The organism is Candidatus Tisiphia endosymbiont of Neophilaenus lineatus (assembly GCF_964264975.1).
Lineage (GTDB): Bacteria > Pseudomonadota > Alphaproteobacteria > Rickettsiales > Rickettsiaceae > Tisiphia.
In genome coordinates, this window is sequence record NZ_OZ183649.1 from 1,031,659 (window position 1) to 1,262,344 (window position 230,686).

General features: G+C 33.2%; 244 protein-coding genes, 4 tRNA genes, 1 rRNA gene, 1 other RNA gene and 8 pseudogenes (2 of these 258 running past the window's edge). 115 read left to right on the plus strand and 143 right to left on the minus strand.

From position 1 onward, the window contains the following. The 4 genes from ACFE3K_RS06020 to ACFE3K_RS06035 form a co-directional block, all read left to right on the plus strand. Positions 1–1,025, plus strand: a 16S ribosomal RNA gene (locus ACFE3K_RS06020); it begins 478 nt to the left of the window's first position. 502 nt (positions 1,026–1,527) lie between these two features. Beyond that, positions 1,528–1,929, plus strand: a complete 402-nt coding sequence (locus tag ACFE3K_RS06025; RefSeq protein ID WP_375358645.1) for a helix-turn-helix domain-containing protein — start codon at positions 1,528–1,530, stop codon at positions 1,927–1,929. Further along, positions 1,923–2,501, plus strand: coding sequence for an IS630 family transposase (locus ACFE3K_RS06030; protein WP_375358646.1), 579 nt, complete (start codon positions 1,923–1,925; stop codon positions 2,499–2,501). The genes ACFE3K_RS06025 and ACFE3K_RS06030 overlap by 7 nt, the downstream gene beginning before the upstream one ends. 289 nt (positions 2,502–2,790) lie before the next feature. Next, positions 2,791–3,012 (plus strand): hypothetical protein, encoded by a 222-nt coding sequence (locus ACFE3K_RS06035; protein WP_375358647.1) that lies wholly within the window; start codon positions 2,791–2,793, stop codon positions 3,010–3,012. Positions 3,013–3,175: 163 nt separating this feature from the next. Here ACFE3K_RS06035 and ACFE3K_RS06040 read toward each other — a convergent pair whose 3' ends face one another. From ACFE3K_RS06040 to ltrA, 6 genes and pseudogenes are all read right to left on the minus strand, one after another. Next, positions 3,176–4,156: a pyruvate dehydrogenase complex E1 component subunit beta gene (locus ACFE3K_RS06040; protein ID WP_375358648.1), complete on the minus strand. Its 981-nt coding sequence runs from the start codon at positions 4,154–4,156 to the stop codon at positions 3,176–3,178. Positions 4,157–4,164: 8 nt separating this feature from the next. Next, a complete protein-coding gene (gene pdhA / locus ACFE3K_RS06045) occupies positions 4,165–5,145 on the minus strand; it encodes a pyruvate dehydrogenase (acetyl-transferring) E1 component subunit alpha (protein WP_375359503.1) in 981 nt (326 codons plus the stop codon). A 67-nt stretch (positions 5,146–5,212) separates the two neighbouring features. Beyond that, positions 5,213–5,827 (minus strand): annotated as a pseudogene (locus ACFE3K_RS06050) (septal ring lytic transglycosylase RlpA family protein); the annotation flags it as partial. 72 nt (positions 5,828–5,899) lie between these two features. After that, entirely contained in the window at positions 5,900–6,502 is a 603-nt protein-coding gene (locus tag ACFE3K_RS06055; RefSeq protein WP_375358649.1) for a BON domain-containing protein, read from the minus strand. Positions 6,503–6,862: 360 nt separating this feature from the next. Further along, the gene (locus tag ACFE3K_RS06060) at positions 6,863–7,060 is read right to left on the minus strand and encodes a transposase (protein WP_375359443.1); all 198 of its coding nucleotides are present in this window, start codon (positions 7,058–7,060) and stop codon (positions 6,863–6,865) included. Between the two features lie 22 nt (positions 7,061–7,082). Continuing rightward, positions 7,083–8,489, minus strand: a complete 1,407-nt coding sequence (gene ltrA / locus ACFE3K_RS06065; RefSeq protein ID WP_375358595.1) for a group II intron reverse transcriptase/maturase — start codon at positions 8,487–8,489, stop codon at positions 7,083–7,085. A gap of 693 nt (positions 8,490–9,182) precedes the next feature. Between ltrA and ACFE3K_RS06070 the strand changes: the two genes are divergently transcribed. After that, positions 9,183–9,629: a helix-turn-helix domain-containing protein gene (locus ACFE3K_RS06070; protein WP_375358650.1), complete on the plus strand. Its 447-nt coding sequence runs from the start codon at positions 9,183–9,185 to the stop codon at positions 9,627–9,629. Here the strand turns inward: ACFE3K_RS06070 and ACFE3K_RS06075 are convergent. Beyond that, positions 9,626–10,186, minus strand: coding sequence for an IS630 family transposase (locus tag ACFE3K_RS06075; protein WP_375358651.1), 561 nt, complete (start codon positions 10,184–10,186; stop codon positions 9,626–9,628). The two genes, ACFE3K_RS06070 and ACFE3K_RS06075, sit on opposite strands and share 4 nt — an antisense overlap. Further along, positions 10,180–10,629, minus strand: a complete 450-nt coding sequence (locus ACFE3K_RS06080) for a helix-turn-helix domain-containing protein (RefSeq protein WP_375358652.1) — start codon at positions 10,627–10,629, stop codon at positions 10,180–10,182. The genes ACFE3K_RS06075 and ACFE3K_RS06080 overlap by 7 nt, the downstream gene beginning before the upstream one ends. A 103-nt stretch (positions 10,630–10,732) precedes the next feature. Here ACFE3K_RS06080 and ACFE3K_RS06085 point away from each other — a divergent pair, with 103 nt between their 5' ends. Together ACFE3K_RS06085 and ACFE3K_RS06090 are read left to right on the plus strand one after the other, a co-directional pair. Next, a complete protein-coding gene (locus tag ACFE3K_RS06085) occupies positions 10,733–11,017 on the plus strand; it encodes a hypothetical protein (protein WP_375358653.1) in 285 nt (94 codons plus the stop codon). Positions 11,018–11,120: 103 nt separating this feature from the next. Further along, positions 11,121–11,372: a BolA/IbaG family iron-sulfur metabolism protein gene (locus tag ACFE3K_RS06090; RefSeq protein ID WP_342259370.1), complete on the plus strand. Its 252-nt coding sequence runs from the start codon at positions 11,121–11,123 to the stop codon at positions 11,370–11,372. A gap of 31 nt (positions 11,373–11,403) precedes the next feature. Here the strand turns inward: ACFE3K_RS06090 and ACFE3K_RS06095 are convergent, their stop codons facing one another. The 6 genes from ACFE3K_RS06095 to ACFE3K_RS06120 all read right to left on the minus strand — a co-directional run bounded on the left by ACFE3K_RS06095 (position 11,404) and on the right by ACFE3K_RS06120 (position 20,577). Beyond that, on the minus strand, positions 11,404–12,894 hold the full coding sequence (locus ACFE3K_RS06095; RefSeq protein WP_375358654.1) for a sensor histidine kinase: 1,491 nt from the start codon (positions 12,892–12,894) through the stop codon (positions 11,404–11,406). 462 nt (positions 12,895–13,356) lie between these two features. Then, a complete protein-coding gene (locus ACFE3K_RS06100; protein ID WP_375358655.1) occupies positions 13,357–14,736 on the minus strand; it encodes a S41 family peptidase in 1,380 nt (459 codons plus the stop codon). 42 nt (positions 14,737–14,778) lie between these two features. After that, positions 14,779–16,761 (minus strand): DNA topoisomerase IV subunit B, encoded by a 1,983-nt coding sequence (gene parE / locus ACFE3K_RS06105; RefSeq protein ID WP_375358656.1) that lies wholly within the window; start codon positions 16,759–16,761, stop codon positions 14,779–14,781. A gap of 76 nt (positions 16,762–16,837) precedes the next feature. After that, positions 16,838–17,014 carry a twin transmembrane helix small protein gene (locus tag ACFE3K_RS06110; RefSeq protein ID WP_341747906.1) on the minus strand — a complete coding sequence of 59 codons (177 nt, stop codon included), beginning with the start codon at positions 17,012–17,014 and terminating at the stop codon, positions 16,838–16,840. 61 nt (positions 17,015–17,075) lie between these two features. Further along, a complete protein-coding gene (locus ACFE3K_RS06115; RefSeq protein WP_375358657.1) occupies positions 17,076–19,355 on the minus strand; it encodes an NADP-dependent malic enzyme in 2,280 nt (759 codons plus the stop codon). A 292-nt stretch (positions 19,356–19,647) separates the two neighbouring features. Next, positions 19,648–20,577, minus strand: coding sequence for an AEC family transporter (locus ACFE3K_RS06120; protein WP_375358658.1), 930 nt, complete (start codon positions 20,575–20,577; stop codon positions 19,648–19,650). 524 nt (positions 20,578–21,101) lie between these two features. Here ACFE3K_RS06120 and yidC point away from each other — a divergent pair. From yidC to ACFE3K_RS06170, 10 genes are all read left to right on the plus strand, one after another. Next, positions 21,102–22,790, plus strand: a complete 1,689-nt coding sequence (gene yidC / locus ACFE3K_RS06125) for a membrane protein insertase YidC (RefSeq protein WP_375359504.1) — start codon at positions 21,102–21,104, stop codon at positions 22,788–22,790. Continuing rightward, positions 22,780–23,388 carry a ribosome biogenesis GTP-binding protein YihA/YsxC gene (gene yihA, locus ACFE3K_RS06130; protein WP_375358659.1) on the plus strand — a complete coding sequence of 203 codons (609 nt, stop codon included), beginning with the start codon at positions 22,780–22,782 and terminating at the stop codon, positions 23,386–23,388. Before yidC ends, yihA begins: the two co-directional genes overlap by 11 nt. Then, entirely contained in the window at positions 23,342–24,256 is a 915-nt protein-coding gene (locus ACFE3K_RS06135; protein ID WP_375358660.1) for an acetylglutamate kinase, read from the plus strand. Before yihA ends, ACFE3K_RS06135 begins: the two co-directional genes overlap by 47 nt. A gap of 98 nt (positions 24,257–24,354) precedes the next feature. Beyond that, complete coding sequence (locus tag ACFE3K_RS06140) at positions 24,355–24,642, plus strand: VirB3 family type IV secretion system protein (RefSeq protein ID WP_341747912.1); 288 nt, start codon at positions 24,355–24,357, stop codon at positions 24,640–24,642. Between the two features lie 32 nt (positions 24,643–24,674). Continuing rightward, positions 24,675–27,089 carry a VirB4 family type IV secretion/conjugal transfer ATPase gene (locus ACFE3K_RS06145; RefSeq protein WP_375359505.1) on the plus strand — a complete coding sequence of 805 codons (2,415 nt, stop codon included), beginning with the start codon at positions 24,675–24,677 and terminating at the stop codon, positions 27,087–27,089. A gap of 7 nt (positions 27,090–27,096) precedes the next feature. Beyond that, the gene (locus tag ACFE3K_RS06150; RefSeq protein WP_410521672.1) at positions 27,097–30,057 is read left to right on the plus strand and encodes a type IV secretion system protein; all 2,961 of its coding nucleotides are present in this window, start codon (positions 27,097–27,099) and stop codon (positions 30,055–30,057) included. A 268-nt stretch (positions 30,058–30,325) separates the two neighbouring features. Next, positions 30,326–32,407 (plus strand): type IV secretion system protein, encoded by a 2,082-nt coding sequence (locus ACFE3K_RS06155; RefSeq protein WP_375359506.1) that lies wholly within the window; start codon positions 30,326–30,328, stop codon positions 32,405–32,407. A gap of 15 nt (positions 32,408–32,422) precedes the next feature. After that, positions 32,423–35,365 (plus strand): type IV secretion system protein, encoded by a 2,943-nt coding sequence (locus tag ACFE3K_RS06160; protein ID WP_375358661.1) that lies wholly within the window; start codon positions 32,423–32,425, stop codon positions 35,363–35,365. Between the two features lie 44 nt (positions 35,366–35,409). Next, positions 35,410–38,100: a type IV secretion system protein gene (locus ACFE3K_RS06165; protein ID WP_375358662.1), complete on the plus strand. Its 2,691-nt coding sequence runs from the start codon at positions 35,410–35,412 to the stop codon at positions 38,098–38,100. A 27-nt stretch (positions 38,101–38,127) separates the two neighbouring features. After that, on the plus strand, positions 38,128–41,361 hold the full coding sequence (locus ACFE3K_RS06170; RefSeq protein ID WP_375358663.1) for a type IV secretion system protein: 3,234 nt from the start codon (positions 38,128–38,130) through the stop codon (positions 41,359–41,361). Positions 41,362–41,549: 188 nt separating this feature from the next. Here the strand turns inward: ACFE3K_RS06170 and ACFE3K_RS06175 are convergent, their stop codons facing one another. Continuing rightward, on the minus strand, positions 41,550–41,837 hold the full coding sequence (locus ACFE3K_RS06175; RefSeq protein ID WP_375358664.1) for a hypothetical protein: 288 nt from the start codon (positions 41,835–41,837) through the stop codon (positions 41,550–41,552). Between the two features lie 269 nt (positions 41,838–42,106). Here ACFE3K_RS06175 and ACFE3K_RS06180 point away from each other — a divergent pair, with 269 nt between their 5' ends. From ACFE3K_RS06180 to ACFE3K_RS06210, 7 genes are all read left to right on the plus strand, one after another. Next, positions 42,107–42,829 carry an alpha/beta hydrolase gene (locus ACFE3K_RS06180; RefSeq protein WP_375358665.1) on the plus strand — a complete coding sequence of 241 codons (723 nt, stop codon included), beginning with the start codon at positions 42,107–42,109 and terminating at the stop codon, positions 42,827–42,829. Positions 42,830–42,866: 37 nt separating this feature from the next. Further along, a complete protein-coding gene (locus tag ACFE3K_RS06185; RefSeq protein ID WP_375358666.1) occupies positions 42,867–43,091 on the plus strand; it encodes a hypothetical protein in 225 nt (74 codons plus the stop codon). Positions 43,092–43,157: 66 nt separating this feature from the next. Beyond that, entirely contained in the window at positions 43,158–43,607 is a 450-nt protein-coding gene (locus ACFE3K_RS06190; RefSeq protein WP_375358519.1) for a helix-turn-helix domain-containing protein, read from the plus strand. Then, on the plus strand, positions 43,601–44,191 hold the full coding sequence (locus tag ACFE3K_RS06195) for an IS630 family transposase (RefSeq protein ID WP_375358667.1): 591 nt from the start codon (positions 43,601–43,603) through the stop codon (positions 44,189–44,191). Before ACFE3K_RS06190 ends, ACFE3K_RS06195 begins: the two co-directional genes overlap by 7 nt. Before the next feature lie 8 nt (positions 44,192–44,199). After that, positions 44,200–44,601: a RadC family protein gene (locus ACFE3K_RS06200; RefSeq protein WP_375358668.1), complete on the plus strand. Its 402-nt coding sequence runs from the start codon at positions 44,200–44,202 to the stop codon at positions 44,599–44,601. Continuing rightward, positions 44,598–45,611 (plus strand): UDP-phosphate alpha-N-acetylglucosaminyltransferase, encoded by a 1,014-nt coding sequence (locus tag ACFE3K_RS06205; RefSeq protein WP_375358669.1) that lies wholly within the window; start codon positions 44,598–44,600, stop codon positions 45,609–45,611. Before ACFE3K_RS06200 ends, ACFE3K_RS06205 begins: the two co-directional genes overlap by 4 nt. Further along, complete coding sequence (locus tag ACFE3K_RS06210; protein WP_375358670.1) at positions 45,598–45,918, plus strand: DciA family protein; 321 nt, start codon at positions 45,598–45,600, stop codon at positions 45,916–45,918. Before ACFE3K_RS06205 ends, ACFE3K_RS06210 begins: the two co-directional genes overlap by 14 nt. Before the next feature lie 15 nt (positions 45,919–45,933). Here ACFE3K_RS06210 and ACFE3K_RS06215 read toward each other — a convergent pair. After that, positions 45,934–46,146 (minus strand): annotated as a pseudogene (locus tag ACFE3K_RS06215) (methionine--tRNA ligase); the annotation flags it as partial. 112 nt (positions 46,147–46,258) lie between these two features. On the opposite strand from ACFE3K_RS06215, the gene ACFE3K_RS06220 reads away from it, so the two are divergent. The 4 genes and pseudogenes from ACFE3K_RS06220 (at position 46,259) to htpG (ending at position 49,404) form a co-directional block, all read left to right on the plus strand. Further along, positions 46,259–46,708: a helix-turn-helix domain-containing protein gene (locus tag ACFE3K_RS06220; protein ID WP_375358619.1), complete on the plus strand. Its 450-nt coding sequence runs from the start codon at positions 46,259–46,261 to the stop codon at positions 46,706–46,708. After that, positions 46,702–47,262, plus strand: a complete 561-nt coding sequence (locus tag ACFE3K_RS06225) for an IS630 family transposase (protein ID WP_375358671.1) — start codon at positions 46,702–46,704, stop codon at positions 47,260–47,262. The genes ACFE3K_RS06220 and ACFE3K_RS06225 overlap by 7 nt, the downstream gene beginning before the upstream one ends. 19 nt (positions 47,263–47,281) lie before the next feature. Continuing rightward, positions 47,282–47,527: pseudogene (locus ACFE3K_RS06230) on the plus strand (DUF167 family protein); the annotation flags it as partial. A gap of 17 nt (positions 47,528–47,544) precedes the next feature. Then, positions 47,545–49,404 carry a molecular chaperone HtpG gene (htpG, locus tag ACFE3K_RS06235; RefSeq protein WP_375358672.1) on the plus strand — a complete coding sequence of 620 codons (1,860 nt, stop codon included), beginning with the start codon at positions 47,545–47,547 and terminating at the stop codon, positions 49,402–49,404. Positions 49,405–49,501: 97 nt separating this feature from the next. Here the strand turns inward: htpG and ACFE3K_RS06240 are convergent, their stop codons facing one another. Both ACFE3K_RS06240 and ssrA read right to left on the minus strand, forming a co-directional pair. After that, a complete protein-coding gene (locus tag ACFE3K_RS06240; protein WP_341762000.1) occupies positions 49,502–49,984 on the minus strand; it encodes a ClpXP protease specificity-enhancing factor SspB in 483 nt (160 codons plus the stop codon). Positions 49,985–50,228: 244 nt separating this feature from the next. Next, positions 50,229–50,586, minus strand: a transfer-messenger RNA (tmRNA) gene (gene ssrA / locus ACFE3K_RS06245). Between the two features lie 197 nt (positions 50,587–50,783). Here ssrA and ACFE3K_RS06250 point away from each other — a divergent pair. The 8 genes from ACFE3K_RS06250 to ACFE3K_RS06285 all read left to right on the plus strand — a co-directional run bounded on the left by ACFE3K_RS06250 (position 50,784) and on the right by ACFE3K_RS06285 (position 54,919). Then, the gene (locus tag ACFE3K_RS06250) at positions 50,784–51,284 is read left to right on the plus strand and encodes a helix-turn-helix domain-containing protein (RefSeq protein WP_375358673.1); all 501 of its coding nucleotides are present in this window, start codon (positions 50,784–50,786) and stop codon (positions 51,282–51,284) included. Beyond that, entirely contained in the window at positions 51,278–51,838 is a 561-nt protein-coding gene (locus tag ACFE3K_RS06255) for an IS630 family transposase (RefSeq protein ID WP_375358342.1), read from the plus strand. The genes ACFE3K_RS06250 and ACFE3K_RS06255 overlap by 7 nt, the downstream gene beginning before the upstream one ends. A 167-nt stretch (positions 51,839–52,005) precedes the next feature. Beyond that, entirely contained in the window at positions 52,006–52,743 is a 738-nt protein-coding gene (locus ACFE3K_RS06260) for an ABC transporter substrate-binding protein (RefSeq protein ID WP_341755231.1), read from the plus strand. Next, a complete protein-coding gene (locus ACFE3K_RS06265) occupies positions 52,728–53,210 on the plus strand; it encodes a flavin reductase family protein (protein ID WP_375358674.1) in 483 nt (160 codons plus the stop codon). The genes ACFE3K_RS06260 and ACFE3K_RS06265 overlap by 16 nt, the downstream gene beginning before the upstream one ends. Then, on the plus strand, positions 53,207–53,959 hold the full coding sequence (gene dapB / locus ACFE3K_RS06270) for a 4-hydroxy-tetrahydrodipicolinate reductase (RefSeq protein ID WP_375358675.1): 753 nt from the start codon (positions 53,207–53,209) through the stop codon (positions 53,957–53,959). Before ACFE3K_RS06265 ends, dapB begins: the two co-directional genes overlap by 4 nt. A 103-nt stretch (positions 53,960–54,062) precedes the next feature. Further along, entirely contained in the window at positions 54,063–54,356 is a 294-nt protein-coding gene (gene rpmB / locus ACFE3K_RS06275; protein WP_341748296.1) for a 50S ribosomal protein L28, read from the plus strand. Further along, positions 54,353–54,580, plus strand: a complete 228-nt coding sequence (gene rpmE / locus ACFE3K_RS06280) for a 50S ribosomal protein L31 (protein WP_341748295.1) — start codon at positions 54,353–54,355, stop codon at positions 54,578–54,580. Before rpmB ends, rpmE begins: the two co-directional genes overlap by 4 nt. Positions 54,581–54,842: 262 nt before the next feature. Further along, a tRNA-Met gene (locus tag ACFE3K_RS06285) sits at positions 54,843–54,919 on the plus strand. 243 nt (positions 54,920–55,162) lie between these two features. On the opposite strand, the gene ruvX is transcribed toward ACFE3K_RS06285, so the two are convergent. Continuing rightward, positions 55,163–55,636 (minus strand): Holliday junction resolvase RuvX, encoded by a 474-nt coding sequence (gene ruvX, locus ACFE3K_RS06290; protein ID WP_375358676.1) that lies wholly within the window; start codon positions 55,634–55,636, stop codon positions 55,163–55,165. A 220-nt stretch (positions 55,637–55,856) separates the two neighbouring features. On the opposite strand from ruvX, the gene ACFE3K_RS06295 reads away from it, so the two are divergent. The 4 genes from ACFE3K_RS06295 to ACFE3K_RS06310 all read left to right on the plus strand — a co-directional run bounded on the left by ACFE3K_RS06295 (position 55,857) and on the right by ACFE3K_RS06310 (position 59,723). Continuing rightward, positions 55,857–57,431: a phosphoethanolamine transferase gene (locus ACFE3K_RS06295; protein ID WP_375358677.1), complete on the plus strand. Its 1,575-nt coding sequence runs from the start codon at positions 55,857–55,859 to the stop codon at positions 57,429–57,431. Further along, complete coding sequence (lpxB, locus tag ACFE3K_RS06300) at positions 57,424–58,587, plus strand: lipid-A-disaccharide synthase (protein WP_375358678.1); 1,164 nt, start codon at positions 57,424–57,426, stop codon at positions 58,585–58,587. The genes ACFE3K_RS06295 and lpxB overlap by 8 nt, the downstream gene beginning before the upstream one ends. 369 nt (positions 58,588–58,956) lie before the next feature. Beyond that, positions 58,957–59,406 carry a helix-turn-helix domain-containing protein gene (locus tag ACFE3K_RS06305; protein WP_375358540.1) on the plus strand — a complete coding sequence of 150 codons (450 nt, stop codon included), beginning with the start codon at positions 58,957–58,959 and terminating at the stop codon, positions 59,404–59,406. After that, complete coding sequence (locus ACFE3K_RS06310) at positions 59,400–59,723, plus strand: transposase (protein WP_375358679.1); 324 nt, start codon at positions 59,400–59,402, stop codon at positions 59,721–59,723. The genes ACFE3K_RS06305 and ACFE3K_RS06310 overlap by 7 nt, the downstream gene beginning before the upstream one ends. Here ACFE3K_RS06310 and ACFE3K_RS06315 read toward each other — a convergent pair. From ACFE3K_RS06315 to ACFE3K_RS06345, 7 genes are all read right to left on the minus strand, one after another. Next, the gene (locus ACFE3K_RS06315) at positions 59,720–60,280 is read right to left on the minus strand and encodes an IS630 family transposase (protein ID WP_375358342.1); all 561 of its coding nucleotides are present in this window, start codon (positions 60,278–60,280) and stop codon (positions 59,720–59,722) included. The two genes, ACFE3K_RS06310 and ACFE3K_RS06315, sit on opposite strands and share 4 nt — an antisense overlap. Next, the gene (locus ACFE3K_RS06320; protein WP_375358680.1) at positions 60,274–60,723 is read right to left on the minus strand and encodes a helix-turn-helix domain-containing protein; all 450 of its coding nucleotides are present in this window, start codon (positions 60,721–60,723) and stop codon (positions 60,274–60,276) included. Before ACFE3K_RS06320 ends, ACFE3K_RS06315 begins: the two co-directional genes overlap by 7 nt. Before the next feature lie 83 nt (positions 60,724–60,806). Further along, positions 60,807–60,941 carry a hypothetical protein gene (locus ACFE3K_RS06325; RefSeq protein ID WP_375358681.1) on the minus strand — a complete coding sequence of 45 codons (135 nt, stop codon included), beginning with the start codon at positions 60,939–60,941 and terminating at the stop codon, positions 60,807–60,809. A 225-nt stretch (positions 60,942–61,166) separates the two neighbouring features. After that, complete coding sequence (hemA, locus tag ACFE3K_RS06330) at positions 61,167–62,411, minus strand: 5-aminolevulinate synthase (protein WP_375358682.1); 1,245 nt, start codon at positions 62,409–62,411, stop codon at positions 61,167–61,169. Positions 62,412–62,454: 43 nt separating this feature from the next. Then, a complete protein-coding gene (mutL, locus tag ACFE3K_RS06335) occupies positions 62,455–64,473 on the minus strand; it encodes a DNA mismatch repair endonuclease MutL (protein WP_375358683.1) in 2,019 nt (672 codons plus the stop codon). Further along, entirely contained in the window at positions 64,448–64,621 is a 174-nt protein-coding gene (locus ACFE3K_RS06340) for a zinc-finger domain-containing protein (protein ID WP_341752326.1), read from the minus strand. Before ACFE3K_RS06340 ends, mutL begins: the two co-directional genes overlap by 26 nt. A gap of 96 nt (positions 64,622–64,717) precedes the next feature. Further along, positions 64,718–65,389, minus strand: a complete 672-nt coding sequence (locus ACFE3K_RS06345) for a phosphatase PAP2 family protein (protein ID WP_375358684.1) — start codon at positions 65,387–65,389, stop codon at positions 64,718–64,720. Between the two features lie 31 nt (positions 65,390–65,420). Here ACFE3K_RS06345 and ACFE3K_RS06350 point away from each other — a divergent pair, with 31 nt between their 5' ends. From ACFE3K_RS06350 to ACFE3K_RS06360, 3 genes are all read left to right on the plus strand, one after another. Then, positions 65,421–66,167, plus strand: a complete 747-nt coding sequence (locus tag ACFE3K_RS06350; protein WP_375358685.1) for an MBL fold metallo-hydrolase — start codon at positions 65,421–65,423, stop codon at positions 66,165–66,167. Positions 66,168–66,260: 93 nt separating this feature from the next. After that, entirely contained in the window at positions 66,261–66,983 is a 723-nt protein-coding gene (locus tag ACFE3K_RS06355; RefSeq protein WP_375358686.1) for an amino acid ABC transporter ATP-binding protein, read from the plus strand. A 26-nt stretch (positions 66,984–67,009) separates the two neighbouring features. Then, positions 67,010–67,684, plus strand: a complete 675-nt coding sequence (locus ACFE3K_RS06360; protein WP_375359507.1) for a TIGR02281 family clan AA aspartic protease — start codon at positions 67,010–67,012, stop codon at positions 67,682–67,684. A gap of 259 nt (positions 67,685–67,943) precedes the next feature. On the opposite strand, the gene ACFE3K_RS06365 is transcribed toward ACFE3K_RS06360, so the two are convergent. The 5 genes from ACFE3K_RS06365 to ACFE3K_RS06385 all read right to left on the minus strand — a co-directional run bounded on the left by ACFE3K_RS06365 (position 67,944) and on the right by ACFE3K_RS06385 (position 74,400). Next, on the minus strand, positions 67,944–68,747 hold the full coding sequence (locus ACFE3K_RS06365) for a DsbA family protein (protein ID WP_375358687.1): 804 nt from the start codon (positions 68,745–68,747) through the stop codon (positions 67,944–67,946). Positions 68,748–68,841: 94 nt separating this feature from the next. Then, positions 68,842–72,465: an acyl-[ACP]--phospholipid O-acyltransferase gene (locus ACFE3K_RS06370; protein ID WP_375358688.1), complete on the minus strand. Its 3,624-nt coding sequence runs from the start codon at positions 72,463–72,465 to the stop codon at positions 68,842–68,844. 156 nt (positions 72,466–72,621) lie between these two features. Then, positions 72,622–73,320: a hypothetical protein gene (locus ACFE3K_RS06375; protein ID WP_375358689.1), complete on the minus strand. Its 699-nt coding sequence runs from the start codon at positions 73,318–73,320 to the stop codon at positions 72,622–72,624. A gap of 70 nt (positions 73,321–73,390) precedes the next feature. Next, positions 73,391–73,957, minus strand: coding sequence for an IS630 family transposase (locus tag ACFE3K_RS06380; RefSeq protein WP_375358690.1), 567 nt, complete (start codon positions 73,955–73,957; stop codon positions 73,391–73,393). Then, a complete protein-coding gene (locus tag ACFE3K_RS06385; RefSeq protein ID WP_375358644.1) occupies positions 73,951–74,400 on the minus strand; it encodes a helix-turn-helix domain-containing protein in 450 nt (149 codons plus the stop codon). Before ACFE3K_RS06385 ends, ACFE3K_RS06380 begins: the two co-directional genes overlap by 7 nt. 179 nt (positions 74,401–74,579) lie before the next feature. On the opposite strand from ACFE3K_RS06385, the gene ACFE3K_RS06390 reads away from it, so the two are divergent. Beyond that, positions 74,580–74,678 carry a hypothetical protein gene (locus tag ACFE3K_RS06390; protein WP_375359508.1) on the plus strand — a complete coding sequence of 33 codons (99 nt, stop codon included), beginning with the start codon at positions 74,580–74,582 and terminating at the stop codon, positions 74,676–74,678. Positions 74,679–74,791: 113 nt separating this feature from the next. Here ACFE3K_RS06390 and ACFE3K_RS06395 read toward each other — a convergent pair whose 3' ends face one another. The 6 genes from ACFE3K_RS06395 to dapD form a co-directional block, all read right to left on the minus strand. Then, positions 74,792–76,867, minus strand: coding sequence for an ATP-dependent DNA helicase RecG (locus tag ACFE3K_RS06395; protein WP_375358691.1), 2,076 nt, complete (start codon positions 76,865–76,867; stop codon positions 74,792–74,794). Between the two features lie 221 nt (positions 76,868–77,088). After that, positions 77,089–77,700: a ribonuclease D gene (locus tag ACFE3K_RS06400; RefSeq protein WP_375359509.1), complete on the minus strand. Its 612-nt coding sequence runs from the start codon at positions 77,698–77,700 to the stop codon at positions 77,089–77,091. 14 nt (positions 77,701–77,714) lie between these two features. Beyond that, a complete protein-coding gene (locus tag ACFE3K_RS06405; protein ID WP_375358692.1) occupies positions 77,715–78,032 on the minus strand; it encodes an FtsB family cell division protein in 318 nt (105 codons plus the stop codon). Then, positions 78,010–78,687: a phosphatidate cytidylyltransferase gene (locus tag ACFE3K_RS06410; RefSeq protein ID WP_375358693.1), complete on the minus strand. Its 678-nt coding sequence runs from the start codon at positions 78,685–78,687 to the stop codon at positions 78,010–78,012. The genes ACFE3K_RS06405 and ACFE3K_RS06410 overlap by 23 nt, the downstream gene beginning before the upstream one ends. Then, entirely contained in the window at positions 78,674–79,363 is a 690-nt protein-coding gene (gene uppS / locus ACFE3K_RS06415) for a polyprenyl diphosphate synthase (protein ID WP_375358694.1), read from the minus strand. The genes ACFE3K_RS06410 and uppS overlap by 14 nt, the downstream gene beginning before the upstream one ends. Positions 79,364–79,485: 122 nt before the next feature. Then, a complete protein-coding gene (dapD, locus tag ACFE3K_RS06420; RefSeq protein WP_375358695.1) occupies positions 79,486–80,307 on the minus strand; it encodes a 2,3,4,5-tetrahydropyridine-2,6-dicarboxylate N-succinyltransferase in 822 nt (273 codons plus the stop codon). Between the two features lie 95 nt (positions 80,308–80,402). On the opposite strand from dapD, the gene ACFE3K_RS06425 reads away from it, so the two are divergent. The 5 genes from ACFE3K_RS06425 (at position 80,403) to ACFE3K_RS06445 (ending at position 84,070) form a co-directional block, all read left to right on the plus strand. Next, positions 80,403–81,053, plus strand: coding sequence for an MJ0042-type zinc finger domain-containing protein (locus ACFE3K_RS06425; RefSeq protein ID WP_375358696.1), 651 nt, complete (start codon positions 80,403–80,405; stop codon positions 81,051–81,053). A gap of 105 nt (positions 81,054–81,158) precedes the next feature. Beyond that, the gene (locus ACFE3K_RS06430) at positions 81,159–81,644 is read left to right on the plus strand and encodes an RDD family protein (RefSeq protein WP_341751342.1); all 486 of its coding nucleotides are present in this window, start codon (positions 81,159–81,161) and stop codon (positions 81,642–81,644) included. A gap of 367 nt (positions 81,645–82,011) precedes the next feature. Continuing rightward, positions 82,012–82,611, plus strand: coding sequence for a recombination mediator RecR (gene recR / locus ACFE3K_RS06435; RefSeq protein WP_375358697.1), 600 nt, complete (start codon positions 82,012–82,014; stop codon positions 82,609–82,611). 279 nt (positions 82,612–82,890) lie between these two features. Next, a complete protein-coding gene (locus ACFE3K_RS06440; RefSeq protein ID WP_375358698.1) occupies positions 82,891–83,667 on the plus strand; it encodes a sensor histidine kinase in 777 nt (258 codons plus the stop codon). Between the two features lies 1 nt (position 83,668). Continuing rightward, positions 83,669–84,070: a response regulator gene (locus ACFE3K_RS06445; protein WP_375358699.1), complete on the plus strand. Its 402-nt coding sequence runs from the start codon at positions 83,669–83,671 to the stop codon at positions 84,068–84,070. 79 nt (positions 84,071–84,149) lie between these two features. On the opposite strand, the gene grxD is transcribed toward ACFE3K_RS06445, so the two are convergent. Next, on the minus strand, positions 84,150–84,482 hold the full coding sequence (gene grxD, locus ACFE3K_RS06450) for a Grx4 family monothiol glutaredoxin (protein WP_341747650.1): 333 nt from the start codon (positions 84,480–84,482) through the stop codon (positions 84,150–84,152). Between the two features lie 50 nt (positions 84,483–84,532). Between grxD and nth the strand changes: the two genes are divergently transcribed. From nth to fmt, 7 genes are all read left to right on the plus strand, one after another. Then, positions 84,533–85,171 (plus strand): endonuclease III, encoded by a 639-nt coding sequence (gene nth, locus ACFE3K_RS06455; RefSeq protein ID WP_375358700.1) that lies wholly within the window; start codon positions 84,533–84,535, stop codon positions 85,169–85,171. A 412-nt stretch (positions 85,172–85,583) separates the two neighbouring features. After that, a tRNA-Ser gene (locus tag ACFE3K_RS06460) sits at positions 85,584–85,671 on the plus strand. A 279-nt stretch (positions 85,672–85,950) separates the two neighbouring features. Beyond that, the gene (locus tag ACFE3K_RS06465; RefSeq protein ID WP_375358701.1) at positions 85,951–86,418 is read left to right on the plus strand and encodes an IS5 family transposase; all 468 of its coding nucleotides are present in this window, start codon (positions 85,951–85,953) and stop codon (positions 86,416–86,418) included. A gap of 200 nt (positions 86,419–86,618) precedes the next feature. Further along, a complete protein-coding gene (locus ACFE3K_RS06470; RefSeq protein ID WP_375358702.1) occupies positions 86,619–87,041 on the plus strand; it encodes a helix-turn-helix domain-containing protein in 423 nt (140 codons plus the stop codon). Between the two features lie 71 nt (positions 87,042–87,112). Next, positions 87,113–87,673 carry an IS630 family transposase gene (locus ACFE3K_RS06475; RefSeq protein WP_375358671.1) on the plus strand — a complete coding sequence of 187 codons (561 nt, stop codon included), beginning with the start codon at positions 87,113–87,115 and terminating at the stop codon, positions 87,671–87,673. A gap of 191 nt (positions 87,674–87,864) precedes the next feature. Then, complete coding sequence (gene def, locus ACFE3K_RS06480) at positions 87,865–88,398, plus strand: peptide deformylase (protein ID WP_341747970.1); 534 nt, start codon at positions 87,865–87,867, stop codon at positions 88,396–88,398. Continuing rightward, on the plus strand, positions 88,389–89,309 hold the full coding sequence (gene fmt, locus ACFE3K_RS06485) for a methionyl-tRNA formyltransferase (RefSeq protein WP_375358703.1): 921 nt from the start codon (positions 88,389–88,391) through the stop codon (positions 89,307–89,309). Before def ends, fmt begins: the two co-directional genes overlap by 10 nt. Before the next feature lie 155 nt (positions 89,310–89,464). Here the strand turns inward: fmt and ligA are convergent, their stop codons facing one another. Next, positions 89,465–91,546, minus strand: coding sequence for an NAD-dependent DNA ligase LigA (ligA, locus tag ACFE3K_RS06490; protein ID WP_375358704.1), 2,082 nt, complete (start codon positions 91,544–91,546; stop codon positions 89,465–89,467). A gap of 141 nt (positions 91,547–91,687) precedes the next feature. On the opposite strand from ligA, the gene ACFE3K_RS06495 reads away from it, so the two are divergent. Beyond that, the gene (locus ACFE3K_RS06495) at positions 91,688–91,903 is read left to right on the plus strand and encodes a transposase (protein ID WP_375358705.1); all 216 of its coding nucleotides are present in this window, start codon (positions 91,688–91,690) and stop codon (positions 91,901–91,903) included. Here ACFE3K_RS06495 and ACFE3K_RS06500 read toward each other — a convergent pair. From ACFE3K_RS06500 to ACFE3K_RS06515, 4 genes are all read right to left on the minus strand, one after another. Continuing rightward, positions 91,900–92,460 carry an IS630 family transposase gene (locus ACFE3K_RS06500; RefSeq protein WP_375358342.1) on the minus strand — a complete coding sequence of 187 codons (561 nt, stop codon included), beginning with the start codon at positions 92,458–92,460 and terminating at the stop codon, positions 91,900–91,902. The two genes, ACFE3K_RS06495 and ACFE3K_RS06500, sit on opposite strands and share 4 nt — an antisense overlap. Further along, complete coding sequence (locus tag ACFE3K_RS06505; RefSeq protein WP_375358706.1) at positions 92,454–92,954, minus strand: helix-turn-helix domain-containing protein; 501 nt, start codon at positions 92,952–92,954, stop codon at positions 92,454–92,456. Before ACFE3K_RS06505 ends, ACFE3K_RS06500 begins: the two co-directional genes overlap by 7 nt. 78 nt (positions 92,955–93,032) lie before the next feature. Beyond that, positions 93,033–93,497 carry an Hsp20/alpha crystallin family protein gene (locus ACFE3K_RS06510; protein ID WP_375358707.1) on the minus strand — a complete coding sequence of 155 codons (465 nt, stop codon included), beginning with the start codon at positions 93,495–93,497 and terminating at the stop codon, positions 93,033–93,035. Positions 93,498–93,551: 54 nt separating this feature from the next. Continuing rightward, positions 93,552–94,079, minus strand: coding sequence for an Hsp20/alpha crystallin family protein (locus ACFE3K_RS06515; protein ID WP_375358708.1), 528 nt, complete (start codon positions 94,077–94,079; stop codon positions 93,552–93,554). Between the two features lie 453 nt (positions 94,080–94,532). Here ACFE3K_RS06515 and ACFE3K_RS06520 point away from each other — a divergent pair, with 453 nt between their 5' ends. The 7 genes and pseudogenes from ACFE3K_RS06520 to ACFE3K_RS06550 form a co-directional block, all read left to right on the plus strand. Continuing rightward, positions 94,533–94,799 carry a helix-turn-helix domain-containing protein gene (locus tag ACFE3K_RS06520; protein WP_375358709.1) on the plus strand — a complete coding sequence of 89 codons (267 nt, stop codon included), beginning with the start codon at positions 94,533–94,535 and terminating at the stop codon, positions 94,797–94,799. 4 nt (positions 94,800–94,803) lie between these two features. Beyond that, positions 94,804–94,926 (plus strand): hypothetical protein, encoded by a 123-nt coding sequence (locus ACFE3K_RS06525; RefSeq protein ID WP_375358710.1) that lies wholly within the window; start codon positions 94,804–94,806, stop codon positions 94,924–94,926. An 80-nt stretch (positions 94,927–95,006) separates the two neighbouring features. Then, positions 95,007–95,207: a hypothetical protein gene (locus tag ACFE3K_RS06530; RefSeq protein ID WP_375358711.1), complete on the plus strand. Its 201-nt coding sequence runs from the start codon at positions 95,007–95,009 to the stop codon at positions 95,205–95,207. A gap of 341 nt (positions 95,208–95,548) precedes the next feature. Further along, on the plus strand, positions 95,549–97,087 hold the full coding sequence (metG, locus tag ACFE3K_RS06535) for a methionine--tRNA ligase (protein WP_375358712.1): 1,539 nt from the start codon (positions 95,549–95,551) through the stop codon (positions 97,085–97,087). A gap of 115 nt (positions 97,088–97,202) precedes the next feature. Continuing rightward, positions 97,203–97,433 (plus strand): transposase, encoded by a 231-nt coding sequence (locus tag ACFE3K_RS06540; RefSeq protein ID WP_375358713.1) that lies wholly within the window; start codon positions 97,203–97,205, stop codon positions 97,431–97,433. After that, entirely contained in the window at positions 97,403–97,669 is a 267-nt protein-coding gene (locus ACFE3K_RS06545; protein WP_375358714.1) for a hypothetical protein, read from the plus strand. Before ACFE3K_RS06540 ends, ACFE3K_RS06545 begins: the two co-directional genes overlap by 31 nt. A gap of 191 nt (positions 97,670–97,860) precedes the next feature. Beyond that, positions 97,861–98,290 (plus strand): annotated as a pseudogene (locus ACFE3K_RS06550) (SDR family oxidoreductase); the annotation flags it as partial. Between the two features lie 59 nt (positions 98,291–98,349). On the opposite strand, the gene ACFE3K_RS06555 reads toward ACFE3K_RS06550, so the two are convergent. From ACFE3K_RS06555 to ACFE3K_RS06575, 5 genes are all read right to left on the minus strand, one after another. Beyond that, positions 98,350–99,057 carry a metal ABC transporter ATP-binding protein gene (locus ACFE3K_RS06555; RefSeq protein ID WP_341748420.1) on the minus strand — a complete coding sequence of 236 codons (708 nt, stop codon included), beginning with the start codon at positions 99,055–99,057 and terminating at the stop codon, positions 98,350–98,352. A 386-nt stretch (positions 99,058–99,443) separates the two neighbouring features. Beyond that, positions 99,444–99,779: a DUF2610 domain-containing protein gene (locus tag ACFE3K_RS06560; RefSeq protein ID WP_341751470.1), complete on the minus strand. Its 336-nt coding sequence runs from the start codon at positions 99,777–99,779 to the stop codon at positions 99,444–99,446. Positions 99,780–100,116: 337 nt separating this feature from the next. After that, a complete protein-coding gene (locus ACFE3K_RS06565) occupies positions 100,117–100,872 on the minus strand; it encodes an inositol monophosphatase family protein (protein WP_375358715.1) in 756 nt (251 codons plus the stop codon). A 154-nt stretch (positions 100,873–101,026) separates the two neighbouring features. Continuing rightward, positions 101,027–101,593 carry an elongation factor P gene (gene efp, locus ACFE3K_RS06570; protein WP_375358716.1) on the minus strand — a complete coding sequence of 189 codons (567 nt, stop codon included), beginning with the start codon at positions 101,591–101,593 and terminating at the stop codon, positions 101,027–101,029. A gap of 97 nt (positions 101,594–101,690) precedes the next feature. Continuing rightward, a complete protein-coding gene (locus ACFE3K_RS06575; RefSeq protein ID WP_375358717.1) occupies positions 101,691–101,831 on the minus strand; it encodes a methylated-DNA--[protein]-cysteine S-methyltransferase in 141 nt (46 codons plus the stop codon). Positions 101,832–101,934: 103 nt separating this feature from the next. Between ACFE3K_RS06575 and ACFE3K_RS06580 the strand changes: the two genes are divergently transcribed. Beyond that, positions 101,935–102,384 (plus strand): helix-turn-helix domain-containing protein, encoded by a 450-nt coding sequence (locus tag ACFE3K_RS06580; protein WP_375358718.1) that lies wholly within the window; start codon positions 101,935–101,937, stop codon positions 102,382–102,384. A gap of 54 nt (positions 102,385–102,438) precedes the next feature. After that, a complete protein-coding gene (locus ACFE3K_RS06585) occupies positions 102,439–102,648 on the plus strand; it encodes a hypothetical protein (protein ID WP_375358719.1) in 210 nt (69 codons plus the stop codon). Here ACFE3K_RS06585 and ACFE3K_RS06590 read toward each other — a convergent pair. The 7 genes from ACFE3K_RS06590 to ACFE3K_RS06620 form a co-directional block, all read right to left on the minus strand. Then, a complete protein-coding gene (locus ACFE3K_RS06590) occupies positions 102,645–103,205 on the minus strand; it encodes an IS630 family transposase (protein ID WP_375358342.1) in 561 nt (186 codons plus the stop codon). The genes ACFE3K_RS06585 and ACFE3K_RS06590 overlap by 4 nt on opposite strands. Further along, positions 103,199–103,648, minus strand: coding sequence for a helix-turn-helix domain-containing protein (locus tag ACFE3K_RS06595; protein WP_375358551.1), 450 nt, complete (start codon positions 103,646–103,648; stop codon positions 103,199–103,201). Before ACFE3K_RS06595 ends, ACFE3K_RS06590 begins: the two co-directional genes overlap by 7 nt. Before the next feature lie 194 nt (positions 103,649–103,842). Further along, a complete protein-coding gene (locus ACFE3K_RS06600) occupies positions 103,843–107,136 on the minus strand; it encodes an FAD-dependent oxidoreductase (RefSeq protein WP_375358720.1) in 3,294 nt (1,097 codons plus the stop codon). A gap of 25 nt (positions 107,137–107,161) precedes the next feature. Further along, positions 107,162–107,938, minus strand: a complete 777-nt coding sequence (locus tag ACFE3K_RS06605) for an ABC transporter permease (RefSeq protein ID WP_375358721.1) — start codon at positions 107,936–107,938, stop codon at positions 107,162–107,164. Beyond that, positions 107,938–108,675: an ABC transporter ATP-binding protein gene (locus tag ACFE3K_RS06610; protein WP_375358722.1), complete on the minus strand. Its 738-nt coding sequence runs from the start codon at positions 108,673–108,675 to the stop codon at positions 107,938–107,940. Before ACFE3K_RS06610 ends, ACFE3K_RS06605 begins: the two co-directional genes overlap by 1 nt. Before the next feature lie 16 nt (positions 108,676–108,691). Beyond that, positions 108,692–109,015 carry a thioredoxin gene (gene trxA / locus ACFE3K_RS06615; protein WP_341751477.1) on the minus strand — a complete coding sequence of 108 codons (324 nt, stop codon included), beginning with the start codon at positions 109,013–109,015 and terminating at the stop codon, positions 108,692–108,694. A gap of 280 nt (positions 109,016–109,295) precedes the next feature. Beyond that, positions 109,296–110,141: a pyruvate, water dikinase regulatory protein gene (locus ACFE3K_RS06620; RefSeq protein WP_375358723.1), complete on the minus strand. Its 846-nt coding sequence runs from the start codon at positions 110,139–110,141 to the stop codon at positions 109,296–109,298. 392 nt (positions 110,142–110,533) lie between these two features. Here ACFE3K_RS06620 and hemE point away from each other — a divergent pair, with 392 nt between their 5' ends. From hemE to ACFE3K_RS06650, 6 genes are all read left to right on the plus strand, one after another. After that, entirely contained in the window at positions 110,534–111,553 is a 1,020-nt protein-coding gene (gene hemE / locus ACFE3K_RS06625) for a uroporphyrinogen decarboxylase (protein WP_375358724.1), read from the plus strand. Continuing rightward, positions 111,531–112,619 carry a ferrochelatase gene (gene hemH / locus ACFE3K_RS06630; protein ID WP_375358725.1) on the plus strand — a complete coding sequence of 363 codons (1,089 nt, stop codon included), beginning with the start codon at positions 111,531–111,533 and terminating at the stop codon, positions 112,617–112,619. Before hemE ends, hemH begins: the two co-directional genes overlap by 23 nt. Before the next feature lie 17 nt (positions 112,620–112,636). Next, positions 112,637–113,074: a protoporphyrinogen oxidase HemJ gene (gene hemJ / locus ACFE3K_RS06635; RefSeq protein ID WP_375358726.1), complete on the plus strand. Its 438-nt coding sequence runs from the start codon at positions 112,637–112,639 to the stop codon at positions 113,072–113,074. 146 nt (positions 113,075–113,220) lie between these two features. After that, on the plus strand, positions 113,221–113,961 hold the full coding sequence (locus tag ACFE3K_RS06640; protein ID WP_375358727.1) for an MFS transporter: 741 nt from the start codon (positions 113,221–113,223) through the stop codon (positions 113,959–113,961). 246 nt (positions 113,962–114,207) lie between these two features. Further along, entirely contained in the window at positions 114,208–114,918 is a 711-nt protein-coding gene (locus ACFE3K_RS06645; RefSeq protein WP_375358336.1) for an IS6 family transposase, read from the plus strand. Between the two features lie 95 nt (positions 114,919–115,013). After that, a complete protein-coding gene (locus tag ACFE3K_RS06650; RefSeq protein ID WP_375358728.1) occupies positions 115,014–115,799 on the plus strand; it encodes a metal ABC transporter permease in 786 nt (261 codons plus the stop codon). 106 nt (positions 115,800–115,905) lie between these two features. Here the strand turns inward: ACFE3K_RS06650 and mutM are convergent, their stop codons facing one another. Then, positions 115,906–116,724: a bifunctional DNA-formamidopyrimidine glycosylase/DNA-(apurinic or apyrimidinic site) lyase gene (gene mutM, locus ACFE3K_RS06655; protein ID WP_375358729.1), complete on the minus strand. Its 819-nt coding sequence runs from the start codon at positions 116,722–116,724 to the stop codon at positions 115,906–115,908. Between the two features lie 77 nt (positions 116,725–116,801). On the opposite strand from mutM, the gene ubiE reads away from it, so the two are divergent. The 3 genes from ubiE to ACFE3K_RS06670 all read left to right on the plus strand — a co-directional run bounded on the left by ubiE (position 116,802) and on the right by ACFE3K_RS06670 (position 119,356). Then, positions 116,802–117,566 carry a bifunctional demethylmenaquinone methyltransferase/2-methoxy-6-polyprenyl-1,4-benzoquinol methylase UbiE gene (gene ubiE, locus ACFE3K_RS06660; protein WP_375358730.1) on the plus strand — a complete coding sequence of 255 codons (765 nt, stop codon included), beginning with the start codon at positions 116,802–116,804 and terminating at the stop codon, positions 117,564–117,566. A gap of 361 nt (positions 117,567–117,927) precedes the next feature. Continuing rightward, complete coding sequence (locus tag ACFE3K_RS06665) at positions 117,928–118,578, plus strand: hypothetical protein (protein WP_375358731.1); 651 nt, start codon at positions 117,928–117,930, stop codon at positions 118,576–118,578. 67 nt (positions 118,579–118,645) lie between these two features. Beyond that, on the plus strand, positions 118,646–119,356 hold the full coding sequence (locus tag ACFE3K_RS06670) for an IS6 family transposase (protein ID WP_375358526.1): 711 nt from the start codon (positions 118,646–118,648) through the stop codon (positions 119,354–119,356). Positions 119,357–119,800: 444 nt separating this feature from the next. Here the strand turns inward: ACFE3K_RS06670 and rpoC are convergent, their stop codons facing one another. The 18 genes from rpoC to rpsF form a co-directional block, all read right to left on the minus strand. Next, positions 119,801–123,946, minus strand: coding sequence for a DNA-directed RNA polymerase subunit beta' (gene rpoC / locus ACFE3K_RS06675; protein ID WP_375358732.1), 4,146 nt, complete (start codon positions 123,944–123,946; stop codon positions 119,801–119,803). An 83-nt stretch (positions 123,947–124,029) separates the two neighbouring features. Beyond that, a complete protein-coding gene (gene rpoB / locus ACFE3K_RS06680; RefSeq protein WP_375358733.1) occupies positions 124,030–128,136 on the minus strand; it encodes a DNA-directed RNA polymerase subunit beta in 4,107 nt (1,368 codons plus the stop codon). 1,722 nt (positions 128,137–129,858) lie between these two features. After that, positions 129,859–130,227 (minus strand): 50S ribosomal protein L7/L12, encoded by a 369-nt coding sequence (gene rplL / locus ACFE3K_RS06685; protein WP_375358734.1) that lies wholly within the window; start codon positions 130,225–130,227, stop codon positions 129,859–129,861. A gap of 32 nt (positions 130,228–130,259) precedes the next feature. Next, positions 130,260–130,769, minus strand: coding sequence for a 50S ribosomal protein L10 (gene rplJ, locus ACFE3K_RS06690; RefSeq protein WP_375358735.1), 510 nt, complete (start codon positions 130,767–130,769; stop codon positions 130,260–130,262). 21 nt (positions 130,770–130,790) lie between these two features. After that, a complete protein-coding gene (gene rplA, locus ACFE3K_RS06695; RefSeq protein ID WP_375358736.1) occupies positions 130,791–131,498 on the minus strand; it encodes a 50S ribosomal protein L1 in 708 nt (235 codons plus the stop codon). A gap of 3 nt (positions 131,499–131,501) precedes the next feature. Beyond that, positions 131,502–131,936, minus strand: a complete 435-nt coding sequence (rplK, locus tag ACFE3K_RS06700) for a 50S ribosomal protein L11 (RefSeq protein ID WP_375358737.1) — start codon at positions 131,934–131,936, stop codon at positions 131,502–131,504. A 707-nt stretch (positions 131,937–132,643) separates the two neighbouring features. Next, positions 132,644–133,177 carry a transcription termination/antitermination protein NusG gene (gene nusG / locus ACFE3K_RS06705; protein ID WP_341748452.1) on the minus strand — a complete coding sequence of 178 codons (534 nt, stop codon included), beginning with the start codon at positions 133,175–133,177 and terminating at the stop codon, positions 132,644–132,646. A 19-nt stretch (positions 133,178–133,196) separates the two neighbouring features. Next, positions 133,197–133,397, minus strand: a complete 201-nt coding sequence (secE, locus tag ACFE3K_RS06710) for a preprotein translocase subunit SecE (RefSeq protein ID WP_341748453.1) — start codon at positions 133,395–133,397, stop codon at positions 133,197–133,199. A 21-nt stretch (positions 133,398–133,418) separates the two neighbouring features. Then, a tRNA-Trp gene (locus ACFE3K_RS06715) sits at positions 133,419–133,494 on the minus strand. Between the two features lie 304 nt (positions 133,495–133,798). Further along, positions 133,799–135,874 (minus strand): elongation factor G, encoded by a 2,076-nt coding sequence (gene fusA / locus ACFE3K_RS06720; protein ID WP_375358738.1) that lies wholly within the window; start codon positions 135,872–135,874, stop codon positions 133,799–133,801. Positions 135,875–135,883: 9 nt separating this feature from the next. Beyond that, a complete protein-coding gene (gene rpsG / locus ACFE3K_RS06725; protein ID WP_375358739.1) occupies positions 135,884–136,372 on the minus strand; it encodes a 30S ribosomal protein S7 in 489 nt (162 codons plus the stop codon). Between the two features lie 19 nt (positions 136,373–136,391). Next, complete coding sequence (gene rpsL / locus ACFE3K_RS06730) at positions 136,392–136,775, minus strand: 30S ribosomal protein S12 (protein ID WP_341747241.1); 384 nt, start codon at positions 136,773–136,775, stop codon at positions 136,392–136,394. Positions 136,776–136,931: 156 nt separating this feature from the next. Beyond that, on the minus strand, positions 136,932–137,516 hold the full coding sequence (locus ACFE3K_RS06735; protein WP_375358740.1) for an IS630 family transposase: 585 nt from the start codon (positions 137,514–137,516) through the stop codon (positions 136,932–136,934). Then, positions 137,510–137,611 (minus strand): hypothetical protein, encoded by a 102-nt coding sequence (locus ACFE3K_RS06740; protein WP_375358741.1) that lies wholly within the window; start codon positions 137,609–137,611, stop codon positions 137,510–137,512. The genes ACFE3K_RS06735 and ACFE3K_RS06740 overlap by 7 nt, the downstream gene beginning before the upstream one ends. Positions 137,612–137,675: 64 nt before the next feature. Further along, positions 137,676–138,386 carry an IS6 family transposase gene (locus ACFE3K_RS06745; RefSeq protein ID WP_375358742.1) on the minus strand — a complete coding sequence of 237 codons (711 nt, stop codon included), beginning with the start codon at positions 138,384–138,386 and terminating at the stop codon, positions 137,676–137,678. 179 nt (positions 138,387–138,565) lie between these two features. Beyond that, complete coding sequence (gene rplI / locus ACFE3K_RS06750; protein ID WP_375358743.1) at positions 138,566–139,120, minus strand: 50S ribosomal protein L9; 555 nt, start codon at positions 139,118–139,120, stop codon at positions 138,566–138,568. Positions 139,121–139,133: 13 nt separating this feature from the next. Next, on the minus strand, positions 139,134–139,418 hold the full coding sequence (rpsR, locus tag ACFE3K_RS06755; RefSeq protein WP_341748426.1) for a 30S ribosomal protein S18: 285 nt from the start codon (positions 139,416–139,418) through the stop codon (positions 139,134–139,136). 27 nt (positions 139,419–139,445) lie between these two features. Then, positions 139,446–139,814 carry a 30S ribosomal protein S6 gene (gene rpsF, locus ACFE3K_RS06760; RefSeq protein ID WP_375358744.1) on the minus strand — a complete coding sequence of 123 codons (369 nt, stop codon included), beginning with the start codon at positions 139,812–139,814 and terminating at the stop codon, positions 139,446–139,448. A 473-nt stretch (positions 139,815–140,287) separates the two neighbouring features. Here rpsF and ACFE3K_RS06765 point away from each other — a divergent pair, with 473 nt between their 5' ends. Continuing rightward, positions 140,288–140,992, plus strand: a complete 705-nt coding sequence (locus tag ACFE3K_RS06765) for a winged helix-turn-helix domain-containing protein (protein WP_375358745.1) — start codon at positions 140,288–140,290, stop codon at positions 140,990–140,992. A gap of 77 nt (positions 140,993–141,069) precedes the next feature. Here the strand turns inward: ACFE3K_RS06765 and dut are convergent, their stop codons facing one another. The 6 genes from dut to ACFE3K_RS06795 all read right to left on the minus strand — a co-directional run bounded on the left by dut (position 141,070) and on the right by ACFE3K_RS06795 (position 145,820). Further along, the gene (gene dut / locus ACFE3K_RS06770; protein ID WP_375358746.1) at positions 141,070–141,513 is read right to left on the minus strand and encodes a dUTP diphosphatase; all 444 of its coding nucleotides are present in this window, start codon (positions 141,511–141,513) and stop codon (positions 141,070–141,072) included. 56 nt (positions 141,514–141,569) lie between these two features. Next, complete coding sequence (locus ACFE3K_RS06775; protein ID WP_375358747.1) at positions 141,570–141,788, minus strand: hypothetical protein; 219 nt, start codon at positions 141,786–141,788, stop codon at positions 141,570–141,572. Positions 141,789–141,792: 4 nt separating this feature from the next. Next, a complete protein-coding gene (locus ACFE3K_RS06780; protein ID WP_375358748.1) occupies positions 141,793–142,005 on the minus strand; it encodes a hypothetical protein in 213 nt (70 codons plus the stop codon). A gap of 92 nt (positions 142,006–142,097) precedes the next feature. After that, positions 142,098–142,907 (minus strand): SPOR domain-containing protein, encoded by an 810-nt coding sequence (locus ACFE3K_RS06785; protein ID WP_342267464.1) that lies wholly within the window; start codon positions 142,905–142,907, stop codon positions 142,098–142,100. 24 nt (positions 142,908–142,931) lie between these two features. Continuing rightward, on the minus strand, positions 142,932–144,665 hold the full coding sequence (gene argS, locus ACFE3K_RS06790; RefSeq protein ID WP_375358749.1) for an arginine--tRNA ligase: 1,734 nt from the start codon (positions 144,663–144,665) through the stop codon (positions 142,932–142,934). A 3-nt stretch (positions 144,666–144,668) separates the two neighbouring features. After that, a complete protein-coding gene (locus ACFE3K_RS06795) occupies positions 144,669–145,820 on the minus strand; it encodes a deoxyguanosinetriphosphate triphosphohydrolase (protein WP_375358750.1) in 1,152 nt (383 codons plus the stop codon). 214 nt (positions 145,821–146,034) lie between these two features. Here ACFE3K_RS06795 and ACFE3K_RS06800 point away from each other — a divergent pair, with 214 nt between their 5' ends. Then, entirely contained in the window at positions 146,035–146,367 is a 333-nt protein-coding gene (locus ACFE3K_RS06800; RefSeq protein WP_341751578.1) for a HesB/IscA family protein, read from the plus strand. A gap of 125 nt (positions 146,368–146,492) precedes the next feature. On the opposite strand, the gene ACFE3K_RS06805 is transcribed toward ACFE3K_RS06800, so the two are convergent. The 3 genes from ACFE3K_RS06805 to ACFE3K_RS06815 form a co-directional block, all read right to left on the minus strand. After that, the gene (locus ACFE3K_RS06805) at positions 146,493–147,257 is read right to left on the minus strand and encodes a CDP-alcohol phosphatidyltransferase family protein (RefSeq protein WP_375358751.1); all 765 of its coding nucleotides are present in this window, start codon (positions 147,255–147,257) and stop codon (positions 146,493–146,495) included. 37 nt (positions 147,258–147,294) lie between these two features. Continuing rightward, positions 147,295–147,990: a phosphatidylserine decarboxylase gene (locus tag ACFE3K_RS06810; RefSeq protein WP_375358752.1), complete on the minus strand. Its 696-nt coding sequence runs from the start codon at positions 147,988–147,990 to the stop codon at positions 147,295–147,297. Between the two features lie 152 nt (positions 147,991–148,142). Further along, positions 148,143–148,613, minus strand: a complete 471-nt coding sequence (locus ACFE3K_RS06815) for an RT0821/Lpp0805 family surface protein (protein ID WP_342259652.1) — start codon at positions 148,611–148,613, stop codon at positions 148,143–148,145. A 112-nt stretch (positions 148,614–148,725) separates the two neighbouring features. Here ACFE3K_RS06815 and ACFE3K_RS06820 point away from each other — a divergent pair, with 112 nt between their 5' ends. The 4 genes from ACFE3K_RS06820 to ACFE3K_RS06835 all read left to right on the plus strand — a co-directional run bounded on the left by ACFE3K_RS06820 (position 148,726) and on the right by ACFE3K_RS06835 (position 151,280). Then, complete coding sequence (locus tag ACFE3K_RS06820) at positions 148,726–149,634, plus strand: cation diffusion facilitator family transporter (RefSeq protein WP_341748138.1); 909 nt, start codon at positions 148,726–148,728, stop codon at positions 149,632–149,634. Positions 149,635–149,644: 10 nt separating this feature from the next. Beyond that, a complete protein-coding gene (locus ACFE3K_RS06825; protein WP_341756040.1) occupies positions 149,645–150,088 on the plus strand; it encodes a nucleoside deaminase in 444 nt (147 codons plus the stop codon). A gap of 101 nt (positions 150,089–150,189) precedes the next feature. After that, on the plus strand, positions 150,190–150,486 hold the full coding sequence (locus ACFE3K_RS06830; protein WP_375358753.1) for an MFS transporter: 297 nt from the start codon (positions 150,190–150,192) through the stop codon (positions 150,484–150,486). Positions 150,487–150,569: 83 nt separating this feature from the next. Further along, positions 150,570–151,280 (plus strand): IS6 family transposase, encoded by a 711-nt coding sequence (locus ACFE3K_RS06835; RefSeq protein ID WP_375358457.1) that lies wholly within the window; start codon positions 150,570–150,572, stop codon positions 151,278–151,280. Positions 151,281–151,312: 32 nt separating this feature from the next. Here the strand turns inward: ACFE3K_RS06835 and tolB are convergent, their stop codons facing one another. From tolB to ACFE3K_RS06855, 4 genes and pseudogenes are all read right to left on the minus strand, one after another. Continuing rightward, positions 151,313–152,647, minus strand: coding sequence for a Tol-Pal system beta propeller repeat protein TolB (gene tolB / locus ACFE3K_RS06840; RefSeq protein WP_375358754.1), 1,335 nt, complete (start codon positions 152,645–152,647; stop codon positions 151,313–151,315). 385 nt (positions 152,648–153,032) lie between these two features. Beyond that, positions 153,033–153,743: pseudogene (locus ACFE3K_RS06845) on the minus strand (IS6 family transposase). An 83-nt stretch (positions 153,744–153,826) separates the two neighbouring features. Beyond that, positions 153,827–154,030, minus strand: coding sequence for a hypothetical protein (locus ACFE3K_RS06850; protein WP_375358755.1), 204 nt, complete (start codon positions 154,028–154,030; stop codon positions 153,827–153,829). Then, complete coding sequence (locus ACFE3K_RS06855; RefSeq protein WP_375358756.1) at positions 153,939–154,388, minus strand: helix-turn-helix domain-containing protein; 450 nt, start codon at positions 154,386–154,388, stop codon at positions 153,939–153,941. The genes ACFE3K_RS06850 and ACFE3K_RS06855 overlap by 92 nt, the downstream gene beginning before the upstream one ends. Before the next feature lie 131 nt (positions 154,389–154,519). Here ACFE3K_RS06855 and ACFE3K_RS06860 point away from each other — a divergent pair, with 131 nt between their 5' ends. Beyond that, on the plus strand, positions 154,520–154,879 hold the full coding sequence (locus tag ACFE3K_RS06860; protein ID WP_375359510.1) for a DDE-type integrase/transposase/recombinase: 360 nt from the start codon (positions 154,520–154,522) through the stop codon (positions 154,877–154,879). 654 nt (positions 154,880–155,533) lie between these two features. Then, on the plus strand, positions 155,534–156,841 hold the full coding sequence (locus ACFE3K_RS06865; protein ID WP_375358757.1) for a nitrate/sulfonate/bicarbonate ABC transporter ATP-binding protein: 1,308 nt from the start codon (positions 155,534–155,536) through the stop codon (positions 156,839–156,841). A gap of 99 nt (positions 156,842–156,940) precedes the next feature. Here the strand turns inward: ACFE3K_RS06865 and ACFE3K_RS06870 are convergent, their stop codons facing one another. Then, positions 156,941–157,540: an IS6 family transposase gene (locus ACFE3K_RS06870; protein ID WP_375358758.1), complete on the minus strand. Its 600-nt coding sequence runs from the start codon at positions 157,538–157,540 to the stop codon at positions 156,941–156,943. Between the two features lie 102 nt (positions 157,541–157,642). On the opposite strand from ACFE3K_RS06870, the gene ACFE3K_RS06875 reads away from it, so the two are divergent. Beyond that, positions 157,643–158,353, plus strand: coding sequence for an IS6 family transposase (locus ACFE3K_RS06875; protein WP_375358336.1), 711 nt, complete (start codon positions 157,643–157,645; stop codon positions 158,351–158,353). Between the two features lie 111 nt (positions 158,354–158,464). On the opposite strand, the gene ACFE3K_RS06880 is transcribed toward ACFE3K_RS06875, so the two are convergent. The 5 genes from ACFE3K_RS06880 to lgt all read right to left on the minus strand — a co-directional run bounded on the left by ACFE3K_RS06880 (position 158,465) and on the right by lgt (position 164,128). Continuing rightward, positions 158,465–158,788 carry a transposase gene (locus ACFE3K_RS06880; protein ID WP_375358759.1) on the minus strand — a complete coding sequence of 108 codons (324 nt, stop codon included), beginning with the start codon at positions 158,786–158,788 and terminating at the stop codon, positions 158,465–158,467. Between the two features lie 199 nt (positions 158,789–158,987). Beyond that, on the minus strand, positions 158,988–159,866 hold the full coding sequence (cyoE, locus tag ACFE3K_RS06885) for a heme o synthase (protein WP_375359511.1): 879 nt from the start codon (positions 159,864–159,866) through the stop codon (positions 158,988–158,990). A 59-nt stretch (positions 159,867–159,925) separates the two neighbouring features. Next, complete coding sequence (gene parC, locus ACFE3K_RS06890; RefSeq protein ID WP_375359512.1) at positions 159,926–162,136, minus strand: DNA topoisomerase IV subunit A; 2,211 nt, start codon at positions 162,134–162,136, stop codon at positions 159,926–159,928. A gap of 139 nt (positions 162,137–162,275) precedes the next feature. After that, entirely contained in the window at positions 162,276–163,355 is a 1,080-nt protein-coding gene (locus ACFE3K_RS06895; RefSeq protein WP_375358760.1) for a class I SAM-dependent methyltransferase, read from the minus strand. Then, positions 163,334–164,128 (minus strand): prolipoprotein diacylglyceryl transferase, encoded by a 795-nt coding sequence (lgt, locus tag ACFE3K_RS06900; protein WP_375359513.1) that lies wholly within the window; start codon positions 164,126–164,128, stop codon positions 163,334–163,336. The genes ACFE3K_RS06895 and lgt overlap by 22 nt, the downstream gene beginning before the upstream one ends. A gap of 171 nt (positions 164,129–164,299) precedes the next feature. On the opposite strand from lgt, the gene ACFE3K_RS06905 reads away from it, so the two are divergent. The 4 genes from ACFE3K_RS06905 (at position 164,300) to ACFE3K_RS06920 (ending at position 167,534) form a co-directional block, all read left to right on the plus strand. Beyond that, positions 164,300–164,749, plus strand: coding sequence for a helix-turn-helix domain-containing protein (locus tag ACFE3K_RS06905; RefSeq protein ID WP_375358761.1), 450 nt, complete (start codon positions 164,300–164,302; stop codon positions 164,747–164,749). Further along, positions 164,743–165,303 carry an IS630 family transposase gene (locus ACFE3K_RS06910; protein WP_375358762.1) on the plus strand — a complete coding sequence of 187 codons (561 nt, stop codon included), beginning with the start codon at positions 164,743–164,745 and terminating at the stop codon, positions 165,301–165,303. Before ACFE3K_RS06905 ends, ACFE3K_RS06910 begins: the two co-directional genes overlap by 7 nt. Positions 165,304–165,640: 337 nt before the next feature. Next, positions 165,641–166,807 (plus strand): mechanosensitive ion channel family protein, encoded by a 1,167-nt coding sequence (locus ACFE3K_RS06915; RefSeq protein ID WP_375358763.1) that lies wholly within the window; start codon positions 165,641–165,643, stop codon positions 166,805–166,807. A 16-nt stretch (positions 166,808–166,823) separates the two neighbouring features. Then, positions 166,824–167,534: a class II aldolase/adducin family protein gene (locus ACFE3K_RS06920; RefSeq protein ID WP_375358764.1), complete on the plus strand. Its 711-nt coding sequence runs from the start codon at positions 166,824–166,826 to the stop codon at positions 167,532–167,534. Positions 167,535–167,712: 178 nt separating this feature from the next. On the opposite strand, the gene ACFE3K_RS06925 is transcribed toward ACFE3K_RS06920, so the two are convergent. Next, positions 167,713–168,423, minus strand: a complete 711-nt coding sequence (locus tag ACFE3K_RS06925; RefSeq protein ID WP_375358765.1) for an IS6 family transposase — start codon at positions 168,421–168,423, stop codon at positions 167,713–167,715. 124 nt (positions 168,424–168,547) lie between these two features. Between ACFE3K_RS06925 and ACFE3K_RS06930 the strand changes: the two genes are divergently transcribed. Beyond that, the gene (locus ACFE3K_RS06930) at positions 168,548–169,048 is read left to right on the plus strand and encodes a helix-turn-helix domain-containing protein (protein ID WP_375358766.1); all 501 of its coding nucleotides are present in this window, start codon (positions 168,548–168,550) and stop codon (positions 169,046–169,048) included. Continuing rightward, entirely contained in the window at positions 169,042–169,632 is a 591-nt protein-coding gene (locus ACFE3K_RS06935) for an IS630 family transposase (RefSeq protein ID WP_375358767.1), read from the plus strand. The genes ACFE3K_RS06930 and ACFE3K_RS06935 overlap by 7 nt, the downstream gene beginning before the upstream one ends. On the opposite strand, the gene ACFE3K_RS06940 is transcribed toward ACFE3K_RS06935, so the two are convergent. Then, positions 169,542–170,096, minus strand: coding sequence for a helix-turn-helix domain-containing protein (locus ACFE3K_RS06940; protein WP_375358768.1), 555 nt, complete (start codon positions 170,094–170,096; stop codon positions 169,542–169,544). The two genes, ACFE3K_RS06935 and ACFE3K_RS06940, sit on opposite strands and share 91 nt — an antisense overlap. Before the next feature lie 44 nt (positions 170,097–170,140). Next, complete coding sequence (locus tag ACFE3K_RS06945; protein WP_375358769.1) at positions 170,141–170,344, minus strand: transposase; 204 nt, start codon at positions 170,342–170,344, stop codon at positions 170,141–170,143. Positions 170,345–170,565: 221 nt separating this feature from the next. On the opposite strand from ACFE3K_RS06945, the gene typA reads away from it, so the two are divergent. Next, entirely contained in the window at positions 170,566–172,386 is a 1,821-nt protein-coding gene (typA, locus tag ACFE3K_RS06950) for a translational GTPase TypA (RefSeq protein ID WP_375359514.1), read from the plus strand. Between the two features lie 9 nt (positions 172,387–172,395). Here typA and rimM read toward each other — a convergent pair whose 3' ends face one another. The 12 genes and pseudogenes from rimM to ACFE3K_RS07010 form a co-directional block, all read right to left on the minus strand. Further along, a complete protein-coding gene (rimM, locus tag ACFE3K_RS06955; protein WP_375358770.1) occupies positions 172,396–172,887 on the minus strand; it encodes a ribosome maturation factor RimM in 492 nt (163 codons plus the stop codon). Between the two features lie 3 nt (positions 172,888–172,890). Then, the gene (locus tag ACFE3K_RS06960) at positions 172,891–174,243 is read right to left on the minus strand and encodes an MFS transporter (protein ID WP_375358771.1); all 1,353 of its coding nucleotides are present in this window, start codon (positions 174,241–174,243) and stop codon (positions 172,891–172,893) included. Between the two features lie 142 nt (positions 174,244–174,385). Then, positions 174,386–174,910: an isoprenoid biosynthesis glyoxalase ElbB gene (elbB, locus tag ACFE3K_RS06965; RefSeq protein ID WP_375358772.1), complete on the minus strand. Its 525-nt coding sequence runs from the start codon at positions 174,908–174,910 to the stop codon at positions 174,386–174,388. After that, on the minus strand, positions 174,904–175,464 hold the full coding sequence (locus ACFE3K_RS06970; protein WP_375358342.1) for an IS630 family transposase: 561 nt from the start codon (positions 175,462–175,464) through the stop codon (positions 174,904–174,906). The genes elbB and ACFE3K_RS06970 overlap by 7 nt, the downstream gene beginning before the upstream one ends. After that, the gene (locus ACFE3K_RS06975) at positions 175,458–175,907 is read right to left on the minus strand and encodes a helix-turn-helix domain-containing protein (protein ID WP_375358773.1); all 450 of its coding nucleotides are present in this window, start codon (positions 175,905–175,907) and stop codon (positions 175,458–175,460) included. The genes ACFE3K_RS06970 and ACFE3K_RS06975 overlap by 7 nt, the downstream gene beginning before the upstream one ends. A gap of 59 nt (positions 175,908–175,966) precedes the next feature. Further along, a complete protein-coding gene (locus ACFE3K_RS06980; RefSeq protein ID WP_375358774.1) occupies positions 175,967–176,179 on the minus strand; it encodes a hypothetical protein in 213 nt (70 codons plus the stop codon). 7 nt (positions 176,180–176,186) lie between these two features. Next, on the minus strand, positions 176,187–177,131 hold the full coding sequence (locus ACFE3K_RS06985) for a D-alanyl-D-alanine carboxypeptidase family protein (protein WP_375358775.1): 945 nt from the start codon (positions 177,129–177,131) through the stop codon (positions 176,187–176,189). A 4-nt stretch (positions 177,132–177,135) separates the two neighbouring features. Continuing rightward, positions 177,136–178,380, minus strand: coding sequence for an AmpG family muropeptide MFS transporter (locus ACFE3K_RS06990; RefSeq protein ID WP_375358776.1), 1,245 nt, complete (start codon positions 178,378–178,380; stop codon positions 177,136–177,138). 10 nt (positions 178,381–178,390) lie between these two features. Then, positions 178,391–180,997: an AsmA-like C-terminal region-containing protein gene (locus ACFE3K_RS06995; protein WP_375358777.1), complete on the minus strand. Its 2,607-nt coding sequence runs from the start codon at positions 180,995–180,997 to the stop codon at positions 178,391–178,393. 282 nt (positions 180,998–181,279) lie between these two features. Next, a tRNA-Val gene (locus ACFE3K_RS07000) sits at positions 181,280–181,355 on the minus strand. Positions 181,356–181,462: 107 nt separating this feature from the next. After that, on the minus strand, positions 181,463–181,672 hold the full coding sequence (gene iscX / locus ACFE3K_RS07005; RefSeq protein ID WP_375358778.1) for a Fe-S cluster assembly protein IscX: 210 nt from the start codon (positions 181,670–181,672) through the stop codon (positions 181,463–181,465). Positions 181,673–181,886: 214 nt separating this feature from the next. After that, positions 181,887–182,195: pseudogene (locus ACFE3K_RS07010) on the minus strand (transposase); the annotation flags it as partial. A 131-nt stretch (positions 182,196–182,326) separates the two neighbouring features. Between ACFE3K_RS07010 and ACFE3K_RS07015 the strand changes: the two are divergent. After that, positions 182,327–184,126, plus strand: coding sequence for a Ulp1 family isopeptidase (locus ACFE3K_RS07015; protein WP_375358779.1), 1,800 nt, complete (start codon positions 182,327–182,329; stop codon positions 184,124–184,126). 135 nt (positions 184,127–184,261) lie between these two features. On the opposite strand, the gene dusB is transcribed toward ACFE3K_RS07015, so the two are convergent. Then, entirely contained in the window at positions 184,262–185,233 is a 972-nt protein-coding gene (gene dusB / locus ACFE3K_RS07020; RefSeq protein WP_375358780.1) for a tRNA dihydrouridine synthase DusB, read from the minus strand. Between the two features lie 164 nt (positions 185,234–185,397). On the opposite strand from dusB, the gene ybeY reads away from it, so the two are divergent. The 6 genes from ybeY (at position 185,398) to ACFE3K_RS07050 (ending at position 191,157) form a co-directional block, all read left to right on the plus strand. Beyond that, a complete protein-coding gene (gene ybeY, locus ACFE3K_RS07025) occupies positions 185,398–185,895 on the plus strand; it encodes an rRNA maturation RNase YbeY (RefSeq protein ID WP_375358781.1) in 498 nt (165 codons plus the stop codon). 3 nt (positions 185,896–185,898) lie between these two features. After that, entirely contained in the window at positions 185,899–186,834 is a 936-nt protein-coding gene (locus ACFE3K_RS07030) for a transporter associated domain-containing protein (protein ID WP_375358782.1), read from the plus strand. Next, positions 186,831–188,465 (plus strand): ABC-F family ATP-binding cassette domain-containing protein, encoded by a 1,635-nt coding sequence (locus ACFE3K_RS07035; protein ID WP_375358783.1) that lies wholly within the window; start codon positions 186,831–186,833, stop codon positions 188,463–188,465. Before ACFE3K_RS07030 ends, ACFE3K_RS07035 begins: the two co-directional genes overlap by 4 nt. Before the next feature lie 39 nt (positions 188,466–188,504). Next, the gene (gene rsfS, locus ACFE3K_RS07040) at positions 188,505–188,834 is read left to right on the plus strand and encodes a ribosome silencing factor (protein ID WP_341751565.1); all 330 of its coding nucleotides are present in this window, start codon (positions 188,505–188,507) and stop codon (positions 188,832–188,834) included. 83 nt (positions 188,835–188,917) lie between these two features. After that, entirely contained in the window at positions 188,918–190,645 is a 1,728-nt protein-coding gene (locus ACFE3K_RS07045) for a cation:proton antiporter (protein ID WP_341748266.1), read from the plus strand. An 8-nt stretch (positions 190,646–190,653) separates the two neighbouring features. Beyond that, a complete protein-coding gene (locus tag ACFE3K_RS07050; protein WP_375358784.1) occupies positions 190,654–191,157 on the plus strand; it encodes an SH3 domain-containing protein in 504 nt (167 codons plus the stop codon). An 845-nt stretch (positions 191,158–192,002) separates the two neighbouring features. Here ACFE3K_RS07050 and ACFE3K_RS07055 read toward each other — a convergent pair. Genes ACFE3K_RS07055 through ACFE3K_RS07065 form a run of 3 tightly spaced genes read right to left on the minus strand, consistent with a single transcriptional unit; the run spans position 192,003 to position 193,075 of the window. Continuing rightward, positions 192,003–192,581 carry an IS630 family transposase gene (locus tag ACFE3K_RS07055; protein ID WP_375358393.1) on the minus strand — a complete coding sequence of 193 codons (579 nt, stop codon included), beginning with the start codon at positions 192,579–192,581 and terminating at the stop codon, positions 192,003–192,005. After that, a complete protein-coding gene (locus ACFE3K_RS07060; RefSeq protein ID WP_375359515.1) occupies positions 192,575–192,826 on the minus strand; it encodes a helix-turn-helix domain-containing protein in 252 nt (83 codons plus the stop codon). Before ACFE3K_RS07060 ends, ACFE3K_RS07055 begins: the two co-directional genes overlap by 7 nt. 21 nt (positions 192,827–192,847) lie before the next feature. After that, positions 192,848–193,075 carry a helix-turn-helix domain-containing protein gene (locus ACFE3K_RS07065; RefSeq protein ID WP_375358785.1) on the minus strand — a complete coding sequence of 76 codons (228 nt, stop codon included), beginning with the start codon at positions 193,073–193,075 and terminating at the stop codon, positions 192,848–192,850. Positions 193,076–193,126: 51 nt separating this feature from the next. On the opposite strand from ACFE3K_RS07065, the gene ACFE3K_RS07070 reads away from it, so the two are divergent. Next, positions 193,127–193,357, plus strand: coding sequence for a hypothetical protein (locus ACFE3K_RS07070; protein WP_375358786.1), 231 nt, complete (start codon positions 193,127–193,129; stop codon positions 193,355–193,357). Between the two features lie 56 nt (positions 193,358–193,413). Here ACFE3K_RS07070 and ACFE3K_RS07075 read toward each other — a convergent pair. The 3 genes and pseudogenes from ACFE3K_RS07075 to infA all read right to left on the minus strand — a co-directional run bounded on the left by ACFE3K_RS07075 (position 193,414) and on the right by infA (position 194,710). Beyond that, positions 193,414–193,664 (minus strand): annotated as a pseudogene (locus tag ACFE3K_RS07075) (type II toxin-antitoxin system Phd/YefM family antitoxin). A gap of 182 nt (positions 193,665–193,846) precedes the next feature. Continuing rightward, the gene (locus tag ACFE3K_RS07080; protein ID WP_341751571.1) at positions 193,847–194,479 is read right to left on the minus strand and encodes a Maf family protein; all 633 of its coding nucleotides are present in this window, start codon (positions 194,477–194,479) and stop codon (positions 193,847–193,849) included. Positions 194,480–194,494: 15 nt separating this feature from the next. Continuing rightward, positions 194,495–194,710 carry a translation initiation factor IF-1 gene (infA, locus tag ACFE3K_RS07085; RefSeq protein ID WP_375358787.1) on the minus strand — a complete coding sequence of 72 codons (216 nt, stop codon included), beginning with the start codon at positions 194,708–194,710 and terminating at the stop codon, positions 194,495–194,497. Between the two features lie 285 nt (positions 194,711–194,995). On the opposite strand from infA, the gene gatB reads away from it, so the two are divergent. From gatB to ACFE3K_RS07100, 3 genes are all read left to right on the plus strand, one after another. Continuing rightward, positions 194,996–196,453: an Asp-tRNA(Asn)/Glu-tRNA(Gln) amidotransferase subunit GatB gene (gene gatB / locus ACFE3K_RS07090; protein ID WP_375358788.1), complete on the plus strand. Its 1,458-nt coding sequence runs from the start codon at positions 194,996–194,998 to the stop codon at positions 196,451–196,453. 135 nt (positions 196,454–196,588) lie between these two features. Next, positions 196,589–197,623, plus strand: a complete 1,035-nt coding sequence (tsaD, locus tag ACFE3K_RS07095; protein ID WP_375359516.1) for a tRNA (adenosine(37)-N6)-threonylcarbamoyltransferase complex transferase subunit TsaD — start codon at positions 196,589–196,591, stop codon at positions 197,621–197,623. Between the two features lie 204 nt (positions 197,624–197,827). Further along, positions 197,828–197,971 (plus strand): hypothetical protein, encoded by a 144-nt coding sequence (locus ACFE3K_RS07100; protein WP_375358789.1) that lies wholly within the window; start codon positions 197,828–197,830, stop codon positions 197,969–197,971. Here the strand turns inward: ACFE3K_RS07100 and ACFE3K_RS07105 are convergent. Continuing rightward, entirely contained in the window at positions 197,955–198,497 is a 543-nt protein-coding gene (locus tag ACFE3K_RS07105; protein ID WP_375358790.1) for an IS630 family transposase, read from the minus strand. The two genes, ACFE3K_RS07100 and ACFE3K_RS07105, sit on opposite strands and share 17 nt — an antisense overlap. Beyond that, a complete protein-coding gene (locus ACFE3K_RS07110) occupies positions 198,491–198,940 on the minus strand; it encodes a helix-turn-helix domain-containing protein (protein WP_375358791.1) in 450 nt (149 codons plus the stop codon). The genes ACFE3K_RS07105 and ACFE3K_RS07110 overlap by 7 nt, the downstream gene beginning before the upstream one ends. A gap of 104 nt (positions 198,941–199,044) precedes the next feature. Between ACFE3K_RS07110 and ACFE3K_RS07115 the strand changes: the two genes are divergently transcribed. Continuing rightward, a complete protein-coding gene (locus ACFE3K_RS07115) occupies positions 199,045–199,284 on the plus strand; it encodes a hypothetical protein (protein ID WP_375358792.1) in 240 nt (79 codons plus the stop codon). A 300-nt stretch (positions 199,285–199,584) separates the two neighbouring features. Here the strand turns inward: ACFE3K_RS07115 and ACFE3K_RS07120 are convergent, their stop codons facing one another. The 13 genes from ACFE3K_RS07120 to ACFE3K_RS07180 all read right to left on the minus strand — a co-directional run bounded on the left by ACFE3K_RS07120 (position 199,585) and on the right by ACFE3K_RS07180 (position 210,278). Next, positions 199,585–199,947: a TfoX/Sxy family protein gene (locus ACFE3K_RS07120; RefSeq protein ID WP_375358793.1), complete on the minus strand. Its 363-nt coding sequence runs from the start codon at positions 199,945–199,947 to the stop codon at positions 199,585–199,587. Then, positions 199,925–200,254 (minus strand): DUF2672 domain-containing protein, encoded by a 330-nt coding sequence (locus tag ACFE3K_RS07125; protein WP_375358794.1) that lies wholly within the window; start codon positions 200,252–200,254, stop codon positions 199,925–199,927. Before ACFE3K_RS07125 ends, ACFE3K_RS07120 begins: the two co-directional genes overlap by 23 nt. A gap of 213 nt (positions 200,255–200,467) precedes the next feature. Further along, a complete protein-coding gene (ettA, locus tag ACFE3K_RS07130; RefSeq protein ID WP_375358795.1) occupies positions 200,468–202,135 on the minus strand; it encodes an energy-dependent translational throttle protein EttA in 1,668 nt (555 codons plus the stop codon). A 100-nt stretch (positions 202,136–202,235) separates the two neighbouring features. Beyond that, positions 202,236–202,592 (minus strand): PD-(D/E)XK nuclease superfamily protein, encoded by a 357-nt coding sequence (locus tag ACFE3K_RS07135; RefSeq protein ID WP_375359517.1) that lies wholly within the window; start codon positions 202,590–202,592, stop codon positions 202,236–202,238. Then, positions 202,538–202,702, minus strand: coding sequence for a hypothetical protein (locus ACFE3K_RS07140; protein WP_375359540.1), 165 nt, complete (start codon positions 202,700–202,702; stop codon positions 202,538–202,540). The genes ACFE3K_RS07135 and ACFE3K_RS07140 overlap by 55 nt, the downstream gene beginning before the upstream one ends. Further along, positions 202,695–203,597, minus strand: coding sequence for a DNA adenine methylase (locus ACFE3K_RS07145; RefSeq protein WP_375358796.1), 903 nt, complete (start codon positions 203,595–203,597; stop codon positions 202,695–202,697). Before ACFE3K_RS07145 ends, ACFE3K_RS07140 begins: the two co-directional genes overlap by 8 nt. 165 nt (positions 203,598–203,762) lie before the next feature. After that, positions 203,763–204,413 (minus strand): fructose-6-phosphate aldolase, encoded by a 651-nt coding sequence (fsa, locus tag ACFE3K_RS07150; RefSeq protein WP_375358797.1) that lies wholly within the window; start codon positions 204,411–204,413, stop codon positions 203,763–203,765. Then, positions 204,414–205,286, minus strand: a complete 873-nt coding sequence (locus ACFE3K_RS07155; RefSeq protein ID WP_375358798.1) for a ParB/RepB/Spo0J family partition protein — start codon at positions 205,284–205,286, stop codon at positions 204,414–204,416. Beyond that, positions 205,283–206,047 carry a ParA family protein gene (locus ACFE3K_RS07160; RefSeq protein ID WP_342259746.1) on the minus strand — a complete coding sequence of 255 codons (765 nt, stop codon included), beginning with the start codon at positions 206,045–206,047 and terminating at the stop codon, positions 205,283–205,285. The genes ACFE3K_RS07155 and ACFE3K_RS07160 overlap by 4 nt, the downstream gene beginning before the upstream one ends. After that, complete coding sequence (gene rsmG / locus ACFE3K_RS07165) at positions 206,022–206,621, minus strand: 16S rRNA (guanine(527)-N(7))-methyltransferase RsmG (protein WP_342259747.1); 600 nt, start codon at positions 206,619–206,621, stop codon at positions 206,022–206,024. Before rsmG ends, ACFE3K_RS07160 begins: the two co-directional genes overlap by 26 nt. Then, positions 206,621–208,468 carry a tRNA uridine-5-carboxymethylaminomethyl(34) synthesis enzyme MnmG gene (mnmG, locus tag ACFE3K_RS07170; protein WP_375358799.1) on the minus strand — a complete coding sequence of 616 codons (1,848 nt, stop codon included), beginning with the start codon at positions 208,466–208,468 and terminating at the stop codon, positions 206,621–206,623. Before mnmG ends, rsmG begins: the two co-directional genes overlap by 1 nt. Positions 208,469–208,479: 11 nt before the next feature. Continuing rightward, complete coding sequence (gene ndk, locus ACFE3K_RS07175; protein WP_341748383.1) at positions 208,480–208,902, minus strand: nucleoside-diphosphate kinase; 423 nt, start codon at positions 208,900–208,902, stop codon at positions 208,480–208,482. A gap of 89 nt (positions 208,903–208,991) precedes the next feature. Next, the gene (locus tag ACFE3K_RS07180; RefSeq protein ID WP_375358800.1) at positions 208,992–210,278 is read right to left on the minus strand and encodes an MFS transporter; all 1,287 of its coding nucleotides are present in this window, start codon (positions 210,276–210,278) and stop codon (positions 208,992–208,994) included. 187 nt (positions 210,279–210,465) lie between these two features. Between ACFE3K_RS07180 and ACFE3K_RS07185 the strand changes: the two genes are divergently transcribed. From ACFE3K_RS07185 to ACFE3K_RS07195, 3 genes are all read left to right on the plus strand, one after another. Further along, positions 210,466–210,645: a DUF2706 domain-containing protein gene (locus ACFE3K_RS07185; RefSeq protein WP_341748385.1), complete on the plus strand. Its 180-nt coding sequence runs from the start codon at positions 210,466–210,468 to the stop codon at positions 210,643–210,645. 18 nt (positions 210,646–210,663) lie between these two features. After that, positions 210,664–211,149 (plus strand): ComF family protein, encoded by a 486-nt coding sequence (locus tag ACFE3K_RS07190; protein ID WP_375358801.1) that lies wholly within the window; start codon positions 210,664–210,666, stop codon positions 211,147–211,149. A gap of 84 nt (positions 211,150–211,233) precedes the next feature. Then, positions 211,234–211,383, plus strand: a complete 150-nt coding sequence (locus ACFE3K_RS07195) for a ComF family protein (RefSeq protein WP_375359518.1) — start codon at positions 211,234–211,236, stop codon at positions 211,381–211,383. A 48-nt stretch (positions 211,384–211,431) separates the two neighbouring features. On the opposite strand, the pseudogene ACFE3K_RS07200 reads toward ACFE3K_RS07195, so the two are convergent. The 3 genes and pseudogenes from ACFE3K_RS07200 to ACFE3K_RS07210 all read right to left on the minus strand — a co-directional run. Continuing rightward, positions 211,432–211,764, minus strand: a pseudogene (locus ACFE3K_RS07200) (autotransporter domain-containing protein); the annotation flags it as partial. 100 nt (positions 211,765–211,864) lie between these two features. After that, positions 211,865–212,461 (minus strand): IS630 family transposase, encoded by a 597-nt coding sequence (locus ACFE3K_RS07205; RefSeq protein WP_375358802.1) that lies wholly within the window; start codon positions 212,459–212,461, stop codon positions 211,865–211,867. After that, positions 212,455–212,904, minus strand: a complete 450-nt coding sequence (locus ACFE3K_RS07210) for a helix-turn-helix domain-containing protein (protein ID WP_375358562.1) — start codon at positions 212,902–212,904, stop codon at positions 212,455–212,457. The genes ACFE3K_RS07205 and ACFE3K_RS07210 overlap by 7 nt, the downstream gene beginning before the upstream one ends. Before the next feature lie 285 nt (positions 212,905–213,189). Here ACFE3K_RS07210 and mltG point away from each other — a divergent pair, with 285 nt between their 5' ends. Both mltG and cyaY read left to right on the plus strand, forming a co-directional pair. Then, positions 213,190–214,158, plus strand: coding sequence for an endolytic transglycosylase MltG (gene mltG / locus ACFE3K_RS07215; RefSeq protein ID WP_375359519.1), 969 nt, complete (start codon positions 213,190–213,192; stop codon positions 214,156–214,158). Positions 214,159–214,160: 2 nt separating this feature from the next. Then, a complete protein-coding gene (cyaY, locus tag ACFE3K_RS07220) occupies positions 214,161–214,472 on the plus strand; it encodes an iron donor protein CyaY (protein WP_341751403.1) in 312 nt (103 codons plus the stop codon). Between the two features lie 244 nt (positions 214,473–214,716). Here the strand turns inward: cyaY and ACFE3K_RS07225 are convergent, their stop codons facing one another. Next, positions 214,717–216,273, minus strand: coding sequence for an Npt1/Npt2 family nucleotide transporter (locus ACFE3K_RS07225; protein ID WP_375358803.1), 1,557 nt, complete (start codon positions 216,271–216,273; stop codon positions 214,717–214,719). Positions 216,274–216,769: 496 nt separating this feature from the next. Beyond that, positions 216,770–216,970 (minus strand): hypothetical protein, encoded by a 201-nt coding sequence (locus ACFE3K_RS07230; RefSeq protein ID WP_375358804.1) that lies wholly within the window; start codon positions 216,968–216,970, stop codon positions 216,770–216,772. 148 nt (positions 216,971–217,118) lie between these two features. Between ACFE3K_RS07230 and ACFE3K_RS07235 the strand changes: the two genes are divergently transcribed. Together ACFE3K_RS07235 and ACFE3K_RS07240 are read left to right on the plus strand one after the other, a co-directional pair. Continuing rightward, complete coding sequence (locus ACFE3K_RS07235; RefSeq protein WP_375358766.1) at positions 217,119–217,619, plus strand: helix-turn-helix domain-containing protein; 501 nt, start codon at positions 217,119–217,121, stop codon at positions 217,617–217,619. Further along, complete coding sequence (locus ACFE3K_RS07240; RefSeq protein WP_375358342.1) at positions 217,613–218,173, plus strand: IS630 family transposase; 561 nt, start codon at positions 217,613–217,615, stop codon at positions 218,171–218,173. Before ACFE3K_RS07235 ends, ACFE3K_RS07240 begins: the two co-directional genes overlap by 7 nt. Here the strand turns inward: ACFE3K_RS07240 and ACFE3K_RS07245 are convergent. Then, entirely contained in the window at positions 218,170–218,502 is a 333-nt protein-coding gene (locus ACFE3K_RS07245; RefSeq protein ID WP_375358805.1) for a hypothetical protein, read from the minus strand. The genes ACFE3K_RS07240 and ACFE3K_RS07245 overlap by 4 nt on opposite strands. Before the next feature lie 188 nt (positions 218,503–218,690). On the opposite strand from ACFE3K_RS07245, the gene ACFE3K_RS07250 reads away from it, so the two are divergent. The 4 genes from ACFE3K_RS07250 to ACFE3K_RS07265 all read left to right on the plus strand — a co-directional run bounded on the left by ACFE3K_RS07250 (position 218,691) and on the right by ACFE3K_RS07265 (position 223,398). Next, the gene (locus tag ACFE3K_RS07250) at positions 218,691–219,047 is read left to right on the plus strand and encodes a hypothetical protein (RefSeq protein ID WP_375358806.1); all 357 of its coding nucleotides are present in this window, start codon (positions 218,691–218,693) and stop codon (positions 219,045–219,047) included. A gap of 53 nt (positions 219,048–219,100) precedes the next feature. Beyond that, complete coding sequence (tilS, locus tag ACFE3K_RS07255; protein WP_375358807.1) at positions 219,101–220,537, plus strand: tRNA lysidine(34) synthetase TilS; 1,437 nt, start codon at positions 219,101–219,103, stop codon at positions 220,535–220,537. Positions 220,538–220,548: 11 nt separating this feature from the next. Beyond that, positions 220,549–222,438: an ATP-dependent zinc metalloprotease FtsH gene (gene ftsH, locus ACFE3K_RS07260; RefSeq protein ID WP_375358808.1), complete on the plus strand. Its 1,890-nt coding sequence runs from the start codon at positions 220,549–220,551 to the stop codon at positions 222,436–222,438. A 174-nt stretch (positions 222,439–222,612) separates the two neighbouring features. After that, the gene (locus ACFE3K_RS07265; RefSeq protein WP_375358809.1) at positions 222,613–223,398 is read left to right on the plus strand and encodes a succinate dehydrogenase iron-sulfur subunit; all 786 of its coding nucleotides are present in this window, start codon (positions 222,613–222,615) and stop codon (positions 223,396–223,398) included. 294 nt (positions 223,399–223,692) lie between these two features. On the opposite strand, the gene ACFE3K_RS07270 is transcribed toward ACFE3K_RS07265, so the two are convergent. The 7 genes from ACFE3K_RS07270 to ACFE3K_RS07300 all read right to left on the minus strand — a co-directional run bounded on the left by ACFE3K_RS07270 (position 223,693) and on the right by ACFE3K_RS07300 (position 229,775). After that, positions 223,693–223,878 carry a hypothetical protein gene (locus ACFE3K_RS07270; RefSeq protein ID WP_375358810.1) on the minus strand — a complete coding sequence of 62 codons (186 nt, stop codon included), beginning with the start codon at positions 223,876–223,878 and terminating at the stop codon, positions 223,693–223,695. A 317-nt stretch (positions 223,879–224,195) separates the two neighbouring features. Continuing rightward, positions 224,196–224,456 (minus strand): polysaccharide deacetylase family protein, encoded by a 261-nt coding sequence (locus tag ACFE3K_RS07275; protein ID WP_375358811.1) that lies wholly within the window; start codon positions 224,454–224,456, stop codon positions 224,196–224,198. A 330-nt stretch (positions 224,457–224,786) separates the two neighbouring features. Next, positions 224,787–225,347, minus strand: coding sequence for an IS630 family transposase (locus tag ACFE3K_RS07280; RefSeq protein WP_375358812.1), 561 nt, complete (start codon positions 225,345–225,347; stop codon positions 224,787–224,789). Further along, the gene (locus ACFE3K_RS07285; RefSeq protein ID WP_375358813.1) at positions 225,341–225,790 is read right to left on the minus strand and encodes a helix-turn-helix domain-containing protein; all 450 of its coding nucleotides are present in this window, start codon (positions 225,788–225,790) and stop codon (positions 225,341–225,343) included. Before ACFE3K_RS07285 ends, ACFE3K_RS07280 begins: the two co-directional genes overlap by 7 nt. A 109-nt stretch (positions 225,791–225,899) precedes the next feature. Next, a complete protein-coding gene (gene rsmA / locus ACFE3K_RS07290) occupies positions 225,900–226,724 on the minus strand; it encodes a 16S rRNA (adenine(1518)-N(6)/adenine(1519)-N(6))-dimethyltransferase RsmA (protein ID WP_375359520.1) in 825 nt (274 codons plus the stop codon). Positions 226,725–226,738: 14 nt separating this feature from the next. Next, positions 226,739–227,626: a SurA N-terminal domain-containing protein gene (locus ACFE3K_RS07295; protein WP_375358814.1), complete on the minus strand. Its 888-nt coding sequence runs from the start codon at positions 227,624–227,626 to the stop codon at positions 226,739–226,741. 10 nt (positions 227,627–227,636) lie between these two features. After that, positions 227,637–229,775, minus strand: a complete 2,139-nt coding sequence (locus tag ACFE3K_RS07300; RefSeq protein ID WP_375359521.1) for an LPS-assembly protein LptD — start codon at positions 229,773–229,775, stop codon at positions 227,637–227,639. A 554-nt stretch (positions 229,776–230,329) separates the two neighbouring features. Between ACFE3K_RS07300 and ACFE3K_RS07305 the strand changes: the two genes are divergently transcribed. Then, positions 230,330–230,686: the 5' portion of an Rrf2 family transcriptional regulator gene (locus tag ACFE3K_RS07305; protein ID WP_342271091.1), read on the plus strand. Its footprint extends 60 nt past the window's final position; 357 of the gene's 417 nt are visible here — the first part of the coding sequence; it begins with the start codon at positions 230,330–230,332; its stop codon lies off the right edge, out of view.

The following is a 230,686-nucleotide window of genomic DNA, read 5'->3' on the forward strand; positions in this document are numbered from 1 at the left end:
CCAGCAGCCGCGGTAAGACGGAGGGGGCTAGCGTTGTTCGGAATTACTGGGCGTAAAGAGTGCGTAGGCGGTTTAGTAAGTTGGAAGTGAAAGCCCGAGGCTTAACCTCGGAACTGCTTTCAAAACTACTAATCTAGAGTGTAGTAGGGGATGATGGAATTCCTAGTGTAGAGGTGAAATTCTTAGATATTAGGAGGAACACCGGTGGCGAAGGCGGTCATCTAGGCTACAACTGACGCTGATGCACGAAAGCGTGGGGAGCAAACAGGATTAGATACCCTGGTAGTCCACGCCGTAAACGATGAGTGCTAGATATCGGGAGAATTTCTTTCGGTTTCGTAGCTAACGCATTAAGCACTCCGCCTGGGGAGTACGGTCGCAAGATTAAAACTCAAAGGAATTGACGGGGGCTCGCACAAGCGGTGGAGCATGCGGTTTAATTCGATGTTACGCGAAAAACCTTACCAACCCTTGACATGGTGGTCGCGGGAAGCAGAGATGCCTCCCTTCAGTTCGGCTGGACCACACACAGGTGTTGCATGGCTGTCGTCAGCTCGTGTCGTGAGATGTTGGGTTAAGTCCCGCAACGAGCGCAACCCTCATTCTTATTTGCCAGCGGGTAATGCCGGGAACTATAAGGAAACTGCCGGTGATAAGCCGGAGGAAGGTGGGGACGATGTCAAGTCATCATGGCCCTTATGGGTTGGGCTACACGCGTGCTACAATGGTATCCACAGAGGGAAGCAAGACGGTGACGTGGAGCAAATCCCTAAAAGATATCTCAGTTCGGATTGCTCTCTGCAACTCGAGAGCATGAAGTTGGAATCGCTAGTAATCGCGGATCAGCATGCCGCGGTGAATACGTTCTCGGGCCTTGTACACACTGCCCGTCACGCCATGGGAGTTGGTTTTACCTGAAGGTGGTGAGCTAACGTAAGAGGCAGCCAACCACGGTAAAATTAGCGACTGGGGTGAAGTCGTAACAAGGTAGCCGTAGGGGAACCTGCGGCTGGATTACCTCCTTTAAAGACTTAACATAGCAAATATTACTTTTGTAATATTTGCCTAAGTTTGACTTTCGCTGTCACTACCTTTAACTGATTGTTTATGAAGCTTTTAAAAACAGCTCTTTCTTTAAGTATTTTTTTATATTCACCAAGCCTAGCAAAATAAATATTTCCCAATATATATACTTGATGAATTTTAAGAGTTGATTAGTTAGGCGTACGGGTGACGAGCGAACGAAACGTAGTCAAACCATTATTCCTACGTGACTTATCTTCGAGATGGATAGGATCAAAATTGTGCCATAAAACGTAGTATGCGGTGTATGGGATAGAAAATTAAATTTTCTTTACTGACTACATTTTATCATTTTGCAGATTTTGTCATTTGGGGCATTGTTAGATCAAATAAATTGAATAAATGTTGCTGAATAGACGTTAATTTTGATAATCTTGCTACTTTACAACCTTTGATAGTATAATACCAATTGCAATAATTAACAATCGTATACGTTTATTGGCGATGTATCACCTTCAATTAGGCAAATCTTTTAAAGCCATATCTGAAATAGTGAAGTCACACTGGAAAACTGTGCAATCATCGCTCAGAAGATTTAGGAATCATGGTTTTGAAGGATTATTTGAATCACAAAGAAGCGGTGCCCCTAGGAAGATTAACAGTATACAAGAGTCTGCTATTTTTGATAAAATCAATACGCTCAGTGAAAGTAAAACTGGTGGGTATATAACTGGAAAGGAGCTACATATCATGTTAGTTGAGGAATATGGTGCTAAATGTGCTTTAAAAACAGTCTACAATACTATGCACCGCCTTGGTTTGAGCTGGATTACTTCTCGTTCAATGCATCCAAAATCAAATCAAGAGACTCAAAATAGATATAAAAAAACTTTCCAGACATGTTAACAAAATTATTAGCAAAAAATATCGATAGATGTAAAGTTGATATATGGTCTCAGGATGAAACTAGAGTTGGGCAACAAGGTAGCTTAACTCGTATATGTGCTAAGCGTGGCACTAGACCCCGTAAAGTTCGGCAACAGCAATTTATTTCAACATATATTTACGGAGCTGCTTGCCATGAGACAGGAGAAGCTTGTGCATTAATTTTACCATATGCAAACACACAGGCAATGAATAAATTCTTAGAAGAGCTTTCTCGCAGTATTCAAGGCAACCGACATATAGCTTTACTAACGGATAATGCAGGTTGGCACACAGCCAAAAAACTAACTGTGCCAAGCAATATCACTTTGATACCGCTTCCGCCCTATGCACCGGAACTTAATGCAATGGAACAAGTTTGGGAATGGATTAAAAATCATTTCTTGTCTAACCAATGTTATGGTGTATATGAAGATATCGTTACTATGGCTTGTTACGCTTGGAATCAACTTGCTCATAATGTAGATTTAGTAAAATCAATTATGTATAGAGATTGGATAAATACACCGTGTTCATTATTGCAATTGGTATGAGATTGTTATACCACCAAAATCTAACCGTAAAGTACAACGTGAATATGATAAACATACTGATAAGGAACGATATTTAATTGAGTGCTTATTTGGTAAAATCAAACATTTTAGGCGTATATTTTCTAGATTTGATAAGGCTCCAGCCACTTTCTTAGCTTTTCTAAATTTTGTTGGAACTTTAATATGGTTACGTTATAATTTTTGTCAACAGAACCTAGGCATAGAGTCGAAAGATTTATGTAAATCAGGGGTTATTGGTTGGATACTAAAAGCTAATTTGATTAGCGGAATGATACAAGCTCAAGGTTTGTATAATGCTGAATTAGGGGAAATTTATGGTAATTCCTGCCGCCTACAATTTGAGCTTGATAAAAAGACAAGTGCTATGGATAATGCTTCTAAAGCCAATCTGCTTGCGTTATTAAAGTTAACTGAAGACTACATTAATGCTAACTCTGATCTTATCGACCAAATTATTAGTATATTACTAAATACATCACCAAACTATTAAATGGCAGAAAGATGCCATTCCTAGCTAAAAGCGGGAATCCAAAAAATAGCCTGCAAAGGCTATTAGATATTATGGATTTCCGCCTACGAGGGAATAACATACTAGTGATCCACGCGGGAACGATATCGGTAGTGGTTAAACTGACGACCTTAATTCTTGAAGTCTAGCTAGTATAACACACTTTCTTCACAGCACTAATAACATCTTCTATAGTTGGCAGTGCTAATTTCTCTAGATTAATAGCATATGGTAGAGGAACATCCTTACCCGAGATAATCTCTATAGGAGCATCTAGATAATCAAATGCTTGGTTCATTACCATACCAGCTATAGTTGCACCAACACCTGCAAAAAACCAGCCTTCCTCTATAACAACCAACCGATTAGTTTTTTTAACCGACTCTAATATAGTTTCTATATCTAAGGGCTTGATAGTTCTTAGGTCAATTACCTCACAGTTAATACCACTATCATACAAGCTATTTGCTGCATCTAAAGCCAACTTAACTTGCAAAGAAAATGTTACTATTGTGACATCATCACCTTCAATAAGTTTCTTAGCCTGACCAAATGGAATTGGTTCTATTATTTCTGGGACTTCAAAACTATGGCCATAGAGAATTTCATTTTCTAGAAAAACAACCGGGTTATCGTCACGAATAGCAGTCATTAGAAGCCCTTTGTGATCTTCTGCACTATAGGGAGCTACTACCTTAAGCCCCGGAATATGACTATAACAAGCTGTATAATTGTGACTATGTTGGGCAGCAACTCGACTTGCTGCCCCATTTGGTCCACGAAATACTATTGGACATTTAATAGTTCCACCAGACATATAATGAGTTTTAGCTGCAGAGTTAACTATTTGATCCATTGCTTGCATAGCAAAATTAAATGTCATGAATTCAACAATGGGACGAAGCCCCGCAAATGCCGCTCCAATAGCCACACCAGTAAAACCATGTTCTGTTATTGGCGTATCAATTACCCTTTTTGAACCAAACTGCTCTAATAACCCTTGGGTTATCTTATACGCTCCTTGGTACTGAGCAACTTCTTCTCCCATAATAAAGATACTATCATCTCTTAACATTTCTTCTTGCATTGCTGCACGTAAGGCTTCCCGTACTGTCGTTTGTAACATGTTTCTACTCATTCAACGTAAATATTCGTATATAGCTCTTCTTCATCCGGTAATGCCGATCTTTCTGAGAACTCAACTGCTTCTGCAATGACCTCTTTAACCTCTTTCTCAATTTCTTTTAACTGCTCTTCGCTAGCATATTTATTAGCCAAAATTATATTTTTCACTTGTGATAATGGGTCTTGTTCCTTATAGTTTTCCACTTCTTCCTTACTACGGTATTTACCTGGATCAGACATTGAATGTCCTCTGTAACGATAAGCATCCATTTCTAATATTATTGGTCCACCATCATTTCTAACAAACTCCGCAGCCTGCCGAACATAATCATAAACTGACTCTAACGACATACCATTTAGTCTAAATCCCGTAATACCACATGACTCCCCTTTCTTGTAAAGGTCAGTCATAAAGGTAGAACGAGCTACTGAAGTACCCATTGAATATTGATTATTTTCAATAATATAAACTACAGGTAAGTGCCATAACGCCGCTAAATTAAAAGCTTCATATACTTGACCTTGATTAACTCCCCCATCTCCCAAGAAAGTAAAACATATATTATTAGTATTTCGATATTTCTCAGCAAAAGCTAGACCTGTACCTATAGGTACTTGAGCGCCTACAATACCATGTCCACCGTAAAATTTGTTTTCTACGTCAAACAGATGCATTGAACCACCCTTACCTTTCGAGCAACCAGTCTCTTTACCCATCAGTTCTGCTAATACGTATTTTGCTTCAGTCCCTGCTGAAATAATATGAGCATGATCCCTGTAACTGGTAATAGTACTATCACCAAGCTGTTTTACTAAATCCACACCAGTAATTATCGCTTCTTGTCCAATATATAAGTGACAAAATCCACCTATTAGACCCATACCATAAAACTGCCCACATTTTTCTTCGAATCTTCTAAGCAACAACATCTTCCTATAAGACTCAAGATACTGAGGACTATTTAATTTATATTTCCCAAAAACAATCATGTATACTCCTATAAAAGCTTGAAGAATTGGTTTTCCAATTTGGGCATACACTATAATACAAAAATCATCAAGGGTTAACTACCAATTTATGTTTTAGATTTACTAATTTAATATGACAATTAACGCTACATTTAGGATTGGCTACTTTCTTTTTTGCAATACAATTTTCCTTAGGCTTTAAAGCAATATTATTCAAAAATTCTTTAGTCTCCTTATGCATATATTGTACTCTAACCTTTGCTGTACCTTGTTTTTCAAATCCTAAAATTTTAGCAGATTTTTCCGAAACATCTATAATACGGTTCTTTTTAAAAGGACCGCGATCATTAACCATAAGAATAAGAGATTTATTATTACTTAAGTTAGTCACTTTAACCAAACTAGGTAATGGCAAACTAGGATGGGCTGCACTTAGCATATGTTTATTATATGTATCACCATTTGCTGTTTTTTTTCCATGAAATTTATGTTTAGAACCATACCAAGATGCTATACCTACTTGGTTGCAATTAATATCTTCCTTAGGTTTATAAGTCTTACCTTTGATAGTATATTTTTTACCTATCTTATAATGCCCCTTATAATAAACATTTTTAGGATCTTCCTGCGATAATTTACTATATAGACTAGGCTTAGTAGAACAAGAGCTAAGCCCTATACAATAAACTAACAACAAAAGAATATATCTAAGTTTCACTTTCATTTATATCATATTTAACCTGAATTTGATATGACAAGTTATATCGAATTGAGATTATTTATTATCATTTTCTTCAGTTTCTTTTATTTTAACATGACAGACAACCCTTGCCACACCATTAATCTGGGAAGCAATAGAAGTAACTTTTTCTAATTCTTCCTCAGACCTTGCTATACCAAATATATATACTATATCATTCACTGTAACAATGGTATAATTTACCCATTTTATATCTCGGTTAACAAAAGTTCTAGCCTTGATCTGACTAGTAATCATAGCATCTTTAGTATATTGCACTAAGTCAAAATGATCACTTTTTTTATCTATTATTAGTTCATTAATAACTTCACAAACTCCTTTTTCACCCCACACAATTTCTACAGCTTTTAATGCATCTTCTTTTTTGTCTATGATTCCAGTCAGTAGTACCCTACCCTGATTTACCTCAACCTTAATCTTAGTATATAATTCCCTGAAATTATTTTTTATAAAAGAAGCTTTAATTTTTGTAGCTATTTTTACGTCATCAATTGTCTCCGCAATTGATTGATCTTTTGCAACTGCAAGAGTAGAGGTAGTTGCTGCAGTAAAAACAGCTGGCAGACAACCTGTAAGCATGAAAGATAAGATTATAATAATAAAGTTAATTTTATACATAACCATCCTTAAATCTACTAATTTAACCTCAAATATCGATGTAAGACATCGGTTTAATGACCTAGGATGTCATTCCCACGTAGTCACACGAATTTGGGATAAGAATTAGTTAATTCTTATCCCGAATTGGAGTATACTCAGGTAGAACTTCAAGAATTGGCGTTCCCGCGACCAAAGATCTCCGCTGCTCCGTTACTCATGTACGCTCCGCTGCTCGACTTTGCTACTGCCTAGGTTCTGTTGACAAAAATTATAACGTAACCATATTAAAGTTCCAACAAAATTTAAAAAAGCTAAGAAAGTGGCTGGAGCCTTATCAAATCTAGAAAATATACGCCTAAAATGTTTGATTTTACCAAATCAGCACTCAATTAAATATCGTTCCTTATAAGTATGTTTATCATATTCACGTTGTACTTTACGGTTAGATTTTGGTGGTATAACAATCTCACACCCCTTATTTTCTAAACTTTCTACAAATGCACTACTATCGTATCCTTTATCGGCTATCACAGTCGTATTCTGAACATCTTGAGTAAGATTTCCCGCTTGAGTTATAGCCGAGTAGAAATCATAGCTCTTACCATCCTTTAATTAATAAAGTTTCATTGCTATGATAGCCCTCACAGAACCGTGCTTGTGGTTTTCCCACACACGGCTCTTCAATATAGCTATTCTGCTTTGAAGTAGTACCATATAAAGAAAACTTTATTTTTGGCATTGGTAGCGGATTCCACTGCAAATAGTTTTTAAACCATTTATAGCTTACTTTTCTACTACCTCTTCGGTTTATCCACTTATGTACCATTTGTACAGTTCTATAGTAAAACTTAGAGATCGATTGAAAATTACCGCTAATACCAACATAATTATAATGTCCTGTTAGTTTTGATTTTAGTGTTGGCCACCATTCTTTCAAAGCTATTTGCGATCTTATTGACTTTAACCATTCTTGAGTTTCTTTTAGTTTTCTTGCAAAGCTACTCTTCATTGTCTTATGACCCATTACAAAGTATCCTTGCCTACTTTTTCCACAATAGTGAGTAAAACCAAGAAAGTTAAATGTCTCCACTTTCTCTTTCCTTTTACTTGCTAGTTGCCAAGGTCGTCTACCAAACTTAACCTTCCTTGTTTTCTCTTCTGATATGCTTAATCCAAAACCTTTTAGCCTATCTTGTAGTAAGTTTAAAAATTCTTCTGCATCTTTAGCACTTTCACAACACACCACATAATCATCACAGTATCTTATTAACTCAACATAGCCTTTAGCTTTTGACTTAAAGACTTTCTCAAACCATAGATCTAAGACATAATGTAAGTAAATATTTGCAAGTATTGGACTTGCTACTGAGCCTTGCAGTATACCTTGATCACTGCTACTAACAACACCATCCTTAGTTGCTCCAGCTTTTAAAAGTCTTCTTATTAGCCACATAAAATTCTTGTCTAATATTCTTTCTTCTAAACACCTTTGCAACCAATAATGATTTATGTTATCGAAAAATTTCCTAATATCTACTTCTACAACATAATTAATTGGCTTTTTCATTACCACTTCATTTAAGGCTTTTATTGCTGAATGACAGCTTAAGTTAGGTCGAAATCCGTAAGAGCATTTTAGAAAATCTTGCTCATATATTGCTTCTAACAATTTCTTTACTGCTAATTGCACTATTTTATCTTCAACTGTTGAAATACCAAGCCCTCGCTTTTCTTTGCTGTTAGTTTTAGGTATATATACCATTCTAACTGCACTAGCCCTGTAGCTTCTATCTTTTAGTCTCTGCACAAGCTTTTCTACATGCTCCTCTAGATTCTTGCCATATTCTTCAACCGTTACTTCATCTATGCCATAAGCTCTGTTCCTTTTCAGCTCTTTGTAACATTTAATAAGATTCTCCTTATTTATATGATGCACAAGTGCTGTAAATTTTAGCTTCTTATCTTCCTTAGCTTTAGCAGATATAAGTTTAAGTTTACTTTCCATTCTACTCTCTAACCTCCGTGTATTAGTGAATTAAGCGTACTTACACTAACGCTATATTGCTGACCCCTTCCCCATGTACATGGCTTTCCCATGCTCAGAATACTATGAGTCAGTCCGACTTCCATTGTATCATACTTTAATTCTTGCTCTTAACAGCTTGTTTTAAAGTACTCACTTGCGTAAGAATACAATGGATCTCCTAGGTTCAGGTAAATTCCATCTTGTAGCGTGTCATGGTCTGTGACTCCGGTAGAGCAATAGATGAAATTATTTCCCATGCTTGTTCTTCTATGTAATACTTCATATTGGTAGTTCCTTTTTTTGATAACTAGAAACTACCATTTCTTCTTACTATGGCAACTTTTTATTCCTCTTGCCTAACTATAATTTTTGTCAACAGAACCTAGCTCTTCTTGAAGTTATACTATCGTCTACCAACTCTTCATTTACGAGCAGTATAGGTTAATTTAAAGTCAGTAATATTCGTGCCTTAAGATAACCTTGAGTTAAAATAAAGGCTTTAAATAGTTCATTATAATAAAATTCACAATAAACACAACTGATTTCCATTGTTTTAATACTAATTGCAATAATGAACACGGTGTTATAAAATGGGTTTTTAACTGATAAATAGGTACTCAAATAGCTAGGTTAATATTACCGCAAGGTTTTGAAGGTCATGATTTTATAAAAATGATGAAACATGAGCCGCATGGTCGAAATCGTATACGTTTATTGGCGATGTATCACCTTCAATTAGGCAAATCTTTTAAAGCCATATCTGAAATAGTGAAGTCACACTGGAAAACTGTGCAATCATCGCTCAGAAGATTTAGGAATCATGGTTTTGAAGGATTATTTGAATCACAAAGAAGCGGTGCCCCTAGGAAGATTAACAGTATACAAGAGTCTGCTATTTTTGATAAAATCAATACGCTCAGTGAAAGTAAAACTGGTGGGTATATAACTGGAAAGGAGCTACATATCATGTTAGTTGAGGAATATGGTGCTAAATGTGCTTTAAAAACAGTCTACAATACTATGCACCGCCTTGGTTTTAGCTGGATTACTTCTCGTTCAATGCATCCAAAATCAAATCAAGAGACTCAAAATAGATATAATACCAATTGTAATAATTAACACGGTGTATTTATCCAATCTCTATACATAATTGATTTTACTAAATCTACATTATGAGCAAGTTGATTCCAAGCGTAACAAGCCATAGTAACGATATCTTCATATACACCATAACATTGGTTAGACAAGAAATGATTTTTAATCCATTCCCAAACTTGTTCCATTGCATTAAGTTCCGGTGCATAGGGCGGAAGCGGTATCAAAGTGATATTGCTTGGCACAGTTAGTTTTTTGGCTGTGTGCCAACCTGCATTATCCGTTAGTAAAGCTATATGTCGGTTGCCTTGAATACTGCGAGAAAGCTCTTCTAAGAATTTATTCATTGCCTGTGTGTTTGCATATGGTAAAATTAATGCACAAGCTTCTCCTGTCTCATGGCAAGCAGCTCCGTAAATATATGTTGAAATAAATTGCTGTTGCCGAACTTTACGGGGTCTAGTACCACGCTTAGCCCATATACGAATTAAGCTACCTTGTTGCCCAACTCTAGTTTCATCCTGAGACCATATATCAACTTTACATCTATCGATATTTTTTGCTAATAATTTTGTTAACATGTCTGGAAAGTTTTCTTATATCTATTTTGAGTCTCTTGATTTGATTTTGGATGCATTGAACGAGAAGTAATCCAGCTAAAACCAAGGCGGTGCATAGTATTGTAGACTGTTTTTAAAGCACATTTAGCACCATATTCCTCAACTAACATGATATGTAGCTCCTTTCCAGTTATATACCCACCAGTTTTACTTTCACTGAGCGTATTGATTTTATCAAAAATAGCAGACTCTTGTATACTGTTAATCTTCCTAGGGGCACCGCTTCTTTGTGATTCAAATAATCCTTCAAAACCATGATTCCTAAATCTTCTGAGCGATGATTGCACAGTTTTCCAGTGTGACTTCACTATTTCAGATATGGCTTTAAAAGATTTGCCTAATTGAAGGTGATACATCGCCAATAAACGTATACGATTTCGACCATACGGCTCATGTTTCATCATTTTTATAAAATCATGACCTTCAAAACCTTGCGGTAATATTAACCTAGCTATTTGAGTACCTATTTATCAGTTAAAAACCCATTTTTTAACACCGTGTTCATTATTGCAATTAGTATTAGAATATTTAGAATATGTTAATAATGTATCTCCTGAAGAGTTAGATCTTACTAAAATTGCATCACTACCTGAAGAAGTACAGAAAACCGTTCAATGGATTGTAGGGTTAGATACAGAGAGTCGTTCAGAGCTATTAGAAAATATTAAGTCATTAATAATTAGTACCTCTCATGATTATAAGTATAATATTTCTTGTGTTCAAGAAGTGACTAAACTTGAGGGACAGGATACACTATACGAGCATGTTGACAACTTAGTTGACTGTTATTAGAAAGTAAAAAATGCATTACTTTGCCAGTCGACCGACTTTTAAATTTCTCTGATTGCAGACTTTAAGCTTTTGTTGTATGTTACATAAAAAACTCTAAAGAACAATGGCAATATCTATTAAAGAACTTGAAGAAATTATACGTTATAGTTTTCCAAATGCCAAAATAAAAATTGTTGATTTAGCTGAAGATCAGGATCATTATTCCTTAGAAATACAAGATGATGCTTTTCTTGGAATTAGTCTAATTAATCAGCACAAGATGGTAAAAAAAGCTTTAGCAGAAATACTGAATAATAATAAATTACATGCTATCACCATAAAAACTACCAGTTCTCCATTAAATATAGTCAAATAATCATACACCTGCATTCCCAACATTAGGGTAGTTATTGTTCTATACTACTATCATAAGCAAAAGTTAGTGTTACAGTTGTACCTATACCTATTTTACTTTGTAGATCAAATTTACCTCTCATTAGTTCAACCAACTTTCGAGTGAGTGGTAAACCAAGACCAGTCCCTTGATATTTTCTGCCAACGGCACTATCAATTTGACCAAATGTTGAGAGTACTTTTGGAATATCTTTCTCATCAATTCCTATACCAGTATCTATAACTTGTACATAAACTAGTCCTTGAGATTCATTTTTTTCAGCATGAATTGTTATAGAACCTAATGCGTTGGTGAATTTTATAGAATTAGATAAAAGGTTAAAAAATACTTGTTTAAGCCTTTTGGGATCTGCTTTTATAATAATATGATCTTTTGGTAGTTTTTCAATTAATGCTACATTCGCTTGGTCAGCTCTTGGTTTCATTATCCTTATAGTAGAAGTAATTAATTTATTTAGGTCTAACTCTATAAAATCAACTAATAGCTTGTCAACAGATGCTTTTGACAAGTCTAATATATCGGTTATTATACCTAGTAAATGCTTGCCTGCGTTATGAATATCTTTTACATAAACATCATGTTCCTTATTGTAAGGTGTAGACATCATAATTTCTGAAAAACCTATAATAGCATTTAGAGGGGTACGCAGCTCATGACTAACATTGGCAAAAAATTTAGTATGAGCAGAACTTTCATTTCTAACCTTAGTTACTGCTTCCTCTAATGCTTTATTAGCCTCAAATTGCCGGTCTATAATTTTTTGTGCATAATTTGTGTTGCTCATAACTATAACTAAAAATATTACCAAAATGATCACAAAAGTTAATAATACTTTTCTTTCAAGCTCTATAATACTTGCCCATAAACTAGTAATATTGGTATGTATCTCTAATACACCATCAACAGGATAGTTCAATGGATCACGGTTTATTATTGGGATATAACTTGTTATACAAGATGCTTTCTTTACCTCCCCTGATATATGTAACATGGCTCTAGGAATTAATAGATGAGTTGTTATCCCTTTAAAAGCTTTGTTAAAGGCTTGTTCTATACTCAATTCTTTTAAAAAATATCTATCAATTTTGGTAAGAATTTTTTGATACAGAGTATCTTCAGGAAAATTCATGTGACTTGTTACTTGAATTGGCGAACTAGTTATAATTTTATTACCTTGTAGATCATATAAAGAAATATAGGCATTAAGATTAACAAAAATATCAACTGAAGTAGTTGCAAACCTAATAAAATCTGTATCTTGTAATAAATTTATATAACCAAATTCATGTATCTTATCTACAGCAGTTCTATTCCTATCCCAAACATTTTTTGTATAAATATCAGCTATTTTAATATTTGTTTCTCCGACTTGCTTTAAAATCATTTCTTCAATAATGAAGTAACGATAGTAAATCATATTTACAATAATGTTTATAAATAAGCCAATGGATGACACTCTAACAATATATTTATTTTGAATCATTAGGTTTGCACATATATTACTTACACATATAGACACAGGACAATATTAAAGTCATAACTAATAGCTGATATTTCCTTTGTAACCTTATCATTCCTAATCACACGAATTCTCATAGGCGTCAACTTAAGAATCTAGCATGTCATTGCGAGGAGACCATAAGGTCGACGAAGCAATCTATATGACAAGTTTCATGGATTGCCACGCTCTCACGTACGTTCGCTCGCTAATAGACGGTTTAAGCCTTACAACAACGCTTCGCTAATAGACGATTTTTTAACTTTCAACAGTTATGCCCAATTACCCTACCCATTGTATACTACTCGTAAATGAAGAGTTGGTAGACGATAGTATAACTTCAAGAAGAGCTAGCAGTAGTAGCCGAGCTGCTAGGCGTACATTAGTGAGCAACTTCGATCTTTAGACACGACGACGCCAATTCTTGAAGTTCACCGAGTATACCCTTTATTTTTTCAATTCATTGCTACTTTTATTAGTCAAGATTAATCCCATAATTAAATCATAAGCTCTAGCAAATTGATAATCTTTTTTATAAAGATCAGATAATTGTTCTAGAGTATTTTTTGGTTTGGTATTTTTTGTAGTATCATCTGTTTTCTTAATAAGTTCTTTATTTTTATCTGTAGTATCTACTTTTTTATCATCATTTTTATTATTATCGTTTTTTAGATAATTCTTTAGAGAAGATTCAGAAAATCTCTTATCTATTGATTTTGTTTCGGGATACTTAACTTCTGCCATCTCAACCACTATGTCAGGTTCAATACCCTCTGCTTGAATTGAACGACCACTAGGAGTGTAATATTTAGCTGTTGTAAGCTTTATAGCAGCTCTAGGACTAATTGTAGCAAAGCTTTGTACGGATCCTTTACCAAAAGATTTTGTTCCAAGTATTACTGCTTTTTTATGATCTTGCAATGCACCAGCTACGATTTCTGCAGCTGAAGCAGATCCAACATTAATAAGAGCAACAATCGGGACAGATGGTGCTTTTTCTGCAAATTTATTGCTAGTCAATACCGAGTTACTATTTTTGCTTCTGCCTTTGGTAGTAACGATTACCCCAGAATCAATAAAATATTCGCTAACCGCAACAGCCTGATCTAACAAACCACCACCATTATTACGTAGGTCTAAGATAATACCTTTTAGACCATTTTTACTTTCATTTTTTAAAGTTTTTATAGATTTTTTTAATTCTGCAATAGTATGTTCATTAAAACTCCCTATCCTTACGTAAGCGATATTCTTTCTCTCTAAATGGGCTTTTACTGGTGTAATTGTAACTATTTCTCTATTAAGTTCAAGTTCCTTTGGCTTGCTTTCACCTTCCGTGATTACCAATAATTTTACCTTTGCCCCTGGTTCTCCACGCATCTCTCTGACCGCTTTATTAAATCCCAAATTTGATACCAACTCATCATTAACCCCCACAATATAGTCTCCAGCTTTTATACCTGCCTTATAAGCTGGTAAATCATCAATAGGGGAAATGACTTTGATAGCACCATTGTCATACTGCACTTCAACACCAATACCTCCAAATTCTCCTTTAGTGTGGTCAAGAAAATATTCTAGATCCTCATCAGTAATGTAGTTAGAATGAGGATCTAGCGAAGTTAACATGCCTTCTATAGCTGCATCAGTCATTTTTTGTTTTTCAGGATCTTGGACATAGTCTCTATTAACACGTTCAAAGATATCTTGGAATTGTTTTAAATAAGCTGAATTTGGTAATTCTTTCTTCTTTACTTCTTCAGCAAATGTTATATTAGAAAAAATGATAGAACTTGATAATAATATTGTAATTAAACGTAAGAACATAGTACTCCTGTAATTTATAAGTAGTTGGTAGATGACGCAATTTTAAATATCTAGATTGTTTATAATAGTATCCATTTTAATTAAAGCCTGATCATAAATAAACTGGAAACGTTTTTCTGGTTTCTTGCCCATAAGATTGTCTACCATCTTAGCAATATTATCAAAATCATCTATAGTAACTTTTAAAAGTGACCTATTTTTTGGATTCATTGTTGTTTCTTTTAACTGAGCTGGCATCATTTCCCCCAGTCCCTTAAATCTACCAATGTCTATTTTAGCTTTACTATTTTTTAATAATCTAGCAGTTAAATCAGTCTTTTGTTGATCATTTATTGCATAGTAAGTTTTATTAGACTGTGTTAGTCGATAAAGTGGTGGTTTTGCAATATATAAATGACCCGATGATACTAGCTTTGGCATACGAAGGTAAAAAAACGTCATTAACAGTGAGGCGATGTGAGATCCGTCAACATCAGCATCTGTCATAATTATTATTTTTTCATAACGTAAATTTTCTTCTCGGTAATTTTTAAGGCTACCGCATGCTAGTGCCACTTCTAGATCTTGAATTTCTTGATTATTAGTAATCTTTTCTAGAGTCGCATTGGCAACATTTAGGATTTTGCCCCGAAGAGGCAAAATAGCTTGTGTTTCTCGATCCCTTGCCTGCTTAGCTGATCCTCCAGCTGAATCTCCCTCAACCAAAAAGAGCTCCGTCCCATGAGGAGACGTTCTTGTACAATCGGCTAATTTACCTGGTAGTCGCAATTTCTGTGTAGCAGTTTTACGTAAGGTATTTTTTTCATTACGCTTATTTATTCGGAATTCAGCAATATTGACTATATGCTCAACTAATTGGTTTGCGGCTACTTTATTACTGCTTAACCAATGATCGAAATGGTCCTTAATAATGTGTTCTACTATTTTATTAACCCCTAGTGAAACCAATTTTTCTTTTGTTTGTCCTTGAAATATTGGATCTTGGATAAATATAGAGAGAACAATAGAAGAAGTTTCAAGAATATCTTCAATAGTAAGTAGAGTTGTTTTTTTATTACCTATCATCTCGCCGTATATTTTTAAGCTGCGAAGTAATGCATTACGCAAACCTTGTTCATGAGTTCCACCAAGGGGGGTGGGAATAGTGTTACAATATGATTGTATGAAGGGTTGGTATTCATTTTTATTCCAAGCAATTGCCCATTCCACTTTTACGTGATCTTGATCCCAATCAATATTACCACAAAAAATCTCTCCACTAACTAAATCGTCATGATTTATTTTTGATATTAAATAATCCTTCAAACCATCTGGAAAATGGATCAAGGCTGTTGTCGGTACATCACTTTTAGTCTCAATCTCACATTGCCACTCTATCATTACTCCCCTGTACAAATAGGCTTTTGATTTAGCTAATTCGTATATTTTTTTAGGAGAAAAACACGATGTTTCACCAAAAATTTCTAGGTCAGGATGAAAGTGTATAGATGTTCCCTTTAATTTTTTTGCAACATCTTCGCTTTCTAAATCATTCAATTTATGCCCTTTAGAATAAGATTGCTTAAATAATTTACCCTGCTTGTACACTTGAACTTCTAAATAGTCAGATAAAGCATTAACAACAGAAATACCAACTCCGTGTAATCCACCTGCTGTTTGGTATACATTATTCGCAAATTTACCTCCCGAGTGGAGCTGAGTTAGAATCACCTCCAAAGCAGATTTTTCAGGAAATTTGGGGTGATTATCGACAGGAATTCCTCTACCATTATCAGAAATAGTGATACTGTTATTCACATGCATTTTTATGGTTATAATGTTAGCAAAACCAGCAACAGCTTCATCCATAGCATTATCCAGTACTTCCGAAACAAGATGATGCATAGCATTTTCGTCTGTTCCGCCAATATACATACCAGGACGCTTGCGTATAGGTTCAAGCCCTTCTAATACTTCAATATCTTTTGCAGTATATGAATTATTAATTTTAGGCTTTTTATCATTAGAACTAAATAGATCAGACATATTATGGTATTAACTTACAAGTTTTTGGGTAAAATTTGTGCAAAAGGTGAAAGCCACTACTATAGAGCCTTTTGCACTATTTTGAAAGATAGAGAAAAGCAAGCAAACATACAGCAACTGCCTGAAATATAACCCGTAGTGACATTAATTTTGAGCTAAATTTTTTATCAAATTTCCCACCAATAGCCATAGAGACAATCCCTATCACTAAGACCAATGTAGTCAAGCTTAAAGCAATTAACGTATATATCATTAAAATTCCTCGAAAGAGTTATTATAACCTATTCATAAATAATATAAAATCCGAAAATTAATTATCTTTCGTTCAAGAGATTTATTGCATCTATACAGGCAAATGTGGCAATTTTTGTTATCTCACTTGCTGACGCTCCCATTTGTACTATTTGTACCGGATATTCAAAACCATTAATTATTGGTCCTATAAAAACACCTCCAGCTAATTCTTGTAACAATTGTGTTGATATTGCAGCCGAATGTAGACCGGGCATAATTAATACATTAGCAGGACCTGATAGCCTACAAAACTTATATGAATTACGATTAGGGTTCAGAGCAACATTAGCTGACATTTCGCCATCATATTCAAAATCTAGACTCATACTATCTAAAATTCTAACAGTTTCCCGTACTCTATTTGCCTTTTCTCTCATTGGATTACCAAAAGTTGAGAAGGAAAGTAGTGCAACCTTTGGTGTCATTCCCATATTTTTTGCTATATTAGCAGTCTGCAAGGTTATTTCCACAAGATCTTGCTCATTTGGCAGTTCAGCCACACTATTATCAGCAATAATTATATTATGCTCCTTGGCAATCAGAATGGAATAACCTAAAATTCTGTTATTTTCTTTGGCTTCCATTACCTTCATAATATCCTCTAAGCTACTATAATAGCTCTTTGTTACACCAGTAACCATACAATCAGCATCGCCACAAGCTACCATGATAGCTGAGAATATATTTTTATCACTTTTAACTAGTCTAGCACAGTCACGGTATAAGTAACCTTTACGCTGTAACCGGCTATAAAGAGTATCTATATATTTATCAAGATTTTGGTTAATAGCAGCATTCATTATGGTAATACCATCTAAATCATAATTCATACCTATTCTATTTAAAACAGCAGATATTTTATCAGATCTACCAACTAGGATAGGATGAGCATACGAAGCATCCCGCATACTCATAGCAGCTATAATTACCTCTTCCTCCTCACCTTCAGCAAAAACTATTCTTTGAGGTGTTGATTGTTGAATTCTCTCAAATAATAGATTCATGTAATGAGAGGTAGGATTTAACCTACTTTCCAGCTCCTTTGCATAATTCTTAACATCAAATTCGGTAATTTTAGCAACCCCACTATCTATAGCAGCTTTAGCTACCGCTACCGGAACAGTGGTAATTAATCTTGGATCAAATGGTACAGGAATTATGTAATCTGGACCAAAAAACATTTTTTTACCAGGATATGCTTTATAAACTTCATTCGGAACAGCTTGTCTTGCTAATTCAGCTAAAGAAGTTGCTGCCGCTATTTTCATTTCCTGATTAATACTAGTAGCTCTAACATCTAAAGCTCCACGGAAAATATATGGAAATCCCATAACATTATTAATCTGATTATTATAATCAGAGCGTCCAGTAGCAATGATTGCATCGCTTCTAACTAGCTGTATATCCTCCGGAGTAATCTCTGGGTCTGGATTAGCCATGGCAAAAATGATAGGATTTGCAGCCATGCTAGCTACCATTTCTTTAGATACTGTTCCTTTAACAGATAAACCAAGGAATACATCGGCTGACTTCATAGCATCACTCAGAGTTCTAAGATAGGTCTCGACTGCATATAATTCTTTCCATTTGTTCATGCCTTTTTGCCGACCTTGGTAAACTACCCCCATTTTATCACATAGTATAACATTTTTTTTGTCTACACTAAGAGCAATTAGTAATTCAATGCAAGCAATTGCCGCTGCCCCTGCACCACTTACGACAATTTTTAGACTATCAAATGAACGATTGGTAAGATAAGCTGCATTAATTAAACCTGCAGCAACAATAATAGCCGTGCCATGCTGATCATCATGAAAAACAGGTATCTGCATACAGCTTTTTAATTTTTCTTCAATTATAAAACATTCAGGAGATTTAATATCTTCTAAATTAATGCCTCCAAAACTGTAATTAAGATATTTTACTGCATTAACAAACTCATCAGGGTCAGTCGTATCTATTTCAAGATCAATAGAATTGATATCCGCAAAGTTCTTGAATAAAACGGCTTTTCCTTCCATTACGGGTTTCGACGCAGCTGCACCTATACTACCAAGGCCAAGAACTGCCGTACCGTTAGTTATTACAGCAACTAAGTTACCTCTAGCAGTATATTTATAAATATCATCTATATTTTTCGCAATTTCAAGACACGGAGCTGCTACCCCTGGCGAATAAGCCAAAGCCAAGTCATGTGCAGTATCCAAAGGCTTAGTTGTCACAATAGCAATTTTGCCTGGCTTACCTTTTTGATGATATTCTAAGGCTTTGAGATAATTTATTTTATTCATTTCACCCATGATGTTATTCCTTCTTAATTACTTCAAGTGTTTATTAACCTCAGTTTTGGATTAAAATTAAAAATTTTAATCCAAAACTGGTTAAAATATCAGAAAAATGCATTCTTGAAACGGTTCTACGAATGCATTTTAATCTATTATCGCTAATAATCTTATTTTTATTGGTATAAAAATAAGATTATTAGCAAATGAAATATTTAACAATCAGGCGTCAAACCGCTTTAAGCCTGATTATTTACATTCTCATTCCAATTTCGGATTAATGAAATTAATCCGAAATTGAGTTTATTAGTTATATCATCCACATAAGAACTGACAATGATACTATTGAAAAAAGTGTTGTGAACGTAATGATTGATGCCATAGATTCCGGATCACCACCAAGCTGGCGTGATAAAACATAAGCCGTGCTAGCACACGGCAGACAGCTATACAGGACACCAACTGATTTAGCAGTACCAGTTATTGACATTAGTGACAACACAATTATTGTGACAACAGGAAAAGCCACTAACTTAACAAAACTAGTAAGCAATACATTTTGTAAAATAGCACCACGCATAAAAAATTTGAGACTTGCCCCAACATTTAGCATGCCTATAGCTAAAGCAGAGTTGGACAGGCTAGATAAGGTTTTTTTTATACCAAGATGTAATTCTAAACCAGAATAATTAAAAAGAAATCCAATTATACTAGCTATAATCAAGGGATTTTGTACTATCAATTTAAGTATCAATATAAAGCTAGCTTTAGGCGACTTAGCTACTGAACTATCAGGGATATAACGTGCAAAAATCATTACTGATATGATATTAGTAAAAATGATCATATAGGATGAAATCACAGATACTATAGCAAGTCCCTCCTGACCCAAGAGAGGACTACTAACACCAAAAAATATATAACTATTAAAACGTATTGCACCTTGAAAAGTTGAAGTAAACTGAACCTTGTCAAAATTGGTTTTCTTCTGATAGATAATTAAAGCCAAAGAAATAATAGAGCTGGAGATGATTAATGCAAATACCAGTGTTATTATAGACGATGCATTTAAATCGGCTGCAGATATATTATTAAAAAGCATAATAGGGAAAAGAAAAAAATATGATAATTTCTCTAATCCTCGCCAAAATTCTTCAGAAGTCAACCATTTCCTTTTGATAATACTACCAAACAAGGGAATCAACAAAACAGGTAATGTACTAGAGAAGATTTCGTTCATCAGTTTACAATTATCCCAATTAGCAATTGCTAGACAATTAGCAATTGGCTGTAAATATTATGTTATACCCCCATCCGGCATAAGAATTTGTCAATTCTTATGCCGGATTCGCGTGTTACGATTAAAATTTTACCTCGCATAATATCAGAGTTTGATTGCAAATCAAGACGTATACTCAAATGACCCTTTGAGTATCAATCAAATTTCTTGATTATTTTGCTTAAATCTTATAGAACTCATAGGGAAGTCTAATGAAGATCCTAAGATGAGGGAGCTATTTTTATTGTATGTACCTAAATTAATTATATATAAAATACTTAGTGGAATCAAATATTCTGATATACTCGATGAAAATCAAGAATTGCGTTGTCGTCTTCAGGGTTCTTCGGTGCTCACGTACTAAATGTACGCTCCGCTCCTCGACCCTTCGACTCCTAGCACTTCATGATTTTGATCTTCGTCTATCAACTCTTCATTTACGAGTAGTATATATTCTAGTAAACTTAAATTATTTTTAGACCGTGATGAATCATAACATAGTTAACTTGGTAGCTGCCATTGTCTTGTCCCTTGGTATTATTTTTGGATGGCAATATTTTTACGATAAACCAAGATTACAAAAATTAGAACAGCAAAATAAAATATATAATAAGCAAGTTCAAGAGTTAAAGAAAAAGAATGTTCAAGTAGAAGCCTCTAAAGAAGCTGAATCCTTTGTTGCTACCAAGAGAATTCAGATAAACTCAGAATTACTTTCCGGATCAATTTCTTTAAAAGGTCTTCGATTTGATGATTTAATCTTGTTGAAATATAAGCAGGATTTATCACCAGATAGTAAGCCTGTTGTATTATTTGCTCATTCTCAGTCAGAAGAAGCCTATTTTGCAGAAATAGGTTGGTTTAATAAAGATAACAGTACTATCCTTCCTGATAGCGAAACTCTTTGGCAGACTGATAATGATGAGTTAACTCCTGAAAAAGCTGTAAATTTATCATGGACTAACAAAGATGGGGTTAAATTCTTGGTTACTATCAGCATGGATAGTAATTACTTGTTCACCATAGATCAAACTACGGTAAATGATAGTAAGCAGCCAATATCAGTTCAGTATTATGGACTAATTAACCGTAAATATACTGGCAAAGAGAAAGTGGCTAATATCCTGCATCAAGGACCAATTGGTGCTATTGATGGTAGGCTTAAAGAACATTCCTTTGATGACTTAAAAGATAAAAAGACTAAAAAATTTCCGCAAGGCGTTGTTGATTGGATTGGTATAACAGATAAATATTGGCTAGCTTCCTTAATTCCGGATAAAATTAGTAAGTATAGTTCTAATTTCAATTGTGTAATAAAAAACGGTATTGAAAAATATCAGGTTGACTTCATTTCACCAACTCAAACTATAGAAGTAGGAAACAAATTTACTATATCACAAAGATTATTTGCCGGAGCAAAGAAAGTTGATTTATTAGATAAATACGAAAAGCAATATAATATTATGCTATTTGACAGGGCAATTGACTTTGGTTGGTTTTATATAATCACTAAGCCAGTTTTTAATGCTATGAACTTTTTCTATCACTATGTTGGTAACTTCGGTATTAGTATCTTGATTGTAACTGTTATCATAAAACTGCTAATGTTTACTCTAGCTAATAAATCATATCGTTCGATGAAAAAGACAAAAAATCTTCAGCCTGAAGTCGAGAGAATTAGGGCTTTATATGCTGATGATAAAATGAGGCTTAACCAAGAAGTTATGGCATTGTACAAAAGAGAAAAGGTTAATCCCATAGCTGGTTGTCTCCCCCTTATTGTACAAATCCCAGTATTTTTCTCAATTTATAAAGTGTTAAATGTAACTATTGAGATGCGTCAATCACCATTTTTTGGTTGGATAAAAGATTTATCTGCTCCAGATCCCATAACAATTTTCAACTTGTTTGGATTACTGCCATTTACGTGTCCAAGCTTCCTGATGATTGGTGTATGGCCCATTTTTATGGCTCTGACTATGTTTCTACAGCAAAGGATGAGTCCAGAGCCAGCTGATCCAGTTCAAGCTCAAGTAATGAAATTTATGCCGCTGGTTTTCTTAGTAATGTTTAGTAGTTTTCCAGCAGGATTGCTGATTTACTGGTCTTGGAATAATATTTTATCGATAATTCAACAATATTACATCAATAAATTAGACAATAATGTCGCTTGATAAGATTACAAAACTTTTCCGTCAAGAAGTAAAATTCATCGCTGGTGTGGCAAAAATAAATCAGTTTCCTAGCATATTTTTGCCAGAAATTGCATTTGTTGGCAAATCAAATGTTGGCAAGTCAAGTTTGATTAATAGTATATGTAATAATTCAAGTCTTGCTAGGGTGTCTAATACCCCTGGTCGTACTAGGCAAATAAATTTTTTCTCCCTTGCCGATAAACTTATTTTAGTTGATCTTCCTGGATATGGCTTTGCAGAAGTACCAATATACATAAGGCAGCAGTGGGAAACCTTAATAGCCTGTTATCTCAGAACGAGTTTAAACCTCAAATTAGTAAATTTATTGATTGATGCTAGAAGAGGAATAAAGCAAAATGACGTAGAGATTGCTAAATTATTACTTTCTTGTAATAAAAATTTTCAAATTGTTTTTACAAAGTCGGATAAGGTAACACATAGAGAAAACCTAACGACGTTAACACAGAATTTTCTTGCAACTTTAGGCTACTCCTGTAATGTAATTTATACAAGTAGCAGGAGTAAAGAAGGTGCAAAAGAATTGCAGTTTAATTTGGCAGAATGCATTAAATTATAAAGAAAAAGAGGGGAAAGGTTTTGCCCGTGTCAAAGATACTAGCCTAATTAAAGACATAATAAGACGTAGTAGTGAAGTTAGAGACCAAGTCATGGTATTTAAGCTACCGTCATTAATTATTGATGATGACAAATTGTTAACGAATTTTGCAGAGGTAATACAGTTACTTGACAGTTGTGGCATTAAAATCTTTATAGTTCATGATCATACTAATTTGGTAAATGATACGCTAAAATTGTTTGGCTGTGATGAAAAATTTATCAATAATATTAAGGTAGCCGATTATAAAAGCTCGCAGATTATGGAAATGGTTCTGTCTGGCTATATTAATAAGCGTATAGTTTCAAAGCTCTGTAGTTTAGGTTGTTATGCTATTGGTATTTCCTGCAAAGATGCTAATCTTATTCAAGCTAAAAAATCAAAATTATCACATAGGAGAGACAGTAATCAAGCTGTAATAGATATTGGGTTTGTCAGTGAACCAGTTATAATAAACCCTGAGATTTTAATAAATTTTGAAGATAGCAACATTATTCCTGTTATAACACCAGTAGCTAGTGATGAAAAAGGCAATACTCATCTACTGGATGTAAATCTGACGACGTCGATAATTGCTTCCTCATTAGATGCAGATCATTTAGTATTATTATGTGATGGGATAGAGTGTGCCGGAGAGAAGTACATACGAGTAAGGGATATTAATGTATTGAAAGAGATGTTGAATAATACTGTTGATCCTGAAAAAGTTAGCTTGCTTGAAGCAGCTTTAAGTGCTACTCAAAACAGTAGCAATTATGTACATTTTCTCAATTCAGCTTTCCCTGATTCGATATTGTTAAGTATGTTTATAAGTAAAGAATATGAGTGACCCCCAATTTGGGATAAGAATTAGTTAATTCTTATCCCGAATTCGCGTAGTGAGTTATAGATTTAATTTTTGGTAAAAAAGCAAAAGAGAGGTAATTTATGTCAGGCAGTTTAGTATCAGACCCGTTATTTGTCGGTTTAACAAGACCTGCAATGATATTTGGTGTGAGTATAAAATTTGCAGCACTTAATATGATTATATCTATGTCATTATTTATTCAAAGTAATAGTGTTATGAATTTGCTTGTTGCTTTTGTGATTCATATGATAGGGTATGTAATATGTTTTAAAGAACCAAGATTTATAGAATTGCTTTTAAATAAATCTTCTAAATGTAGTCAGTGTCCTAATAAATCATTCTATGGAGCGAATTCATATGGTATCTAGATTTTATGAGCAAAGTATAAAATGACAAAATGATAAAATTATCTGTAACAAAAACAGCCAAAGAGTCGAGATCTAGGAAAGAAAAACCTACTTCTCATTTTATTCCTTATAAATGCCATTGGGATAGTAATACTATTTTAACTAAAAATAATGAATTATTACAAGTAGTAAAAGTAGGTGGTTTCTCCTTTGAAACAGCCGATGATGAAGATTTAGATATTAAAAAAAATATCAGGAATTCGTTACTTAAAAATATGTCATCAGGTAATATTGTGATGTATTTCCACACGATCAGGAGACGCAAACCAGTGATTTTTGATGGGCTTGAATATACCTCTGACCCTACCATAAAAGTACCTAATGATTTCACAACTTATTTATCAAATGAATGGCGTAAGAAACATGCAGGTTCTAGGTCGTTTTTTAATGAATTATATGTTAGTATTCTTTATAGACCAGATAAAGCTGGGCTTGCTATAATCGAATATTTCATTAAAAAGCTGATGCAAAAGTCTGATAAATCAGCTTGGGAAAATGACATGCGAGATATGCAGGATAGTTTGCGAGAAATGTCCTCAAGAGTAGTTAATACATTCCATAGTTATTCGGCGAGGTTACTTGGCGTACGCAAGTCAAATAGTGGCTATTGTTGTGATATTATGGAATTCTTGGGTACTTTGGTGAATTGTGGATCTTCAATGCAAATGGCCGTTCCAAGAAATTCAATAGACCAATATCTCCCCACTCATAGATTGTTTTTTGGTTCTAGAGCTATAGAAGCACGTGGTCCAAAGGGTAGAAGATACGCCGGTATATTAAGTATTTTAGAGTATGGACCATCTACGTCAGCTGGAATTTTTGACGGATTTTTACAAATGCCTTTTGAGTTTGTAATGACCCAAAGTTTTGTTTTTGCTAATAGGACAGTGGCGATTAGCAAAATGCAACTACAACAAAATAGAATGATTCAAGCAGGGGATAAAGCTGTATCACAAATTGCTGAAATCTCTCGAGCACTTGATATGGCTACCAGTGGTGATATTGGTTTTGGAGAGCATCATTTTTCGCTTCTATGCTCTGATAGTAATTTAAAATCCCTTGAGGATACCCTATCTATGGCTTCTGTTGAACTCTCCAATTCTGGAATTCAACCTGTTAGAGAAAGAATTAATATGGAACCAAGTTATTGGGGGCAGCTTCCTGGAAATATGGATTATATAGTAAGGGGTGCGACTATAAATACTTTAAACATGGCTAGTTTTGCATCTATGCACAATTATCCATTAGGTAAGGTTTTTAATAATCACTGGGGAGAATATGTAACTGTACTCGATACTACCTCGGGAACACCTTTTTATTTCAGTTTTCATGTTAGAGATGTTGGGCATACTCTGATCATTGGTCCAACTGGTGCTGGTAAAACAGTATTAATGAATTTTTTATGTGCACAAGCACAAAAATTTAAACCTAGAATGTTTTTCTTTGATAAAAACCACGGTGCTGAAATATTTATTAGATCACTTAATGGGATTTATACCACAATTGATCCAGGAGGAGAATGTAACTTTAATCCTTTGCAACTTGATGATACTGGGGAGAATAGAACATTTATATTAGAATGGCTTAAAGTATTGGTGACTTCTAATGGAGAGTCGTTATCATCAGAAGATAATAAGATTTTATCACAAGCAGTAAGTGGTAATTTTAAGTTAGAGAAAAAAGATAGAAGATTAAAAAATGTTGTAGCATTTTTAGGCATAGATGGTCCTAATAGCTTAGCAGGCAGGATTGCTATGTGGGTTGGTAAAGGCTCTCATGCTAGAATATTTGATAATGAGGCAGATAATATTAATTTGCAGCAAGCTCGAGTATTTGGCTTTGATATGACCGAACTGTTAAAAGATCCAGTTAGTCTTGCTCCTGTGCTACTATATATTTTCCATAGGATTAGTATTTCTTTAGATGGTCAAAGAACTATGATAGTTCTTGATGAGGCGTGGGCTTTGATTGATAATCCAGTATTTGCTCCCAAAATTAAGGACTGGCTAAAGGTTTTGCGTAAGTTAAATACTTTTGTAATTTTTGCTACCCAAAGTGTTGAAGATGCAGCTAAAAGCAGGATTAGTGATACCTTGATCCAACAAACTGCAACACAAATATTCTTACCAAACCTTAAGGCAACTGATATTTATCGTAGTGCTTTTATGCTTAGTCAACGTGAATATATTTTGATAAAAACTACAGATCCAACATCGCGTTATTTCTTAATAAAACAGGGGGTAGATGCAGTTGTTGCAAAAATAAGTTTAGATGGTATGACTGATATTATCAATGTTCTTTCTGGTCGGGTTGAAACAGTGTTATTGTTAGATCGGATTAGAGAGAAATATGGTAATGATCCTGAGAAATGGTTACCGGTATTTTATGAGGAAGTAAAATCACTTTAGTTAATTTATGCATTATAATTTTATAAAAAATTTACTTAGTGGGACAAAAATATTTGCTAAAATAGTAGTGCTATGCAGTCTACTAAATTTTACTATTATCCATAATAGTTATGCAGAAGAACCAAAACAAAAAGATACTTTAGATACTATAATTGATATTCTTTCAGGTTTGACCTGTGAAACTCAAGGTATTGGTGATTTATTACGTACAGAATTTTCTCACACTTGTATACCGGCATCATTTTTTACCTTTGCTGTTGCTAATATAATTTCGCCAGGATTATATGCAAATACCATGCTACGTCTTAAAATAAATGACCATGAATTATTTGATGGAGATTACCCTGGAGGACAATGTGCAAGAAATAATAAAATTGATCCAAATGACCCTAAATTAACCTTTGCATTTTGTAATAATGTTAAGCTAGCAGCTGTTAGAGTGCAGGCAGTAGCCATTTCTGCTCTTGCCATCGCTAAAGCCGTACTAACCGGTTCTGATCCGTGGGAAGAGATTATGGAAGCATGGAAGAGCAATAAAGCAGCATTTCATACTATTTATAAGGACACAAAAGATGGTTATTCTAGTGTAATGTTGGACGTACCTATACCAGTTATTTTTAAAGTAGTAAAAATAAAAGATACCATGTGTGTGGCTGCTCCTACTATATTAGCAAATTGGGTACCAGTTGGCTGTAAGTATATTAGAGAACCTTACCCTGAATCGATCTATGCGACTTTTATGAGTCTTGATGGTGGCACTAAGAAAGGTCCTAATACCGCTACTGACCCAATGGCAATAGTTGATTGCGGCTTGTCATCTTCTAGTTGTTACCAAAGGGCTTATAATAACTCTAAGACAGCTATAGTCATTTCTTCACCATTAATCGAATGTATTAAGGAAATGACAGCAAGATTACTGATCAGTAAAGAGGTTTGTACATTCGATGATGTTAATAAAGTGATTAATTCCAGTACAAGGGAGAGTAGTGTATTATTTCAATTCCAACGTAATATGCACAGGACTGTTACTGCTTTATTAACTATATATGTAATTTTCTTTGGTTTTAAAATCATACTTTCTAGTGAAATTCCACCCAAAAATGAAATAATTAATTTTATATTAAAAATGTTATTTGTGACCTATTTCTCTGTAGGTATAAACATTACCCCTGGTAGTGGTTCTGACTATAATCGACTAGATGGTATGGTGCAATGGGCTTTTCCTTTATTATTAGGAGGAATAGATACGCTTGGTGGTTGGGTTATGAATTCTTCTCCATCAAATTTGTGTAAATTTGATCCCAAAGATTACGTCGATAAAAATCTTTCTTATATGCCCTTGTGGGATGCATTAGATTGTCGAATAAGTCATTATTTGGGATTAGATATTCTCTCAACTTTACTGGTAGAAAATCAATATAAAAATCATGATTTCAAGAGTTTTGACTTTTTTAGTTTTTCAGCCCCACCTTATGTATATTTACTGATTCCTGCTATTATTTCAGGTAACATGACTCTAGTATCCTTGGCACTGTCCTATCCTTTATTAGTGATTTCTGTTGGAGCTTTTATGGTGAATGCTACAGTGATGTGCATGATATCTATAGTAATATTAGGTGTTTTAGCTCCTCTTTTTGTGCCAATGTTTTTATTTGAATATACTCGTGGTTACTTTGAATCATGGGTAAAGTTATTAATATCATTTTTGCTACAACCTATGGTAGTGGTAACCTTTCTGATTATGATGTTTTCAGTTTATGATTTCGGTTTTTATGGTCACTGTAAATATACAAGTAAAACTATACAAAATAGTATAGAAAGTGGGGGAGATGGAAAAAGGCATGTAAAAATATTTTTTGTTAATAATAATTGGAATGAATATGCGAAAGATGAAAGTAAAGGTATAGATGATGCCAAAAGCTGTAAAAATAGCCTAGGTTATATGCTTAATAATCCACTAGCAACAGTTTTTGATTTTGCCAAAGATAACCTAAATGAAATAGTGAAAGAAAAACCAGGTAGTGGTAGTACAAGCGATCATTTATCTAAATACCAATTTTTGCAGGGCATTATTATGGGACCCGGTATGTTCTTTGTATCACCCAAATTAGTGTTTGAAAAAATTAAGGATATCGCTCTAGCTTTAATTACTGCCTGCTTTACTTTGTATTTAATGTATCACTTTAGTAGCCAATTAGCAGAGTTTGCAGCTGATATGACTGAAGGTGTCCCTCTTAGTGGTGTTGCCATACATCCACAAGCAATATACAAAGCTGGTATGGCTGCTCTTGGAGCTGCTGGTAAAATGCAGGCGGCTGATAAAGCAGCTAGAGGTGCTGGAGGTGCTACTAAGGATATGGGTGGTGGAGGTGGATCAGCCGAAGATACTAAAGCTACTGGTGGTGAATCAGCAGAAGATAGCTTAGACACCAGTGGTTCATCTAGAGATACTGTATCAACAACAGGAGGAGGTGGTGGTAAGTCTCTAGGTGGTGGTGGACTTCCTATCTCTCCAACCCGTCATATAGCAGAATCTATTGCAGCTGGTGTATCTGAATCGAGTTCTTCAAATGCAGGAGGTTCTTCAAGGGAATCAAGGGCTAATTTGCAGACTATTGACGAACCTATGCTACCTCCAACTAATAAAATAGTAGAAATAGAGGATTTTGTTAATAGATCACCACAGATAGCTACAACAAATACACAAGAATTAGGAAGGACATTAGAGAAATCAAGTCCTGCTAAGGAATTACTAAAAGAGCAAAAGACCCATGAGTTACTCTCTAAAACTTTGGGAGGACTTGAGGATTCTACGGTGCAAGCTGGAAAGGCTGGTGACATTAAACAAGAAATAAAAAATCGTGAGGAAAAAGTTAGGAAGGAAAGCTATCTTAAAACTAGACCAGCTAAGAAAACTACAACTGCTAGAACTAATGTAAAAAAAGATAGCTCTGATGAAAATTCATAAAGTCACCAACTGTACAAATTTAAGTAGGTATAATAGTTCTCGATGTTATGTGGGCAAAAATCTATACTATTTAACAGCCTTTCAGGCTATTTATTGGATTCTTGCCTACACGGGAATGACGATGTCAAGGGTGATATCATGCTTGTTAGGGGTGATGTCGTCGTCGCTGCGTAAGCAGGTATCTAATAACAGCTTTAGTTATTTTACTTTTTTAGATTCCTGCCTTCGCAGGGATGACATTAAGGGCAACAGAAATGATACCTTAGGGCTGTTATACCTACTTAAAACTTGTACATTTGGTAAAGTCATAAAAGTTTTTATACAATGTTGTTTGGTACTTTTCTCAAGCAAAGTTTTTGCTGGTTTTGGAGATCCGTGTCCATCAGTTTCATTTGCAGTAGATAATTATTTAAGACAAAACACAGCTTACGGGCATCTTCTATATAGTATTGATATGACCGGTACTCCTAATGGGTGTGATGCAACTGACCCACAATTTAAATTCTGTTTAAGAAATAAAGATGGTAGTCCTATAGAGTGTAAAGTTATTACTCTTAATTTAAATGATTCTAAGCGTCTTAGTGAGTTAAGCACTGATAATAATCCTGATTTAGGTGGAAATACTTTATTAAAAGATATTATTTTAACAGTAAAAATTGTCGATAAAAGATTGTGCCTAGTTATGGCTACCTCAAAAGGACAACTTCCACTAGCTTGTAAAAATACTACCACACCAGCTCCGATAGCACCACCAAACGAACAATGCCGGAATATAGGTAAAACTTGTTATATGGGTACTACAAGGAGTCAGTCATTACTTAATTTTTCTGGCTTAGCTGTAGATTGTGTAAAGGAAACTCTAGATAAAGTTTTTTTTCGTTATAGTAGCTGTGATCCAAAAAATGATCAGATTAGTTTGACTGCCCTTAATCCTTTCTCAACCTTCCAAGAATCTTTGAAAATATCTATTAGGGCGGCGTTAATATTATATGTTATGTTTTTTGCTGTTAATATGATTTTAAGCAAAGAATATGGTAATTTAGATAAAATAGCATCTTTTGTTATGAAGCTAATAGTTGTCACTTATTTTGCTACAGGTCTTGGACCAGTATATTTTAAAGCTGGAAAGGAAACTACCGAAAATGGTATGCTTCAGTATGGTTTACCATTACTCACGGAGCTTACTCCACAATTTGCCCAAATAGTTTTTAATGCTGGTGGCTCTCGAGGATTATGTGAGTACGATACTAGTAAGTATAAAGATGGGTATAAGTTTTATGCACTTTGGGATGCTGTTGATTGCAGGATAGGTTATTATTTGGGTATGGGACTATATTATAACACAGAATCCGTTTTAAACGGTATTCCTAGTAGAAGTGTGCCGGGCAAAAATAAAAATAATCCTGTAAACTTTAAAAAACCTGGAAATGAAGCTCCGGATGCATTGAGGAAAGTGGGAGGATTCAGATTTCTTACTGTAATGTTTGGTCTATTATTATCTGGACAAATAATAATAGTAGCATCTGGAATAATATTTTCTGTAATATTTGTTTCAATAATTTTATATTTTATAACACACTACTTAGTATGTCTAGTTACCATATATGTCATGACCTATATTTCTCCTATATTTATTCCTATGGTTTTATTTACTAGAACCAAAGCATATTTTGATGCATGGCTAAAAATTTGTATATCTTGTGCAGTGCAACCCGCAGTGGTGGCTGGTTTTATTGCCTTGTTACTTACTATGTATGATTCGGCAATATACAAGAATTGTGAGTTTATGAGGCATGACTATACGTATAGCAGTGATGTTCAGTTTAGTACTTTTGAGCTTAGATTACCAAATGCTAATACTGATGATTGTAAAAATAGTGCTGGATATAAATTATTGCGATATTATTCAGGGGAAGGTTGGGAGAAGCATCTTTTAAGTCTTTTTCCAATTAAATCAATTGTTGTAGATGTCGTATCACTGTTAGTAGACTTACTTTATGTATTAATTTTTTCAATTATTTTTTATTATTTTTCAAAATCAATTAGTCAGTTTGCTGCCGAGCTTACTGGTGGTCCTATCATGGATTCTGTAACAGCTAGTCCTACTAAGATAGTTGATATGGTTAAGAAGGGGGCAGAATTTATTGCCGATGCTGCACAAAGCTCCGGTGGAAAACCACCGCAGAAAAATCCTTTAGAAAAACCAAGAAAAGGAGGAGAAGAAGCAAAAGATTCAGGTGGTGGTGATAGTAGTGGCAAAGCTGAAGGTATGGCAGGTTCTAGTGGTGGCGGTAGCGACGGTGGTATGGGTTCTGGAGGAGGTGGTGGTATGAGTGGTGGTGGTGGTTAACTTGGATATTATTGTATGAAAGGAAATTTATCAAAACTCATAATGGTATTAGGCATAGCGGCTTTAGTGGTTAGCGTTGTTATGGTATTACTTGGGATGATAGGGTCAGTAAAAATTACCAACGGTTGTCTCCTTAGATATGATGAAGACGCAAAAGGAGGTAGTACTACTGATCGTATTACTAATACAATCATGCTTAACGCAACAGCAAACTATACTGTTACTACCACAACAAAACCAGATGGTTCAATTGCAACTGAGTATGATCCTAAACATTATGGAGAATGGTTAAATACTAACCTAGCTGTTACAAATGAACAGGAGATTAAGTTTAAAATAGACGGTAATATAAGCCTTTGCAGGGCTTATGTACCAAAGAATAATATTCAACAGCTTTCAGATTTGGATGACAATGGTAACAAAGTTGCCATTCCTAGGGTTGAAGAAACTAATGTAGAACCGCTATCCTTAATTTTTGATGCTAAAACTGATGAATGGCGAAATATAGCTGAATTGTTTATTAACGATAAGGTCATAATATCAGTTTCACCGGATCACAAGAAATTGCCGGATTTGCCAAATAATATGGCTAGTGTAAAAAATATCTTTAAGCTTGTTAAGCAAGATGGTGAATTTAAAAATTTTATAGAGACAGCAGATTGTTCAGAAGGCAAAAGCACATATAGTCCATTATGTGGTAGATACTCGATATATTCCGGGCAGTATGTTAGTGGTTGTAAGTGGCCGGCAAATTGTAACAATCCGAATGATTGTGTTAATATTAATCCACATGAGGTGTGTTGGAGTAAGCCATATGACTGGAAATTGCCCTCGACTGTTTGTAACATAGATCTATTGCATGTAGGAAGTTACTGGAAAACAACATGTGATCAGGGACCTTTTTGGGCTAATGTGATGGGGGTAGCACCAGAGCCTTATAAGGAAGATGGTTTTTTTACGTCTCCTTGGAGTGACGATACTAATAAGCTATTTACTAATTTCTACCCTGAATGTTCTAACAATTCTAGTGCTTCATCTCGTAGATGTCCTGATGTTGATCATAGCATTAAAGATAAAGCTTACATAGAAGGAGAATACCAAAATAAAAGATATTTTTGGTACTCTGCCGATGGTCCAACAGGTCTGTTATATAGAATGGATAACAGTGAGACTCCAACTAATGCAAAATCTTTAGGGACAGGCTATGAATTTGCTAAAATAATTGCTGGAAACAAAGATTATGATCCAATAAATAATAGTAGAGCTGCTAATATTAAATATCAAATCATTTATAACGGGACTCTAGCTGGTAAGGCAAAGAGCTATTTACAATATCGTTTATGGTCAGAATATGACGACTATAGTAAAAATACAGGTGGTTATGTATTAAATATTAAACAGACCAAATGTCGGAGAAGTAATGGTAATAGTTTTAATGATGTTACGTATAATCGCGGTAAAGTGCAGTATTTAATAATGCCATATAGTGAAAATCCTAATAAAACTGGTACAATTTATAGCACTAGTAATATTAAAGTGGATGATGCAGACGGCAATGCAAAAATTACTGCGAATGCCAATGGATATCTATGGATGAGAATTTACAATAAACAAGAGGATTATAAAGAAAGTTATGGTAGATACCAAGTACAATTCTTTACCTCAGAAAAAGTTGGTAGTTTTACTTTAAATATTTTAACCCCTTTATTTGAGTTATTAAAAGGCAAAATCAAGAATGCAGCTGTGACGATTTTTAAGAATATGACTTGCTATGGTGGGGGAGTTACTACTTGCACTAACTTTTTTAACTATATAAAAGCCGTATTAATTCTTTACGTTATGTCATACGGAGCAATGTTTTTATTAGGTATGGTCAAAATCAACCAACAGGATTTGGTAATTAGGATAGTAAAAATCGCTATAGTTAGTGGGTTAATGAATGCAAGTACTTTTGAATTTTTCAATAATTATATATTTGATTTTGTAACTAATTTTTCAGATGGAATTCTCTCCAATATGAGTGGTTATAGCATGTTTTCATCGACGAATAAGATAACAAATCCTTTCATGTTCCTAGATGCATTAATGAGTAAAATATTGTTCAGTAAAACTTTTGCTGGTCAAGTGCTTTCTTTAATCTCTATGGGTCTTAGTGGATTGATTTATTTTGTTATAGTATTTATTGCTACAATGATAGTAATCATCACCGCTCTTCGAGCCGTGGCAGTTTATATTATGGCATTTATGGCAATCGCTATATTAATTGGTGTAGCTCCATTGTTTCTTACGTTTATGCTATTTGATTTCACTAGATATTTATTTGATAATTGGGTGAGGTTTACTTTTAGATATATGATAGAGCCAGTAATTTTAATGGCAGGAATTATTATACTTACTCAGTTATTTACAATTTATTTGGATTTTGCAACTGGTTATAGTGTGTGTTGGAAATGTGCTTTACCTATAAAAGTTCCATTTCCTGCTATCCCAGGTCTTCCTGCGATTTTCTCTAATTTAGAGATTTTTTGTATCAATTGGTTTGTACCTTGGGGAATGGATTCTCGTTCTGGCATGATGGGTTTGAATATGCAACATTATATTGCATTAATTATGATTGCTTATGGAATGTATGGTTATGTTGAATTTTCTGGAAAAATGGTGGCAAAGTTGACTAGTACCGCTGGACCTTCTGCAACATCCATGGGACATGCGATGTCATCGGCAATGGAACAAGGAGCTTTAAAAAAGGTTGCTTTAGATCAGGCATCTAGAGATACAATTAAGAAAGAAGCTGCCGGTAGATTAAAAGATAGGAATAAAGCAATTGATAAAGGGAATAAAGCTAGGTCAAAAGGTGATACCAAGGATAGTGATGGTAATAATAAGGATCAGAATCCAAGAAGTGGTGTTGAGAGTGGTAGTGGTAATGAAAGTGATTCTAATGTGAATCCAAAGTAATAACTGAAAATGAAGTGAATAGGATGAAAAATTTCAGGTATCTAATGTTGTTGATAGATTTTCTATTTAAAGGGCAACTGTTTATTGCCTTAGTAGTTCTATTAGCCTGTAATCCTGTCAAAGCTGATGATAGTGAGAAAGATGCTAAATTTGATTGGATGAGTTCGAGTTTAAGTGGACTTGCAGCTCTATTTTCAGCATGTCTAGAAGTACCAAAATTCAATAGTTTTCAAGAAGGTAGCATTTCTTTAGACCTTACAAAACCAAATGAATGGAATTCTACTGGTAACTATGTCAAAAAAGATAAAGCCATTAAGTTTGACTGGAGTACTAGTGGAGCTGTAGGTAGTCCAAGAAAATACCGAGTGATGTACCGTATAGATCCAAGGTTCAATAGACCACAAATATTTATTAAAACTTTTAATCATTTAACTAAAAAGTATGAAGCTACTAATTTTCCTAAATTTAAGGCAACTGATCCAACTAAAGATTATATAAGTCTAGCATTTAGCAAAATGCAGAATTATGTAGACTATTTTAATTTTGTTGAAAATCGTCAGAAAATTCGGGTAGAAAAAGGTGATGTAATAAATATAACTCTTGCAGGAGCAGGAGATTTTTTTAGTGTAGCTACTGACGAAGATTTTTTAAAGTCAGAGCTTGACAATAACATGTTAGGAATTCCGTCACTTTATACAAATAGCAACCTTGATAATAAAATACTATATTCAACTGCAGAAAAATTGTGTTATTCTATTGACCCCTCAAGGGATAAAGTGTGTCAGGGTACTGGAGCAAGTACCAAATATAAGGCTTTAGATAAGTTAGTATTAGTTGGTAAACCGTTAACCCAAGGTTCTATACAACAGATTATTAAAATTTGTCCTGATTTTTCTAATGATAAAGATAACTCTCCAGTGTGCTTCTATGATCAAGGGAGAGGGATGAGGATACTAGTAAATAACCAGATTATAAAGAGAGAAGCGGAAAGTTTTGTATATTCTAAATTTCTAAAAAAGAGTTTCTTATATTATAAATCTGATATTGCTGGAGATTTAGATTTTTTAACTGATTGGCCAATCCAAGGCATGTTTACCTCCCTAGACAAACCTTTAATGAGTGATTGGATTGGAGCTTTTTCAGATATTAATAAACTTAGTTCTTATATTAGTAGCCCAGCTGTAGACTTAAGTAGTAGTTTTTTACATTTTGGACGCTACATTATGATGGTGGAAATAGGTAATGGTGATAAGAGTATTAGTGATGCACAACAAAAAGACATAGAAGTTGAATATGTAATAATGAAAGATGGTGGGACACCACTTGCATCGCTAGTGGGTACACAAATCAACCAAGATTTTGCAACTGATGCTGACAAAGATGGCTATTTATGGGTTAGAGTAAAGAATCCTAATAAAGAGGTAATGGGGTTAATTAAGGTAAATTATGCTAATTATACGGGGAGTACTTGGTTTTCAGATATTGTATATAACGGGGCAGTTAAACCTATTACCGATGAGTTTCATAAATTTACTATGAATTTTTATACTAAACTAACTAAAAATGTAACATTACACCGAATCATAAAAGCTGCATTGATTCTTTACGTAATAATATATGCTTTAACCTTTTTAGCGGGGGCTATTCAAATAACTGCCAAAGACTTATTAACAAGAATTATAAAAATAACTTTGATAGTAATACTAATAGGAGATGATAGTTGGAACTTTTTCAATAATTACTTATTTAATGCCTTTATTAAGGGTACTGACTATCTAATGACCAATGTAGTAGGGCTTACTAGTTCTACAGTTAACATTTTTGGTTTTATTGATCCAATATTTGATAAATATACCAATGGCAGATTTTGGGGGCTTTTATTTATACAATTACTCCAAATCCATAATGGTCTTACTTTTGTTGCTATCATAACTATTTATTCTCTGACGCTTTATTTTAGAGCTATTTTGGAAGTTATCATAGGTTACGTTATAGCATATATTAGTCTTGCGGTTATGATATCTTTAGCACCACTATTCATAATTTTGGTACTATTTGAGAAGACAAAAAGCATTTTCGATAACTGGTTATCTACTTTATTTAGTTACATGATGCAACCAACCATATTATTAATATTTTTTCTATTAATAGATCAGGTGATGTCTGAACAACTTTTAAAAATTGTGGTAAGAGCATGTTGGGATAGTACGTTCATCCCAATAGAGATAGGATTAGATTTAACGCATATGAACATGCCGATTAATTTTTCGTTTAAATTACCATTTTTACCTGGGATACCTTTCTTTACACCGGATGTTACGGAAATTAATAATGCACAGGATTTATTCAATTCTACCAGGACATTCTTGGTAATATTTACCAGTAGCTTGTTATTCTATGCTTATTGCCTAATGTGTTATGGACTCGTCGATTATGTGACTATAGTAGTTGCTCAATTGACCAACGTAACACCTGCAAGACAAGAGGGTGATTTCCAAAGACCTGATAATTCTACAAAATCTATTATGCAGGATATGGAATCTGTGGCAAGACCAGTCAAGGATATAGCTTGTGCTCCAGCTAGAATATTTAAAGATAAGGTGATAGATCAAAATTATAAAGCTAGGAAAAGTGATCTTGACGGCAAGAAAGAATATACTGGCAAAATATTTGCCTCAAGAAATGATTTAGACACTGGTGGTGAAGCAGATGGTGGATCTAATAAAAAGGAATAATTACTATTTAAGCCTAGGTTTTGATAAATGAAGAATATTTTTGCTATTTTATTAATTTCTATGTTGTGCCTTTCAGGATGTACTGGCGATAGGTGCATTGATGCAGATGATTTTGGCTTTATAAAATTTGTAATTTCTTCAAGATATAAAAAAGAAGAGTTAAGCGGACAACAACAAGATAATCAAACAGCTCCTTGGATCAATACTGGATATAATGTAAATGGTCAACCACTTACTATATTGGTAAAAACTTGGGATTATTCTAAAGGAGATAAAAACAACTCTACAGAATTATCAGCTTGGAGTGCGTGGTATGGTCAAGAAAAGAATACCAATACTTTATCTGAATTTTGTAAGAGACTACAAATATGCCAATTTATAGATGGCAGGATGTGTACTAGTAGTAAGGATGCCAAAATTAGTAATGCACCGTGTTTATTTAAAAATGGTGTAGGGCTATACATGTTAATTGCTGAGCATGATAAAAATCCTAATCTCTCTTTGGATACACAGCGTACACCCTATGGCATTACCGCCCACCTTGGTGAACCTATTGTTGGTTATGAACTTTATGATCTTAATAAAAGAGGGGAATTAGTAAAAGCTGGAGGAATAAGTTATCAATATGAAGGTGAGGATAAAGTTAAATACGTTCAATGCCCATTATATTTTAAGATTTTAGATAAATTTTATGATGATAATAATGGTCAGTATCGTGTAGTTATTAAATCTGGGGTCACTGACACTAGACCTGACCCTATTGAATTTTTAACGAATTTAATAAAAGCTGAGTTATTTGGTGATGGTAAGAATCATGGGCTAGTTAGGTCAATTTACGAGGGTATTATTAAAACACCAGGGTATCGTGTATCTGTTTCGGCTCTATTAACTTTGTATATTATGTTTACAGGGTTTTCTTTCCTGATTGGCAATGTTAATCTCACACATACTGAATTAATAATTAGAATAGTAAAAGTTAGTATAGTATCTACGTTACTTAGTTCAACTAGTAGCTGGCAATTTTTTCATGATTACTTATTCGTGTTTTTTATGGAAGGGGTAGAGGAAATATTACGAATAATTAAAGAAACAGCGGCTACCGGACCTGGGTCTTGGAGTATTATAGGTTTAATGATAGCCCCGCAAACTATGGCAAAATTATTTTCATTACTATTTGTCGATCCGTTAGGATTTATATATATAATTTTATTCTTGATAGCCCTTTATTTTATCTTCATGATGGTATTTAAGGCTACTATTATATATCTTACGGCACTGATAACCGTTGGGATGATTATCATAATGGCTCCAATATTCATTTGCTTTATGTTATTTGGTATCACGCGTTCATTGTTTGAAAACTGGTTAAGACAGCTGATTTCCTATGCACTACAACCAATTATATTATTTACTGGTATTGCTTTTATTTCAATGATTATCAGAACAGAAATATATTCTTCACTTGGTTTTGGAGTATGTAAGTATGACTTCCCAAATTTAGGTCCGATAAATGACATATTTGGTAGTATGAATGAAGATCTAGACACTAGTCTTGGAGACTCAATATTTTATTGGTGGTTTCCATCTCCAATGAAAGCTGGCAAATTTTCTAAAACAAAGGCTAATATATTAGTGCCTGTTGATCATCGCATCGATGATGGCTCGCCTGATGGCAACCTATGTTTAGCTTATCAATGTACCGAAGAAAGATATGTTGAATTACCATTTTTAGATTTAGTCCAAGATGTAAGAAGAATTGATAATTTTTTCAGTGGTCACTTTGTTCAGCTGGATGGATTATTGTTAATTTTTGTATGTGTTTATTTACTAAGTAAATTTAATGATATAGCTGTTTCAAGTGCTAAATTCTTATCTAGCACCTCAGGTAATCTAACAAATTTACAAGCAATTGGACAAGCTGCTTTTGCCCCTATTCAACAGCAAATAGAGAGACCTGCAAATTATGCTTTCGGTGCTGTCAAGCAAAGGGTAGATCAAGTAACTGAAAAGGCAAGTATGTTTTTTGCTGATCAGTATGAAGATTGGATGATGGGAGGTGTAGCCCAAGAGGCACTTGACCCAAAAGCAGTAAAATCTAGTGTTTTAAGTGAAGTAAAAAGAACTTATGGTATAGATTATAAAGACGTTAATGTTAAAGCTGGAAGTGATTATCAAAGGGCTATTAGCGAGGTTATGGAAACTATTAAACCTGATGGACAAGTTAAAGAATTTACTGGCAGTAGTTATGCAGAACTTCGGGATCATTTAGCAGCTCTTAAATTTGGAGAAGGTAAAAAATATGATTCTCTTAGCGAAGAGCAAAAGAAAGAACTTAATGATTTAATGAAAAATAAAGATGGTAAAACTTTACGAGAATTAGCGAGTGATGCAAAGTTTACCCAAGATTTCCAGCAAGCTTATGTGGATACACATCAAGCAATGTCAGCAAGGGGAATAGGGTTATTTGGTAAAAATATAGCACCTCTCAAAAGTTGGCAAGAGATGAATCGGCGTGTTGATGAAAAGAGAGAGCTACGTGATAAGAAGCGTAAAAATATAGGAGAGAGAATATATGCTGGTTATGAAGGATTAAAACGAGCAGCACTTACTGCTATTGTTGGTAAAGATTTACGGGATGCTTTTGAGGGTAACTTAACTGGAGCAGAGTGGGAAGATTTTAATTATAATGATCCAAGACTTAGAACCCATAGTGAATCACTTAAGGATCAGCAAATATCTTTGGAACATCAAGAACTTCTAACTAAAATCAATAAAGAAACCATTGCTGTTCAGGAAGATATTTCATCTCCTGAATATCTAACCAAGCTTGAATTACAGGGTAGAACAGCAGATATTGCATATTATGCAGAACTATCTAACAAAAAACTTGCCTTTGAGATATATGATGCTTTAGCTAAAGGTGAAGGTGATAAGGGGGAGAATCCCGTGTTGATGGGCGAGCGATTCATGCGAGAAAAAGCAACGGATACTCAAACTCGTAATATGATTGACAGTGCTTATAGAATTGAGCAGACACTAATAGATAACGATAAATATGCATGCAGACAAGAACATTATGAAATTATGCGTGAGAAAGCTGAAGCTAATGGGGATAATCAATCTTTAGAGTATAGTAAAGCAGTACTAAAGAAAATAGAAGAAAGAAAAGAACTTATTAAGAAAGAAGTTATATCTCACATTGATGGAATTAATCAATATCGCTTAAATGCTAAAATGCCTAAATATGAAAAAAATGATTAACTTTTTCAAAGCAAAATGAGTGCAAAATAATAGTCTCTTACCCCTTACCAATCACTACTATGTCACCCCGCAGGGGTTAAATATATAAACACCTCCTCTTCCCCAGGAGATTTTTTTAGATCCCCGCCGTAGCTCCATCGTTTTGACGTTAGCACTACAATTGTAGCATTAAGTATAGCATATATTTTTTAGGTATAATACCAATATGCATTTGTTAAACATAATGTTCTATTATCCAAAGTAAAATCAGCAGTTTTACAAGTACTGATTCCGCGACAATCTGATTGAGTACGGCATGTTGGGACAAAAAATTGTGCATCTATCACGTTATCTGCAACTGGCGTAAGCCCTTCTCCATATTCTTCTAAAGTAGCACCCCAAATATTTGGTGTTTGCAGTAACCAATTATTTGGTATTAAATAATTGGTTGAAGGTTTATTATAGGTAATATTGTTGTAACTTGGAGATGCTATCAATTGACAATGGCTGTGCCAAAGCGGGTTTAATCGTAAATAATAAAATTAATAGTTTAATAATTAATATATTCTTCATAGTCATTTAAACATACAAATTTGAATAATAAGAATCCTAGCAGAAACACTAATTAATATCTAGTGGAAGTTTAAAAGCCAGTCTTATAACATTACTAACATATAGTTATCTTGAAATCTATAAAATGGCATGTTATAATTTTATTTTTTGGTCTTAGTGATCGATATAAATTGATATATTATATGTTATAATTATGGCTAACGTTTTTTTTAATGGTCCTGCCGGTCGGATCGAAGGGCTTTATACTAAATCTAGTAATCCTAAAGCCCCCCTTGCTTTATTATTACATCCACATCCGCTTTACGGTGGTACTATGAATAACAAAGTGATTTACAATATATATAAATCATTAGTAGCTAATGGGTTCACAGTACTAAGAATTAATTTTAGGGGCGTTGGACGTTCCCAGGGAGAGTTTGATAACGGTATTGGCGAAATGACTGATGCTGCAACAGCACTTGATTGGCTGCAACTGAACAATACTACTAGCAGTCTAAATTTGATAGCGGGGTTTTCTTTTGGAGCATGGATAGCCATGCAACTGATCATGAGAAGACCAGAGATTAATAATTTTATTGCGATATCTCCGCCAGTGAATAAATATGATTTTTCGTTCTTGTCTCAATGCCCTATTTCTGGCTTTGTAATACAAGGTGACAATGATAGTATTGTACCCGAAGAATCAGTGCTTGAATTAGTAGATAAATTATCTAAGCAAAAACATATAACTGTCGATTATAAGATTATCCAAGGAGCTGATCATTTTTTTCGAAACAAGCTTGGTGAATTTACCCAAGCAATTAATGATTACTTACAATTAAGGTTATTGAATAATCAGGTTACGCATTTAAAGAAGGATTTTTTTACTGAAGAAAATTTAGCAAACAAACCGCTACAAAAGGTTTTTTTAGATTAACTGCAATTAACAATTAATTATAAAGAGTTAGATTTTTATGGCAACAAACCAAGAAGAAATTAAACAATCTTTACATACCCAATTATTTACAACTTTAATAAAACTGACAGAGTCAAATGGTAAAGATCAAGTTGTAAATGATAGAATCTCTAAAAAATGTGAAAAACTTGCTAGTAGCGTGATAGCACTTGCTCAAGAGCCATCAGACTCTAATACTAATTGCAATAATGAACACGGTGTTATAAAATGGGTTTTTAACTGATAAATAGGTACTCAAATAGCTAGGTTAATATTACCGCAAGGTTTTGAAGGTCATGATTTTATAAAAATGATGAAACATGAGCCGCATGGTCGAAATCGTATACGTTTATTGGCGATGTATCACCTTCAATTAGGCAAATCTTTTAAAGCCATATCTGAAATAGTGAAGTCACACTGGAAAACCGTGCAATCATGGCTCAGAAGATTTAGGAATCATGGTTTTGAAGGATTATTTGAATCACAAAGAAGCGGTGCCCCTAGGAAGATTAACAGTATACAAGAGTCTGCTATTTTTGATAAAATCAATACGCTCAGTGAAAGTAAAACTGGTGGGTATATAACTGGAAAGGAGCTACATATCATGTTAGTTGAGGAATATGGTGCTAAATGTGCTTTAAAAACAGTCTACAATACTATGCACCGCCTTGGTTTTAGCTGGATTACTTCTCGTTCAATGCATCCAAAATCAAATCAAGAGACTCAAAATAGATATAAAAAAACTTTCCAGACATGTTAACAAAATTATTAGCAAAAAATATCGATAGATGTAAAGTTGATATATGGTCTCAGGATGAAACTAGAGTTGGGCAACAAGGTAGCTTAACTCGTATATGTGCTAAGCGTGGCACTAGACCCCGTAAAGTTCGGCAACAGCAATTTATTTCAACATATATTTACGGAGCTGCTTGCCATGAGACAGGAGAAGCTTGTGCATTAATTTTACCATATGCAAACACACAGGCAATGAATAAATTCTTAGAAGAGCTTTCTCGCAGTATTCAAGGCAACCGACATATAGCTTTACTAACGGATAATGCAGGTTGGCACACAGCCAAAAAACTAACTGTGCCAAGCAATATCACTTTGATACCGCTTCCGCCCTATGCACCGGAACTTAATGCAATGGAACAAGTTTGGGAATGGATTAAAAATCATTTCTTGTCTAACCAATGTTATGGTGTATATGAAGATATCGTTACTATGGCTTGTTACGCTTGGAATCAACTTGCTCATAATGTAGATTTAGTAAAATCAATTATGTATAGAGATTGGATAAATACACCGTGTTCATTATTGCAATTGGTATTATACGTAAACTAACTAACAGAATGCTAAAACAAAAAGTAATAAATCAAAATGTAATTAGTTCTTGGAACGTTCTAATAGACTATCTAAAAGCAACGATGGGTAGCATGAAAACAGAACAATTTCGTATCTTATTTTTAAATAAAAAGAATGTCCTAATTGCTGATGAAATTTTAAGTCAAGGCACTATAGATCAGGCAACAATATATCCAAGAGAAATAATTAAAAGAGCTTTATTTAATGAAGCTGGTGCAATTATATTGGTACATCATCATCCAAGTGGTGTTAGTAAGCCTTCAAATACTGATATTGAACTAACACACAAAATAGTAGAAACTTGTGCTAATATGAACATATCGGTTCATGACCACGTAATTATTACAGCCAATGAATATTTCAGTTTTAAATCTAATATGCTGTTATGAGTAACTTTATTAATTATAGTTTTTTGTTTTTATTATCTTTTATAGCAACAAGCTTTCTTACTTGGCTATTGATTTCTAGTCTTCCATCTTTTGGAGTGGTGGATATACCAAATCTACGTAGAGTACATAGTAGAATCACACCAAGAGGAGGTGGACTTGCGATAGTTATAGTGGTAATAATTGCTCTTATCGCCTATGAATATTTTTCAACAAAAACTCTGATAAACTCAATTAAAATTGTACCTTTACTGCTGATCATTTCCAGCATTTCATTTTTAGATGATCTTATTTCCATTCCGATATTTGTAAGACTAATTTTTCACATAATTTGTTCTACAATAGCCATTTTCCTATTTTTATTTCCAGTAGTATTATTTCATCACGAATTACCTTTATATATTGATTTTATGCTATCTATAATAGGATTGATTATCTTTTTAAATATTTATAATTTTCTTGATGGAATAGATGGTATTAGTGGTGCTGAATCTATTCATTTATCGATCACTATATTAATACTTTGTTATCTAAAATCTGATATAATAATAAATATAAATTTTATAATTGTGCTTAACATCATTATCTTAGCATGTTCCATAGGTTTTTTGATATTTAACTGGCATCCTGCTAAAATCTTTCTAGGGGACGTAGGTAGTATAAGCTTAGGATTTTTATTAGGTTTATGTTTGCTACTTATTTCAGCATCTAGTGTTCATTTGTTTGTTGCCTCATCTATTGCTAGTTTATATTACCTAGCAGATGGAGGATTAACCATACTGATTAGACTAGTGAATAAGGAGAAAATTTGGCAACCTCACTTAAAGCATTTTTTTCAAAAAGCAGTCAGAAATGGTAAAAGTCATAAGGAAGTAGTGAGTAGAATTATAATATGCAATATATTACTTATGGTATTATCAATCATTTCTCTGTACTTTCCTTTATTATCAATTATCTTTGCTATATTAGTAGTAATGGTTACAATAATTAATTTTGCCCATGAAACCGCTTAGCCATGACATCAACATAATTATTAGACGAATCTTTGGTAAACAGCACCCATTGCTTGCAGAAATTATGATTAATTGGAGTAAGATTGTTGGACCAAAATTTAGTAGCAAAACTAGCCCCTTAAAAATATCTAGCCCTAAAGAGAAAGGACAGAGAATAAATATTTTACATGTACAAGTGGAAAATTCGAGCATCGCCTTAGAAATATCATTTCACCAACAGATAATTATTGAGCGTATTTCCGTTTATCTAGGTTTTAAGAACATACATAGTTTAAGAACTACAATATATGCTACAAGAAATAACTAGAATAGACTTCTATTTTCATCGAGTATTATCCTGAAATCTTGGAAATATAGCTTTTGGCTGGCTAATGTTACTACCTGGAATTAAAATAAACTCCTTTGTTAAATGTTTAAACATTCTCTGACTTTTTGGTACACCAAGCTGATCAAGCATTTTATTAGCCGAATCAGGAATAAATGGCTGTAACATTACAGCAATATATCTTAGTGTCTCAAGTAGCGTATATAATACTAATTGCAATAATGAACACGGTGTTATAAAATGGGTTTTTAACTGATAAATAGGTACTCAAATAGCTAGGTTAATATTACCGCAAGGTTTTGAAGGTCATGATTTTATAAAAATGATGAAACATGAGCCGCATGGTCGAAACCATATACGTTTATTGGCGATGTATCACCTTCAATTAGGCAAATCTTTTAAAGCAATATCTGAAATAGTGAAGTCACACTGGAAAACTGTGCAATCATCGCTCAGAAGATTTAGGAATCATGGTTTTGAAGGATTATTTGAATCACAAAGAAGCGGTGCCCCTAGGAAGATTAACACTATACAAGAATCTGCTCTTTTTGATAAAATCAATACGCTCAGTAAAAGTAAAACTGGTGGGTATATAACTGGAAAAGAGCTACATATCATGTTACTTGAGGAATATGGTGCTAAATGTGCTTTAAAAACAGTCTACAATACTATGCACCGCCTTGGTTTTAGCTGGATTACTTCTCGTTCAATGCATCCAAAGTCAAATCAAGAGACTCAAAATAGATATAAAAAAACTTTCCAGACATGTTAACAAAATTATTAGCAAAAAATATCGATAGATGTAAAGTTGATATATGGTCTCAGGATGAAACTAGAGTTGGGCAACAAGGTAGCTTAACTCGTATATGGGCTAAGCGTGGCACTAGACCCCGTAAAGTTCGGCAACAGCAATTTATTTCAACATATATTTACGGAGCTGCTTGCCATGAGACAGGAGAAGCTTGTGCATTAATTTTACCATATGCAAACACACAGGCAATGAATAAATTCTTAGAAGAGCTTTCTCGCAGTATTCAAGGCAACCGACATATAGCTTTACTAACTGATAATGCAGGTTGGCACACAGCCAAAACACTAACTGTGCCAAGCAATATCACTTTGATACCGCTTCCACCCTATGCACCGGAACTTAATGCAATGGAACAAGTTTGGGAATGGATTAAAAATCATTTCTTGTCTAACCAATGTTATGGTGTATATGAAGATATCGTTACTATGGCTTGTTACGCTTGGAATCAACTTGCTCATAATGTAGATTTAGTAAAATCAATTATGTATAGAGATTGGATAAATACACCGTGTTAATTATTGCAATTGGTATAAGATAGGCGAGTTTGTCATAATTAATACTCAATATCATCTAAAATTATCTATAAAAGCAGTTCCAAAGGATGGTAAGGCTAACGATGCTATTGTCAATTTTCTATCCAAAGAATGGACAATTTGTAAAAATAATTTTGAGATAATATTAGGTCACACTAATATTTTAAAACTCTTAGCAATAAAAAATATTGAATTAGACTATTTAAATTTACATTTAAAGCATTATATACATAAGATCGAAGTATAGTATTTTATAGGACTTATATGACTCAAGAAAAAAAGAAGTTTGACGCTGAAGTTGGTAAGATTTTAAATTTAATGATCCATTCTCTTTATACTAATAAAGAGATTTTTATGCGTGAGTTAATATCTAACGCTTCGGATGCTTGTGATAAATTAAGATACTTAGCCCAAAGCGATGCAAAACTTATTGCAGATGATCCTCACTTTAAAATTACTGTAAAAATTGATAAAGATAAAAGGCAGATTATTATTAGAGATAATGGTATTGGTATGAATCGAGAAGATTTGATCGATAATCTAGGAACTATTGCAAGGTCTGGTACAGGGAATTTCTTAAACAATCTGTCTGGAGATGCTAAAAAAGACAGTATGTTAATAGGACAGTTCGGGGTTGGGTTTTATTCAGCTTTTATGATTGCTGATAGAATCACCGTTACCTCAAGAAAAGCAGGAGAAACAAAAGCTTATGTTTGGCAGTCAGATGGTCTTGGAGAATATACTGTGGATGATCTAGACCATGATTTTACAAGGGGAACTGAGGTGGTTATTCACGTCAAACAAGATGAAGATAGTTATATTGATCATTTTAGATTGAAGCATATAGTTAAAAGTTATTCTGATCATATAGCCATACCTATATATTTTATTGATGAGTCAACTGCTAATGAAATACAACTTAATTCAGCTTCAGCATTGTGGACAAGACCTAAGTCTGATTTGACTTTTGAGCAATATAAAGAATTTTATAAAGCTGTATCTTATTCGATGGACGATCCTTGGTTAACTATTCATAATAAAAATGAAGGTACTGTTGAATTTACTAATTTGTTATTTATTCCGTCAACTAAGACTTTTGATTTATTCCACCCCGATCGTAAGAGAAGAGTAAAATTATACATCAAGAGAGTTTTCATTTCTGATGAGAATGTAGACTTAATACCTTCTTACCTAAGATTCCTAAGAGGGGTAGTAGACTCAGAAGATTTACCTCTAAATATTAGTCGTGAATCTTTGCAGCATAATAGTACTTTAGAAAAGATTAAAGCAGCTATAACTAAAAGAGTCTTGAGTGAACTTAAAAAGAAAAAAGACGAGTCTATAGAGGAATACAGCAAATTTTGGTCCAATTTTGGAGCTGCTTTAAAAGAAGGGCTGTGTGAAGCAACTAGTGATCATGACAAATTACTTGAAACATGTATATTTAGTAGTAGCCTTTTAAGTAAAATGATTAGCCTTGATGACTATATTAGTAACTTTAAAGAAGGGCAAGACACTATATATTATCTTAGCGGTGATGATCCAGCAAAATTACTCTCTAGCCCCCAAATAGAAGGATTTTTAAGTAAAAATATCGATGTACTGCTGTTTACTGATACAGTTGATGATTTTTGGGTTAATGTTAATAGTAGCTATAAAGGTTATGCAATCAAATCAGTTACTAGAAGTGATATTGATTTAGAGAAATCTGAGCAAAAAACTGAGGATATCAAAGAAGACAATGATGAATATGCCAAATTAACAGAGTATTTTAAAGAAATATTAGGTAATTTAGTAAAAGATATAAGGATTTCTAAAAAACTTACTTCAAGCCCAGCTTGCCTCGCCGTTGGAGACGGAGCTATGGATATTCGTATGGAAAGATTCTTAATTGAACAAAAACAATTAATGGAAGCATCTGCTAAAATACTTGAACTAAACCCTAAGCATAAAATTATTGAGAAAATTAATGCTGATATAATCTCAAATAATAAAGATTCTGCTAATGAAGAATTGGTTAGATTAATGTATGACCAAGCCTGTATTTTAGAAGGTGAGCCAGTCAATGATACTGGTGGATTTGCAAAAAGACTTAATGATATTATGCAAAAAGCTATCTTATAAACTTAACAATCAGATGCAGAGCCGTCTTAAATCTGATTGTTTCTATAATTTCACCGATTTGGGATAAGAATTGACAAATTCTTATCTCAAATTCGCGTTATACGGGTTTACTGGGTTTCCGAAATTTGTCCAAAACTATTATATTATCTGCTGAATTAGATTTACTTTTAGAATCGCTAGACACCTTAATTGTTTCTCTTTTCTTCTCGTTAGGCAATTCATTAGATTTGATTGTTTCTAGCTTAAACTTTAGGCTGTAACCATTATTAGGATCAACAAAGCTGATAAGCGAATCAAATGGTACATAGATAGTTTCTTTGATACCATCAAAACTAATTGTTACAGAAAAGCCATTGAGTCCTACAGTTAAATCTTCAAATTGATATTGTATTACTATAGTTATTTCTTTGGGATAACGTTCTTTTATCCTAGAAGATAAAACTACGGCAGGATTATCAGTTTTGTAAGAAATATACAAGAGTTGATTCAGCTGCAACTTATCGGTACGAATTTTTGACAGAATCTTTTTTACAAATTCCAACATACATTCATTAAGAAATTGTTGATATGGGGTCTTCATAGTCATAAACTAAACAAAGAAAATAACACAAAACTAGATATAGCTAATCCGAAAATGTTTGATCCATAGTAACAACCTTGATGTCATTCCTAGCTAAAAACGGGAATGACCTAGCTTATAGCTAGGTCACATTATAACTAAAACCTTTTCAGGTTAGCTATAGGCTGAACAAAATTTAAATAGTCTTATTCAAGCCTTATTCACATGAGGTTTTGTATATCTCTAGTTATGCAAGTAAAATTCTAGCGGGGCTTTTTCTGTTGCCCGGTTAAGCCCCCAACCGCGTAGGACTAGGCAGCTAGTGCTGCAGTTCCTACGAAACGTTCATTATCATTTGCGTTTCTTTTTTTTAACCCAACGACACAAGGTCCGGCGGAATTATACCGAGTAAAGATAATTTTTTTATTAAGCACGTCGATCCTATTTCGCCCCCATGAAAGCTTATGTATAAAACCTGTAGTATCCTTCTATTACAACTTAATTTGGTGGAAGCGTCGGGTACCGCCCCCGAGTCCGCAACCTCTATTCTAAATCACGTTTATTACTATAGCTACAAAAGCAGCAATCTTATACTACAACAATTATAATAGGATGTAAAGGGCAGATTTTAAAAAAGTCTATTGTATATACTTATAAGAAGTGCGATAATCAATTAACATGAGTTCGATTCTAATACCAATTGCAATAATTAACACGGTGTATTTATCCAATCTCTATACATAATTGATTTTACTAATACCAATTGCAATAATTAACGCAGTGGTCTAAGATGGGTTTTTAACTGATAAAAGGTACTCAAATGGCTAGGTTAATATTACCACAAGGTTTTCATGGTCATGATTTTATAAAAATGATGAAACATGAGCCGCATGGTCGAAATCGTATACGTTTATTGGCGATGTATCACCTTCAATTAGGCAAATCTTTTAAAGCCATATCTGAAATAGTGAAGTCACACTGGAAAACTGTGCAATCATCGCTCAGAAGATTTAGGAATCATGGTTTTGAAGGATTATTTGAATCACAAAGAAGCGGTGCCCCTAGGAAGATTAACAGTATACAAGAGTCTGCTATTTTTGATAAAATCAATACGCTCAGTGAAAGTAAAACTGGTGGGTATATAACTGGAAAGGAGCTACATATCATGTTACTTGAGGAATATGGTGCTAAATGTGCTTTAAAAACAGTCTACAATACTATGCACCGCCTTGGTTTTAGCTGGATTACTTCTCGTTCAATGCATCCAAAATCAAATCAAGAGACTCAAAATAGATATAAAAAAACTTTCCAGACATGTTAACAAAATTATTAGCAAAAAATATCGATAGATGTAAAGTTGATATATGGTCTCAGGATGAAACTAGAGTTGGGCAACAAGGTAGCTTAACTCGTATATGGGCTAAGCGTGGCACTAGACCCCGTAAAGTTCGGCAACAGCAATTTATTTCAACATATATTTACGGAGCTGCTTGCCATGAGACAGGAGAAGCTTGTGCATTAATTTTACCATATGCAAACACACAGGCAATGAATAAATTCTTAGAAGAGCTTTCTCGCAGTATTCAAGGCAACCGACATATAGCTTTACTAACGGATAATGCAGGTTGGCACACAGCCAAAAAACTAACTGTGCCAAGCAATATCACTTTGATACCGCTTCCGCCCTATGCACCGGAACTTAATGCAATGGAACAAGTTTGGGAATGGATTAAAAATCATTTCTTGTCTAACCAATGTTATGGTGTATATGAAGATATCGTTACTATGGCTTGTTACGCTTGGAATCAACTTGCTCATAATGTAGATTTAGTAAAATCAATTATGTATAGAGATTGGATAAATACACCGTGTTAATTATTGCAATTGGTATAATTCCCTCGATGTCATTCCCGCGTAGGCATTATACCCAGTATAGAAGGATAATTATTACATCGAACTCACCCGAATTTGGGATAAGAATTGACTAATTCTTATCCCAAATTCGGGTAACTCAGATTAATTAAAACAGTTATTTGATTTTTATGAAACTAATAAAGCTATTCTTCCTTGTTATATGTTGTTCCTTTTTAATGATTGGTTGTGATAATCAATCTAAAGAACAAAATTTAATAGTTGCAACTTCTGCAGATAACCCCCCTTATGAATTTATCCAAAATGGTCAAATAGTAGGATTTGATATTGACATTATTAATGCTATAGGAGAACAAATAGGGAAAAAAGTTATAATTAAGAATTTTGATTTTAATGGTCTACTTGCATCTTTGACTACTGAAAATGTTGATATAGTGATAGCTGGGTTATCGGTAACTGAAGAGCGTAAAAAACATATTAGCTTTTCAGTTCCTTATATATCAACAAATGTGTCAATATTGTATAGATCAGCAGATAATTTAAAGAATACTGGAGATTTGGATAATAAAGCTGTGGGTGTACAACTTGGTACAACATGGGCGGTAATAGTGCAGGATTTAGCTAAGCAGTTTAATATTAGAATAAATTATTTATCAAATAATTTAATGCTAGTCGAAGAGTTAAAGTCAAAAGTTATAGATGCGGTGGTACTAGAGGCATCCCAATCTAAGAAATTTATTGAGAATAATCCTGATCTTGCTAGCTTCGGTTTAACAGAGTTTTCATCTGAACTAGCTATTGCTATGCCAGAAAATTCTAAACTTATTGATAGTGTTAATAAAGCTATTGCTGAATTGACAGAAGATGGAACAATTAGCCGTATTACTAAAAAATGGCTTCAACAGTGAATTCCGAACGATTTAAACAAGCTCTTAGCACTTTGCCTACAGGTGTTACTATTATCACTACTTTATACAATAATAAGCTATTTGGTTTTACTGCAGATTCCTTTACCTCAGTTTCCTTGTTACCACCTTTGGTATCGTTTTGTCTTGATAAACAGGCTTTTAGTATGAGTGCTTTTACTAGTAGTAAATATTTTGCTGTTAGTATTCTAGCTGAGAATCAAGAAGATATTTCTAGGCATTTTTCTAAGTTTAACACTGATAAATTTGCAGGTATTTCGTATAATTTAGGGTGTACTACTAATTGTCCTTTGATTGAGGGAGCAGTTTGCTATATTGAATGCAACAAATTTAGTCAATATGAAGTAGGAGATCATGTTATATTGGTTGGTGAAGTGATAAATACTATAGTGAACAGTAACTTAAACCCACTAGTACATTGTTTAAGACAATATAGAGGATTAAAATGACTGTTTGTATAGGTGTTTGTGGTGCAACTGGTAAAATGGGGCAGATGATAATTCAAAGAATGAATGGATTTAATGCTTGTACACTTTCTACAACATTTACTAGAAAAAATATCATAGATGATCTTGCTGACTTTTGTCAGAATTCTGATGTAATTATCGACTTTTCTAGCAGTGAAATATTAGAAAAATTACTTGATTATGCTATTAGATACAACAATAAATTAGTGATTGGCACTACTGGTCTAACTCAATATCAGCTTGATCACTTAAACGCAGCTTCCAAAAGCTTGGCTATATTATATTCAGCTAATATGAGTTTAGGTGCGAACTTACTTACAGTACTGGCAGAAAAGGCAGCAAAAATTCTAGATAATACTTACGACATAGAGATTCTAGATTGTCACCATCGTATGAAGAAAGACGCACCTTCTGGTACAGCTATAATGTTGGGTAAGGCTGTAGCTAAGGCTAGAAATTTAGATTTTGATGAATATGCAGTATTTGATCGTAGTCAGAAAGGTCAAAGACAGCCTGATGAAATTGGTATTAGTTCTATTAGGGGAGGGCAGGTACATGGGGAACATGAAGTGTTATTTTTAGGTAATAACCAAGTTCTTAGTATAAAACATCAAGCGTTAAGTAAAGAATCCTTTGCTGATGGGGCAATTCAGGCTGCCATTTGGTTATTTGATAAACCAGCCGGTCTTTATTCAATGCGTGATATGTTCTCGCTACTTCAAAGGTGTTGACGATTTTTACATTAAAGTTTACATAATATTAATATACATATTGACATAAGACCTTATTATATAGTATAATCCTGTGTTATAAATTATGGGAAGGGAGATCACGATGTCTCGTAGATGTGAGCTTAGTGGAGTAGGTGTTTTATATGGTAATAAAGTATCGCACTCACAAAGAAAAACTAGAAGACGATTTGAACCTAACCTAAGGGTGGTGAGGTTTGCAAGTGATCTGACGAAGCAAGAATATAAGCTTTCGGTAAATGCCAAATGTATGCGTTCTGTTGAAAAAGTAGGTGGTTTTGATGCATATATGCTTAAAATATCATGTGATGTACTCTCAGATAAAGCAAAGGTAATTAAAAGAAAGATAGCTGAGAAAAAAGTTGGTGCTTCATTATGAAAACTGGAATACACCCAAAATATAAAAAATTCAAAATTATTATTAGTAAGGATGTTTTTGAAACAAACTCCGGTGGTCATGCAGAAGAAATTTTGATGGATGTTGATTATAGGAAACATCCAGCATGGACTAAAGAATCTGGAAATGTTGTTAACCAATCTAATAAAAATATCAGTGACTTTAATAAGAAGTTTGCTGGGCTTAGTTTTGGTAAAAAAGTATAGCTAGGCTTTTACTCAAGGTGGATGTCATCCTAAGCGGGGTGGAGGATTTGTTAAAATTAAGTAGTTTAGGTTCTGAAATAAATTTAGGGTGACGTCATGGTAAGTGTGTGCGTGTATTATAGGAGTGTCTACGAATTGAATAATTTTTAGGAAAAATGTAGAAGAGTATACCGCAAGCAGTACGCAAATATACGTAAGGAACGGAAGCAAGTTTTGACAATAAAATTACCAAGAAGAATCAATTCACAGGTACTTCCATTATCGTGGGGTGGAGCAGTTTGGTAGCTCGTCAGGCTCATAACCTGAAGGTCGTTGGTTCAAATCCAACCCCCGCAACCAATTATGGTACGAGTTTTAGTCTATCTGAGTTTGTTCTTGCAGTGTCCCATATATACTCGATGAAAATCAAGAATTGCGTTGTCATTATCCAAGCTTCTAGCGATACTCACGTACTAATATGTATGCCTAGCACCTCGATTTGGTAATTCCTGCTACTATCATGATTTTGATTCTATCGTCTATCAACTCTTCATTTACGAACAGTATATGACGTCTATGTATTGTTATTACACTAGGATACACTTAGTTTCTGTGAAGTTTCTTAATAGAATCTAAAGTCGTTTCTAAAATCATACTTGCTGCGATTGAATCATCTTTTTGGTTACGTTCTAGTCTTTTGATTCCTAACGATTTTAATAAACTATTGGCAGCAAGAGAAGTAAGTCTTTCATCTTGTAGATATATAGGAAGATTTATGGCTAAGCTAAGCTTTTTGCTAAATTTTAATACAATCGCAGTTTGATCACTATCCTGACCATTCATACTAATCGGTAGCCCTACGACAACACCACAGCTAGAATAGGTTGTGAGCAAGCTTAATATTGATTTGATCTTATTTTCTTCTGTTATCTCATATATAGTTTTTATAGGCATAGCGATGGTATGTTCTTGATTTGAAACAGCGATGCCTGTTTTTCGTATCCCATAATCAACAGATATAATTGGTCTGTTAACTTGTAAAAGTTGAAAAAACTCTTGCAGTGTTGATGTTATCATGATACCTAAGTTAACCTGAAGTTCGATGTAATTTATTAGTCGAACTTCAGTGATATATATAGAAATAATCAGGTTTGAAGCGGTTGCCTACCTGATTGTTAAATATTAATTTGCTAATAATTTTATTTTTATAATTATAAAAATAAAATTATTAGCGGTAATAGATTAAAAATTCTTATATCGAGGTTAAGTTACAATCATACAAAAGTACGTTATTTATATGTTAAAACTAATCCAAAAACATTTAGATAGTAAACTAATCAAACTATCTTTGGTGTTCTCTTTTATTTATTGTCTACTTTTTAATTCAGCAGTTATTGTTTATAAATTCAGCTACTACAAATTCACTTTTTTTAAAGCAATATTGGAGTTGAGTAAGGACTCTATTTATATTTGCTTTACTTGCTTTATCATTTTTTTTGGTTTAACTATCCATCGACTTGTTTTTATAATAGGAGCAATCTTGTTATTTGTAACGGGAGCAATTGCCAGCTATTATCTATATCTTTTCAAAATTTCTCCTACAAAAGAGATGATGGGTAGCTTTTTCTCTACTGACTTCAATGAAGTATATGAGATAGTTAGTATTAGGCTAATTGTTTGGCTAATTTTTAGCATAGCTACTTGTATTTATACGATGAAGCATTTCTCTATTTTAGATAGTAAACTATTTGTTACAAAATTACTAGCGGCAATTTGTCTTTTAATTACCATTAATAATATTATTATGCCGCAGTTTAATTTGCTAAGGGGTTATTTTCCTATCCAATATTTACATAACACATATTTATCTTTAAATAACAAAAGAAGTGCAATGCGTGATGATGTAAGTAAGAAGTTTTCTTTCATTGATCAATCGGATCAAAATATTACAGTGGTACTTGTAATAGGAGAATCAGCACGATTTGATCATTTTGGTATTAATGGTTATCACAGGGACACTACGCCATATTTAAGTTCTGTTGAAAATCTTTTTTCATTTAAAGCACAGTCTGCTTCCAATCACACACATCTTTCTGTTCCATCTCTTCTATCTCGCCATCCTGCGAGTAGCTTAGACAAAAGTACAGAAGAAACGAGTTTTTTGTCAATTTTTACCATGCTTGGTTTTAACACTAATTGGATTGGCACTCAGAATATAGTAGGATACTTAAGAAGTAAAAACCCAATTACAATTTATGATGAAGTTAGGTTTACTATGATACCTGGTGGTTCTATTTTATTAAGGAGGCTTGATCACGATGGAAAAATGTTACCTCATATTGAAAATAATATTGTAAATTCTACTACTAAAAATGTTTTAGTTATCCACACAGCTGGTAGTCATTGGAAATATTCTGCTAGATATCCTAAAGAATTTCAAAAATTTACTCCTAAGTGTAATTCCATTACTAAGGTAGATCAGAGCAGTTGTGATATTGAAGAGTTGATTAATGATTATGATAACACCATTTTATATACAGATTTTTTTTTGTATAATGTAATAGATCTATTAAAAAATAGTAACGCTATCCTAATATATGTTTCTGATCATGCAGAATCTTTGGGAGAACATGGTTATTACGGTCACGGTGGACCTATGATCCCAGAACAAACCACGGTGCCTTTTCTAGTTTGGATATCGGATGAATTTAAAAAAAGACATCCTGATTTGGTAAGTTCTATAGCCAATCATTTAGGCTCTGAAATTAGTCATGACTATGTATTTCATTCGATCCTTGATTGTGTTGGCATTCATTCTGCTGTGATTGACAAAAATTTAAGCCTATGTAGTCAGCAGAGGTTAAATGGCTAAAATTTATCTAATTGCTGGTGAAATTTCAGGAGATTTTATAGGGAGTCATTTGATACAAAGCCTAAAAGATCTCTATAAGTTGGAGGAGATACAATTAGAGTTCGTTGGTGTAGGGGGAAGCAAGATGGAAGAAGCGGGGTTAGAGCATAGCCTTTTCCCGATTAGTCAAATAAATCTTATGGGTTTCGTCGAAATTATACCACATATTTTTAAGATTACTAAGCTAATCAAGCGTACTATTGCTGATATAATTCAGCATGCCCCAGATTTGTTAATTACCATAGACTCGCCAGGCTTTACTTATAGAGTAGCAAAGAAGATTCGAGCAGCTAGACCCAATTTAAAGATTATTCACATTGTAGCACCATCCGTTTGGGCATACAAACCTTCTCGGGCTATGAAATACGCTAAAATTTATGATCATTTGTTGGCTTTACTGCCATTCGAGCCACCGTACTTTCAGAAGGTAGGTCTAGATTGTCGGTATATTGGTCATCCAATATTAGAGCAGTATTTTTATGATGATAAAGATAAAGAGCTATTAAAGCGAGAATTACAAATACCTGTTCATTCAGAAGTGTTATGTGTCACTTGTGGTAGCCGCAAAGGTGAAATAACAAGACATGCCCCGGTATTCACGGCGGCGATCAATCTACTAGCAAAAAAATTCACTAATCTTGAAGTGATATTTGTCACGGCTGAGTCTAGTCATAAATCTTTAATTGAACCATTTTTATCAGATGCAGCATTTAACTACCATTTCTCAAGTGATAGACTTAAGATTTTTGCTGTAGCTACCCTTGCTCTAGCAAAATCTGGCACTAATACCTTAGAAATTGCCGCTTGTAATACTCCAATGATTGTTGCTTATAAATTAAATATCTTAAGCTTTTTATTAATAAAGTTACTAATAAGAATACCTTATATTTCTTTGATTAATATTATTGCTAATAAAGAGATATTACCAGAATTTATCCAGTTTAACTGTACTAAATCAAATATAGCAGATAAGCTTACATCACTATTAGTTGACAGGAAAAAAGCAGCACAGCAAGTGAAAGAAAGCAGGAAGATTTTAATAGAATTAGGTTTTAAAAGTCCTAGCTCTCCTTCAAGCGTAGCAGCGCATATTATAAAGTCAGAATGTTTAAACTGATATATCATAGTACCCTACATTTTTTATATAACCACTATTAAAATGGCTACTGATCGTCTATTAGCGAGGAGTCACGAAAAAGCAGCGACGCGGCAATCCAGGATACGCGAAGCGTTACTCTAAAAAAACAGCCTCGCTGTTTACTTGGATCGCCACGGCATCTAAAGAGCCTTGCTATGACGATTATAGAAAAATGTAGGGTACTATGATAACACCCCTCTTGTAAGAACTCGAGAGCATGAAGTTGACTATTATACTAATTGCAATAATTAACACGGTGTTATAAAATGGGTTTTTAACTGATAAATAGGTACTCAAATAGCTAGGTTAATATTACCGCAAGGTTTTGAAGGTCATGATTTTATAAAAATGATGAAACATGAGCCGCATGGTCGAAATCGTATACGTTTATTGGCGATGTATCACCTTCAATTAGGCAAATCTTTTAAAGCCATATCTGAAATAGTGAAGTCACACTGGAAAACCGTGCAATCATCGCTCAGAAGATTTAGGAATCATGGTTTTGAAGGATTATTTGAATCACAAAGAAGCGGTGCCCCTAGGAAGATTAACACTATACAAGAATCTGCTCTTTTTGATAAAATCAATACGCTCAGTAAAAGTAAAACGGGTGGGTATATAACTGGAAAAGAGCTACATATCATGTTACTTGAGGAATATGGTGCTAAATGTGCTTTAAAAACAGTCTACAATACTATGCACCGCCTTGGTTTTAGCTGGATTACTTCTCGTTCAATGCATCCAAAATCAAATCAAGAGACTCAAAATAGATATAAAAAAACTTTCCAGACATGTTAACAAAATTATTAGCAAAAAATATCGATAGATGTAAAGTTGATATATGGTCTCAGGATGAAACTAGAGTTGGGCAACAAGGTAGCTTAACTCGTATATGGGCTAAGCGTGGCACTAGACCCCGTAAAGTTCGGCAACAGCAATTTATTTCAACATATATTTACGGAGCTGCTTGCCATGAGACAGGAGAAGCTTGTGCATTAATTTTACCATATGCAAACACACAGGCAATGAATAAATTCTTAGAAGAGCTTTCTCGCAGTATTCAAGACAACCGACATATAGCTTTACTAACGGATAATACCAATTGCAATAATTAACACGGTGTATTTATCCAATCTCTATACATAATTGATTTTACTAAATCTACATTATGAGCAAGTTGATTCCAAGCGTAACAAGCCATAGTAACGATATCTTCATATACACCATAACATTGGTTAGACAAGAAATGATTTTTGATCCATTCCCAAACTTGTTCCATTGCATTAAGTTCCGGTGCATAGGGCGGAAGCGGTATCAAAGTGATATTGCTTGGCACAGTTAGTTTTTTGGCTGTGTGCCAACCTGCATTATCCGTTAGTAAAGCTATATGTCGGTTGCCTTGAATACTGCGAGAAAGCTCTTCTAAGAATTTATTCATTGCCTGTGTGTTTGCATATGGTAAAATTAATGCACAAGCTTCTCCTGTCTCATGGCAAGCAGCTCCGTAAATATATGTTGAAATAAATTGCTGTTGCCGAACTTTACGGGGTCTAGTGCCACGCTTAGCCCATATACGAGTTAAGCTACCTTGTTGCCCAACTCTAGTTTCATCCTGAGACCATATATCAACTTTACATCTATCGATATTTTTTGCTAATAATTTTGTTAACATGTCTGGAAAGTTTTTTTATATCTATTTTGAGTCTCTTGATTTGATTTTGGATGCATTGAACGAGAAGTAATCCAGCTCAAACCAAGGCGGTGCATAGTATTGTAGACTGTTTTTAAAGCACATTTAGCACCATATTCCTCAACTAACATGATATGTAGCTCCTTTCCAGTTATATACCCACCAGTTTTACTTTCACTGAGCGTATTGATTTTATCAAAAATAGCAGACTCTTGTATACTGTTAATCTTCCTAGGGGCACCGCTTCTTTGTGATTCAAATAATCCTTCAAAACCATGATGCCTAAATCTTCTGAGCGATGATTGCACAGTTTTCCAGTGTGACTTCACTATTTCAGATATGGCTTTAAAAGATTTGCCTAATTGAAGGTGATACATCGCCAATAAACGTATACGATTTCGACCATGCGGCTCATGTTTCATCATTTTTATAAAATCATGACCTTCAAAACCTTGCGGTAATATTAACCTAGCTATTTGAGTACCTACTTATCAGTTAAAAACCCATTTTATAACACCGTGTTCATTATTGCAATTAGTATAAAATGTCTCATTTTTTCTTCATTCTTGTTGTGTATACCATTTCTTTCATTAAAAAATGATGAAATTACTTCCCATGCTTGTTCTTCTATGTAATACTTCATATTGGTAGTTCCTTTTTTTGATAACTAGAAACTACCATTTCTTCTTACTATGGCAACTTTTTATTCCTCTTGCCTAACTATAATTTTTGTCAACAGAACCTAGTAAGAAGAATTATTATTGCTACACCTGCTATTAAAATCATGGTTGATGACATAGTGGCAAGTAGGAATGGCATCTTTGGTAGTTAATGCTATTATGTACATTAACTATTGATTACAATTATACTACGCTGCAGGGTGTAAAGGTAATTTTATTATAGAGTAAGAATTGATTGATGGTGATATATCGAGAGTACTAAAAATTTCAACAAGGGCTGTAGTGAGGTCATGAATCATTTGGTCGGTATGGTTAGGTGTTGGGATGATTCTTAAACGTTCTGTGCCACGTGGTACTGTTGGGAAGTTAATATGCTGAACATAAATATTATATTTATCCAACAACATTTTAGAAGCTTGTTTGGCTTTAATTGGATCACCAATAATTATTGGTATAATATGACTATCATTTTTTAAATAATTCACTTTAGCTTTATCAAAAGATTCTTTTACCTTGGCTATTACCTTTTGGTAAGTTTCCCTCTCTATATTAGAATTTTTTAAATGACGAATACTGGCAGTTGCTGCTGAAGCAATAACTGGGGGTAGAGAGGTGGTGAATATAAAACCTGGTGCAGTAAGCCTTATAGAATCGATAATTTGACGATTGGCTGCAACATAACCACCAATAGTGCCATAAGCCTTACCAAGCGTTCCTTGGATCATATCAATTTTATCAGCACAACCCTGAAGATCGGCAATGCCAGCACCATGCTTGCCGTATAGACCCACTGTATGTACTTCATCAATAAAGGTTAAAGCATTATATTTTTTAGCTAAGTTCACTATTTTTTCTATGGGAGAAAATAATCCATCCATAGAATAAGCTGACTCAAAAACAATAATCTTTGGTCTATTAATATCCACTCCTTTGAGTAATTCTTCAAGATGTTGAATATCAATATGTCGATAAATATGTTTTTCAGCTTTTGAGTTACAGATACCGGAAATAATAGAAGCGTGATTTAATTCATCTGAGAAAAAAACTATATTAGGCATTATTTTTGCCAGTGTTGCAAGGCTAGTATCATTGGCAACATAACCCGAAGTGAAAACTAGAGCTAATTCTTTATTATGTAGGATTGCTAGTTCCTTCTCTAATTCTATTATGCTGCTATTATTGCCACCTATATTTCTTGTACCACCAGAACCAATTCCATATTTGGTTGTAGCCTCTAGAGCAGCTTTGGTAACATCTGGATGCTTACTCATACCAAGATAATCATTAATACACCACATTACAATTTCTTTATTACCATACCAAGCAGATGGAAAGTTATTTGCCTGTCTTTGAACAGGAACAAATTCACGATATCTTCCTTCTTGTTTAATTCTAGTTATATGGTGATCGAATATATTATTATAGTTAGACATTACATTATTTTTTTATACAGTTTAAAACCTACCTAACCTCAGGTTACCTACGTCCAAATAATCGCTCAATATCTTTGAGTTTGAGTTCGATGTAAGTTGGTCTACCATGATTACACTGACCAGAAAATGGGGTTTTTTCCATTTGTCTTAATAATTCATTCATTTCTTCAGAAGATAATTTACGACCTGCTCTGATAGCATAATGACATGCATAGGTTTCTGTAACATGTTCAATCAATTGAATCAAGGAAATATTTTCACCAAGATCAGATAAATTATCTGCCAAGTCTTGGATAAGTCGGTTTATATCGGTATTTCCAAGTAAGCTTGGACTCTCTGATACAATGATAGATCGCTCGCCAAATTTTTCTAGGCTTAAACCTAATTTAGAAAGATCATCCTTTTTATTATACAATAAATCAGCTCTTTTGACATCCGGTAATTCTAATATCTCAGGCATGAGTAATCGTTGCTTAATTAAGCCATTGTTACTTATCATTTGCTTAATTTTCTCATATCCTAAACGCTCATGTGCTGCATGTTGATCTACAATAATAATACTATCTGCTGTTTGTGATATTATATAAGTGCCGTGCAGTTGGGCTCTCGCTGCTCCTAGTGCAACATTAGGTTTTTTGCATAACTCTACTTCTGCTGGTAATTTAGGCAATGGTGCTAGACTCGAATCCATAACGGAATTTGCCATACTGCTTGAAGGATGAGGTTTCAATCCTCCTGCAGATTCCCTAGTAGAAGTGAATTTTGCAAGAGGTTTATTATTACAATCTAGATCTAGGATATCATCCTCTAGCACTTCTACTTTAGCATGTGGGTCTGTCTTTATTAATTGTTGCTGAACATTAGAACTATAATTGTGCCTAGGGATGGTTAAATTTTGAGCCTTATAAGTACTGATATTATCAGATATACTTAAACCATTTGGATATACTTTGTTAGAAGAGGTATGGTTCTTTTGAAATGCCTTATTTGTTTTAACAAAGTTAGTAGTAGTATTTCGAAAAAGACCTAAGGCAGTTGTGGCAACATTCGTTGACACCATATGACTTCTAGTGGCAAGGGCATCTTTGATAGAGCTTATTAGTAATCCCCGTATAGTACCCGGATCATGAAACCTTACTTCTGTTTTGGCAGGATGTACATTAACGTCAACCATGTGGGGATCTATCTGTAGAAACAAAACTGAAACTGGATGTCTATCCCGAGCTAAATAATCCTGATAAGCTAGTCTTAGAGCGATTTGTAGTAATTTATCCTTAACGGGTCTATTATTAACAAATAAAAACTGATCCTCAGCAGAAGCTCTATTAAAGGTAGGAATGCTGGTAAAGCCATATACTGATATTTCCGGTCTTTGTAGATTAATATGGACAGAATTTTCAATAAAATCATAACCCAATATATCAATTATTCTTTGCTTTAACAGATCATCAAAATTTCCATCTTGACCTTTTACTTTTATGATATTTTTGCCATCATGAGATAAATTAATACTGATTTTAGGATGAGCTAATGCAATTTTCTTGCTTACATCAACCGAAGCTGCCAATTCAGTTTTATCAGATCTTAAGAACTTGAGTCTTGCAGGGGTGGCAAAGAATAAATCACGTATTTCAATCTTAGTACCCTCGTTATGAATGGTAGGTTTAATCTTTTTATTATACCCACCGCTAGATTGTATATGATAAGCCCTATCAGCCCCACGTGCCTTTGAAGTAATCAACATCTTACTTACAGAACCTATTGAAGGTAATGCCTCTCCACGAAAGCCAAAAGTGTGAATATTTTGTAAATCTGACTCATCAAGTTTAGAAGTAGTATGACGTTCTACAGCAATTTCTAGTTCTTCTTCAGACATGCCTATTCCGTCATCAGAAATAATAATAAGATTTTTCCCTGCTTGCTGTAAGCTTATATCTATCTTAGTGCTAGCTGCATCAATAGCATTCTCAACTAATTCTTTTACTACCGAAGCTGGTCGTTCAATTACTTCCCCAGCAGCGATGCGGTTTATAGTACTATCTGACAGGAGTTTTATCTTCATTACTTACTAACACAAATGTTTTACTACAATAAGGACACACAATAGAGCCTTTGGTTGAATCAATCTTCAAATAAATTCTTGGATGATCAAAAGGTGGTTCTTTGCCAAAACATGATACGGATGTAGAGATAGTCTCAATAATTTCCATATTTTGCATAAATTTGAAGCTATATAAGAGTTTTTTAGTATCTTACTACTATAAAACATAAGTGAAATTTATTCAAAATAAAAATCACTAATTATATTAGTGGTCTAGAAAATAATGATATAATAGAGAAAGAATCCTTTCACCAAACCATTTTATTAAATTGCTGGTAAAAATTTTAAAAATCATTTTACTAACCACTATAATCATTATGGTGATAAGGAAACTATAAATAATATCAGCTGGGTAATGCATAGCAATAGTAATACGTGAGACTGCCACTAATAAAACAATCAAAAAGGCTATAATTTTTTGCCACATTGTTATATATGACCAAATACAGTAAGATACCATTAATGCTAATCCGGAGTGACTGCTTGGAAAACTGGATAAACATCTTTCAACTTCAACATTAGCAATTGTTACAAAACTATTAAGAGGTAATGAGCAAAATGGTCTAGGTATATTAACTGAAAACTTAAATAGAGCATAAGTACAACCGAATATAGCATAAATTATACCAATCATTACCATTTTATTATATATAGACCAAAATTTGATCTGACGCTGATTAAAATCTTGAATCTTTTTTAACTGGATATAGAAATATCCACAATATATAAAATAAACGATAGCAAAGTTGGTAATATTAAAACAATAAGAGATAATTTGTAGAATATAAGCTATTATGCTAAAATGGTTAGTAATTCTATTGATCCACAAGAATATCTCTTGATTAAGACCATGGAAATTATATAAAAGTTCAAACATTTTCAATTTCAATTTTGTTTGGTTTAAGTATATGCTACAAATAACAGTGCTAGGATGTGGCTCATCACTTGGTATGCCGATAATTAATTGTGATTGCAATATATGCACTTCTACTTCAAGTTACAATAAAAGAACTAGATCATCAATATACATCGATGATGGTAATAGTCAAATTCTTGTTGATTTTGGTTTTGATATCAAGAATCAATTAATGCGAGAAAAGATTAAAAAATTGGATGGTGCTATATTAACCCATTATCATGCAGATCATGTTAACGGTATTGATGAGTTACGTGTATTTCCATTTTTCCAAAAAAAACCACTAGAAATTTTTTCTGACAGTAGCACAGCATTGAAAATTGAGAATCGTCACCAACATTTATTTGCTCCAGATAAACTGATTGCAAGACCGGTAGATTTTTTTGCAAAATTTAAAATTAATACCATAGATGTACAATTCTTCAGACAACATCATGGTCCTATAGATAGTTTAGGTATTAGAATGGATGATTTTGTATATTCTAGTGATGTGCTAGCTTTTCCGGCAGAATCTAAACCATTCTTGAAAAATATCAATGTTTGGATATTAGACTGTATGGCGTATGAATCTAATGATTGCCATGTAGGATTAGATAAAATTTTACAGTGGAACGATGAATATAAACCTCAACAAATATTATTAACGAATATGAATCATTTTATTGATTACCATGAGATATCAAAAATATTGCCAAGTAATATAAAACCTCTATATGATGGTTACAAATTTATAGTTTAACAAACCTGAGTTAACCCAATTCGGGATAAAAATTAGTTAATTCTCATCCCGAATTCACTTAGGTCTATCAACTTTTCAAATTATTAGGAGTATATGATAATACTCGATAAGGTTTCAAGAAATTATGGCAAAACCTATGCTGTTAAAGATATTAGTCTTGAGTTCAAGAAAAAAGAAACTATAGCGATTATAGGATCTTCTGGTAGTGGTAAATCTACTTTATTGCGAATTATCAATGCTTTAGAAGTTCCCACCAGTGGGCATGTGTTAATCGATGACAAAAAATTGACGCAAAAAAATAAAAGGAAACTGTGTCTTAAAATTGGCATGGTTTTTCAAGCGTTTAATCTTTTTCCGCACTTAAATGTCCAAGATAATTTAATATATGCTCCTGTTAATATTTTAGGAATGAAGCAAATGGCTGCCATTGCTAAGGCAGAGAAATTATTAAAACAATTTGGTTTAAGACAAAGAATTACCGCCTTTCCTGTCAATTTATCTGGGGGACAGAAACAAAGAGTAGCGATTTGCCGAGCCTTGATGATGAATCCAGAAATAATGTTATTTGACGAGCCTACTTCAGCTTTAGATCCTGAAAATATTAAAGATATTATTGAAATTATCTCTTTATTAAAAAGTCAAATGACGATGATTGTTGTTACTCACCATATTAAATTTGCCAAAGCGATAGCGGATAGGATCATTTTTATGAATCACGGACAAGTTTTAGTTGATCAGCCGGCAGTAGAGTTTTTTGAAAAATCCAAATCTCATAGAGCAAGATTATTTTTAGAGAATATAGGTGATTTAATGTGAGTAATAAAAGTCTTGTAAAATTAGCAATGCTTCTATGTATTAGTACTGTTATTACCTTCTTGATACGTAAATTGGTAGATGCCCAATTTCCTGAATTCTCTTGGAGTAATCAGAATAGTATATCTTGCTTCATAATGATTTTGATTATTATCAGTATCGTTTATAATTCCCTTAGTCAGAAGGGGATAAAAATAGTCTCTATTCAATTATTAACTTGGGGCGGAATTTTCTTAATTATAATTACTAGTTATGCTTTCAAGTTTGAGTTAAATTACGCCGCTCAAAGAGTCATATCCGTACTAATACCATCATATAATTGGGTTAATAAACAAGGAGAATTAGTAATTAGTCGTAGTAACGATGGGCATTTCTATGTTAACGCCGTGGCAAACAGAATAAAAATTAAATTTATGATTGATACCGGAGCAAGTGATGTTGCTCTTACTATTAGTGATGCTAAAATGCTAGGATTTGACTTATCAAAACTAAATTACACTAAAACTTACTCTACAGCTAATGGTACGTGTAGGGCTGCTCCCGTGAGATTAAATAGTGTTGAGATTGGTAGAGGAGTTTTTTTTAGAAATGTTGAAGCTCACATAGGTACTGGCGGTCTTGACGTATCGTTACTAGGCATGTCGTTATTAGAGCGTTTTAAAGGTTTCAGAATAGATCGAGATATGTTGATTTTGAGTTATTAGGTGTATACTCTTCTAGGAAACAACTAACTAACATATTGATTTTCGAGCATTTTTGCTTCTTCCATTATGAACTTGATAGCACTTATCAAGTGTTAGCTCCTAACAAACTGCTTCTAAGAGTTTGTTTTTACATAATGCGTAGTGGTGCTACTTTGAAGAATTGCGTTGTCGATATCGTTTTTGGTCTTGTAGTACCCATTACTTACATTGGTATTTTTAGGCAAAGTCTCCATGCACCGTAGCTCGGATAACAGCAAAACTACTTATTTTGACTTCGTATATCAGCAACTATCGTCTGCAATTGGTCTAGATCTACCATTCCTGCTATTAATTTACCATTAATAATATAAGCAGGTACTCCCTGTATTTTTAAACCCTTTGCTAACTTAACATTTTTGTCGATGAGATTTTTTATTTCATCTTTATTGATTTCTTCCGCAATTACTTCATGATTTAGATCATTTACTAGTAACAATTTTTCTACAGATTCTTTGGTAATAGATTTTAAGTCCATTAAACCATTATGAATATCTTGAAACTTACTCGGAGTGGTTTTATAAACAGCTAAAGCAATAGTTGCAGCATAATTAGATGCATCACCAAGAATCGGGAACGGTTTTAAAACGACTTTAACCCCCGTATCTAATTTGATTAACTGGTTAATAAAGTTATGACCTTTTCTACAATAACTACAATTATAATCATAAAAAGTAGCGATGACTACATCTCCATTCGGGTTACCAAGTGCAGGAGATGTAAGAGCATCTTCTATTTCAGATTTATTATCTTTTATATATTCGCCAGTTTTTATTTCCATTTCTTGCATTTTACGCTGCTGAAGACCTTCTATTGCCTGAATGATTATTTCGGGATTATTTAATAAATATTCTTTTATAATTTGTTCAGTTTTTTCCACTTCTTCTTTTCTGTCTAACACTTGCTGTTCGAGAGTGTTAATCGAAACCGTAGTAGCAGCACTAGGAGTCTTCATAGTTTTATAAGCAAATAATGCTAAAAGAACAACAACAATAATTAATAATACTTTACCAACAACATTATGCATAATATTTTTCTATTAAATAGATTAGTTTGTTATAAATAGTTTATTAGTCCAAGTTATATAGTATATTGGCGTCCATATATTACACTCATGTACCTTATTTCAGCATTTTAGTTACTTTTCTATAATTTTCAAGCATTTTAGTTATTTGCCGATAATTTACTTTACCTATTGGTAGAATTGGTATTTCTTTAACAGGGATAATAACTGGTATATTCTTTTGGTTTGAGTCTATTGAATTTTTATGCATTATTTCTATGAATTTTTCACTATTTATGGTCTGACTTGTGGTCAATAGAAAAATTTGTTTGTCTTTATTATCATTATCAGGGCAAATAGCAACATGCTTACTATCAACATCGATCATATTAGCTAAATCCTCTATTAATATCAGCGTAATTACTTCTTCTATTGTAACAAATTGCTGAATACGACCTAATAAGGTAAGATATCCATCTTCATCAATTTTTACTATATCTCCAGTATCATACCATCCCAAACCCAATTCTTCTGATGATGTAGGGTGGATAATTCCGGGATTATTAGAGTGCATATAGCCAAGCATAATATTTGGTCCTTTGATGAATAGTTGTCCTACCCCCTCTATTCCAATAGACCTCTCGCATAATTCTATTTCTGCTGGTAATTTATTCGTACTACCGGTACTCTGCTCTTCACCTACATTTGAGTACGCTACGGTTCGAAGCTCCGTGGTTTCTTTAAATTCCTCAGCAGAAACAAATTCTGCAAGAGGTCTATTGTGAATTGGTCTAATATAATATTCTATTTTAGGCATCAAACGCCCTACACTTCCAGCACGATAATGCATTGGGGTATTACAAGATATTATGGGAGATGTTTCTGACGTACCATATCCTTCAAAAATTCTTATACCAAACTTATCAAGCCATAATTCCCTTGTGTCTTTTCTCAGTTTCTCACTACTGGCAAATACGTATCTTATAGAATAAAAATCGTAAGGATGAGCATAGACAGCATAACCATGCAAAAATATATCCGTACCAAACATAATTGTTGCTCCGATATCGTATATTACCTCAGGAATACTCCTATAATGCAGAGAAGACGGGTAAAGAAACACTGGTATAGCATTGAGTGTCATCATTATTGTTCCAGATAAACCAAAACAGTGAAAAAGCGGTAAAGCCATAAATGCAAAATCATCAGGACTAAAATGTACCTTAGCTAGAAGTTGGCATCGATTAGCCTGCAAGTTCCTATGTGATAATACTACAGCTTTAGCTGTTGCTGAAATACCAGAAGTAAATACTACAACTGATGGATCATTATCATCATAACTGATACATATATTGTTGTAATAACTTTGTGGGAAGAAGCTGGCAATAATAGCCTTAATTTTTAAATATAAATCAATTCTTTGTGTTAAATCTTCAAGGTAAATAATTTTTATATTGGCTGCTAAGATTTTTGCTACCACTTCCTGTAATCCAGCTTTTTCAACAAACTGTTTTGAAGTATATACTATTTTAACTGACGTTGTTTTACATGAAGCCACTATATTGCTCACCTCACTCATATAGTCAATCATAACTGGTCGACGGCAGCAGGCTTGCATAGCATAAAAAGTAACCATAGTTTCAACCATATTAGGTAGCATAAGACCTACATAGTCAGCTACTTCCGTATCCTGTTTTATTAAATTTGCTAAAGTAAAAGATCCCAATATTAATTGGCGATAGGTAACAGATTTATCATCAATATCTTGTATTATTTTTTTGTTAAAACCGTAAGCTTTTGCTGTCTCAATTAGAGACTGAAATATAGTATTTTGATAATCAGAGCTTTCAAACATCATATCAGCCATGATATCATAAAGAGCCTGACCTATATATTTACGCTTTTCCCTATTATCTATATTCGGCTTAGAAGGAAATTTTACTGGTGGCAAAATAGTAATAGTAACCTTAGGAAATATCCGTGTTTTTAATATATTCTTAAGTTTAGAAAAATGAGTAAATTGTGTACCATCTATTCTTATAGGTAGAATTGTCGCATCAGATTTCTCAGCAATCATGCCAGGTCCTTCATATATCTTCATTAAGGAACCAGTAATACTTATTCTTCCTTCAGGGAATATAACAACTTTTTTATCTTTTTGTACTTCCCTAATCAAGCTCTTTATAGCCATTGAATTAGAAGGATCAATTGGTAAAGTTTTTGCCATCGTTAAGAATGGTTTTATCCACCACACTTTAGCCATAGTTGTATTAATGGCAAAAGTCATTTCTTCAGGTAGATAAGTTGCCAGTAATGCAGGATCAAGATATGAAATATGATTGGCGATAACTACTGATCTTTTACCAGCTTTATAAAAATTTTCAATACCTTTTACTTCCACTCTGTACATGCAATCAAAAAGAAATTTTAAAATAGCTCGGTTAACAGCAAAAGGTACTATTTTTACTTCGGGAATTAATTGATAAATATAATAAGCTACCACTATGTTGAGCAGACTAATAAATAATATAACGGATGGTATCGAATATTCCCAATAGAACAACAACGACAATATTGCAGTGGAGCCAGCCATAAATATAGCATTAACAAAATTATTTATAGCAATTATTCTACTACGATGAGCTGAAGAACTCAAATATTGTAATACTGCAAAAAGTGGAACAATATATAGCCCCGCAATAGCAGCTATAAAAAATAAATCGATAATGATCCGCCAATTATGCTTTTTAGATAAAAAGACAAATATACTCTTTAACTGTTCCGGTTCATAATGAACTGCACTAATGCGACTGGCAAAAAATAAATCAATACCAAATATACTGATACCAAGTGCCGAGACAAAAACATATTTCGTGGTAATTTCATTTCCAAAAATCTTACTACACCAAAAAGAACCAACCCCTACTCCAATTGAAAATGTTGCAAGGAACAAATTAGCAACATTTTCATCCGCTCCAAAAGTATCTTTAGCAAGAGATGGAATTTGGGCAAGTATTGCTGCACTGATAAACCAAAACCAAGATATACCAAGAATTGCTAGATATACTTGCTTTTTAGCTTTAGCATATTTAATCATTTCTATACTTCCACGAAATAAATTTAAATTGATTTTAATTTCACAGTTAGAATTATTCGATCTTGGCATAAAATAACTAGCAACAACACCAACCATAGCAATTATTATCAGAATAGTGATGATTAAATTGCCACTTATAGTGTAGTATCCTCCAATAATAGTACCAACTAAAATAGAGATAAATGTTCCTGCCTCAACAAATCCATTAGCTCCCAATAGTTCATTTTTGTATAAATGATCTGGCAGAACACTGTATTTGATTGGTCCAAAAAATGTCGAATGTATACCCATAAGAAATATAGACAAAAAAAGTATTACTAAATTATTATTGAAAAATCCATAAGTAGCAAAAAATACTATGGCGAGTTCAAATAATTTAATGATTTTAACTAAAGTTGCTCGCTCATATCTATCAGCCACTTGACCTGCAATACTTGCAAATATAACAAAAGGCAATACAAAAATAGTATTAGCAGCAAGTACAAGCAATTGGGTTGATTCTACCAATTGACTAGATAGTTTATAAGTAATTAATATAATTAGAGCATTTTTTAGTATACTATCATTCATACAACCACAAAATTGTACTATGAAGATAGGCAAAAAACGCATATCTCGAAATAAATATAATTGATTTGATGGCATGCTTTCTCCAGAGACATATTTAGTTGTAGTATAGTATGTAATTTGTTACTCGATAATCAACTTTTTTCTAAGTCATAACAATTGGCTTATTGCAGGACAAATTTTTGTGTTAGCATTTATAATGCTGAAACTTTTAGGTTAATAAGGTTGTAAAAATTAAGGTAAAATTTTATGTATAGACTCTTTAAGATTATTTTTAATTTTCTGAAATTCTTCCGTGATATTATTTAGTTTACTTATTTTTTCTAAAAATTCTTTCATTTCATTTTTTTTAAGTAATGGTATGTGTATATTACAAAGCTGTTCATAAGTTAAATTCGCTCTAACAGCTCCATATTTTGTATCGTATTTGCCAATAATGGCTAAATAATATTTTGACTTTAAAATATGTAATAAATATTCGGATGGTAGAATATCTTGGAATTTTTTTAAAACTCTAAAGACGGTATAAATACCACTTACATAACCACCACTTAAATCCTCAAAGACTAAACCTAAAGAACCCACATTAATCCTATGCGGATTATATACCAAATCTCCAGCTTGAACCTGCTTGTATTTTTGGTTTATGTCCTGACCTTTTAACATTTCATTGTCAAAAACACCAATACTATTACTTACACCTAAAATTCTAAAATCTGTAATTGGCTGTAAAGAGGGCTCTGTTTTTTCTGTTATCTCCTCAATATAATTACCAAGTTTTATAATATCACCTTTTAAATTAGCAAAAATATCAAAATAATCATAAATCCACAAACTATAACCATTCTTGGCGATTTCAGTTGATGCTATTATAGCAGATTCAATTTCTAAAACAGTTTTTTTATTGTTGAAAGCATCAAGTGCAGCTGGCAAATCATTGTCCTTAATTGGCTTCTTTCTTGAACCAAGTTCATGACCAACCGCATTATACCAATTGCAATAATTAACACGGTGTATTTATCCATAGATAATCTCTATACATAATTGATTTTACTAAATCTACATTATGAGCAAGTTGATTCCAAGCGTAACAAGCCATAGTAACGATATCTTCATATACACCATAACATTGGTTAGACAAGAAATGATTTTTAATCCATTCCCAAACTTGTTCCATTGCATTAAGTTCCGGTGCATAGGGCGGAAGCGGTATCAAAGTGATATTGCTTGGCACAGTTAGTTTTTTGGCTGTGTGCCAACCTGCATTATCCGTTAGTAAAGCTATATGTCGGTTGCCTTGAATACTGCGAGAAAGCTCTTCTAAGAATTTATTCATTGCCTGTGTGTTTGCATATGGTAAAATTAATGCACAAGCTTCTCCTGTCTCATGGCAAGCAGCTCCGTAAATATATGTTGAAATAAATTGCTGTTGCCGAACTTTACGGGGTCTAGTGCCACGCTTAGCCCATATACGAGTTAAGATACCTTGTTGCCCAACTCTAGTTTCATCCTGAGACCATATATCAACTTTACATCTATCGATATTTTTTGCTAATAATTTTGTTAACATGTCTGGAAAGTTTTCTTATATCTATTTTGAGTCTCTTGATTTGACTTTGGATGCATTGAACGAGAAGTAATCCAGCTAAAACCAAGGCGGTGCATAGTATTGTAGACTGTTTTTAAAGCACATTTAGCACCATATTCCTCAAGTAACATGATATGTAGCTCTTTTCCAGTTATATACCCACCAGTTTTACTTTCACTGAGCGTATTGATTTTATCAAAAATAGCAGACTCTTGTATACTGTTAATCTTCCTAGGGGCACCGCTTCTTTGTGATTCAAATAATCCTTCAAAACCATGATTCCTAAATCTTCTGAGCGATGATTGCACAGTTTTCCAGTGTGACTTCACTATTTCAGATATGGCTTTAAAAGATTTGCCTAATTGAAGGTGATACATCGCCAATAAACGTATACGATTTCGACCATGCGGCTCATGTTTCATCATTTTTATAAAATCATGACCTTCAAAACCTTGCGGTAATATTAACCTAGCTATTTGAGTACCTATTTATCAGTTAAAAACCCATTTTATAACACCGTGTTCATTATTGCAATTAGTATAAAATAGCCGCACAAGAATTAAAACAGCATCTCCATCTTGCTTATATAAGTTATAATCATATTATCAATACCAATGCAAGAAGCCATAATAAGTTTTGGATAGTAGATGACAAAGTTTTTTATTTTGGTAGTCATAATTTTTACCCAACATCATTACAATAATTTGGCATTATTGTAGATAGTATAGAAGCTGGTAAAATATTATTGGAATCCTATTGGAATCCTATGTGGGAATATTCTGCTAAATATAATCTGAATGAATAACGATTGAACTGTTAGTTCAATTCATTCAACTCTACTCTAGCAAATAATTTTATTTGAAGTAAAGAGAATTTAGAAAGATCTTTTGAACCTTCTTCTGCTAATTTATTGGCTTTAGTTAAAAGGTCTAAATCTCTAGCTAGATCAGCAAAAAAGAATCTTATTTCACCACTTTGCTTTGTTCCTAATATTTCTCCGCTACCTCTTAAGAGTAGATCTTGCTCTGCTATATAAAAACCATCATTGCTATTTCTCATCACTTCAAATCTAGATTTTGCAACCATAGTTAATTTTTGAGGATCATATAGAAGAATACAATGAGATTGTAAAGTTCTACGTCCAACTCTACCTCTTATCTGATGTAACTGAGCTAAACCAAACTGTTCAGCATTTTCTATTACTATTAAGGTTGCTTCTGGTACATCGATACCCACTTCAATTACAGTTGTAGCAACCAAGATTTTAATATTACCATTCTTAAATTGGTGCATAATCATATCTTTTTGCTCATTTTTCATTTTGCCATGTATAGTACCTGTAATGTTAGGGTAGGCATTCTCAATGGTAACTAGTCTAGTGTTGATGTCGGTTAATCCTGTATTTTTTGACTGTGTTGTTAACTCTTCATCATTTTGATCAATAAGGGGACATATCCAGTAAATTTTCTCTCCAAATTTTAGCTTTTTATCTAAAACTGAGATTACATTATTTAGCTTGGTCTTTGGCAATATGCTAGTAATAATTGGTAGTCGATTTTTTGGTTTGCTTGTTAATTTAGCAATATCCATATCTCCAAACATGGTCAAAGTAAGACTTCTAGGAATAGGGGTTGCAGTCATCACCAAAACATCGGGATGAGAGGCTTTATTAATTAAATCTAACCGTTGTTGTACACCAAATTTATGCTGTTCATCAATGACGATATAACCTAACTTTTTAAAGTTTACTTTTTCTTGAAATAATGCATGAGTGCCAATTAATATATCAATATCTCCATTTTCTAGGCTTGATAGAACTGTGTTTCGTTCTTTGGTAGATATTTTTCCAGTAAGTAAACCAAGCCTTATTCCGGTTTCACTTAAGGCTTTAACGAAGAATTGGTAATGTTGGTTTGCTAATAAATCGGTAGGGGCCATTAGTGCAGCTTGAAATTTATGGTATGCTACAGTGACCATTGTCAATAAAGCTACTAATGTTTTACCAGAGCCAACATCGCCTTGGAGTAAACACATCATTTCTGTAGGAGATAATTGATGTTTTTCAATTGCTTCTATTACTTTTTTTTGGTCGGATGTTAGTTCAAAGCCTAATGTCTTAAGTATTGATTGTTGTAGCTGACTAGACCCCGTAAATGAATTACCTTGTTTTAATTTTGTTTGCTGGCGGAGATATTGTAATGAAATTTGATTAGCAAAAAGTTCTTTTTCTGCCAATTGTCTTAAAGCTTGAGTATGTAATTCTTCTAATTGCTTAGTTTTAACCTGATATAAATGTAAAGTTTTTAAATCTTCTAATAATGATTTAGTATAGTCCTTCACTTCTTGAAAGCTCTCAGGAATACAGCACCACTCTTTCTCAAACAAATCAAGCCCCTTTATTATATAGGAATAAAGTTGCTTATTAATTATCCCATAGGTCAAAGGATATATTGGTTCTAGGGGGCTGGTAAGTTTTTGATCCAAAATAAATATTGGATGGACTATTTGAGGTAAGCTAGAAAAAACTTGTACCTTACCATTAATTGTATGTTTACTGCCTACTGTAAGTTTACTTAGGATAAAATAAGAGGGTCTATTAAAAAATATCAGCAGAATTGAGCCAGTATCATTGTATCCTAAGATTTTCAAAGGCTGTTTTTTGTTCTTAGGCACAAGCACTTCTTCAATTGTTATTTCAGTTTGAATTAACTGACCATTTTTTAGTGAAGATAAACTTGGTGAAATTATTTTAACTTGATAAGAAGTAGGGCGGTAAAATAACAAATCTCTTAAATTGATTATTCCCAATCTTTTAAGTCCAATAATTATATTATCACTAACATTAATACGTGATTTAATCAGCGAGAAAAAAAACTTGTTAATTGTTAACATATATTTTTTAATTAACCTGAATTCGATGTAATATACTCAAATAATTTGAAAAATTGGATTTGAAAATGAATGGTGAGCAGGCGTAGCGTACATATAGTATAGTTACGCATGCGAGTCCATGATATTTTCAAAAAACAATTCGTAGGAGCAGAAGAGTATATTAATTTGTTACATCGAACTCAGGTCAATAATAACTATATTTTATTTACAGCATCTAGAGTTTAGTGCATAAAAATATCAATATCGTTCCATCCTACTAGGTCTAGGTTGGCTCTAATAGGTAAAAACTGAAAAATCTGTTTTGCAATATCTAACCTATTTTCGACCAGTAACATATCTTGCAAGGTAGCACGAAGTTGATGTAGGTAAAGGACGTCTTTGGCAGCATATTCTTTTTGTTCAGCTGTAAGATCCAACCTTCCCCAGTAGGAAGATTGTTGTTGTTTAGAAATTTGGACTGAAAGTAATTCACGGCATAAGTCTTTTAAACCATGAGCATCAGTATAGGTTCTAACTAGTTTAGAAGATATCTTTGTACAAAATATGTTCTCCAAATCTATTCCAAGATATTTTCTTATTGCTGCTAAATCAAATCTAGCATAGTGAAATATTTTGCATCGATTCTTATCAAGCAATAGTTTTTTTAAATTAGGTGCTGCGTAATTCTTGTCAATAAAGTTTACTAAGTAAGCCTTTCCATCTCCATTACTCAGTTGCAAAAGACATAACCTATCCCTATGTAAGTGTAATCCCATCGTTTCTGTATCGATTGCTAGGTCTCCTGCAATATTAAAATCTTCCGGGAGATCATTCTGAAAAACTATAATACTGATAATAACCTCCTAAGTTATTTTATGGTAAAAACCTGTTCTTTTGGAGACGCTACCCCTAGAACTCTTCTTGCTTCTTGGTCAAGCATATCTCTATCTAGAGATTCTGGTCTAAGTAGTTTTACTTTATGTTCAAGTTCAATGCGTTCTGCCCTTAAATTTTCTAGTGCACTATAGGTTTTTTCGAGTCGTTGATTTAATGTAAAATAAGCAATAATCCCTCTATTACCACAAATAGAATGGAAGATAAAATAAGCTAATAATAAAGATAGCAAAACATTAAATATTATCTTTTTGGCATTTTTAACTGAATCAATAAAATATTGATAATTCATAATATTTTAATAATAAAAATAATATTGGGGCGGTAAGAATTATGCTATCAAATCGGTCTAGAACACCGCCATGACCTGGTATTATAGTACCAGTATCTTTTATAGCAAATTTACGCTTAAAATATGAAATAAATAAATCGCTCATTTGTGCTATTAGTGCTAAACAAATAGCTGCTATCATTAAGTGCCGTTTGTTTAATAAATAGTCAGTTGGTAAGTCAAAGCTAGGTACTAAACTTAATAAAAATGCTGTAAGCCCACTAGCTAATACCCCTATGATTAATCCACTCCAAGTTTTGTTAGGACTAATCTTGGGGGTCAGCTTAGGTCCGCCTATATTCTTCCCACCAATCATAGCAAATATATCAACTGACCATATTATAATGAAATATAGTAATAATAGCCATCGATTTTTATCTTCAGTAGCAATTATTATTAAAGATATAGTGGGAATGGGAATGATAACAAAGCCCAGTAATATATGGGAAAAGGACGATTTTGTCATTTGATACCATTCATATGACATAATTATGGCAATTAATAACATAATTATATAAAATAATGACTTAATGAACATTATCGCTATAATAAATACTGGTCCTATTACTAGGGCTGATAATATTCTTACTATATTAGACCTCTTATCTAGCACCAAAATTCCTTTTTCTTTTTGAATAATCGTTTAAGGCTTCTAGTATATCTTGTTTGTTAAAGTCAGGCCAGTATTTAGGTAAAAAATATAGTTCAGCATAGGCAGCTTGCCATAGTAGAAAATTACTGATTCTACATAGACCACCAGTACGAATTAACAAATCTACATCAGGCATTCTTGGATCATATAGATAATTACCAAACTCATTCTCGCTAATTTGTGTTTTACTAGAATTGATGATTTTCTGGCATGCGTCAACAATCTCTGCTCGCCCGCCGTAACTAAAAGCAATACAAAGAGTTATGTTATTATTATGTTTTGTTAATTCTATAGCATCATGGATTTGTTTTTGTAACATATTATCTAACATATCCAATCTACCGATAACTTTTATTTTGACTCCGTTTTCGTGTAGTAGTGTAGTCTCATTTTTTAGATAATAACGTAATAATTTTAGTAAAAATGTCACTTCAGTCTTTGACCTACTCCAATTTTCTGATGAGAAAGTATAAAGTGTCACGTAAGGTATATTAAGTTCTATAAAATCTGGTAATAATTTCTTTACTCTATTAGCACCTGCTCTATGTCCCTCAGATTTTGGTAAGCCTTTTTCTAAAGCCCACCTTGCATTACCGTCCATGATTATGGCTAAATGATTTACTTTGTTGATTGTATTCATATTTATTGTATATACGCTGGGATGACTCGAAGTTATCACCATTACTATGGCTCAGGTTAGCTATATAATAACACAGAAATGCCATGAATGGACATATATTTGCGGTTAGTTATAGGAAATTTTCACCGTAATAGATCATTTATGGATACTTTACTTCTAGTTCCTTTATCCACCTGTTTAACGATTACTGCACAATATAAACTTGGTTTTCCTGAATCAGCAGGTAAGCTGCCTGGTACTACAACTGAGTAGGCCGGAACTCTACCATAAATTATTTTTCCACTTTCCCTATCTACTATCTTGGTAGATGCACCAATAAATACTCCCATACTAATTACACTTCCTTCTTCTACTAAAACCCCTTCTGCTATTTCTGATCTTGCACCTATAAAACAATTATCTTCTATTATTACCGGGGTATCTTGTATTGGCTCTAGTACCCCACCAATACCTGTCCCGCCAGAAATATGACAATTCCTTCCTATTTGTGCACATGATCCTACGGTGGCCCAAGTATCAATCATTGTTCCTTCTCCTATATATGCACCTATATTAATAAAAGAAGGCATAACAATAACGTTTTTAGCTAAATATGCCCCCGTTCTTATAAATGCTCCGGGAACGATACGACAGCCATGGATTCTAAATAATTCTTCATTATGATTTGTAGCAAATTTAGGAGCAATTTTATCATACCATTTCATACAATCACCAGAATGGATTTGCGAATCAGTTACAATAAAATGTAATAAAATTGCTTTTTTTACCCAAAGATTAACTCGCCAATCAGCCCCTTCTTTTTCACAAACCCTAATTAATCCTTGATTTAAACCATCAATAATATTATTCAATATTTGTTTGGCGTAGTTAGTTTTTTCTGAATCCTTAGTTAATTTATCGCGTATTTGCCACAATTCTTCTATAGTATTGATATGTTTTTGCATAACGTCCTTGCTAAACTATTAAAAAAATCATAATTTACTTTATTTTTAAGTCAACCTATATACTCAAATTTGAGTATACAAATTAGATCACGTAAATGAGTATTGCTTGCCCAAATTGTAACACTACCTTTATAGTTTCAAAAGAACAAATAGGTATGACTGGTAGGAAGGTCAAATGTTCAAAATGCAACCATATATGGTATCAAAAGGCAGAGCTTGATCAGCAAGAACCTCCCATTATATCAGATAATACCACAAAAAACGCTAGCACTAATGAAAATAATAAAATATATTTAACTAAAGGTACTAACTTACCGGCTTTATTACCAACTAAAATTCCTGAGCAATCGCATATTTTATCTATATTATTGTGGCTTAGTTTAATTGTCTTCTTATTATTAATGTTATTTCACGAGAAGTTTAATATACCAGCTCTGTATAAAGAGAATAATAATATATTAACTATAAGAAATATACATGTTGAACAAAATAAAGAAATGGGACAAATTAAAGTTTCCTACAGGATAAGTAATACTTCTGACCATGATGTAACAATACCACTTATTCGGGTTAGATTGCTCAATAAAAAATATGTAACAGTAAAATCCTATATAATGAATCAAAAAAATATTAAATTGCCACCTAAGCAACATATCGATATCGCTACGTATCTTGATGTAGTTCCTCGTTCAAGTGAGTTGTTAAATATTATGCTTGGTAATAGTTTGGATTTCATATTACATTAGACTTCTTTTGAAAGAGACTTATAATCAATTCAAATACTCCCATAACATAACCGGAAGTTCGATGTAGCTTGTTACATCGAACTTCCGTGATATATATAGAAAAAAATGAATAAACAAATTATATACCCTAAACTAATTCCTAGGCTCTTTGCTTCTTGCCTAGATTCGTTTTTGTTATCAATTTTTACAACTCCGATCACCCACTTTATGTTATCTAGACTGTCTTTATTTTTTTTTAAAGCTAGTATAGCGGACATACTAATAATGGGTAGCACGAAACCGGAGTTAGTGCAAAATGTAACTGCTAGTAATGTTCTTACATTATTTATTTTAATGTTTATAATTAATTTTGCCCTAGCTGCAACATATTTTATTGGTTTTTGGATTTATTTGGGTGCTACTCCAGGAAAAATGGTTATGCATATGAAAATAGTAGACGCAATAACTCTTGGAAAACCTAGTAAATGGCAATTAATTAAAAGATTTTGTGGATATGTATTAGTGCTAGTTGGTATTTGGTTTATACTCTTTTCTAAACAACGCCAAGCTTTGCATGATAAAATTGCTGGAACAGTGGTTATTAAAAGTTAAAACACAATAGTATTAATTTTACAAGTTGTAGTATTATACTCTTCTGCTTTGAAGAATTGTTTTTTGAAAATATCATTGATTCGCATGCGTAACTATATTGTATGTACGCCTAGCATGCTCACCATTCATTTTCAAATCCAATTCTTCAAATCATTTGAGTATATCAGTAGATTATTAGTAGTAAAAATGATGTCATCAACTATGATTTTTTTATTTTAAACCTTTTTTTAATTTCTTAAAAATCATAGTTGATGACATAGTAGCTAGCAGAGATTATATCTCATCCCTAATGAGGATGATACTGAGCCTAATATTAACTTGTTACATCGATATTTGAGGTTATTATAAGTAGTAAAGGTATGCTAAAATGAATAAACTAAATGAAATAGATCAGTTGATATATATTTTTTCTAAACTACCTAGTCTTGGTCAAAGATCAGCAAGGCGTATAGTCCTGCATCTTTTACAAGAAAAAGACGTTAGGTTAAAAGGTTTAATTTCAGCTCTTTCTTACGTAGATAATAATGTTGTCAAGTGCGATATTTGTGGCAACATAGATTCTCACCATATTTGTAGAGTATGTTCATCTGATGATCGCAACAAATCTATTATAGCAGTTGTTGAAACAGTGACAGAATTGTGGGCAATAGAACGTAGTGGCATTTTTAATGGATATTATCATGTACTAGGACATAATTTGTCAACTTCCAATAGCCATAATTCTAAAGCACTAAGACTACCAGAATTACTAGCTAGATGCCAAGAGAATAATATTAATGAAATAATTATTGCAACTAATTCTACCTTAGAAGGTCAAACTACAGCTTATTTCATTACTGAATATTTCAAAGATTATACTATCAAAATATCAAGATTAGCTAGCGGTATTCCAATAGGGGGAGAACTAGACTATTTAGATGAAGGAACTTTATCAGCTGCAATAACCTTAAGACAGCCTTTTGAGTAATTTATTAAAAATTATTTATTGTGTTGAAAAATTTAATATAATATCTAACCAACAGTTAATTAATTATATTAAATTTTGTTAAAAAATTATCAAAGATTACTAAATTAGAATTATTTATATGAAATGTTAATTTGAAATTTTTAGATATTTTCATTAGTTTATTTTATATTTTACCTTGCATATAATTATTTTAACTAAAGTAAGCATATGTACCAACTTTTTTGGACTATTTTAGTCATATTTTTGATTCCTGTAGTTCTTTATATTTGCAGGTACAAGATGTTTTCGTGGTTTAATTTAAGAAATAATTCAAAAACTAAAATATTAGAATTAGAACAAAAGATATCAGAGCAAGATAATATTTTGAATCACGTTACTCACGAAATTAGGACTTCGATACATGGGGGAAGTAGTATCGCTCAGTTTTTATATGAAAATTGGGATAAAATGGATGAGCAAGAACACGTAAAGTATGTCAGTATAATAGCTAAAAATAATCAACGTCTTATAAAATTAATTAATGACCTACTAGACCTATCTAAGTTTAGTACCGGGAAGATGCAGTTTAATTTTGTTGCTATGGATCTATTATCTTCTATAAAAGAAACCGTGCAGCAACTTACAGAATTAAACATAATTAACGATCGAATTAATATTATTCTTATTGATCATAGTATTACAAAAGCAATGATTAATGGAGATAAAATTAGGATTAACCAATTATTAAATAATTTATTTAATAATGCACTCAAATATACTAAGGAAGGATTAATTATAGCGGTAATTGACTTAAAAAATCATGAAAATATTCCTCATTGGTGCTTTAGCCTAATCGATACAGGTATAGGAATTCCAGACTCAGAACTTGAGACTATTTTTGAAGTATTTACTCGTAGTTCACGAACTAATAATAATTTTCTTGGTACAGGTGTTGGTTTATCTATTTGCCGAGAAATTGTACTGGCTCATAATGGTTATATTTATGCCGAGAATAACCGTAAAAGAGGAACAAAATTAGAATTTATGATTCCTGTATACGATAAAAAAGAGACATAAAATGCTTACAAAGGATAATATTGCAAAAGTATTTACTATACTTTTTGTTGATGATGAACCAATTTGCCATGACGTAATAAACTTAGTGCTACATTATGAACAAAAATATAAAATTATCAGTGCTTATTCCGGACAAGAAGCAGTTAATTTATCTAAAACACATGCTAATACAATAGAGTTAATATTGCTTGATATTTCTCTTCCTGATATGACAGGTTGTGAAGTACATAAACAAATAAGAAGTGATGAGAACCTTGCACATATTCCTATAATTTTTCAAACTGGTTTGTCTAGCAATCATCAGGAAATGCAAAAGCTCTTACAAGAACAAGCAACATACCTAATCCATAAACCTTATAAAAACGAAGAACTGCTTGAAACGATAAGGCAGTTCCATAACTAGATATATACTCAAAGCAGAAGAGTATACTCATTTATAAGGCAATTAGATATAAGATAAATATTCTTATATCTAATTGAGGTTACTTAGATATTATATGTTTATTTTTTAATAATGAAACAAGGTCACCGTTTTCATACATCTCACGTACTATATCGCAGCCACCTATCAATTCCCCTTTTATATAAAGCTGTGGTATGGTAGGCCAATCACTGAAAGATTTGATATCTTCACGTAAGCTAGGATTGGTTAAAACATTAATATCACGAAATTCTACGCCAAGTTTTTTTAAGATAGAAACAACGGTAGCAGAAAAACCACATTGAGGAAAATTGGCAGTGCCTTTCATAAATAATACAATATCATGATTAGCAATTTCATTTTTTATAAAATCAAAATTTCTATTCTCTAACATTCCTAAACCTGATAAAAATTATAACTTCTTTTACTCTTAAATGTTATATTATGCAAGCTCAAATAGTTGATAAAATTTTTGAAATTTTAAGCCAAAATAATCCTACTCCCCGAACGGAACTAGAATATGTTAATAATTTTACTCTATTAGTAGCGGTGATATTATCTGCACAAGCAACTGATGTTTCAGTTAATAAAGCAACTAGATTATTGTTTGTGAAGTATAATACACCAGAAAAAATATTAGAGCTCGGGGAAGAAGGGGTAAGAACCTATATAAGATCAATAGGTTTATTTATAACCAAAGCAAAAAATATTGTTGCACTTTGTCGAATTTTGATAGATAAGTATGACAGCAAAGTACCTAACAATTTTGATGACTTAATTAAATTGCCAGGTGTCGGAAGAAAAACTGCTAATGTAGTATTGAATTGCCTCTTTGGTAAGTCAACTATCGCAGTTGATACGCATGTATTTAGAGTTTCTAAAAGATTAGGACTGGCAAATAGTAATACTCCTAAAAAAGTAGAACTTGAATTAGTTAAAGTTATCGATAAAAAATGCTTACAACATGCTCATCACTGGTTGATATTGCTTGGTAGGTATATTTGCAAAGCACGAGTACCAAATTGCCCTGCTTGCCCAGTTAAAGAATATTGTGAGTATTATGCTAATAATTTTCTGAAGTAGCACACTGTAGATACACTTCTGCTTTAAAGAATTGGCTAGGAGTACGAGAGGCAAGTTAACTAATCGTATATTTAATATGTGAGTACGCAAAGTCCCGATAGTAAGACAATGCTAACACTTTAAAGACGAATAGTATACCAAACCTATTGCTTACGTAACCTTAGTTCGATATAAGAATTATTAATTCTTATATCGATACTTGCTTTGTTATAAGGAAAAATGCACTCTTGAAGCGCTTCTGCGGGTGCATTTTAACTTTTTTCATCATTCAATATGTGCTTTTAATTATTAAAATCACATATTGAATGGAGTATTATATTTTAACAATCAGGTGGGCAGCCACTTCAAACCTTATTGTTTCTATATATAATACTGAATTCGATGTAACTTGTTATTCTGAATTCCCATAGATGGAGAGGTGGCCGAGTGGTTTAAGGCGCTCGCCTGGAAAGCGTGTTCACGGTAACGTGTCAGGGGTTCAAATCCCCTCCTCTCCGCCAGTTCTTATCAGGATTTCAGGATTTTTTACTTTACTAAAAATTTCATATGTAACTTCTCAGACAAATTTCCTGAAATTTGACCTACAAAAAAATATATTTTTAACCCTATTACAATAGGGGATCAAAACCTGATTACAATTTACACTTTAGCCTGTTTGGCAATATCACTGAGCCACCTAGGTTCTGTTGACAAAAATGATAGTTAGGCAAGAGGAATAAAAAATTGCCATAGTAAGAAGAAATGGTAGTTTCTAGTTATCAAAAAAAGGAACTACCAATATGATGTATTACATAGAAGAACAAGCATGGGAAGTAATTTTATCATTTTTTAAGGAAAGAAATGGTATACACAACAAGAATGAAGAAAAAATGAGATATTTTATTGAAGCAATATGGTTTATTGTTAGAACAGGTTGCCAATGGCGTCTTCTAGCTGATGATTATGGTTGTTGGTACAGTATTTATCACAGATTTAAGAGATGGGTTGACAAAGGTATATGGGAGGATTTAATGGATTATGTTAAAGTAGATGCAGATATGGAATCAATTATGATTGATGCAACTATTGTGAGAGCACATGCTTGCTCATCTGGATATATCAAAGGTAATCAAGAAGAAGCGGCTTTAGGTAGAAGCAGAGGTGGTGTTAGTACTAAAATTCATACCCTTGTTGATGTCCTTGGTAATCCATTAAAGTTTATACTAACTGCTGGGCAAAGAAATTATGGCGCTAGGCAAAGCGGGTAAATTACAGTTGGTGAAAATCCAACCTACGTAAAGTTTAGCCAACAGCGTAGAACCAAATTTCACATATATGGAGGTAACGAATTATGTGAAGCTGAGAGGAGGGATGTAGTGGGTTGTAACGTAAGTGAAGGATATAATACCAATTGCAATAATTAACGCAGTGGTCTAAGATGGGTTTTTAACTGATAAAAGGTACTCAAATGGCTAGGTTAATATTACCACAAGGTTTTCATGGTCATGATTTTATAAAAATGATGAAACATGAGCCGCATGGTCGAAACCATATACGTTTATTGGCGATGTATCACCTTCAATTAGGCAAATCTTTTAAAGCAATATCTGAAATAGTGAAGTCACACTGGAAAACTGTGCAATCATCGCTCAGAAGATTTAGGAATCATGGTTTTGAAGGATTATTTGAATCACAAAGAAGCGGTGCCCCTAGGAAGATTAACACTATACAAGAATCTGCTATTTTTGATAAAATCAATACGCTCAGTAAAAGTAAAACTGGTGGGTATATAACTGGAAAAGAGCTACATATCATGTTACTTGAGGAATATGGTGCTAAATGTGCTTTAAAAACAGTCTACAATACTATGCACCGCCTTGGTTTTAGCTGAATTACTTCTCGTTCAATGCATCCAAAGTCAAATCAAGAGACTCAAAATAGATATAAAAAAACTTTCCAGACATGTTAACAAAATTATTAGCAAAAAATATCGATAGATGTAAAGTTGATATATGGTCTCAGGATGAAACTAGAGTTGGGCAACAAGGTAGCTTAACTCGTATATGGGCTAAGCGTGGCACTAGACCCCGTAAAGTTCGGCAACAGCAATTTATTTCAACATATATTTACGGAGCTGCTTGCCATGAGACAGGAGAAGCTTGTGCATTAATTTTACCATATGCAAACACACAGGCAATGAATAAATTCTTAGAAGAGCTTTCTCGCAGTATTCAAGGCAACCGACATATAGCTTTACTAACTGATAATGCAGGTTGGCACACAGCCAAAACACTAACTGTGCCAAGCAATATCACTTTGATACCGCTTCCGCCCTATGCACCGGAACTTAATGCAATGGAACAAGTTTGGGAATGGATTAAAAATCATTTCTTGTCTAACCAATGTTATGGTGTATATGAAGATATCGTTACTATGGCTTGTTACGCTTGGAATCAACTTGCTCATAATGTAGATTTAGTAAAATCAATTATGTATAGAGATTGGATAAATACACCGTGTTAATTATTGCAATTGGTATAATGTCAGCCCTGCGTAGCTTACTATTGACCACATCTTTTTTTCGTTCGCTAGCAAATAGCTCACACTAGACTCATTGGTTATTTTGTGGTACAATGTAAATGTTTTTGCATACTCGAATAATCCTACGAATTTCAAAGCAGAAAAGTATAAATAATTTATGGTTTTAAAGTACTATGCCTGTGTTGCCTATTGTGACTGCTCCAGATTCAAAATTAAAACAAAAATCTTTGCCAGTAAGCATAATTGATGATAATATAAGAAAGTTGATGGATGACATGGTTGAAACTATGTATCATGATCATGGTGTGGGGTTAGCTGCCATTCAGATTGGAATAGCTCAGCGTATATTGGTAGTTGATTTGCAGAATAATGATGATACAGAAAGACCCGCTGGGTTTTATCCATTATTTATCGCTGACCCGAAGATAATAGACAAATCTAAAGAATTAGTGGTGGCAATAGAAGGGTGTTTATCTCTACCGGAACAACGGGTTGAAGTAGCAAGGTCTGAGTCTATAACTATAAGATTCTTAGATTATCATAATAACCAGCAAGAATTAAAAGCTGATGGTTGGCTTGCTAGGGTTATTCAGCATGAAATGGATCATTTAGATGGTAGGCTACTAATTGATTATTTAAGTGATATAAAAAAGGACATAGCATTACGTAAATTAAAAAAACTGAAAAATAATATTTTGTGCAAGTAATTTTCATGGGTACGCCTGAATTTGCTGTACCTACTCTTAAGAGTTTAATTAACAGTAAAGATCACCAAGTGATTGCTGTATTCACTCAATCTCCAAAATCTAAAGGAAGGGGGCTAAATGAGGTAGCATCACCTATCCATAGTTTGGCATCAAAATATGATATTCCAACTTATACCCCTAAAACCTTGAAAACCGAAGAAATAACCAATTTAATTAATTCAATTAATGCGGATATAATAGTAGTAGTTGCTTATGGATTCTTGATACCACAAGTTATCCTACAAGCCAAGAAATATGGATGTCTTAATATCCATCCCTCAAGTTTACCACGTCATAGGGGAGCTGCTCCATTGCAGCATACTATTATAGAGGGAGACTCTGAAACTTCCGTATGCATAATGCAGATGGATGAGGGGTGGGATACTGGTGATATTATATTGCAGCATTCGTTTTCAATCTCTCCTAGAATAACTTTACCAGTTTTGCATGACCAATGTGCAGAAATAGGGGCTGATTTATTGGTTAAAACTTTAGATAATATTGATAACCTACCAAGGATTGTCCAAGATAAAGATGGAGTAATTTATGCTCATAAACTCAAGAAAGAAGAAGGGAAGATAAATTGGTATGAGACTGCTTACAAAATAGATTGTAGAATTCGAGGTATGAATCCATGGCCTGGAATATATTTTGAATATGGAGGTAAAGTTATAAAGATCCTAGAAGCGTATTATAATGATTTGGATGTTAAATCACAGCCTGGTACTGTGGTTAATAATAATATCTTAGAAATAGCTTGTGGTAAGGGTACTTTGATCATCAGAAAATTACAGCAAGAAGGAAGAAAAGCTTTAAACGTTGAAGAATTTATACGTGGGGTACAAATTCCCCTAGGTACTTTATTGAATTGATGTGGGAGAATTAGTATATATACTCGGTGAACTTCAAGAATTGGCGTTGTCGTGTCTAAAGATCTCCGCTGCTCACGTACTAATGTACGCTCCGCTGCTCGACTTTGACACTCCTAGCTCTTCTTGAAGTTGACCTTCGTCTACCAATTCTTCATTTACGAGCAGTATACTAACTCCAGCCACTCATCTTCATCAATAATTTCAATTCCAAGCTCCTTAGCTTTTCTGAGTTTACTACCGGCATCGCTACCCGCCACCACTAAAGCAGTAGCAGACGAAACACTACTACTTACTTTAGCTCCTAATTTCTCTGCCTGAGATTTTGCTTCTGCTCTTGAAAGAGTAAGTAAAGAACCGGTAAATACTACAACTTTACCAGTTAATGCGGTTTTGGTGGTTTGATCACTATAGTCTTGAATTTCTAAAATTTTACTTAGCTGGTGAATAATTTGTAGATTTTCTTTAATATCAAAGAAGTCGATAATATCCACCAAAATTTTATCTCCTATTCCTTCTAGATCATTTAACCTTTGGTACATAGGCTGTTCACCATTTAATAAAGATTCCATAGCTTCTATAAAATTACCATAATTCTGAAATTCTCGAGCAAGTAATTTGGCATTTTGTTCGCCAATATGTCTGATTCCTAGGGAATAAATGAATTTATTTAGGGGGACGATTTTGGATTTTTCAATGTTTGCAAATAGGTTTTCTACAGAAGTTCGCCCCCATCCTACCATATTTTCAAGCTTGACTAAGCTTTTTTCATTATTATTTTGTAAATAAAAAATATCCACTGGATTTTCTATTAAAGATTTTTCCAGCAAAAATTCTATTTGTTTTTTCCCCAAACCATCTATATCTAAAGCATTTTTAGAGGTAAAATGACAAATTCGTTCATAATTTTGGGCAGGACAATTCAACCCATTATCACAACGAATTATTATTGTCTCTTGATTATAATGTAAATTAGAATCACAAGACGGACAAAGTTTTGGTATATCGATTTTTTGTGATGCACTAGAGCGTCTAGTAAAATCTACCGCAGTAATTTGCGGTATGACGTCCCCTGCCCTCTGCAAAAATACATAATCATTGATCCGTATATCTTTTCTTATGATTTCCTGATAATTATGTAATGTAGCTCTTGATACCCTAACTCCACCAATAGAAAGCGGCTCTAAATCAGCAACCGGAGTTAATACGCCAGTTCTACCTACTTGTAGAGTAATATTAATTAGTTTAGTTTGACCAATTATCGCAGGAAATTTATGAGCAATAGCAAATCTTGGGCTTCTTGCGATAAAACCCATCCTTTGCTGCAAAGCAAAATCATTTAGCTTATAGACAATACCATCAATTTCATAAGGCAGCTCTTCTCTAGACAAATTCAAATATTCATAGAAATATTTCATATCATTTTCAGAATATGCTAATTTTCCTATATTATTAACGATAAACCCTAGCTCTTTTAACGTATCTAATAAAGCATCCTGAGAATCAGCTATTTTGTTACTACTACTTCCCACAGCATAAACAAAATACCTTAGAGGTCTACTTGCTGTAACGTTTGGATCTAACTGCCTTAACGACCCAGCAGCCGCGTTACGCGGGTTTGCAAATTTATCTTTTTTTGATAATTCTTGTGCTTGATTTAATAATAGAAAATCTTGTTTATTGATATAAACCTCACCTCTTACTTCCAAAATTGCTGTATCCAAGACTATCGAATGAGGGAAATGCTTGATAGTCTTAATATTTTCAGTTATATCTTCTCCAATAAAACCATCACCTCTTGTCGCAGCAGCGGTGAGTATGCCATTGTTATAGGTAGCAGAAAAAGATAAACCATCTATTTTAGGTTCGCAAAAGATAGGTTGAAAACTATCAAGACGTAAGAAATTCTTTATTCTATTTATAAATTCTGATACATCCTCATTATCAAATGCATTACTAAGAGAAAACATTGGATTTATATGTTTTACTTTAGAAAATTTCTCTGCAGCTAGACTACCGATTTGTTTAGTTGGACTATTTGCCAGCACAAGATGAGGAAATTTTTTTTCAAGTTCAAGATTTAAATTAAATAATTGATCATATTCAGCATCAGAAATCAGAGGAGTATCTTCTTGGTGATATGCTTTATTATATTTTTCTATCTCACTTGCCAATTGTTTTAGTAAATCTTTTGCCTCTAATTCAGAAAGCTGTTCAATATCAGTTGGAATATTTTGCATATTAATCGTAAAAGTTTGAGGATCAGATTTAATTGTAACTAGGTTCTGTTGACAAAAATTATAGTTAGGCAAGAGGAATAAAAAGTTGCCATAGTAAGAAGAAATGGTAGTTTCTAGTTATCAAAAAAAGGAACTACCAATATGAAGTATTACATAGAAGAACAAGCATGGGAAGTAATTTTATCATTTTTTAATGAAAGAAATGGTATACACAACAAGAATGAAGAAAAAATGAGACATTTTATTAAAGCAATATGGTTTATTGTTAGAACAGGTTGCCAATGGCGTTTTCTAGCTGATGATTATGGTTGTTGGTACAGTATTTATCGCAGATTTAATACCAATTGTAATAATTAACACGGTGTATTTATCCAATCTCTATACATAATTGATTTTACTAAATCTACATTATGAGCAAGTTGATTCCAAGCGTAACAAGCCATAGTAACGATATCTTCATATACACCATAACATTGGTTAGACAAGAAATGATTTTTAATCCATTCCCAAACTTGTTCCATTGCATTAAGTTCCGGTGCATAGGGCGGAAGCGGTATCAAAGTGATATTGCTTGGCACAGTTAGTTTTTTGGCTGTGTGCCAACCTGCATTATCCGTTAGTAAAGCTATATGTCGGTTGCCTTGAATACTGCGAGAAAGCTCTTCTAAGAATTTATTCATTGCCTGTGTGTTTGCATATGGTAAAATTAATGCACAAGCTTCTCCTGTCTCATGGCAAGCAGCTCCGTAAATATATGTTGAAATAAATTGCTGTTGCCGAACTTTACGGGGTCTAGTGCCACGCTTAGCCCATATACGAGTTAAGCTACCTTGTTGCCCAACTCTAGTTTCATCCTGAGACCATATATCAACTTTACATCTATCGATATTTTTTGCTAATAATTTTGTTAACATGTCTGGAAAGTTTTTTTATATCTATTTTGAGTCTCTTGATTTGACTTTGGATGCATTGAACGAGAAGTAATCCAGCTAAAACCAAGGCGGTGCATAGTATTGTAGACTGTTTTTAAAGCACATTTAGCACCATATTCCTCAAGTAACATGATATGTAGCTCTTTTCCAGTTATATACCCACCAGTTTTACTTTTACTGAGCGTATTGATTTTATCAAAAAGAGCAGATTCTTGTATAGTGTTAATCTTCCTAGGGGCACCGCTTCTTTGTGATTCAAATAATCCTTCAAAACCATGATGCCTAAATCTTCTGAGTGATGATTGCACAGTTTTCCAGTGTGACTTCACTATTTCAGATATGGCTTTAAAAGATTTGCCTAATTGAAGGTGATACATCGCCAATAAACGTATACGATTTCGACCATGCGGCTCATGTTTCATCATTTTTATAAAATCATGACCATGAAAACCTTGTGGTAATATTAACCTAGCCATTTGAGTACCTTTTATCAGTTAAAAACCCATCTTAGACCACTGCGTTAATTATTGCAATTGGTATTACATAGGCTTAGGTTAAGTTACTTGAATTTTTTTTGCTTTACTCTGTTCTTTTTTAGGTATTTTGATATTTAAAATACCATTCTTCAATTCTGCTTTTATATGTTCTGCATCAATATTAGACGGTAAAGAAATAGAACGACAAAAAGAGCCATGATATCTCTCTTGCATATGGTAGTTTTTATCCTTAGTCTCAGACACATCTTCCTTCTTAGCCTGAATTGTTATAATATTATTATCTATCTTTAGATCAAGGTACTCTTGTAAGACTCCAGGTAATTCCAGTTCTAAACAATAATCAGAATCATTTTCAAAAATATCAGTTCTAGGTGATAAAGTTCTATCATCGGATGATAATGGATAAGAAAAAGTAGCAATTTCATTGAAGAAATTATTAAATATATCATCTAGATAACTCCTGCTACTAGAATTATTTTGCACTTTAGATTTGTTTTGAATACGTGGTAAATTAAAAGCCATATGACACCTCTTTTATTATTGTTAAACAGTAAATCAATTAAGTCTTTAGTATTATTAATTTATAGGTATTTCTTTAGCATTTTGTTCTTTTACCTCAATACGTGGTAAAGTAATAGTTAACATGCCATTCTTTAAATCAGAAGTAATAGTCTTTTGATCAACATCATCTGGTAAAGATATAGTGTAACCAAAGTTCTTTTTTGAGCTATTTACTTCACTAGCATCTTTCTGATTATCAGTATGACCAGTGATGTAGAGTTTGTTAGCATTTACTTTTACTTTAATCTGACTTTTATCATAACCAGGTACTTCCATAGTAATGATATATTTCTTATCTTGGGTAAGATAATTAGTTTTTATGGGATCAGAGTAACGAAAATATAATCTATCATTAACAATGTTGTTCCAATAATCATCAAAGAAAAGAAAGTGTTTATCAATTATATCAAATGGGTTACGTAAATGTATTATGTAGCCGTTGCTAGGTTGTGCTGTATTTTCTTTACTAGCAAAAGTAGGATTCATAAATAATAGAACAACAGTAGCTACAGTCAGTAGATAAAATTTAATATTATGCCGCATAACAAACCCTCATTTTCTTTAAACCACTTTAGTATAATTTAGGTAGTGATTTCCACGCTACCCATAATTATTATATGTAGTAGTATTTTACAAAATTCAAGATTCATAGCAAAAATAATTTTTGCTGTGATGTTAATTTTGTTACTTAACCCCAGTTGCCAATTAGGGGTTCAAAGCACAAATCCCCGCCGATAAACTAGAATGCTCTATGTACCTTATATCTCTAGGCTTACAAGGTTGTTAATGGAGTCTGTCCTCTAAACCATACGGGTCAAGTTAAGGAAATAAGGATGGAATGGTTAGAATAATAAAGATATTTAAAGCAATAGATTATATAGAAATGGAAGAGGTAAGAGTATCAGTATTAGCATTGGAACGCTAAGGGACTTATACTAATTGCAATAATTAACACCGTGTTATAAAATGGGTTTTTAACTGATAAAAGGTACTCAAATGGCTAGGTTAATATTACCACAAGGTTTTCATGGTCATGATTTTATAAAAATGATGAAACATGAGCCGCATGGTCGAAATCGTATACGTTTATTGGCGATGTATCACCTTCAATTAGGCAAATCTTTTAAAGCCATATCTGAAATAGTGAAGTCACACTGGAAAACCGTGCAATCATGGCTCAGAAGATTTAGGAATCATGGTTTTGAAGGATTATTTGAATCACAAAGAAGCGGTGCCCCTAGGAAGATTAACACTATAACTTAATGCAATGGAACAAGTTTGGGAATGGATTAAAAATCATTTCTTGTCTAACCAATGTTATGGTGTATATGAAGATATCGTTACTATGGCTTGTTACGCTTGGAATCAACTTGCTCATAATGTAGATTAGTAAAATCAATTATGTATAGAGATTGGATAAATACACCGTGTTAATTATTGCGATTGGTATTAGTTGACAGTAATATATTATTGGATATTATCACCTGTGATGCTAGTTGGTATAATTGGTCTTCTAACCAATTGTTAAAATTATCGCAATTTCATGAATTAGCAATTAATGATTATATATATACAGAAGTTTCAATAGGATTTGAAAGAATTGAAGAACTTGAAGAAATAATCGGCGATAATTTTAAAGTTCTTCCTATCCCTAAAGAAGCCCTATTTTGAGCAGGAAAAGTTTTTATACAATATAAAAAAGCAAATAGTGGCAAGAAAAACTCCGTATTACTAGATTTCTTTATCGGAGCACATGCGTCTGTATTAAATATTCCTCTTCTTACAAGAAATGTGGCACGTTACAAAACATATTTTTCTAAACTCCATCTTATTCACCCTTAGGTCAAAAGATTTACATTCTTATTCTAATGTATACTTGTGACTGCTTGATTCCGAAATGACACTGGCTTGCTTTCATCGGCAACAAGCGGCTCAAATTAACTATTTTTATAGTATACATATTTAGCAAGAATAACTATAACAAATATAGGTTTATCCATTATAAATTCATTATGAAAAATACATATTATATTACCACCCCTATTTATTATGTTAATGATATACCTCACATAGGGCATGCTTATACAAGCGTTGTGTCTGACGTAATAGCAAGATTTATGCGTTTATCAGGTAAAGAGGTAATGTTTCTGACCGGTACTGATGAACATGGTCAAAAGGTAGAAAAATCTGCTATTGTCAAAAATGTTGAACCACAAATATTTACCAATACAGTATCTGAAACTTTTCGTACATTAATGCACTCAATGAACATTTCTAATGATGATTTTATTAGAACTACAGAAGCTAGGCATAAACAAGCAGTAAGTAGTCTATGGCAAAAATTGCTGGATAGTGGCAATATTTACCTTGATAGCTATAAAGGCTGGTACTCGACGCGTGATGAGGCTTTTTATGATGAATCAGAATTAACAGAAGATGGACTAGCTCCGACTAAAGCTCCTGTTGAATGGCTTGAAGAACCAAGTTACTTTTTTGCCCTATCAAAATGGCAAGATAAATTATTAGATTTTTACGATGACAACCCTGATTTTATCAGACCAAGTACTAGACGTAATGAAGTTATTAGTTTTGTCAAATCCGGATTGCATGATTTATCCATATCACGTTCTAGTTTTAAGTGGGGAATTAAAGTACCAAATGATGAAAAGTACGTAATATATGTATGGCTTGATGCACTAACAAACTATATTTCGGCTTTAGGATATCCAAATGATACAAGCAAGTATAACAAATTTTGGCCGGCTGATGTTCATATAGTCGGTAAAGATATATTACGCTTTCATGCCGTATACTGGCCAGCATTTTTGATGGCAGCTGGCTTGCCGCTACCAAAATGTGTTATGGCACATGGGTGGTGGACTAATGAAGGACAAAAAATCTCTAAATCTATAGGGAATGTAATTGATCCATTGCAATTAATAAAAGAGTTTGGTTTAGATCCAGTTAGGTATTATTTGATGAGAGAGGTAATATTTGGCTCAGATGGTAATTATTCTCGTAGTAGCTTAATCAATAGAGTGAATAGTGAGTTATCTAATAAAATTGGTAATTTATTGCAAAGAACTCTAGCCTTTGTTTATAATAACAACGAGACAAAAATTCCGTCAATTGGCAAGGAATCTATCGATAGCATTTATGAGTCATTTTTAATGAAGCTATCCCACCAAATTATATCAGAAAATTCACTGTTCACTAAGACTTTTGCTATTAATTCTGTGTTAGAAAATATTATTACTTTAACCGAAGAAGCCAATATTTATATAGATCGAGAAGCCCCTTGGAAGTTAAAAAAAACTGTTCCTATAAGGATGAATGAGGTGTTATATACGCTACTTGAGACACTAAGATATATTGCTGTAATGTTACAGCCATTTATTCCTGATTCGGCTAATAAAATGCTTGATCAGCTTGGTGTACCAAAAAGTCAGAGAATGTTTAAACATTTAACAAAGGAGTTTATTTTAATTCCAGGTAGTAACATTAGCCAGCCAAAAGCTATATTTCCAAGATTTCAGGATAATACTCGATGAAAATAGAAGTCTATTCTAGGTTCTGTTGACAAAAATTATAGTTAGGGAGGAATAAAAAGTTGCCATAGTAAGAAGAAATGGTAGTTTCTAGTTATCAAAAAAAGGAACTACCAATATGAAGTATTACATAGAAGAACAAGCATGGGAAGTAATTTTATCATTTTTTAATGAAAGAAATGGTATACACAACAAGAATGAAGAAAAAATGAGACATTTTATTGAAGCAATATGGTTTATTGTTAGAACAGGTTGCCAATGGCGTTTTCTAGCTGATGATTATGGTTGTTGGTACAGTATTTATCGCAGATTTAAGAGATGGTTGACAAAGGTATATGGGAGGATTTAATGGATTATGTTAAAGTAGATGCAGATATGGAATCAATTATGATTGATGCAACTATTGTGAGAGCACATGCTTGCTCATCTGGATATATCAAAGGTAATCAAGAAGAAGAGGCTTTAGGTAGAAGTCGAGGTGGTTTTAGTACTAAAATTCATGTCCTTGTTGATGCCCTTGGTAATCCATTAAAGTTTATACTAACTGCTGGGCAAAGAAATGATGGCGCTAGGCAAAGCGGGTAAATTACAGTTGGTGAAAATCCAACCTATGTAAAGTTTAGCCAACAGCGTAGAACCAAATTTCACATATATGGAGGTAACGAATTATGTGAAGCTGAGAGGAGGGATGTAGTGGGTTGTAACGTAAGTGAAGGATATAATACTAAGATATAAGAACCTAGGGATGCGATATACATAAAATGACTGAAGAAGAGTGGCAAGAAGTGATTAACGTTAATCTTAGCTCATGCTTTAATATGTGCCGTGTAGTAATTAACCAAATGCGAAATCAAAATTACGGACGAATTATTAATATTAGTTCAATTAATGCTCAGGCAGGACAAATAGGGCAAACTAATTATTCTGCTGCTAAAGCTGGAATTATAGGATTTACTAAGGCGTTAACTAGGGAATCAGCTTCTAAAAATATAACGGTAAATTGTATAGCTCCTGGATATATTAAAACATCAATGGTTGAAAAGATACCAGCTAGTGTACTAGAGCAAATAATAACAGCTGTGCCAATGAAAAGGTTGGGTAGACCAGAAGAAATTGCTAGAGCCGTAGAGTATCTAGCAGATGAGCAAGCTGGTTTTATTACTGGGGAAACGTTGTCCAATTAATGGTGGGTATAATATGTCATGAGGTATATTCCTACCAATCCTTCATTGCGGGCAATGCCCAAGTGAGTTTGCCAAAAATATCTAATGTTTATGGTCATGATGATGGACATAAAAACCAATTGATGACAAGGTGTTTAGGAAGTCTTGGTTCTGTGCTAAATCGTTAGGCTTACCACTACAACATATATGTCCATTCAAACATATAACTTGGTCAGAGTTTTTCATCACAGTAAATAAGTCATGTGATATCATAAAAATTGTAATATTTAGACGTTTTTTTATTTGATTAATAATCCGATAAAATTCTTGCTGACTAGTAACATCTAATGATTGAGTTGGTTCATCTAAAATAATTAGATCAGGATTGTTGAGTAAGGTAGCAGTTAGAATTAGCTTCTGAAATTGACCACCAGAAAGTTCTGAAATATCATGATGTTTATAATTATCAAAATCAATAAAATTATTCCATTCTTGCCAATCATTGCGAGTAGCATTTGAGGCTAATAAATATAAAAAATTTTCAGCTGTAATTGGTAAGTCTGAAGCAAAATCTAGTCTCTGCGGTACATAGCCAATTTTTAGATGGGGGTGAATTGTTATATTACCAGATGAGGCACTGTCTAATCCCAAGATTAATCTAGCTATTGTTGTTTTTCCAGCACCATTTGGACCAATTAAAGTCGTAACCTCACCTTTTTTAACGGTAAAATTAATATTATTAAGGGGTAACTTTTTGCCAAATTGTTTAGATACATTACTGAATTTTATTAATGTAATATCCTCTGATATAGACACAACCACCTGATCAAAATTATTATTGTGTGCCAATTATGATAAATAGCTAACCTCAGTTTGATGTAAGCCATAGTACTCTACATTTCTCTATAATCGTCATCGCGAAGCATCTTTGGATGCCGTGGCGATCCAAATAAACAGCGAAGCTGTTTCTTCTAATACGCTTTGCATAATCCTGGATTACCGCGTCGCCGCTTTCAGCACCCCCTCGCAATGACGCTCGTAAGGACTCTTAACAGTAGTGACATAAAAAATGTATATGGCTGCTCCGTTACTCATGTACACCTAGCAGCTCGACTTTGCTGCTGCCTAGCTCTTCTTGAAATTATACTATCGTCTACCCAACTCTTGAAATCATAGCAATACACATCGAACTCAGGTTAACTAGCAGTCTCACCGTTAACATCATTATTACTATCTTGGTCGTCATTATCACTTTCCGATTCTTCACTTTTTTCAGATTTATCATCCTCTTCTTGTGCAGAACCAAGAGCATACACACACAATTCTTCCAGCAGAACATTATTCTTATTAGCCAGTTCTTGCAGTTTAGTTATCGCATCCATGACCTCAGCTGGTATTTTCCCACCACGTTGCTTTGATAACCAGTCATCCTGAAAATGCAAGGGATGATGCCCCGGCTCAGGTTGCCCTACATATATAGTAAACGGTGCCATTTGTCCACCAAAATCACAATTAACACTAAACTTTTTCATAACATAACATTAAATTATTAGAATAATATTAGGGATTTCAAGATTTAATCCTAAAAAACCATAGTACCCCTACATTTTTCTATAATCGTCATAGCAAGGCTCTTTAGATGCCGTGGCGATCCAAAGTAAACAGCGGAGCTGTTTTTTTAGAGTAACGCTTCGCGATCCTAGATTGCCACGTCGCCGCTTTCAGCGTCTCCTCGCTAATAGACGATCAGCAACCATTTTAATAGTGGTTATATAAAAAATGTAGGGTACTATGCTAAAAAACTTATCCCTAACAAAATTGTATATGATACAACAAAAAAATAAAAGTAAAAAATTTTGGCAACAAAAATTAACTACTCATTGACGTTTTTTCAAATAATAGATGTTTAAATTTCTCGGAAAGTTCATAATTAGTAGCAACAAACGTTTTGTCATTATTTATTATTGCTCCACCTGATTCTCGGACAATTAAATCAAAACTAGCTTTTAAAGTGTAATTTAATGATGAAAAATAAACAGCATCAATCTTACCAGCTGCAAGTAATAGAATTCCATAACAATGAGAACCAAAAACCCTAGCATTTTTCAAAAAAACTGGGTTTATGTTAAAATCGTCAGTAGAAATTAGAAAATTATCAAAACTAGAACAAGCAGAAACCCTTAATCTACCACTATTATTAGTGGTATTTTTTCCTACCCATACCCCTTTTCCCTTCTCAACATAATAAATCTCATCAAGAGCTGGAAAGTTTATCACAGTACAAACCGTGGTTAAAATTTTATTAATCTTTTTTAAACACGTTATAGATACAGCAAAAAATGGTATACTTTTTTCTAAATTACTCAAACTATCAAGCGGATTTATTAATAAAACCATCTCAGAAGCGTTATCTAATTCAAACTTATCCTCTGGAAAAAATAAAGAACTTGTATATTTTTGCAACTCATTACGTAATAAATCTTGTGTTTTAATATAAGATTTATTGCAGAAATCATAGTTTCCCTTATTAGATCTTTGAAGCATTTCCAGCTCTAAAAAATCTCTCTTCAAAAACTTAACAGCTTTACATGATGCAGTAATAAGTAAGTTAGTTATAGGCTGCATAAGCTATATATGACTTCAAAAGTTGATGATAGACGATAGTATAACTTCAAGAGGCAATAGCAAAGTCGAGCTAGCTGTGCGTACATGAGTAACTAGGCAACTTTAATCTTCAGAGACAATGACCTTAACTCTTAAAGTTCTATCTGAGTATATATTACTTTGCTCTCTCAACAAAGCTTATATCTTCAATTTTTATAACTATTTTCTCCCCAGTAACTAAATAAGGCGGTACCATTACCTTTACTCCATTGGTTAAAATCGCTGGTTTATAAGAAGATGTTACCGTAGAGCCTTTAATTACAGGATCAGTTTGCATAATTTCAGCAATAACGGTTTGCGGTAATTCAGCATTTAAAGCTTTTTCTTCATAAAACTGTACCTTGAGTACCATATTATCCTCAAGAAATGGCAATCTTTCGCTAAGAATTGCCTTATTAATTAAAATTTGCTCAAATGTCTCATTATCCATTAACACGAGGTCATCACCTTCAAAATATAGGAATTGTAAATCCTTATTCTCAAGCTGTGCTTTTTCGACATAATCGGATGAATTAAAACGCTCATTAAATTTTGTACCAGTTTTTAAATTTTTCATCTCTACTTGCACATAAGCCCCACCTTTACCAGGTTTGGTATGTTCAGGTGTTTTGCTCACAACCCATAAATCATTATTATACACTATAATGTTACCAGCTCTAATAGCATTTGCTGAAATTTTCATATTATTATCACTTATCTAAAATAATTCTTTTGTATATTTGTTCAAGCTGGTTATTAACACCTTTCTAGATCTATTTTATCATTTTTATCGATAAAGGTCAAAGTATAATCATATCCTTATAGCTTTCTTCTAATTCTAAAAGTTTTTTCTTGAGTTCAAGTCCTCCAGCATAACCAGTTAGTCTACCATCAGTACCTATAAACCTATGACATGGTACTATAATTGATACTAATTGCAATAATGAACACGGTGTTATAAAATGGGTTTTTAACTGATAAATAGGTACTCAAATAGCTAGGTTAATATTACCGCAAGGTTTTGAAGGTCATGATTTTATAAAAATGATGAAACATGAGACGCATGGTCGAAATCGTATATGTTTATTGGCGATGTATCACCTTCAATTAGGCAAATCTTTTAAAGCCATATCTGAAATAGTGAAGTCACACTGGAAAACTGTGCAATCATCGCTCAGAAGATTTAGGAATCATGGTTTTGAAGGATTATTTGAATCACAAAGAAGCGGTGCCCCTAGGAAGATTAACACTATACAAGAATCTGCTCTTTTTGATAAAATCAATACGCTCAGTAAAAGTAAAACTGGTGGGTATATAACTGGAAAAGAGCTACATATCATGTTACTTGAGGAATATGGTGCTAAATGTGCTTTAAAAACAGTCTACAATACTATGCACCGCCTTGGTTTTAGCTGGATTACTTCTCGTTCAATGCATCCAAAGTCAAATCAAGAGACTCAAAATAGATATAAAAAAACTTTCCAGACATGTTAACAAAATTATTAGCAAAAAATATCGATAGATGTAAAGTTGATATATGGTCTCAGGATGAAACTAGAGTTGGGCAACAGGCAACAGCAATTTATTTCAACATATATTTACGGAGCTGCTTGCCATGAGACAGGAGAAGCTTGTGCATTAATTTTACCATATGCAAACACACAGGCAATGAATAAATTCTTAGAAGAGCTTTCTCGCAGTATTCAAGGCAACCGACATATAGCTTTACTAACGGATAATACCAATTGCAATAATTAACACGGTGTATTTATCCAATCTCTATACATAATTGATTTTACTAAATCTACATTATGAGCAAGTTGATTCCAAGCGTAACAAGCCATAGTAACGATATCTTCATATACACCATAACATTGGTTAGACAAGAAATGATTTTTAATCCATTCCCAAACTTGTTCCATTGCATTAAGTTCCGGTGCATAGGGCGGAAGCGGTATCAAAGTGATATTGCTTGGCACAGTTAGTTTTTTGGCTGTGTGCCAACCTGCATTATCCGTTAGTAAAGCTATATGTCGGTTGCCTTGAATACTGCGAGAAAGCTCTTCTAAGAATTTATTCATTGCCTGTGTGTTTGCATATGGTAAAATTAATGCACAAGCTTCTCCTGTCTCATGGCAAGCAGCTCCGTAAATATATGTTGAAATAAATTGCTGTTGCCGAACTTTACGGGGTCTAGTGCCACGCTTAGCCCATATACGAGTTAAGCTACCTTGTTGCCCAACTCTAGTTTCATCCTGAGACCATATATCAACTTTACATCTATCGATATTTTTTGCTAATAATTTTGTTAACATGTCTGGAAAGTTTTTTTATATCTATTTTGAGTCTCTTGATTTGATTTTGGATGCATTGAACGAGAAGTAATCCAGCTAAAACCAAGGCGGTGCATAGTATTGTAGACTGTTTTTAAAGCACATTTAGCACCATATTCCTCAACTAACATGATATGTAGCTCCTTTCCAGTTATATACCCACCAGTTTTACTTTCACTGAGCGTATTGATTTTATCAAAAATAGCAGACTCTTGTATACTGTTAATCTTCCTAGGGGCACCGCTTCTTTGTGATTCAAATAATCCTTCAAAACCATGATTCCTAAATCTTCTGAGCGATGATTGCACAGTTTTCCAGTGTGACTTCACTATTTCAGATATGGCTTTAAAAGATTTGCCTAATTGAAGGTGATACATCGCCAATAAACGTATACGATTTCGACCATGCGGCTCATGTTTCATCATTTTTATAAAATCATGACCTTCAAAACCTTGCGGTAATATTAACCTAGCTATTTGAGTACCTATTTATCAGTTAAAAACCCATTTTTTAACACCGTGTTCATTATTGCAATTAGTATGATACCAATAATATATTCAAATCATTTGAGTATATTAGAGCAATTGGTAAGTCTATATATCTATATATTTTTGTCATTTTAATTTTTTTCTTGGAGAGAATTTTGTTCTAAACGACTTTTACACCCTGTGAAGTCAACTATTTTTGCATCTTGATCTTGGCAAGCACAAGTAAAAATATATTTCCTTTCGTCTGTGACTCCCTGAATACATTGTCCGCAAATACCTTTCATCATACACTGCATAGGAGAATTAAGACTTACTATTAATTGAGTTTTGTTACCAAAAAAATTATCTTTTATATCTTTGATAGCTTCCATCATTGCTGTACTACCTGCAGCTATTATCCTATCTATGCTCAAATTTTTCCAAAGGTAACAATGCCCCATTATAGCATACACCAAATCATCCTTAACACTAATATCTTCCGCCCTATTTTTTGATAAAATACCTTCTTCACAACACCAAACTACTATATCGGCTGCTTCTTCTATTCTTTCTTGATAGAACCTATCTTGTAAATTTTTATAACCAGCAAAATATATAATTTTACAATTATTATTTTTAAGAGCCTTAGCTATTGAGCATAAAACTGCATTTCCAACTCCTCCACCAACAAGCACTACATTACTATCCTTTAATATCTCAGTTGGCTTACCACTAGGTCCCATTAGTACTACTAATTCATTTTGCGATAAATATCTACATAATTTACTTGATTTACCATTTTGCCAAACTATCAAATGAATTAACCCTTTTTCTGAATCAACATAAGCTCCAGTGACAGCCAATGGTTCGATAATTTTTGAAATATCACTAGAATAATTTTGTAAACGGAAAAATTGCCCCGGTTGAAAATTTTGAGCAGCGATAGGAGAATGTATTACCAGCTCTACTATCTTATAAGATAGAGTATTAATCCGTTTGATACGGCTAGCTAGTAAATAATCTAGTTTAACGAAGAAATCTAGATTATTACCAAAAAAACTTGGTTTATTTTTGATAAGTTTTTTTCCAATAAACTTGTACCCCTCTTTACTACTTGCTAAGGCTTTAACCACACTTCCAGAGTATTGAGGATTACAATCACCAAAATATGTTATACTTCCTGCATAAGTCAATCTAGTTGGTAATTTTGTTGCCGAAACTCGCCTGTACTCCTCACGTACGCCTGTGTACGCTGCGGTACTCGGCTTCGTTTCTCCTAAAAATTCCTCAACTATTTTTGACTTATGCAGGAAGTCTGTTATACTCGAATGATTTTCCAAATAACTATTATCTTTATGCGTACCTATTGCCATAAGTACAGTCCTTACCTTAAATTTTTTCTTTATACCTAAATTATCAAATTCTATTGATTCAGCGTAAGTATACTGATCAACATCAATGCCTAAAGGTATCATATCTTCAGCAAAATTTACACCTGCAGCCATAGCATACATAACTTCCTCAGGATTTAACTTGTAGGCAGGAGAATCCTTTAATTTTCCTCTATAACAAATTGTTACTCCACCTAGTTCATCGAGGATTTTTTTTACAGCTTCTGTATCTTGTACTTGCCTAAATAATTTTGCATGCGAGATAAATTCTTCGGCTATTAATTTGTCCTCATCTGTCCAATTTTGTTCTGTATGATTTTTCCCATTCTCCTCAACTGACAATTCATACTTTTTTAGAAATTTTTCTACTTGTAACTTATAATAATTTAAACTTTCAGTTGCTGCATCAATAGAGGTCAGTCCTCCGCCAATGATAATAATAGGCATCCTAATAAGCAAATTAGTGTTAGATTGTTCTAAAAAAGCTCCTCCTGATTGTAATGTCATTAGAAAGTCGGAGGCTGTTTTCACACCTTTTGCAAGAAAATTTTTCATTTGAGCAATTTTGGGCTTACCAGCTCCAACACACAAAGCAACATGGTCAAATCCTAAATGAAATACCTGCTCTATAGTTAGATTACTATCTAAACTTACACCACCAAAAAGCTTAAAATGACTGTTTTTCTCTAGTATCAGACGTAATATAGTTAAATTATTTTTATCCCACCTTGCAGTAATACCATACTCGGCTACTCCTCCAAAACCTTCAGGTATTTTTTCTGATAAGTTTTTTTTATAATCAGACCAGTATTTAATAGGCTTGTTAATATCAAAAGGTAATGGGATGATTTTTAAGCCATCTATAGCTACTACAGTATGTCCGTCTCGTAATAAATAATAGCTTAAACTAAACCCAGCTGGTCCTTGACCCACTACTAAAACTTTGTAATTAGTTGAAGGCTTTGGCATCAGAGAAAAAATGTTAAGTGGATTCCAATTGGTAAGTAATAAATATATTTCCACCCCGTAAGGTAGAAGCAAAGTAGTTTCCAAAATATTAGATTCAACAAGAGGAATATCTACAGGTTCTTGCTTTTGATAAATGCAAGCATTAGAACAATCATTACAAATCCTATGACCGGTAGCAGCCACCATTGGATTATCAATGACAATAATAGCAAGAGCAGCTAAATTAAATCCCTTGGACTTTACATAATTCATCTCAGAGATTTTCTGCTTCAGCGGACAGCCCGACTTTGATGGCGTAGTCGGTAGTATATTCGCAGAATCATTCGAGTATAACCCTTTAGAACACGAGTCTTTTCCCTGTTTATGACAGTAGATACAATAGTGAGTAGCATTTAAGACTGTATCTAGATTAGATATAGGATTTAAACAATCAAACCCTACTCTTACATGTTTTTTATATTTAGCTACCTTATTAAGATCTATTAAATTATCTTTATCTGTTTTATTTGGTAAAGAAAATAATATACTTTCAGATTCATTAAATCTCCTTTGAAACTCTACTCCTGCAAGAGGTCTATTATAAACCATAAAGGCTGCATATTTTGCTGCTATATCTAACTCAAAAGCATATTTTTCATCATCTAATTGCCATTTTATTACTTGACGAGCAAACTTGTCTTGGGTAAACTCCTCTCCTAAAAGTTTTTCTAAAAAAATTGATACACTATCAAAATCAATCTCTTTTAGTTTTTCAGGAGGATATTTTCTTACCGCAACACGCTGGATGAACTTTCTCTTACATTCATAAATTACATCAAATTCTTTATGACTAAATCTCAGATTGGCTATTTCTTGTTCAATACCAAATAACTTAGCTAGAAAATCATCAAAAACAGGCGAAATTTCTAATAAAAAATCCGAGTAATATTTTTGATCAACTTGATCAGGATTAGCCCTTAATGATAAAATAATTTCATAAAGAGAATAACTATGGCTACGCAGAAAACTTAGAAAAATTTCATCTAATTTTTTTAAGCCTTCTAATCTATTTAGATCTATAAAATCTAAACCAAAAGCAAGTGTCATATAGCTAAAACCTTCTTTAGATTAGCTATATATAATATATGACATTTTTAGAAAAAAATCTGTAGCCAAGATAACTGAAAAATGAAACAATAATGGCTACAATAAAGGATTTTATAATCATAAATACATCTGGCAACACTCCTTCTATTACTAAGAATTGAACTGGTCTTATGACAAGAAAAATGGGGTTAATTTCAAAAAATATTCTCTTTGATTCTGGTACCATAGAATATGGGTACACTATTGGTATAGTCCAATATGCAACATTCAAAATCAAATTTAATACCTGTGGAACATCACGTATATAAGGAGTTAAAAATGCAAATGCGATAGAACTACTAATCACAGAAATAATCAGCGGTAACACAAGTATTGGTACAAAAAGTATATATACACTAAATCTTTCAGGATATAAAATGATAAAAGCTATATACATAGCTACAAAGGAATAAATTAGGGTATAAACTTGTGTTAAACTATCCGATATAGGAAAGATAGTTCTAGAAATTACTACCTTTTTTATAATACCACTGCGATTAATTAATGAATTTGATGATATATTTAAGCTGCTAACAATAAATGTCCATAACGGTAAACCACCGACTAGATTCATAATCATTGCTTCTCTTGGTAGCTTAAGTAAAAATCCAAAAAAATATGAAATGATCATTATATGCACAAAAGGCTGAACTAAACCCCATAACGAACCTAAAAAAGAATCTTTATTTTGATGAGATATAGAAGCTTGGGTTAATAATACCACTGACAACCAGTATTTCTTGGAAAAAAAATACTTTATCATTAATAATTCCCACTATTATAAATTTTTAGTATTTCATCTGGATTACCGTCTGCAATAATACTACCTTCTTTTAATAATACACATCTATTACAATTCTCCTTAATAATATTTTCTTGATGACTTACTAATATTAAAATAGGTATATTTTGTAACTTGTTTTTCATAAAATTGGTCGACTTCTCAATAAAATGACTATCACCAGCAGCAAAAACTTCATCTAGTAAAAGAATATCTGAATCTTGAAAAGCCGATACAGAAAAAGCCAATCTTGATAACATACCAGAGCTATAATTTTTTACCGGTAAATCTATTTTATTCCCTAGCTCAGAAAAATCTATAATTTCTTGTTCCAGTTCTTTATTGTACTTACCTAACATATTATTATAAATCATAAGCATTTTGATATTTTCTCTGCCAGTTTGCTCTAATTCAAAACCTACTCCCATCTCAATAATGGCGGCAAAGTTACCATGAACTTTAATTTTTCCAAACTTTAATGGATAAATTCCAGCAATTACTTTAAGCAAAGAACTCTTACCTGAACCATTGCTACCAATAAAGGCAATTTTTTCGCCTCTTTGACAGGAAAGATTTATATTATTTAAGATAGGAATTGACGAAGGAAAAAGTTTACCTCCTTTAATAAAAAAGTGTCTTAAACTTTCTACCCTTTGTTGGTTATTGATTCCTTCTACACAACCATCAGATATCTCTATAGATACTAGTTTAGACGTCATATGTTAAAAACATGAGTTATATTTTTACTGAAGAGTTAATCCATTCTTCAATAACATTTTTGGGGAATACTCCAGTCTTAGTAGCTAATTGTTTCCCATCTTTAAACAAAATCATTGTAGGTATACTACGAATACCTAAACTTGAAGGTATATTGGGATTTTGATCTATGTCCATTTTAACGATTTTTATTTTGCCCACTAATTCCTTACTTAATTCTTCAATAATAGGTGTTAACATTTTACATGGTCCGCACCATTCAGCCCAAAAATCAACTAATACAGGTGTGGTGGACTCTAAAACTTCCTTATTAAAAGAATCATCTGTTATATTACTTGCCATAATCTCTTATTTTTTGAATTATTAAATATCGAATAAAAACATCCCCGCGTAAGTATAATCATAGTACCCTACATTTTTCTATAATCGTCATAGCAAGGGTCTTTAGATGCCTTGGCGATCTAGGTAAACAACGAAAGCTGTTTTTTTTAACTATGATGCATAATACTCAACAGCCTGCTATTTTTCTAGATTCCTCTACCTACGCGGGGATGACAGTCCTGTGTTTTAACAATTATAACCATACTAAGTAAAATTCTTATTGTAAATGACTGCTTTAAGTTTACTTAAAAATGTTAGTATTTAAATTGTTAAGAACATATTTCTTACGATCATAATAAAGTTTCATAGCTACAGCTGCAGTTTCTTCTACAGATCTTCTTGAAACATCAATTATTGGCCACCCTTGTTGCTCGCAAATTTGTTTTACTTGCATACATTCTTCTTGGACTGTTTTAAAATCTGTATAATTAGTATTATCGCTCATCTGTAACAAATGCATTCTAGTTTCTCTTATTTCAATTAGCCGAGTTGGGTTAATAATCAAACCAATTACAAGCTGTTTTGTAATGCTGCGTAACGAGTCTAAAAACGGATAACCATGAATATAAGGTACATTTGCTGTTTTAAATCCATTATATGCTAGATATACGGAAGTTGGAGTTTTTGATGTCCTAGAAGGACCAATCAGAATAATATCAGCTTCATCTAATTCACTAGTCATCTGACCATCATCATGTCTAAGAGTATAATCAATAGCATGAATCTTATCAAAATAACCTTCATCAAATTTATAATCATAAACTAAACTTTCTTCTGTTTCTACACCTAAAAAAACTGAAATTTCTTTTACAATTCTACCTACAACAGAGATACAAGGAATTTTTAAATCATAACAAAATTTAGTTAAATTTCTTCTTAGTTCGTGATCTAAAATAGTGTATAATACAATGCTTGGTTTCATCTTGATTTTTTTCAAAACCTCATTTAATGATTCTGCATTTCTTAACATTGGCCAATGATACAATTTTGACTCAATTTTGCTAAATTGTGACAAAGCAGTATTAGCTGCATGTTTAACTGTTTGCACTGAAGAGTCTGAAACTAAGTGAATAATCAGCTTATTCATAGTTTATTAGTCTTTGTGGATAATTTTTATTCATATTTTAATCTCTATATTAAAAGTAACCAATAACTACCCATATATATCCCGTATATAGAGGTTAATAACCTCTATAATTTAAAGAATAATTTTGTGGATAAGTTTGTGTGTAAAATGCTAGATATCTAATATCTTTCACGTTTTCTCATTCTACACACATAAACCACTATGAATTATCCACTAAAAAAATAATCCTATGAATAATGTGAGTAATAATTATAATCAATAAACTTCACTTAGTAATTTAGCAATAAAAAAATGTGTATAACTATGTGTATATATAATTAATCTACATATTAACAATGTCTATATCAACTAAAAAATATTATATATAAATATATATTATTATGGATTATTTCATGAATCAGCTTTTACAAACTTTTAAGAAAAAAAATGATCTTGTACCTATTTGGTTAATGCGTCAAGCTGGTAGATATTTGTCTGAATATCAAAAAATAAGAAAAACTGTTAGTGGTTTCTTAGATTTATGTTATAATGTTGATAAGGCTGTAGAGGTGACTTTGCAACCAATAAGAAGGTATGGATTTGATGCTGCTATAATTTTTTCTGACATTTTGGTTTTACCTGATGCACTTGGCTGGGATGTAAAATTTGAAGAAAATATAGGACCAATATTACGTAAATTTCAATCAAAAGAAGATTTTGAATATCTTGAAAGAAATTCAAATGGAAAACTAAATGTAATTTATGAAATAATCAATAAAACTAAAGCAAAATTACCAGTTGATACTGCATTGATAGGTTTTGCCGGTAGTCCATGGACGGTAATGACTTATATGCTTGAAGGAAGAGGCAAACAAAGTTTTGAAACAAGTAAAAAATTTATTTATGAAAATAATAACTTAGCACAAGAACTTCTAGGCTTTATTACTGAAAAAACTATTATTCATTTAAAGGAACAAGTAAAAGCTGGGGCAGACTTAGTACAATTATTCGATTCATGGGCAGGGATATTAGAAGAAGCAGAATATGATCAGTTTGTAGTGCAACCAACAAAAAAAATAGTATTAGCTTTAAAACAACAGTTTCCACATTTACCAATTATAGGTTTTCCAAGAGGTTCTGGGCTTTTATATGAAAAATATATTGTTAATACTGGAGTGGATGCTATTGGAGCAGATCAGTTTGTACCAGCTAGTGCCATGAAATTATGGAGTGAGAAAATTGTTGTACAAGGTAATTTAGACCCATTTATATTGCTTACTAATAAAGAAATTATCGCAGAAAAGGTAAGTAAAATAATTGCAAATTTTAAAGAAAGAAATTTCATATTTAATCTTGGACATGGTGTTTTGCCAAATACACCAGTTGAAAATGTTGAGTTTTTAGTTAGTTATGTTAGAGAATTTAAATACTAAAATATCTCAAAAAAAAATAGCCATCGTACTTTTTAACCTTGGTGGACCAAATAGCTTAAACTCAGTCAAACGATTTCTATTTAACTTATTTTATGATAAGGCAATTATTAACTTGCCAAATCCCCTAAGGTTTATTCTTGCTAAGATAATATCAATTACTAGAAATAAAAAATCTCAGAAAATATATTCTCTAGTAGGTAATAATTCGCCTATTTTACAAGAAACAGAATCTCAAAAAGATGCTATTACAGAGAAGTTAAAACAAACTCTAAATGAGGATTTTAAGATTTTTATAGCAATGCGTTATTCTTATCCTGATTCCGAAGAAGCAGTAAGAAAAATAAATGAGTATAACCCTTCAGAAATAATATTGTTACCATTATACCCACATTTTTCTAGCACCACTACTGGATCTTCGATTAAAGATTTTATGTCTTCTCTTTATAAAAATAAAAGAGAATATTCCCGATATATTAAAACTATTTGTTGCTACCCTATCGATGACGAATTTATTGAAGCTCATTTATCATTAATAAAGCAATCATTTAAAAAATTGAAAAACAAAAAAAAATTTCGTATATTATTTTCAGCTCATGGTCTGCCTATAAAAATAATAAAAGCAGGAGATCCATATCAGTGGCAGATTGAAAAGACCGTAGAAAATTTGGTATCTAAGCTTAGCATAGATAATTTAGATTATAAAATAACTTATCAAAGTCGTGTTGGTCCAGTGGAATGGCTTAAACCTAATACGGAGGATGAAATTGAGATAGCAGGAAAAGAAGATAAATCTCTTATAATAGTCCCAATAGCATTTGTATCAGAACATGTTGAAACACTGGTAGAATTAGACATTGAATATAGAAAGATTGCTGGTAAGTACAAGATAGAATATATTAGGACTCCTGCTCTTGGAACAAATAAATTGTTCATCAATAGTATAACTAAAATGGTATCAAATTTAGTTAATTATAGTTTCGATACAAAAAATTTGATATGTAGTTCAATTAATAAAAGAATATGTCCTTATAATTTTACTATGTGTCCTTGTAATTTAAAAAACTAAGTAATAGGATAAAATTAATGGCTAGTTATTATTTATGGTTTAAAGCATTCCATCTTGTATCAGCAATTTCTTGGATGATAGGTTTACTATACCTACCAAAATTATATGTCTACCACACTAAAGTTGTAGTAGGTAGTGAAACTGACAAGATGTTTCAGTTAATGGAAAGTAGGTTACTCAGAATCATTATGAATCCGGCTATGATCAGCACTTATACCTTAGGTATAATTAACAGTTATATATACGGATTAGTAGCTTTGGGAACATGGTTTTACGTAAAAATGACAGCAGTTCTAGGTATCACTATTTTTCATGGTTTATTAGCTAGATGGAGGAAGAATTTTGTTGAAGGCAAAAATAATCATTCTGAAAGATTTTATCGTATCATTAATGAAGTACCAGCACTGTTGATGATAGTGGCTGTTGTCATGGTTATTGTTAAACCATTTGATTAATATATTTTTCTGCTTTATTATTCATAATACTGATTTCTAATTGTGATGCATATAATAATTATTGAAGCAAGTAATTATTATAGCTAACATAGCAGTGAGGCTTAAACAATTATATGAACAAAATTATCCAAGCAGATAATAAGGTTATGCAAAAACAGACTAGTTTGACTAGAGAACAAGAAGAGGTTGTTGGATTACTCTCAATAGGGACATTTCTTGAATATTTTGACTTAATGCTTTATGTGCATATGGCGGTATTGCTTAATGAGTTGTTTTTTCCAAAAACTGACCCGCATACGGCTACTCTTCTTTCAGCCGCTGCTTTTTGTTCTACTTACTTGCTTAGACCATTTGGTGCATTAATATTTGGTTGGATAGGTGATAATGTAGGAAGAAAAGCATCTGTAGTCATTACAACTTTTTTAATGGCAATATCTTGTTTTGTCATGGCTAATTTGCCAACTTTTGCTCAAATAGGGATTACTGCAGCTTGGCTGGTAACAATATGTCGTATTGTACAAGGTATGACTTCTATGGGGGAAATCACAGGAGCTCAATTATATCTAATAGAATATCTACAACCACCAGGACGATATGTTTCTGTAGCTATGATAGTTTTTTGTGCTGCCTTTGGAGGGTTTGCTGCTCTAGGTGTAGCCTCTCTTGTTATTTCTTATGCTCTTAATTGGCGACTGGCTTTTTGGTTTGGTGCAGGTGTGGCATTAGTTGGTATGATTGCTACGACAACGTTGCGAGAAACACCTGAATTTGCCGACGCTAAACGTCGATTAAACAAAACTTTTCAACAGTTAAAAAGTATAGGATCTAACATTGACGTTGAACATGTAATGCAAGATACTCTCAATATTCAAGAAAAAACTAATTGAAAAACAACGATAAGTTTACTGTTAGTAGATTGTATATGACCAGTAATTTTTTATTTTACTTATATACATTGTGCTAATATTTTGAAATATTCATTTCACTATACAGCCGAACAAATTATTTACAATATTGTGAGAGCACATGCTTGCGGCACCGTCAAGTTAAGAGAAATGTAAATTAAGTATTGAGCAAATGTAGGGAATAATTTATAGATTATCAGTGACAATTGTTACCTAAATTTCAGTGCTATGTGTATTATTCAATCCCCAAAGAGACATCGTTTTCCAGTAATCATTATTAGCCATGCAGTATGGTTATATCATCGATTCAATAATAGTTACAGAGATGTACAAGAACAGATGGCCTATCGAGGTATTATTTTAAGTCATGAGACAGTAAGATTTTGGTGCAATAAATTTGCGGTTTATTTTCAAGATGTTATCAGAAAGCGAGAGAGGAAACCAACTGATAAATGGCATTTAGATGAGATGAATATTAAGATTCAAGTCGAGGTATTGATATTATGGAGAGCTGTTGACTCTGAGGGGCATGAATTAGAAGTATTACTGCAGAAGCGTCGTAACAAAAAATCAGCTATTCGTTTTTTATCAAAATTATTGGGTCATTATCCAGCTCCAAGAGTAATTGTTACTGATAAGCTCAGAAGTTACATTAAGCCGATTAAGCTTATGTGCCCTAAAACTGAGCATCGCACTCATAAAAGACTAAATAATCGTGTTGAGAATGCTCATCAACCAACTAGGCGCAACGAGAAGATATTAATTAAATTTAAGCATCCTAATTCAGCCCACTGTAAATTATCACTGATGGGAAAAGTCAGAAATATATTTGCCGTAAATGTTGGAAGATATAGTAAAACAGCAATTGAGCAAAGAATTGCATTTGCATCAGCTAAATCCATTTGGGACGAAGCCACTCAAAGACTTCTTGCTGCCTGAAATCTAAAAATATAGCTCTTTTTGATACTATTTTACTTAACTTGACGGTGCCGATTGGATAAATACACCGTGTTCATTATTGCAATTGGTATAAAATGACTATAATAATATTAACTATAATTCTAATCAGTCTAATTTTTGCTCCTCTTGGTTGTATAAGCTTATGGAAAAAATATATTTATTTTGGTGATGGTCTTTCGCACGCAAGTTTACTTGCTGGAAGTATTAGTATCCTTGTCCATTTGCCTGTTGTTTATTCAGGACTAGTTGTTGCCGTTATATTTGCTATCTTGGTGTTTACGTTAAAACATAGGTCAGGTGGTAGTAGCGTGGTAATGTTAATATCAAGTTTTATGTTATCTTTAGCCTTAGTAGTAGGTTATATGTACCCACTACAGATTAAGATCACTAACCTATTATTTGGCGATATTTTATCTGCCTATTTAAATGATATATTAACCTTATCAATTATACTTATATTCGTTATGTCTTTCGTTTGGTATTTCTATAGCCAGATTATTCTAATTGTCATTAATAGAGATATTGCACAAATTAAGGGGGTGAAAGTAAGAACGATTGAATTGGCATTTTTGTTACTGTTATCTTTATCAGTATTCTTGACTATTAAGATTGTTGGGGCATTACTCGTTACTAGTATTTTGCTCATTCCAGCCATGACTGCTAGGATGATTTCTAGTAATCCAGTACAAATGATTATCAATTCAGTTATCGTAGCTTTAATTGTAGACTTACTTGGCTTAGTAGTGTCATTATATCTTGACATACCAATTACCCCAATAATTACGGTAATAAACACCATAGTTTATAGTTTATTCTATATAATTTCACGGGCAAATAAAACAGGATTTTTTAGATTATAGTCAATTGATAAGAGTTTGGTGACGTCGTCTTCGATCGCTCGCCTATTATCTAGAGGCTTCGTTCCATCGTTCCTGCTATCCAATTCTCCTGAATTGACTATACCTCTCATTCTTGGCAAATAGAACAATAGAAACTAGTTCTGCCGGATTGTTTTATTTTCCTTATTATTCCCTCGCAGTTTAGACATTTTTGATTTTCTCGTGCATAAACCTGTACTTCTTGTTGGAAGTAACCAGGTTTACTATCACCGCTAACAAAATCTTTGAGAGTAGTACCTCCTGCTGATATTGCCTTTGTTAAAACATTTTTAATGGCTAATACCAAATTACTTATTTCCTTGTTTGATAAACTACTACCCAATCTGCTTGGGTGTATTTTAGCAATAAAAAGGCTTTCAGAAGCATATATATTACCAACACCGACAATAATCCGATTATCCATTAATAAATTTTTTATCGGAACAGAGCGATTCAATAATTTTGTTTTTAGATACTCATCAGACATATCATTTGACAAAGGTTCTACACCTAAATTTAGTAAAAATTTTTCTAGGGCAAGGTTTGTTAGCATACTATAAATCATCCCAAAACGTCGTGGATCATTAAAAACTAATTTCTCGCAAGTTGTCAAAGATATAACTACGTGATCATGCCTTTGTAGCCTATAATCACTAGGTTGTAGGGTCAGCCTACCAGTCATGCCAAGATGTACAATAATGGAATAATAATTATCCAAATCTATTAGCAAATATTTTGCCCTACGTCTTAAAGCTACAATTCTTGCTGACTCTACATTTGACTCTAACTGATCACTTAGTTTATAGCGTATATCATCTCGTCTCTTATCGAGTTTATTGATGGTAGCCCCTACTATTCGCTGTTCTAGACAACGTTTTAATGTTTCAACCTCAGGAAGTTCTGGCATTTTTACATTTTAACACTATTAATAATTCATTATATATCATAATATAACATATAAACAACTTAGCACTAAGTAGTAATATGAAAAATAATGATAACCAATCTGAGCAAGTAAATTTTGGCTTCTCAAAAGTGAGCTTTGATCAGAAAAGAGATTTAGTTAAAGATATCTTTTCTAGTGTTGCTAATAAATATGATGTAATGAATGACTTAATGAGTTTGGGAGTACATCATTTGTGGAAAGATGAATTTGTTAGGCAAATTCCCAATTTAAAATCAAATATATTGGATGTGGCAAGTGGCACAGGTGATATAGCTTTTAGAATAATAAAGCGAGCATCGGCAAAAAATATATTAGTGCAGTTGACAATGTGTGATATAAATCATGATATGCTGGAGGTAGCACGTCACAAAGCTATTGATAGTAATATATTACAGGGATTAGAGTATATCGTTGCTGATGCAGAAAACTTACCTTTTCCTGATAATAGTTTCGATTATTATACTATAGCATTTGGTATTAGGAATGTGGCAAAAATTGACAATGCCCTAAAAGAAGCATATCGAGTACTAAAACCTGGGGGGAAATTTTTATGTTTAGAATTTTCTAAAGTGGAATACGATTGTTTGAAGCAATTATACCAGTTTTATTCGTTTAATATTATTCCTAAGATTGGTAAAATTATAGCAAACAACGAATCAGCTTATCAATATTTGGTGGAAAGTATTAATGTATTCCCAGAGCAGGAGAGTTTTGCAATTATGCTAAAAGATGTCGGCTTTACTGATGTTAGTTATAAGAATCTTACTTTAGGTGTTGCTGCTATTCATAGTGCTTATAAATAATGGAGATGTTGCTAAAATATCAACGGAGATCAGAGAGTTATTGACCATCATCCATATATACTCGGTGAACTTCAAGAATTGGCGTTGTCGTGTCTAAAGATCTCCGCTGCTCACGTACTATAATGTACGCTCCGCTGCTCGACTTTGACACTCCTAGCTCTTCTTGAAGTTGACCTTCGTCTACCAACTCTTCATTTACGAGCAGTATATCCCATGCTAGTGAATTATTGGATATTGTTTTTATAGATAAAAAAATATTAGAAATTAATAATAATTACAATTTAAGAATGCTTGACTAATAATTTAGTATTAGTTTTATATAATAAAATAGTTAACCAAACCCTAATATGGCGAAATATAAATGAAATATAAAATGACCAATGATTTAGATAATGATGCTTCTAAGAGGAATTTCATTAAAAAAGAGTATGAAAAACTTGAGGGGAGGGTACGTAATGCTACTTCAAGGACGCAATTAGCTTTGATTATAGCTGATGCTGGTAGTTTAGCTTTAATGGCTAGTCAGCTAGGGATAGATATTGGAATACTGGAATTAATAGCAACTGCAGTAAGTAAAACTCTTGATTATGAAACAACTGAGCAAATCCAAGTTGTGGATTTCAATGAGGGCATAAGATTAGCAAAAGAACAAGAAAAAATTGATAGAGAGCATAAAGTTCAAGGCATTTATAAAGCTTTTGATTCTTTTTATGATGATTCTCTTAATAGACAAAGGAAAGATAATGAAAGTTTACACGAAATCTTTGAAGCTACAAAAGCAGGTCGGAAACTTACTGAGGAAGAAAAGCAGAAATTTAGTAAAATACCTGAACAAATAAAAGAAGAAAACGCTCGTAGTAAACACATGTGGCTAACTAAAAAGCTTGCTAAAATAGAACGAGAACATCACTCTAATGAAATAAAGAAAATTGAGGAATATGAGGAACAAGTTAAGCATTTATCAGAGAATCACCCGGAAAGGCACCGTCAAGTTAAGAGAAATGTAAATTAAGTATTGAGCAAATGTAGGGAATAATTTATAGATTATCAGTGACAATTGTTACCTAAATTTCAGTGCTATGTGTATTATTCAATCCCCAAAGAGACATCGTTTTCCAGTAAGCATTATTAGCCATGCAGTATGGTTATATCATCGATTCAATAATAGTTACAGAGATGTACAAGAACAAATGGCCTATCGAGGTATTATTTTAAGTCATGAGACAGTAAGATTTTGGTGCAATAAATTTGCGGTTTATTTTCAAGATGTTATCAGAAAGCGAGAGAGGAAACCAACTGATAAATGGCATTTAGATGAGATGAATATTAAGATTCAAGTCGAGGTATTTATATTATGGAGAGCTGTTGACTCTGAGGGGCATGAATTAGAAGTATTACTGCAGAAGCGTCGTAACAAAAAATCAGCTATTCGTTTTTTATCAAAATTATTGGGTCATTATCCAGCTCCAAGAGTAATTGTTACTGATAAGCTCAGAAGTTACATTAAGCCGATTAAGCTTATGTGCCCTAAAACTGAGCATCGCACTCATAAAAGACTAAATAATCGTGTTGAGAATGCTCATCAACCAACTAGGCGCAACGAGAAGATATTAATTAAATTTAAGCATCCTAATTCAGCCCACTGTAAATTATCACTGATGGGAAAAGTCAGAAATATATTTGCCGTAAATGTTGGAAGATATAGTAAAACAGCAATTGAGCAAAGAATTGCATTTGCATCAGCTAAATCCATTTTGGACGAAGCCACTCAAAGACTTCTTGCTGCCTGAAATCTAAAAATATAGCTCTTTTTGATACTATTTTACTTAACTTGACGGTGCCTCTATTAGCGAGGAGACCGTAGGCAATCTATAATTTCACCGAATTTGGGATAAGAATTTGTCAATTCTTATCCCAAATTCGCGTAAATCATAGCAACATCCTCAAATGATTTGGAAAATTGGATTTGAAAATGAGAAGTGGGCATGCTAGGCGTATACTCGGTGAACTTCAAGAATTAGCGTCGTCGTTATCAAAGATATGTGCTGCTCACGTACTAATGTACGCTCCGCTGCTCGACTCCTGACACTCCTAGCTCTTCTTGAAGTTGACCTTCGTCTACCCAACCCTTGAAATCATAGCAGTATACATAAGGTACATGAACACGCGAATCCTTGATATTTTCAAAAAACAATTCTTCCCAGCAGAAGAGTACACTCCCTATTAAAGAGAATCTATCCTAAAGTTTTCTGATAATCGACCTCTTCCTGGTCCAATTTAGCTGCAAGTTTACGCATCCTATTCATGTAAAAGCCTGTTCCTGCTGGCACTAATCTACCAACTATGACATTTTCTTTCAACCCACGCAATTTATCAATTTTCCCAGCTATAGCAGACTCCGTTAGAACTCTTGTTGTTTCTTGGAAAGAAGCAGCAGAAATAAATGATCTAGTTTGCAGCGATGCCTTAGTAATACCTTGTAGGATTGGTTGGGCTTCAGCCGGTCTTAAACCATTATCTATAGCTTTTTTATTAATTTCGGCAAATTCACGATAATCTATCTTCTCATCAACCATTAATGTCGTATCCCCAGAATGGGTTACTTCTACTTTTTGTAACATTTGACGAATTATTACCTCAATGTGCTTATCGTCAATTTTTACGCCCTGTAAACGGTAAACCGCTTGGATTTCTCCCACCATGTAGCTTGTAAGAGCTTCCACTCCCATTACCTTTAAAATATCCTGTAGAACTGGATTGCCATCAATTAACATATCGCCTTTTTTTACAAAATCACCTTCATTAACAACAATATGTTTGCCCTTTGGTACCATATACTCAATTGCTGTAGTGTTATCACTTGGCTGAATAACAATACGCCTTTTTGACTTATAGTCTTTGCCAAATTCAACTCTACCATCTACTTCTGCAATAACAGCATGATCTTTTGGACGTCTAGCCTCAACAAGTTCAGCTACTCGTGGAAGACCACCAGTAATATCTTTTGTTTTGGTTGACTCCCTTGGAATACGTGATAAAATATCACCTACTGACACCTTAGCACCATCTTCAACATTTAAAATAGCATTCACTGGCATGTAATATCTAGCCTCCAAACCATTGGATAGCATAATAGTTTCTCCATTCTCATCAACTAATTGAATACGAGGACGTAACTCTGCTCCGCGTGAATATTGTTTTGATTCAATTATAACTTTGCTAGAAATACCAGTTGCTTCATCAGTGATATCACGAATTGACACTCCTTCTACCATATCCTTGAATACAACCTTTCCAGATTTCTCGGTAATAATCGGAATAGTGTACGGATCCCTCTCTACTAATTTTTGTCCTTTTTTTACCTTATCTGAATCATCGGCTATTAATCTTGAACCATACGCTACTTTATGCCTTGCTTTCTCATTATTATTAGCATCCAATAATAATAACTCACATGAACGACCCATTACGATCTTACGTCCCTCAGAATCAACAACCACATTACGACCTAAAATCTTCACTTTTGCATCATGAGAGGCTTCTATTGAAGATATTTCAACACCTTTCGTTGCAGCTCCTCCAATATGGAAAGTTCTCATGGTCAGCTGAGTACCTGGCTCACCAATTGACTGGGCAGCAATCACTCCTATTGCTTCTCCAACTGATACTAAAGAACCAGTGGCTAGATCTCTACCATAACATCTTACACATATTCCATCAATAACCTCACATGTTAGAACAGATCTTACCATTACCACATCCAAACCAGAAGATTCGATTTCTTCTAATTTTGCTTCATTAATTAATTCACCGGCTGATAGTAATAATGCATTAGTAACTGGGTGATATACGTTAATCGCAACTGTTCTGCCTAAAATTTGCTCTGCGAGCGATACAATAACTTCACCACCATCGATAATACTTCTGACTTCTATGCCTTTTGTAGTTTGACAATCTTCATCAGTAATTATACAATCTTGAGCAACATCAACTAATCTACGGGTTAAATACCCAGAATTAGCTGTTTTCAACGCTGTATCTGCAAGACCTTTACGTGCACCATGTGTAGAATTAAAATATTCAAGGACAGTAAGACCTTCTCGGAAATTAGAAATAATCGGGGTTTCAATAATCTCACCTGATGGTTTAGCCATTAAACCACGCATACCAGCTAATTGCTTAATCTGTGCTGCTGATCCCCTTGCTCCCGAAGTAGCCATCATATATATCGAATTTACTTTCTGATGATTAGGCTTATTATTAACAGGTGTCATAGCAATTTCTTTCATCATGTCATTTGCTACTTTATCCGTACATTTAGACCAAGCATCAATCACTTTATTGTATTTTTCACCGTAAGTAATTAGACCATCAGAATATTGTTGTTCAAATTCTTTTACCTCAGTCAATGTTGAATTAATATGGCTATCTTTTGATTTTGGTACAACCATGTCGTCCATACCAAAAGAAATGCCTGAGGAACAAGCATATTTAAATCCAAGTTTCATTAGTTGATCAGCAAAGATCACTGTAGCCTTTTGTCCACAGTGGCGATATACCAAATCAATAACCGCAGATATATCCTTTTTAGTCATGGATTTATTTACAAACTTAAATCCAACATTATGATTACGTGGTAATAATTCTCCTATAATTAACCTACCAAAGCTAGTATCCACTATAGTTGATACAACCTCCCCTTCAATATTAAGCATATCGCAACGAAATTTTATCTTTGAGTGAATAGTTATTACCTTATTATACAAAGCATGTTCAATCTCCGACATACTAGCAAAACTCATCCCTTCACCAGGTTCATTATCAAAAACCATTGTTAAATAATAAAGACCTAGTACTATGTCCTTATCAGGGACGATAATCGGACGACCATTTGCCGGACTCAATATGTTGTTTGTTGACATCATAAGTACTCTTGCCTCAAGCTGAGCTTCAATTGAAAGAGGGATATGCACTGCCATCTGATCACCATCAAAATCAGCATTGAACGCAGCACAGACTAAAGGATGTAGCTGGATAGCTTTCCCTTCTATCAGTAAAGGTTCAAAAGCTTCGATACCTAAACGATGCAAAGTTGGTGCTCTATTCAACAACACTGGATGTTCACGTATAACTTCTTCTAAAACATCCCATACTTCTGATTTCTCAGCTTCAACCATTTTCTTAGCGGCTTTTATAGTGGTAGCAATTCCATATAATTCAAGCTTTGAATAAATAAATGGCTTGAATAATTCCAACGCCATCGTCTTTGGTAAACCACATTGGTGTAACTTAAGCTCTGGTCCCACAACGATAACAGAACGACCAGAATAATCCACTCGTTTACCAAGCAAATTCTGACGAAAACGACCTTGTTTACCTTTTAACATATCACTAAGTGACTTAAATGGACGTTTATTAGTATTTTTCACTACTTTACCACGACGACCATTATCAAATAATGCATCGACCGATTCTTGTAACATCCTTTTTTCATTTCTGATGATAATATCCGGTGCTTTGAGTTCAAGTAGTCTCTTTAATCTATTATTTCGATTAATAACCCTTCTATAAAGTTCGTTAAGATCAGAAGTTGCAAACCTTCCTCCATCAAGCATAACTAATGGTCTAATTTCAGGTGGGATAACTGGCAGAACAGTCATAATCATCCATTCTGGCTTATTCTCAGATTCAAGAAAATCTTCAACTAACTTAAGTCTTTTAACAATCTTCTTCTTTTTAACTTCTGAAGATGTATTTAATAAATCTTCTTGCAAACTCTTCTTTAATTCAGGTAAATCAAGTTCTGTAAGCATCTGCTGAATCACTTCAGCCCCAATAGAAGCAGTAAAACTATCTTCTCCGTACTCATCTTGTGCCTTTTGTAAACTGTCTTCTGATAAAAGGTCACCCTTTTGCAGAGCAGATAACCCAGGATCCACAACAACATAACTTTCAAAATATAGAACTTTTTCTAGATCCTTCATAGTCATATTTAGCAATGTACTAATCCTTGATGGTAAAGATTTCAAGAACCATATATGGGCAACTGGTGCTGCTAGCTCAATATGCCCCATTCTTTCTCTTCGGACTCTAGATGTAGTAACTTCAACACCACACTTCTCACAAGTGATACCACGATATTTCATACGTTTATATTTACCACAAAGACACTCATAGTCCTTCACGGGGCCAAAAATTCTAGCACAAAATAATCCTTCTTTCTCTGGCTTGAAAGTACGGTAATTTATTGTCTCAGGTTTCATTACCTCACCAAAAGACCATGAACGCACTTGATCAGGACTAGCAATATTAATTCTTATTTGATCAAATTGCTGAGTACTGCTTAATTGTCCGTAAAAATTTGTCATCCCTGTTGTCATAAAGATTCTTCCTTAAAAAATTTTTCAGATATAGTTTAGTAAAAAGCCTCTTGGACCTTCTGTAGCAATTGCAAAAAATATCTTTAATCTGTGGTAGTATCCTCAAGCTTTACATTTAAGCACAAGGACCTGAATTCTTTGATCATCACGTTAAACGACTCAGGAATACCCGATTCAAAATTGTTATTACCTCGGACAATAGATTCATAAATTTTAATTCTACCAACCACATCGTCCGATTTTACAGTTAACATTTCTTGTAACGTATAAGCAGCACCATAAGCCTGCAGTGCCCAACACTCCATCTCACCGAATCTTTGACCTCCAAAATGCGACTTACCACCTAATGGTTGCTGAGTTACCAAACTATAAGGACCGATAGAACGAGCATGGATTTTATCATCGGCCAAATGATGTAATTTTAGGAAATATTTATAGCCAACTGTAACGGCACGATCAAAATACTCTCCTGTTCTACCATCAATCAACCTAATTTGACCTGATGGGTCTTGATCTGCAAGGACTAGCATTTCTTTTACATTCTCAACCTTTGCACCGTCAAAAACTGGGGTTGAAAAATATACACCCTTATCGATATTATTACAAAACTCAATAATCTCTTGATTGGACATTTTCTTTATATTTTTTGTCGTTGAGTTATGCCCATATACCTCGGAAATAAAAGATTTAAGCTCTTCTACATCAATTTTTTTGTTATGAACTTGATCCAACATAGAAGATATTTTTTTACCAAGATTTACTGCCGCCCAACCAAGATGAGTCTCTAAAATCTGCCCAATATTCATACGTGAAGGTAAGCCAAGTGGGTTAAGAACGATATCAACTACTGTACCATCTTCTAAAAATGGCATATCTTCTTCTGGCATAATACGAGAGATAACACCCTTATTCCCGTGTCTTCCGGCCATTTTATCTCCAGGTTGTAACTTATGTTTAGTAGCAATGAATACTTTTACAACTTTAAGAGCACCTTGTGGTAAGTCATCACCACTTTGTAATTTCTCTACTTTGCTAGTAAAACACTTATTAAGCTTGTCTTGCTTTTCATCATAATGACGTTTAATTTGTTCAATTTCATTCATTACATTAGCATCTTCAACAATCAGTTGCCAAAATTGTCCTTTTGATAATGACTTAAGGGTTTGATCACTAATCAATTGACCGGATTTTACGGATTTAGGACCGCTAACAATTATTTGTCCTGTTAAAATCTTCTCTAAACGCATAAAAACAAAATGCTCTATGATTCGCAGTTCATCATCCCTATCTTTTGATAATTTTTCAATTTGTTGCTTTTCAATAGCTATAGCACGCTCATCCTTTTCTATTCCCCTACGAGAAAACACTCGTACTTCTACCACTGTACCAGTGATCCCAGTAGGAACACGTAAAGATGAATCCCGAACATCTGAAGCTTTTTCTCCAAAAATAGCTCTGAGTAATTTCTCTTCTGGAGTCATAGGTGACTCACTTTTAGGGGTAACCTTACCCACTAAGATATCACCTGGTTTTATTTCTGCACCAACATATACTATACCAACTTCGTCAAGATGGCGTAAACTTTCATCACTAACATTTGGAATATCGCGAGTAATTTCTTCGGGACCAAGTCTTGTATCTCTAGCAATTATTTCAAATTCTTCAATATGAATTGAGGTATAAATATCATCTTTTACAATACGTTCTGATATTAAAATCGAATCTTCAAAATTATAACCATTCCATGGTAAAAAAGCTACTAGCACATTTCTACCAAGAGCTATTTCACCATTATCTGTACTTGGTCCATCAGCAATTACTTCACCTTTTTTTACATAATCACCAACGTTAATCAACGGCTTTTGATTAATACAAGTATTATGGTTAGATCTTTGAAATTTTAATAAATTATAAATGTCCACACTAGGTGATCCATCTGTTTTCTGCTCCTTAGTCCTTACCACTATTCTAGTTGAATCAACTTGCTCTACTATTCCATCATGCAAGGCTACAACTGAAACCCCAGAATCTTGTGCAACAATTCCTTCAATACCAGTACCAACTAAAGGGGCATCACTTCTAATAAGCGGGACAGCCTGACGTTGCATGTTTGACCCCATCAAGGCTCTATTAGCATCGTCATTTTCTAAAAATGGAATAAGTGATGCAGCAACGGAAACAACCTGCATCGGGGTAACGTCAATGTAATCCACTTCTAGAGGAGTAACCATAACAAAATTACCACCCTCAGTTCGACAGTTAATTAATTCTTCTTGTAACAAACCTTTTTGATCGACAACTGCATTAGCTTGAGCAATTGTATATTTTCCTTCTTCAATAGCTGACAAATAAACAACTTCGTCAGTTACATGACCATCTACGACTTTTCGATAAGGTGTTTCAATGAAGCCATGCTTATTAACTCTAGCATAAGTAGCCATGGAATTAATCAAACCTATGTTCTGTCCTTCTGGTGTTTCAATTGGACAAATCCTCCCGTAATGAGTAGGGTGGACGTCCCTCACTTCAAACCCTGCTCTCTCCCTGCTAAGTCCACCAGGTCCTAAAGCTGATAATCTTCTTTTATGAGTTATTTCTGATAATGGATTAGTTTGATCCATAAATTGAGAAAGTTGTGAAGTACTAAAAAATTCTTTTACTACAGAAACCAAAACTTTTGAATTTACTAAATCATGAGGCATAACGGCATCAAGATCAACCACCGACATTCTTTCAAGTACTGATTTCTCTATACGAACAAGACCAATTCTGAACTGATTCTCAATTAGTTCACCAACTGACCTAACTCTTCTGTTACCAAGGTGATCAATATCATCTATCGAACCTTTACCATCTTTTAGCTCTACTAAAACTTTAAGAATATTTTTAATATCTTCAATAGTTAAAATAGCTGTAGATTCTGGTATATTAAGTTCCAATCTTGCATTCATTTTAATACGACCAACTTCTGAAAGATCATATCTTTCATGGTCAAAGAACAAGTTGTTAAATAATTTTTTAGCAGCTTCAATATTAGCTGGTTCTCCTGGTCTTAATACCCTAAATATGTCTATCAATGCTGATTCATAATTTTGATTTTTATCAGCAAATAAGGTGTTCCTTATGTAAGGACTTGATTGTGGATTTATAGCAAGTACATCGACAGACGGAATTTCAAGAGTCATAATAGAGTCCAGCATATCCATTGTGATCATTTCACCAATTTCGGCTAGTACCTCACCATTATCCGGATTAACAAGATCTTGTGCTAAATATTTGCCTACTAAATATTCACGTTCTACCAAAATATTTTGCACTCCATCTTTAGCAAATTTTTTAGCCAAACGAGGTGTAATCTTCTGACCAGATGCAAGTATGACATTGCCAGTATCCGCATCCACTAAGTCATTAACTAGCCTATGAGCAGTTATAGACTCAGGTATAAACTTTGTTGCCCAGCTTGCATTTTTGGTAAAACATGTTACCGTATCATAATAGAATTTTATAATTTCATTGGTAGACATTCCAATGGCTCTAAGAAGAGTAGTAGCATAAAGCTTTCTTTTCCTATCTATTCTAAAGTAAACAATATCTTTAGCATCAAATTCAAAATCTAGCCATGATCCTCTATAAGGTATAACTCTAGCAGAATATAGAAACTTCCCTGAAGAATGAATTTTCCCATCATCATGATAGAAAAATACGCCAGGTGACCTATGCATCTGTGATACCACCACTCTTTCTGTACCATTAATAATAAAAGTACCATTCTTTGTCATTAGGGGAATATCCCCCATATAAACTTCTTGTTCTTTAATACCTTTAATTTCTCTTGCTCCAGTATCTTCATCAATATCCCAAATACTTAATCGCAATGTAACTTTAAGAGGAGCAGCATAACTAAGACCTCTTTGAGTACATTCCTCAACATCATATTTAGGATTATCAAATTCATATTTAGCAAATTCTAAATATGCAATATTAGAGGGGTCGTGAATCGGAAAAATTGAACTTAATACTGATTGTAATCCTCTGTTTTCTCGCTCAGAATCTTTAATTCCTAATTGTAAAAAACCTTTTTCATAAGAATTTTTCTGAACCTCTATCAAATTTGGTATAGACGCTACCAAATTTATGTGACCAAAATTTTTTCTTACGCGTTTGCCAATTGATAAGGATTGCGTTGTCATATAATCTCCCGATTAATGCTTTTAATAATTTTTTATTTTGAAACCAAGTAAAAATCTACTTCAAACTTGGAATCTCACATATTACAATAGTCTCAATGTCATTCCCTTCAATGTCCCCCTACGAAAGTAGCAAGGTCTAGAAGGCTACTTTTTTAGATTCCACTACCTACGCTGAGATAATATAGAGTTTGCTTATCCGTGTATCATAGCTCGGATAGCATCAACCCTAATAAAGATAACATTAAATTTGCTACTAACTTGTTACATCAAATTCAGATTATTTAGTTCAAAATTAAACTTTAATTACCAATGTCTTTACCTTAACATAAACTAAATTGTTATACTTGAATGATCTGAAGAATGGGGACAACAAACAAAGGGTGAGCAAACGCAACGTAGTAAACCTTTGTTCGTACGCGAAATCCCCGCAAGTATTTGCGAAAACAATTCTTCAAAGCAGAAGAGTATAACTTAAATTGCTTTTTTAGTATTCTATATAAACTCCAAATAAAGATCAAAATCTAAAAAAGCTCGATTTAAAAAAATTACTTGAATGATTTAAAGAATTAAAGCATAAAACAAGAGGGGAGCATAGCATATGTACATTAGGAATAAAAACATGCGAATACTCTGTAATTTTGCGAAACCAATTCGTTAAATTATTCAAATATAATAGGAGTGTACTTAAATGATTTGAAGAATGGGGACAATAAACAAGGGCTAAGCGAACTAGGCGTACATCTAGTACATAAATACACAAATACCCGAAATTTTGCCACACCAATTCTTTAAAGTAGAAAAATATACTAAAATGTATAAATCTGTTTCTTATCTTCATCTGATTCAGAATTTTGGATAAATAAATACAAAGACCTATTAAAGCAAAAGAACTTTGTCTTAAAAGTTTTATAAGTTTTTGTACAAAATGTAATAGTTTATACGGGTATGATAACATATTTAGCAACATAACTCGTAAACCAAATAGAATATCACACAACAAGTTCATTTCCATTATTAACAATACAAACCTAGATTTAGTCCCAAAATGTTTCTACCAATCTATGTATATTCTAAATCTTGCAGTATACTCGAATGTGACTCCAAATTGGAGTTGAAAATGAGGGGCGAGTCAATGGAGCGTACATAAGGTACGTGAGTACACGAGTCCCTGATATTTTCAAAAAATACTTCGGAGTCACATTCGAGTATACATATATTTATTATTGTTTTGCTTTATAAAGAAAGGCTATCACAAAACTACTACATGGGTATAACTTAAGCAGCCTAAGTATACTCTTCTGCTTTGAAAAATTATTTTTTAAAATATCAGGGACTCGTGTACTCACGTACCTTATGTACGCTCCATTGACTCACCCCTCATTTTCAAATCCAATTCTCCAAATCATTCGAGTATATCGTCCCTGTGACGGTTAATGTCATTCCTGCCTACACGGGAATGACATCTTTTTTGTTAAAATACTGCTCAACAATAACAACCCTGTGCTTAAGTTAATACCCATAAATGGGGATTCTCATACTTACAAATGTACGCTTAATCTTTTACCCCTTTGTTCCTATTCTTTAATCACTATACTCTATAATTAACTTAGAAAGTTATCCTAACAACCTTCACAGAGCCTAATTAATATGAACTTACACAAACAAGTTTTTAATACACCCCCAAAATAAACTTTAGGTTTTCCTGCCCGATGGTATACTCAATTACTTTAATTCAATTTTTGCTCCAGCTGCTTCTAATTTTACTTTAAAACTTTCAGCATCTTCTTTATTTACACCGGATTTAATAGTTTTTGGGACAGCATCTACTAACTCTTTAGCCTCTTTTAAGCCAAGACCAGTAAGTTCTCTAGTTATCTTAATTACTTCTATTTTTTTATCACCACTACTGACTAAAACAACTTCAAACGCTGTCTTTTCAGCTACTGCTTCTGATTCTACATGACCCGCCACCTGTGCTACAGGAGCTGCAGCTGTTACACCCCATTTTTCTTCTAGCATTTTTGCAAGCTCTGCTGCTTGCATTACTGTAAGTGTTGACAATTGATCTACGATTTTTACTAGGTCTGTCATAATTTTCTTCCTTTTAAAATTTTTTTATTAAATTATTCTTTATTTGCATAAGCTTGCAAAACTCTAGCAAGCTTGGCTGCAGGAGCTTGCACCACACCAGCAATTTTAGTTGCAGGAGCTTGTACCATACCAATAATTTTGCCTCTAAGCTCATTTAATGAAGGCAATTTTGCAAGTTGCTGTACAAAATTCGCATCTAATACTTGATTATTTACTAAACCACCAACTATTTTCAAACATTCATTAGTTTTAGCAAATTCTACAACAACTTTCGCAGCTTCAACAGGGTCTTCAGAATATGCAAAGGCTGTCGGACCAACAAGCAAATGTACAATATCACCAATACCAGCCTTATTTGCTGCTATTTTTGACAAAGTATTTTTAACTACTTTGAACCCCGCATTTTTTGCTTTAAGAGACCTACGTAGTAGAGTTACTTGACTAACAGTAAGCCCATGATAATGAGTAATTATCACGGAATTTGACCGTTTATACACCTCTTCAAGTTCTACGACAAATTCATGTTTCTCTGATCTTAACACCTTAACTCTCCTTGTCGTATTTTACGATATACTTGCTAAATCTATTTTTACTGATGGACTCATAGTAGAAGATAGATATATTGCTTTTAAATAATTTCCTTTAGCACCAGAAGGCTTTGCTTGAACTACAGCAGATATTAAAGTTGATGCATTATATAGCAAATCTTGTTTGGAAAATGATAATTTACCAATTCCAGCATGAATAATACCTGCCTTTTCAACCCTATACTCTACTTGACCACTTTTGGCATTTTTAATTGCCGTTACGATATCGGTAGTTACAGTCCCCAGTTTTGGATTTGGCATTAAGCCCTTTGGTCCCAAAATTCTTGCCACTGCACCTATTGCTGGCATCATATTTGGTGTTGTAATACAAACGTCAAAATTAATTTTTCCTGCTTTAATATCATCGATAATTTCTGTAGAACCAGCAATATCTGCTCCAGCCGCTTTAGCTCCTTCTATCTGCTCATCCTTACAAATCACTGCAACTCTACTAACTTTACCGGTACCAGCGGGTAGTGCCACAACACCACGCACCATTTGACCCGAGTGCTTAGGATCTACCCCTAATTTCATCACCATTTCCAAAGTAGAGTCAAATTTAGTATAAGACACAGCTTTGAGTAGCTCTATTCCTTCTGCTAAAGTGCGGTTGCCAACTAGAGCTACTTTTTTTCTTGCTTCTCTAATCTTTTTGCCACCAACTAATTTTTTATCAACTAACATACATTAATCTCCTACCACTTCAAGACCAATAGATTCAGCAGTACCACGAATAATTTTAGCGGCAGCTATTAAATTATCAGTATTAAGATCTACCATTTTAATTTTTGCAATTTCAATGCACTCTGACATGGTAACCTTACCAACAAATGCTTCTTTTTTAGTAGCACTGGAACCTTTAGGAATTTTAGCAAATTGTTTTAAGTAATACGATGCTGGAGAAGTCTTAGTGACAAAAGTAAAACTATTATCTTCATAAGCAGTAATCACGACTGGGATAGGAGTCCCTGGTTCAATAGCTATCGTCGCAGCGTTAAACGCCTTACAAAACTCCATAATATTAAGTTTCTTCTGACCAAGTGCAGGACCAATAGGTGGGGATGGATTAGCCTTACCTGCTGGCACAGTTAACTTAATATAAGAGGTTATTTTTTTTGCCATTATAATCTTATCCTTACTTATTTAATTAATAGCTTTATTCACGTGAGCCTTGTCAATACACTCTCGTTCCTAGCTAAAAGCATTGCCCGCATGAATCACTAGTATGTCATTCCCGCTTCGGTAAGGAATCCATAATATCTAATAGCCTTTGCAGGCTATTTTTTGGATTCCCGCTTTTAGCTAGGAATGATATCGTTTTTGACCTTGTAAGTACCATACTAACGTTACCGTTTTTGATCCACGCTAGCAAAGCATTCCCACGTAGGCAAGAATCTAAAAAAGCAGCCTAAAAGACTATTAGACCCCAGCTTACGTTAGGATTACATCACACGGTAATATTATATCGAATTCAGCTTAACCTCAGTTCGATAACAAATTAATACTAGGCTTAGTATCATCCTTATTAGTGCTAATGTCACCCCGCGTAGGCAGAGGTCTAAAAAAGTCTAAACAACCTATAAGGCTCTTTTTAGATACCAGCTTACGCTGGGATGACATAGAGTTTGCTTAAGTTGACACTCATGCACCTTTAGCTAGGATGCTAGAGACAATAAACTGCATACTCTTCTGCTCCTACAAATTGTTTTTTGAAAAAATCATGGATTCGCATGCGTAACTATACTAGATGTACGCTACACCTGCTCACCATTCATTTTCAAATCCAATTCGTAGGATCATTTGAGTACACACCCTACCCTAAACAAACCCTAATTATTTTTCTTAACCTGCGTAAAATTTAGTTCTATAGGAGTTGCTTTACCAAAAATAGATATAGACACACGCAATCTATTTTTGTCATAATCAATTTCTTCTATAACCCCTGTAAAAGTCTCAAACGGACCGTCAGTAACAATTACTGCCTCACCAATTTCATATAATTTCGAAACCCTAGCATCTTTGGTTTCAGCTTCCAGTTTACTAAAAATATTTTGTATTTCTTTTTCGCTAAGGGCTTGTGGTGTACTTTTACCACCTAAAAAACCTGTAACCTTAGTTACACTTTTTACCAAATGCCAAGAATCATCTGTCATATTCATTTTAATCAGAATATAACCAGGCATAAATTTCTTTTCTGTCTTAACATTCTTACCACGTTTAACTTCAGGTACTTCAATAACCGGAACAACGATATCCTCAAAAAACTCCGACATACCCTGTTTAGCAATTTGATCGAGAATCATTTGCTTTACACGCTTTTCTGAGCCTGATAATGTATGAATAACGTACCACTGCACCACAATTTTGCCCTAAACCTATTCTTTACTTCCCAATATTAAGTAAAACTTGCATTATGCTATGTATACCGTAGTCTAACACCAAACAAATTATACTAAAAATAAATACAGCCACCACTACTATAAGAGTTGAAGTTATCAACTCTTTCTTACCAAGCCAAACAATTTTATAAACTTCTTGCTTTACTTGCTCGTAAAATTTGTAGACTCTATTTTCCTTTAACATATTATACGAACTCATTATAGTTGGCAGGAGCGACAGGAATCGAACCCGCAACCTTCGGTTTTGGAGACCGACGCTCTACCAATTGAGCTACACTCCTATCATATTTTTATCAAAAAGTCAAGTGTTTTAATTTCAATAAAATTCTTACTTATTCGAATGATGCCATTAGCCAAGGCAATTTAAAAGTCACTTCTCATTTTTGATGTCATATATAATATCATATTATACATGATACACTAATTGATAACTGATTTTCGGCTTATCTCATGACCACTGGTCATCTATATAGTATCCTTCCTCACCTGCAAAGTCCATTTTTCCTCATCTCCTTATTATTCACAAAAAATAACATTATAGCATATTATTATGTAATACACTAATAGCTATCTTAATAATTTTTTTTATTTCTTAGCTTTAATAGTTTCGGCCACCTGTAATGGTACTTGCTCATAATGAGAAAAAACCATACTATATTGAGATCTACCTTGTGACAAAGATCTCAAAGTACTAACATACCCAAACATCTCGGCCAATGGCACATTTGCAGTTATAACTTGTGCATTACCTCTTGGAGCCATACTTTGCATTTGCCCTCTACGACTGTTTAGATCACCAATAATATCCCCCATATACTCATTAGGAGTAATTACTTCAACTTTCATAATTGGTTCAAGTAATTTTGGATTACCTTTTGGCATACCTTCTCTAAAAGCAGCTTTTGCAGCAATCTCAAATGCAAGTACACTTGAATCTACATCGTGAAACGCTCCATCTATCAAGGTTGCTTTAAAATCAATCATTGGATAGCCGGCAACTACACCTGTATCTTTTATATTATTTAGACCCTTTTCAACACCAGGAATAAATTCTTTGGGTATAGATCCTCCAACAATTTTGCTTTCAAAAGCAAATCCTGTTCCAGCTTCTTGAGGTTCAAATATTATTTTAACCCGTGCAAATTGCCCAGCTCCACCAGATTGCTTTTTATGAGTATAATCAATTTCACAAGGCTTGGTAATTGTTTCTCGATAAGCTACTTGTGGTGCTCCAATGTTAGCCTCAACTTTAAACTCACGTTTCATACGATCAACCATAATCTCTAGATGCAGTTCACCCATACCTTTAATAACAGTTTGACCGCTTTCCTGATCAGTTGATACTCTAAAAGATGGATCTTCAGCAGCTAACCTAGACAATGCCATTCCCATTTTTTCTTGATCAGCAGTTGATTTTAGCTCTACAGCTAATTCAATAACCGGTTCAGGAAATTCCATTCTCTCCAAAATAACCTGCTTATCCGGATCACACAAAGTATCACCAGTAGTGGTATTTTTAAGACCAGCTAGGGCAACAATATCTCCTGCAAAAGCTTCTTTAATATCTTCTCTTTCATTAGCATGCATCAGAAGCATCCTACCTACTCGTTCTTTTTGGTCTTTTACCGTATTAATGACAGTAGCACCTGAACTAATCTTACCAGAGTAAATCCTGATAAATGTAAGAGATCCCACAAATGGATCGGTCATTACCTTAAAAGCTAAAGCAGAGAAAGGTTCAGATGCTGATATTTTAAAATCTTGTTCTTCTCCAAAATTAATATCTATTCCCTTGACTATTCCAATATCGATTGGTGAAGGTAAGTAGTCAACAACCGCATCTAGCAAAGGTTGTACACCTTTATTTTTAAAGGCACTACCACATAACACAGGAAAAAAGACTCGGTCAATCGTTCCTTTCCTTATTACTACTTGAATTTCTTCCTCAGTAAATTCTTCACCTGATAAATATTTCTCCATCAAATGATCATCAGCCTCAGCAACCATTTCAATTAGCAAAGCACGATATTCTTCAGCCTTTTCTAACATATCAGCAGGGATTTCTTGGTACGAATATTCAGCTCCAAGAGATTCATCCTTCCAAATTATTGCCTGCATCTTGATTAAATCAATAACTCCTTTGAAATTCTCTTCAATACCAACTGGCAACTGAATTACTAGAGGTTTTGCACCAAGACGCTCTTTAATCATTTCTACACATTTGTAGAAATTAGCACCCATTCTGTCCATTTTATTGACAAAGCACATTCTAGGTACTTTATATTTATCAGCTTGTCTCCAAACTATTTCTGACTGAGGTTCAACACCGGCCACACCATCAAATACCGCCACCGCTCCATCTAAAACACGTAAAGACCTTTCTACTTCTATAGTAAAATCTACGTGACCTGGAGTATCAATAATGTTAATCCTTATATTTTTCCAGTAACAGGTAGTAGCAGCAGAAGTAATGGTGATACCACGTTCCTGCTCTTGTGCCATCCAATCCATAGTGGCACCACCTTCATGAACTTCACCAATTTTATGTGATTTTCCTGTATAAAAGAGAATACGCTCGGTTGTAGTAGTTTTACCAGCGTCAATATGAGCACAAATACCTATATTACGAGTATTAGCAAGAGAAAATTCTGTAATCGCCATATGATTTAATTACCTTGGTTGCGATTTTTTGGGACTAAAATGAGCGAAAGCTTTGTTAGCTTCAGCCATTTTATGAGTGTCCTCTCTTTTTTTAATAGCAACCCCTCTATTATTTGATGCTTCAAATAATTCCTCCGCCAACTGATCAATCATCATTTTTTCAGAACGCTTATTTGCTGCATTGATAATCCAACGTGACGCAAGTGCATACCCTCTTCTTTCATCAACAGGGGAAGGGACCTGATAATTTGCACCTCCCACACGCACTGAGGTAACCTCAAGATATGGCTTTACATTATTCATAGCATTATTGAAAGTTTCATAAGGATCTACCCTATGTTTTTTTTCTATTTTACTAAAAGCAGAATATACTATCTTTTCGGCTAGAGCTTTTTTCCCTTCCTTCATGATATTATTAATAAACCTAGCAAGCAGAGGACTATTATATTTCATATCAGGCAAGATAACCCTTTTCTCTGCGGCATGACGACGTGACATCTTATCTCTCTATTTCAAATTATTTTTTTACAGCTTGCTTCGCTGATGTACCATAACGTGAGCGTCCTTGCTTACGATTTTTTACACCCTGAGTATCATAAGCACCACGTACTATATGGTACTTAACACCTGGAAGATCAGGAACCCTTCCGCCTCTTACCAACACCGTAGAGTGTTCTTGTAAATTATGCCCTTCACCAGGTATGTAAGCATTCACGTACTGCCCATTACTTAAGCGAACACGTGCCATTTTACGAAGAGCAGAATTAGGTTTCTTAGGAGTAACAGTTTTCACTATTACACAAACACCTTTCAAAAATGGATTAGATTCCAAAGCTGGGGATTTTGTCCTACGAATCTTCGACTGTCTTCCAAAACGTACTAACTGATTGTTTGTTGGCATTCAATACTCCAAATTTTTCCTTTTGATATTTATCTATCACCCTTAAAGCTATAGGGAAAACTATATACTATACCACTTTCACTATTAAGCAGCAACAAGTGGAACTATAGCTATTTTTTTTATAAAAGCAACGAGTTTTTAACAACATTGATTAGATTATACCAATTGCAATAATGAACACGGTGTATTTATCCATAGATAATCTCTATACATAATTGATTTTACTAAATCTACATTATGAGCAAGTTGATTCCAAGCGTAACAAGCCATAGTAACGATATCTTCATATACACCATAACATTGGTTAGACAAGAAATGATTTTTAATCCATTCCCAAACTTGTTCCATTGCATTAAGTTCCGGTGCATAGGGCGGAAGCGGTATCAAAGTGATATTGCTTGGCACAGTTAGTTTTTTGGCTGTGTGCCAACCTGCATTATCCGTTAGTAAAGCTATATGTCGGTTGCCTTGAATACTGCGAGAAAGCTCTTCTAAGAATTTATTCATTGCCTGTGTGTTTGCATATAGTAAAATTAATGCACAAGCTTCTCCTGTCTCATGGCAAGCAGCTCCGTAAATATATGTTGAAATAAATTGCTGTTGCCGAACTTTACGGGGTCTAGTGCCACGCTTAGCCCATATACGAGTTAAGCTACCTTGTTGCCCAACTCTAGTTTCATCCTGAGACCATATATCAACTTTACATCTATCGATATTTTTTGCTAATAATTTTGTTAACATGTCTGGAAAGTTTTTTTATATCTATTTTGAGTCTCTTGATTTGACTTTGGATGCATTGAACGAGAAGTAATCCAGCTAAAACCAAGGCGGTGCATAGTATTGTAGACGGCACCGTCAAGTTAAGTAAAATAGTATCAAAAAGAGCTATATTTTTAGATTTCAGGCAGCAAGAAGTCTTTGAGTGGCTTCGTCCCAAATGGATTTAGCTGATGCAAATGCAATTCTTTGCTCAATTGCTGTTTTACTATATCTTCCAACATTTACGGCAAATATATTTCTGACTTTTCCCATCAGTGATAATTTACAGTGGGCTGAATTAGGATGCTTAAATTTAATTAATATCTTCTCGTTGCGCCTAGTTGGTTGATGAGCATTCTCAACACGATTATTTAGTCTTTTATGAGTGCGATGCTCAGTTTTAGGGCACATAAGCTTAATCGGCTTAATGTAACTTCTGAGCTTATCAGTAACAATTACTCTTGGAGCTGGATCATGACCCAATAATTTTGATAAAAAACGAATAGCTGATTTTTTGTTACGACGCTTCTGCAGTAATACTTCTAATTCATGCCCCTCAGAGTCAACAGCTCTCCATAATATAAATACCTCGCCTTTAATCTTAATATTCATCTCATCTAAATGCCATTTATCAGTTGGTTTCCTCTCTCGCTTTCTGATAACATCTTGAAAATAAACCGCAAATTTATTGCACCAAAATCTTACTGTCTCATGACTTAAAATAATACCTCGATAGGCCATTTGTTCTTGTACATCTCTGTAACTATTATTGAATCGATGATATAACCATACTGCATGGCTAATAATGCTTACTGGAAAACGATGTCTCTTTGGGGATTGAATAATACACATAGCACTGAAATTTAGGTAACAATTGTCACTGATAATCTATAAATTATTCCCTACATTTGCTCAATACTTAATTTACATTTCTCTTAACTTGACGGTGCCATCCAATATAATCATTTTTATGGGTTGTTTCGTCGCCACTAAAGTGACTCCTCGCTAATCGACTTAACTATGGATAAATGTTATAACTGCTCCACATCGTTAGGAGTAGAGGTTTCTTGTTGATCAGAACTTTCAAGGAGGTCAATAGTATCTTGCTTATTGTTCCTTGAGTAATCTTGTGCTTCAGATTCTGACCTTGCAACAATTACCGTTATATTTGTACTAAGCTCAGCGTGTAACCTAACCTCTACCACGAATACACCTGTTGATTTTATCGGGTTCTCAAGAATTATACTTAAATGTGATATTAAGTGCAAAGAAGCCTTAGACAAACTTTCAGCAATTTCTTTATTATTCACTGAACCAAACAACCGACCATCATCAGCAGACTGCTTAATAAATATTAATTCCTTACCACTTATAACATTATTAATAGCTTCTGCCTCAGATCTTATTTTTAGCTCTTTCATTTCAAGATCATGTTTTTGGGCTTCTATGAACTGTTTATTAGGTTCTGTTGCCCTAATTGCTAATTTTTTGGGGATAAGATAATTACGAGCAAACCCCTTTTTTACCTTAAGAATCTCTGCAATCTTTCCAAGTCTTCTTACAGGTTTAACCAAAATAACTTCCATCTTATTCCTCTGCTCAAATTTGAAATACAAAAGGCAACAACGCTAGGATTCTAGCAATTTTTATAGCATTCTTCAGTTTTCTTTGCTTTTTGGCACATACATTGGTAATCCTACTAGGCAACATTCTACCACCTTCTGATACAAATTTTATTAACAAATCAGGGTTCTTGTAATCAATTACTGGAGCATTTGGAATAGAAAGAGGACATCCCTTACGTTTTCTAAAAAACACTCTTTTATTACTTCTATCAACCATTCTAGTCATTGACTGAGAGTCAACAGCATCATTCTCAAACATTTTAATCTTTTCCAATTTTATTACTATTTAGTCTTTATTAATTGTTACATCAACTGTTTCTTCATGATCTGAACCTTTACTTCTTAGAATCGGCGAAGGTTCAGCACTTATTGAATCAACATTGATATTAACAAACCTAATAATATTTTCACTTAGCTTCATTTTCCTTTCCAGTTCATTTATTACCGAAAAGTCAGTTTTAAGCCCCATAAAAACATAATGTCCTTTTTTATTATTACCAATCTTATAGGCTAAACTTCTTAAACCCCAATATTCAGTTTTAATAACTTCACCGTTACTATCTTTAACAATTTTAGTAAAGTCATCGGTAATTTTATCTACATCAGCAAACGAAATATCTTGGCGTATGATAAAAACTGATTCGTAAAAAGCCATATATAAGAATCTCCAGCTATAAAATAAAGCCATTTATAACAATAAAAAATATTTAATTCAAGTGTTATCTTTATTATAGAGCATAATTAATAAATCACTAATACCTTTTGATTGCAAAAATATAACCGTTTTATATGGATTGTAAATAAATAATTAAATTAGTAGACTTATATTAATAAATATAGTAGAAATTTATTAATTAATTCGATAATATTGCACTTTAAAAAGTCAAATTAATATCATTATAATAAATTCACAATATATTTAACATTAGACTCTTGCATAACTGAACTATGCTCTTTTTAATTTAAAAAATTGACTCAGCAAAAACTTTGAGGATTTGCGTACTTCACATTACTTACATGTATGTCTAGCATGCTTATACCTTGTTTTATGCTCCAATCCCTCAATCATTTGGGTATACAGAGAAGAATTTAGTCATGCCTAAAGTCTTCATTTAATTAGTATTTAAAATGTTTGATAAATTACCACCTAGAGTTCTTATTATAGAATCAACTAAAAGCATTAACGTTTCTTTATCTAATGTCATAGAGAGAGCATGGTTTAATCTTGTTAAGGCTAACACAATAGAAAAAGCTATAGTTTCCTCTATTGCAAATCACCCTGACATAATTATTGTTGATTCGATGGTACAAGATAAAGTTGCTACAGAAATAGCAACTAAACTAAGAGAAATTAATGGTTTAGAGAAAGTACCAATAATTTTGTTGCTACATTCCGGAGAATCACCATCTAATTATACTTTGGAAGATAATAACTTTATTGTTTCTCTTACTAAACCATTCACTTCAGATCAGCTAATGATTTCAATAAGATCATTACTCCGACGATCTAATTTAATTCTACAAGATAAAGTTATAAAATATAAGGAAGTAAGTATGGATCTTACTACCTATAAAGTAACTAATAACGGCAGGATAATTCGTTTAGGACCAACAGAATTTAAGATTTTACAACTTTTTATCAAAGCACCTAAAGTAATATTTTCCCGTCAAGATATTGTAGACAAAGTGTGGGGCAGAGATACAGCTATTGATCTACGTACTATTGATGTACATATAAATAGAATAAGAACATCTCTAACAAATAAAAAATCTGAGGTATTTATAAAAACAATCCGTGCTATAGGATATTGCTTTGATTTGCCAAATTCTTAGAATTAAAGTAAAAAATTATCTATTTAATCTGAATTCGATATAAGAATTATTAATTCTTATATCGAATTCAGATTAATTTAGAATTTCCCAGTCGAACCGAATCCACCAGAACCTCTAGAGGTTTCATCTAACGAATTAACCTCATCCCATAATATCTGCTCATATCTAGCAATAACCATTTGAGCAATTTTCATGCCACGCTCAATTACAAAATCTTCTTTAGGATGATGATTAATTAAAATTACCTTTATCTCACCACGATAATCAGCATCAATTGTACCAGGTGAATTCAGCACGGTAACACCATGTTTTAGTGCCAAACCTGATCTTGGTCTGATTTGAGCTTCTAAATGACTAGGTAATGCTATACAAATTCCCGTGGGTACTAACTTTACTTCTTGTGGTTTTATAGTGATTGGTTCAATATTTGCTGCTACTAGATCCATACCAGCACTATGCTCAGTAGCATAACTGGGCAACAGATCTACAGCATGTTCTAATTTTTTAATTTTAATGTTCATAAATATAATATTTTTTTGATATGATATTGATCAGCTTGATTACTTAGACTCCAACTTTACTTAACCTTCTTACCATTAGCGTCATAAATTTCGATCTTTTCAAACTGATCTACTTCTTTATACGGATAAGTAACCCTAGCTGTAATATAACCTCGGTTATTAGATATAGCCCCTTCAACTGGAGTACCTGCCACTTCCCATACTCCAAGAGTCATAACATCAAGTACTCCATGCCCAACAGCTCTTAAATAATTCAAACCAGATTTTCTTGCCATAGCCCTATACTCCATATGTTTCCATATATTTTCCATTTTCTTCTTGATGACGATCAACAATTTCCATACCATGAGATAGAAAACAACCTTTCGTTTGGCATTTAGTTATATCTGATACTGAAATACCTTCATTAGAAGCAGCTTTGTAGACAGAGCAGCTAGATAAAATTAGCATTATAATAAAAAGAACAATATTAACTATATATTTACTAAACATTCATTACCCTAAAAATTAATAAATAGAACACTAACTTATCTTATAGTTATAGCAACTGAACTACTTATATTTCTACAATTTTCTTTAATACATCAACGGTTAGTAATTATACAACCTTGCTGATTGTCAGATAGTTTCTTACAAATCGCTTTAGCTTGGCTTATACTTTGGTAGTTACCTACTAATACTAAATAGAAAAAACTTCCTGTACTAGATTGTATCTTCTTAATATTTACTACCGTATTATTAAGAATTTTTGCATATTTTTTTTTGATTCTTTCTCCTTCTTGATTAGCTTCTAATTCAGATTTTACTGAGGCTAGTTGAATTTTATAACCACCTTGATTCGACTTATTTAACTGTGTTTCATCAATTTTGCGATGTGATTCAGTAACTTTTATGACATTTAAACCAGCTTTATTATTAGATGGTTGAACTATTGGAACAAATTTTTGCTCTATTAAATTCTCTTTTTGCACCAAGTCATTTCTTACTATATTAGGTAAAATTGTTTCTGTTCCTTCTTCATCTTTACTTAGTTTGTGTTTTTCATACTTAGCTTGATCAGTTTCTACTATACTAAATAAAATCGTGTCTATCGAGTCAAGTTCTTCATCACTTTCTGCTAGTTTTTGTTTAGCAATATTTAATGGCTTTTCCGGTTCAGGTTGTAATATTACAGGTTTGTTGGTCTTTTTTTGTTGTAAACTCTCATAAATTATATTATTTGCATTTGGTATTACTATCCCACCACTATCTTGTGGTTTAATTTTTGTAGGTGATGGATCAGGGTAAATTATTACTACTTGACCACTATTTCGGCTGTAATTAGTATAAACTAAATATGTAATACCACTAATTATTGAGAGAATAATTAATAAGAGTAAAGTGCGGTTAGTCATCAACTTACAAATTACAATACTTCATTACATTTTATTCATAGGTGTTACCCCTATAACATCAAAACCAACTTTTATAATCTTTTGAATAGATTTTGCTAAAGCAAGGCGAGCGGTGGTTAACTCTATATTATCTTCAATTAGAAACCGATAATCATTATTTTCCTTGCCAAAATTCCATAAAGCATGGAATTTTGAAGCTAAATTAATCAGATAAAAAGCTACTCTGTGGGGTTCAAAATATTTTGCCGAAATCTCTAAAACTTTTGACCATGAAGCAAGAAGTTTAATTATTTCTATTTCCTCTTCGCTAGAAAGCAACGACAAGTCATACTCATTCTCTAAGAATTTACCATATGCTTTTGGCATGGATTCTTTAGATTTTTCCAGTATAGATATTGTCCTAACATGAGCATATTGTACATAAAATACAGGATTGTCTTTTGATTGTTCTTTTACTTTTACTAGGTCGAAGTCAAGAGCAATATCATTCTTACGGGTTAGCATTATAAATCTTATTATATCTTTACCTACCTCATTTGTTACATCTCGTACACTAGTAAAATTACCGCTACGTTTTGACATTTTTATAGCGATACCGTTTTCAACAAAATTTACTAACTGGCAAATCTTAACATCAACTTTAACTTTTTCTCCACCAAAAGCTTTAACTATTGCCTCAATTCTTTTTACGTAGCCACAATGATCTGCACCTAGAATATAAACTAGATGATCAAAACCACGATCTATTTTATCCTTAGCATAAACTAAATCAGAGGCAAAATATGACCAACTACCGTCAGATTTTTCTATTGGTCTATCTTGATTATCACCAAAAGCCGTAGATTTAAACAATTTCTGAGTTCTTGAATCCCAAGATTCATCTATTTTACCTTTAGGAGGGGACAACTGCCCCTCATATATTAGTCCCATTTTAGTAAGCATTTGTACAACTTCATCAATCTTACCACTATCATGCAGTGACTTTTCCGAGAAGAATACCTCGTGTTCAATATCTAGCTCCTTTAAATCCTGCTTAATTATAGCTAACATTTCTTCTACTGCAAAATCCTTAACGAGTTCATGACGTTGCCTATCAGTCATTGTTAATAATTTATCACCAAATTTTTCCACCAACTTTTGTCCAATATCTACCAAATATTCTCCAGGATAAAGCCCTTCTGGTATTACGATCTCTTCTTTTGTTAATGCTTGTTTATAACGTAAAATAACTGAACTAGCTAAGTCATCCACTTGAGATCCGGCATCATTAAGGTAATATTCTTTGGTAACAATATAGCCAGTACTATCTAACACTTTGGCTAAAGCATCACCATAAACAGCACCTCTAGCATGACCAATATGCATAGGACCAGTTGGATTTGCAGATACATATTCAATATTAACCTTTTGATTATTACCAAAATTAATCTTAAAAAAATCCTCCTTATCCAGCAATATATCATTGATAGAGTTATGCCACATATCAGCTTTGATAGTAAAGTTAATAAATCCTGGACCAGCAACTTCTATAGACGCGATATATGGAAGAGGCGTTAATAGTTCTTTAAATCTAATAGCTAGTTCCTTAGGTTTAATATTTTGTTTTGCAGCGATAATCATAGCTATATTACTTGAAAGATCACCATTGAGATTATCTTTAGGAATTTCTATAGCCGCCAATTTTAACACATCTTCATTATCGCATATTTGTCTAGCTGCACTAATGATATCTTCACGTAATTTATTAAATATATTCATAAATCAAATATTATTAAAATTGAAGGAATAAAGATCTTGATATTCTTGAATAGCGAAGCGGTCAGTCATGCCAGCTATATAATCTGCTACTATATCAGCTTTGGATTTTACATCCCCTGGTACAATTAATTCCTTCCAACTAAATGGTAATAAATCAATATTATCCATATATACCCTAAATAACCCTTGTATAATATTTTGACACTTTAAAGTTATAGAAGTCAGTTTATTATGTTTATATACTTTATTATACAAGAATTGTCTAATTGCCGTTATATGTTCTTTTGTCTCGTCAGTAAAATCAACAATCTGATAATCAAGATGTCGTATATCAGCTGTTGTAGTTATTTTCTGTTTTTGTAAGTTATCATTTGTTTGTAGCAATAGATCGGTAATGAAATCACTCATCAATTTACGTACGATTTCATAAATAAGACGAGAAGTTGTTATATCCTTAAACTTGGACTTAATTTCAAAAGCATATTGATCAATAAATTTAATTTCTGCTAGATGATTAAAATCAATAATCTTAGCACCAACACTATCTTCCAAATCATGAGAAATATAACTAATATCATCAGCTAATGAAGCAATTTGAGCTTCAGCTGAGGAATAGTGAGCTAAGTCAAGATCATGTTGTAAATCATACTCTATTATATATTTAGGTATGTTATTTATTAAAGGACCATTATGTTTAACAATTCCTTCTAGCACTTCCCATGTCAAATTTAATCCATTATAAGCCGCATATCTTTTCTCTACTTTAGTAAGAATCTTGAATGAATGAGCATTATGGGAAAATCCACCATAATCTTCCATACATTTATTTAGTGCGATCTCCCCTGCATGACCAAAAGGAGTATGCCCAAGATCATGAGCAAGAGCTACAGTTTCAGCTAAATCACTTGATAAATTAAGGGTTTTAGCAATAGAACGTGCAACCGTAGAAACTTCAATCGAATGAGTAAGGCGATTTCGATAATGATCCCCTTCATGATTAATAAAAACCTGGGTTTTATATTGTAAACGTCTGAAAGCCTTTGAATGAATTATACGATCCCGATCTCGTTCAAATTCATTTCTATAAGATGTAGGATATTCATTAAACAATCTCCCCCTACTCTTGGCTGGATCTACTGCATATGAAGCAAGCATATATTAACTCCTATTTAATCTAAATTCGATGTAACAAGTTACATCGAATGATGAAAAAAGTTAAAATGCACCCGCGTCAACCGCTTCAAGAGTGCATTTTTCCTTATAACAAAGCCAGTATAGAATTACCTAGCAAGCTTTTCAAGGTTTTTAAATGAAACTCTTGCAAAATTAGGTTTTTAGGATTATTCTAATGGTCTTTAAATATAAGAACATGTCAATAAAAGTTACTGATAATGCTTTTAAAAGAGTAGATGAGCTAATAAAATTAGAAAGTAATCCAAGTTTGGTTCTTAGAGTAGTTGTTGATGGTGGAGGCTGTTCTGGATTTGTTTATAATTACGCTCTAGTTTCAAGCAATGACATAACAAAAGATGACTGTATTATAGAAAAAGATAATATTAAAGTAGTTATCGATGAAATATCTCAGCAGCTTATGGTTGATTGTATAATAGATTTTATCGAAGAATTAGGTAGTTCCTATTTTGAAATTAGAAACCCCCTTGCAAAAAATAAGTGTGGGTGTGGTAATTCATTCTCTGTATAACTGTATATACTCAATTAACCTGAAGAGTTGGCAAAAAAAATGATTAAAAGTTATAGTCATAGACTGTAAAAAGTAAGTCCTTCTCCTTGACTAACTTACTTGTCCCTAGTTATTAGGCAACAAATCTAATAGAATTTCCTACTAATAAAATAGCACACTGGTATAGATAACATATATATAAAGGCAATGGATGGTAACAAATACCATGGATATATAATAAGACTTATAATGATAACAGCGAATACCATCATCGCTAATGATAAATATTCGTGTTTTATATTAATATTTTTTGTTGAAAATGTTGGCAACCTACTAGCAAGTAAAAAAGCGATTAGCACAATATACAAACCTATCATAACGGTATGGATACGAACATTAATACCTAAAATACCACTCACTTCAAAATCTATAATCATGGGTACTAGAGCAAGTAAAGCACCGCAAGGTGCAGGTACACCAGTAGAAAAATATTCTAGTTTCTTATTATGTACCTTATGAAGAATAGCAGTATTAAACCTTGCAAGCCTTAATGCCATGCATACGATAAACAATAATATAGAACCCCATGAAAATACTTTATATTCATATTGCTGAAAAGACCATAAATATATAAGACCAGCCGGAACTATTCCAAAATTAGCAAAATCACATAATGAATCCAGTTCAGCACCAAACGGACTAGTAGCATTTAGCATTCTTGCTATCCTACCATCAATTCCATCTATTATAGCAGCAACTAAGGTGCAATATACAGCCCTTTCCCATAGACCATCCAACCCAAATTTAATGGCACTAATACCAACCACAAGACCCAATAAAGTGATAAAATTAGGAAGCAATTTTATAAACGGAATTGGTTTTGTTATTTTAACTTTGTGTATTTTAAGCAATTTATACCTATATACTTATATTAAAGCAGTAAGAATATTACCTTTTTTCAAACTTAAGTTCAGATGTTTTCTTGATCCTAAAATCAGCAATAATAGTTTCTCCACCAACTGAAGTCTGACCCTCAGTAACACAAAGTGCAGTTTTAAGTGGCAAATAGACGTCAGCTCTACTACCAAATCGGATGATACCATACCTATCACCAACTCTAACCTCAGTATCTTCTTCTAAATCACATAATATTCTTCTTGCTATTAATCCTGCTATTTGAACAAAAGCAATTTTATGACCACTATTTGTTTCCATTAAAACAGACTGACGTTCGTTATATATACTTGCCTTATCAAGAGAGGCATTGAAAAATTTTCCTGGATTATAATGTAGGGATAAAATCTTTCCATTAGCTGGAATACGATTTACATGAACATTAAAAATATTCAAAAAAATACTAACTCTAATCATTTCTTGATTACCAAGACCAAGTTCTAGAGGAGGAACTGCCTCAGTTATTTTTTGCACTGTTCCGTCTGCTGGACTGACTACTAGATCGTCACTAATAGGGGTAAATCGATTCGGATTCCTAAAAAAATATATACACCAAATCGTTATAACTAATCCTACATATCCAAAACTATTATGAACAGTAGAAAGTAAAAAAGCTACAACTGCAAAGCTTACGATAAATATGTAGCCTTCACGATGAATAATCTTCGAAAAATCACTATATTGCTTCATTCTCACTCTCTAATTTTGTTACGTTATCCCATTTACTTAAGGGTAATTTAAAAGTTGGTAGGGCTTACAATAGAAACATCAGGCTAGTGCTAACCTGATGTCATACTCTAAACGGGATATAAAGGTCAACCGATGATAAGTTTTGATAAAACTTATCGCACAATTTCCCATTGACCGTCTGGTCTACGACAAGCTTTCCCATAAACTTTTTCTTGCTTACCACCCACAACAGCTACCTGAGTATACTCACGGCAATACTGACCACTATCGTCTTTGAAAGCTTTGCTTGGTGTTACATACCCGTAATTACCACTATCTGGGTTACGCCACTCTACACTCTGACCACTAGGAGCAGCCTCTAATGCTTTCTGCGAACTTAGCTCTAGCAATTTCCTGTCATGTTCATCCATAGTCTGACCAATTTGACCACCGATAAATGCTCCAGCTAAAGCCCCTATACCAGTTGCTGCAAGTCGCCCTGTGCCTTTACCAAATTGCGATCCTAAAAGTCCACCAGCTACACCACCAATTAATGTTCCACCACCTTGTTTATTCATACCGGTACAGCCGTGTAACATTGTTGCTGCTAAAATAATTGCTATAATTTTGCATGTTAAATTCATAAAAACCATATGTTTAAGAGTTACGTTTTTGACACACCCTAGTGTTAGTATATACTATACACTAATATATACTAACACTAATACTTTTATACTATAAAATCGAAAATTTTATATGACTAATTCAGAACATCAAATTTTAATCAAGTCCTCATCTTATTTGTCTTTTAGTATAGCTGTATTCATTTTATTTATTAAATCTTATGCGTGGCTGGTAACTGATTCTCAGTCTATTCTAGCGTCTTTAATTGATACTATGCTTGATATTTCATCCTCTCTTTTTAATTTGATTGCTATTCGTTTTGCACTGCAGCCACCTGATTATCACCATAGATTTGGTCATGAAAAAATCCAAGATTTAGCAATTTTTTCACAAGCAGTATTCTTTGTTGTTTCGGGTTTATTTATGGGTTTTTCTTCTTTAAGGTCTCTTGTTGATGGATCAGTTCCAAGCAATATAGAATCTGGCATTAATATACTATATTTGTGCATTATCCTAACTGTTATTTTGGTGGCTTATCAAACTTATGTGATAAAAAAAACTAGTTCTGAAATAATCAAAGTAGATAAATTACATTATTTTACAGATTTACTAACAAATGTTGGTGTAATTGTTTCTATAAAATTAAGTACTCGTTTTTGGTTCATAGATTCATTATTTGGCATTGGTATTGCAATATATATAATATATGCCTCTTATGCTTTATTCAGAAAAGCTTTTAAAAATCTTATTGATGAAGAAATGCCTGAAGAAGATAGAAAAAAAATTCTCTCAATAATTACTAGATTTAAAGAAGTAAAAGGTATACACGAAATGAAGACTAGATATGCTGCAAGTAAGCCGTTTATACAATGTCACATAGAAATGGACGGAGATATGTCATTGTATAGTTCTCATTATATTAGTGATAAAATTTATATTGCATTGTTATTAGAGTTTCCAGGTGCAGAAATAATTATTCACCTAGATCCATATGGTTATGAGGAAAAAGTGAATTACCGTGAAAACATCAACCAAATTTAACAATTTCTTCATGGAGGAGGCTTTAAAACAAGCACAATTTGCTTTTAATGAAAATGAAATTCCGGTAGGTGCTATTATAGTTAATAGAATAAGTAACAAAGTTATTTCAAAGGCTCATAATATTGTTGAACAAACAAAGAATCCGCTACTCCATGCTGAAATTGTCGCGATAAATCAATCTTGTCAAATTCTATCTAGTAAGAATCTATCAGACTGTGATATGTATGTTACTTTAGAACCATGTACAATGTGTGCTGCTGCAATATCTTTTGCTAGGATAGGTAGATTATTTTATGCAGCAAACGACCCAAAACAGGGAGGAGTTGAGAATGGTGGGCGTTTCTTTAACAGTAAATCTTGTTTTTACCATCCTGAAATATATAGTGGTTTTTCAGCAGAAATTTCTGAGAATTTAATGAAGGAATTTTTTAAAAAAGTCAGATCACTGGAATAGACAGGATATACTTAAATGATTTGGAAAATTGGATTTGGAAATGAATGGTGAGCATGCTAGAGTGTATAAAGGACAATATCTGCAACCAATGGAGGTTATTAATGAAACTAGATAAAATTGAGAATATCATAGTCGTACCACTATATATTATTATATTAATGGTTACCATACCGGTATTAAGTGAGACTATTTATACTCCCTCACTTCCTGATTTAGCCAAGGATTTAGCAATTAGTGCTAATTTAGCTGAATACACACTTACTATTTATTTGTTCGGTTTTGCTATTGGTGTTTTAATATGGGGTAATTTATCTGATTGTTATGGGCGTAAGCCTTGCGTACTTACAGGATTTTTGATTTATGCTTTATCATGCTTCATTTGGGCACCGTCAAGTTAAGAGAAATGTAAATTAAGTATTGAGCAAATGTAGGGAATAATTTATGGATTATCAGTGACAATTGTTACCTAAATTTCAGTGCTATGTGTATTATTCAATCCCCAAAGAGACATCGTTTTCCAGTAATCATTATTAGCCATGCAGTATGGTTATATCATCGATTCAATAATAGTTACAGAGATGTACAAGAACAGATGGCCTATCGAGGTATTATTTTAAGTCATGAGACAGTAAGATTTTGGTGCAATAAATTTGCGGTTTATTTTCAAGATGTTATCAGAAAGCGAGAGAGGAAACCAACTGATAAATGGCATTTAGATGAGATGAATATTAAGATTAAAGGCGAGGTATTTATATTATGGAGAGCTGTTGACTCTGAGGGGCATGAATTAGAAGTATTACTGCAGAAGCGTCGTAACAAAAAATCAGCTATTCGTTTTTTATCAAAATTATTGGGTCATTATCCAGCTCCAAGAGTAATTGTTACTGATAAGCTCAGAAGTTACATTAAGCCGATTAAGCTTATGTGCCCTAAAACTGAGCATCGCACTCATAAAAGACTAAATAATCGTGTTGAGAATGCTCATCAACCAACTAGGCGCAACGAGAAGATATTAATTAAATTTAAGCATCCTAATTCAGCCCACTGTAAATTATCACTGATGGGAAAAGTCAGAAATATATTTGCCGTAAATGTTGGAAGATATAGTAAAACAGCAATTGAGCAAAGAATTGCATTTGCATCAGCTAAATCCATTTGGGACGAAGCCACTCAAAGACTTCTTGCTGCCTGAAATCTAAAAATATAGCTCTTTTTGATACTATTTTACTTAACTTGACGGTGCCTTCTTGACCACTCAGGATCAGAAGCATCTTGAGGTGTGAGAATCTCTCTTTCATTATAACCAGTCAAATCAATGGAATATATACGATTTTTACCTGCTGTTTTGTTTCTAGGAGGCCAGCCTTTAGCAAACATAATTATCCTACCATTGGGTGACCAGCATGGACTTTCCACTAGATATCCACTAGTTATAATTCTTTCAGTATTCTCACCATAGGCAAAGGCTTTCATGACCCCAATTGTAAAACCTTCACCTTGAGATATTTTTGTAAACGCTATGTAATCTCCTCTAGGCGACCAACTTGGTGCAGCATAAACTCCTCCACCAAAACTTATACGTTCAATATTTGAACCATCAGAATTCATAATATATAATTGTCTTGTTCCACTTCGATCAGAATTAAAAACTATTTTACTGCCATCAGGTGAATAGCTAGGAGAGGTATTAATACCAACACCATGGGTCAACTGCTTAGTCGCCATATTATTCAGATCAATTTCAAAAATATGCGTAGCTCCCTTTCTTGCTATCGACATTATAGCTTTGTTTCCTTGGGGTGAGAATCTTGGAGCAAAGGACATACCAGGAAAATTACCAACCAATCTTTCCTTACCTGTTTTAAGATCACGAACATAAACATGTGGTTTCTGCTTGTGAACATAGGATAAATACATGATTTTATCTGCTTGTGGTGAAAATCTTGGAGTAAGAACCAAATTTTTACCATCTGACAGATATTTATGATTAGCACCATCATGATCCATCATAGCTATTTTCTTTACTCGTTTTAGATAAGGTCCACTCTCTGACACATATACTATTTTTGTATCAAAATAACCTAAATCTCCAGTAATTTTCTCATAAATTTTATCAGCTATTTTATGTGCTACTCTACGCCATAAATGTGTTGCTATTTCAAAAACCTCACCTATAAGATCTTTTTCTAAGCTTGCATCCCATAATATAAAACTAACCTTTAGCTTACCAGAAGAGAGCTTTACAACTTCACCATTAATCAGAAGATTAGCATTAATGTGTCGCCAAGCAGCAAAAAGAGGCTTATGTTTTATCCCCACAATTTGTTCTATAAAAGAAGCAGTAGAAATTGGGTGGAACATGCCGGAAATCTTTAGATCATTAGATATTACACTAATTATATCAGCACCAATTACACTATTCGCACTATCATCTGCATCAAATTTATTAATGGCTATCGGTATTGGATCAACATGTCCTCGCTCTATAACTATAGTTTCTATGGCATAACTATTGAAGTTAGCAACTAACAACAGTATAACACAAAAATACCTGCCCACTAATACCACCTAGATCTTTTTTTAACAATATTTAACATCAATTTGTATTTAGGTCCTGTCGCCAAAAACAACCTAAATACAAATTGATATTAATATATAATAAAAGTTTGGTGGGCGATAGTGGGTTCGAACCACCGACCTTTACGATGTCAATGTAAAGGCTCGTTTCGCCCTACTTTTCTGCTTTTTTCTTATAAACTAATTTATAGCTCATAACTCTTTATATGCTAAGAGTTTTCCTTACTACCAAAAATTATAGCTTAACTGTAGTAGAGTTACAATAATTTGTCAATCTCTAAAAAATATTAGAAATTTTAAAATAGGATGTGGATAGGCACCGTCAAGTTAAGTAAAATAGTATCAAAAAGAGCTATATTTTTAGATTTCAGGCAGCAAGAAGTCTTTGAGTGGCTTCGTCCAAAATGGATTTAGCTGATGCAAATGCAATTCTTTGCTCAATTGCTGTTTTACTATATCTTCCAACATTTACGGCAAATATATTTCTGACTTTTCCCATCAGTGATAATTTACAGTGGGCTGAATTAGGATGCTTAAATTTAATTAATATCTTCTCGTTGCGCCTAGTTGGTTGATGAGCATTCTCAACACGATTATTTAGTCTTTTATGAGTGCGATGCTCAGTTTTAGGGCACATAAGCTTAATCGGCTTAATGTAACTTCTGAGCTTATCAGTAACAATTACTCTTGGAGCTGGATAATGACCCAATCATTTTGATAAAAAACGAATAGCTGATTTTTTGTTACGACGCTTCTGCAGTAATACTTCTAATTCATGCCCCTCAGAGTCAACAGCTCTCCATAATATAAATACTTCGCCTTTAATCTTAATATTCATCTCATCTAAATGCCATTTATCAGTTGGTTTCCTCTCTCGCTTTCTGATAACATCTTGAAAATAAACCGCAAATTTATTGCACCAAAATCTTACTGTCTCATGACTTAAAATAATACCTCGATAGGCCATCTGTTCTTGTACATCTCTGTAACTATTATTGAATCGATGATATAACCATACTGCATGGCTAATAATGCTTACTGGAAAACGATGTCTCTTTGGGGATTGAATAATACACATAGCACTGAAATTTAGGTAACAATTGTCACTGATAATCCATAAATTATTCCCTACATTTGCTCAATACTTAATTTACATTTCTCTTAACTTGACGGTGCCCATATACGAGTTAAGCTACCTTGTTGCCCAACTCTAGTTTCATCCTGAGACCATATATCAACTTTACATCTATCGATATTTTTGCTAATAATTTTGTTAACATGTCTGGAAAGTTTTTTTATATCTATTTTGAGTCTCTTGATTTGATTTTGGATGCATTGAACGAGAAGTAATCCAGCTAAAACCAAGGCGGTGCATAGTATTGTAGACTGTTTTTAAAGCACATTTAGCACCATATTCCTCAACTAACATGATATGTAGCTCTTTTCCAGTTATATACCCACCAGTTTTACTTTTACTGAGCGTATTGATTTTATCAAAAAGAGCAGATTCTTGTATAGTGTTAATCTTCCTAGGGGCACCGCTTCTTTGTGATTCAAATAATCCTTCAAAACCATGATTCCTAAATCTTCTGAGCGATGATTGCACAGTTTTCCAGTGTGACTTCACTATTTCAGATATGGCTTTAAAAGATTTGCCTAATTGAAGGTGATACATCGCCAATAAACGTATACGATTTCGACCATGCGGCTCATGTGTCATCATTTTTATAAAATCATGACCTTCAAAACCTTGCGGTAATATTAACCTAGCTATTTGAGTACCTATTTATCAGTTAAAAACCCATTTTTTAACACCGTGTTAATTATTGCAATTGGCATGAATTAGAAGTATTACTGCAGAAGCGTCGTAACAAAAAATCAGCTATTCGTTTTTTATCAAAATTATTGGGTCATTATCCAGCTCCAAGAGTAATTGTTACTGATAAGCTCAGAAGTTACATTAAGCCGATTAAGCTTATGTGCCCTAAAACTGAGCATCGCACTCATAAAAGACTAAATAATCGTGTTGAGAATGCTCATCAACCAACTAGGCGCAACGAGAAGATATTAATTAAATTTAAGCATCCTAATTCAGCCCACTGTAAATTATCACTGATGGGAAAAGTCAGAAATATATTTGCCGTAAATGTTGGAAGATATAGTAAAACAGCAATTGAGCAAAGAATTGCATTTGCATCAGCTAAATCCATTTGAGACGAAGCCACTCAAAGACTTCTTGCTGCCTGAAATCTAAAAATATAGCTCTTTTTGATACTATTTTACTTAACTTGACGGTGCCAACCATACTGCATGGCTAATAATGCTTACTGGAAAACGATGTCTCTTTGGGGATTGAATAATACACATAGCACTGAAATTTAGGTAACAATTGTCACTGATAATCTATAAATTATTCCCTACATTTGCTCAATACTTAATTTACATTTCTCTTAACTTGACGGTGCCCTATATACTGTAGTTCTATCTAGTTGTTTATCTTTTGATGCAATGTTAAACATTTTTACTTAATTTTCTTGTAAATTATACTATATTTTAGGTTATTAGAAAATAATTAATAATCAAAGAAATTAATTCCATCAATAATTTTCTTACGTTAGGTTATCTCAAAACTATGATTTTATAGTAATTGAGAAATGCACTACGGAATGTAGCACAATTGTAATGGATTTAGCAAAGAATATTTACTTTATTATCATTAGTTAACTTCAGTTTTGGATTAAAATTAAAAATTTTAATCCAAAACTGACTAGAATATTCAGAAAAATGCATTCTTGAAGCGGCTGACGAGAGTGCATTTTAACTTTTTTTATCATTCAAGTTGACCATTTTATAAAAAGAGTAAGACCTATGAATAATAATTTACTTGAATTAATATCAATTACACAAAGTTTTACAAAAGATGATCATAGTACGCAAAAGATACTAGATAATGTTACTCTAAAACTAAAACCTAATGAGATAGTTGCGATACTGGGAAAATCTGGATCTGGAAAATCAACATTACTAAGAATTATTGCAGGTTTTACAAAACCAGTTAAAGGTAAAGTAATACTAAATAAAAAACCTGCTTTTCGTGATCGTTGTGATATTAGTATGATTTTCCAAACATTTGCACTTTTTCCATGGTTGACTGTTTTTGAGAATGTTGAGCTAGGTTTAAAAAGTTTCAATATTTCTGAGTATGAATGTCGCAAACGTGCATTAGAGGCCATAGATATGATAGGACTTGATGGTTTTGAGTCAGCATATCCAAAAGAATTATCAGGTGGCATGAAGCAACGAGTAGGTTTTGCTAGAGCATTAGTTCTCAGACCAGAAATTTTACTTATGGATGAAGCTTTTTCCGCTCTTGATGTTCTAACTGCTAATACCTTAAAGAATGATTTTCTTGATCTGTGGAGTAGTGGAAAAACTCAAATGCAGTCGGTGGTATTGGTAACTCATTCGATTGAAGAAGCAGTAACTATGGCTGACAAAGTGTTAATACTTTCATCTAATCCTGGGCGTATTGTATCAGAATTAGCAATTACCCTCCCTCGTTTACGTGATGTTCAAAGTATGGAATTTCGTACTATGGTAGATAAAATTTATGCTCTCATGGTATCAGCCTATGAAAAACCACCTTTGCCTGTTAGTAATAAACAGAAAGCTATTGTTGGCAACATCGATCAAAAAATTCATTTGTCGGTCAATGAACTGATTGGTAGCATTGAGGCACTTTCTGCATCTCCATACAAAGGTTCCGCAAATTTATCAGAATTATCTAAGATTTTTCATATTAACAATATGGGGGAAATTTTACATATTGTTGGAGCTTTGCAAATATTAAATTTTGCTAATGTTACTTCTGAGAGTATAAAATTAAGTAAACATGGCAAGCTTTTTTTCACAAGTAGTTTAGAAGATAGAAAAAAAATGCTTGCTCAGCATTTACTTGACAATATTCCTCTTGCATCCTACATCTGTGAAATTTTACCTCAACGTTTAGATCATAAAGCACCTCTTTCGCGTTTTAAGACACAGCTTGAGGATACATTATCTAGTGAAGATGCCACTATAACTTTAAAGTCTATAATAGGTTTAGGAAGATATGCAGAAATCTTCTCCTATGATGATAATAAAAAGGTTTTTAGCTTAGATAATCCAACAGCTTGAAAGTCGAATTGTATATATCGTATAAGGTGATGTTATTGTATTACAATGGCACCGTCAAGTTAAGTAAAATAGTATCAAAAAGAGCTATATTTTTAGATTTCAGGCAGCAAGAAGTCTTTGAGTGGCTTCGTCCCAAATGGATTTAGCTGATGCAAATGCAATTCTTTGCTCAATTGCTGTTTTACTATATCTTCCAACATTTACGGCAAATATATTTCTAACTTTTCCCATCAGTGATAATTTACAGTGGGCTGAATTAGGATGCTTAAATTTAATTAATATCTTCTCGTTGCGCCTAGTTGGTTGATGAGCATTCTCAACACGATTATTTAGTCTTTTATGAGTGCGATGCTCAGTTTTAGGGCACATAAGCTTAATCGGCTTAATGTAACTTCTGAGCTTATCAGTAACAATTACTCTTGGAGCTGGATAATGACCCAATAATTTTGATAAAAAACGAATAGCTGATTTTTTGTTACGACGCTTCTGCAGTAATACTTCTAATTCATGCCCCTCAGAGTCAACAGCTCTCCATAATATAAATACCTCGCCTTTAATCTTAATATTCATCTCATCTAAATGCCATTTATCAGTTGGTTTCCTCTCTCGCTTTCTGATAACATCTTGAAAATAAACCGCAAATTTATTGCACCAAAATCTTACTGTCTCATGACTTAAAATAATACCTCGATAGGCCATCTGGGCACCGTCAAGTTAAGAGAAATGTAAATTAAGTATTGAGCAAATGTAGGGAATAATTTATGGATTATCAGTGACAATTGTTACCTAAATTTCAGTGCTATGTGTATTATTCAATCCCCAAAGAGACATCGTTTTCCAGTAATCATTATTAGCCATGCAGTATGGTTATATCATCGATTCAATAATAGTTACAGAGATGTACAAGAACAGATGGCCTATCGAGGTATTATTTTAAGTCATGAGACAGTAAGATTTTGGTGCAATAAATTTGCGGTTTATTTTCAAGATGTTATCAGAAAGCGAGAGAGGAAACCAACTGATAAATGGCATTTAGATGAGATGAATATTAAGATTCAAGTCGAGGTATTGATATTATGGAGAGCTGTTGACTCTGAGGGGCATGAATTAGAAGTATTACTGCAGAAGCGTCGTAACAAAAAATCAGCTATTCGTTTTTTATCAAAATTATTGGGTCATTATCCAGCTCCAAGAGTAATTGTTACTGATAAGCTCAGAAGTTACATTAAGCCGATTAAGCTTATGTGCCCTAAAACTGAGCATCGCACTCATAAAAGACTAAATAATCGTGTTGAGAATGCTCATCAACCAACTAGGCGCAACGAGAAGATATTAATTAAATTTAAGCATCCTAATTCAGCCCACTGTAAATTATCACTGATGGGAAAAGTCAGAAATATATTTGCCGTAAATGTTGGAAGATATAGTAAAACAGCAATTGAGCAAAGAATTGCATTTGCATCAGCTAAATCCATTTGGGACGAAGCCACTCAAAGACTTCTTGCTGCCTGAAATCTAAAAATATAGCTCTTTTTGATACTATTTTACTTAACTTGACGGTGCCGCTCATAATGTAGATTTAGTAAAATCAATTATGTATAGAGATTGGATAAATACACCGTGTTAATTATTGCAATTGGTATCATGCCCCTCAGAGTCAACAGCTCTCCATAATATAAATACCTCGCCTTTAATCTTAATATTCATCTCATCTAAATGCCATTTATCAGTTGGTTTCCTCTCTCGCTTTCTGATAACATCTTGAAAATAAACCGCAAATTTATTGCACCAAAATCTTACTGTCTCATGACTTAAAATAATACCTCGATAGGCCATCTGTTCTTGTACATCTCTGTAACTATTATTGAATCGATGATATAACCATACTGCATGGCTAATAATGCTTACTGGAAAACGATGTCTCTTTGGGGATTGAATAATACACATAGCACTGAAATTTAGGTAACAATTGTCACTGATAATCTATAAATTATTCCCTACACATTTGCTCAATACTTAATTTACATTTCTCTTAACTTGACGGTGTCCTTTTGAGGTAGGAGGGATAGTTGCTCAGGGTAATTTTAAAATTGGGCTGTTTTAAACAGCCCGGCTTTTCAATTGTTCTGTTGCTATCCACAAGCGGCTAGTTTCGAGAGAAGTCCAATGTTAAAAAAATACTAAAAAGATAAAATATCGAATAGGCAAATAGTTTTTTAGCTTGTTTATGATCTTTATCACTAAACAGAGAGGCAGCATAGTATAAAAAAATTAGCCCCAGTATAACTGCAGTTACTAAATATACAAGATTACTTATTCCTAAAAAAAAGGGCGTAAATGTAGTAATAACCATAATGATACTATAGGTAAGAATTTGCTTTTTAGTATAATATTCTCCCTTTACCACTGGCATCATCGGGACACCACAATCTTTGTAGTCTTCTGAGCGAAAGATTGCTAATGCCCACGAGTGTGGAGGTGTCCAGGTTAGAATAATCATAAATAAAGAAAAGGAGAAAAGTGAAATCTCATTAGTTACTGTTGCCCAGCCAATCATAGGAGGCAATGCACCTGCAACCCCTCCAATAACTATATTTTGCATTGTTGAACGTTTTAGCCACATGGTATAAATGAAGACATAATACAATATGGTTATTAGTAACAATAAAGCAGATAGTAGATTAACACAAAGTCCCATCAAAAAAACTGAGAAGAACCCTACAACCACGCCAAAAGCTAAAGCGTCCTGTGGTTCTATAACCCCAATAACTAGAGGTCTATTTTGTGTACGTTTCATTATCGCATCAATATCCCTATCATACCACATGTTAATAGCGGCACTACTACCAGCTCCAAGTGTAATACAAAGCATAGCGATGCAAGCTATAAATGGATGGATGGGGTATGGAGCAAGCCATAGACCAGAAAAGCTGGTAAATACAACAAGTGCCATAACTCTTGGTTTCATCAGTAGAACATAGTCCATAACTGAACTATTATTATACCTTTTTTTAATAGTATTCATGCCTATCTTGGCAAAAGAATTATTAATATAATTAGAGGAATTATTCATATATTTTCATCTTAAGAAAATTTATTATTTCTAGGGAATCCACTAGGAGGGATTTTACCAACCGAACCTCGTCGTCCAAGAAATGGTAAAAGATCTTTCTCTACCCTAATCTTTTCTCCTACTTTCCAGCTTAGTCCTAAACTACTATCAAATATCTTGACATCCATAAGTTTAGCATTTTTGAACTTTTGTAGAATTACCCCTTGTCCTCGTTTCATTATTGGTATTTCGTCTAGTTTAAATACTAGTAATTTCCGGTTCTCACCTATACAAGCTATACAATCACCTTCTACCGACACACAAGCAATACAGGCATGATTTGCAGGAATTTGCATAATTTGCTTACCGAGTTTAGTTTGTGCTACTACCTCATCTGAATCAATGATAAAGCCTTTGCCAATACTACTTGCCAATAAAAGTTTTTGGGTAGTCTTATAGACCAACATGCTTACTATTTCTTCATTACCTATATCTATCATCAATTTTATAGATTCTCCATTGCCTTTGCCTTTAAATATATTATCGGCTAGGATAGTGAAAAAACGCCCCGCTGCACTTAATATAAGAATTTTGTCAGTAGTATAGCCTTCTAGAATAAAACTTTCTGCGTCTCCTTCCTTATATTTAACAGTTGATAAATCGTTATTATGACCTTTTAAAGAGCGAATCCACCCCATTTTGGAACAAATTATGGTGATAGGTTCTTTGGTTATAAAAGCTGAAATATCAACAATCTGAGCAACAATACTAGCTTCTTCAAAACTAGTTCGGCGTAACCCCAATTGAGTGCTAAAACCAAACTTTGTTTGCACCATTTTAACTTCTTTCTTAACTATCTTTTTTAATTCACTCGGATCTTGTAGAATTTTCTGTAAATTCGCATGTTCTTTTTCGAGTAGATTATGCTCGTTAATCATTTCTTGTTCTTCCAATTTTCTTAAAGATCGCAATCTTGTATTAAGAATTGCTTCAACTTGCACATCAGTTAAAGCAAACTTAGCTATCATTACTTGTTTAGGTTCATCTTCTTCACGAATAATTTTAATTATTTCATCCAAATTTAAGTAAGCTATTCTTAGACCTTGGAGAACTTCCAACCTATGTTCAATTTTGCCAATAAGAAATTTAGATCTGCGAGTAATAATATTTTGTCGGTGTAATAAAAACTCCTGCAATATTTCCAGTATATTAGCTACTTTAGGAATATTATTTGAACCTATAACATTCATATTAAGTTGAATTCTATTTTCTAGAACTGTTAATTTGAACAATGACTCCATAATAACATTAGGATCACAATTACGATCTCTGGGTTCAATAATTAACCTTATATCTTCTGTCGATTCATCCCTGATATTACCTATTAAAGGAATTTTTTTGTCTTTTAACAGTACAGCTATTTGTTCGATAAGTTTAGATTTTTGTACTTGATAAGGTATTTCAGTAATTACTATCTGATATAAACCATAACTTAGGTCTTCCTTTGCCCATCTTGCTCTTACTCTAAAGCTACCACGCCCTACGCTATAGGCTAGGCGGATTGAATCTATTCTATCAATAATTATTCCACCGGTTGGAAAGTCAGGACCTTTGACAAATTGCAAAATATCGTTAACATTTGATTGAGGATGGTCAATTAAATATATTAGTGCATCACATAATTCATGTAAATTATGTGGTGGTATACTGGTTGCCATTCCAACTGCTATACCTTCTGAACCATTAGCCAGTAAATTAGGAAACATAGCAGGCATAATGACTGGTTCGGTATCGGAATCATCATAGGTAGCACGAAAATCGACAGTATCTTGATCTATATCTGACATTAATAAGGTACAAATTTCTGTCATTCTTGATTCTGTATAACGCATAGCTGCTGCGTTATCGCCATCAATAGAACCAAAATTTCCTTGTCCATCAATTAGTGGATATCTAAGAGAAAAATTTTGTGCAAGACGTACTAATGTATCATACAGTGCAACGTCACTATGTGGGTGATATTTACCCATTACATCACCGACAACTCTTGCACATTTCTTATGGGCAGAGGTCGGTTCTAACTTTAGTTGGAGCATGCCATACAATAATCTGCGATGCACTGGTTTTAACCCATCACGAACGTCTGGCAAGGATCTTGACATAATTGTTGATAAGGCATAAGAGAGGTAACGCTCTGATAATGCATTACCAAAGTCTATATTTTCTATTTTAGCATCATCTATCATACAAAACTGTTTCTTATATTTATTCTGTGTTTAGTATAATATCCTAAATATATGCTAGCACTAATAGCAAAATGGTATTAAATAATAAAAATTATACTTTTTCTTCAATACTTGAGGTTATTATAGGAATTATACCTTACTTCTGTACAAGGCATAATACTTTAAACAATAGTCCCATTTTATTGGGAGCGATTAGCCTATCAACTTGTTTTGCTATTATATTTGCTTCTATAATAGGTAATTTATTTTGCAATAGTTTACTTCGTAATAATATACCATTATTAATCAAAAAGTCACGCTGTGTTATTGAACCATAAACATTTACTCCTATATTGATGCTTACTGTTTTTAAGGCATAAAAGTCAACATGAGCTGATAAATCTGCTTCCCCTAAAGTTTCAAGCAGAGGATAATATTTATGATTTTTTATTGCTTGTAAGGTAGGATTATATTGGTTACGCGTCCTTTTTATTGGATCTATATCATAACCATAATCTATAACCAAGCTTGCCCCACCAAATTTCATGATATGATGGCTGATAAATTTTATAATTTCTAATGATTTAGGTGATTCTTCTATCACTGCCCCATCACGTGCGTTTGAGTGTTCTTGCAGCAGATAACATTGCAATTCCTTACTAACTTCTATTTTATTGAATTTAATTTTACCATCAGCTGGGTCAATAATAAGTGTTGATTCATACCAAAGTTCTTTAGCGTTAATATATTGCTTGATTGGCATAGCGTCAAAAAATTCGTTAGCTATTATAATAGAAGGAATTTTAGAGATATATTGTACTGCTGTATGGTGTTTGATAGGTAAACCCGCCATCTTTAGGTTTGTTTGTTGTTTCTTGATGAAATGGGGATTAATATCAATTAATTCTATTGAGAGAGATTGGTAAAATTCTGGAACTAATTTAGCAACATTGAGCAAATCCCGCATTAATACTCCCTGCCCAGGACCTAGCTCAACTAAATTAGTTTTTTGAGGACAATCCATTTTATACCATTGGTCAATAGCCCATAAAGCTATCATTTCACCAAAAAGTTGGGAGATTTCCGGAGCTGTGGTAAAATCTCCTAAACAACCTAATTTGTTTTGTTTTTGATAATAGGAAGAAGGGGATACGGACGTTACTTGAAGCATCATTTCATCAAGCTTAATACTACCATTCTGCTCAATAAGTTTTCTTATTTTGGAGTCGATTGGCATTTAATTCGTATTATTAAATAGATTCCTACTATTAGCATCGGTAATGATAAAATTTGCCCTACAGTTACATTATTAAAAATAAGACTTGTATAACAATCTTCTGGTTCACGAAACATTTCTATAATAATTCGAAACACCGAATAGAATATTAGAAATATAGCAGAATTCAAACCATAGATTTTTATGCTTTTATATCTAAAAGTAGCATAAGCTAGAATTAAAAATAATATAATTCCTTCAAAAAATGCCTCATAGAGTTGGCTAGGATGTCTTATTTGTAAGTCACTATTTGGAAAGATCATTCCCCAAGGCATTGTAGTCACTCTGCCATATAATTCGCCATTAATAAAATTAGCTATTCTACCTAAAAATAAACCGATAGGACCAACTGTAGCTAATATATCACCTAGGCAAAAGAATTTAATTTTATATTTGTGGCAGAAAAAATAGCAAGATACAGCTATACCAATAATGCCGCCATGAAAGGACATACCACCCTCATAGGTCTTTAAAATGCTAATAGGATTAGAAAAATATTTAATCGGATCATATAGTGCCACCTGACCTAATCTAGCACCTATTACAATGCCTAAAACAACCCAAGTAATAAAATTTTCGAAGTCTTCCGTGGTAACACTAACTTCAAATCTTTTTATAATGCTATAAGCATAGAACCACCCAAATATTACGCCAAAAACATAAGCCATGGAGTACCAATAAACGCTAAATGGTCCAATAGAGAAAATAACAGGATTGATATTTGGAAAGGTCATACGGTCATTATATACGCAAGCTTTATCGATTGCAAGCAATCGGAGAAGAAACATTATACTAATTGCAATAATTAACACGGTGTTATAAAATGGGTTTTTAACTGATAAATAGGTACTCAAATAGCTAGGTTAATATTACCGCAAGGTTTTGAAGGTCATGATTTTATAAAAATGATGACACATGAGCCGCATGGTCGAAATCGTATACGTTTATTGGCGATGTATCACCTTCAATTAGGCAAATCTTTTAAAGCCATATCTGAAATAGTGAAGTCACACTGGAAAACTGTGCAATCATCGCTCAGAAGATTTAGGCATCATGGTTTTGAAGGATTATTTGAATCACAAAGAAGCGGTGCCCCTAGGAAGATTAACAGTATACAAGAGTCTGCTATTTTTGATAAAATCAATACGCTCAGTGAAAGTAAAACTGGTGGGTATATAACTGGAAAGGAGCTACATATCATGTTAGTTGAGGAATATGGTGCTAAATGTGCTTTAAAAACAGTCTACAATACTATGCACCGCCTTGGTTTGAGCTGGATTACTTCTCGTTCAATGCATCCAAAATCAAATCAAGAGACTCAAAATAGATATAAAAAAACTTTCCAGACATGTTAACAAAATTATTAGCAAAAAATATCGATAGATGTAAAGTTGATATATGGTCTCAGGATGAAACTAGAGTTGGGCAACAAGGTAGCTTAACTCGTATATGTGCTAAGCGTGGCACTAGACCCCGTAAAGTTCGGCAACAGCAATTTATTTCAACATATATTTACGGAGCTGCTTGCCATGAGACAGGAGAAGCTTGTGCATTAATTTTACCATATGCAAACACACAGGCAATGAATAAATTCTTAGAAGAGCTTTCTCGCAGTATTCAAGGCAACCGACATATAGCTTTACTAACGGATAATGCAGGTTGGCACACAGCCAAAAAACTAACTGTGCCAAGCAATATCACTTTGATACCGCTTCCGCCCTATGCACCGGAACTTAATGCAATGGAACAAGTTTGGGAATGGATTAAAAATCATTTCTTGTCTAACCAATGTTATGGTGTATATGAAGATATCGTTACTATGGCTTGTTACGCTTGGAATCAACTTGCTCATAATGTAGATTTAGTAAAATCAATTATGTATAGAGATTGGATAAATACACCGTGTTAATTATTGCAATTGGTATTAGACTTGCTGCATAAATCAAAGATAATTGAGGGATTTTTAGGAGAAACGAAGCCGAGCACCGCAGCGTACAAAGACGTACGTGAGGAGCGGAGGCGAGTTTCGACGACAAAATCACCAACTAGATTGACTTATGCAGTAAGTCTATTAACTACCACTTAAATAGATATTATATTTAGTCAAATATAATCTTTTTTATAAAATATTCATTATAATGCTTAGTGTACATTATAATTATTGTATACTACAAGAATCAGGTATAAAAATAATTATTTTTATACCTAATTAATGTTATCTATCTTTAACAAAAAGGTTGGCTTATATGACAGTACAATATTTATTGGATCTTGATCGTAAATATGATAAAGAGATTTTAATGTTAATAACTATGATAGCTTCGATCATTCCATTGATTATTTTTATTAAAACAATAATCTTTTCAATGATCAAAAAATATATTGATCAATGGCATCATGATTATGAAATAATATTTAAAAAATATTCTATATACACCTATTTATTACATACATTACTAGCTTTATACATTATATTTTGGGGCAATATCTTACAGTCATTTCCTACTTTACCTTGGATAATTGGCATCAAGAATATCGCGATAATCCTCTATACAGGTGGTTTCGTTACAATGCTAATCTTATCTCTTATCGATACTTTTGCAGATATTTATCGAAATAGACTAACAATTTCTATCCAATCCTATTTAAGTTTATACACTCAAATATTGAAAATATTTATTATTTCTATTGCTACCATTATAATTATTTCCAATATTCTAAATGTTTCCCTTAGCACATTTTTTACTAGCTTAGGAGCAGCAGCAGCGTTGTTAACCTTTCTGTTTAAGGACACTGTTGTGGCTTTACTATCAAGCTTACAGCTAATTTCGCAGGATATAATACGAATTGGCGATTTTGTTAATATTAGCCAGTATAATGTTGAAGGTACTGTAGAGAAAATTACTATTACATCCGTTAAAATTAGGAATAGTGATCAAACTATTTCGACAATACCCACTTCTAGTCTTTTAACAACTAATGTAGTAAACTCGCGTGGTATAACTGACTCAATGGCAAAAAAAATTCAGGGACCAATCTGTATTGACATAAATACTATTGCATTGGTCTCAACTGTATCTTTTATACAAGAATTGACAAAATCACCATATTTAACAAAAGAAGCAATGGATCAAGTGAGTTTGGAACAGCTAGGTGACTATGTAACAAATATCAAAATATTTAGACTGTATGTAAAAGAATATTTGAGAAATCACCCGATGATATGTCAACAAGATTTTACATTTCTAGTACGTCAGCTGCCTGCAACTCCTCATGGTTTACCAATAGAGTTATATGTCTTTACTCATGAAATAAGGAAGGGTATATATGAAGATATTCAATCAGATATTTTTGATCATTTGTTTGCAGTGCTACCTGAATTCAAATTAAAAATATTTCAAAATAGTAATTAACTAAAATGATATAATAATGACTTCAGAAATCAAATCTAATTTAATTTCTGCCTACCAAATTCTTGCAATTTTGGGCTTAGACGATCATACATATACTCATCTATCGGCAAGGCCTAAAGGAGCTGATTTTTACTATATTTATCCTTTTGGCTTAAGGTTTGAGGAAGTAACTAGCGATAATTTACTGCAAGTTAGTTTGGATGGAACAGTTTTAGAGGGTAGCGAATATAGTTACAATGAAACCGGTTATGTTACTCACGGTAATATCTATAAAGCAAGAGAGGATATTTCATCTATCTTTCATTTGCATACTCCTGCAACTGTTGCTGTATCATCTATGCGAGTAGGATTAATGCCAATAAGTCAGTGGGCACTGCATTTTTATGAAAGACTATCTTATCATGAATATAACTCTCTTATACTTACGTCTAATCACAGTAATAAAATGCTTGATGATCTCGGGCAAAATTATGTTATGTTTCTACGTAATCACGGAATATTAGTATGTGGTAGGACAATACATGAAGCTATGTTTTATACTTATCATTTAGAGCAAGCATGTAAAACCCAATGTTTAGCATGTTCCACAAATCAGGAGTTAATCATACCATCTCAAGAAACTTGTAGAAAATCGGTGCAAGATTTATTATCATTTGAAGAAGATTTAGGTAAACGTGACTGGATTGCTTGGCTTAACTTACTTAAGACGGTTTGCGGCAAGCAATAGACTTCTTTCGAAACTCACTTATGTGCAAGGGTTTGAAGGAGACACTTCACCTTGAACCGTAGCATACTTGAATATACGTGAGGAGCAGAGTACCGGTATCACGTACAAATCACCAACAGAAGTAGAGGCACCGTCAAGTTAAGTAAAATAGTATCAAAAAGAGCTATATTTTTAGATTTCAGGCAGCAAGAAGTCTTTGAGTGGCTTCGTCCAAAATGGATTTAGCTGATGCAAATGCAATTCTTTGCTCAATTGCTGTTTTACTATATCTTCCAACATTTACGGCAAATATATTTCTGACTTTTCCCATCAGTGATAATTTACAGTGGGCTGAATTAGGATGCTTAAATTTAATTAATATCTTCTCGTTGCGCCTAGTTGGTTGATGAGCATTCTCAACACGATTATTTAGTCTTTTATGAGTGCGATGCTCAGTTTTAGGGCACATAAGCTTAATCGGCTTAATGTAACTTCTGAGCTTATCAGTAACAATTACTCTTGGAGCTGGATAATGACCCAATAATTTTGATAAAAAACGAATAGCTGATTTTTTGTTACGACGCTTCTGCAGTAATACTTCTAATTCATGCCCCTCAGAGTCAACAGCTCTCCATAATATAAATACCTCGCCTTTAATCTTAATATTCATCTCATCTAAATGCCATTTATCAGTTGGTTTCCTCTCTCGCTTTCTGATAACATCTTGAAAATAAACCGCAAATTTATTGCACCAAAATCTTACTGTCTCATGACTTAAAATAATACCTCGATAGGCCATCTGTTCTTGTACATCTCTGTAACTATTATTGAATCGATGATATAACCATACTGCATAGCTAATAATGATTACTGGAAAACGATGTCTCTTTGGGGATTGAATAATACACATAGCACTGAAATTTAGGTAACAATTGTCACTGATAATCCATAAATTATTCCCTACATTTGCTCAATACTTAATTTACATTTCTCTTAACTTGACGGTGCCTTTTTAACTGATAAAAGGTACTCAAATGGCTAGGTTAATATTACCACAAGGTTTTCATGGTCATGATTTTATAAAAATGATGAAACATGAGCCGCATGGTCGAAATCGTATACGTTTATTGGCGATGTATCACCTTCAATTAGGCAAATCTTTTAAAGCCATATCTGAAATAGTGAAGTCACACTGGAAAACCATGCAATCATGGCTCAGAAGATTTAGGAATCATGGTTTTGAAGAATTATTTGAATCACAAAGAAGCGGTGCCCCTAGGAAGATTAACACTATACAAGAATCTGCTCTTTTTGATAAAATCAATACGCTCAGTAAAAGTAAAACTGGTGGGTATATAACTGGAAAAGAGCTACATATCATGTTACTTGAGGAATATGGTGCTAAATGTGCTTTAAAAACAGTCTACAATACTATGCACCGCCTTGGTTTTAGCTGGATTACTTCTCGTTCAATGCATCCAAAATCAAATCAAGAGACTCAAAATAGATATAAAAAAACTTTCCAGACATGTTAACAAAATTATTAGCAAAAAATATCGATAGATGTAAAGTTGATATATGGTCTCAGGATGAAACTAGAGTTGGGCAACAAGGTAGCTTAACTCGTATATGGGCTAAGCGTGGCACTAGACCCCGTAAAGTTCGGCAACAGCAATTTATTTCAACATATATTTACGGAGCTGCTTGCCATGAGACAGGAGAAGCTTGTGCATTAATTTTACCATATGCAAACACACAGGCAATGAATAAATTCTTAGAAGAGCTTTCTCGCAGTATTCAAGGCAACCGACATATAGCTTTACTAACGGATAATGCAGGTTGGCACACAGCCAAAAAACTAACTGTGCCAAGCAATATCACTTTGATACCGCTTCCGCCCTATGCACCGGAACTTAATGCAATGGAACAAGTTTGGGAATGGATTAAAAATCATTTCTTGTCTAACCAATGTTATGGTGTATATGAAGATATCGTTACTATGGCTTGTTACGCTTGGAATCAACTTGCTCATAATGTAGATTTAGTAAAATCAATTATGTATAGAGATTGGATAAATATACCGTGTTCATTATTGCAATTGGTATTATATGTATTTTGAGTCTCTTGATTTGACTTTGGATGCATTGAACGAGAAGTAATCCAGCTAAAACCAAGGCGGTGCATAGTATTGTAGACTGTTTTTAAAGCACATTTAGCACCATATTCCTCAAGTAACATGATATGTAGCTCTTTTCCAGTTATATACCCACCAGTTTTACTTTTACTGAGCGTATTGATTTTATCAAAAAGAGCAGATTCTTGTATAGTGTTAATCTTCCTAGGGGCACCGCTTCTTTGTGATTCAAATAATCCTTCAAAACCATGATTCCTCAATCTTCTGAGCGATGATTGCACGGTTTTCCAGTGTGACTTCACTATTTCAGATATGGCTTTAAAAGATTTGCCTAATTGAAGGTGATACATCGCCAATAAACGTATACGATTTCGACCATGCGGCTCATGTTTCATCATTTTTATAAAATCATGACCATGAAAACCTTGTGGTAATATTAACCTAGCCATTTGAGTACCTTTTATCAGTTAAAAACCCATCTTAGACCACTGCGTTAATTATTGCAATTGGTATAAATACTGTACCAACAACCATAATCATCAGCTAGAAGACGCCATTGGCAACCTGTTCTAACAATAAACCATATTGCTTCAATAAAATGTCTCATTTTTTCTTCATTCTTGTTGTGTATACCATTTCTTTCATTAAAAAATGATGAAATTACTTCCCATGCTTGTTCTTCTATGTAATACTTCACATTGGTAGTTCCTTTTTTTGATAACTAGAAACTACCATTTCTTCTTACTATGGCAACTTTTTATTCCTCTTGCCTAACTATAATTTTTGTCAACAGAACCTAGCAAGCGAGGAGCAACGTTGTTGCTAATTCAACTGAATTCACTATAACACAAGAACTCTATTCCAATTTGATATATTTTGCTCTATAATGCACATCTAAAAATATATTAAAGGTTTTTGATGCTTGCTATTCGCAATATTGCCATTATCGCCCACGTTGATCATGGTAAAACTACTCTAGTTGATAATATGCTTAAACAAAGTGGGACTTTCCGAGAAAACCAAGCGGTAGCAGAACGTGCTATGGATTCAAATGACCTTGAACGCGAACGTGGTATAACTATTTTAGCTAAATGTACCTCCCTTATGTGGAAAAATATCTGTATCAATATAGTTGATACTCCTGGTCACGCTGATTTTGGTGGTGAGGTAGAACGCATTCTTACTATGGTAGATGGAGTTGTATTACTAGTTGATTCTTCTGAAGGTACAATGCCTCAGACAAAATTTGTGTTGTCAAAAGCTCTAAAACTTGGTTTGAAACCAATTGTTGTTATCAATAAAATCGACCGTCCTGATAGAAGAGTAAGTGAAGTAGTTGATGAAGTATTTGAATTATTTATGGCATTAGAAGCAACTAATGAACAACTAGACTTCCCAATTATCTACGCTTCGGGACGTAGTGGTTGGGCATCGCGTCATCTAGAAGATGAGCAAAAAGACCTTTCTCCTCTTTTTGATTTGATAGTATCTCATGTACCTGCTCCTGTTTCTGATAGCAGTCTTCCCTTTTCTATGCTTGTTACTACTAGAGAATATAACTCATATTTTGGTCGTGTATTTACCGGTCTAGTGCAGAGCGGTACGGTTAAGATCAACCAAAATGTTAAAGTACTTAATCGCGATAATATGGTAATTGAAAATGCTAGAATAAGTAAAATACTATCATTCCGAGGATTGGAACGTGTAGCTGTCGATGTAGCATATGCAGGGGATATCATTGCTATTGCTGGAATCCAAAAAGCTACGGTAGCTGATACTATCTGTGACCCTGAAATAATGCTAGCACTCCCTTCCTTACCTATAGATCCCCCAACATTATCTATGACCTTTGGAGTAAATGATTCTCCTCTTGCTGGACGGGAAGGATCAAAGCTTACATCACGAGTTTTAGGTGATAGATTGATGAGAGAGATCGAAAGTAATGTGGCAATACATGTCAGTCAAACTGAAGAAAAAGATGCTTTTCAAGTTGCAGGTCGTGGTGAGTTACAATTAGGAATATTAATTGAAACTATGCGACGTGAAGGTTTTGAACTATCAATCAGCAGACCACGTGTATTATTCAAAGAGGATGAACAGGGAAAAAGATTAGAACCAATTGAAGAAATCCAAGTTGATATTGATGATGATTTTGTTGGAGTTGTTGTTAAATCCTTGGCAATACGTAAAGCAGAAATGACTGATATGCGTCCATCTGGTGGCGGTAAAACTAGAGTCACATTCTTAGGTCCATCACGCGGTCTTATTGGTTACCACGGTCAGTTTCTAACCGAAACTCGAGGTACAGGTGTTATGAACCGTGTTTTTCATAGTTATGGTCCATATAAAGGGGTTATTGAAGGAAGACGTAATGGAGTATTAATTTCTAATGGGGATGGTGAATCTGTTGCTTATGCTCTATGGAATCTTGAAGAGCGTGGAAAAATGTTTATAAACCCTAATGAACTAGTATACCAGGGAATGATTATAGGCGAACATAATCGGGATAATGACCTAGAGGTAAATCCTCTGAAAGCCAAACAATTATCAAATGTCAGAGCTTCTGGCAAAGATGAAGCTATGCGTCTTATCCCACCAGTCATTATGACATTAGAACAATCTATCAGCTATATCCAAAATGATGAAAGAGTAGAAGTTACTCCTAAATCAATCCGGCTTCGTAAGGCAGTATTAAACCCTAATGACCGAAAGAGATCAGACCGACGTAACGAGGACTAATTGCTATAGTCAAATCTTTGCTAAAATAGCATGCTCTTTCGTCACTACTGGGAAAAATTGCTTGTTAAAAGGAAATAGTTCTACTTTTTTATTGCTGACAAACTCGATTTCAATGATATCACCTGCTTTAAAATTAAAAACATTTTGAATCTTTCCTATAGCCACCAAATTGGTATCTAGTACCAGTAAGCCTCTTAAGTCTTCAATATAAAATTCATCTTCACTTAATGAAGGGAAATCACGCCTATGACAAAAAAGCTTACATCCCTTCAACTCTTCAGCTAATGTCCTATTATTAATTTTGTTAAACCTACATATTATATCACCTTTAGAATTTTGACTAATGAGTTTAAGGATAATTTTTTTTCCTAATTCATCCACCAAATTCATTTTAATGATATTAGTATTTGGCATAGTAAAAGATTTGACGTAAACATTACCCTGCATTCCGTGTGCTGATGATACTACACCAACAAAAATTAAATCTTTTTTAATAGACACAACCTAATTCATTAAGAGAAACCATTTTTTCTTTTTTGGATAGTTTCCAGCTGCTTTCTCTAATTTTTCAAAATGAAATATGCCAAAGCTATATCCTATCATGACTGGAATTATAATAATCAGCAATCCATAATTACCTAAATATTTTGTTAAATAAATAAACCCAAAAGATGTGATAATATACATAATAGTATTAGATATAGCATATAAAAAACTAACATATGTGAAGCGTTTAAAAACAGGGAAATATGTAAATAAAATTGAATGGGCTGGTGTTAAACCAGGTATAATCAATATAATAAATGCTTGGAACAGAAAAATATCAAAAGGTGTTCTAGCATGAATCAATAAGTATAGGCAAACTAGAATAAGAACCCAAAAAATTACCATTCTAATTTTTAAAATCATTAGGGGGTACACGTAATAACCTAAATATATCAATGATAAATTCCCTAACATTTTTACTATTGCAACAAAGAAATTTTGATAGATAACTTGTTCAGCCGTATAACCAAAATTATTTCTAAGAATCTCTCCGCAATGAATAAATGTTAAATAAAAACATACTGGCCAAGAACAAAATATTAAAAACAAAGATAAAGTTGTTGTTTTATTAACTTTTTCTGTCCAAATAGGATTCTTTTCCAATATACTAGAATTCTCATTAATATCTGCAAAAATTCTTTTCATTCGTCGTTTTGCGTCAGCAAATTCTGGTGTTTCTCGTAGAGTTGTTCTAGCTAATGAACCGACTAACGCAACCAATGCACCAAACCAAAAAGCATAACGCCAATTGAAGTTGTAAGAGGTAGAAATAAATGCAACGCCCAAAGCAAAGGTTGCCCCTAATACAGCAAAAAAACTTATTAATGCTACAGACATATATTGTTGAGGACGTTTTATAGTTTCAGTCAAATATAATTTTGCCCCTATCCTTTCTCCCATGGAACTCATACCTTGCATAATACGACATATTGATACAACCACAGCAGCAGTAATACCTATTTCAGCATAAGCTGGCAAACTAGCAATAATAATACAAGAAAATGCCATCATAAAAGTGGTAATAATAACAGTTACTTTACATCCTATAGTATAACCAATCCATCCAAAAATTAACGCCCCAATAGGTCTTAATAAATATGTGGTACAAAAAGTAAAGGCTGAAAGTAATTGTGCTGCATGGGGATCATATTTCGGGAAAAAAAGCTCATTAAGAATTACAGCCATATGTATATAGAGCATCAGATCAAAATACTCTAGAAATGTACCGATTGAAAGTAATCCGACAGCCTCTTTTTGTTCTCTAGTTAGACAAGTTTGAGATACCCCATCTGCTTGTATTAATCTATTCATATTGACCTATATCTTCCTTATTTAACCTTAGTTTTGGATTAAAATTTTTAATTTTAATCCAAAACTGGCTAGAATAATTTAAGTTCTTTAGAAAAATGCATTCTTGAAGTGCTTCTACGAATATATTTTAATCTATTATCGTTCAGATATTAGTACACATTTGCAGCACTTTAATTACTAAACCCTTAATACCTTTATGTATTTGTGCTAAAGGAGAATTTAACATAAAAGCAGAAGTAGTAACCAATCTATTATCTTCGTCCACGACTATATCTTGAGCATTACAAGTTTCTCCTGTTGCTCCTAGCTTATGTATCAGATCATTTGATTCTCCAAGGGTAACCTTAATTTTTGTATGATTTCTTAAGACTATAGCAAGTAAAGCAGGAGCAATACATATAGCTCCAATTGGTTTTGATAAATTATAGAAGCCTACTATTATTTCCTGTAAGTCTTTTGGTACTGTAGCATTTTCATTTTTAAGTCCTATATCAGACAAATTTAGTGCAGCACCAAACCCACCCGGTAATATTAAAGCATCAAAGTCTTCAGCACGTATTTGATTTAATGGTTGAATTTTACCACGAGCAATGCGTGCTGATTCAACTAATATATTACGCTCCTCTAACATTTTTTCTTGAGTTATACCAATTGCAATAATTAACACGGTGTATTTATCCAATCTCTATACATAATTGATTTTACTAAATCTACATTATGAGCAAGTTGATTCCAAGCGTAACAAGCCATAGTAACGATATCTTCATATACACCATAACATTGGTTAGACAAGAAATGATTTTTGATCCATTCCCAAACTTGTTCCATTGCATTAAGTTCCGGTGCATAGGGCGGAAGCGGTATCAAAGTGATATTGCTTGGCACAGTTAGTTTTTTGGCTGTGTGCCAACCTGCATTATCCGTTAGTAAAGCTATATGTCGGTTGCCTTGAATACTGCGAGAAAGCTCTTCTAAGAATTTATTCATTGCCTGTGTGTTTGCATATGGTAAAATTAATGCACAAGCTTCTCCTGTCTCATGGCAAGCAGCTCCGTAAATATATGTTGAAATAAATTGCTGTTGCCGAACTTTACGGGGTCTAGTGCCACGCTTAGCCCATATACGAGTTAAGCTACCTTGTTGCCCAACTCTAGTTTCATCCTGAGACCATATATCAACTTTACATCTATCGATATTTTTTGCTAATAATTTTGTTAACATGTCTGGAAAGTTTTTTTATATCTATTTTGAGTCTCTTGATTTGATTTTGGATGCATTGAACGAGAAGTAATCCAGCTCAAACCAAGGCGGTGTATAGTATTGTAGACTGTTTTTAAAGCACATTTAGCACCATATTCCTCAACTAACATGATATGTAGCTCCTTTCCAGTTATATACCCACCAGTTTTACTTTCACTGAGCGTATTGATTTTATCAAAAATAGCAGACTCTTGTATACTGTTAATCTTCCTAGGGGCACCGCTTCTTTGTGATTCAAATAATCCTTCAAAACCATGATTCCTAAATCTTCTGAGCGATGATTGCACAGTTTTCCAGTGTGACTTCACTATTTCAGATATGGCTTTAAAAGATTTGCCTAATTGAAGGTGATACATCGCCAATAAACGTATACGATTTCGACCATGCGGCTCATGTTTCATCATTTTTATAAAATCATGACCTTCAAAACCTTGCGGTAATATTAACCTAGCTATTTGAGTACCTATTTATCAGTTAAAAACCCATTTTTTAACACCGTGTTCATTATTGCAATTAGTATTAGATGGTTGATCACATGATGTTGATTTTTATTAGGAGCAAAAATTTTTACATTTACATTATGCTTATCAAGTTCCAATAGTGTAAAAACTGTTTCAAAGATTTCAGCCCCATCTAAATATCCACAACCTGAAATAATTACAGCAACATTTTTCATAATATTGCTATAGTTTTTTTCTGTTTTTTACTTTAAGATTTGTAGCAACTTTAGTTGATTTTGTTTTCTTACTATATGTTCTTGATGGTACTGTTGTCTTGATTATCAATTTATCAACCATAGTCCTATTATTTCTAGGCTGGTCAAAATGGGTATCTAATAGTTTTACCATTTGCATATTTCTAGACTCAGCAGATTTACCACCAGTAACAATAGCAACCAAAGATTTATTTTGTCTAGTTGCTGCAGTAATCAAGTTATAGCCGGCTGGAGTGGTATATCCAGTTTTCAACCCTTCAACTCCTTCATAAGTTTCATTTACTTTATTATGTCCTCGTACAATATTGCCTCTAAAAACAAAGTTGTTTCTAGAGAAGAAAGCATAATATTTAGGGAAATCTCGCTTAATACCTATAGCTAGTTTAGCAAGATCTCGGGTCGTAGTTTTCTGATAAGGATGATGCCATCCTGAAGCATTTTTAAAATAAGTATCTTTCATACCAAGCTGTTTAGCACGAATATTCATCAAACGAGCAAAATTTTCTTCAGTACCTTTAATATTTTCAGCTACTACCATAGCTACATCGTTTGCTGATCTAATAATTAGCCCGAAAATAGCTTCTTTTACAGTAATAGTTTCTTTTTCTTTAAGCCCTAATTTGCAGGGCAACATTTTCTCTGCGTTTTTTGAAACATATAATCTTTGATTCATTGATAACCTGCCAGATTCTAACGCTTCAAATAACAAATACAAGGTCATTAATTTTGTCAATGAAGCAGGATATATTCTAGTAGTAGAATTTTTATCGTGCAGTATCCTACCAGTATTATAATCTACGACAAGACTTGTCTGAGTTGGCGAAGACACAAGCTTTTTTGCAGCATAAACAGGATTTAGGTTTGTACTGAATGTTATTACGCAAGTAAAAAATAGCAATAATCGTATTAACATAATTTTACGTTTTAGAAATCTTTTTATTAAGATAGAACAATATTATAAGTCCTGGCAAGGCTAGAATTATTGTTAAGATGAAAAAATTATCCCAACCCAACATTTTTACTAGGCTACCACCATAAATGGTGACTGTGTTATTAAATAAAGTACTACTACTGCTGAGTAAAGCATATTGCGATGCAGAATATTGTTTATTACACAATATGCTAATATATCCAACAAGTGCAGTCATACCCATAGCAGAAGCAAAATTTTCTATAGTAATGGCAATAAACAGAGATTCAGAACTTACTGGTTGATGATTTAACCAAATAAATGCGAAATGCGTGATACTCTGTATAATTCCCGTTATAATCAGTCCTTTAAAATTTCCAAGTCGGTATACCACTATTCCGCCAGCAAAAGACCCAGCAACTGTAGCTAGTACACCATAAAATTTAGTAATCAGTGCTATCTGTCCCTTTGTATAACCAAGTTCCATATAAAATGGCATAGATACTACAGCAAGCATAGCATCACCTAATTTAAAGAATATTACTGCTAGTAAAATAGTAACGGCATATTTCCTAACAAAGAAGTCCTTAAAAGGGTTAATTACTATTTTTGTTAGTGATAATAAAGATAAAATATCAACATTTTCTCGTAATAATGTAGGTTCATTGACAGTAATTATAAAAATTGTTGCTACAATAAAAATTATACTCATAGCCACAAATGTAGCTGACCAATCACTTGTGGTTTCAGCAAAATATAAAGCCCCAGCTCCAGTAATCAGCATGCCAAGTCTATAGCCTAATACTGCCGTAGCACTTGCTATAGCTTGGGTTTCCTGATCAAATTTATCTATCCTAAGTGCATCAACACTAATATCAAATGTTGCTGACAAGAAACCAAGGCAAATAGTAAGAAAATATAGTAAAGTTAATGATTCATTAGGTAAAATTGTACTCATAGTGAATAGTAATAAAGACATTAGTATAGTACAAAGTATCAGCCAACTTTTTCTATGACCAAATTTCTTTAATAATGGTATATTAAAATAATCTACCAAAGGAGACCAAAAAACTTTTAGCGAATAGGATAGTCTTGCAACGGCAAAAGTGGTAATAATTGCAATATCAATATTAGAATCTTTAAGCCAAGCAACTAAGCTAGTGAATAATATAGCTAGTGGCATGCCACTAATTGCCCCAAGAACCAATATTTCGAATAGTCTATAATCTTTTAAAATTCTTAATAATAACATTTATTCTTCTTTAATTTGTAGATTTCCTTCTGTTCTCTAAAGCCTTTCTTAGTTCAGTCTCGTCTGACGTTTTTATGGTATCTAATATAGTGCCTGAGGTTTTTATTGTAAGATTTATAGGTGTATTTTGATTACTAGAATTATTTAGATTAGGATTTAAGTCTGCTATATAAAAAGATAATATTGAAGATAATACCATATCCAAATTATATATATTTACAGCTAATGATGCAGCTCCGCTAGCATATTTTGTATTAAATACTAAGTCTTTCATTGTAACTATTCCATTTTTTAACTGAAGATTACCATGCAAATTATTCAATGCAGTTTGCCCTTGATACATAGATTTTGCTAAATCATCTTTTAAATACTTTAGACTATAGTCTTTATTATTAATTTTTTCTATCAATGAATCAACAGAGAAGTTACTAATCTTGGCATTTTTTACTACAAATTCTGATTGAGTGTTAAGCTCATACAATAATTCTTTTAAACTATTGCCATGAGTATCAAATGTTCCATTTATGCTCATTCCACCATAATTGTCTAGTAATCCTCTTGGCAAAACATTAGATAATTGAGCTAAATCAATAGAATTAAGTGCATAAACAAAGTTCAGAGTATATGGATTTAATAAAATATTACCTTCTGCTTTTAATTTACCAGAAAGTAGATTTGCTTCAAGGTTATCAATCTTAAATAAAGCATTATTATTTGCTAAAGCAAGTTTAACATTGTGTAATACTAGATCATTCTGAATTATTTTTGATAATGCACAATTTAATTTTAACTCTATTTTTTCTACGTCAAATTCATTCAATAAGTTATTTCGCAGATTAAGTAAAGATTTAAGGGTTAAAAAGTTAACATTAAGAGAACCATCATTTATTATAATTGTTAGTTGCGGTTTAATGTTACTTGCTAACAAACTAGCACTAAGATTGATGTAATCACTATTGCCTCTTATATCAAGATTACTAATTCCAATATTACCTGGTGAGACATTTGCTAAGATATATGCTTTGCCAAATGAATTATTTCCTATCAGCAGATCATTTATAGTAATATCAAAATTACCTAAATAATCAGCTGTCCTAATCGGAATATATTTAGCTAAGTATGATTCATCTTTCATATTCTCTGACAAACTTTTAGCAAATTTGATCATTGGTGAGATTATCGGGTAATCGTCTCTATTTAAATCAATCGAAGAAAAGTCAATGGTCGCTATAAAATGCGGCATAGAACCAATAAATCTAGCAGTAATATTACCTGTAACTTTAGTGTTGTCAGTTTTTAACATAAGGTTTTGTAAATAGACATCTATTAAAGTTAGTTTTAAATCTGAAGATAAAATAAAAGCTGTAGGTTTTTTACTAGCTGCTTGTTTGTAACCTAAAGTATTCAATACAGCATTAAGGTCATTATATTGCAAGTAAATTGTGCCATCAAATATACTTCGTACTGAGTTTTGGGTTACATTACCTATCAATTGAAAATTTCCTCCGGATTTTATTGTACCAGAAAAATCATTGACCACTAATACCCCTTTATCTAAATTAAATGAAAGTTTAGTATTATTTAATATCTCATCGTTACCTAATATTATTTGGTCAACTAAAACATTCGTTATGATTGATTTATTATCAAAGATAAGTCTGAATCCAAAAACTGAATCACTAAATTGGTTAATATTGTTTGATGAAGTAATAAGTGATTTTACGTCTATTTTAGAGAAATATAATTTTATTATACTAGTAACATTGTCACTTCTGCTCAAATATACCCCTCCATTACCTACAAGCGAATTAGAGTCTATGGTTACATTTTCTAGCTTGAGCAGTTGCCCAGTAGGTAAGATATCAAATTTTATATTTACCTTTTCATTCTGATTAAATCTTCTAAATAAAGAATCTAAATCTGGCACTAGAATATGTAATATATCAGCTAAATTTTGTATTAAATATTCTGCTTTGCCATTTATTAGTTTGGAGTCTATATAGGTTTCTAGCAAATGAAAATTATAATCATTATTAGAGATAGTAAGATCGAAATTTATTTGGTTGGCCTTTTTCTCAAAAAACCCAGATAATTTTCCTACATATCCTCCATCCCCTTTGAATGAAGTGCTATTAGCAATAGAGTTATTTTTAAATAAAGAGCAATTATTTAAAGTAAGAATAGGTTGGTTATTTTTATTTAGAATACTCAGATTTTTAACATTAAAATTTATATCCATTATATCATTTGTTATACATGAACTAACTAGCCTATCATGGTTTATAATGTCAAAATCTTGTTCATCTGAATATATTGTGGCACTATATATGGTTACAGCACTAATTCTTGGTCTGAAAATTAATAATGACCATGGGACAAAGCGAATTTCTATATTTTCTAATTCTAATTTCCCTTCCTCTTTTATGTGATCAATAATCAAATAAGGTATGGGAAATTTAATTATTTTAATTTTTTTTAGATTCTGAGGAGAAATTTTTAATTCATTAACAAGACTATTACTGGCAGAAGTATAATCAACAAAGTTTACCTCAACTAATATAGTACATACTAACAACGCAATAGCAATAACAGTAAATATAATTACTTTTCTTATCATAAAATTATTATCTTCTAAGAACCAATATTACTAGGTATATATCAAAAACGTTAAAAATAAAAACTATATAATAAATATCTAACATGATGGGGGTAACAAACAAGGGGTAAGCAGACTAGGTGTGCATTTTAACACTTTTGTAATAATTTCTCCCTCAAAAAACTAGTTAAAGAGAGAGTTTTTTGGTGGTCGTATTCCAGCAACTTTAGTGAAAAAACGGCATGCGACGGGAATACAAACTTTTTATTGCAATGATAAAAATCCTGAAATCCGAGAGATATATGGTGGGCGATGAGAGACTTGAACTCCCGACCGTCCCGGTGTAAACGGGATGCTCTACCAACTGAGCTAACCGCCCTTTCTTTCAATTTAACGCAGATAATGCCCTATCTCCCCAAAAAAATCAAGTTATTTCTGTAAATTATTTAGATTCTATAGCTCTCCTTCAAAGCAGAAGAGTATATATTAATCTTCAAGATTACTATCTTTAATCTCTTTCCAAGCTTCGAGAATTTCTTTTAACACTTCTTTATTTGTTTCAATTTCGTGGTCATCAAAATCACTTAATGATTTTATTAAGTCCTCAAGATCTTTTAGTGTTAATTCAGATATATCCTCATCGGAATAATTTTTTTCTAAACTTATAGCAATTTCGTCAACATCATGCCAATGCATTATTTTTACCTAATTATTTCCATAGGCATTACTATTACCATCTAACCATTCCTCTACCAATTAAATAATATATTAGTGCATGCTTAAATATACTATATTATTAAAGGGGGTGAGATTATTATGCAACTATATCTGTAAAATTTAACTTAAAAAATACAATGAGGCTGTAAAATGCATCAATACTGGTTTAGAGATATAATACCAATTGCAATAATTAACACGGTGTATTTATCCAATCTCTATACATAATTGATTTTACTAAATCTACATTATGAGCAAGTTGATTCCAAGCGTAACAAGCCATAGTAACGATATCTTCATATACACCATAACATTGGTTAGACAAGAAATGATTTTTAATCCATTCCCAAACTTGTTCCATTGCATTAAGTTCCGGTGCATAGGGCGGAAGCGGTATCAAAGTGATATTGCTTGGCACAGTTAGTTTTTTGGCTGTGTGCCAACCTGCATTATCCGTTAGTAAAGCTATATGTCGGTTGCCTTGAATACTGCGAGAAAGCTCTTCTAAGAATTTATACTAATTGCAATAATTAACACGGTGTTAATTATTGCAATTAGTATAATTGATTTGTATAGATTTGTTTTTTCGTTTAAGATGATAGTCAATTAGATATTGAGGGCTTTGGAGTATATATGGCAAAAACAGGTAAAAAAGAAAATAAGGTAAGGTTATTTAATATTAATGGTCATGTAGGTCAAGAGACTCAGCGCAATATTATAGTGGCTAATTCTTACTTAAACATACCAACTAGGGAGCTTAAATATAACATTCAAAATGGCAAACTAAATAAAGATAATATAATAATTGAAATATTGCACGAAGTTAAACAAGGAGAAACGCCTATACTTAATATTCAATATAATTCAAACATGGAAAAACCTATAGTTGATATAAATGATTTAGCAGCATTAAAAAAATCAGGTATTCAAACTTGTTTTACCTTTAGTAATTATAATGCATATAATCAAACTTTGCCATATTATAACTACTGGTCACCTCTTCTTACACAAGCCAATCACGTGTTTTTTACAAATGATAACGACCGAAATAATGCGATAACTCATAGGCATGTAGAACAAAAAAGAACTTCTTACATTCCATATATCCCAGTTACAAATTTAGTAGAGTCGGAAATTCTAAAAAGACCTCCTAACATATTAGTGTCAGGGAAATTGCCTAATAAAGAAAGATTGACTGAAGTTATACTTGCTACAAAAGAACTAGGCAGAAATACTAGAGTTATAGTAGCCAGCAATCCTTCATCTGTAGAGGATGTGGCTAATATTATTACGACCAAATTTGGCATCAACGACCAAAATCAACAATTAGGTATTAAGCTAGAAGTTGAAGAAATCTTAAAAGATAAAATTGGTGGTGCTAAAAAACTAGAGCATTACGTGTCACAATTATCTGAACAATTTAAGAAAGATATTAATATGACGGAAAGAAACCCTGTTGATATATATTTTGACCTATCTGATCCATTGAAGCTTCAGAATATTGCCAAACAAGCTAAATATGCTGTAATCCAAGGAGTCTCGGTTGAAAATTTGACTAATGGTTGTATCCCATTAGCTCAAGGTCATGGGAAAAGGGCTGACATTATTGCTGAAGTTAAGCAAAGGGAAACTGTTCTTGGAATCAATAGCTTAACTATTAAGGATATGCAGGAAAATTTAAATGAGTATAAACAAGAAAATACTAAAAGAATTACCAGTACTCTTCAGCAAATGGCAGATGAAAGGGAAGTATCAACTAGACAAAATAAGGTAGAACATTCATTGCCTGAAGGTAGCAAATTAACTGCACTAGATTATTTATATGACGAAGATGATATTGGCAATGTATTAAAAGCATCTGTAAATCAAACAAAAGTTTCTATTATTACTCATGCTTCTATAGGAGAAGAAAGTTTATTAAAGTACACTCTTGATCGAGCTGTGTATAGTGATTTAATAGAAAATAACAAGGAAGCGGTTATTATACCCCTTAATACTGGACACGAACATTGGGTTAGTTTAGCAATCACTAAAGACAAGGAGGGGGCTATAGTGTTTACCTATAATGATCCTAAGGGAACAAATATAGATACAAGAGTGGATTTAGTAAATATAGTTAAAGAAGTTTGTCCTGATGCTAAAATAGTAGATTTACAGACTGAGCAACAACAAAATGATAAAGATTGTGGAGCTTTCGTTGTGGATAATTTAATTAAAATGGCAAAAGGTGAGGCAATTCTTACCACTGAAGAATCTAAAAACATAGGAACAACATTATGCCAAGCTCATGCAAAAACAATAGACCTTGAGAAAGCCAAGCAAAAAGCTAATACCATTAGAGAATCAATAAATACCTATCCATCTCGTCCTACTACATCTCCTCCTTCTATTAGGCACAATAGCCGTCCTACAGTTCGTCCTATCAGATATTAAAGTTTTGGGGTCATTCGCGTGGGTCACGATGCATAGCAATTATCTTTTTAAAAAAATTAAATATTTTTTATCTGTATTTTATATAAATAAAAAATATTTAATTTTTTTAAAAAGATAATTGCTATGGTCACTATATTAAAAGAATTTTCCATAAAATTCCATGATCTTTTCTTTAACCTGAATTGGATCAGTCATCATATTAACCCCTCCTCTAAATTCAGCTGAGTTTGCTAAACCACTACTATACCAACCTATATGTTTTCGGGCTAGTTGAACGCCGGTATCGTTTCCATAATATTCTAGCATGGCATCATAATGACTTATTATCACTTCTAACTGTTCTGCCATGGAAGGCGATGCAAACTCTTCTCCTGTTTCAAGATAATGGGCTATTTGAGAAATAAACCATGGTCTACCATATACTCCCCGACCAACCATTATGCCATCAGCCCCTGATTTTTGTAAGCATTCCTTAGCTTTAGATAAGGAGGTAATATCTCCATTAGCGATAACTGGAATCTTTACCGAATCCTTAACTTGCCTTATAAACTCCCAATCTGCTTGACCAGAATAAAACTGACATCTTGTTCTACCATGGATGGTGATCATTTGCACTCCAACATCATAGGCTATTTTTGCTAAATTTGGAGCATTCTTAGTTTGATCATCCCAACCAGTCCGCATTTTTAAAGTTACTGGGATTTTTACCGCTTTGACCGTAGTCTCTAAAATTTTTGCCGCTAATTTCTCATTTCGCATTAAAGCTGAACCAGAATAGCCATTTACTACTTTTTTAGCTGGGCAACCAAAGTTTAAATCAATAATCTTGGCCCCAATATCCTCAATTATTTTAGCTGATTCTGCTATTATATCAGGTTCACATCCAGCAATCTGTACACATGAACCAGTAGCGTCGTCTTGAATGATTGCACATCTTTGCAAAGATTGCCTTGTTTCAATAATCATTGCCCTACTTGCTACCATTTCAGAGACTACCAAACCTGCACCAAATTTTCGTACTAATTTTCTAAATGGTAGATCAGTAACCCCAGACATTGGAGCTAATATCACCGAATGAGGTAGTTGAATATTGCCTATTTTTATCATAAATATATTTTCATTACTTTAAGTAGCTTTTAATTATAGAATAATTATTATAAATTATAATAAGATACCACAAACTAATGCTATCACTAAGAAAAATTTTTAGTATTATCTGCAGGATATTGTTATATAATATTATTGAGCATTTTCAGCTAAGAAACTATATCATGAAAATCAATGTAGAGATTATTCGAGCTTGTCAAGATTGGAAAAATCAAAAATTTATCAATAAACTATTAGTGAAGAAGGTTATTGGTGCTATACTGAGTAAATATAAGAATTTTAAGGGAGTTGCAGAGTTTGAGTTAGCAATATTACTGACTAATAATAATGAAATGTTAAATTTGAATAGCCAATTTCGTGGCAAAGCAAAAGCTACAAATGTACTATCATTTCCTGATATAGAATTAGACTTTCGGCATTTACTTGAATTTACTCCTAATGTACATTATATGTATTTGGGGGACATAGCTTTTGGCTATGAAATAATTCAAAGTGAAGCTATAAGTCAAAATAAAGCCTTTGGAGATCATTTTATCCATCTTTTGGTACATAGTATTTTGCATTTACTAGGCTTTGATCACCAAGATAACGAGGAAGCAGATATTATGGAAAATTTAGAAGTAGAGATATTAAAGAGTTTTGCTATTGCTTCCCCATATTAGCTTTTGTTCACTTCCTTGAAAAAAGAAAACCTTGCATCTATTCATTTTAAAAGGGATATGCTGAAAAATTCTTTAAAAATTGTTACTCTTAAATCTTTTTTCTCTCGTCTGTTTTCTAAAGAGAAGCTAGAGGATAATTTTTATGATGCAATTAAAAAGCTAAAATCTAACAGTAAAAAAATGACGTTAGAAGAAAAAAAGATTTTTATGAATCTTCTGAAATTTGGTCATAAAACTGTAGAAGATGTAATGATTCCTAGATCTGATATTAAGGCAGTAAAATTAACTGCCAGTATAGATGAGTTAAGCCAAATGCTTAATAGCAAAATACCTAATACTAGAACATTAGTTTATGATGAAACTTTGGATAATATAGTAGGCTTTATTCATATAAAAGATTTATTCAAGATACTTATTACTAAGCAACTTATTACAAATCAAGAGTTGCAGCTAAAAAAAATAATTCGTAAACCTATCATTTCTGCTCCTTCAATGAAATTGATAGATTTACTAGCAAAAATGCGAAGAGATTGTGTACAGATCTCGATAGTTGTGGATGAATATGGTGGAACTGACGGTATTGTAACCATGGAAGATATTATGGAGGAGATAGTTGGCAGAATAGATGATGAGCATGATAAGAAATCGGATAATGATAGTTTCAGAATTATCAATAATAATACTATTTTATCAAATGCTCGAGTGAAAGTTGAGGATCTCGAATCAGCTCTAGGTGTGAAACTAAAACTTCAGAATGATGAATTTGATACAATTGGTGGTTTAGTCTTAGCAAAAGTAGGTAATGTCCCTTTGGTTGGTACTAAAATTGATATTGAGCAGCAGGTTGAACTTGAAGTAATTGATGCAAGCCCAAGATCACTTAAACAAGTTAAGCTGCAGTTAAAAAATGGTACAATATTACCTGATAATACCTTATGATTATTACAACTAATTTGGCCATGAGCTATGGTGCAAAAATATTATTTACTGATGTGAGCTTGCATATTAAGAAAGGTAATAGGTATGGGCTTGTTGGAGCAAATGGTGCTGGTAAATCTACGTTCTTTAAGATTTTGTTTCAAGAGGAAGAGGCTAGTATCGGAGAATTTACCTGTGTCAAAAATGCACGTATAGGATGTTTAAAGCAGGATCAATTTCTTTATGAAAATACTTCAATTATTAATACCGTTATTGCCGGTAGAAGTGAATTATGGCAAGCACTGCAAGAAAAAGAAAAATTATTAGCAATTGATCAATGTGATGAGGAAATCGGGTATCGATTAGGTGAGTTGGAACAAATTATAGCTGACAATGATGGATATATATCAGAAATTTTTGCAGTTGAGTTATTGCTTGGTTTAGGAATACAAGAAAAATATCATCATCAGCCTTTATCCGTTCTATCCGGCGGCTATAAACTTAGGGTGTTACTGGCACAAAGTTTATTCAATAATCCTGATATATTGTTACTTGATGAGCCGACAAATCATCTTGATATAGTCTCAATTTATTGGCTAGAAAATTATCTAAAACAGAAATTCAAAGGTGCTTTGGTATTTATTTCACACGATCTTGTTTTTCTTAATAATATTTCTACACATATTCTTGATATAGATTATGGTACTATCAAGATTTATACTGGTAATTATGATATTTTTGTTCGTGATAAACAGTTGGTTACCGAACAAAAGCTTAAAGAATTCTCTCATTTAGAGAAAAAAATTGCTGTTATGCAGAGTTTCGTTGACCAGTTTAGAGCGTTGGCCACTAGAGCTAGACAGGCTGCATCCCGAGAAAAACAAATAGAAAAAATGGAATTACCTGACATCCAAAGAAGTTCGCGTGTTAGTCCATATTTTAATTTTAAGCAAAAAAGACCATCTGGAAAATTAGCATTAAAAGTTCAGGGTATTTCTAAAAGCTACGAGGATAAAAAAATATTAAATAATGTGAATTTTACTGTCTCACGTGGAGAAAAAATTGTTATTATTGGTCCAAATGGTATTGGTAAATCTACTTTGCTTAAGATTCTTATTAATAAAATTTCTGCTGATTTAGGAAGTTATGAATGGGGATATGAAACTCAAATTTCCTATTTTGCTCAGGATCATCATGAATTACTAAATGAAAGTATGAGTGTTATTGATTGGTTATCCAACCAAATATCTACTGAAAGTGATAACGTGCTACGTAGTGTATTAGGTCAATTATTATTCCGTCAAGATGAAGTAAGCAAGAATATTCTAAATTTGAGTGGAGGAGAAGGAGCACGTTTATTACTAGCAAAAATTATATTGGAAGAAAGTAATATATTGGTATTAGATGAGCCAACTAATCACTTAGATATTGAATCTAAGGATATGTTAAAAAAAGCTCTAATTAACTACCAAGGAACTCTAATATTAGTAACTCATGATCGAGATTTTGCTAGCAACATAGCCGCAAGGGTTATTGCTCTATCCCACCGAACTATTACTGATTTTAAAGGTAAATATCAGGAATATTTGCATAAGTATGGTAATGATTATTTGGATAGTAGTTGGGTGTTGGCAAATAAGAGAGTGAAATAGTATAGTAAACTCAGGTTACTTTAGCAATTGGAGATAATTATGATAGAAAATACTGAACTATTGAAAGAGTTTATGGTTAAATGTTTAGAAGAAAAAAAAGCAGAAGATATAGTAGTAATAGATATAAGACAAAAAACTACATTAGCTGAATATATTATTTTTGCAAGCGGGCGTTCAACTAAAAATGTTGGAGCAATTGCTGAATATTTAGCTTTAGAGTTAAAACATCAAGTTAATATCGATACTAATATTGAAGGACTTGGAACATCTGAATGGGTATTAATAGATGCTGGAAATGTATTAGTTAATATTTTCTATCCAGAAACTAGAGAGTATTTTAAGTTGGAAGAGATGTGGAGCAAAAAATAAATTAAAAATATTAGATTTTTTACTGAAAACTACTTAGTGTATTTAAAAAATAATGTATTAATACTTCTAGGGAAAAGGTGTAAATGGAAGAGCATATTCTTATCAATATTATAATTTTAATAGGAACAGCTGTATTTGTTGTAGCAATACTTAAACGCCTTAATCTAAGCCCAGTTTTGGGTTATTTAATTGCAGGAGCAGTAATTGGAGACCATGGATTCAAGATTGTAACATATGATCAAACAAAATTACTAGGAGAATTAGGAGTAGTTTTTTTACTTTTTGCTATAGGTTTAGAATTATCTTTTGAAAGATTAAAGGTAATGAGGCGGTATGTATTTGGTCTTGGCTCACTACAAGTGTTAACTACAGCTATAGTGATTGCTGCCGCTGTTGTACTAATCAGCGGTAATAGTAGTGCTGCAATTATTATTGGAGGTGGTCTTGCTTTATCCTCAACTGCCCTTGTTATGCAAGTTATTGAGGAAAGCCGTAGCCAATCAACTCAACTAGGTCGTATATCCCTAGCTATCTTGTTGTTACAAGATTTAGCAGTTGTGCCATTGCTAGTTATGGTACCACTATTTGCTAGCAATAGTAAAGATTCGTTAGCGATAGCTCTAGGAACAGCTTTGCTTAAGGCTATCATAGCACTACTTGCAATATTTGTTGCAGGTAGAGTATTACTAAGACCTTTATTTGGGTTAATTTCATCGGACAATGGCGATATAAACGAACTACCAATTTCCATGACTCTATTGGTAGTTCTCTCTGCAGCTTGGGCCACGGAATATTTTGGTTTATCGCTTGCTTTAGGAGCTTTTGTTGCAGGTGTTTTGGTTGCAGAGACAGAATTTCGGTTGCAAGCTGAAGAAAGTATATACCCTTTCAAAAGCTTATTGCTAGGGCTATTTTTTATGAGCGTTGGAATGAATATTGACGCTCAAGAAATATACGCTCAAATATCAACTATACTAACTTGTTCTATTGCCTTGATTGTAGTAAAAACACTAATTATTGCCGCCTCTTGCATTTTATTTGGTTTTAATAAAGGAGTAGCCTTGCATGCAGGTTTATTATTATCACAAGGTGGAGAATTTGCTTTTATCTTATTCGGTCTTGGTAAAGAAACTCAGGTTATTAGAGAGAGTACGGCTAATGTTCTGTTATTAGTGGTGACATGTACTATGGCACTAACTCCATTACTGGCAATTTTAGGAAGAAAACTTGCTGAAAGACTTGATAAACAACTTGGCAAGACTCCAATACAAATTATAGAACTTGGAGCAAGAGATTTAACAAACCATATAATAATTGCCGGTTTTGGTAGTGTTGGTAGAATGGTAGCATTAGTATTGGAAGCTGAAGGAATCAATTATATAGCACTAGATGTTAATGACGAGATTGTAAAAGCAGAAACAGCTAATGGCTTTCCAGTTTTTAAAGGAGATGTATCACAGATTGATACGCTAAAAGCTGTGGGAGCAGAAAGGATTTTAACTCTAGTACTTACAATGAATAATAGTGTTACTATCAAAAAATCTCTTCGAACAATTTCAAGTCATTTTCCAGATCTTGAAGTTATTGTAAGATTAAAGAATCTAGAGAAGGCTAGAGAATTTTATGATGCTGGAGCAACAACAATCATACCAGAGAATTATGAGACGGGGTTACAGCTTGGTGGAACAATTTTAAAATTTATTGGTCTTAGTGAATATGAAATAAATCGTATCAAAGGGCAATTTAGATCAGGTAATTATGTAATAGCTAAACGAGATGATGCTTTGCGTGAATTAGAAGAGAATGATTAAGAATAACCATGGCAATCAAGTTACTAAAGCAACAGTCATATATTTTGATTATAATCTTGACCATTACACCTTTACTAACGATAGCTGATAATCAGAAATTGCCGATACCTAGATTTGCCTCAATAAAGGCTAATGAGGTAAATGCTAGAGTTGGTCCTTCGATAAAAACACCTATAGAATGGGTATTTGTTAAAAAAGGTGAACCAGTAGAAATTATTGCAGAATATGAACAATGGAGGCAAATTCGTGATATAAAAGGAGAAGGAGGCTGGGTACATTCAAGTGTATTGTCGGGTAAAAGATCAGTGATTGTGGTAAGTCCTGAATTAGTAGCTCTGACTCAAGTAGCTAATGATCAACATAAAATTGTTGCAAGAGTAAGTAATTATGTCCGTTGCCTACTTAATAAATGCAAACAAGATTATTGTCAGGTGTGCTGCAAGAATTATACTGGATGGCTACCTAAAATAGTATTGTGGGGAGTATATAAGGATGAATACTATATACCATAGTACATTTTTCTATAATCGTCATAGCAAGGGTCTTTAGATGCCGTGGCGATCTAGATAAACAGCGAAGCTTTTTTTTTAGAGTAATGCTTCGCGTATCTTGGATTGCCACGTCGCCGCTTGCAGCGGTTTCTCGCAATGACGGTTAAGGAAAAACTTGATTATTGAGTTTAAATATCGTTGCCACTTGACAGTTTCACCTGCAGTAAATGATGTTGGTTCAGAAATCACCGTAAGATATAATTAAAAAAACTTATTGTTAATTTTAGCTAAGTAATAATTTAAAATTAAAAATGAAGTAATTGTAAAGTTATTTTGGGGTGTTGAAACCTCCATTTAAGAGCGGTAAGCATCAACCGATAAAATGATGCTCTTCGATTTGCCATGGTCGGGGAGATGCTAGCTATGTTCAAGGCTTGGGGGGGGTGTAAACTTCAAGCCTAAAGGCTATCGTAACTGTCTCTTAAAGGTTTTTCGAACTCCCCGATCGCCAAGATATATATAACTTATAAAATTTTCTTTTATCATTTTATCTTTGGCGATCAAAACTCTTAATTATTAAAACATTAGAGAAGGGGGGCGCATATGAACAACCAACAAGCCATTATCTTATTATATTCATCACATGCCCGTTTTGAACTCATAAGGCAATCTTTGATCAATTTTTGTAAAGAAAATAATTTTACAATAATAAAAATTATCGACACACCTAATAAATACGATGACAGTATACTTCGCGAATTAATTTATACAGTAAGCAAACAAAATAATTATAATAGCCCTATCAATCTAATCATCGATGACAGAATATTTGTTATTTCGTAACTTGGGTGGTAATTACTACTTTATTATACCAATTGCAATAATGAACACGGTGTATTTATCCAATCTCTATACATAATTGATTTTACTAAATCTACATTATGAGCAAGTTGATTCCAAGCGTAACAAGCCATAGTAACGATATCTTCATATACACCATAACATTGGTTAGACAAGAAATGATTTTTAATCCATTCCCAAACTTGTTCCATTGCATTAAGTTCCGGTGCATAGGGTGGAAGCGGTATCAAAGTGATATTGCTTGGCACAGTTAGTTTTTTGGCTGTGTGCCAACCTGCATTATCCGTTAGTAAAGCTATATGTCGGTTGCCTTGAATACTGCGAGAAAGCTCTTCTAAGAATTTATTCATTGCCTGTGTGTTTGCATATGGTAAAATTAATGCACAAGCTTCTCCTGTCTCATGGCAAGCAGCTCCGTAAATATATGTTGAAATAAATTGCTGTTGCCGAACTTTACGGGGTCTAGTGCCACGCTTAGCCCATATACGAGTTAAGCTACCTTGTTGCCCAACTCTAGTTTCATCCTGAGACCATATATCAACTTTACATCTATCGATATTTTTTGCTAATAATTTTGTTAACATGTCTGGAAAGTTTTTTTATATCTATTTTGAGTCTCTTGATTTGACTTTGGATGCATTGAACGAGAAGTAATCCAGCTAAAACCAAGGCGGTGCATAGTATTGTAGACTGTTTTTAAAGCACATTTAGCACCATATTCCTCAAGTAACATGATATGTAGCTCTTTTCCAGTTATATACCCACCAGTTTTACTTTTACTGAGCGTATTGATTTTATCAAAAAGAGCAGATTCTTGTATAGTGTTAATCTTCCTAGGGGCACCGCTTCTTTATGATTCAAATAATCCTTCAAAACCATGATTCCTAAATCTTCTGAGCGATGATTGCACGGTTTTCCAGTGTGACTTCACTATTTCAGATATGGCTTTAAAAGATTTGCCTAATTGAAGGTGATACATCGCCAATAAACGTATACGATTTCGACCATGCGGCTCATGTTTCATCATTTTTATAAAATCATGACCATGAAAACCTTGTGGTAATATTAACCTAGCCATTTGAGTACCTTTTATCAGTTAAAAACCCATCTTAGACCACTGCGTTAATTATTGCAATTGGTATTAGAAGCTCAGCTGATTAATAGGCTTTATATTCAAGAAAATATATTGCATACTACCAATACTAAAAAAGATAAATTTGATAATTTTTTAGCAACTGACATAATAACTGAGCATTATTTATTAAAATTCTGTTTCTCATATTTTAACATTATAATGCATGCTGCTAAAGCAACAATAGATTTCGATGATGAAGAATTACATAAAGGCGGCAATGCATAATATATAGAGGCTTTTAAGTGTTTTTGAGACTTTGTACTTGTGTACATGAAAGTTTATCAATCATTTAGATCAACTGCTATTAGCTTCTTTCTTTTCTTTTAGTCTTTCTTCAGCAAGTTTAAGTAAATCTCTATCATCTAATATTTCAACCATTTGTTCGTATAGTTCAGCTGGAACTAAATAAGCCGTTGGTTTATTATGATTCAATAAAGCAATAGGGCTCACCACTAGACTTAGCAAGCAATGCTGTAGGACTTTTCTTAAATTCTGATATACTGGCAGTAAGATTAGTATAAATATGATTCATTGTTATACCATGATTAATATTTAATTATATACCTATTATAGTACTTAATTTAGGTTTTAACAATATTTTAATTTTCCAATTTTTGACAAAGCTAGTTGTTTTTCTGATTGGCTTGATAAAGTTTAAACTCAGCTTTTCCTCAGTTTCTTCAAATCATTTGAGTATATTATATCGAATGCAGGTTATTTAAGAGGTATATTTTTAAAGCCTAAAGAAGTAAGCATATGCATGGTTTCCAGTAGTGGTAATCCCATAATATTTGAGTAAGATCCATATATGCTAGGAACAAAGGCTTCGGCATATCCATGAATTCCGCAGCCGCCTGCTTTGTTGATTCCTTCATCTAGGCTACAGTAAAATTCTATCTCTTGCTGGCTCAATCTTTTAAACTTGACTATGGTTTGCACTAATTTTTGTCGCAGCAGAACTTGTTCAAGAGTCTTTTTTATTATACAGATACCTGTATAAACCCTATGACGCCTTCCAGATAAAATATTAAGGCAATATCTAACATCTTCACTTGTTAAAGCCTTGGGTAGTATTTTTCTACCGTGAACCACAACAGTATCAGCTGCTATAATTATGGCTTCACCACTTATTTTTTTGGCAACAACCTCGGCTTTTTCCTGTGCTAATCTTGTTACCAATTGGTTTGGTAACTCTCGCAAGTACTCTGTTTCATTTATATTAGCAGGAATAATTTGTGTAGGAAATACCTTTATTCTTTTTAGTAATTCAAGCCTTGCAGGTGATTGTGAGGCTAGAACTATAGGTATATTCTGTTGTTTTAAAAAAGTGGATTCTATATTTGACATAAAATATGAAAGACTCTAATGACGGTGGATAACACGACCTTTTGTTAGATCATAAGGCGTCATTTCCACTGTGATTTTATCTCCGACAAGTATCCTAATACGATTCTTACGCATCCTACCAGAAGTATGGGCGATAATAACATGACCATTTTCCAACTTCACTCTAAAAGTTGCGTTAGGCAAAAGCTCAAGGACAACGCCTTCAAAATTAATTAGCTCTTCTTTGCTCATTACAACTTAACTAAATTATAATTTTTAATTTCTAAAATGGCTTGCCGTAGTGGACAATTTCAGAACCACGCTTGACATAAAATTATAGTTATTCAAACGCTTATACACCAATATTGAAAGAATCTACATTAATATAAAAAATTTGCAAGTAATATAAGGATCACCTCACGAAAAAAGATGTAAAAAATAAAGATTTATAAAAAACTACAATTTTTATCGAAAATATGATAAAGATTTAATCTTAAAAATTTTTCACATTCTAATAGTAAACTAAAGAGATTTTAAATGGCTTATATTGTTGGTAATACAGGTAAATGGGAATATGTTATAGGCGTAGAGGTACATGCCCAAATTTCTTCAGAATCCAAGCTTTTCTCTGCTAGTTCCGCCGAATTTGCTGCTCCTCCTAATTCACAAGTATCTTTAATTGATGCAGCAATGCCTGGAATGTTACCAGTATTAAATGAATATTGTGTCCATCAAGCAATTAAGACCGGTCTCGGACTGAAGGCAAAAATCAATCTTAATTCAAGATTTGATCGTAAAAATTACTTTTACCCCGACTTACCGCAAGGATATCAAATCTCGCAATTCTATCATCCAATTGTCCAAGATGGTTATTTAGACATAGTAACTCAGCAGGGAATAACCAAGAAAATTAGAATTAATCGTTTGCATTTAGAACAGGATGCGGGCAAATCTATCCATGATCAATCTCCGTATTATAGTTTCATTGATTTAAACCGGGCTGGTGTAGGATTAATGGAAATTGTTACTGAACCAGACCTTAGCTCACCGGAGGAAACAGCTGAATTTGTTCGTAAACTCAGGGCTTTGTTAAGATATATAGGAAGTTGTGATGGTGATATGGAAAAAGGATCATTACGTTGCGATGCTAATATTTCAGTTAGGCTTCCTGGGAATCCACTCGGAACAAGGTGTGAGATCAAAAACATAAATTCGATTCGTAATATTATGCGGGCAATAGAGTTTGAAGCAAATAGGCAAGTGAATTTAATCGAAAATGGTCAGATAATAATACAGGAGACTAGATTATTTGATGCTGATATTGGTGAAACTAGGACAATGCGTTTAAAAGAAGAATCTCATGACTATAGATATTTTCCTGATCCAGATCTATTACCAATAGTTTTATCTGAGGAGCTGATAGAGCAATTAGCTCGGGAGCTACCGGAACTTCCGGATGCAAAAATTAAAAGATATATTGCAGAATATAGTTTAAACACATATGACGCTGAGGTTCTTGCTGCTGATGAACAGGTAGCATATTATTTCGAAGCAGCAGTGACCTTATGCAATCCTAAGATACTTGCTAATTGGATTATTAGTGAGTTGTTTGGTCAACTTAATAAAAATGTCATTAGCTTAAATGAGTGTAAGATTACCCCAAAAATGCTTGCCCAAATGGTGAAGTTAATAGAAGATGGGGTGATTTCAGGGAAAATTGCCAAAGTAGTTTTTGAAACTATGTTTGAAACTGGCGAGCAACCGGAAAAAATTATTAAAGAAAAGGGCTTAGTGCAAATGTCAGATAGTGCTATACTATCTGCTATAATTGACGAAATATTGTCGGAAAATCCTGATTCTGTTGCTGCTTATAAAAGCGGTAAGGATAAGTTATTTGGCTTTTTTGTAGGACAAGTAATGAAAAAAACTGAAGGCAAGGCCAATCCTAACTTAGTGAATGATTTATTAAAATACTTTCTGCATAAGTCAAAATAGTTGGTGATTTTGTCGTCGAAACTCGCCTTCGCTCTTCACGTACGTTTATGTACGCTGCGGTACTTGGCTTCGTTTCTTCTAAAAATCTCTCAACTATTTTGACTTATGCTAGGTAAGTCTAAAGGAGAGATTACAATAATTAAAATATTGGGTATTGAATCAAGTTGTGATGATACTGGCGTGGCAATAGTCACCTCAGATAAAGAAATTTTGTCAAATGTTGTTATTTCCCAACATCAAGAACACAAGCTTTTTCAAGGGGTAGTACCGGAAATTGCCGCTAGAGCACATTTGCAGAATTTAGAAAAAGCAGTTAGATATGTTTTAGATGAAAGCCATCTTGAGTTATCTGATATAGATGGAATCGCAGCCACTTCCGGTCCTGGCTTGATAGGAGGAGTAATAGTTGGCTCAATGTTTGCTAGGTCCATTGCTAGTGTCTTAAAGAAGCCTTTTATTGCAGTTAACCACTTAGAAGGACATTTACTTACTGCTAGATTAACCAATAAGGCTGAATATCCTTACTTACTTCTATTAGTTTCCGGCGGACATGGTCAATTTGTTGCCGCTTCCTCCCTTGGCAAATATAAAATTTTAGGACAAACTATAGATGATTCGGTTGGAGAGTGTTTTGATAAAGTAGCTAAAATGTTGGGTTTGCCTTTCCCTGGAGGCGTAGAAATTGAGAGAAGAGCAAAATTTGGCGATCCGTCTAAATATATTTTACCAAAGCCCATTATCCATCAAACTGGCTGTAATATGTCGTTTTCAGGTTTAAAGACTGCAGTACGCATATTAATATCCAAATTAGAACCTATAGCTGATCAAGAAATTAATGATATAGCAGCCAGCTTTCAATATGTGGTTGGAGAAATCTTGTCAGTAAAAATGCTTAATAGCTTTAGAATGTATGAAGAATTTATAGGTAAGTCGCTATTGCCACAAAAAACTTGCGTGCTTGCCGGTGGGGTTGCTGCTAATGATTATTTGAGGTCTATACTTAAGTATCAAGCTGCAACTCAAGGATATGCACTTTTACTACCCCCAGCACATTTATGCACTGATAATGCTGCTATGATCGCTTATGCTGGGCTAGAACGTCTACAAAACAATCTTACTGACCGACTCGATTTCTGTCCTAGAGCTAAATGGAGCTTAGAGGATTTATAAAAATGGGTATACTCGATGAAAATCAAGAAATGCGTTGTCGTTGTTCAAGTTCTTCGGTGCTCACGTACTAATGTACGCTCCGCTCCTCGACTTAAACACTCCTAGGTTCTGTTGACAAAAATTATAGTTAGGCAAGAGGAATAAAAAGTTGCCATAGTAAGAAGAAATGGTAGTTTCTAGTTATCAAAAAAAGGAACTACCAATATGAAGTATTACATAGAAGAACAAGCATGGGAAGTAATTTCATCATTTTTTAAGGAAAGAAATGGTATACACAATAAGAATGAAGAAAAAATGATACCAATTGCAATAATTAACACGGTGTATTTATCTAATCTCTATACATAATTGATTTTACTAAATCTACATTATGAGCAAGTTGATTCCAAGCGTAACAAGCCATAGTAACGATATCTTCATATACACCATAACATTGGTTAGACAAGAAATGATTTTTAATCCATTCCCAAACTTGTTCCATTGCATTAAGTTCCGGTGCATAGGGCGGAAGCGGTATCAAAGTGATATTGCTTGGCACAGTTAGTTTTTTGGCTGTGTGCCAACCTGCATTATCTGTTAGTAAAGCTATATGTCGGTTGCCTTGAATACTGCGAGAAAGCTCTTCTAAGAATTTATTCATTGCCTGTGTGTTTGCATATGGTAAAATTAATGCACAAGCTTCTCCTGTCTCATGGCAAGCAGCTCCGTAAATATATGTTGAAATAAATTGCTGTTGCCGAACTTTACGGGGTCTAGTGCCACGCTTAGCCCATATACGAGTTAAGCTACCTTGTTGCCCAACTCTAGTTTCATCCTGAGACCATATATCAACTTTACATCTATCGATATTTTTTGCTAATAATTTTGTTAACATGTCTGGAAAGTTTTTTTATATCTATTTTGAGTCTCTTGATTTGATTTTGGATGCATTGAATGAGAAGTAATCCAGCTAAAACCAAGGCGGTGCATAGTATTGTAGACTGTTTTTAAAGCACATTTAGCACCATATGCCTCAAGTAACATGATATGTAGCTCTTTTCCAGTTATATACCCACCAGTTTTACTTTCACTGAGCGTATTGATTTTATCAAAAATAGCAGACTCTTGTATACTGTTAATCTTCCTAGGGGCACCGCTTCTTTGTGATTCAAATAATCCTTCAAAACCATGATTCCTAAATCTTCTGAGCGATGATTGCACAGTTTTCCAGTGTGACTTCACTATTTCAGATATGGCTTTAAAAGATTTGCCTAATTGAAGGTGATACATCGCCAATAAACGTATACGATTTCGACCATGCGGCTCATGTTTCATCATTTTTATAAAATCATGACCTTCCAAAACCTTGCGGTAATATTAACCTAGCTATTTGAGTACCTATTTATCAGTTAAAAACCCATTTTTTAACACCGTGTTCATTATTGCAATTAGTATTATTAGATAGCTCGAGCTTCTTCCCGGTTTTGAATTTTCTTGAAAAGCGTACTTATTTACAAGATCTTAAAGAAGCTTGCTCACCTGAAATGTTTCTTGAAATTTGGAAGCGTACATTAGTCTCAGAAGGCTGTTTCACTAATGATGAAAAATCTGCTTTCGCCATAGAGTTTGATTTGCCTTTAAAAGACACTACTGCAGACAGTAAAGAACTTGTGAAACCATAATATATTTAGTGATTTCAACATATTTACGCTGCATTTAATACAGCAGTTTGCCGCTTACACGAATTTGGGATAAGAATTTGTCAATTCTTATCCCGAATTGGGGTCACTTGTTATACCATTCTCCCTTACTATGTAAAACAGTCTTGATCTACAACAACGGATTAAGACCATCTCTAGAACAACGCATATGTTGGTGACCTTTGCACAACGATTAATTAAACTTTCTACCGTAGACTCAGCTAAATTACTAGTAAATACAATATCAGATTTTTGGTGTCCTTCATAATTCACAATTCTACCTCAATGATTTAAAGCATGAGGTATTTTCTTGGAATTAATAGATACATTAAATGCCATAGAGACCGATTTTCCAAGTTCTTCCTGTTGCTCTAAAATCTCAGGTAATACTTTCCAATATGATATAGTTACTAGCTTATTTTTACTATTATAGGTAAATGGCTGTGAGCCAAAAGATTTAAAATATTTAGCAGTGAAGCTATCTGCTTTAAAATATAGCTCACTTTCTGCAATAATCCCTATTATCACTCTATCTTTATATATGCCATAACCACCAAACATCGCACGAGTAGTTATTTGACCAAAAGGGGCTAATATATCTTTTATATATTCAATAAATTCATTATTTCTTACAATCTTGTACATACTTTGTACTTTTTATTTTTATAAGCTCATCATACTTTGCTTTAAGCTCATCTAGAGAATAATTACCATCATAATAGCCTTGGATATTAATGATTCTTTCTAAATAAAAATTCAACTGCTCAGCATTACTCTCTAGAATATCATTATCAATTTTTAGGTCTTTCGTAATATAGACCAATACTTGATTTTTGATAGCTGAGCAGTATAATTTAAATTCTTGGATTTTTTTTATAATGATTGGAATATCTTCTGGCTTCATTACTATCAGTGCTACTAACATAACCATTAATATTTCTCCTAGAGACATAATATACCTCTAATATCAGAAAAATGCATTCTTGAAGCGGCTGGTACGAATGCATTTTAATTTATTATCGCTAATAATCTTATTTTTATTGGTATAAAAATAAGATTATTAGCAAATGAAATATTTAACAATCAGGTGTCAAACCGCTTTCAGCCTGATTGTTTACTTTCTCATTCCAATTTCGGATTAATGAAATTAATCCAAAATTGAGGTTTATACTAACTTTTTATGACGATATTTAGGATTAATAATATTTTCACCTGTTGAATTAATCATATAATCATGATAATCTTGGTAATTTCCTTCAAACCACATAGCATTTCCATCTTTATCAAAAGCAATAATATGTGTTGCTATTCTGTCTAAAAACCAACGATCATGGCTTATTACTAATACACATCCAGCAAAATCTAAAATAGCATCTTCTAAGGCTCGTAATGTGTCAACATCAAGATCATTAGATGGTTCATCAAGTAATATAACGTTAGCTCCCTCTTTTAGTAATTTGGCTATATGTACCCTGTTGCGTTCACCCCCAGAAAGTTGTCCTACTTTCTTTTGTTGGTCGCCACCCCTAAAATTAAAGGCTGCACAATAAGCTCGACTTTTCATTGTTCTAGAACCAAGTTGCAACTCTTCAAGACCTGAGGAAATCTCATCCCACACAGTCTTGTTATCATCTAAATCATCTCTTGATTGATCAACGTAACCAAGTTTAACAGTCTGTCCTAATTTAATAGAGCCGTGATTTGGATCAGTCTTGCCAGTGATAATGTTAAATAAAGTAGATTTACCTGCTCCATTTGGACCTATAATACCAACAATAGCTCCTGGAACAACCTTAAAGCTAAAGTCTGATAACAATACCTTATCACCGTATCTCTTCGCTATATGCTCTGCCTCTATAACTAAATCGCCTAGGCGTGGACCATTAGGTATAATAATTGGTGCAGTGCCGGATCTTTGTTCTTTTTGTTTGGTCAACAAATCCTGATAAGCAGTAATTCTAGCCTTACTTTTTGATTGCCTAGCTTTTGGTGATTGACGTATCCATTCAAGTTCTCTTTTTAATTGTTTACTTCTATCATCTTCTTCTTTATCTTCAAGCTCTAATTTTGCTTGCTTTTGCTCAAGCCAAGCAGTGTAATTAGAATGCCATGGAACACATCTACCACGATCCACCTCTAATATCCAATCCGTTACATTATCAAGAAAATATCGATCATGGGTAATAACTACTACAGTACCTTTATAATTTTTTAAATAATTTTCTAGCCAAGATACCGATTCAGCATCTAAATGGTTTGTTGGTTCATCGAGTAATAACATATCAGGCTTTTCTAGTAAAAGTTTACATAACCCAACTCGTCTTTTTTCCCCACCTGAGATTTTTGTAACATCGGCATCTTTATTTGGACACCTTAATGCAAACATAGCAATCTCTATTTCCCTCTCTAAACTCCAAGCATCACAACTATCTATTTTCTCCTGTAGATCAGCCTGTTTTGCTAGAAGTTCGTTCATTGCATCATCTGACATTTCCTCAGCAAATTTATAGCTTATTTCATTAAATTCATCGATTAAAGCTTTCTTATCACTTAAACTTTCCATAATATTATCAAAAACATTTTGAGTAGGATCAAGATGCGGTTCCTGAGCTAAATAGCCAACTCTAACCCCACTAGCTACAAACGCCTCACCGTCATATTCTTTGTCAATACCTGCCATAATTTTTAAAAGAGTAGATTTACCAGCACCATTTGGACCAATAATACCGATTTTTGCCCCTGGTAAGAAAGACAAATACGTTTCCTTTAAAATTTGTTTACCGTTGATGGTCTTACTTAGACCATTCATAACATAAACATATTGATAAGACATAATCCTTAATCCTTTATTTTTGTAATTTATTTGTAGTTTTTAAATAGTTAATAGAACAAATTAACCTTAACTCTTTAAGGAAGCTATATACATACACAACCTAAATATTTTGTTTATTTGCCCAAGTTGTAAATTCAGACATACTAAAAACATCTTTTAAGTTTCCATAAACTTGATCTTTTAACCATTGTAAAGCACCTTTTTTGTAACCATCTCCATCTATAATGATAATAACATTATAAAGACTTTGTTTTCTAACATTTAATATTGTATAAGGGTATTTTTCATCTGCAGAACCGCCTGATTGTTGCCACTTAGATTCAATAACAAGACAATTAGAATGTTTTATAGGATGATATAGAATAAAATCGCATTGCCAAGCGGTATTATAGATAGTTTCTCCTAAATTAAATTGTCTAGTATAGATTGTTGTGCTAATACTTGTGAAGCAATAAATCTAGTCTTGGGAACAAAAACGTAACCTTCCCTAACAAGACGATTATTTATAAATATCTCAAGTTCATTCCCTGTTTTATTTGCAATTGATCCACCTTGTATTTTATTCATAATTTCTAATCAAAACTTCTTCTGTATTTTTTCTTTCATTAGCTTTATAATTGATAGCACGTGGTGCTTCGATAATCTCTATATAAAAATCTTTATACAGATGCTGTATAAACTGAATATTAGAATTTGAAAGCATAAAATATATACCTTTATCGTGTAATTCTTTACATTTTTGATAAAGTTTTATCTGATCTGTTTCTGTAAAATCAAGTTTTGTATATTTAGTAAACGATGTATTATTTATAGGATGATAAGGAGGATCAATATAAACAAAATCACCTGTATTTGGAGAAATCTTACTGAAATCTTGATATTTTATATCAACATTTTGTAATAATTTACTACAAGCTAGTATATTTGTCTCATCAACTATTGCTGGGTTTTTGTATTTCCCCATAGGCACATTAAACTCACCTTTGTTATTAACTCTATACAAACCATTATAACAGGTTTTATTAAGATATATAAAACGTCCAGCAACTTCTATGTCATTATCATTAATAAATTGTTTCCGGATTTTATAGTAATATTCTTCACAATGATTGACTTTATGTTTTGCCAATAGCTTTATCAATTCTTGAGGTTTATTTTTAATCACGGCATATGTAATAACTAAATCTAGGTTTACGTCTGATATAGTCGCACCAGATGGGGCAAGAGCAAACAACAGTGCTCCTCCTCCTATAAATGGTTCATAATAGCTTTTATAAGTTTGCGGTGTTCTTGAGGATAATTCTTTTATTAAACTTCTTTTTCCACCTACCCATTTTACAAATGGTTTTGCTTTATCGTCATTTTCAATTATTATATCATCATTTTTTAGCACATTTTTTCCTATCCTTGATAAGGCTTCATTAAACGATATTCTTAAATTGTTTACTGATTCAATTTGCATAAGAATTTACCAAAATTTCATATGCCAAATATCTTTCGACATTACAAGAATGTTATTAAACATACCACCTATTTTCTGATTCCTCTTTCACCTGTTGTTACCTGAAATAAGCAGTATCTAATTCTTTATCGTTGCCTGAAGATATACAATTAGCATTTTTAATAATCAAATTTTTAATCCAGATTTATCCCAATCTTTATTAAAAATCTCTAAACCGAAGTCTGTTAGTGGATGATCTAATAATTGCTTGATAATTTTACTAGACATTGTAGCAACATCAGCCCCATACATACTAGCTTGATAAACATGGTTAGGGTTTCTTATAGATGCAGCAAGGATTTTTGTTTGATACTGATAATTATCATATACTTGTCTTATATCACTTATTAAACTAATACCATTTAGACCTATATCATCAAGTCTACCGATAAAAGGCGATATATAATATGCTCCGGCTTTTGCAGCGATAAGAGCCTGATTCACAGAAAAGCATAAGGTCATGTTCACTTTTTTTTCTTTATTTGAAAAATATTGGCACGCCTTAATACCATTCCATGTCATAGGTAATTTAATAACAATATTGCTGGATATTTCTAAAATTTTATTTCCTTGACTAATCATAGTATCAACATCATTTGCAACCACTTCAACACTAACATCGGAAGTTATTATCTTACATATTTCTGTAATAGTTGAGACAAAATCATCTTTTGTCTTAGACATTAAGGAAGGATTAGTAGTTATACCATCAATTATACCTAATTGATTAATTTCATCAATTTCTTTAATATCGGCACTATCTAAAAAAATTTGCATTTAATTTAACCTAGACAAAATTGAGTCAAGTTCTTCTAAATTACTATAGTGAAATATTAATTTTCCACCAATTGGGTAGTCTTCAATAGTTACTTTTATATTAAATCTTTCTGACAATGATTTAGCTAATAATTGTAGATCATTCTCTTTACTATTTTCTTTTAGAAATCTTTTCCCTACATGTCTATCATGTTCTGGGATTTTTGTATATTCATTTTTAGACCAATTTTTTACTATATCTTCAGTTTGTCGAACGCTTAAATCATTTCCAATAATATGGTTAGCTATTACCTCGGCCTGCTGATGATTAATTAGGCATCTTGCATGTCCCATAGTTAAAAGCCCTTCATTTATTTTATCTTTGATAGATTGTGGTAATTGATTTAGTCTTAATAAATTAGCTACATGACTACGACTCTTGCTAAGTTTTTCTGCTAATTTCTCTTGTGTATAACCAAACTCTTTTATTAACCGCTCAAATCCTTCTGATTCTTCTATAACAGATAATTCCTCTCTTTGAATATTTTCAATTAGTGCTATCTCTATAATTTCTTTATCCCCTATATCTTTTACAATAGCAGGAATATCGCTAAGCTTAGCTATTTTACAAGCACGCCAACGTCTCTCACCAGCTATAATTTTATATTTTCCATCACTGGTTGAATTAACAATGATCGGTTGCAATAAACCATTATTACTTATGGAGTCAGCTAATTCTTTTATTTTATCATATTCAAATTTTTTCCTTGGTTGATTATTCCTAGCTTCAATTTTATCAATATCTATAATTTTTACTAACTCATCTTTTTCTACAGTAAAAACCTCTTCTCCAAGCAAAGCCGATAACCCTTTGCCTAAACCTTTGTTTTTCATATATTTCTACCTAAAATCTCTTTTGTAAGTTCTATATAAGCAATAGAGCCAGTACATTTATGATCATAAATAATTGCTGGCTGGCCGTAAGATGGTGCCTCAGATAGTTTTACATTCCGTGGAATAACTGTCTTAAATACCAATCTTCCTAAGCATTTTCTAACATCATCCTCTACTTGCTCAGTTAATCGATTACGCTTATCATACATAGTAAATAAAATACCGGCAATTTTTATTTTTGGATTTAAATTCTTTTCTATAATTTCAATTGTTTTTAGTAAATGACTTAATCCTTCTAATGAATAAAAATCACACTGCATAGGGATTAATACATAATCACAAGCTACTAACGCATTAACTGTTAGTAGGTTAAGAGCAGGAGGACAATCTATAATAATATAATCATATTTACTGACCAACTTATTTAACAAATCCGATAATAAATATTCACGCTTTTTTATACTTAATAAATCCGATTCAGCACCGGATAAATTAGTGTTAGCTGTAATTAATTGTAAATTTGGAATATTCGTTTGTATTATGGCTTCTTCAATCGTTCTTAAACCAATTAATACCTGATAAATAGTAACTTTTCTATCTTGTTGGTTTATACCAAAACCAGTACTACTATTTCCTTGAGGATCTAAATCTATAACCAAGATTTTTTTATCCATTACAGATAAAGCTGTCGATAAATTTACAGTAGTTGTAGTTTTAGCAACTCCACCTTTTTGATTAACTATCGCAACTATTTTTGTCATATATGTTACTAATTTCTAGAATCTTACTATTATCAGAAGTCTCACTATCATACATAGAATGACAAAAAGACCATCTCTTTTTAGCAATTTCAATTTCTTTTTGATATTGCTCACCTTTAAATAATAAATACTTATTTCTTACATTAATATGTTGGGTATAAACAAATATTTTCTCTAACTGAGCACAGGCTCTAGAAGTTAATATATCACAATCTAATTTAACATTTTCTATTCGTTGATTAACCACATTGACTTTATTAGTAGAAATTTTAGAAGCTTGCAATAAAAAAATAGATTTTCTTACATCAGATTCTACTAAAGTAACATTTTTTATTCCAGCAATAGACAAAACTATCCCTGGAAATCCACCACCCGAACCAACATCTATTAAATGAATATTTTGGTTATTTATATACTTCATTAGCTGTAAAGAATCTAAAATATGTCTTACCCAAAACTCACGCTCGGTATTACAAGAAACGAGATTAATAGTTTTATTCCATTTTAATGTCAATGATTGATACTTCTTAAGGGCATCTAATATTTCACGTGGAACATTACGACAGTCATACATTAATGTTTATATCTTGTTTTTATATAAATTATAATTGCTATTAAAGCAGCTGAAGTAACTCCAGATATTCTTCTAGCTGCACCAATAGTCGCCGGTTTATGATAATGGAGCTTTTCTCTTACTTCTGTAGACAAGCTTGGTATTTTAAAGTAATCAATATTCTCATCTAATAATTCCAACTCTTCTTCTTTAAATAATTGAATATCTGCATTTTGTCTAATCAAATAAGAAGAATATCTTGATTCAATACAAAGATAATGAAGGATTTTTTTATTTAATGAAATAAGTTCTGGGAATATCTCTATTGTTTTATCAACACCAAAATTTGGTAGTCCTAGTAAATCAAAGGCTGTTTTATATGAACCATCTTGTGCAATAGACACACCCAAGTTAGCTAACTTAGTGGTTGTTAAAGAAATAGTTTTTACAATATTTTCTACCTTATGAATATCGTCACATTTCTTACTAAAAATCTCTTTGCGTAAATTGGATATAACACCAATATCTATGGCCATTTGAGTTAGCCTTAAATCTGCATTATCAGGCCTAACAGAAAGTCTATATTCAGATCTGGAAGTGAACATTCTATAAGGCTCCACTGTACCAAGGGTAATTAAATCATCAATCATAACACCAATATAAGCATCTGCTCTGGTCAAAATAAAATCTGATTGATTTTTTATCGATAAGGCTGCATTAATGCCAGCCATAATTCCTTGCCCCGCAGCTTCTTCATAGCCAGTGGTGCCATTAATTTGACCGGCAAAATACAAACCTTTAATTTTTTTTGTTTCTAACGTTACTTTTAATTCTCTTGGATCGACATAATCATATTCTATTGCATATCCTGGTTTTAACATAGTGGCATTTTTAAGACCAGGAATTGTTTTTAGCAATGCTAATTGTATATCTTCAGGCAACGATGTAGATATACCATTTGGGTATATAGTATGGTCGTCCAAGCCTTCAGGTTCTAAAAATATTTGATGACTTGCTTTAGAGAATCTAGTAACCTTATCCTCAATGGATGGACAATATCTTGGTCCTATACCCTTGATTTGTCCAGAATACATAGCTGATTTATCTAAATTATTCCTAATAATTTCGTGGGTTTGTTCAGTTGTTCTAGTAACGAAACAATTTATTTGCTTTATCTTAACAGAATTTGTAAGTTCGGAGAAAGGACGTGGCACGGTATCTCCAGCCTGCACTTCTACTTCGTTATAATCAATTGTTCTTCCATCTATTCTTGGAGGGGTACCAGTTTTTAACCTGCCAAGAGAAAAACCAAAAGATTTTAAAGTGTTAGATAAACCGTATGACGGCTTTTCACCTATTCTACCAGATGGGATTTTTTTAGTTCCTATGTGAATGAGCCCGGATAAAAATGTACCTGTAGTTAACACAACTTTTTGACACTCAATACACGTACCATTATCTAAGGTTAATGCCTTTACTCTAGAGTCGTGGACTTCAATATTTTCTACAGACGCACATAAAATTGTCAAATTTGGGTGATTTATCAAGACATTATGCATAGCTTTTTTATAAAGTTTTCTATCAGCTTGAGCTCTTGGTCCCCAAACTGCTGGTCCTTTACTTTCATTGAGCATTTTATAATGGATACCGGCTTGGTCTATAATTTTACCCATGAGTCCGTCAAGTGCATCTATTTCTTTTACTAAAGTGCCTTTTGCTACCCCACCTATTGCAGGATTGCAAGACATTTCACCAAGATTATCTAATTTGAGAGTAATTAAAAGAGTATCTACACCTAAACGTGCAGAAGCCGAAGCTGCCTCGCAACCAGCATGACCACCACCAATAACTACAACACTATATCTCATATAGACTATAATTATTCTACAATTTCTTTTTCAGTAAAAAATAATTTCACTTCTCTTTCTGCACTTTCTAAACTATCAGAACCATGGATACTATTAGCCTCAATATTCTCTGCAAAATCTTTTCGAATTGTGCCTAGTTCAGCATCATTTGGATTAGTAGCTCCCATTATTCTACGATTTTTTAAAACAGCGTTTTCCCCTTTAAGCACCTGCAAGACGACTGGACCAGAAATGATATATTCCACTAAACTATTAAAAAATGCCTTTGACCTATGTTCTGCATAGAAATTTTCTGCTTGATCTCTAGTTAAAATAGTCATTCTTTGAGCTACTATTTTTAGTCCAGTATTTTCTAAGTAAGAAATAATTTTACCAATTAGATTTCTTTTCGTAGCATCTGGCTTAATCATTGAAAATGTATATTCTTGAGTCACAGTAAACCTTTATTAATTTATTGTTAATATGTATATAAATTTATATATTTTTGGCAAGCAAATTCTGATAGCATGGTTAAAGTGGTACTTTATGCAATTTTTCTAGAACTATAATTCCAAGTTAAGGAAAAAAGTATTGCCCCCAAGAAAGCAGACAAGATAAAAAATAAAAAAACACCATTCCAACCTAAATTATCAGAAATCCAACCAACACATACCCCAGCCAATGCAGCACCAAGATAACCAAATAAGCCTGAAAGACCATTAGCTGTACCCACTGCTTGTTTATTAGTAAAATCTGCTGTAGCAACACCTATTAAGACCTGCGGTCCAGATACAAAAAAACCAGCCAAAGCAAGAATAATCATGCTAAATATTTCATACTCGTTTGGTATTTGCCAAAATAAAATAAGAGTAAAAGCCAAAACAAACATAAATACTGAACCAACTGGACCACGTCGTCCTTGAAATAGCTTGTCTGACATCCATCCAGCAACAACACCACCAATGAAACCTAAAATATCATAAGAAGCAACTTGTAGACCAGCTTGAGCAATAGTAACGTTTTTTAGTTCACATAAAAATACGGGTGCCCAAAAAATTACACCTGACCGTACAATATAAACAAACATATTAGCAAAACACACATACCACACCAACTTATTACAAAATACAATTTTTATTAGTTGACGCGTTAATAAATTATCACCATTGTTTCCAAGAGATATATCACATTCTTTATACTCTTCTACTATGGGCAAATTAACCTCATTGGGAGAATTACGTAATCTATTAAATAAAAATAACGATATTAATAATGCCACTATTCCAGGAATTATAAATGCTGCTTTCCAACCATAAACGTCTATTAAATAGCCACACACTATCATAGTAGTTGCTCCGCCAATTTGATTAGAAGTAGCCCCTAAAGACCATTTCATTCCTAATTCCTTAGAAGCGTACCAATAAGTCAACATACGTGTTGCAGGCGGCCACCCCATGGATTGAAACCAATTATTCAGAATCCATAAAAGACCCAGTAAGGTTATACTAGAAGCAAAACCCGATAACAATGTTATGATGCCTACAAGGACAAGACCAACCACCATAAATATACGAGCATTTGATCTATCGCTAAAGAATCCATTACACAACTTTCCTACACCATAAACTATAGAAGAGACTGTTAAAATCCAGCCAAGTTGAGTTTTTGTTACCTCAAAATGATCCATTAAAGCAGGCATTGCAATATTAAAATTCTGACGACAAAATATGAATGTTGAATAACCAATAATTATTGAATATAAAATTCTAATACGCCAGCTATTATACTTTCTAGCATAAGGAGGTCTTTCTTTGCAGGATGTACTTATCATCGTTTCCTTAGGTTATTACTTGCAAACATTTGAAGAGAGTATATATGCTTGTCAGGAAAAATGCCACAAGCTATTATGTATTTTGTATCTAAAACTTATTTTTTATCAAATGTACTTGAGATTTATTGCGAACTAGGTTAACCTTCTATAGAATCTAAGACAATAAAATTAATTCCAAACGACAATTATGACAAAATTATTAAGATTTTCTCTGTTTTTTGTTATACTCTTGCAATTATTATCATGCACTCCTGGTCCTCCTTACGAGATTAAAAGCCCTTGTGTGTCTGTTGAATCAACAGATTCTTCGAGTAGTGGTAACCCATGTGTTCGTAGACCGGTAAACTTAACTAGAGATATTGCCTAAAGGTTCGCTTTTATAGTAATGTACAAAATTAGTAGATTTTATAATTACCTAGTAGATTATATCTTGCCAGCAAGATGTTTGTCTTGTGCTGAAATGACTGCCACTAAAGGGGGATTTTGTCTAAATTGTTGGAAGAAATTTGACTTTATTACAAAACCTTACTGCAATATTTGTGGTTGTAGATTAGATATATCAATTTTAGATGATATGTGTTGTGCAAAATGCTTGCAATATAAACCACATTATAACATATCCCGTAGTTTAATTAAATTTAACGAGCATAGCAAGAAAATAATTCATGCTTTTAAATATCAAGACAAAACCATTCTTTCCAAAACTTTCAGCAAATTACTTTATATACAATATCACAGCGAATTTCAAGATATTGACCTGATTATTCCAGTTCCAATAAATAGATTCAAAAGATTGTTTAGAATGTATAATCCTGCTTTGATTATGGCTCAAGAAATCAGCAGACTACTAAAAAAAACCGGTAAGTCCTGACGTATTAATTATTAAGTCAAGATGGACCAAATCCCAAACTTTTTTATCTAAAAAAGAACGAGAAAAAACTTATCACATAGCCTTATATTCAATAAAAAATATCAAATTATAGACCAAAAAATATTATTAGTAGATGAGGTATTAACCACTGGCACTACCATTAACAAATGTGCTAAAATCTTAAAGGATTCCGGGGCTAAGAGTGTTTATGTTATGACAATTGCCATGACATAAATACTCTTATATCCCCATTTTGTACTCATTAAATTGAGGATAAGCTACTTAAAAATTCACTTTAACCTTCAAACTACCTTGGTGACCAATATATTTGCTGGCAATGTTAACATTATAGATAATACCACATTCCATCATATTATATTTCGCAGTGAAACCAGTACCAACAGTGAAGAAGGTCTCAACAGGTTTAACTGATTTAGTCGATAATGGTTCATTTATCCCATCTAACCTTGCATCAATAATTGGTGCTTTTCCTTTGAAGTCATGATTAACGTAACCATGCAATTCTGGTATTAACAGTACTTTGTTAGCCTTCAGGGTTGCCGCAGTTCTTAACCCCAAAATACCTTCAAATTTATTGTACGACCTTTTCTGAACAACTAGGTTTTGGAATTTTGTACAGTTTCCGTATAGCCAGCATCCTTAAATTGCGAATATCTGAACCCAATTATTGGGGTAATCATTAACTTTTCAGAAGCTATATAATTATACCCTGTAATACCAATTGCAATAATGAACACGGTGTATTTATCCAATCTCTATACATAATTGATTTTACTAAATCTACATTATGAGCAAGTTGATTCCAAGCGTAACAAGCCATAGTAACGATATCTTCATATACACCATAACATTGGTTAGACAAGAAATGATTTTTAATCCATTCCCAAACTTGTTCCATTGCATTAAGTTCCGGTGCATAGGGCGGAAGCGGTATCAAAGTGATATTGCTTGGCACAGTTAGTTTTTTGGCTGTGTGCCAACCTGCATTATCCGTTAGTAAAGCTATATGTCGGTTGCCTTGAATACTGCGAGAAAGCTCTTCTAAGAATTTATTCATTGCCTGTGTGTTTGCATATGGTAAAATTAATGCACAAGCTTCTCCTGTCTCATGGCAAGCAGCTCCGTAAATATATGTTGAAATAAATTGCTGTTGCCGAACTTTACGGGGTCTAGTGCCACGCTTAGCCCATATACGAGTTAAGCTACCTTGTTGCCCAACTCTAGTTTCATCCTGAGACCATATATCAACTTTACATCTATCGATATTTTTTGCTAATAATTTTGTTAACATGTCTGGAAAGTTTTTTTATATCTATTTTGAGTCTCTTGATTTGATTTTGGATGCATTGAACGAGAAGTAATCCAGCTAAAACCAAGGCGGTGCATAGTATTGTAGACTGTTTTTAAAGCACATTTAGCACCATATTCCTCAAGTAACATGATATGTAGCTCTTTTCCAGTTATATACCCACCAGTTTTACTTTCACTGAGCGTATTGATTTTATCAAAAATAGCAGATTCTTGTATAGTGTTAATCTTCCTAGGGGCACCGCTTCTTTGTGATTCAAATAATCCTTCAAAACCATGATTCCTAAATCTTCTGAGCGATGATTGCACAGTTTTCCAGTGTGACTTCACTATTTCAGATATGGCTTTAAAAGATTTGCCTAATTGAAGGTGATACATCGCCAATAAACGTATACGATTTCGACCATGCGGCTCATGTTTCATCATTTTTATAAAATCATGACCTTCAAAACCTTGCGGTAATATTAACCTAGCTATTTGAGTACCTATTTATCAGTTAAAAACCCATTTTTTAACACCGTGTTCATTATTGCAATTAGTATTAATAATTTTTATGAATGTTAATTATCTGCATGATAACATATTATTTAAATGTTATCACTAGCTATATTACTGATCCGCCTATTATTAATTTATTACATCGATGGTTGAGGTTATGTTATAATCTTCTGAAATCATCTAATTCTAATTAGGTATAGCTTGTTTAAGAAAATACTAAAAATAAAATTTGTTTTTGTAACTATTACATTGATTTTGCTGATCAGCGGAATCAATTTTTGTATATTTTACTTATTTGCACCTGGTTTACTTGCAGAAAGTAAAACTCTAATAATTAAGCCTAAGTTGTCGATTGATCAAATTACTACGATATTAAATGATAACAAAATCATAAAATATCCTTATTTATTTGCATTTCTTACAAAAATATATTCATTAAAACATCCTATCAAAAGTGGGGAATATACTTTTACTCAAAATATTTCTCCAATGCAAACTTTAAAAATATTGTCCAGTGGCAAATCGATTATTCATAAAATGATTATACCTGAGGGTATGCTTGTATATGAAATAATACAAAAGATTAATAATGAAGAACGCTTAATTGGTGAGATTCTAGGAACAATTCCTGAAGGATTTTTAATGCCATCTACTTATTTTTTTTCATATGGTGATCAAAAAGAGCAGATCATTGATAAAATGCGAAAATTAATGTCCCTGCATCTTGACAAAGTCATGGAAAAATTATCACCCAATTCCCCATTAAAAACCCGTCTTGACGTCTTAATTTTAGCGTCCATTGTGGAGAAGGAAGCTAGCTTAGACGCAGAAAAACCTTTGATTGCTGCTGTATTTCTAAATCGCCTTACCAAACATATGAAATTGCAAGCAGATCCAACGACGATTTATGCTATAACACTTGGGAAAGATAAACTAGCAAGGCGATTAACTAAAAAAGACTTAGCTATCCAATCATCCTATAATACATATTATGTCTTTAATTTACCACCTGGAGCTATTTCTTGTCCTGGAGTAAAATCTTTAGAAGCTGTAGTAAATCCTGCTAAAATTGATTCATTATATTTTGTCGTTAACATTATGGGAGGGCATAATTTTTCTAATAACCTTAACGATCACAATAAGTATGTTGAGATGTATCGCAAAAGTTTAAAGGAGCATTAAGTATGGACAATACTGAATTTGCCAAATTGGCTGAAAAAACAATATCTTTAATTGCCGATACGATTGAGGCAGAAGATAAGAATTGTCTTATCGATATTGATTTTCAAGGTGATATTCTAACCCTAACTACTAACCAAGGAGTATTTGTTATTAACAAACACTCAGCTGCTAAAGAAATTTGGTTATCTTCACCGATTAGTGGTCCTTACCATTTTTATTATGTTGCTGGTAAATGGAAATCAAAATCCTCTGATGATCTAGTTGTTATTTTAGAGCAGGAGTTAAAAATTAATATGCTAAATTGTAGCTATTAGTTGTTATCTTAGATTTAAGGAATAATGTTTAAGATTCATAATACCCTATTCGGGGTAAGAATTAGTTAATTCTTATTCCGAATTGGCTTTAATAGAAGGAAAAATGCATTCTTAAAAAGGTTTTGCGAATGCATTTTAAACCTTTCTGAAGCTAAAAACATGATTTTAAAATCAGATGTAGAGCCGTTTCAAATCTGATTGTTTCGATAATTTCACCGAATTTGGGATAAGAATTGATAAATTCTTATCCCAAATTCATGTATAATGTTATATTATTGTACTCTTTATTCAATTCTCTAATCACCCACATCCATATAATACAAATTATACCAAATATTATCATTAAGTATATAGAAATAGATTGATAAGTTGCACAAGGCAAAATAATAAATATTAAAGACTGGAGAAGGGCACTTGCTGACTTTCCAAGCTTAGTACCAATTACGTCGGCAGCTGCTTTACCTTTTGTCTTAAGTTCGGTATCTAGAGGAACATATGACATTTCTTTTGTAGAATCAAATAAAGTATATTTACTTGATTTACTTAGAACATTGTTGACTAGCCCCATGGTAATAGCAATCAAAGAAGGATCGGTTAGCATAAAGCTAACCACGATTATGGCAGAAAACCCATCAAAGTTAGATACTGAGAAAAATAGCATGCCAGTTATAAAGACCATTATTGGCGTTATACTTGCTGCTGTAAACCAGCCCAACCTTCTTACAATATTAGAGCCGAGAATAACAAATAAAATGGTAAATATGCCAGTAATACTTAGATAACTGCCAACAAAAGCAGCAAATTCCGTCGGTGTTTTATAAATCTTTGAAGCTGACGCTTTCCAAGGTCCTTCGACTAAATTTATAGCTATACCATAACAAACAAGTAGTGTAGCAATTAATCTAATATATCTTGAAGAAATAATCATTTTAAAACTTTCTATAATAGTCATGGATTGTCTCTTGACAGAAAATTGTAGTTTTTCTACCTGAACTTTATCTAATATTTTATGGTTTAGTACCCAAAAAGTTGCTAATGCTACTACACCTAATACCAATACACAGCCTAATATAATTTGTACTGAAAGTTCAGTCTCTGTATGTTGTAGGTCAAACCTTTTAATTAAAGATTGATTTAAATAAGCTAAATTTTCTAGAAACTTTCCTGATATATAAAGTCCTGTTTGAGCAAAAAGTCCAAATAAAGGATAGAATCTTTTCGATTGTTCCACCGAGGTTATATTATTAACAAATTGCCAAAAAAGTAACGCAAATATCACGCTCGGCCATAATTCCGCTATAATATAAAACAGGGAGAAACTCCAATTAGATAAAAGTAATATAAACCATTTCAAATTGGGATAAGACTTTATTAAAATGCCGGCATGCTCATTACTCAAATGTAATGCTAGATGATTAGGAAAAATATAAAAGGCAAATAAGGCAAAAAATAGTAGAAAAACTGACAATATAAGGTAAAATATATACTCCCCTTTTATGTTATTTACTAATTTCACATAGATTATTGACAGCAGGAATGCCGAAGGTAGAACCCCCCAAAATTTAAGAAATGATACAGTTTCAGTACCAATCATAGTATTAATAAGACTATCTTTTAAGGCTCTGATAATATTTTGTATAAATAAAATACAGAACATCAACAATGTTACACTTAGAAACTTAGATAATTCACGCCTTTCGATAGGAAAGACATATTCTGACAATCTATTTGTTAGTTTTGAGGTGGGGGATGTGTTGCGAGTTATAGAGAGATACGAAAAAATTCTAGAAATGACTGCCATATAAGGTCTAACCTACTTATTTATTGGCTAGGGCTACATATTAAAGCTTATTGTCTTTAGTGTCAAGAAGAATAAGCACGAATTTGAGCAGGGTAATTAAAAATTATAGTCAATAGTTGATATAAACATAAGTTTAACCGCTCCTGATATCATTCTTATACTAAAAGCGGGAATCCATAATATCTAATAGTCTTTGCAGGTTATTTTTTGGATTCCCGCTTTTAGCTAGGAATGATCGTTTTTGCCTAAAACCTTCTAGAGTTAGCTATACGTGACTACGGCTCATCCATGCTACTTTCAAAAAATAATTTTTGGAAAGCAGCGAAGAATTGATACTAATATTAGATCTCTTGCAGAATTCGCTTCTGCTAGGGAATTTGTAGGAGGACCGGAACGCAGAACCGTAACGTACTTCAAACGTACGTGAGGATTCGACTACCGTACCGACGCACAAATTACCAGCAGAAGCGAATTCTGCAAGAGGTCTTTATTTTTATTACTGTTCTACCTGCGTTGTTGTATTACCTACTAAAGATATATCTTGAATCTCTTCTAGTGGTATTGTTATTATTAACAAGTTAGTATCTACTGAGCAATCAATATTTTCGTTCTTACTGCCAAAACTTTTATATGCTTTGCATGCAGCAATCCCGACAATAATAACACAACCATTAGCTGCACCACCTATGCTTAACATTATTGTTTCACTATCCTGATTGTGAGAAGTTGATTTTTCAGGAGTAGTATGTTTAGGAGTAGTAGTAGTATTTTCTAATGTATAATACCAATTGCAATAACTAACGCAGTGGTCTAAGATGGGTTTTTAACTGATAAAAGGTACTCAAATGGCTAGGTTAATATTACCACAAGGTTTTCATGGTCATGATTTTATAAAAATGATGAAACATGAGCCGCATGGTCGAAATCGTATACGTTTATTGGCGATGTATCACCTTCAATTAGGCAAATCTTTTAAAGCCATATCTGAAATAGTGAAGTCACACTGGAAAACCATGCAATCATGGCTCAGAAGATTTAGGAATCATGGTTTTGAAGAATTATTTGAATCACAAAGAAGCGGTGCCCCTAGGAAGATTAACACTATACAAGAATCTGCTCTTTTTGATAAAATCAATACGCTCAGTAAAAGTAAAACTGGTGGGTATATAACTGGAAAAGAGCTACATATCATGTTACTTGAGGAATATGGTGCTAAATGTGCTTTAAAAACAGTCTACAATACTATGCACCGCCTTGGTTTTAGCTGGATTACTTCTCGTTCAATGCATCCAAAATCAAATCAAGAGACTCAAAATAGATATAAAAAAACTTTCCAGACATGTTAACAAAATTATTAGCAAAAAATATCGATAGATGTAAAGTTGATATATGGTCTCAGGATGAAACTAGAGTTGGGCAACAAGGTAGCTTAACTCGTATATGGGCTAAGCGTGGCACTAGACCCCGTAAAGTTCGGCAACAGCAATTTATTTCAACATATATTTACGGAGCTGCTTGCCATGAGACAGGAGAAGCTTGTGCATTAATTTTACCATATGCAAACACACAGGCAATGAATAAATTCTTAGAAGAGCTTTCTCGCAGTATTCAAGGCAACCGACATATAGCTTTACTAACGGATAATGCAGGTTGGCACACAGCCAAAAAACTAACTGTGCCAAGCAATATCACTTTGATACCGCTTCCGCCCTATGCACCGGAACTTAATGCAATGGAACAAGTTTGGGAATGGATTAAAAATCATTTCTTGTCTAACCAATGTTATGGTGTATATGAAGATATCGTTACTATGGCTTGTTACGCTTGGAATCAACTTGCTCATAATGTAGATTTAGTAAAATCAATTATGTATAGAGATTGGATAAATACACCGTGTTAATTATTGCAATTGGTATAACCAGCATTTGTGTAACCCTCACTTATTGTACGTTTTGCAATATAATGTGCTGACAGATTATCTTTATCATCTATCGAGTTAGGACGAATCATAGAAAGAGTTGTCAATAACAGAATATCTTTAGCTGTATATAACTTAAGAGGCTCTACTTCTTTAGAAAGAGGTTTATCTTGTTTTAAAAAATTATGTTCCCGGTAATGATTAGCCCAGTTTCCCTGATTATGTTTGTTACGTCCCATATTTTTTCCTCCTTGTACATTAACAAATTTGTTGCGTTCAACTACTTTAGATAAAGTATCAATTAATATCAAGTAAAATTATTATATTTAATAGCTAATATTCTAAATATAATAGCATATTAAAAATTACTATATTATTTGGTGTTAAAAAGATTATTTCAGTATCTTTATGATTGACTAAATAGGATTATTATAGTGTATATTAAATTTTGCTAGATTTCACGTTTAGCAAAAAATATATAAAAACATTTTAGGAGTATATGATGATAAAAAAAAATAGATTAATTACTCCTATAATAGGATTACTATTACTAAGTTCAAATAGCTTAGCAAGTACAACAGCTGCAAAATCAAATGCCAATAAAACTAATATTAGTAGTAGTGGCACTAATGATGAATTACAAAAAATTGAGAGTGATTTCAAGTCTTATGCTGCGGGAATTTCAGCAGAACTAAGAGAAGAAATAACAAAATATAGAATAGAAGTGGCTAAAATTAATGGTCAAAAACGTGAATTATATAAAAAAATCTCACAAGAAGCTCAAAACTATCTTGCCAAAGAACGAGACTATAAAAAAAGAATACTATCCTTAAGCAAAAATTCAGCTAAAAACTAAGAGGATACTAGCTCTATTGAGAAAAAATCTGACAAAAAAGATTTGCCTAAATAATGCTTTATGAACAATTTCAGCAGAATATTGAAAAGCTAGTTGATAGACCTCACCTGAGGTCTATCGCATTGGCTATTTCAGGTGGTTCTGATTCCATAGCCCTTTTAATGTTAACACATAAATGGGCTAGCACTAATAGTATTAAGCTAGTAGTGATGTTAGTTAATCATCATTTACGAGAGCAGGCTAAGTTGGAGCATGAGTATGTACGAGACTTAAGCCATAAATTGGGACATAGATATCACCAGCTTCATTTCAATCACCAAAATAATTTTTCTAATTTACAAGCAAGGGCTAGAGAAGGTCGTTATAAATTAATGACTGATTTATGTAGCAAATTAGATATATTGACAATTTTAACAGCACATCACTTGGATGATTATATAGAGAATTATTGTCTAAGATCAGAAAAAAAAAGTAGTATATTTGGACTTAGTAGCAGCAATATTAATTGGTATAATAATGTTAAAATAGTGAGACCATTGTTTAACATTCCAAAACAACAGTTAATTGCATATTTAGTTACCAATAATGTAAAATGGTTTGAAGATGAATCTAATAAATCTGACAAATATCAACGAAATATCATTAGAAAAAAGCTATCCCTAGAAGGAGAATATATAAAGAATCAAATAACTTCTCAACAATCTAGAATTAACCAAGTAGTAGAAGAGAAATGGCAACCGGAATTGATTGCTTGCATCGCAGAATCAGTAAAAATTTATGATTTTGGTTTTGCTACTGTAAATTTATTAAAATTTGCAGAATTTTCTAGTGCAATAACACTACAGGTAATCAGTTTTGTACTTATCATTATTAGCGGTAAGAACCGCACCAGTAGATCAGGCTCAATAAGCATGATAACAGAACTATTACAACAAAAAATAGACTTTATTAAGACACTCCATGGTTGCGTGATTAAAAAAATTAGTAATAATCTAATAATTTACCGAGAATTTGGTAGGAATTTACCTATAGATATTAGACTTAATAATGTAGATGCATGGGATGGTAGATTTCATTTCTATATCAATAGACCTCTTGTAGAATTCGCTCTAGCTCAGGAATTTGTAGGATATCCGGAACGCAGAACCACATCATACTCAAATGCATGTGAGGATTCGAGTACTGCACCGACGTCCAAATTACCAGCAGAAGTAGAATTATACAAGAAGTCTAATAATTCAGGCTATTTGATCAGTAACCTAACGATCAAGGATTATAGTAAAATAAGGCAAGATTTAGATTTTAAAATACTAAAAGACACAAGTTTTAACAATCATATAGCTATTTTATTCACCCTACCAGTAGTCAAGATACTTGAAAAAGTTATAGCCATACCCCATATATCGTATTATAATGACCAAGGTTTGAGAAGAAGGCTTAGTGTTTCTTTCTCTCCCAATTTTATGTCGCGTTTTACACATTTCTGTTAGGTGAGTAGTAGATGAATAATCAAAGTAAGAATGTTCTAATTTGGGTGTCGGTTTTTGTTTTAATGATACTTGTTTTTCATGCATTTCAAAATGATGGTTTTATTGGAGGAAGAAGTAATATCGCTTTTTCAGATTTTTTAACCAAAATGGATGAAAAAGCAATTAGTGCTGTTAAAATTCAGGGTAGAATGATTGAGGGAACTCTAAGCGATGGATCTTCTTTTTCGACTTATGCTGCTGACTATCCAGATCTAATAAATCGCCTAAATAGCAATTCGGTTCATATTGAAATAGTGCCACCTGATACAAAAATGAACTTGTTGTTTAACATATTTGTTTCGTGGTTTCCAATGATTCTTTTGATAGGTGGGTGGGTGTTTTTCATGCGTCAAATGCAAGGTGGAGGAAAAGCCATGGGTTTTGGTAAATCTAAAGCTAAGCTAGTTTCAGACAAAGGCCCAAAAATTACTTTTAAAGATGTTGCTGGAATTAACGAAGCTAAAGAAGAATTAACTGAAATTGTTGATTTCCTTAGAGACCCAAGTAAATTCCAAAAACTTGGTGGTAAAATTCCAAAGGGATGTTTACTTATAGGATCACCTGGAACAGGTAAAACTCTCCTAGCAAAAGCTATAGCCGGCGAGGCAAATGTCCCATTCTTTAGTATATCTGGCTCTGATTTTGTTGAAATGTTCGTTGGCGTTGGTGCTAGCCGTGTCCGTGATATGTTTGAACAAGGTAAACGCAATGCTCCTTGTATAATTTTTATTGACGAAATAGATGCAGTAGGTCGCCACAGAGGTATTGGTATGGGTGGTGGCAACGATGAACGTGAACAAACACTAAATCAAATGCTGGTCGAAATGGATGGGTTTGAGGATAATGAAGGGGTAGTTATTATTGCTGCAACTAACAGACCGGATGTATTGGATCCAGCGTTGCTAAGACCTGGGAGATTTGATCGCCAAATTACTGTTCCTAATCCAGATATTGATGGTAGAGAACAAATTTTACAAGTACATTTGAAGAAAATAAAATGTGCCTCAAATATAGTTGCTAGAATCATAGCTAGAGGAACTCCTGGATCTTCAGGAGCAGATCTTGCTAATCTTGTCAATGAATCTGCATTAATTGCTGCTCGCAAGGGTAAAAAAGAAGTAAGTATGACAGATTTAGAAGAGGCAAAAGATAAAGTGTTAATGGGTGTAGAAAGACGTTCTATGGTTATGTCAGATGAGCAGAAAAAACTAACTGCTTATCATGAGGGAGGGCATGCATTGGTTGGGTTGTATTGTCCTGCTTCTGATCCAATTCATAAAGCAACTATTATTCCAAGAGGTAGGTCACTTGGAATGGTTATGCGACTTCCTGAAAATGATCGTTTTTCTATGCCACGTGATAAAATGGAAGCTGACATAGCGGTGGCAATGGCTGGCAGGGTAGCTGAGGAGCTTATTTTTGGCAGAGATAAAGTGACTTCTGGGGCTTCTTCAGATATTAAAATGGCAACCCAAATGGCTAGAGCTATGGTAACGGATTGGGGGTTAAGTGATGCAATAGGACCAGTATATCATGGTTCGAGTAATGAAGATCTATATACTAGTGGTAGGGGAGCAGGTCATACTTCTGTACATACAGCAGAATTAATTGATACAGAAGTAAGAAAAATTATTGAAAAAGGTTATGATTTTGCCAAAAATATATTAACTACACATATTGATCAACTTCATTTGTTAGCTAAATTATTGATTGAACATGAGACATTGTCTGGTCAGCAAATTAAAAACTTGCTGAGTGATAGAACAATGAATTCAGAAGAGGAAAATTTATTTCCAATAAAAAATGACTATGGTGGTACTGTAAAAGTTAAGAAACTAAATCAGAAAAGAACAGCTGGGTAATTTAAAAGTCGTGGTTACGGTAAAGAAGTGTGCTTGATGTCACCCCACAACTGTTGAAAGTTAAAAATCGTCTATTAGCGAAGCACTGTTGTAAGTCTTAAACCGTCATTGCGAGGAGTCGCTGCAAGCGGCATTGCTCTGAAATATAGTTAGAATTTTAGATAAGGAATAAACATGGCAGAACTTAGATTACCACCTAATTCTAAAGTCCGTAAGGGTACTACATATAAACATTCTGGAGAAGCGGTTAAGTTACGTAATATCAGAATTTATAGATATAACCCAAATTCTGAAGAAAACCCTAGAATTGATATTTATGAGTTAGATCTATGCAAAACAGGTCCAATGGTTCTAGATGCCTTAATTAAAATAAAAAATGAAATAGATTCTACATTGACTTTTAGGCGTTCTTGTCGTGAAGGAATTTGTGGTAGCTGTGCGATGAATATAGATGGAACTAACACACTTGCTTGCATTAAGGCTATTGAAGAAATTCGTGGTGATGTCAAGATATATCCTCTACCGCACATGAAGGTAGTAAAAGATTTAGTACCTGATATGTCGCATTTCTATGCTCAATATGAATCGATAGAACCTTGGCTAAAAACTGACAGTCCGCCACCTTCCAATACTGAAAGATTGCAGTCTCTTAAGGATAGAGAAAAACTGGATGGTTTATATGAATGCATATTATGTGCGTGTTGTTCTACCTCTTGCCCAAGTTATTGGTGGAATGGTGATAAATATTTAGGACCTGCGATTTTACTACAAGCATATCGGTGGATTGCTGATTCTAGGGATGAGTATACTGGAGAACGTTTAGATGCTTTAGAAGATCCATTTAAATTATATCGTTGTCATACGATTATGAACTGTACAAAGACTTGTCCGAAAGGTTTAAATCCAGCTAAAGCTATTGCAGAGATAAAAAGCCAAATAATAGAACGTCACGGAGTGTAAAGCGAATAGACTTACTTAACCTAAGTTCTATATAGCATTATGTATACTCGATGAAAATCAAGAATTGCGTTGTCGTCTTCAGGGATCTTCGGTGCTCACGTCTAATGTACGCTACGCCGCTCGACCCTTTGACTCCTAGCACTTCATGATTTTACTCTTCATCTATTAACTCTTCATTTACGAGCAGTATATATACTCTTCTGCTTTGAAGAATTGTTTTTTGAAAATATCATGAATTCGCATGCTTACCATTTATTTTTTAATCTAATTCTTTAAAGCATTTATAGATAAAAATCACTCTACATGATAATTTTTAATAAAATTAAACTTATAATTTTTTTTATGCAAAATATCAACTAACTGACTTAAATTTTCTTTGCCATTAAATTGGTCTTGAAACATTTCATCATGCATAAGTAAAATTAATTGATTAGGTAAGGCAGTATCATTTCTGTTAAATTTATCTTCTATCTCTTGCACTAATTCATCTAAGGATTGAATTGGCTTGCCATGCTGATTATGAGTCCATTCTAAATCCCAGCCATATAGATAGAAGCCATTTTTATATATTCCATCATCATCTATTCTTTCTACTTTATCTTCTTCTTTTAAAATATATGGATCATCTTTACTTAGGTTAGGAAGACGGAATACATCTCTACCTGGTAGTCTAGTATTGACATGTGAACCAGTGAAACCAAAAACAGTATTATTTTTTTTAAGATCCTTAATTACATCCGGAAGCTGATGATAAAAATTTCTATAGTAGTTATTAGCGTGAGTATAGCTGTGATTTCCTATTTCAATAAAAGGGTTTTTTTAGCTAGATCAACAGCTTTCTTTAGGCTAGGACTCGAATTATCATAATGTAATCCTACCATGAACATGGTAATGGGAGTCTTTTTTTGGGTCATGACATTAATAACATTTTCGGTTCCTCCAAGAGGACCATCATCTGATGTTATATAAATTGTTTTATTTGTATCTGCACATAATGCATAAGGTAGATTTACTATAGCTACGAAACAATATATTAGGAAGATTTTGGTTATTCTCATAAAAATATACCTGAGATTATATGATTAAGTAGGTTGCTTTTACCGTAAATAGAATTGTATCATTACATTACCAAGTATACCAAACTAAAAAATTGACAATTAACAATAAATATTTACTGGTAGTGATATTAATAGCGATGTAGTGATTCATTTGAGTATACTCAGGTAGAACTTCAAGAATTGGCATTTCCGCGACCAAAGGTATCCGCTGCCCCATTACTCATGTACACCTAGCAGCTCGACTTTGCTACGGCCTAGCTCTTCTTGAAGTTATACTATCGTTTACCCAACTCTTGAAATCATAGTAGTATATAATACCAATTGCAATAATTAACGCGGTGTATTTATCCAATCTCTATACATAATTGATTTTACTAAATCTACATTATGAGCAAGTTGATTCCAAGCGTAACAAGCCATAGTAACGATATCTTCATATACACCATAACATTGGTTAGACAAGAAATGGTTTTTGATCCATTCCCAAACTTGTTCCATTGCATTAAGTTCCGGTGCATAGGGCGGAAGCGGTATCAAAGTGATATTGCTTGGCACAGTTAGTTTTTTGGCTGTGTGCCAACCTGCATTATCCGTTAGTAAAGCTATATGTCGGTTGCCTTGAATACTGCGAGAAAGCTCTTCTAAGAATTTATTCATTGCCTGTGTGTTTGCATATGGTAAAATTAATGCAAAAGCTTCTCCTGTCTCATGGCAAGCAGCTCCGTAAATATATGTTGAAATAAATTGCTGTTGCCGAACTTTACGGGGTCTAGTGCCACGCTTAGCCCATATACGAGTTAAGCTACCTTGTTGCCCAACTCTAGTTTCATCCTGAGACCATATATCAACTTTACATCTATCGATATTTTTTGCTAATAATTTTGTTAACATGTCTGGAAAGTTTTTTTATATCTATTTTGAGTCTCTTGATTTGATTTTGGATGCATTGAACGAGAAGTAATCCAGCTAAAACCAAGGCGGTGCATAGTATTGTAGACTGTTTTTAAAGCACATTTAGCACCATATTCCTCAAGTAACATGATATGTAGCTCCTTTCCAGTTATATACCCACCAGTTTTACTTTCACTGAGCGTATTGATTTTATCAAAAATAGCAGACTCTTGTATACTGTTAATCTTCCTAGGGGCACCGCTTCTTTGTGATTCAAATAATCCTTCAAAACCATGATTCCTAAATCTTCTGAGCCATGATTGCACAGTTTTCCAGTGTGACTTCACTATTTCAGATATGGCTTTAAAAGATTTGCCTAATTGAAGGTGATACATCGCCAATAAACGTATACGATTTCGACCATGCGGCTCATGTTTCATCATTTTTATAAAATCATGACCTTCAAAACCTTGCGGTAATATTAACCTAGCTATTTGAGTACCTACTTATCAGTTAAAAACCCATTTTATAACACCGTGTTCATTATTGCAATTAGTATAATTTTGCTAAAGACAAATAATCTTGCGATGATAAATTTTCAGATCGAGAAGAATTATCAATCTTTAATTGAGATAACAAATCTTCTATGTGTGGGGTTAGTTTCTTCAAAGATGATTTAATCATTTTACGACGTTCACTAAAGGCTAGTTTGGTAATTAGTTCAACTTTCCCAATTAGTTCAAGTGTTAATGGATTATTAAAAGGCACAAGTCTAACTATTGCAGAGTGGACTTTTGGTGCAGGGTAGAAAGCTTGCGGATTAACATCAAAGCATTTTTCAACTGAACAAAGTAACTGACATATTATTGATAATCTGCCATAAGATTTTGTCCCAACTTTACCACATATTCGCTCTACAACCTCTCTTTGCAGCATTAAAGTCATACTACTTATTAAGTATGATTTTTTTAACCATTTTATGACTAACTCTGTACCTATTCGGTAAGGTAGATTTGAAATAATAGTTATTTTATCATGTGTTTTGTCATGACTTAAGGTTGATAGATCAAATTTAGAAGCATCTGAATGAATAATATGTAGATTAGGGTATAACTCTCTTATTTCCGTCAGTAACGGTATGCATCTAGCGTCAGTTTCAACCACAGTTAAAGATTTAGGGTTGTAAGAAAGGATAGCTCTAGTGAGTCCGGCTGTACCAGGACCAACTTCTAATATAGAGTCATTTTCTCGGAGACCACTTACGCGAACTATTTTATCACACAGACTACTATCAAAAATGAAATTCTGACCATATCTCTTAATAGGAACAATGCCATGTTGGCTGGCATGCTTGGCGATTGAAGGTAGTGTACTCAGATCATTCGAGTATATCACAAAGGTAACATTATTTTGATATATGCTTTCTTACGCATATCCTCAAAGTATTTTTGGGCTTTTTGTGACATTTTTTTATTGGTCAGAAGATTTACTACATAATTATTTTCATCTAGAGTAATATTAACTATCTTTTTATTACACATTAAGATTAACTTAAACCCATCTTGCATCTTGAAAACACTACTTTTCTCTCCTGTATTTAAATCCTTGAGAATTGTTTGTAGCGTAGAATCTAGAGTACTTAAATTTTGATTGACTATCTCTAACGTAGAAAAATCTTTATATAAAGATTCTTTGATATCGTGACAATTTGTAAGGCGTTTTTGTAACCCATACATCTTTTGCAAAGTTTTATCCTGTTTATCTTTTGAAGTAAAGATTTGAGCCGATACTTCTGCATCTTTTGAATTAGTCGCTAATATTATAGCATCAACTTCTTTTGCACTAATAGCAACTGATCTAGAAATACTAGATAAAATATTCATTTTGATAATTTCAGCACCAATCTGAGATTTAAAACTATTAATATCTACAGATTTACTCTTCAAAAGTTGCATTAATTGTCCTTTTGCCATTTTATTACGTTGCTCAATAGTCTCTATAGACTCATTTAACTCACTATCAGAACTTTTTTTACCGTTTACAGACTGATAAAGCAATAAATCATCAATCACGCTGTTAATTGCCATCTTGTCAATTTGCTTATCTGTTTGAGAATCAGGATTGTTAATATTGTTAAGTGCCATGATCATGTGTTTTCTAGCTAAAAATTCATGTAATGTAATTGGCTCATTATTAACTAATGCAACTATATTGGATAATTCTGCTTTCGCTATAGCTAGGTTAAAAACGATAGCAACTAAACAAAATAACTTCTTCATAATTTTAGACTCACATATTTAATATTTTTAAACCTATAGAAATAGTAGGTACAGCAGAATTCTTTTTTATTCCCCTACTACCATCTTCCATGTAGTTGTCTGAAAGTTTTCCGGTTATTCTAACACAATCATTTAAGTATGTCACTTGGATACTCTTAGAAAGAACATTTAGTTTGCTTTTTGGCCACTGTACTCTCATATCATAGACAACTGACCAATTTTCTGTTAATTGATAAGTGAGATTATAGTAGAATTGCTTTATTTTCTCATCAGTTAATTTATCTGTAAAATAATATTTCTGTAAATTTGAAATCTGAACCAATCCAGCAGTTAACTGAATTTTCTTAGAGTTAAGACTTCCACCTAATTCATCTCTAATTGGATCAAAATTTCTACTTTTTCTAAATCTATAGAATAGCTCTATCTTATCAGAAAAACTACTAGCAATTCTACCAACATTTTCGATACTATTAATAGAGTTAGTATTAATAGTAGTGTTATAGGTTTGTCCTAGAAATAAACTTGTATAATTCTCCTCCGATAGTATAGAAGAATTAACCCCATAACTTAATCTATTGCCAAATTCATGATAATCTATACCACTATAACGATTCGAATTGAATATATTATTTTCTGATAGTTCATATTTCGATGGATCAATAAAGGAAAATTTCTTATTATAATTATGTCTACGTCCAATAGTCACGGATATAATTGGTTCTACAAACAGGCTAGTTTTATCAAAAATTGTTCCAGCTAATGGATAACTCCAAATATTTTGGATTTCAGGTATATTTCTAGTTAGAACATGATTAGTCCTAGAATCATTTAGATATAGGTGATTAATAAAATATACATCTGATCTATTCCGTAAGGTAACATTAAATAAATGACCTGCCTCAGTTAAAAAATTATTATCCACTGCCAGTTGTAATGCAACTCGACCTAGTTCCTTTCCGCTTCTTTCTTTATAAATTAATGCATTATTCTCTACAACTAAGTTACTAGTTTCTTCGTCATTTAGAGGTATAACATTCTTAGTTCTAACCTTGGGGAAAATTAATGGATTCATACTACTAGAATCATTTGTTCCCAATCCCTCAAAATATATTCCTTCCGTCAATAAGTAATTATAATTATTGACATGCTCTAAATATAACTTAGACATCAAATACGGAGTATAATTGTTATAGTAATTTTTTAAATAAGCTTTATCAGAAGTACGTTGTAACCTAAATCCATATCTATAATCGTTTTTGATAAAATTACCATTGCTTAATAGATAATATGAGTTCACCTTACGGTTTTTTATCGTTACATCACCATTCTTTATGGAATATGGCACTTTACCATAATTAGCGTCTAAAGATATATAATCAGTTTTATTCAGTTTGTAACGAGCTTCTAGTTCAAGAATTTTATATATAATATTATGCTTTTGCCAAAAAATCCTAGGGGTTAGAGTAAAGTCTAGATTAGGTTTAGCTCTATAATATAGCGGTATTCCCAAAGCATTATCCAACACTCTAGGTATCAATATTCCCGATTCTGCGGAAGCCTTAGGTGTTGGATGAGAAAAATATGGTATATACAAGATTGGTACACCATATACCTCAAAAAATAGGTGATTATAAACTATTTTATTCTTATTAAGATATATCTCAGTATTTTTTGCAGAAACTTGCCAAATAGGTTTTTGGTTACATAGTATTTTGCATGGAGTAAAGGTAGTATTATGCAGACGAAAAACATCTTCATTTACTCTTTCTGCTAGTTTTGATACTAATAGTGTATTATCACCAAAATATAAAATAAAATCTGAGATTATCCCTGCCTTTAGTTTGTCTTTTAATATGACAAGATCTCCTAGAACAACTCTATTTTGCTGATCTTTAATTCTAATATCACCTTCAGCCCAAAGTTTATCTTGCCCTATATCATAAATCAAAGAATTAGCTGTTAGGAAGTAATTATCCAATATAACTTGAACATCGCCTTTAGCATAAATAAACTGTTCTTTTTGGTTATATTCAATATAATACGCTGATATAAAGCTAAATTGTTTGTTCATCTCTTGCTTATCAGCTATTGCAAAACCAAAAACCGATAACAAAGTAATAATAATCAATATATTGCAGAAAACTCGCATTAAAGATAACTTTTGAAGTGAGGGGGTATGTAAAATGCAGTCATTTAGTATCATAGTACTATATAACCAAGTGTGCAAGTTTAAGTATATAATAGTCCTCGATGTTCTAAGAGTGATGTTATCCCAGCGTAGGTAGCGGGATCTAAAAATGTTGATAGTCTTCCCAGCTGGTTTTTTAGACCTCTACTTTCGCGGGGGTGACAGCGAAGACTGGGATAACACCGAGGCTGCTTAAGTTAACAAAATTTGAACACTGAATTATATACTAAATTTGATATATTGATACGATAATTCGACGTTAAATAGTAGTAATTTTTAAAATTAGGCTGCAAGCTTGTAAAGTAAGAGATATAACCTTCAATTTACTTTCTATATCATCTAGCCTTTCAGGTTATTTTTTGAATCCCCACTATAGCTCAGATGATATCAGTAGTAGTTAAACGTAAGTTTTATATTAATTATTGACTGCGATTTTTAAACCGCCATGATCAAATAATACTTGACTAAATTAGTAGGGTATTATATAATAATGTTATTATAGTGGAGTTGTTTGTATGCAATTAACTACAAAGGGGCGATATGCTGTAATGGCTATCTTAGAAATCGCATCGCAAATGTTGGATATACCTGTTACCTTGGCTGAAATTTCGGTGAAACAAAATATACCGGTCAACTACTTGGAGCAAATTTTTGCAAAGCTTAAGAAAGCTAATATAGTTAGATCAGCGAAAGGTCCAAAAGGTGGTTACATCATTAATGAAAAATTAAATAATATCAAGATTACTGATATTATTGATGCGGTAGATGAGAATATTGAAATGACAAGATGTTTAAGAAAATCTCAGAATAGTTGCGTACCTAATAAAGTAAAATGTAACGCTCATCATTTATGGTTAGGTTTAAGTAAGCAT

Coding starts and splice junctions, on each gene's coding strand:
- ACFE3K_RS07180 (WP_375358800.1), bottom strand. CDS start 210,278: ATGATAAGTACATCCTGCAAAGAAAGACCTCCTTATGCTAGAAAGTAT.
- def (WP_341747970.1), top strand. CDS start 87,865: ATGCCTGTGTTGCCTATTGTGACTGCTCCAGATTCAAAATTAAAACAA.
- ACFE3K_RS06765 (WP_375358745.1), top strand. CDS start 140,288: ATGTTTGATAAATTACCACCTAGAGTTCTTATTATAGAATCAACTAAA.
- nth (WP_375358700.1), top strand. CDS start 84,533: ATGCAAGCTCAAATAGTTGATAAAATTTTTGAAATTTTAAGCCAAAAT.
- ruvX (WP_375358676.1), bottom strand. CDS start 55,636: ATGATAACATCAACACTGCAAGAGTTTTTTCAACTTTTACAAGTTAAC.
- ACFE3K_RS06430 (WP_341751342.1), top strand. CDS start 81,159: ATGAATAAACAAATTATATACCCTAAACTAATTCCTAGGCTCTTTGCT.
- ACFE3K_RS06340 (WP_341752326.1), bottom strand. CDS start 64,621: ATGGAAATTATTGAGACTATCTCTACATCCGTATCATGTTTTGGCAAA.
- ACFE3K_RS06975 (WP_375358773.1), bottom strand. CDS start 175,907: ATGATGAAACATGAGCCGCATGGTCGAAATCGTATACGTTTATTGGCG.
- ACFE3K_RS06360 (WP_375359507.1), top strand. CDS start 67,010: ATGCTTCTATGTATTAGTACTGTTATTACCTTCTTGATACGTAAATTG.
- ybeY (WP_375358781.1), top strand. CDS start 185,398: ATGAAAATCAATGTAGAGATTATTCGAGCTTGTCAAGATTGGAAAAAT.
- recR (WP_375358697.1), top strand. CDS start 82,012: ATGAATAAACTAAATGAAATAGATCAGTTGATATATATTTTTTCTAAA.
- ACFE3K_RS06875 (WP_375358336.1), top strand. CDS start 157,643: ATGTGTATTATTCAATCCCCAAAGAGACATCGTTTTCCAGTAATCATT.
- ACFE3K_RS07280 (WP_375358812.1), bottom strand. CDS start 225,347: ATGTTAACAAAATTATTAGCAAAAAATATCGATAGATGTAAAGTTGAT.
- ACFE3K_RS06395 (WP_375358691.1), bottom strand. CDS start 76,867: ATGTTAACAATTAACAAGTTTTTTTTCTCGCTGATTAAATCACGTATT.
- ACFE3K_RS07140 (WP_375359540.1), bottom strand. CDS start 202,702: ATGAATAAAATACAAGGTGGATCAATTGCAAATAAAACAGGGAATGAA.
- ACFE3K_RS06030 (WP_375358646.1), top strand. CDS start 1,923: ATGTTAACAAAATTATTAGCAAAAAATATCGATAGATGTAAAGTTGAT.
- ACFE3K_RS06610 (WP_375358722.1), bottom strand. CDS start 108,675: ATGACGTCTAAACTAGTATCTATAGAGATATCTGATGGTTGTGTAGAA.
- ACFE3K_RS06985 (WP_375358775.1), bottom strand. CDS start 177,131: ATGTTAATACGATTATTGCTATTTTTTACTTGCGTAATAACATTCAGT.
- ACFE3K_RS06160 (WP_375358661.1), top strand. CDS start 32,423: ATGAAAGGAAATTTATCAAAACTCATAATGGTATTAGGCATAGCGGCT.
- rsfS (WP_341751565.1), top strand. CDS start 188,505: ATGATAGAAAATACTGAACTATTGAAAGAGTTTATGGTTAAATGTTTA.
- ACFE3K_RS06055 (WP_375358649.1), bottom strand. CDS start 6,502: ATGTATAAAATTAACTTTATTATTATAATCTTATCTTTCATGCTTACA.
- ACFE3K_RS06120 (WP_375358658.1), bottom strand. CDS start 20,577: ATGAACGAAATCTTCTCTAGTACATTACCTGTTTTGTTGATTCCCTTG.
- ACFE3K_RS06265 (WP_375358674.1), top strand. CDS start 52,728: ATGGCTTCAACAGTGAATTCCGAACGATTTAAACAAGCTCTTAGCACT.
- ACFE3K_RS07110 (WP_375358791.1), bottom strand. CDS start 198,940: ATGATGAAACATGAGCCGCATGGTCGAAATCGTATACGTTTATTGGCG.
- ACFE3K_RS06740 (WP_375358741.1), bottom strand. CDS start 137,611: ATGCACCGCCTTGGTTTTAGCTGGATTACTTCTCGTTCAATGCATCCA.
- metG (WP_375358712.1), top strand. CDS start 95,549: ATGAAAAATACATATTATATTACCACCCCTATTTATTATGTTAATGAT.
- ACFE3K_RS06350 (WP_375358685.1), top strand. CDS start 65,421: ATGCTACAAATAACAGTGCTAGGATGTGGCTCATCACTTGGTATGCCG.
- ACFE3K_RS06095 (WP_375358654.1), bottom strand. CDS start 12,894: ATGATTCAAAATAAATATATTGTTAGAGTGTCATCCATTGGCTTATTT.
- ACFE3K_RS06995 (WP_375358777.1), bottom strand. CDS start 180,997: ATGATAAGAAAAGTAATTATATTTACTGTTATTGCTATTGCGTTGTTA.
- ACFE3K_RS07065 (WP_375358785.1), bottom strand. CDS start 193,075: ATGGCTAGGTTAATATTACCACAAGGTTTTCATGGTCATGATTTTATA.
- ACFE3K_RS06210 (WP_375358670.1), top strand. CDS start 45,598: ATGAAACCGCTTAGCCATGACATCAACATAATTATTAGACGAATCTTT.
- ubiE (WP_375358730.1), top strand. CDS start 116,802: ATGAAAAATAATGATAACCAATCTGAGCAAGTAAATTTTGGCTTCTCA.
- mutM (WP_375358729.1), bottom strand. CDS start 116,724: ATGCCAGAACTTCCTGAGGTTGAAACATTAAAACGTTGTCTAGAACAG.
- ACFE3K_RS06990 (WP_375358776.1), bottom strand. CDS start 178,380: ATGTTATTATTAAGAATTTTAAAAGATTATAGACTATTCGAAATATTG.
- rsmG (WP_342259747.1), bottom strand. CDS start 206,621: ATGTATGACTGTCGTAATGTTCCACGTGAAATATTAGATGCCCTTAAG.
- ACFE3K_RS06640 (WP_375358727.1), top strand. CDS start 113,221: ATGCAAAAACAGACTAGTTTGACTAGAGAACAAGAAGAGGTTGTTGGA.
- ACFE3K_RS06565 (WP_375358715.1), bottom strand. CDS start 100,872: ATGCAGCCTATAACTAACTTACTTATTACTGCATCATGTAAAGCTGTT.
- yihA (WP_375358659.1), top strand. CDS start 22,780: ATGTCGCTTGATAAGATTACAAAACTTTTCCGTCAAGAAGTAAAATTC.
- ACFE3K_RS06905 (WP_375358761.1), top strand. CDS start 164,300: ATGATGACACATGAGCCGCATGGTCGAAATCGTATACGTTTATTGGCG.
- tilS (WP_375358807.1), top strand. CDS start 219,101: ATGCTTTATGAACAATTTCAGCAGAATATTGAAAAGCTAGTTGATAGA.
- ACFE3K_RS06810 (WP_375358752.1), bottom strand. CDS start 147,990: ATGAAGCAATATAGTGATTTTTCGAAGATTATTCATCGTGAAGGCTAC.
- ACFE3K_RS07055 (WP_375358393.1), bottom strand. CDS start 192,581: ATGTTAACAAAATTATTAGCAAAAAATATCGATAGATGTAAAGTTGAT.
- secE (WP_341748453.1), bottom strand. CDS start 133,397: ATGTTAAAGGAAAATAGAGTCTACAAATTTTACGAGCAAGTAAAGCAA.
- ACFE3K_RS06035 (WP_375358647.1), top strand. CDS start 2,791: ATGATACAAGCTCAAGGTTTGTATAATGCTGAATTAGGGGAAATTTAT.
- lpxB (WP_375358678.1), top strand. CDS start 57,424: ATGGCTAAAATTTATCTAATTGCTGGTGAAATTTCAGGAGATTTTATA.
- ACFE3K_RS07035 (WP_375358783.1), top strand. CDS start 186,831: ATGATTATTACAACTAATTTGGCCATGAGCTATGGTGCAAAAATATTA.
- ACFE3K_RS06165 (WP_375358662.1), top strand. CDS start 35,410: ATGTTGTTGATAGATTTTCTATTTAAAGGGCAACTGTTTATTGCCTTA.
- fsa (WP_375358797.1), bottom strand. CDS start 204,413: ATGCAAATTTTTTTAGATAGTGCCGATATTAAAGAAATTGATGAAATT.
- ACFE3K_RS06250 (WP_375358673.1), top strand. CDS start 50,784: ATGGCTAGGTTAATATTACCACAAGGTTTTCATGGTCATGATTTTATA.
- rplL (WP_375358734.1), bottom strand. CDS start 130,227: ATGACAGACCTAGTAAAAATCGTAGATCAATTGTCAACACTTACAGTA.
- ACFE3K_RS07125 (WP_375358794.1), bottom strand. CDS start 200,254: ATGTCTCTAGGAGAAATATTAATGGTTATGTTAGTAGCACTGATAGTA.
- ACFE3K_RS06310 (WP_375358679.1), top strand. CDS start 59,400: ATGTTAACAAAATTATTAGCAAAAAATATCGATAGATGTAAAGTTGAT.
- ACFE3K_RS07080 (WP_341751571.1), bottom strand. CDS start 194,479: ATGTCAAATATAGAATCCACTTTTTTAAAACAACAGAATATACCTATA.
- rpsF (WP_375358744.1), bottom strand. CDS start 139,814: ATGGCTTTTTACGAATCAGTTTTTATCATACGCCAAGATATTTCGTTT.
- ligA (WP_375358704.1), bottom strand. CDS start 91,546: ATGCAAAATATTCCAACTGATATTGAACAGCTTTCTGAATTAGAGGCA.
- ACFE3K_RS06670 (WP_375358526.1), top strand. CDS start 118,646: ATGTGTATTATTCAATCCCCAAAGAGACATCGTTTTCCAGTAAGCATT.
- ACFE3K_RS06605 (WP_375358721.1), bottom strand. CDS start 107,938: ATGATAAAGTATTTTTTTTCCAAGAAATACTGGTTGTCAGTGGTATTA.
- ACFE3K_RS06835 (WP_375358457.1), top strand. CDS start 150,570: ATGTGTATTATTCAATCCCCAAAGAGACATCGTTTTCCAGTAATCATT.
- ACFE3K_RS06920 (WP_375358764.1), top strand. CDS start 166,824: ATGACTTCAGAAATCAAATCTAATTTAATTTCTGCCTACCAAATTCTT.
- ACFE3K_RS07160 (WP_342259746.1), bottom strand. CDS start 206,047: ATGACAAAAATAGTTGCGATAGTTAATCAAAAAGGTGGAGTTGCTAAA.
- ACFE3K_RS07250 (WP_375358806.1), top strand. CDS start 218,691: ATGATGATAAAAAAAAATAGATTAATTACTCCTATAATAGGATTACTA.
- ACFE3K_RS06525 (WP_375358710.1), top strand. CDS start 94,804: ATGGAACAAGTTTGGGAATGGATTAAAAATCATTTCTTGTCTAACCAA.
- dusB (WP_375358780.1), bottom strand. CDS start 185,233: ATGATAAAAATAGGCAATATTCAACTACCTCATTCGGTGATATTAGCT.
- ACFE3K_RS06075 (WP_375358651.1), bottom strand. CDS start 10,186: ATGTTAACAAAATTATTAGCAAAAAATATCGATAGATGTAAAGTTGAT.
- iscX (WP_375358778.1), bottom strand. CDS start 181,672: ATGCATTGGCATGATGTTGACGAAATTGCTATAAGTTTAGAAAAAAAT.
- ACFE3K_RS06915 (WP_375358763.1), top strand. CDS start 165,641: ATGACAGTACAATATTTATTGGATCTTGATCGTAAATATGATAAAGAG.
- ACFE3K_RS06355 (WP_375358686.1), top strand. CDS start 66,261: ATGATAATACTCGATAAGGTTTCAAGAAATTATGGCAAAACCTATGCT.
- ACFE3K_RS06080 (WP_375358652.1), bottom strand. CDS start 10,629: ATGATGAAACATGAGCCGTATGGTCGAAATCGTATACGTTTATTGGCG.
- ACFE3K_RS06040 (WP_375358648.1), bottom strand. CDS start 4,156: ATGTTACAAACGACAGTACGGGAAGCCTTACGTGCAGCAATGCAAGAA.
- ACFE3K_RS06465 (WP_375358701.1), top strand. CDS start 85,951: ATGATGTATTACATAGAAGAACAAGCATGGGAAGTAATTTTATCATTT.
- ACFE3K_RS06820 (WP_341748138.1), top strand. CDS start 148,726: ATGACTAATTCAGAACATCAAATTTTAATCAAGTCCTCATCTTATTTG.
- hemH (WP_375358725.1), top strand. CDS start 111,531: ATGTTAGAGAATTTAAATACTAAAATATCTCAAAAAAAAATAGCCATC.
- ACFE3K_RS07205 (WP_375358802.1), bottom strand. CDS start 212,461: ATGTTAACAAAATTATTAGCAAAAAATATCGATAGATGTAAAGTTGAT.
- ACFE3K_RS06865 (WP_375358757.1), top strand. CDS start 155,534: ATGAATAATAATTTACTTGAATTAATATCAATTACACAAAGTTTTACA.
- ACFE3K_RS06980 (WP_375358774.1), bottom strand. CDS start 176,179: ATGAAAAATGTTGCTGTAATTATTTCAGGTTGTGGATATTTAGATGGG.
- ACFE3K_RS06515 (WP_375358708.1), bottom strand. CDS start 94,079: ATGCGGCATAATATTAAATTTTATCTACTGACTGTAGCTACTGTTGTT.
- ACFE3K_RS06600 (WP_375358720.1), bottom strand. CDS start 107,136: ATGACACTTGCTTTTGGTTTAGATTTTATAGATCTAAATAGATTAGAA.
- ACFE3K_RS06935 (WP_375358767.1), top strand. CDS start 169,042: ATGTTAACAAAATTATTAGCAAAAAATATCGATAGATGTAAAGTTGAT.
- ACFE3K_RS07190 (WP_375358801.1), top strand. CDS start 210,664: ATGTACAAAATTAGTAGATTTTATAATTACCTAGTAGATTATATCTTG.
- rpsG (WP_375358739.1), bottom strand. CDS start 136,372: ATGTCACGTCGTCATGCCGCAGAGAAAAGGGTTATCTTGCCTGATATG.
- ACFE3K_RS06940 (WP_375358768.1), bottom strand. CDS start 170,096: ATGGCTAGGTTAATATTACCACAAGGTTTTCATGGTCATGATTTTATA.
- ACFE3K_RS06220 (WP_375358619.1), top strand. CDS start 46,259: ATGATGAAACATGAGCCGCATGGTCGAAACCATATACGTTTATTGGCG.
- ACFE3K_RS07105 (WP_375358790.1), bottom strand. CDS start 198,497: ATGTTAACAAAATTATTAGCAAAAAATATCGATAGATGTAAAGTTGAT.
- ACFE3K_RS07045 (WP_341748266.1), top strand. CDS start 188,918: ATGGAAGAGCATATTCTTATCAATATTATAATTTTAATAGGAACAGCT.
- ACFE3K_RS06925 (WP_375358765.1), bottom strand. CDS start 168,423: ATGTGTATTATTCAATCCCCAAAGAGACATCGTTTTCCAGTAATCATT.
- ACFE3K_RS06295 (WP_375358677.1), top strand. CDS start 55,857: ATGTTAAAACTAATCCAAAAACATTTAGATAGTAAACTAATCAAACTA.
- mutL (WP_375358683.1), bottom strand. CDS start 64,473: ATGAAGATAAAACTCCTGTCAGATAGTACTATAAACCGCATCGCTGCT.
- ACFE3K_RS07240 (WP_375358342.1), top strand. CDS start 217,613: ATGTTAACAAAATTATTAGCAAAAAATATCGATAGATGTAAAGTTGAT.
- ACFE3K_RS07210 (WP_375358562.1), bottom strand. CDS start 212,904: ATGATGAAACATGAGCCGCATGGTCGAAATCGTATACGTTTATTGGCG.
- hemJ (WP_375358726.1), top strand. CDS start 112,637: ATGGCTAGTTATTATTTATGGTTTAAAGCATTCCATCTTGTATCAGCA.
- ACFE3K_RS06870 (WP_375358758.1), bottom strand. CDS start 157,540: ATGGCCTATCGAGGTATTATTTTAAGTCATGAGACAGTAAGATTTTGG.
- ACFE3K_RS07145 (WP_375358796.1), bottom strand. CDS start 203,597: ATGCAAATTGAATCAGTAAACAATTTAAGAATATCGTTTAATGAAGCC.
- ACFE3K_RS07295 (WP_375358814.1), bottom strand. CDS start 227,626: ATGAAGAAGTTATTTTGTTTAGTTGCTATCGTTTTTAACCTAGCTATA.
- ACFE3K_RS06140 (WP_341747912.1), top strand. CDS start 24,355: ATGTCAGGCAGTTTAGTATCAGACCCGTTATTTGTCGGTTTAACAAGA.
- ACFE3K_RS06475 (WP_375358671.1), top strand. CDS start 87,113: ATGTTAACAAAATTATTAGCAAAAAATATCGATAGATGTAAAGTTGAT.
- trxA (WP_341751477.1), bottom strand. CDS start 109,015: ATGGCAAGTAATATAACAGATGATTCTTTTAATAAGGAAGTTTTAGAG.
- ACFE3K_RS07230 (WP_375358804.1), bottom strand. CDS start 216,970: ATGTTAAGCATAGGTGGTGCAGCTAATGGTTGTGTTATTATTGTCGGG.
- dut (WP_375358746.1), bottom strand. CDS start 141,513: ATGAACATTAAAATTAAAAAATTAGAACATGCTGTAGATCTGTTGCCC.
- ACFE3K_RS06445 (WP_375358699.1), top strand. CDS start 83,669: ATGCTTACAAAGGATAATATTGCAAAAGTATTTACTATACTTTTTGTT.
- ACFE3K_RS06540 (WP_375358713.1), top strand. CDS start 97,203: ATGAAGTATTACATAGAAGAACAAGCATGGGAAGTAATTTTATCATTT.
- ACFE3K_RS06855 (WP_375358756.1), bottom strand. CDS start 154,388: ATGATGACACATGAGCCGCATGGTCGAAATCGTATACGTTTATTGGCG.
- ACFE3K_RS06650 (WP_375358728.1), top strand. CDS start 115,014: ATGACTATAATAATATTAACTATAATTCTAATCAGTCTAATTTTTGCT.
- rpoC (WP_375358732.1), bottom strand. CDS start 123,946: ATGACAACAGGGATGACAAATTTTTACGGACAATTAAGCAGTACTCAG.
- ACFE3K_RS06170 (WP_375358663.1), top strand. CDS start 38,128: ATGAAGAATATTTTTGCTATTTTATTAATTTCTATGTTGTGCCTTTCA.
- ACFE3K_RS06180 (WP_375358665.1), top strand. CDS start 42,107: ATGGCTAACGTTTTTTTTAATGGTCCTGCCGGTCGGATCGAAGGGCTT.
- ACFE3K_RS06225 (WP_375358671.1), top strand. CDS start 46,702: ATGTTAACAAAATTATTAGCAAAAAATATCGATAGATGTAAAGTTGAT.
- ACFE3K_RS06825 (WP_341756040.1), top strand. CDS start 149,645: ATGGAGGAGGCTTTAAAACAAGCACAATTTGCTTTTAATGAAAATGAA.
- fusA (WP_375358738.1), bottom strand. CDS start 135,874: ATGGCGATTACAGAATTTTCTCTTGCTAATACTCGTAATATAGGTATT.
- pdhA (WP_375359503.1), bottom strand. CDS start 5,145: ATGATTGTTTTTGGGAAATATAAATTAAATAGTCCTCAGTATCTTGAG.
- uppS (WP_375358694.1), bottom strand. CDS start 79,363: ATGAATACAATCAACAAAGTAAATCATTTAGCCATAATCATGGACGGT.
- ACFE3K_RS06025 (WP_375358645.1), top strand. CDS start 1,528: ATGTATCACCTTCAATTAGGCAAATCTTTTAAAGCCATATCTGAAATA.
- ACFE3K_RS06425 (WP_375358696.1), top strand. CDS start 80,403: ATGAGTATTGCTTGCCCAAATTGTAACACTACCTTTATAGTTTCAAAA.
- ACFE3K_RS06345 (WP_375358684.1), bottom strand. CDS start 65,389: ATGTTTGAACTTTTATATAATTTCCATGGTCTTAATCAAGAGATATTC.
- ACFE3K_RS06590 (WP_375358342.1), bottom strand. CDS start 103,205: ATGTTAACAAAATTATTAGCAAAAAATATCGATAGATGTAAAGTTGAT.
- ACFE3K_RS06195 (WP_375358667.1), top strand. CDS start 43,601: ATGTTAACAAAATTATTAGCAAAAAATATCGATAGATGTAAAGTTGAT.
- rpsR (WP_341748426.1), bottom strand. CDS start 139,418: ATGTTTGAGAATGATGCTGTTGACTCTCAGTCAATGACTAGAATGGTT.
- ACFE3K_RS06325 (WP_375358681.1), bottom strand. CDS start 60,941: ATGAAGTATTACATAGAAGAACAAGCATGGGAAGTAATTTCATCATTT.
- ACFE3K_RS06795 (WP_375358750.1), bottom strand. CDS start 145,820: ATGCTTGCTTCATATGCAGTAGATCCAGCCAAGAGTAGGGGGAGATTG.
- ACFE3K_RS06370 (WP_375358688.1), bottom strand. CDS start 72,465: ATGCCATCAAATCAATTATATTTATTTCGAGATATGCGTTTTTTGCCT.
- ACFE3K_RS06800 (WP_341751578.1), top strand. CDS start 146,035: ATGTCAATAAAAGTTACTGATAATGCTTTTAAAAGAGTAGATGAGCTA.
- ACFE3K_RS06560 (WP_341751470.1), bottom strand. CDS start 99,779: ATGAAAAAGTTTAGTGTTAATTGTGATTTTGGTGGACAAATGGCACCG.
- ACFE3K_RS06745 (WP_375358742.1), bottom strand. CDS start 138,386: ATGTGTATTATTCAATCCCCAAAGAGACATCGTTTTCCAGTAAGCATT.
- rpmE (WP_341748295.1), top strand. CDS start 54,353: ATGAAAACTGGAATACACCCAAAATATAAAAAATTCAAAATTATTATT.
- ACFE3K_RS07275 (WP_375358811.1), bottom strand. CDS start 224,456: ATGAGAATAACCAAAATCTTCCTAATATATTGTTTCGTAGCTATAGTA.
- ACFE3K_RS06470 (WP_375358702.1), top strand. CDS start 86,619: ATGGCTAGGTTAATATTACCACAAGGTTTTCATGGTCATGATTTTATA.
- ACFE3K_RS06775 (WP_375358747.1), bottom strand. CDS start 141,788: ATGGCAAGAAAATCTGGTTTGAATTATTTAAGAGCTGTTGGGCATGGA.
- ACFE3K_RS06960 (WP_375358771.1), bottom strand. CDS start 174,243: ATGAATAGATTAATACAAGCAGATGGGGTATCTCAAACTTGTCTAACT.
- ACFE3K_RS06665 (WP_375358731.1), top strand. CDS start 117,928: ATGAAATATAAAATGACCAATGATTTAGATAATGATGCTTCTAAGAGG.
- ACFE3K_RS06185 (WP_375358666.1), top strand. CDS start 42,867: ATGGCAACAAACCAAGAAGAAATTAAACAATCTTTACATACCCAATTA.
- dapD (WP_375358695.1), bottom strand. CDS start 80,307: ATGCAAAAACATATCAATACTATAGAAGAATTGTGGCAAATACGCGAT.
- ACFE3K_RS07300 (WP_375359521.1), bottom strand. CDS start 229,775: ATGCGAGTTTTCTGCAATATATTGATTATTATTACTTTGTTATCGGTT.
- mnmG (WP_375358799.1), bottom strand. CDS start 208,468: ATGAGATATAGTGTTGTAGTTATTGGTGGTGGTCATGCTGGTTGCGAG.
- ACFE3K_RS06255 (WP_375358342.1), top strand. CDS start 51,278: ATGTTAACAAAATTATTAGCAAAAAATATCGATAGATGTAAAGTTGAT.
- ACFE3K_RS06385 (WP_375358644.1), bottom strand. CDS start 74,400: ATGATGAAACATGAGCCGCATGGTCGAAATCGTATACGTTTATTGGCG.
- gatB (WP_375358788.1), top strand. CDS start 194,996: ATGGCTTATATTGTTGGTAATACAGGTAAATGGGAATATGTTATAGGC.
- ACFE3K_RS06440 (WP_375358698.1), top strand. CDS start 82,891: ATGTTTTCGTGGTTTAATTTAAGAAATAATTCAAAAACTAAAATATTA.
- ACFE3K_RS06200 (WP_375358668.1), top strand. CDS start 44,200: ATGCTAAAACAAAAAGTAATAAATCAAAATGTAATTAGTTCTTGGAAC.
- ACFE3K_RS07235 (WP_375358766.1), top strand. CDS start 217,119: ATGGCTAGGTTAATATTACCACAAGGTTTTCATGGTCATGATTTTATA.
- ACFE3K_RS07285 (WP_375358813.1), bottom strand. CDS start 225,790: ATGATGAAACATGAGCCGCATGGTCGAAATCGTATACGTTTATTGGCG.
- argS (WP_375358749.1), bottom strand. CDS start 144,665: ATGAATATATTTAATAAATTACGTGAAGATATCATTAGTGCAGCTAGA.
- efp (WP_375358716.1), bottom strand. CDS start 101,593: ATGAAAATTTCAGCAAATGCTATTAGAGCTGGTAACATTATAGTGTAT.
- ACFE3K_RS06520 (WP_375358709.1), top strand. CDS start 94,533: ATGGCTAGGTTAATATTACCACAAGGTTTTCATGGTCATGATTTTATA.
- ACFE3K_RS07120 (WP_375358793.1), bottom strand. CDS start 199,947: ATGTACAAGATTGTAAGAAATAATGAATTTATTGAATATATAAAAGAT.
- ACFE3K_RS06930 (WP_375358766.1), top strand. CDS start 168,548: ATGGCTAGGTTAATATTACCACAAGGTTTTCATGGTCATGATTTTATA.
- rpmB (WP_341748296.1), top strand. CDS start 54,063: ATGTCTCGTAGATGTGAGCTTAGTGGAGTAGGTGTTTTATATGGTAAT.
- cyaY (WP_341751403.1), top strand. CDS start 214,161: ATGGACAATACTGAATTTGCCAAATTGGCTGAAAAAACAATATCTTTA.
- ACFE3K_RS06240 (WP_341762000.1), bottom strand. CDS start 49,984: ATGAAGACCCCATATCAACAATTTCTTAATGAATGTATGTTGGAATTT.
- ftsH (WP_375358808.1), top strand. CDS start 220,549: ATGAATAATCAAAGTAAGAATGTTCTAATTTGGGTGTCGGTTTTTGTT.
- ACFE3K_RS06815 (WP_342259652.1), bottom strand. CDS start 148,613: ATGAATTTAACATGCAAAATTATAGCAATTATTTTAGCAGCAACAATG.
- ACFE3K_RS06070 (WP_375358650.1), top strand. CDS start 9,183: ATGATGAAACATGAGCCGCATGGTCGAAATCGTATACGTTTATTGGCG.
- rpsL (WP_341747241.1), bottom strand. CDS start 136,775: ATGCCAACAAACAATCAGTTAGTACGTTTTGGAAGACAGTCGAAGATT.
- ACFE3K_RS06190 (WP_375358519.1), top strand. CDS start 43,158: ATGATGAAACATGAGCCGCATGGTCGAAATCGTATACGTTTATTGGCG.
- ACFE3K_RS06580 (WP_375358718.1), top strand. CDS start 101,935: ATGATGAAACATGAGACGCATGGTCGAAATCGTATATGTTTATTGGCG.
- ACFE3K_RS06545 (WP_375358714.1), top strand. CDS start 97,403: ATGGTTGACAAAGGTATATGGGAGGATTTAATGGATTATGTTAAAGTA.
- ltrA (WP_375358595.1), bottom strand. CDS start 8,489: ATGGAAAGTAAACTTAAACTTATATCTGCTAAAGCTAAGGAAGATAAG.
- htpG (WP_375358672.1), top strand. CDS start 47,545: ATGACTCAAGAAAAAAAGAAGTTTGACGCTGAAGTTGGTAAGATTTTA.
- ACFE3K_RS06830 (WP_375358753.1), top strand. CDS start 150,190: ATGAAACTAGATAAAATTGAGAATATCATAGTCGTACCACTATATATT.
- ACFE3K_RS07050 (WP_375358784.1), top strand. CDS start 190,654: ATGGCAATCAAGTTACTAAAGCAACAGTCATATATTTTGATTATAATC.
- infA (WP_375358787.1), bottom strand. CDS start 194,710: ATGAGCAAAGAAGAGCTAATTAATTTTGAAGGCGTTGTCCTTGAGCTT.
- ACFE3K_RS06495 (WP_375358705.1), top strand. CDS start 91,688: ATGAAGTATTACATAGAAGAACAAGCATGGGAAGTAATTTTATCATTT.
- ACFE3K_RS06205 (WP_375358669.1), top strand. CDS start 44,598: ATGAGTAACTTTATTAATTATAGTTTTTTGTTTTTATTATCTTTTATA.
- ACFE3K_RS06645 (WP_375358336.1), top strand. CDS start 114,208: ATGTGTATTATTCAATCCCCAAAGAGACATCGTTTTCCAGTAATCATT.
- grxD (WP_341747650.1), bottom strand. CDS start 84,482: ATGTTAGAGAATAGAAATTTTGATTTTATAAAAAATGAAATTGCTAAT.
- ACFE3K_RS06305 (WP_375358540.1), top strand. CDS start 58,957: ATGATGAAACATGAGCCGCATGGTCGAAATCGTATACGTTTATTGGCG.
- ACFE3K_RS06380 (WP_375358690.1), bottom strand. CDS start 73,957: ATGTTAACAAAATTATTAGCAAAAAATATCGATAGATGTAAAGTTGAT.
- ACFE3K_RS06090 (WP_342259370.1), top strand. CDS start 11,121: ATGGCAATATCTATTAAAGAACTTGAAGAAATTATACGTTATAGTTTT.
- ACFE3K_RS06115 (WP_375358657.1), bottom strand. CDS start 19,355: ATGGGTGAAATGAATAAAATAAATTATCTCAAAGCCTTAGAATATCAT.
- ACFE3K_RS06365 (WP_375358687.1), bottom strand. CDS start 68,747: ATGCATAATGTTGTTGGTAAAGTATTATTAATTATTGTTGTTGTTCTT.
- ACFE3K_RS07185 (WP_341748385.1), top strand. CDS start 210,466: ATGACAAAATTATTAAGATTTTCTCTGTTTTTTGTTATACTCTTGCAA.
- ACFE3K_RS07155 (WP_375358798.1), bottom strand. CDS start 205,286: ATGAAAAACAAAGGTTTAGGCAAAGGGTTATCGGCTTTGCTTGGAGAA.
- ACFE3K_RS06320 (WP_375358680.1), bottom strand. CDS start 60,723: ATGATGAAACATGAGCCGCATGGTCGAAATCGTATACGTTTATTGGCG.
- rplI (WP_375358743.1), bottom strand. CDS start 139,120: ATGGAAGTTATTTTGGTTAAACCTGTAAGAAGACTTGGAAAGATTGCA.
- lgt (WP_375359513.1), bottom strand. CDS start 164,128: ATGACCTTTCCAAATATCAATCCTGTTATTTTCTCTATTGGACCATTT.
- ACFE3K_RS06500 (WP_375358342.1), bottom strand. CDS start 92,460: ATGTTAACAAAATTATTAGCAAAAAATATCGATAGATGTAAAGTTGAT.
- hemA (WP_375358682.1), bottom strand. CDS start 62,411: ATGTCTAACTATAATAATATATTCGATCACCATATAACTAGAATTAAA.
- hemE (WP_375358724.1), top strand. CDS start 110,534: ATGAATCAGCTTTTACAAACTTTTAAGAAAAAAAATGATCTTGTACCT.
- ACFE3K_RS06895 (WP_375358760.1), bottom strand. CDS start 163,355: ATGCCAATCGACTCCAAAATAAGAAAACTTATTGAGCAGAATGGTAGT.
- ACFE3K_RS06780 (WP_375358748.1), bottom strand. CDS start 142,005: ATGTTTAGTAAATATATAGTTAATATTGTTCTTTTTATTATAATGCTA.
- ACFE3K_RS06150 (WP_410521672.1), top strand. CDS start 27,097: ATGCATTATAATTTTATAAAAAATTTACTTAGTGGGACAAAAATATTT.
- ACFE3K_RS06595 (WP_375358551.1), bottom strand. CDS start 103,648: ATGATGAAACATGAGCCGCATGGTCGAAATCGTATACGTTTATTGGCG.
- dapB (WP_375358675.1), top strand. CDS start 53,207: ATGACTGTTTGTATAGGTGTTTGTGGTGCAACTGGTAAAATGGGGCAG.
- rplK (WP_375358737.1), bottom strand. CDS start 131,936: ATGGCAAAAAAAATAACCTCTTATATTAAGTTAACTGTGCCAGCAGGT.
- ACFE3K_RS06880 (WP_375358759.1), bottom strand. CDS start 158,788: ATGTGTATTATTCAATCCCCAAAGAGACATCGTTTTCCAGTAAGCATT.
- ACFE3K_RS07265 (WP_375358809.1), top strand. CDS start 222,613: ATGGCAGAACTTAGATTACCACCTAATTCTAAAGTCCGTAAGGGTACT.
- yidC (WP_375359504.1), top strand. CDS start 21,102: ATGAATCATAACATAGTTAACTTGGTAGCTGCCATTGTCTTGTCCCTT.
- ACFE3K_RS06315 (WP_375358342.1), bottom strand. CDS start 60,280: ATGTTAACAAAATTATTAGCAAAAAATATCGATAGATGTAAAGTTGAT.
- ACFE3K_RS06110 (WP_341747906.1), bottom strand. CDS start 17,014: ATGATATATACGTTAATTGCTTTAAGCTTGACTACATTGGTCTTAGTG.
- typA (WP_375359514.1), top strand. CDS start 170,566: ATGCTTGCTATTCGCAATATTGCCATTATCGCCCACGTTGATCATGGT.
- ACFE3K_RS07015 (WP_375358779.1), top strand. CDS start 182,327: ATGGCAAAAACAGGTAAAAAAGAAAATAAGGTAAGGTTATTTAATATT.
- ACFE3K_RS07100 (WP_375358789.1), top strand. CDS start 197,828: ATGAAGTATTACATAGAAGAACAAGCATGGGAAGTAATTTCATCATTT.
- ACFE3K_RS06910 (WP_375358762.1), top strand. CDS start 164,743: ATGTTAACAAAATTATTAGCAAAAAATATCGATAGATGTAAAGTTGAT.
- ACFE3K_RS06100 (WP_375358655.1), bottom strand. CDS start 14,736: ATGTTCTTACGTTTAATTACAATATTATTATCAAGTTCTATCATTTTT.
- ACFE3K_RS06620 (WP_375358723.1), bottom strand. CDS start 110,141: ATGAATAAGCTGATTATTCACTTAGTTTCAGACTCTTCAGTGCAAACA.
- ACFE3K_RS06260 (WP_341755231.1), top strand. CDS start 52,006: ATGAAACTAATAAAGCTATTCTTCCTTGTTATATGTTGTTCCTTTTTA.
- ettA (WP_375358795.1), bottom strand. CDS start 202,135: ATGTCTTATCAATATGTTTATGTTATGAATGGTCTAAGTAAGACCATC.
- ACFE3K_RS06585 (WP_375358719.1), top strand. CDS start 102,439: ATGAAACTAGAGTTGGGCAACAGGCAACAGCAATTTATTTCAACATAT.
- ACFE3K_RS06505 (WP_375358706.1), bottom strand. CDS start 92,954: ATGGCTAGGTTAATATTACCACAAGGTTTTCATGGTCATGATTTTATA.
- ACFE3K_RS06510 (WP_375358707.1), bottom strand. CDS start 93,497: ATGGCTTTTAATTTACCACGTATTCAAAACAAATCTAAAGTGCAAAAT.
- rpoB (WP_375358733.1), bottom strand. CDS start 128,136: ATGACAACGCAATCCTTATCAATTGGCAAACGCGTAAGAAAAAATTTT.
- ACFE3K_RS06735 (WP_375358740.1), bottom strand. CDS start 137,516: ATGTTAACAAAATTATTAGCAAAAAATATCGATAGATGTAAAGTTGAT.
- parE (WP_375358656.1), bottom strand. CDS start 16,761: ATGTCTGATCTATTTAGTTCTAATGATAAAAAGCCTAAAATTAATAAT.
- ACFE3K_RS06970 (WP_375358342.1), bottom strand. CDS start 175,464: ATGTTAACAAAATTATTAGCAAAAAATATCGATAGATGTAAAGTTGAT.
- cyoE (WP_375359511.1), bottom strand. CDS start 159,866: ATGAATACTATTAAAAAAAGGTATAATAATAGTTCAGTTATGGACTAT.
- ACFE3K_RS07225 (WP_375358803.1), bottom strand. CDS start 216,273: ATGGCAGTCATTTCTAGAATTTTTTCGTATCTCTCTATAACTCGCAAC.
- ACFE3K_RS06785 (WP_342267464.1), bottom strand. CDS start 142,907: ATGACTAACCGCACTTTACTCTTATTAATTATTCTCTCAATAATTAGT.
- ACFE3K_RS06405 (WP_375358692.1), bottom strand. CDS start 78,032: ATGAATTATCAATATTTTATTGATTCAGTTAAAAATGCCAAAAAGATA.
- rplA (WP_375358736.1), bottom strand. CDS start 131,498: ATGTTAGTTGATAAAAAATTAGTTGGTGGCAAAAAGATTAGAGAAGCA.